166 protein-coding genes, 2 tRNA genes and 3 pseudogenes (1 of these 171 only partly in view) are annotated in these 230,686 nt (G+C 72.7%); 77 read left to right on the top strand and 94 right to left on the bottom strand.

Annotation, left to right across the window (positions count from 1 at the left end; all coding sequences use genetic code 11):
- Both FHS39_RS07050 and FHS39_RS07045 read left to right on the top strand, forming a co-directional pair.
- A protein-coding gene (locus FHS39_RS07050; protein WP_184347368.1) for an FHA domain-containing protein crosses the window boundary here: on the top strand, window positions 1–768 show its 3' portion. The gene continues 201 nt to the left of window position 1, outside the view; only the last 768 of its 969 coding nucleotides appear in the window; its start codon lies off the left edge, out of view; its stop codon occupies window positions 766–768.
- A gap of 80 nt (window positions 769–848) precedes the next feature.
- A complete protein-coding gene (locus tag FHS39_RS07045; RefSeq protein WP_184347366.1) occupies window positions 849–1,253 on the top strand; it encodes a globin domain-containing protein in 405 nt (134 codons plus the stop codon).
- A gap of 14 nt (window positions 1,254–1,267) precedes the next feature.
- Here FHS39_RS07045 and FHS39_RS07040 read toward each other — a convergent pair whose 3' ends face one another.
- From FHS39_RS07040 to FHS39_RS07010, 7 genes are all read right to left on the bottom strand, one after another.
- The gene (locus FHS39_RS07040; protein ID WP_184348734.1) at window positions 1,268–2,020 is read right to left on the bottom strand and encodes a DUF8185 domain-containing protein; all 753 of its coding nucleotides are present in this window, start codon (window positions 2,018–2,020) and stop codon (window positions 1,268–1,270) included.
- Window positions 2,020–2,463, bottom strand: coding sequence for an acyl-CoA thioesterase (locus FHS39_RS07035; RefSeq protein ID WP_045933516.1), 444 nt, complete (start codon window positions 2,461–2,463; stop codon window positions 2,020–2,022). The genes FHS39_RS07040 and FHS39_RS07035 overlap by 1 nt, the downstream gene beginning before the upstream one ends.
- 2 nt (window positions 2,464–2,465) lie before the next feature.
- Window positions 2,466–4,130 (bottom strand): energy-dependent translational throttle protein EttA, encoded by a 1,665-nt coding sequence (gene ettA / locus FHS39_RS07030; protein ID WP_045933515.1) that lies wholly within the window; start codon window positions 4,128–4,130, stop codon window positions 2,466–2,468.
- A 178-nt stretch (window positions 4,131–4,308) separates the two neighbouring features.
- Window positions 4,309–5,712, bottom strand: coding sequence for a Cys-Gln thioester bond-forming surface protein (locus FHS39_RS07025; RefSeq protein WP_184347364.1), 1,404 nt, complete (start codon window positions 5,710–5,712; stop codon window positions 4,309–4,311).
- Between the two features lie 237 nt (window positions 5,713–5,949).
- Window positions 5,950–6,393, bottom strand: coding sequence for a single-stranded DNA-binding protein (locus FHS39_RS07020; RefSeq protein WP_343069409.1), 444 nt, complete (start codon window positions 6,391–6,393; stop codon window positions 5,950–5,952).
- A gap of 222 nt (window positions 6,394–6,615) precedes the next feature.
- Entirely contained in the window at window positions 6,616–8,679 is a 2,064-nt protein-coding gene (locus FHS39_RS07015; RefSeq protein WP_343069408.1) for a GTPase, read from the bottom strand.
- Between the two features lie 5 nt (window positions 8,680–8,684).
- Window positions 8,685–10,322, bottom strand: a complete 1,638-nt coding sequence (locus FHS39_RS07010; RefSeq protein WP_184348723.1) for a dynamin family protein — start codon at window positions 10,320–10,322, stop codon at window positions 8,685–8,687.
- A 314-nt stretch (window positions 10,323–10,636) separates the two neighbouring features.
- Here FHS39_RS07010 and FHS39_RS07005 point away from each other — a divergent pair.
- Window positions 10,637–10,709, top strand: a tRNA-Arg gene (locus tag FHS39_RS07005).
- A 177-nt stretch (window positions 10,710–10,886) separates the two neighbouring features.
- Here FHS39_RS07005 and FHS39_RS07000 read toward each other — a convergent pair.
- The 17 genes from FHS39_RS07000 to FHS39_RS06920 form a co-directional block, all read right to left on the bottom strand.
- Complete coding sequence (locus FHS39_RS07000) at window positions 10,887–12,278, bottom strand: tyrosine-type recombinase/integrase (protein WP_067039440.1); 1,392 nt, start codon at window positions 12,276–12,278, stop codon at window positions 10,887–10,889.
- On the bottom strand, window positions 12,278–12,481 hold the full coding sequence (locus FHS39_RS06995; RefSeq protein WP_067039439.1) for a helix-turn-helix transcriptional regulator: 204 nt from the start codon (window positions 12,479–12,481) through the stop codon (window positions 12,278–12,280). Before FHS39_RS06995 ends, FHS39_RS07000 begins: the two co-directional genes overlap by 1 nt.
- A 283-nt stretch (window positions 12,482–12,764) precedes the next feature.
- Entirely contained in the window at window positions 12,765–13,934 is a 1,170-nt protein-coding gene (locus tag FHS39_RS06990; protein WP_184347360.1) for a DUF3631 domain-containing protein, read from the bottom strand.
- Complete coding sequence (locus tag FHS39_RS06985; RefSeq protein WP_184347358.1) at window positions 13,931–14,113, bottom strand: hypothetical protein; 183 nt, start codon at window positions 14,111–14,113, stop codon at window positions 13,931–13,933. Before FHS39_RS06985 ends, FHS39_RS06990 begins: the two co-directional genes overlap by 4 nt.
- A gap of 188 nt (window positions 14,114–14,301) precedes the next feature.
- A complete protein-coding gene (locus FHS39_RS06980) occupies window positions 14,302–15,225 on the bottom strand; it encodes a bifunctional DNA primase/polymerase (protein ID WP_184347356.1) in 924 nt (307 codons plus the stop codon).
- Between the two features lie 88 nt (window positions 15,226–15,313).
- A complete protein-coding gene (locus tag FHS39_RS06975) occupies window positions 15,314–16,591 on the bottom strand; it encodes a DNA cytosine methyltransferase (protein ID WP_184347354.1) in 1,278 nt (425 codons plus the stop codon).
- Between the two features lie 90 nt (window positions 16,592–16,681).
- Window positions 16,682–17,149, bottom strand: coding sequence for a single-stranded DNA-binding protein (gene ssb / locus FHS39_RS06970; protein ID WP_184348721.1), 468 nt, complete (start codon window positions 17,147–17,149; stop codon window positions 16,682–16,684).
- A gap of 5 nt (window positions 17,150–17,154) precedes the next feature.
- Window positions 17,155–17,325 carry a hypothetical protein gene (locus FHS39_RS06965; protein WP_184347352.1) on the bottom strand — a complete coding sequence of 57 codons (171 nt, stop codon included), beginning with the start codon at window positions 17,323–17,325 and terminating at the stop codon, window positions 17,155–17,157.
- A 17-nt stretch (window positions 17,326–17,342) separates the two neighbouring features.
- The gene (locus tag FHS39_RS06960; RefSeq protein ID WP_184347350.1) at window positions 17,343–17,798 is read right to left on the bottom strand and encodes a hypothetical protein; all 456 of its coding nucleotides are present in this window, start codon (window positions 17,796–17,798) and stop codon (window positions 17,343–17,345) included.
- A gap of 171 nt (window positions 17,799–17,969) precedes the next feature.
- Window positions 17,970–20,018 (bottom strand): plasmid transfer protein TraB, encoded by a 2,049-nt coding sequence (gene traB / locus FHS39_RS06955; protein ID WP_184347348.1) that lies wholly within the window; start codon window positions 20,016–20,018, stop codon window positions 17,970–17,972.
- A 13-nt stretch (window positions 20,019–20,031) separates the two neighbouring features.
- Complete coding sequence (traA, locus tag FHS39_RS06950; protein ID WP_184347346.1) at window positions 20,032–20,556, bottom strand: plasmid transfer protein TraA; 525 nt, start codon at window positions 20,554–20,556, stop codon at window positions 20,032–20,034.
- 19 nt (window positions 20,557–20,575) lie between these two features.
- On the bottom strand, window positions 20,576–21,073 hold the full coding sequence (locus FHS39_RS06945; RefSeq protein WP_184347344.1) for a hypothetical protein: 498 nt from the start codon (window positions 21,071–21,073) through the stop codon (window positions 20,576–20,578).
- A gap of 219 nt (window positions 21,074–21,292) precedes the next feature.
- Window positions 21,293–22,348, bottom strand: a complete 1,056-nt coding sequence (locus FHS39_RS06940; RefSeq protein ID WP_184347342.1) for a hypothetical protein — start codon at window positions 22,346–22,348, stop codon at window positions 21,293–21,295.
- A 24-nt stretch (window positions 22,349–22,372) separates the two neighbouring features.
- Window positions 22,373–22,756 (bottom strand): RRQRL motif-containing zinc-binding protein, encoded by a 384-nt coding sequence (locus FHS39_RS06935; protein ID WP_184347340.1) that lies wholly within the window; start codon window positions 22,754–22,756, stop codon window positions 22,373–22,375.
- A complete protein-coding gene (locus tag FHS39_RS06930; RefSeq protein ID WP_184347338.1) occupies window positions 22,756–23,085 on the bottom strand; it encodes a hypothetical protein in 330 nt (109 codons plus the stop codon). The genes FHS39_RS06935 and FHS39_RS06930 overlap by 1 nt, the downstream gene beginning before the upstream one ends.
- Window positions 23,082–23,375, bottom strand: coding sequence for a hypothetical protein (locus FHS39_RS06925; protein WP_184347336.1), 294 nt, complete (start codon window positions 23,373–23,375; stop codon window positions 23,082–23,084). Before FHS39_RS06925 ends, FHS39_RS06930 begins: the two co-directional genes overlap by 4 nt.
- Before the next feature lie 722 nt (window positions 23,376–24,097).
- Window positions 24,098–24,814 (bottom strand): GntR family transcriptional regulator, encoded by a 717-nt coding sequence (locus tag FHS39_RS06920; RefSeq protein ID WP_184347334.1) that lies wholly within the window; start codon window positions 24,812–24,814, stop codon window positions 24,098–24,100.
- Between the two features lie 59 nt (window positions 24,815–24,873).
- Between FHS39_RS06920 and FHS39_RS06915 the strand changes: the two genes are divergently transcribed.
- Window positions 24,874–25,686 (top strand): class I SAM-dependent methyltransferase, encoded by an 813-nt coding sequence (locus FHS39_RS06915; protein WP_184347332.1) that lies wholly within the window; start codon window positions 24,874–24,876, stop codon window positions 25,684–25,686.
- 15 nt (window positions 25,687–25,701) lie between these two features.
- On the opposite strand, the gene FHS39_RS06910 is transcribed toward FHS39_RS06915, so the two are convergent.
- Both FHS39_RS06910 and FHS39_RS06905 read right to left on the bottom strand, forming a co-directional pair.
- On the bottom strand, window positions 25,702–26,112 hold the full coding sequence (locus tag FHS39_RS06910) for a hypothetical protein (protein WP_221462467.1): 411 nt from the start codon (window positions 26,110–26,112) through the stop codon (window positions 25,702–25,704).
- Window positions 26,113–26,269: 157 nt separating this feature from the next.
- Window positions 26,270–26,825: pseudogene (locus FHS39_RS06905) on the bottom strand (IS5 family transposase).
- Between the two features lie 642 nt (window positions 26,826–27,467).
- On the opposite strand from FHS39_RS06905, the gene FHS39_RS06900 reads away from it, so the two are divergent.
- Complete coding sequence (locus FHS39_RS06900) at window positions 27,468–28,355, top strand: hypothetical protein (protein ID WP_184347330.1); 888 nt, start codon at window positions 27,468–27,470, stop codon at window positions 28,353–28,355.
- Here FHS39_RS06900 and FHS39_RS06895 read toward each other — a convergent pair.
- Window positions 28,276–29,487, bottom strand: coding sequence for a DNA cytosine methyltransferase (locus FHS39_RS06895; RefSeq protein ID WP_343069405.1), 1,212 nt, complete (start codon window positions 29,485–29,487; stop codon window positions 28,276–28,278). The genes FHS39_RS06900 and FHS39_RS06895 overlap by 80 nt on opposite strands.
- A gap of 984 nt (window positions 29,488–30,471) precedes the next feature.
- Here FHS39_RS06895 and FHS39_RS06890 point away from each other — a divergent pair.
- The 6 genes from FHS39_RS06890 (at window position 30,472) to FHS39_RS06865 (ending at window position 36,107) form a co-directional block, all read left to right on the top strand.
- Complete coding sequence (locus FHS39_RS06890; RefSeq protein ID WP_343069404.1) at window positions 30,472–31,530, top strand: transcriptional regulator; 1,059 nt, start codon at window positions 30,472–30,474, stop codon at window positions 31,528–31,530.
- A 211-nt stretch (window positions 31,531–31,741) separates the two neighbouring features.
- The gene (locus FHS39_RS06885; protein WP_184347329.1) at window positions 31,742–32,014 is read left to right on the top strand and encodes a hypothetical protein; all 273 of its coding nucleotides are present in this window, start codon (window positions 31,742–31,744) and stop codon (window positions 32,012–32,014) included.
- A 97-nt stretch (window positions 32,015–32,111) separates the two neighbouring features.
- Window positions 32,112–32,291, top strand: a complete 180-nt coding sequence (locus tag FHS39_RS06880; protein WP_184347327.1) for a hypothetical protein — start codon at window positions 32,112–32,114, stop codon at window positions 32,289–32,291.
- Window positions 32,292–32,793: 502 nt separating this feature from the next.
- Window positions 32,794–33,486, top strand: a complete 693-nt coding sequence (locus FHS39_RS06875) for a hypothetical protein (RefSeq protein ID WP_246469979.1) — start codon at window positions 32,794–32,796, stop codon at window positions 33,484–33,486.
- Between the two features lie 125 nt (window positions 33,487–33,611).
- Window positions 33,612–34,355, top strand: a complete 744-nt coding sequence (locus FHS39_RS06870) for an IPT/TIG domain-containing protein (RefSeq protein ID WP_184347325.1) — start codon at window positions 33,612–33,614, stop codon at window positions 34,353–34,355.
- Between the two features lie 183 nt (window positions 34,356–34,538).
- Window positions 34,539–36,107, top strand: a complete 1,569-nt coding sequence (locus FHS39_RS06865; protein ID WP_343069403.1) for an IPT/TIG domain-containing protein — start codon at window positions 34,539–34,541, stop codon at window positions 36,105–36,107.
- 1,016 nt (window positions 36,108–37,123) lie between these two features.
- Here FHS39_RS06865 and FHS39_RS26000 read toward each other — a convergent pair.
- Entirely contained in the window at window positions 37,124–37,567 is a 444-nt protein-coding gene (locus tag FHS39_RS26000) for an STAS domain-containing protein (protein ID WP_184347323.1), read from the bottom strand.
- 325 nt (window positions 37,568–37,892) lie between these two features.
- On the opposite strand from FHS39_RS26000, the gene FHS39_RS06855 reads away from it, so the two are divergent.
- Window positions 37,893–38,315, top strand: coding sequence for a YjbQ family protein (locus FHS39_RS06855; protein WP_184347321.1), 423 nt, complete (start codon window positions 37,893–37,895; stop codon window positions 38,313–38,315).
- A 24-nt stretch (window positions 38,316–38,339) separates the two neighbouring features.
- Here the strand turns inward: FHS39_RS06855 and FHS39_RS06850 are convergent, their stop codons facing one another.
- Complete coding sequence (locus tag FHS39_RS06850) at window positions 38,340–38,816, bottom strand: DUF5994 family protein (RefSeq protein ID WP_184347318.1); 477 nt, start codon at window positions 38,814–38,816, stop codon at window positions 38,340–38,342.
- A 309-nt stretch (window positions 38,817–39,125) separates the two neighbouring features.
- Here FHS39_RS06850 and FHS39_RS06845 point away from each other — a divergent pair, with 309 nt between their 5' ends.
- From FHS39_RS06845 to FHS39_RS06830, 4 genes are all read left to right on the top strand, one after another.
- Window positions 39,126–39,686, top strand: a complete 561-nt coding sequence (locus FHS39_RS06845) for a DUF5994 family protein (protein WP_184347314.1) — start codon at window positions 39,126–39,128, stop codon at window positions 39,684–39,686.
- A 5-nt stretch (window positions 39,687–39,691) separates the two neighbouring features.
- Window positions 39,692–39,952, top strand: a complete 261-nt coding sequence (locus FHS39_RS06840; RefSeq protein ID WP_184347312.1) for a hypothetical protein — start codon at window positions 39,692–39,694, stop codon at window positions 39,950–39,952.
- A gap of 2 nt (window positions 39,953–39,954) precedes the next feature.
- Window positions 39,955–40,257, top strand: a complete 303-nt coding sequence (locus FHS39_RS06835) for a hypothetical protein (protein WP_184347310.1) — start codon at window positions 39,955–39,957, stop codon at window positions 40,255–40,257.
- A gap of 63 nt (window positions 40,258–40,320) precedes the next feature.
- Window positions 40,321–40,569, top strand: coding sequence for a hypothetical protein (locus FHS39_RS06830; RefSeq protein ID WP_184347308.1), 249 nt, complete (start codon window positions 40,321–40,323; stop codon window positions 40,567–40,569).
- On the opposite strand, the gene FHS39_RS06825 is transcribed toward FHS39_RS06830, so the two are convergent.
- Entirely contained in the window at window positions 40,559–40,885 is a 327-nt protein-coding gene (locus FHS39_RS06825; protein ID WP_184347306.1) for a hypothetical protein, read from the bottom strand. The genes FHS39_RS06830 and FHS39_RS06825 overlap by 11 nt on opposite strands.
- A 145-nt stretch (window positions 40,886–41,030) precedes the next feature.
- On the opposite strand from FHS39_RS06825, the gene FHS39_RS06820 reads away from it, so the two are divergent.
- The 5 genes from FHS39_RS06820 to FHS39_RS06800 all read left to right on the top strand — a co-directional run bounded on the left by FHS39_RS06820 (window position 41,031) and on the right by FHS39_RS06800 (window position 44,720).
- The gene (locus tag FHS39_RS06820; protein WP_184347304.1) at window positions 41,031–41,591 is read left to right on the top strand and encodes a sigma-70 family RNA polymerase sigma factor; all 561 of its coding nucleotides are present in this window, start codon (window positions 41,031–41,033) and stop codon (window positions 41,589–41,591) included.
- Window positions 41,588–42,577 (top strand): hypothetical protein, encoded by a 990-nt coding sequence (locus FHS39_RS06815; RefSeq protein WP_184347302.1) that lies wholly within the window; start codon window positions 41,588–41,590, stop codon window positions 42,575–42,577. Before FHS39_RS06820 ends, FHS39_RS06815 begins: the two co-directional genes overlap by 4 nt.
- 203 nt (window positions 42,578–42,780) lie before the next feature.
- Complete coding sequence (locus FHS39_RS06810; protein WP_184347300.1) at window positions 42,781–43,197, top strand: hypothetical protein; 417 nt, start codon at window positions 42,781–42,783, stop codon at window positions 43,195–43,197.
- Between the two features lie 561 nt (window positions 43,198–43,758).
- Entirely contained in the window at window positions 43,759–43,935 is a 177-nt protein-coding gene (locus FHS39_RS06805) for a hypothetical protein (protein WP_158705905.1), read from the top strand.
- Window positions 43,936–44,222: 287 nt separating this feature from the next.
- A complete protein-coding gene (locus FHS39_RS06800) occupies window positions 44,223–44,720 on the top strand; it encodes a helix-turn-helix domain-containing protein (protein ID WP_184347297.1) in 498 nt (165 codons plus the stop codon).
- A 6-nt stretch (window positions 44,721–44,726) separates the two neighbouring features.
- On the opposite strand, the gene FHS39_RS06795 is transcribed toward FHS39_RS06800, so the two are convergent.
- From FHS39_RS06795 to metK, 5 genes are all read right to left on the bottom strand, one after another.
- On the bottom strand, window positions 44,727–46,796 hold the full coding sequence (locus FHS39_RS06795) for a nuclease-related domain-containing DEAD/DEAH box helicase (RefSeq protein ID WP_184347295.1): 2,070 nt from the start codon (window positions 46,794–46,796) through the stop codon (window positions 44,727–44,729).
- Window positions 46,797–46,992: 196 nt separating this feature from the next.
- The gene (locus FHS39_RS06790; protein WP_184347293.1) at window positions 46,993–47,232 is read right to left on the bottom strand and encodes a chaplin; all 240 of its coding nucleotides are present in this window, start codon (window positions 47,230–47,232) and stop codon (window positions 46,993–46,995) included.
- Between the two features lie 65 nt (window positions 47,233–47,297).
- Window positions 47,298–48,203: a methylenetetrahydrofolate reductase [NAD(P)H] gene (gene metF / locus FHS39_RS06785; RefSeq protein ID WP_184347290.1), complete on the bottom strand. Its 906-nt coding sequence runs from the start codon at window positions 48,201–48,203 to the stop codon at window positions 47,298–47,300.
- Window positions 48,200–51,727 carry a methionine synthase gene (gene metH, locus FHS39_RS06780; RefSeq protein WP_184347288.1) on the bottom strand — a complete coding sequence of 1,176 codons (3,528 nt, stop codon included), beginning with the start codon at window positions 51,725–51,727 and terminating at the stop codon, window positions 48,200–48,202. The genes metF and metH overlap by 4 nt, the downstream gene beginning before the upstream one ends.
- Window positions 51,728–51,729: 2 nt before the next feature.
- Entirely contained in the window at window positions 51,730–52,923 is a 1,194-nt protein-coding gene (gene metK, locus FHS39_RS06775; RefSeq protein ID WP_184347286.1) for a methionine adenosyltransferase, read from the bottom strand.
- 200 nt (window positions 52,924–53,123) lie between these two features.
- On the opposite strand from metK, the gene FHS39_RS06770 reads away from it, so the two are divergent.
- Window positions 53,124–53,699, top strand: a complete 576-nt coding sequence (locus tag FHS39_RS06770) for a DUF3159 domain-containing protein (protein ID WP_045933648.1) — start codon at window positions 53,124–53,126, stop codon at window positions 53,697–53,699.
- Between the two features lie 69 nt (window positions 53,700–53,768).
- Here FHS39_RS06770 and FHS39_RS06765 read toward each other — a convergent pair whose 3' ends face one another.
- Together FHS39_RS06765 and FHS39_RS06760 are read right to left on the bottom strand one after the other, a co-directional pair.
- The gene (locus FHS39_RS06765) at window positions 53,769–53,963 is read right to left on the bottom strand and encodes an acyl-CoA carboxylase epsilon subunit (protein WP_184347284.1); all 195 of its coding nucleotides are present in this window, start codon (window positions 53,961–53,963) and stop codon (window positions 53,769–53,771) included.
- Window positions 53,964–53,968: 5 nt separating this feature from the next.
- A complete protein-coding gene (locus tag FHS39_RS06760; RefSeq protein WP_425507766.1) occupies window positions 53,969–55,567 on the bottom strand; it encodes an acyl-CoA carboxylase subunit beta in 1,599 nt (532 codons plus the stop codon).
- A gap of 270 nt (window positions 55,568–55,837) precedes the next feature.
- Between FHS39_RS06760 and FHS39_RS06755 the strand changes: the two genes are divergently transcribed.
- From FHS39_RS06755 to FHS39_RS06700, 6 genes and pseudogenes are all read left to right on the top strand, one after another.
- Complete coding sequence (locus FHS39_RS06755) at window positions 55,838–56,731, top strand: ACP S-malonyltransferase (RefSeq protein WP_246469978.1); 894 nt, start codon at window positions 55,838–55,840, stop codon at window positions 56,729–56,731.
- 4 nt (window positions 56,732–56,735) lie between these two features.
- Window positions 56,736–58,325 (top strand): AMP-binding protein, encoded by a 1,590-nt coding sequence (locus FHS39_RS06750; protein WP_184347278.1) that lies wholly within the window; start codon window positions 56,736–56,738, stop codon window positions 58,323–58,325.
- 20 nt (window positions 58,326–58,345) lie between these two features.
- On the top strand, window positions 58,346–59,857 hold the full coding sequence (locus tag FHS39_RS06745; protein WP_425507765.1) for an AMP-binding protein: 1,512 nt from the start codon (window positions 58,346–58,348) through the stop codon (window positions 59,855–59,857).
- On the top strand, window positions 59,854–61,101 hold the full coding sequence (locus tag FHS39_RS06740; RefSeq protein WP_343069402.1) for a type III PLP-dependent enzyme domain-containing protein: 1,248 nt from the start codon (window positions 59,854–59,856) through the stop codon (window positions 61,099–61,101). Before FHS39_RS06745 ends, FHS39_RS06740 begins: the two co-directional genes overlap by 4 nt.
- Before the next feature lie 175 nt (window positions 61,102–61,276).
- Window positions 61,277–71,704: pseudogene (locus FHS39_RS25105) on the top strand (SDR family NAD(P)-dependent oxidoreductase); the annotation flags it as partial.
- Window positions 71,705–71,780: 76 nt separating this feature from the next.
- A complete protein-coding gene (locus tag FHS39_RS06700) occupies window positions 71,781–73,931 on the top strand; it encodes a condensation domain-containing protein (RefSeq protein WP_184347276.1) in 2,151 nt (716 codons plus the stop codon).
- Window positions 73,932–73,997: 66 nt separating this feature from the next.
- On the opposite strand, the gene FHS39_RS06695 is transcribed toward FHS39_RS06700, so the two are convergent.
- The 14 genes and pseudogenes from FHS39_RS06695 to FHS39_RS06630 all read right to left on the bottom strand — a co-directional run bounded on the left by FHS39_RS06695 (window position 73,998) and on the right by FHS39_RS06630 (window position 120,254).
- A complete protein-coding gene (locus FHS39_RS06695; RefSeq protein WP_184347274.1) occupies window positions 73,998–74,897 on the bottom strand; it encodes a proline iminopeptidase-family hydrolase in 900 nt (299 codons plus the stop codon).
- A 135-nt stretch (window positions 74,898–75,032) separates the two neighbouring features.
- Complete coding sequence (locus tag FHS39_RS06690) at window positions 75,033–75,770, bottom strand: ABC transporter permease (protein ID WP_052706036.1); 738 nt, start codon at window positions 75,768–75,770, stop codon at window positions 75,033–75,035.
- Window positions 75,767–76,774 (bottom strand): ABC transporter ATP-binding protein, encoded by a 1,008-nt coding sequence (locus tag FHS39_RS06685; RefSeq protein WP_184347272.1) that lies wholly within the window; start codon window positions 76,772–76,774, stop codon window positions 75,767–75,769. The genes FHS39_RS06690 and FHS39_RS06685 overlap by 4 nt, the downstream gene beginning before the upstream one ends.
- A 1-nt stretch (window position 76,775) precedes the next feature.
- Entirely contained in the window at window positions 76,776–77,648 is an 873-nt protein-coding gene (locus tag FHS39_RS06680) for a hypothetical protein (RefSeq protein WP_184347270.1), read from the bottom strand.
- A gap of 138 nt (window positions 77,649–77,786) precedes the next feature.
- Window positions 77,787–80,870 (bottom strand): annotated as a pseudogene (locus FHS39_RS06675) (type I polyketide synthase); the annotation flags it as partial.
- A gap of 67 nt (window positions 80,871–80,937) precedes the next feature.
- Window positions 80,938–86,274 (bottom strand): type I polyketide synthase, encoded by a 5,337-nt coding sequence (locus FHS39_RS06670; protein WP_425507764.1) that lies wholly within the window; start codon window positions 86,272–86,274, stop codon window positions 80,938–80,940.
- 47 nt (window positions 86,275–86,321) lie between these two features.
- Window positions 86,322–98,195 carry a type I polyketide synthase gene (locus FHS39_RS25680; RefSeq protein ID WP_184347264.1) on the bottom strand — a complete coding sequence of 3,958 codons (11,874 nt, stop codon included), beginning with the start codon at window positions 98,193–98,195 and terminating at the stop codon, window positions 86,322–86,324.
- 24 nt (window positions 98,196–98,219) lie between these two features.
- Window positions 98,220–113,645, bottom strand: a complete 15,426-nt coding sequence (locus tag FHS39_RS06660) for an SDR family NAD(P)-dependent oxidoreductase (RefSeq protein ID WP_184347256.1) — start codon at window positions 113,643–113,645, stop codon at window positions 98,220–98,222.
- 193 nt (window positions 113,646–113,838) lie between these two features.
- The gene (locus FHS39_RS06655; RefSeq protein WP_184347249.1) at window positions 113,839–114,114 is read right to left on the bottom strand and encodes an acyl carrier protein; all 276 of its coding nucleotides are present in this window, start codon (window positions 114,112–114,114) and stop codon (window positions 113,839–113,841) included.
- A gap of 56 nt (window positions 114,115–114,170) precedes the next feature.
- Complete coding sequence (locus FHS39_RS06650) at window positions 114,171–115,199, bottom strand: methyltransferase (protein ID WP_184347246.1); 1,029 nt, start codon at window positions 115,197–115,199, stop codon at window positions 114,171–114,173.
- A 57-nt stretch (window positions 115,200–115,256) separates the two neighbouring features.
- Window positions 115,257–117,041 carry a non-ribosomal peptide synthetase gene (locus FHS39_RS06645; RefSeq protein ID WP_184347244.1) on the bottom strand — a complete coding sequence of 595 codons (1,785 nt, stop codon included), beginning with the start codon at window positions 117,039–117,041 and terminating at the stop codon, window positions 115,257–115,259.
- A complete protein-coding gene (locus FHS39_RS06640; protein WP_184347242.1) occupies window positions 117,041–117,880 on the bottom strand; it encodes a hypothetical protein in 840 nt (279 codons plus the stop codon). The genes FHS39_RS06645 and FHS39_RS06640 overlap by 1 nt, the downstream gene beginning before the upstream one ends.
- Window positions 117,881–117,972: 92 nt before the next feature.
- On the bottom strand, window positions 117,973–118,752 hold the full coding sequence (locus FHS39_RS06635; RefSeq protein ID WP_045933059.1) for a thioesterase II family protein: 780 nt from the start codon (window positions 118,750–118,752) through the stop codon (window positions 117,973–117,975).
- Window positions 118,753–118,760: 8 nt separating this feature from the next.
- Window positions 118,761–120,254: an amidase gene (locus FHS39_RS06630; protein WP_184347239.1), complete on the bottom strand. Its 1,494-nt coding sequence runs from the start codon at window positions 120,252–120,254 to the stop codon at window positions 118,761–118,763.
- 193 nt (window positions 120,255–120,447) lie between these two features.
- On the opposite strand from FHS39_RS06630, the gene FHS39_RS06625 reads away from it, so the two are divergent.
- A complete protein-coding gene (locus tag FHS39_RS06625) occupies window positions 120,448–121,365 on the top strand; it encodes an AIR synthase related protein (RefSeq protein WP_246469977.1) in 918 nt (305 codons plus the stop codon).
- A gap of 62 nt (window positions 121,366–121,427) precedes the next feature.
- Here FHS39_RS06625 and FHS39_RS06620 read toward each other — a convergent pair whose 3' ends face one another.
- Window positions 121,428–122,567, bottom strand: a complete 1,140-nt coding sequence (locus tag FHS39_RS06620; protein WP_184347237.1) for a Fic family protein — start codon at window positions 122,565–122,567, stop codon at window positions 121,428–121,430.
- 27 nt (window positions 122,568–122,594) lie between these two features.
- Window positions 122,595–123,950: an MFS transporter gene (locus FHS39_RS06615; protein WP_343069400.1), complete on the bottom strand. Its 1,356-nt coding sequence runs from the start codon at window positions 123,948–123,950 to the stop codon at window positions 122,595–122,597.
- A 171-nt stretch (window positions 123,951–124,121) separates the two neighbouring features.
- Here FHS39_RS06615 and FHS39_RS06610 point away from each other — a divergent pair, with 171 nt between their 5' ends.
- From FHS39_RS06610 to FHS39_RS06590, 5 genes are all read left to right on the top strand, one after another.
- Window positions 124,122–126,461, top strand: coding sequence for a helix-turn-helix transcriptional regulator (locus FHS39_RS06610; RefSeq protein WP_184347233.1), 2,340 nt, complete (start codon window positions 124,122–124,124; stop codon window positions 126,459–126,461).
- A 252-nt stretch (window positions 126,462–126,713) separates the two neighbouring features.
- On the top strand, window positions 126,714–127,706 hold the full coding sequence (locus FHS39_RS06605; protein WP_184347231.1) for an AfsA-related hotdog domain-containing protein: 993 nt from the start codon (window positions 126,714–126,716) through the stop codon (window positions 127,704–127,706).
- A gap of 1 nt (window position 127,707) precedes the next feature.
- Window positions 127,708–130,341, top strand: a complete 2,634-nt coding sequence (locus FHS39_RS06600; RefSeq protein ID WP_246469976.1) for an AfsR/SARP family transcriptional regulator — start codon at window positions 127,708–127,710, stop codon at window positions 130,339–130,341.
- Between the two features lie 19 nt (window positions 130,342–130,360).
- A complete protein-coding gene (locus FHS39_RS25670) occupies window positions 130,361–132,613 on the top strand; it encodes a helix-turn-helix transcriptional regulator (RefSeq protein ID WP_184347229.1) in 2,253 nt (750 codons plus the stop codon).
- Complete coding sequence (locus FHS39_RS06590) at window positions 132,604–134,310, top strand: AMP-binding protein (protein ID WP_184348701.1); 1,707 nt, start codon at window positions 132,604–132,606, stop codon at window positions 134,308–134,310. Before FHS39_RS25670 ends, FHS39_RS06590 begins: the two co-directional genes overlap by 10 nt.
- Window positions 134,311–134,341: 31 nt before the next feature.
- Here FHS39_RS06590 and FHS39_RS06585 read toward each other — a convergent pair whose 3' ends face one another.
- From FHS39_RS06585 to FHS39_RS06570, 4 genes are all read right to left on the bottom strand, one after another.
- Window positions 134,342–135,298, bottom strand: a complete 957-nt coding sequence (locus tag FHS39_RS06585; RefSeq protein ID WP_246469975.1) for a polyprenyl synthetase family protein — start codon at window positions 135,296–135,298, stop codon at window positions 134,342–134,344.
- A 294-nt stretch (window positions 135,299–135,592) separates the two neighbouring features.
- The gene (locus tag FHS39_RS06580; RefSeq protein ID WP_184347227.1) at window positions 135,593–135,802 is read right to left on the bottom strand and encodes an MbtH family protein; all 210 of its coding nucleotides are present in this window, start codon (window positions 135,800–135,802) and stop codon (window positions 135,593–135,595) included.
- A gap of 15 nt (window positions 135,803–135,817) precedes the next feature.
- Window positions 135,818–138,667, bottom strand: coding sequence for a helix-turn-helix transcriptional regulator (locus FHS39_RS06575; protein ID WP_184347225.1), 2,850 nt, complete (start codon window positions 138,665–138,667; stop codon window positions 135,818–135,820).
- A 192-nt stretch (window positions 138,668–138,859) separates the two neighbouring features.
- Window positions 138,860–139,693: a metallophosphoesterase family protein gene (locus FHS39_RS06570; protein WP_184347223.1), complete on the bottom strand. Its 834-nt coding sequence runs from the start codon at window positions 139,691–139,693 to the stop codon at window positions 138,860–138,862.
- Between the two features lie 286 nt (window positions 139,694–139,979).
- Here FHS39_RS06570 and FHS39_RS06565 point away from each other — a divergent pair, with 286 nt between their 5' ends.
- Together FHS39_RS06565 and FHS39_RS06560 are read left to right on the top strand one after the other, a co-directional pair.
- Window positions 139,980–140,711 (top strand): 4'-phosphopantetheinyl transferase family protein, encoded by a 732-nt coding sequence (locus FHS39_RS06565; RefSeq protein ID WP_184347221.1) that lies wholly within the window; start codon window positions 139,980–139,982, stop codon window positions 140,709–140,711.
- Between the two features lie 443 nt (window positions 140,712–141,154).
- Entirely contained in the window at window positions 141,155–142,183 is a 1,029-nt protein-coding gene (locus tag FHS39_RS06560) for a LuxR C-terminal-related transcriptional regulator (protein ID WP_184347219.1), read from the top strand.
- Between the two features lie 7 nt (window positions 142,184–142,190).
- On the opposite strand, the gene FHS39_RS06555 is transcribed toward FHS39_RS06560, so the two are convergent.
- From FHS39_RS06555 to FHS39_RS06520, 8 genes are read right to left on the bottom strand one after another with little or no spacing between them, the layout of a single operon-like run.
- Entirely contained in the window at window positions 142,191–143,039 is an 849-nt protein-coding gene (locus tag FHS39_RS06555; protein ID WP_184347217.1) for a 4'-phosphopantetheinyl transferase family protein, read from the bottom strand.
- Window positions 143,036–143,284: a phosphopantetheine-binding protein gene (locus tag FHS39_RS06550; protein ID WP_045933068.1), complete on the bottom strand. Its 249-nt coding sequence runs from the start codon at window positions 143,282–143,284 to the stop codon at window positions 143,036–143,038. Before FHS39_RS06550 ends, FHS39_RS06555 begins: the two co-directional genes overlap by 4 nt.
- Window positions 143,281–145,188 (bottom strand): HAD-IIIC family phosphatase, encoded by a 1,908-nt coding sequence (locus tag FHS39_RS06545; RefSeq protein WP_184347214.1) that lies wholly within the window; start codon window positions 145,186–145,188, stop codon window positions 143,281–143,283. The genes FHS39_RS06550 and FHS39_RS06545 overlap by 4 nt, the downstream gene beginning before the upstream one ends.
- Complete coding sequence (locus FHS39_RS06540; protein WP_425507744.1) at window positions 145,185–146,216, bottom strand: 3-oxoacyl-ACP synthase III family protein; 1,032 nt, start codon at window positions 146,214–146,216, stop codon at window positions 145,185–145,187. The genes FHS39_RS06545 and FHS39_RS06540 overlap by 4 nt, the downstream gene beginning before the upstream one ends.
- On the bottom strand, window positions 146,213–149,218 hold the full coding sequence (locus FHS39_RS06535) for a type I polyketide synthase (RefSeq protein WP_184347212.1): 3,006 nt from the start codon (window positions 149,216–149,218) through the stop codon (window positions 146,213–146,215). Before FHS39_RS06535 ends, FHS39_RS06540 begins: the two co-directional genes overlap by 4 nt.
- Window positions 149,218–149,508, bottom strand: a complete 291-nt coding sequence (locus tag FHS39_RS06530; RefSeq protein WP_184347210.1) for an acyl carrier protein — start codon at window positions 149,506–149,508, stop codon at window positions 149,218–149,220. Before FHS39_RS06530 ends, FHS39_RS06535 begins: the two co-directional genes overlap by 1 nt.
- 50 nt (window positions 149,509–149,558) lie before the next feature.
- Entirely contained in the window at window positions 149,559–151,325 is a 1,767-nt protein-coding gene (locus FHS39_RS06525) for an acyl-CoA dehydrogenase family protein (protein WP_184347208.1), read from the bottom strand.
- Window positions 151,319–153,160, bottom strand: coding sequence for a fatty acyl-AMP ligase (locus FHS39_RS06520; RefSeq protein ID WP_184347206.1), 1,842 nt, complete (start codon window positions 153,158–153,160; stop codon window positions 151,319–151,321). Before FHS39_RS06520 ends, FHS39_RS06525 begins: the two co-directional genes overlap by 7 nt.
- Window positions 153,161–153,329: 169 nt before the next feature.
- On the opposite strand from FHS39_RS06520, the gene FHS39_RS06515 reads away from it, so the two are divergent.
- The 4 genes from FHS39_RS06515 to crcB (FHS39_RS06500) are packed head-to-tail and all read left to right on the top strand — an operon-like array spanning window position 153,330 to window position 155,742.
- Window positions 153,330–154,583 (top strand): styrene monooxygenase/indole monooxygenase family protein, encoded by a 1,254-nt coding sequence (locus FHS39_RS06515; RefSeq protein WP_184347204.1) that lies wholly within the window; start codon window positions 153,330–153,332, stop codon window positions 154,581–154,583.
- A gap of 9 nt (window positions 154,584–154,592) precedes the next feature.
- The gene (crcB, locus tag FHS39_RS06510; RefSeq protein WP_425507743.1) at window positions 154,593–155,054 is read left to right on the top strand and encodes a fluoride efflux transporter CrcB; all 462 of its coding nucleotides are present in this window, start codon (window positions 154,593–154,595) and stop codon (window positions 155,052–155,054) included.
- On the top strand, window positions 155,051–155,389 hold the full coding sequence (locus FHS39_RS06505) for a DUF190 domain-containing protein (protein ID WP_184347202.1): 339 nt from the start codon (window positions 155,051–155,053) through the stop codon (window positions 155,387–155,389). The genes crcB (FHS39_RS06510) and FHS39_RS06505 overlap by 4 nt, the downstream gene beginning before the upstream one ends.
- A complete protein-coding gene (crcB, locus tag FHS39_RS06500; RefSeq protein WP_184347200.1) occupies window positions 155,386–155,742 on the top strand; it encodes a fluoride efflux transporter CrcB in 357 nt (118 codons plus the stop codon). Before FHS39_RS06505 ends, crcB (FHS39_RS06500) begins: the two co-directional genes overlap by 4 nt.
- Before the next feature lie 23 nt (window positions 155,743–155,765).
- Here crcB (FHS39_RS06500) and FHS39_RS06495 read toward each other — a convergent pair whose 3' ends face one another.
- Window positions 155,766–156,659, bottom strand: coding sequence for a LysR substrate-binding domain-containing protein (locus FHS39_RS06495; RefSeq protein ID WP_184347198.1), 894 nt, complete (start codon window positions 156,657–156,659; stop codon window positions 155,766–155,768).
- 87 nt (window positions 156,660–156,746) lie between these two features.
- On the opposite strand from FHS39_RS06495, the gene FHS39_RS06490 reads away from it, so the two are divergent.
- Genes FHS39_RS06490 through FHS39_RS06480 form a run of 3 tightly spaced genes read left to right on the top strand, consistent with a single transcriptional unit; the run spans window position 156,747 to window position 160,152 of the window.
- Window positions 156,747–157,451, top strand: coding sequence for a succinate dehydrogenase cytochrome b subunit (locus FHS39_RS06490; protein WP_184347196.1), 705 nt, complete (start codon window positions 156,747–156,749; stop codon window positions 157,449–157,451).
- Between the two features lie 2 nt (window positions 157,452–157,453).
- The gene (locus FHS39_RS06485) at window positions 157,454–159,400 is read left to right on the top strand and encodes a fumarate reductase/succinate dehydrogenase flavoprotein subunit (RefSeq protein WP_184347194.1); all 1,947 of its coding nucleotides are present in this window, start codon (window positions 157,454–157,456) and stop codon (window positions 159,398–159,400) included.
- Window positions 159,397–160,152, top strand: a complete 756-nt coding sequence (locus FHS39_RS06480) for a succinate dehydrogenase/fumarate reductase iron-sulfur subunit (protein WP_184347192.1) — start codon at window positions 159,397–159,399, stop codon at window positions 160,150–160,152. The genes FHS39_RS06485 and FHS39_RS06480 overlap by 4 nt, the downstream gene beginning before the upstream one ends.
- A 15-nt stretch (window positions 160,153–160,167) precedes the next feature.
- On the opposite strand, the gene FHS39_RS06475 is transcribed toward FHS39_RS06480, so the two are convergent.
- The 4 genes from FHS39_RS06475 to FHS39_RS06460 form a co-directional block, all read right to left on the bottom strand.
- Window positions 160,168–160,428 carry a Prokaryotic metallothionein gene (locus tag FHS39_RS06475; RefSeq protein WP_184347190.1) on the bottom strand — a complete coding sequence of 87 codons (261 nt, stop codon included), beginning with the start codon at window positions 160,426–160,428 and terminating at the stop codon, window positions 160,168–160,170.
- A gap of 155 nt (window positions 160,429–160,583) precedes the next feature.
- Window positions 160,584–162,236 (bottom strand): sigma-70 family RNA polymerase sigma factor, encoded by a 1,653-nt coding sequence (locus FHS39_RS06470; RefSeq protein ID WP_343069395.1) that lies wholly within the window; start codon window positions 162,234–162,236, stop codon window positions 160,584–160,586.
- A gap of 108 nt (window positions 162,237–162,344) precedes the next feature.
- A complete protein-coding gene (locus FHS39_RS06465) occupies window positions 162,345–163,823 on the bottom strand; it encodes a PH domain-containing protein (RefSeq protein WP_184347186.1) in 1,479 nt (492 codons plus the stop codon).
- Window positions 163,820–164,335: a PH domain-containing protein gene (locus tag FHS39_RS06460; RefSeq protein ID WP_184347178.1), complete on the bottom strand. Its 516-nt coding sequence runs from the start codon at window positions 164,333–164,335 to the stop codon at window positions 163,820–163,822. The genes FHS39_RS06465 and FHS39_RS06460 overlap by 4 nt, the downstream gene beginning before the upstream one ends.
- 117 nt (window positions 164,336–164,452) lie before the next feature.
- Between FHS39_RS06460 and FHS39_RS06455 the strand changes: the two genes are divergently transcribed.
- A complete protein-coding gene (locus tag FHS39_RS06455) occupies window positions 164,453–165,064 on the top strand; it encodes a TetR family transcriptional regulator C-terminal domain-containing protein (protein WP_184347169.1) in 612 nt (203 codons plus the stop codon).
- A 12-nt stretch (window positions 165,065–165,076) separates the two neighbouring features.
- Here FHS39_RS06455 and FHS39_RS06450 read toward each other — a convergent pair whose 3' ends face one another.
- The 6 genes from FHS39_RS06450 to iolC all read right to left on the bottom strand — a co-directional run bounded on the left by FHS39_RS06450 (window position 165,077) and on the right by iolC (window position 173,443).
- Entirely contained in the window at window positions 165,077–167,152 is a 2,076-nt protein-coding gene (locus FHS39_RS06450; RefSeq protein ID WP_184347167.1) for an FUSC family protein, read from the bottom strand.
- A gap of 48 nt (window positions 167,153–167,200) precedes the next feature.
- Entirely contained in the window at window positions 167,201–168,694 is a 1,494-nt protein-coding gene (gene mmsA, locus FHS39_RS06445) for a CoA-acylating methylmalonate-semialdehyde dehydrogenase (protein WP_184347165.1), read from the bottom strand.
- A gap of 15 nt (window positions 168,695–168,709) precedes the next feature.
- On the bottom strand, window positions 168,710–170,593 hold the full coding sequence (gene iolD, locus FHS39_RS06440) for a 3D-(3,5/4)-trihydroxycyclohexane-1,2-dione acylhydrolase (decyclizing) (protein ID WP_184347156.1): 1,884 nt from the start codon (window positions 170,591–170,593) through the stop codon (window positions 168,710–168,712).
- A complete protein-coding gene (gene iolB, locus FHS39_RS06435) occupies window positions 170,590–171,435 on the bottom strand; it encodes a 5-deoxy-glucuronate isomerase (protein ID WP_184347154.1) in 846 nt (281 codons plus the stop codon). The genes iolD and iolB overlap by 4 nt, the downstream gene beginning before the upstream one ends.
- Before the next feature lie 155 nt (window positions 171,436–171,590).
- Window positions 171,591–172,469, bottom strand: a complete 879-nt coding sequence (locus FHS39_RS06430; protein ID WP_184347152.1) for a Cgl0159 family (beta/alpha)8-fold protein — start codon at window positions 172,467–172,469, stop codon at window positions 171,591–171,593.
- The gene (gene iolC / locus FHS39_RS06425; RefSeq protein WP_184347150.1) at window positions 172,466–173,443 is read right to left on the bottom strand and encodes a 5-dehydro-2-deoxygluconokinase; all 978 of its coding nucleotides are present in this window, start codon (window positions 173,441–173,443) and stop codon (window positions 172,466–172,468) included. The genes FHS39_RS06430 and iolC overlap by 4 nt, the downstream gene beginning before the upstream one ends.
- A gap of 230 nt (window positions 173,444–173,673) precedes the next feature.
- Here iolC and FHS39_RS06420 point away from each other — a divergent pair, with 230 nt between their 5' ends.
- The 5 genes from FHS39_RS06420 (at window position 173,674) to FHS39_RS06400 (ending at window position 177,349) form a co-directional block, all read left to right on the top strand.
- The gene (locus tag FHS39_RS06420) at window positions 173,674–174,594 is read left to right on the top strand and encodes a sugar phosphate isomerase/epimerase family protein (RefSeq protein WP_184347148.1); all 921 of its coding nucleotides are present in this window, start codon (window positions 173,674–173,676) and stop codon (window positions 174,592–174,594) included.
- Between the two features lie 13 nt (window positions 174,595–174,607).
- The gene (locus FHS39_RS06415; protein WP_184347146.1) at window positions 174,608–175,642 is read left to right on the top strand and encodes a Gfo/Idh/MocA family protein; all 1,035 of its coding nucleotides are present in this window, start codon (window positions 174,608–174,610) and stop codon (window positions 175,640–175,642) included.
- Window positions 175,643–175,662: 20 nt separating this feature from the next.
- Window positions 175,663–176,673: a Gfo/Idh/MocA family protein gene (locus FHS39_RS06410; protein ID WP_184348696.1), complete on the top strand. Its 1,011-nt coding sequence runs from the start codon at window positions 175,663–175,665 to the stop codon at window positions 176,671–176,673.
- A gap of 201 nt (window positions 176,674–176,874) precedes the next feature.
- Window positions 176,875–177,081, top strand: a complete 207-nt coding sequence (locus FHS39_RS06405) for a helix-turn-helix transcriptional regulator (RefSeq protein ID WP_184347144.1) — start codon at window positions 176,875–176,877, stop codon at window positions 177,079–177,081.
- Window position 177,082: 1 nt separating this feature from the next.
- Window positions 177,083–177,349 (top strand): heavy-metal-associated domain-containing protein, encoded by a 267-nt coding sequence (locus FHS39_RS06400; protein WP_045934103.1) that lies wholly within the window; start codon window positions 177,083–177,085, stop codon window positions 177,347–177,349.
- A 421-nt stretch (window positions 177,350–177,770) separates the two neighbouring features.
- On the opposite strand, the gene FHS39_RS06395 is transcribed toward FHS39_RS06400, so the two are convergent.
- The 5 genes from FHS39_RS06395 to FHS39_RS06375 form a co-directional block, all read right to left on the bottom strand.
- Window positions 177,771–179,060 carry a citrate synthase gene (locus FHS39_RS06395; protein ID WP_045934102.1) on the bottom strand — a complete coding sequence of 430 codons (1,290 nt, stop codon included), beginning with the start codon at window positions 179,058–179,060 and terminating at the stop codon, window positions 177,771–177,773.
- 115 nt (window positions 179,061–179,175) lie between these two features.
- A complete protein-coding gene (recD2, locus tag FHS39_RS06390; RefSeq protein ID WP_184347142.1) occupies window positions 179,176–181,458 on the bottom strand; it encodes an SF1B family DNA helicase RecD2 in 2,283 nt (760 codons plus the stop codon).
- A gap of 271 nt (window positions 181,459–181,729) precedes the next feature.
- On the bottom strand, window positions 181,730–182,560 hold the full coding sequence (locus FHS39_RS06385) for a TIM barrel protein (RefSeq protein WP_184347140.1): 831 nt from the start codon (window positions 182,558–182,560) through the stop codon (window positions 181,730–181,732).
- Window positions 182,557–183,723: a DUF993 family protein gene (locus FHS39_RS06380; protein ID WP_184347138.1), complete on the bottom strand. Its 1,167-nt coding sequence runs from the start codon at window positions 183,721–183,723 to the stop codon at window positions 182,557–182,559. Before FHS39_RS06380 ends, FHS39_RS06385 begins: the two co-directional genes overlap by 4 nt.
- A complete protein-coding gene (locus FHS39_RS06375) occupies window positions 183,720–184,883 on the bottom strand; it encodes a Gfo/Idh/MocA family protein (protein ID WP_184347136.1) in 1,164 nt (387 codons plus the stop codon). The genes FHS39_RS06380 and FHS39_RS06375 overlap by 4 nt, the downstream gene beginning before the upstream one ends.
- 79 nt (window positions 184,884–184,962) lie before the next feature.
- Between FHS39_RS06375 and FHS39_RS06370 the strand changes: the two genes are divergently transcribed.
- Complete coding sequence (locus tag FHS39_RS06370; RefSeq protein WP_184347134.1) at window positions 184,963–185,763, top strand: sugar phosphate isomerase/epimerase family protein; 801 nt, start codon at window positions 184,963–184,965, stop codon at window positions 185,761–185,763.
- Here the strand turns inward: FHS39_RS06370 and FHS39_RS06365 are convergent.
- Window positions 185,654–186,595, bottom strand: a complete 942-nt coding sequence (locus FHS39_RS06365; RefSeq protein WP_184347132.1) for an EamA family transporter — start codon at window positions 186,593–186,595, stop codon at window positions 185,654–185,656. The genes FHS39_RS06370 and FHS39_RS06365 overlap by 110 nt on opposite strands.
- A gap of 90 nt (window positions 186,596–186,685) precedes the next feature.
- On the opposite strand from FHS39_RS06365, the gene FHS39_RS06360 reads away from it, so the two are divergent.
- From FHS39_RS06360 to FHS39_RS06350, 3 genes are all read left to right on the top strand, one after another.
- Window positions 186,686–187,591 (top strand): LysR substrate-binding domain-containing protein, encoded by a 906-nt coding sequence (locus FHS39_RS06360; RefSeq protein ID WP_184347130.1) that lies wholly within the window; start codon window positions 186,686–186,688, stop codon window positions 187,589–187,591.
- 87 nt (window positions 187,592–187,678) lie between these two features.
- On the top strand, window positions 187,679–188,353 hold the full coding sequence (locus FHS39_RS06355; RefSeq protein WP_184347128.1) for a TetR/AcrR family transcriptional regulator: 675 nt from the start codon (window positions 187,679–187,681) through the stop codon (window positions 188,351–188,353).
- A 331-nt stretch (window positions 188,354–188,684) separates the two neighbouring features.
- Entirely contained in the window at window positions 188,685–189,314 is a 630-nt protein-coding gene (locus tag FHS39_RS06350) for a hypothetical protein (RefSeq protein ID WP_184347127.1), read from the top strand.
- A gap of 19 nt (window positions 189,315–189,333) precedes the next feature.
- Here FHS39_RS06350 and FHS39_RS06345 read toward each other — a convergent pair whose 3' ends face one another.
- Window positions 189,334–190,776 carry a S28 family serine protease gene (locus tag FHS39_RS06345; protein ID WP_184347125.1) on the bottom strand — a complete coding sequence of 481 codons (1,443 nt, stop codon included), beginning with the start codon at window positions 190,774–190,776 and terminating at the stop codon, window positions 189,334–189,336.
- 77 nt (window positions 190,777–190,853) lie between these two features.
- The gene (locus FHS39_RS06340) at window positions 190,854–191,819 is read right to left on the bottom strand and encodes an NADP-dependent oxidoreductase (RefSeq protein ID WP_221462462.1); all 966 of its coding nucleotides are present in this window, start codon (window positions 191,817–191,819) and stop codon (window positions 190,854–190,856) included.
- A gap of 127 nt (window positions 191,820–191,946) precedes the next feature.
- Between FHS39_RS06340 and FHS39_RS06335 the strand changes: the two genes are divergently transcribed.
- The gene (locus FHS39_RS06335) at window positions 191,947–192,357 is read left to right on the top strand and encodes a winged helix-turn-helix transcriptional regulator (RefSeq protein WP_343069393.1); all 411 of its coding nucleotides are present in this window, start codon (window positions 191,947–191,949) and stop codon (window positions 192,355–192,357) included.
- A 60-nt stretch (window positions 192,358–192,417) separates the two neighbouring features.
- On the opposite strand, the gene FHS39_RS06330 is transcribed toward FHS39_RS06335, so the two are convergent.
- The 3 genes from FHS39_RS06330 to speB all read right to left on the bottom strand — a co-directional run bounded on the left by FHS39_RS06330 (window position 192,418) and on the right by speB (window position 199,509).
- Complete coding sequence (locus FHS39_RS06330; RefSeq protein WP_184347121.1) at window positions 192,418–196,212, bottom strand: ABC transporter transmembrane domain-containing protein; 3,795 nt, start codon at window positions 196,210–196,212, stop codon at window positions 192,418–192,420.
- A 102-nt stretch (window positions 196,213–196,314) separates the two neighbouring features.
- A complete protein-coding gene (kdpB, locus tag FHS39_RS06325; protein ID WP_246470026.1) occupies window positions 196,315–198,297 on the bottom strand; it encodes a potassium-transporting ATPase subunit KdpB in 1,983 nt (660 codons plus the stop codon).
- 240 nt (window positions 198,298–198,537) lie between these two features.
- Window positions 198,538–199,509, bottom strand: a complete 972-nt coding sequence (gene speB / locus FHS39_RS06320; protein ID WP_045932422.1) for an agmatinase — start codon at window positions 199,507–199,509, stop codon at window positions 198,538–198,540.
- A 190-nt stretch (window positions 199,510–199,699) separates the two neighbouring features.
- On the opposite strand from speB, the gene FHS39_RS06315 reads away from it, so the two are divergent.
- On the top strand, window positions 199,700–200,491 hold the full coding sequence (locus FHS39_RS06315; protein WP_184347119.1) for a phosphatase: 792 nt from the start codon (window positions 199,700–199,702) through the stop codon (window positions 200,489–200,491).
- Here FHS39_RS06315 and tesB read toward each other — a convergent pair.
- The 3 genes from tesB to FHS39_RS06300 form a co-directional block, all read right to left on the bottom strand.
- Window positions 200,488–201,366 (bottom strand): acyl-CoA thioesterase II, encoded by an 879-nt coding sequence (gene tesB, locus FHS39_RS06310; RefSeq protein WP_184347117.1) that lies wholly within the window; start codon window positions 201,364–201,366, stop codon window positions 200,488–200,490. The two genes, FHS39_RS06315 and tesB, sit on opposite strands and share 4 nt — an antisense overlap.
- Before the next feature lie 12 nt (window positions 201,367–201,378).
- A complete protein-coding gene (locus FHS39_RS06305; RefSeq protein ID WP_184347115.1) occupies window positions 201,379–202,536 on the bottom strand; it encodes an acyl-CoA dehydrogenase family protein in 1,158 nt (385 codons plus the stop codon).
- Between the two features lie 131 nt (window positions 202,537–202,667).
- Window positions 202,668–203,282 carry an SACE_7040 family transcriptional regulator gene (locus tag FHS39_RS06300; RefSeq protein WP_184347113.1) on the bottom strand — a complete coding sequence of 205 codons (615 nt, stop codon included), beginning with the start codon at window positions 203,280–203,282 and terminating at the stop codon, window positions 202,668–202,670.
- An 89-nt stretch (window positions 203,283–203,371) separates the two neighbouring features.
- On the opposite strand from FHS39_RS06300, the gene FHS39_RS06295 reads away from it, so the two are divergent.
- From FHS39_RS06295 to glmS, 7 genes are all read left to right on the top strand, one after another.
- Window positions 203,372–204,988, top strand: a complete 1,617-nt coding sequence (locus FHS39_RS06295; RefSeq protein WP_184347111.1) for a carboxyl transferase domain-containing protein — start codon at window positions 203,372–203,374, stop codon at window positions 204,986–204,988.
- Between the two features lie 8 nt (window positions 204,989–204,996).
- Window positions 204,997–207,162: an acetyl/propionyl/methylcrotonyl-CoA carboxylase subunit alpha gene (locus FHS39_RS06290; RefSeq protein ID WP_184347109.1), complete on the top strand. Its 2,166-nt coding sequence runs from the start codon at window positions 204,997–204,999 to the stop codon at window positions 207,160–207,162.
- A gap of 14 nt (window positions 207,163–207,176) precedes the next feature.
- Window positions 207,177–208,097, top strand: a complete 921-nt coding sequence (locus FHS39_RS06285; RefSeq protein WP_184348690.1) for a hydroxymethylglutaryl-CoA lyase — start codon at window positions 207,177–207,179, stop codon at window positions 208,095–208,097.
- A 9-nt stretch (window positions 208,098–208,106) separates the two neighbouring features.
- On the top strand, window positions 208,107–209,267 hold the full coding sequence (locus FHS39_RS06280) for an acyl-CoA dehydrogenase family protein (RefSeq protein ID WP_184348688.1): 1,161 nt from the start codon (window positions 208,107–208,109) through the stop codon (window positions 209,265–209,267).
- 38 nt (window positions 209,268–209,305) lie between these two features.
- Window positions 209,306–210,199: a DUF4429 domain-containing protein gene (locus FHS39_RS06275; protein ID WP_184347107.1), complete on the top strand. Its 894-nt coding sequence runs from the start codon at window positions 209,306–209,308 to the stop codon at window positions 210,197–210,199.
- Window positions 210,200–210,303: 104 nt separating this feature from the next.
- Window positions 210,304–210,579 carry a hypothetical protein gene (locus FHS39_RS06270; RefSeq protein ID WP_045932430.1) on the top strand — a complete coding sequence of 92 codons (276 nt, stop codon included), beginning with the start codon at window positions 210,304–210,306 and terminating at the stop codon, window positions 210,577–210,579.
- 89 nt (window positions 210,580–210,668) lie between these two features.
- The gene (gene glmS / locus FHS39_RS06265) at window positions 210,669–212,489 is read left to right on the top strand and encodes a glutamine--fructose-6-phosphate transaminase (isomerizing) (protein ID WP_045932431.1); all 1,821 of its coding nucleotides are present in this window, start codon (window positions 210,669–210,671) and stop codon (window positions 212,487–212,489) included.
- A 395-nt stretch (window positions 212,490–212,884) separates the two neighbouring features.
- On the opposite strand, the gene FHS39_RS06260 is transcribed toward glmS, so the two are convergent.
- Window positions 212,885–213,406 (bottom strand): universal stress protein, encoded by a 522-nt coding sequence (locus FHS39_RS06260; protein WP_045932432.1) that lies wholly within the window; start codon window positions 213,404–213,406, stop codon window positions 212,885–212,887.
- 332 nt (window positions 213,407–213,738) lie between these two features.
- Here FHS39_RS06260 and FHS39_RS06255 point away from each other — a divergent pair, with 332 nt between their 5' ends.
- The 9 genes from FHS39_RS06255 (at window position 213,739) to FHS39_RS06215 (ending at window position 221,502) form a co-directional block, all read left to right on the top strand.
- The gene (locus FHS39_RS06255; RefSeq protein ID WP_343069390.1) at window positions 213,739–214,071 is read left to right on the top strand and encodes a hypothetical protein; all 333 of its coding nucleotides are present in this window, start codon (window positions 213,739–213,741) and stop codon (window positions 214,069–214,071) included.
- A gap of 348 nt (window positions 214,072–214,419) precedes the next feature.
- Window positions 214,420–215,757 carry a helix-turn-helix domain-containing protein gene (locus FHS39_RS06250; RefSeq protein ID WP_184347105.1) on the top strand — a complete coding sequence of 446 codons (1,338 nt, stop codon included), beginning with the start codon at window positions 214,420–214,422 and terminating at the stop codon, window positions 215,755–215,757.
- Between the two features lie 5 nt (window positions 215,758–215,762).
- The gene (orn, locus tag FHS39_RS06245; protein WP_045932434.1) at window positions 215,763–216,368 is read left to right on the top strand and encodes an oligoribonuclease; all 606 of its coding nucleotides are present in this window, start codon (window positions 215,763–215,765) and stop codon (window positions 216,366–216,368) included.
- Window positions 216,369–216,486: 118 nt separating this feature from the next.
- Window positions 216,487–216,559 (top strand) — tRNA-His (locus FHS39_RS06240).
- A gap of 149 nt (window positions 216,560–216,708) precedes the next feature.
- Entirely contained in the window at window positions 216,709–216,912 is a 204-nt protein-coding gene (locus FHS39_RS06235) for a cold-shock protein (protein WP_184347103.1), read from the top strand.
- A complete protein-coding gene (locus FHS39_RS06230) occupies window positions 216,909–218,219 on the top strand; it encodes an ABC transporter substrate-binding protein (protein WP_184347101.1) in 1,311 nt (436 codons plus the stop codon). The genes FHS39_RS06235 and FHS39_RS06230 overlap by 4 nt, the downstream gene beginning before the upstream one ends.
- Complete coding sequence (locus FHS39_RS06225) at window positions 218,216–219,208, top strand: carbohydrate ABC transporter permease (protein ID WP_184347099.1); 993 nt, start codon at window positions 218,216–218,218, stop codon at window positions 219,206–219,208. Before FHS39_RS06230 ends, FHS39_RS06225 begins: the two co-directional genes overlap by 4 nt.
- Window positions 219,209–219,217: 9 nt before the next feature.
- Window positions 219,218–220,087: an ABC transporter permease subunit gene (locus FHS39_RS06220; protein WP_184347097.1), complete on the top strand. Its 870-nt coding sequence runs from the start codon at window positions 219,218–219,220 to the stop codon at window positions 220,085–220,087.
- Between the two features lie 38 nt (window positions 220,088–220,125).
- Complete coding sequence (locus tag FHS39_RS06215) at window positions 220,126–221,502, top strand: GH1 family beta-glucosidase (RefSeq protein ID WP_184347082.1); 1,377 nt, start codon at window positions 220,126–220,128, stop codon at window positions 221,500–221,502.
- Window positions 221,503–221,508: 6 nt separating this feature from the next.
- Here FHS39_RS06215 and FHS39_RS06210 read toward each other — a convergent pair whose 3' ends face one another.
- Together FHS39_RS06210 and FHS39_RS06205 are read right to left on the bottom strand one after the other, a co-directional pair.
- The gene (locus FHS39_RS06210) at window positions 221,509–222,378 is read right to left on the bottom strand and encodes a spermidine synthase (RefSeq protein ID WP_045932438.1); all 870 of its coding nucleotides are present in this window, start codon (window positions 222,376–222,378) and stop codon (window positions 221,509–221,511) included.
- A gap of 32 nt (window positions 222,379–222,410) precedes the next feature.
- The gene (locus FHS39_RS06205; protein ID WP_184347080.1) at window positions 222,411–222,887 is read right to left on the bottom strand and encodes a hypothetical protein; all 477 of its coding nucleotides are present in this window, start codon (window positions 222,885–222,887) and stop codon (window positions 222,411–222,413) included.
- Between the two features lie 268 nt (window positions 222,888–223,155).
- Here FHS39_RS06205 and FHS39_RS06200 point away from each other — a divergent pair, with 268 nt between their 5' ends.
- A complete protein-coding gene (locus FHS39_RS06200; protein WP_184347078.1) occupies window positions 223,156–224,586 on the top strand; it encodes an NsdA family TPR-like regulatory protein in 1,431 nt (476 codons plus the stop codon).
- A gap of 16 nt (window positions 224,587–224,602) precedes the next feature.
- Here FHS39_RS06200 and FHS39_RS06195 read toward each other — a convergent pair whose 3' ends face one another.
- Window positions 224,603–225,196 carry a histidine phosphatase family protein gene (locus tag FHS39_RS06195; RefSeq protein ID WP_184347076.1) on the bottom strand — a complete coding sequence of 198 codons (594 nt, stop codon included), beginning with the start codon at window positions 225,194–225,196 and terminating at the stop codon, window positions 224,603–224,605.
- Between the two features lie 253 nt (window positions 225,197–225,449).
- On the opposite strand from FHS39_RS06195, the gene FHS39_RS06190 reads away from it, so the two are divergent.
- The 5 genes from FHS39_RS06190 to FHS39_RS06170 all read left to right on the top strand — a co-directional run bounded on the left by FHS39_RS06190 (window position 225,450) and on the right by FHS39_RS06170 (window position 230,642).
- The gene (locus FHS39_RS06190; RefSeq protein WP_184347074.1) at window positions 225,450–226,439 is read left to right on the top strand and encodes a phosphatase PAP2 family protein; all 990 of its coding nucleotides are present in this window, start codon (window positions 225,450–225,452) and stop codon (window positions 226,437–226,439) included.
- Window positions 226,360–227,538: a hypothetical protein gene (locus FHS39_RS06185; protein WP_425507742.1), complete on the top strand. Its 1,179-nt coding sequence runs from the start codon at window positions 226,360–226,362 to the stop codon at window positions 227,536–227,538. Before FHS39_RS06190 ends, FHS39_RS06185 begins: the two co-directional genes overlap by 80 nt.
- Window positions 227,539–227,635: 97 nt before the next feature.
- Window positions 227,636–229,147 (top strand): hypothetical protein, encoded by a 1,512-nt coding sequence (locus FHS39_RS06180; protein WP_184347072.1) that lies wholly within the window; start codon window positions 227,636–227,638, stop codon window positions 229,145–229,147.
- A gap of 2 nt (window positions 229,148–229,149) precedes the next feature.
- The gene (locus tag FHS39_RS06175; RefSeq protein ID WP_425507763.1) at window positions 229,150–230,496 is read left to right on the top strand and encodes an AAA domain-containing protein; all 1,347 of its coding nucleotides are present in this window, start codon (window positions 229,150–229,152) and stop codon (window positions 230,494–230,496) included.
- Window positions 230,493–230,642: a hypothetical protein gene (locus FHS39_RS06170; protein WP_184347070.1), complete on the top strand. Its 150-nt coding sequence runs from the start codon at window positions 230,493–230,495 to the stop codon at window positions 230,640–230,642. The genes FHS39_RS06175 and FHS39_RS06170 overlap by 4 nt, the downstream gene beginning before the upstream one ends.
- Window positions 230,643–230,686: the final 44 nt, after the last annotated feature.

Below are 230,686 nucleotides of genomic sequence, written 5' to 3'. Positions count from 1 at the left end.
ACGCCCCGCGAGGCGTCGGCGCCCTTCTGCGAGGAGTGCCGCTACAACTTCCTCACCCACTCGCCGACCTCGTACACCCCGCCGCAGTCGCACGGCTTCGAGTCCGCGCCGCCGCCGTCTTCGCAGCACACCCAGCACCCGCCGGGCTTCGAGTACCACGGCTCCCGGCCGTCGCAGATCAACCGCCCCGCCGAGCAGCTCGTCCCGCAGGGGCCGGCGCACACCTTCGGGGAGGAGGACTGGGTGCTGACCCCGCCGGGCTCCGCCCAGGCCGCGACGCCCTACCCGTACGAGCCCGGTCCGCACCCGGCGGAGAGCGGCCCCCAGGCCGTACCGCCGCAGACGCCCGGCCCGGCCGTCGGCGTCGGCTGGGTGGCGGTCGTCGCGCCCGACCGCGAGTACTTCGTCTCGATGATGAACCGCAGCGGCCCCGAGGCCGCCGGGCTGAACCTGCCCACCTACACCCCCGAGCTGCAGTTCCCGCTGGCCGGGCACCAGGTGACCATCGGGCGGCGACGGCACAGCACGGGCGAGTCCCCCGACATCGACCTGGCGCGGCCCCCGGAGGACCCGGGCGTCTCGCACCAGCACGCCATGCTCGTCCAGCAGCCGGACGGCACCTGGGCGGTCGTCGACCGGGACTCCACCAACGGCACCACGATCAACGGTTCCGAGGAGCCCATCCAGCCGTTCGTCCCGGTGCCGCTGCACGACGGGGACCGGGTCCATGTGGGGGCGTGGACGACGATCACGGTGCGCCGCGGCTGACGGGCGGGGCCGGCGCCCGTGCACCGGGCGGAGGTCCTGGTCCGGCAGTCCTCGGCCGGGGGGTCTGAGACCATGGTGGGGTGAATGAGATTCCGCGCGGCACGCTGTCGGAGCAGACCTTCTACGAGCAGGTCGGCGGCGAGGAGACCTTCCGGCGCCTGGTCCACCGCTTCTACCAGGGGGTGGCCGGGGACCCGCTGCTGCGGCCGATGTACCCGGAGGAGGACCTCGGCCCGGCCGAGGAGCGCCTGGTCCTGTTCCTGATGCAGTACTGGGGCGGGCCCCGCACCTACAGCGAGAACCGCGGCCATCCCCGGCTGCGGATGCGGCACGCGCCCTTCGCCGTGGACCGGGCCGCGCACGACGCGTGGCTGCGGCACATGCGGGACGCCCTGGACGAGCTGGGGCTCGCGCCCGAGCTCGAACGGCAGCTGTGGAACTACCTGACGTACGCCGCCGCCTCCATGGTCAACAGGGCCGTCTGAGCGGCCCGGTGGCGTCAGGCGGGCATGACCGCCAGATCGCGCAGACCGCCCGTGCGCACGGCGATCGAGCCGTAGGGGGTGCTCAGGCGCAGCCAGCCGCGGGCGGCGAAGAGCGCCAGGGGCTGCGGGGCGAGCGCCGTCCCGCCGCGGGCGCGGTGCAGGCTCGCGCCGGCGGCCGCCATCTCCACGGGCCGCAGGAAGCCCAGCGCCTGGGCGGCGTGCACCGCGCGCAGGGGGAGGCCGGTGTCGCCCAGGGTGCGGGACCAGATCTCGCGGCCGATGCGGTCGCGCTCGGCGCGGGTGCGCCGCTGCTCGGGCAGGGCCGCGTCCCGGCTGCGGAATTCGGCCACGGCGGCGGCGACCGTGGCGCGCACGGCCTCCGGGCCGGGCAGGCCCTCGACGCGCTGCCAGCCGCCGCGCGGCGGCAGCACCCCGGCCCACGGCGGGCCGGTGACGGCTTCGGGCACGACGACCGGCAGGCCGCCGCCTTCGGTCGTGCCCTCGGCACGGGCCGCATCCAGCGCGTCCACCAGCTGCCCGGCCGAGACCGTGACGTCGAGCGGGCCGGCGCCGCCGGTCTCCTCGCCCGCCAGCCGCGCGGTGCGGACGGCGAGGACCTCGAAGGACGGGGGGCGGCCGAAGACGCCGAGCACCCCGCCGCCCGCCTTGAGGCGGACGGCGGCGGCACGGTCGTAGTGGATCAGCCGGGCCAGGAAGGCGGCCAGATCGGCCGCCTCCCCGGCGTCGGCGAAGCACAGCCGCTGCATCATGCGGCGACGGCCTCTTCGGCGGAACCGTCCGCGGGCTCGTCCAGGAAACCCTTGAGGATCTCCTTCTCCTCGGCGGTCACCCGCCGCGGACGGCCCGTGGACAGGTCGACGGGGACGACGACGGTGGTGGCCCGTACGTACGTCTGCTGCTCGTCCTTGATCTCGTACGAGACGGTCATGGACGCGGCGCCGACCTTCGTCACCCACGTCTCGACGGTCACCGGCTCGGGCCGGTGGACCAGCGGACGCAGATAGTCGATCTCGTGGCGGGCCACGACGGACCCGCCGGTGAAGGAGCTGTTGCCCTCGCCCGGCGCCATCCGGTGGATGAAGTCGATCCGCGCCTCTTCGAGGTAGCGCAGGAAGACCGCGTTGTTGACATGGCCGAAGGCGTCCATGTCGGACCAGCGCAGCGGGCAGGAGTAGAGGTGGCGCGCCACGGTCAGCCCCGGGTCAGCTTCTTGTAGGTGGCACGGTGCGGACGGGCGGCGTCCGGGCCGAGCCGCTCGATCTTGTTCTTCTCGTAGGACTCGAAGTTGCCCTCGAACCAGAACCACTTCGAGTTGCCCTCGTAGGCCAGGATGTGGGTGGCCACTCGGTCCAGGAACCAGCGGTCGTGGGAGACGACCACTGCGGCGCCGGGGAAGTCGAGCAGGGCGTTCTCCAGCGAGGAGAGGGTCTCGACGTCGAGGTCGTTGGTCGGCTCGTCGAGGAGGAGCAGGTTGCCGCCCTGCTTGAGGGTGAGCGCGAGGTTGAGGCGGTTGCGCTCACCGCCGGAGAGGATGCCGGCGGGCTTCTGCTGGTCCGGGCCCTTGAAGCCGAACGCGGAGACGTACGCCCGCGAGGGCATCTCGACCTGGCCGACGTTGATGTAGTCCAGCTCGTCGGAGACGACGGCCCACAGCGTCTTCTTGGGGTCGATGTTGGCGCGGGACTGGTCGACGTAGGAGATCTTGACGGTCTCGCCGACCTTGATGCTGCCGGAGTCCGGCTTCTCCAGGCCCTGGATCATCTTGAACAGGGTCGTCTTGCCCGCACCGTTCGGGCCGATGACGCCGACGATGCCGTTGCGCGGGAGGGTGAAGGACAGGTCGTCGATGAGGACCTTGTCACCGAAGGCCTTGGAGAGGTTGTTGACCTCGACGACCACGGAGCCCAGGCGCGGGCCCGGCGGGATCTGGATCTCCTCGAAGTCCAGCTTCCGCATCTTGTCCGCCTCGGCGGCCATCTCCTCGTAGCGGGCGAGGCGCGCCTTGGACTTGGCCTGGCGGCCCTTGGCGTTGGAGCGGACCCACTCCAGCTCTTCCTTGAGGCGCTTCTGGCGCTTGGCGTCCTTCTGGCCCTCGACCTTGAGGCGGGAGGCCTTGTTCTCCAGGTAGGTGGAGTAGTTGCCCTCGTAGGGGTGGGCGCGGCCGCGGTCGAGCTCGAGGATCCACTCGGCGACGTTGTCGAGGAAGTAGCGGTCGTGGGTGATCGCCACGACGGTGCCGGCGTACTTGGCCAGGTGCTGCTCCAGCCAGTTCACCGACTCGGCGTCGAGGTGGTTGGTGGGCTCGTCGAGCAGCAGGAGGTCGGGGGCCTCCAGCAGCAGGCGGCACAGGGCGACGCGGCGCTTCTCACCACCGGAGAGGTTGTTGACCTGCCAGTCGGCGGGCGGGCAGCCCAGCGCGTCCATGGCCTGCTCGAGCTGCGCGTCGAGGTCCCAGGCGTTGGCGTGGTCGAGCTCCTCCTGGAGCTTGCCCATCTCCTCGAGCAGCGCGTCGGAGTAGTCGGTCGCCATCAGCTCGGCGATCTCGTTGAACCGGTCGAGCTTGCCCTTGACCCCGGCGACGCCGTCCTGGACGTTCTCCAGCACCGTCTTGGACTCGTCGAGCTCCGGCTCCTGCATCAGGATGCCCACGGTGTAGCCCGGCGACAGGAAGGCGTCACCGTTGGAGGGGTGCTCCAGGCCGGCCATGATCTTGAGGACAGTGGACTTACCGGCACCGTTGGGGCCGACCACACCGATCTTCGCACCGGGCAGGAAGCTCAGCGTCACGTCATCGAGGATGACCTTGTCGCCGTGCGCCTTGCGCGTCTTGCGCATGGTGTAGATGTACTCAGCCAAGAGAAACCGTCCGGCAGTCGAGAAGGGCCAATGTGCGGCTCCGCCGCGTGAGGGCAGATACACCCCATCTTGCCGTACCGGTACCCCTGGGCGGAAACGGGTTGTGGCCGACAGGCCGGTGATCGCCCGGCGATCCGGCCCGTCGGCCACGGGCGCCCCTACGGGGCGCGGCCCGTCCTTACTCGCCCGTTGTCTTCTTCTTACGGAGGAAGAAGACCGCCGCGCCGCCGACCACGACCAGGGCGGCCGCGATGCCCGCGATCATCGGGGTGGCGCTGCTGCTGCCGGTGGTGGCGAGGTCACCGCCGGTGGCGCCGCCGGTGCGGGAGCCCGAAGCGGGGACCGGGGTGCCGGACGGCGAGGGGGTGCCGCCCGATCCGCCGGTGGTGCCGGTCTCGGCCGTCTTGCAGTCCAGGATTCCGGTGAAGGTCTTGGTGAAGCCGTTCGGGCCGTTGATCGTGATTTTGTACGCCTGGTCCTCGGCGACCTTCACGAAGACCTTCTCGGAGCCGCCGGGCTTGACGGTGTTCTTCTTGCCGTCGAGCTCGAAGGTGAACGCCTCGTCGCCCTTGTTGTCGGCGGTGATCTCCACGCCGCCCTTGGCGCAGTCCTTGCGGGCGCTGACCGCCGGTATCGCACCCTTCTTCGCCCAGTTCGCGGTGGCGCCGGCGGTGACCGTGCTCTCACTGGACCCGGCCAGGATCAGCGTCTGGGTCTTGGTGTGGTCGCCGATGAAGGCGCGGCCGACGGGGACCTTGGTGGCGGCGGTGGCCTTGAGCGAGGCGGAGCCGTCCGGCGTGCCCGCCGGGACGTCGAAGTAGAGCTCCTCGCCGTTGGCGGTCGAGGTGACCGGCTTCCCGGACTTGTCGACGATCTTCACGTGCTGGGCGGCGGCGTCGGTGGAGGTCACGGTGACGCTGCTCGCGTTGGTGTGGACCGTGACGGGGCCGAGCTTCTGCCCGGACTTGCCGGAGACGGCCGGCGGGGTGAGCGTCAGCGAGGCCTTGGGCTCCTCGATGTCCTGGGCGCTCTTGTAGAGGTAGTCGGCGAGCTTCTCGGCCGCGGGGTCGCGGGCGTCGACGTTGACGTTGTCCGAGTAGCGCCAGATGGCGACCTGGGTGCCGGCCGCGGCCGTGTTGGCGTCGAGGGTGCCGGCGCCGGAGTCCTTGCCGAGGGCGGCGAGGTCGTTGACCTGCGGGTAGGAGTGCTGGAGGATCCAGCGGATCTTGCCCGCGTTCTTGTTGTCGTGCAGGGACGACTCGTCCCAGCCCGCTTCCTTGTACTTCGCGCCGTCGACGGTGTTGGTGAGGATGTCGATGCAGTACGTCTGCAGCGTGCCGCCGCCGTCGACCTTCATCTCGAACAGGCCGGCCAGGACGGGCCCGGTCTTGCGCCGGTCGTGCACCACGGCACCCCCGCCCGCCGTGATCCGGCCGAGCGTGGCGGTCACGCCGCCCTGGTTCTGCGGGGCGTCATCCGCCGCAGCCGGGCCGGCCGTGGCTATCGCGCCCGCGGCGGCCAGCCCGCACACCAGGGCCGCCCCGGTAAGGCGGGCGAAGCCGCGCCTCTTTACAGAGTTCATGGATTTCCTTTCGGGCGAGCGCCGATGGCACGGAGTTCACACATCGACCACGCGCATGCGCCTCGCTGGGCAACTCAAAACTCAGAAGCCCCCGTTGCTATGGACCGGATCTTAAAGAGCACGCCGAACACCGGAACCACGCATGCGTTCGCGGAACCGATCCGAATCGGAATCGTTATCGGCCGGACCGGGCCTGACCTGGGATTATCGACATATCGCCAGGACAAACCCCACATTTCACAGGGCTGTTGCCGCGCTCACCGGTCGAGGTGTGCCCCCGCTGCCCCCACCGGCCGCTTCCGCCATCCGTACCGGCTCCACCGGCAGCGGCCTGGCCGGTGACACTCTGCGAAAGGCCGAGGTACCGCGAGTGAGATCATGCCCGATCGACACGGCGTCAATGTCCGCGGACAGCCAGCGTTTCCCCTCGCGCTCCTGTTCCTGAATTCTCAACTTTCCCTGGACGATCAGCGGTTCGCCGATGGAAACCGAGGCCACCACATTGGCCGCCAGCATCCGCCACGCCCACACGGTGTAGAAGCTCGTGTACGCGTCCGCCCATTCCTCCCGGGCGCGGTCCCAGCGGCGCACCGTCGCCGCCAGACGGAAGCGGGAGACGGCCGAGCCGTTCGCCGCTTCCTTGAAGTCGGGCTGGGTGGCCACGTTGCCGACGACCGTCACCAATGTTTCGTTCACCGTGAAAACGCCTCCCCCGTGCGGGGCCGCGAGAGCGCTGGGGGCTCACCGCGGCCTTGCGTGAAGCTCATTGCGTGACGCTCATGGTGCCCGGAGAGCGCCATGGCCCGCTGGGGGCTGTGGACCACCGCCCGGTTGTGGACAACTCCGCCACCCGAAGGATTGCTTCCGGCAGCCACAGGCCACTTCCGCCCCACCCGACACGTCCTACGCTTCACCCGCCGCAATCACGTACTGGGCCCGTACCTCCCGGTACCGCAACAGCTCGGCCGCCACCGGCTCCAGCACCCGGGCGCGCCCGCAGCCGCCGGCCGCCCCGCGCAACTGCCGCTCCGTCTCCTGCCCGTGCCCCCGCGCGGGACCACGCGCGGCCACCCGGCAGCACCACGCCAGCAGCGGCCCGCCCGCCCCGCCGCCCACCATCAGCACTCCGGGCACCCACCACGGCCCGCCGAACCCTCCGAAGGCCGCCCCCACCAGCCACACCGCCCCCATCAGTTGCAGCGCAGACAGCACGCCCTGCCCCGCCGCCACCATCGCCCACCACCGGGGCCGCACCATCCGCTCGGCCCGCCGCTCGGCGGCCGCCGCGGCCACGTCGTCCAGCGCCTCCGCCAGGCCCTCCGCCCCGCGCCCGGCGGCCTCCCGCACCGCCTGCGCCCACGGTCCGGGCAGGCCGGCCGACGCTTCGTAGGCCAGGGCCCGTACCGCCTGTTCGACCAGCGGCCGGGACGCCGTCCGCCGGGGCGGCGGCAGGGCACCGAAGATGCCGGAGACGTCCATGGTGTCGGCGAGACCCGCACCGAGCGCACCCACCGCGCTGCCCGTACCGCCCGTACCCTCCGCACCAGCCATCCCTACAGCCGCACCCTCTCCCCCGGCCGATCCCCCGGCCGATCCCCCGGCCGACCCCGCGACCGACCCCCCGCTGTCGCCCTCCGCCGCCCCACCCGCAAGCTCACCGCCGACCGTGTCGAAGTCACCGACCGTCTCACCCACACCTCCGGCACCGCCTCCCCCGCCCAGCACCGCCCGTACGCTCCCCCACCACGCCAAGCGCCCCCTCCCACGCTCCCCGTACCAGCCGCTCGCCCGCGACCAGGCCGTCCCGCACGCCCGCTCGGCGTCCCGCAGCCAGGCGCGCTCGGCGGCCAGCCCCGCCGCCGCCGCGCCCACCGCCTCCGCCAGCCTGTCCTCGAACTCCTGCCGCGCCCGCTCGGTCAGCCCCGGCCGCCCGTCGGCGACGTATGCGGGGCGCAGCCGCGCCGAGACACCGTCCACGTCCGCCGTCAGCCGCAGCTCGGCCGCGCTGTGCCGGGAGGCGAACTGGGCAAGCATGTCGCGCAGTTCGCCCACCCCCTCCCCCGTCAGCGCCGACAGGGCCAGCACCGCCGCGCCCGGCTCGCCGTGCTCGCCGAGCGCCAGCCCGTCCTCGTCCAGCAGCCTGCGCAGGTCGTCCAGCACCTGGTCGGCGGCGTCGGCGGAGAGCCGGTCCACCTGGTTGAGAACCACGAAGGTCACCTCGGCGTACCCGGCCAGCGGCCGCAGATACCGCTCGTGCAGCACCGCGTCCGCGTACTTCTCCGGGTCCACGACCCAGATCACCGCGTCCACCAGGCCGAGCATCCGGTCGACCTGTTCGCGGTGGCCGACCGCCGCCGAATCATGGTCGGGCAGGTCGAGCAGGACGAGCCCGTTCAGCCCGGGGTCGTACGGACGGGCGGGCTGGCGGCGCACCCGGCCGGGCACGCCCAGCCGGTCCAGCAGCCCGTCGGCCCGGTCGGTCCAGGTGCAGGCGACCGGGGTCGCGGTCGTCGGGCGGCGCACCCCCGCCTCCGAGAGCTGGGCCCGGGCCAGCGCGTTGAACAGCGTCGACTTGCCGCTGCCCGTGGAGCCCGCGAGCGCCACCACCGTGAGGTCGAGCGAGCAGCGGTGCCGCGCCGCGGCCTCCTCCAGCACCCGCCCGGCCTCGGCGAGCGTGCGCCGGTCCAGCCGCGCCCGGGACAGCCCGACCAGCTCACGCAGGGCGTCCAGCCGGGGCCGGAGCAGCTGCCCGGCGGGGGAGACGGTGGTGCGGGGCGTGGCGGGGGCAGGGGGGCGCACCGAGGGGGCCAGGTGCTCGGGCAGGGGTGGTGAGCAGGGTGCGATGGGGAGCTCGGTTGTCTGAACGCGCTGGATGGGTTGGATGGGTTGGACGCGGCGTGCGATCAGGCCGTCGTTCCAGGCCCGGTCTCCGCCGTCGGCCGAAGGCGCGGCCGTCACTTCTGTCACCTCTGTCACCTCTCTTTCTGCAGTACGGACAGTGCGGCAATGAGCTCGACCTGGTGGTCGGGGGTCACGTCGAGGGCTTCGAGGGGTGCACTCCTGCGCTCCCGCTCGGTGTCGAGCACGCCTTCCAGGGAGTCGGCCAGCAGTTGCCCGCCGCGGTCACGCAGTCGCAGCGCGCGCATCGCGCCGAGCGTCTCGGCCAGCGTCTCCCCGGCCTTGCGGGCCCGGCGGCCGCCCAGCAGCGCCGCCGCCAGCAGCGCGGCGGTCCGCTCGGCCTCGTTGCCGCGGTCCCGCTCGGCGGCCCTGACCTCCTCTTCCGCGATCTCTTCGAGACAGCGCCGCCAGCGGCGTACGGCGACGCCGATCCGGCCGGTGGCGCCGTCCGGATCGCGTGGGGCGAGCGCGGTCCCGGCGATGGCCGCGGCGGCCGGGTCCATGGCGCAGGCCGCCGCGATCTCCTCGTCTGCGGCATCGGCGGCGCAGGTCAGCAGGGCGATGAGGGAAGCGGTCAGGGCGCCGAGCAGTTCGTCGGGGGTGCTGTCGTGGGGATGCCCGCGCCAGTGGGTCAGGGCGTCGCCGGCGAGCGCCTCGCCCGCGGTCACCTCCCGCCGGACGCGCTCGACGGCGCGTCCGTACGCGTCCTCCACGCGCTGCAGCAGCCGGACGGCCGCCGCGTGCTGGACGGCGGAGGCCCCGGCGAGGCCGGGCAGCCGGGCCCCGAGCGAGGACAGCACTCCGGCGGCGGTACGGGCGGTGGCGACCGCCCGCGCGGCCGGGTCCTCGGCGCGCTGGGTCAGCCAGGCGCGCAGCCCGGCGACGGCGGTGGCCGGGAGCAGCCCGCTGCCGTCGGCGGACTCGGGGAGTTCGGGGACGGTGAAGCGCGGCACGTCCCCGAGGCCCGCGCTCTCCAGCAGCGCCCCGTACTGCCGGGACACCTCCGCGGCGACCTGGTGCGGCACCCGGTCCAGCACGGTGACGAGCGTGACGTCGTACTCCTTGGCGGTCCGCAGCAGGTGCCAGGGGACGGCGTCGGCATACCGGGTGGCGGTGGTGACCAGCACCCAGACGTCGGCGGCGCAGATCAGGGAGGCGGCGAGTTCGCGGTTGCGGGCGACGAGGGAGTCGATGTCGGGGGCGTCGAGGAGCGCGAGGCCGCGCGGGAGGGCGCGGTCGGTCTCGATGCGCAGACTGAGGGGCGCGTCCTCGGCCACGGGCTCCGGCGCGATCGCCTCGTCCAGCGCCTCCGCCTCGTAGGCCGCTGCCGCGCCCTCGTGGGCCGGCACCCAGACGCGCTGGAGCTTGGGCAGCACCCGGGGTCCGGCGAACCAGTGGTGATCGTCGGGATGACACACCAGAACTGGCGTGCGGGTTGTCGGCCGCAACACGCCCGCCTCAGTGACCCGGCGCCCCACCAGCGAGTTGACCAGCGTGGACTTGCCGGCCCCGGTGGACCCCCCGACCACCGCCAGCAGCGGGGCTTCGGGGGCGCACAACCGGGGCACCAAGTAGTCGTCGAGCTGGGCCAGAAGCTCAGCACGGTTCCGTCGGGCGCGCGAGGCGCCGGGGAGGGGGAGCGGGAAGCGTGCGGCGTCCACGCGATCACGCAGTGCGGAGAGCGCGTCAAGCAGTCGGGGCCGTACGTCCAAGGTCGCCACACGTGCAGAATGCCCAATTCTGGTGTGTTTTTGAAGCGTATAGCCCCTGGCGCGCGAGGCGTGGCGAATGGGGCGCAGGCGGCCCAGGCATAACGAGTAGACAACACCCGGCAACTGGGGCGTCAAAAACGATGCGAAATTCGCACCTGCCTGCGATTATCAGGACCGCTTCACCGAACCTCCACATCGTGTCACGGAGGTGAAGCAACCGGGACGAGGTACGCGGAGCCCTATCCTTGTCCCCGGCAAGGTCACGGCACCACCGAGCCCGGGGCTTCAGCCGTCCGCGACCGCCGCACACACCGGCCCCCGTAGCTCAGTGGATAGAGCAGGCGCCTTCTAAGCGCTTGGCCGCAGGTTCGAGTCCTGCCGGGGGCGCACAGCCTCAGCCCTCCCTCCGGGAGGGCTTTTTGCTGCTCAGGGCAGATGCAGCCACACGCAGGAGAGCGCCGGACCGTCCCCCAGTGATCGTGGGGAGGGTCCGGCGCTGTCCGGCTGTCACCGGGTTTCTGCGGGTGGCTGCGGTGAATACGCGGAGAAGTTCTCCGGGCGCCGTCAGGCGGTGTCAGGCAGGTTGGGAAGATCCCCGCGAGCCAAGATCCGCTGTTTGAGGTCCCGGAGCTGCCCCGAGATGCACCGGGCGTAGATGGCCAGCAGCACGGGGACGCTGTTGCCCGCCCACTCGGCCACCTGCGCCGGCGGGATGCCGTCGTTGAGCCAGTTGGTCAGGCAGGTGTGCCGGAGGTCGTACACCCTCTTGCCAAGCGGCGAGGCGAATTCCTCCGGAGAGAGCACTTCCGCGCGAGCGGTGCGCCACGCTCGGCGGATGACCGAGCCCGCGAGCATGCCGCCCTTCTCGCCCTGGAACAGGAGATCTCCCGGCTTCAGGCTCTCTGCCTTGATGTGCTCGCGCAGGATCCGCGTCAGCGACGGGTGTCCCGGTACGACGCGCGTGTCGTCCGAAGCGCGTCCCTTCAGCCCGCGCTCTTCGTGGATCCCGCCGTCATCCGTCCAGTTCTTCCCGACCTCCGGCTGAGCCGTGTGGAACAGCAACTCGCACCACTGGTCTTCGGCGTTCTCGGCAGGCAGGCGGACGTCCGCAACGCCCATCGCCACAACCTCCTCCGGGCGGGGCCCGGCGTAGTACATCGTGGCGAAGAAGGCGTGCAGCCGCTTGCCACCACGCGAACGCCGACGGACCCACCCCAGCAGGCGCGCCGCCTGCTCCGGGTTGAGCAGAGACCTCTTGTCGACCGCGGACGACGTCTTGGGCGCCGCCCCTCTCCCCTTCGGTAGAGGATTCGCCCGCAGGATCCGGTGCTTGACCGCGTACTCCATGGCCACGTTCAGGATCCGTCGGTTGCGCTTGACGGAGCTTGCCGCGGCGCGCGTGCCGTCCAACTTCGAGTCAACGGCCCGGAGCACTTCGTCAACCTTGGCGGGGTCCTCCCATGCAGCCATGGTCAGGGTGTTGCGCTCCACCCACTTCAAGATGGCGGCCATCTCGAGTGGAGCGTCCTCCCTGCGCCGCGTGTTGAACGCGAACTCCCGCAGCGCCGTGCGCACGTCGACCGGCCGGAACGTGGTCGGCTGGGTGCGCAGCAGAGCAACGGTGGTAGCCATGAGCGCCTTGGACGTGTTCTTGCGGTTGTTCCCGCCGGTCCGGTGCCATTGAGCGTCCGCGAACTGGACGGCGAAGTCATACCAGTTCACCGCGCTCGCCCCGGACTGATGCGAGATGGGGCGCCCCGTGGCGAGGCTGAATGCCTCGCCACGGCGCGTCGCGCTGACCAACTCGGAGCGGAAGGCGTCCGCCAGTGCCTTCGTGTCGAACGGCGCTCGCCACTCCTTGCCGTCCAACTCCCATCGGACGGTGTGGGTCGTCTTGCGCTTGCCCTTGTAGACCGCCGACTTCCAGATCTTGACGCTGTACGTCATGCCGTCCATCAGGCAGCGTCCTCCCGGTCGTCCAACCAGTGTTCGTAGTCGCTGCGTCGGACCCGGATGTCACCGTTGGGCAGCTTGATGCAGCGAGGGGCGCGCCCCTTCGCGCGCCAGTCGTAGAAGGTGGAGCGCGAGATCTTCAGGTCCTTGCAGATCTCCGCGAGCGTGAGCTTGTCGTCTCGCGGCTGGTACGCGGCCGTCGTCACCGCGTGCTCCTCTCATGGGTCCGGACAGCCGCGCCACCCCGCAGGGGGCGTCACGCTGTCCCATGTGGGCCACAGAGCGGGGAGAACCGGGTTCCGGCTCCCCCCGACAGATCCGCTACTTCCGCTACCTCCGCTACCTCCCTGGTCAGGGGAATGATCGAGGTAGCGGATAGGGGCAGCGGTAGCGGATGGATCCGCTCCCGGCCCCGGGACGGTGGCCGCGGGGCGGGTAGCGGATGAGGCGCGGCGGTAGCGGATGCGGAGCACGCATCCGCTACCGATTTCAGGGCTCTGACCTGCCCGGTAGCGGAGGTAGCGGAAGTAGCGCACTTTCCGCGGGGGGCGGGCAGTAGCGCTGCCACGCGTCGTGAAGGTCGCTCGCGTAGTAGCCCTTCATGACGCTTCCGCCGGTCTTGATGTTGCGGGCCGCGATCGGGGTGTTGTCCGCGGTGACGTACTCGCGCAGCATCCGTGAGAGCCCGCGGGCGTCCAGGGGCTTGCCGCTCATGTCCGCCCACGGCGCCTCTTCGAGGCTGTGGAGCCGGTCCAGAATCGCGACGGTGGGCAGGCGATCGATGCCGTTGAACACGTAGTCGCGCAGGTCGGTCAACAGGCGGATGCCCATGCTGCCCTTGTCGCTGGTCTTGGCCGCGTTCACCAGCTCAACGCACGCGCCGCGGGCCCGCTCCGGCCACGCACCGCCGGCCGCCTCCGCGACGGCCAGCAGGGGTTCCCACACGTCCGCAGGCCGGTCGCTGATGCCCTCCGGGAGTTGCGGGAACACCCCGTCGACCAGGTGGCGCACGGACTGTGCCCAGTTGGCGAGCCGGTCACGCAGCGCGTGGCCCTCCTTCTCGTGGATGCGCTGACGGAACGGCTCCACGCTCTCGTTCGGTGCGCGGCGCCGCATGCGGACGATGACGGAGCGGGTCAGGATCGTGTCCGGCAGCGAGCCGAGTCCGGCGACCGCGACGGCGCAGAACGACGGGAACTCCTGTACCTGCTGGTTGGCGCCGTCGCCCACGCACCGCCACATGACACCGGAGCGCCGGTGACCGGCGTTCAGGAACCCCCGGAGCTGTTCGTTCTCTCCGGCCTTGGGCCCGAAGACGGTGTCGATCTCGTCGAAAAGGATCGTGGGCCGTCCCTCCATCCCGGAGACCGCGCGGAAGAGAGCGGACGCGGACGCGTTGACCGCGACCATCGGGTACGGCACGAGGGTTTCCACGATCTCCAGCGCCCGGGACTTGCCGGATCCCGGCTCCGGGGAGAGGAACGCGATGCGCGGGGTGGAGTCGAAGCAGTCGAGCAAGTGGGCGTGCGTGTCCCACAGCGTGACGGCGACGTACGCGGCGTCGAGGGGGAAGATGTTGAAGCGACGGTGGAACGCTTCGACCTCATCGAGCAGTGCAGCGCCGTCGGTGGGCGGTGTGGTCGTCTCGGCGCTGGTCACGCGGCGTTCCTCCCTTCCTGAGTGGTGCGGAGCGGGCAGAGGTCTCGGTGGGCTTCGTGGTCGGCGATCAGGGCGAGCACGTTGCGCTGCCCGATGGCGCTTACGTCCCGGCCGCACAGGCACTTCGAGGTGGCCGTGGGGGTGGCGCCGCGCGGGGCGCGGATGTGGAGCCAGGCCACGGGGAAGCGCCCGTCACCGCCGGTCGGGCCGCTGGAGTGCTGCTCGGCGGGAAGGGCTGAAAGGACGCCCTGACGGGCGGCCTTTCCTTGGCCGCACCCCTGAGTCGGGCGTACCGCGCTGGTGGCGGAGCCGGGGCGACCGGCCGTGTCCGGTGGGCATTTGGGCTGCGGGCGGGGCGGGTGGTGGCTCATGCCGTCCCCCGGGCGCGGCAGGTACGGGCGGAGTAGGCCAGCGCGTCACGGATCGTCGCGCGGCACTCGGCCGCCGACAGTCCGGCCGCTTCACCGGCCGCCCCAAATGCCTCCTCCACCACGTCCCGGGCGATCTCTCCCCAGACGACGAACCGTCCGATGGCGATCGTGCGCTTGAGCAGGAGGTCATGCCGCTGCCCCTCCGGCGCTTTGCTGACCCGCGCGGCCTCCCGTTCCAGTGCCACCGTGGCCCGACGGGTCGCCCCGCCCGGGACCAGCAGCGGGGCGGGCGCCGGGGCCGGTGCGGGCGCGGGCTGGAGGCGGTGCAGCAGCCACGCGGGCAGCACCGCCACGGGCGCGTTGTCGGTGACCTCGTACGCCCCGGCCGGGGTGACGCTGCCCGCGGCCACGATGTTGCCGCCCCACGCGCGGGTGTCGACGTTCGGCGCCACGGTCTTGGCCGTGCAGGGCAGGCGCACGCCGGGCGGGGCGGTGAAGTACAGGTGCATGCCGCCGGAAGGCGTCCGCACCGTGTAGGTAGTCGGCCAGGACACTCCGGCGCGCTCGCAGAGCGCCGAAAAGGCCGTCGCGCCGCAAGGCTCGTCCGAACTGCCCTTCCCGCTCTTCTCCTTGGGTACGTCCAGGTCGACGACGACCAGACCGGAAGGCCCGGTGGCGATGCCGACATTGAACGCGCCCGCGGACCATGCGGCGCGGATACGGTCGGGGTCGGTGGTGGCGCGCTGTTCCCACTTCACATGTCCACCGGCGCACTCGCCCGTGCGGAGGCAGGCGTGTTCGCCGTGCAGGGCGGATGCCTTGCCGCCGGGGCGCAGCGGGTGGACGTGCCAGCCGCGCACGGCGGCGGCCAGAGCGGCGGAGAGCATGTGCGCTCGCCGTGTGGTGGTGCGATGGGTCATGCTGGATGCCTCCAACAGGTCTGTTGTGGACTGGTTGGCCGGGGCGACCGCGTGTCTTTGGCGAGAGAGGCGGTCGCCCCGGGCGTCTCTAGGCGATTTCCAGAGCGAGCTGGGACGGGGCAGGGCCCGCGGATTCGGGGACGGCAGCGGCGAGCAGCGCGCGGTACGCGTGAACGGCCTGATGGATGACGACGCCGTTGCCGAGGATTTTGAGCTGGTCGGAGCGGGACAGACCCAGGTCCGCACCCGTCACCCAGCCGGGATCGGCGCCCATCATCCACTCCACGAACGCCGGGGACAGACGGCGGTTGCCCTTGGTGCCCGCCTCGGTCGGGTCCGGTGCCAGGCGCCCCAACACCTGCTCCCAGCGTCGGATGGCGGGCCCGTAGTCGGTGCCGTTGGTGGCCACCCACCGGCCGTCCAGTCGTACGGCCTGTCCGGGAAGGTAGTAGTTCCCGGCGCTGTCGCGCTGGTTCGGTCCGCCGTGCGGCCCGTCCGATGCCTTCGGGGTGGGCAGCAGGTTGACCACCGCTTCGTTCAGCGGGCGGGAATTGGTCCCCAGCAGGTTGGCCGCGCCGGACTTCCAGTCGCGTGCCGCCGGGGTCGGCAGGAGCGTGACGGCGGTGCGCAGGTTCATGCCGCCCTTACGCTTCGGGGAGATCCCGGGGCCGCCGGTTCCGTCGGCGGCGGCCGGGGTAGGCAGCAGTGTCAGGCGTCCGTCGGGGGCAGCAAGAAGACCACTTCGTCCTCCAGCGTGGGCCCGTGCCCGCCCGCCCTGCGCTTGTCCGGGTGCTGCGGCCCGCCGTTGCGGCCCAACTGGGAGGTGGGGGTCTTTAGCAGCGGGACACGCGACGGCGAACCAGCGGTCCCGCCGGTGGCAGGCTCCGACTTCGAGATCTCCAGCGCGTAGGCACATCCACCGCGCGTCGTACCCGCACGCGGCCAGGTCCGCGGCGACGACGTCGAGTCCCCGGCTTCGGATGGCGGCGACGTTTTCCAGGAAGACGAGTCGGGGTCGAAGATGGCGAATGGCGTGGGCGATGGTTTTCCACAGTCCTGAGCGGTCACCGGCGATCCCTCCCCGAGGTCCGGCGTTGGAGATGTCCTGGCAGGGAAAACCGGCGGTCAGCGCCGACGGGCGCGGAAGCGAGGCGGACAGCGCCGCCCAGTCGACGGCCGTGATGTCGCCCAGGTTGCGGGCGCCGGGCAGGCGGGCGGCCAGCAGCCGGGACGCGGCCGGGTCCTTCTCGCCGACCAGGACCGTGGGCAGGCCGGTGACGGCTTCCACGGCCAGGTCCAGCGCACCGGATCCGGTGCACAGGCTGACGTTGCCGCCCTCCGGCGGCGCGGCGGGATGGCGGGTCATGCTGGATGTGCCTCCAACAGGTTGGTTGTGGACTGGTTGGCCGGGGCGACCGCGTGTCTTTGGCGAGATCGGGCGGTCACCCGGGCGCGGTTAGAACGGCGGTTCGGCGCCCTCCGCCGAAGCGCCGCCGGGTGTGTTGGTCGCGGCCCACCGGTCGTCTCCGGCCGGACCGTTATGGGCGGAGCCATTGGTGCGCTTGGCGTTGATCTGGACCGTGGTGAAGCGGACGGACGCGCCGATGTCATCGATCTCGACGGCGAGCATGGAGCGCTTCTCGCCCTGGTCATTGGTCCAGTCGTGCTGCCGCATCCGGCCCATGGCGACAACGCGCGAGCCCTTGCCCAGGGACGCGGCGACGTGTTCAGCCAGAGCACGCCAGGCGGCGCAGCGGTAGAAGGCGGTGGTGCCGTCCTTCCACTGGTTCGTATTGCGGTCGAAGCTGCGCGGGGTGACGGCGATCGTGAACTTCGCCAGCGCGGCGCCGCCGTCGGTGAACTTCAATTCCGGGTCGTCAGTCAAGTTGCCGACGAGGGTGATCGGTGTATCTCCGAACGACACGTTGATCACTCGCTTTCAGGGGTGTCGGACTGGTGGTCGGCGGTGAAGTACAGGCGGGTGCGCTTGCCGTCGCGGATGGGGTACTGGCGTGCCGGTCCGGTGTCGAACGCGGCGGCCAGGGCCCGGCTGACGCGGTCGGCGTCGTCCGGCACGCAGATGACGCGGATCTCGAACACGGCGCTCCTCTCGGGGTTCAGCCGTGGAAGTGATTGCGCTTGATTACGGCCTTGCGGATGTTGACCGTGGTCCCCCCGCGGTCGTGGTGGCCGGTGTCGCCGAAGATCTGGACGGCGATCCATCCGCCGAAGATGACCGCGGCAAGGATGATGAGCTGGGTGATGAACGCCGTCAGGGCGGCGATGAACGAAGTGAGCAGGAACAATCCGCCGCACACCGCGCCGAACCCGATCCCCCCGAGCGCGATGTTCACCGCAGTCCGCGAGACTGCCGGCCGCGAGTCGACCGGCGCCGGGGCGGGCGCGGGGGTGAGGGTGTAGCCGGTGACGACGCGGCCGTCGGGCAGCACGATGCTCTGCACGGCCGACGGCGGGCTCGGCTGCACCGGCACCAGGTGCCCAGTGGGCGGGTGCACGGTGATCGGCTGGGGACCGTGGATTTCGACGGCCGTAGACCGCTCGGGGTGGGGCACGGCGGTTCCCTTCGGGACGGCCGCGGGCCCGCGTCACCGGTGGTGAGCGCGGGCCCGCGGGAGGGTGTTACGAGCAGGTGTTAGGCGGTGTGATCGACCGCTGTTAGGGCGGGTAACACGCGTGCCTGCCTAGAGGTTTGGGTGTTAGACGGGCGTAACGCGTTACGGGTGTCAGGCGGCCGTGAGGGCGGGGACGATGCGCCACCGGCCGGTGGTGTTCGTCGGCTCCAACCGGCCCTCCTGCGCCGCTTCCTTGAGTCGCAGGGATACCCAGGAGCGGGACAGGTTGTGTGCGTCGCACCAGTCGGTGAAGTCCTTCGGGCCGACGACCATCAGCCCCTTCGACTCGAACTCTGCCAGCGCATTGGCGAACAGGCGCCGGGCTTCCTCCGGCGACGGCTTACGACCGGCTTCCTGCCCGAAGATCGGAGCGTCGTCCCCGGCTTCCGGCTCGGGGAGGCCGGCCTCCGGGTCGATGTCCTGGTCTTCCGGATCCACCAGCAAGCCGCCCTCTTCCATGTCGTCCCCCTCCTGCTCGACGGCCCGCAGGCCGGTCGGCTGCTCAGTGCCGGACGCGGCCCGGCCGGTGTAGGCGCGTCCGGCGACGCTGGCGGCGGCGCCGGCAGTGATGGGGTCGGCGGAGGCACCGTTGCGCTGTGCCCAGGCGGCAAGCAGTTCCATGACCGGCACGGCCCGGTGGGTGAAGCGCCGGGTACGGCCCGGAGAGGGGTAGCGGTCCTCCGGGATGCCGGGCGAAACGACGTAGCAGTAACCCGGACGCCGGTTGCCCCACGCGCCCGGGTGTGCGCCCGCGGCCAGGACCTCGTCCGGCAGTGAGAACCCCTCGTCGCGCGCGTCGCAGCCCAGCGCGACCACCGACGGCAGAGAGGCGCGGGTGCTGGTGGACATCTGGTCGTAGGACGGCCGCTGGAGCGAGACCACCAGCGAGATACCGGCGGAGCGTGCTTCCTGCGCGATGCCGGTGAACGCGTCGTCCCCCAACGCGCGCAGCGTGTTGGCGGCCTCCTCGAACCAGGCCACCAGGAACGGCATCCCGGGGCAGCCACATGGCCGCCCATCCGGGCGGCAGGTGTGCTCAGGGCTGTTCTGCGTCTGCGCCGCCGCGGGAACCCACTGCCGGTAACCGTGAGCCCCCAGCCAGCGCGTACGCGCCGGGATCGCGGCCTCGACGCCCGCCACCAGGACTTCGGTGGGCGTGCCGCCCTCAACCCCCCAGTCGAGTCCGGGACGCAGGGGGGCGAAGTCCTGGAACGCCTTGGGGTCGGAGAACCACACGATGACGTCCCGGCGGGAGAGGATCTCCGTGAGCAGGTTCAGGGCCGTGTCACCCTTGCCAGACCCCGTGCCGCCCGCAATAAGGAGGTGGGTGGAGTTGCGGCCCGCCTCCGGGTCACCGGGAAGCCAGATCAGCAGGGGCGCCCCGTCGTCGTACCGGCCGACGTTCAGCGGGTCCGCGATCGAACCACCGAGGTTGGAGGGGCCCTCCCACTCGGCGACTTCCGCCAGCATGTCCTCTGGCACGATGACCAGTTCGCCGCGACGGGCTGAGCCGGGGTCGGGGGTGTAGCGCACGGCGGACGTCGGCAGGTCCAAGGCGGAGGCGATGTTGCCAAGGGCCTTGGTCATGTCGTCGTTGGTCTGCACACCCGCTTCCAGCGCGACCGGCGCCGAGACACGGTTCGGCTCCACCTTCGCGTTGCCAATCTGCGCCTTGGCCAGGCCCACCTTCTCCAACAGGCCCTTGTCCGAGGCTTCACCCGACGCGTCGGGGTTGTGCCGCAAGACCAGGCGCACGTTCCAGGACAGGGCCAGGGCAGGCCCGCCCATCAAGTACAGGTCACCGACAGGACTGGCGGTCGGGCCCGCGAGGCAGGCCGCGGTCAGCCAGGCGGATCCCGCGGCCACGGTGATGGCTGAGTGCAGGCGCCGCTGCTGGCTGGCGTTCTTGCCGATCAGCCAGGTGGCGCCGGTCAGCACCACCGAGCCCAGCGTGAGGCCCACGGCCGCCGGAGCGCTGTCCGCCCACCGCAGGTGACCGAGGACCCCGGCCAGGCCGGTCCCGGCCCAGCCCAGCCACGGCGGGATGTGCGGCTTAGCCCGGTGCAGCAGGTACTTGCCCACCCCGCCGGCATCCGAGCCGCCCCGGAGCTGGACTTCGAGCAGCTCGGCAAGCTGCTGCTGTGCGTTGCGCTCAGCCATCGAAGAGACCTCCTTACTGCTGAGCCCAGTTCATGGCCGGTTGCTGCGGCCTCCGGGCACGGTGACGGACGCGGTTGATCTCTTCCTCGTACTGCTGCTGGAAGGTCGAGTAGCAGGCCGCAGCGTTCTTCGCGGCATCCCGCAGCGCATCGGCGGACTTCTGCATCTTGCGAGCCACCTTCGCCGCGCGGGCCCGGGATCCGAACGGACGGCCCTCCGGGTCCGGCACCACCGCCAGCACGCCCTTCATGATCTCGGCACCCATCGCCACCTCGATGGACAGCGTCACGGCCGCTGCACGCAGGCTGTTGCAGTAGTTCCGCACCTGCCCCGGGGACGTGAACTCCGGCGGGGGCAGCAAGGCTTCGGCGCGCCCGCGTCCGTTGGCACCGCCGGCGACGGCGGGCATTCCGTTGTTGGTCTTGTTGGCGTTGACGTTGACGGTGAACCCGGGTGCGAACCAGGTCTTGTTGTTCATCGCGCTCTTGGCCTGCGAGCCGTTGGCTCCGGAGCCGGGCGCGGTGTAGGCGGTTGCCATCAGACAGGTCCTCTTCGGGTCAGCGGGAGCGAACGATGAGCCATGCGGTCTGAGCCGCAAGCCAGGCCAGGAACCAGATCAGGGGCAGCGGGCCCGCGAGCGGCCCGAACCCGGCGGCCAGAGCCAGCCAGGCGAACCCGGCCGTGACGAGCAGGGCCAGACCGGCACGCCAGACGACCGCGGCGGCGCGCGCCGGTCGGCGGATCTGGACGAAGCCAAGCCACAGCGCCGGGGCCGCGGTCAGGGTCGCGAGCAGCAGCCCAGACCACCAGGCGAGCGCGTGCAGGACCGCGGTCAGTGGCCATGCCAGCAGGGCCAGGAAGGTAGGAGCGAGCGCGCCGCGGAATCGCCACAGCATGCGTCCCAGGAAGCCGAATGCTTCGCGGGTCAGGGAGGGATGCTCCGGGACGACGACCACGAACGGCTGAGCGCGCCGGCGCCCGCGCTGACGCGGGATGTGGACGGTGTGGACACCCGCGGCCGTCTTCACGTCGCGGGTGCGGGTACGGCTGGACACAGTGAATCTCCTTGATCGGAGGAGCGATGGAGGCGGTGCGCTGTTCCCCGGCGTCATGCCGGGGTGGGCTCACCGGGTCTGCTCGCCGGGTCTGCGACAGGGCCGCTCGCCGGGGCTCACCGGGTCTGCTTCACTGGTGCGGTCGACTGCTCCGGCAGTCGCAACGAAGGCCAGCCCAATTGCCCTGGGCTGGCCTTCATTGGTGATGCCGGACGACGGTCAGGCTTCCGATTCCTCATGGGACATCAGCGAGCCCCACGCCTTACGCACCCGCTGCTCACCACCGACGAACCCACCCTCACGAAAGGCAGTCACGGCCTGGCGGTAGGACAGCGGCGGGTCGTCGGTATAGCGCAGGTTCCGCAGCACGACGACGAGCTGTGCATCGGTCAGCGGCTCCCCGGCCTGCGGGGTGGGCACACCGGCCACGGCCGCGATCTCCTCCAGCGTCACGGGCGGTGTGACGGGGGCCGTCACGGGCGTGACGGCCCCCGCCGGTACGGTCTCGAACCCGTCCGTGACCTGCGTGTCTTCCTCCGTCACGGGGGGCGTGACGCCCTCCTCGTCCGCGCCCTCGACAGCGAGCGGCTCAAGCACGGCCATCACGCCCGGGGCAGGGGCCGTGACGGGCAGAGCGAACATGCCCGCAAGCGCGGCGTCCGCGCCGTCCGTCATCCGCCCACGCTGCACGTCGACCAGACGCGCCCCGAGCAGAGCGTCACCGGTGCCCACCTTCTTGGCGAGCTTCCACGACTCCCGCTCGGAGTCATTGCGGGCGCCATCGTCGGGGTGGTTCGCGGCGCGGGCGCGGTGGTAGGCGAGCCGCTGCATGACGGCCGCGTTGCGGCGCTGCGCTTCGGCGTCCAGGCCAGTGCGGTAGACGACGATGCGGCGGGCCAGCAGGCCCATGCCCTCAGCCGATACGCACATGGCCATCGGGGTAACGGCGAACACCACCGCTTCCGTGGTCGACTGTGCGACGGCGGCGCCGGTCAGGGACGCCACGGCGGGCAGCGTCCACAGACCGACCCGCACGGCCGCCGGTGAGGACTGTCCCAACATGGTCAGGCCAACCAGGACCAGCGCCAGAACGAGCGTCGCGCCCTCACCGGCCGCGACCACGCCCAGCGCGGTGGCCGACCGGTGGAATACGGAGGTGACGTTGCTGTAGGTGCCGACTGCGCCCAAGCCGCCGAACGCGACCATGGGCACCGCGGCGGCGCTCAGCGCAAGCGCTTGGCCCCTGCTCAGGGACCGTTCTCGGGTGTCGTTCATCGGACCTTCCTGTCTCGATCGAGGTCAGGTGGTGCGCTGTTCCTCGGTGGCTATACACATCCCGCAGATGCCGTAAGAGCGCGGGATGCAGTAGCCGACATCGAGCCGGCAGCGGGGGCAGGTGCGCCGGGCGAGCATGGCCAGCGCGAGTGCGCCCCATTTGCGGGAGGTCATCGGCCGCACGGGCTTGGCGCGGTCGACGCGGTAGAGGTAGCTGACCCGCTCGCCTCCGGCCCGCCGGTTGACTCGCATGATCTGCGCCGCGATCGGCTGGCCACCGGGTCGTAAGCCCCGGGCACGGAGCTGACGGCGTGTGGCCAGACCGTCAGGGGCCAAGCGCCACGGGTAGGTGGGGACGCCGTAGCGGGCGCCGGTCGGGTCGAAGCACTTGCCGAACGCCCCGGACATCAGGCCGCCGCTCCCACCAGCGCCCCAGCCGGGATCGGGGCGTAGGCCACCAGCTCCAACTCAGCGCCCGCGTACTCGACGGACAACCACAGCACGCGCGTACGGCCGCCGCTTTGCGTGCCGTAGGTCACCGCGTCCGGGGCGATGCCCAGCGCGTCCCGCCAGCCCTCGAACCCGGCCAGGTCGTCATGGAACGCCAGCTCCAGCCGCTCTGGATAGATCGGAGTCACCCGCACGGCCGGCGCCGCCAGGTGCCCGAAGTCCGCGGCCAGCAGGCGCAGCGCCCGCAGCGGCGCGGCCAAGTCGTCCAGCCTCAGTCCCTCGTTCATGCCGCGACCTCCTTGCGCACCACGCGGCGGCGGGCGGGGCGGACCAGCGGGACCACGTTGAACAGCTCCGGGTTCTCGTCGACGACCCGCGCGGCCAGGCAGAGCAGGTCGTCTGGCAGGTCGCTGAACTGGGGGTCGGACAGGATGTCACGCGCCGCGTCCAGGCGGGCCGCGCGTTCCTCGTCGCTCTCGCCCTCCACCCCGAGCCAAAGCTCAACGGGGGTACCTAACGCCAGTTCCACGAACTCCGTGTCAGTGACGGCCTCATGACCGGCAACGATGCACTTCATGGAGGTCTCTCCTCACAGTGGAACGGCCCGAACGCGCCCGAAAGTGCCTCTACGAGGCGCGCGTCGGGGGAAAGGAACCGCACCGGATGCGGTGCGGGTGGGACCTTCGAAAGTCCTCATCAAACGGGCAGGCCGCCGACGTGACGCCGGTGTCCTGCCCGCATGACGAGCAGCAGCCCAGGCCATCAACCCCGTCTGCACTCGCAGGTACGGCATCCCGACAGGCCCTCTCCAGGTGCCCATGTGCCGTCCTTGTGGTCGACGTGGCCAGCTCACCCAGGTCATCGCGCCCGTCTGCCCATGCGGGTACGGGGATGGTCCGCTCACTTAGCCCGGCTGCTCCGGAGTCGCCCATCACAGCCACCAGCCACGCCTCCGGGGATGTTCTGGCCTCCCCGGCCGCCATTCCGACCTGCCCTGCTCACCCCAGGCCCGACCTAGCAGGCCTGCCGGCTCAACCGCTGTCACCATCCGCATCACCTGCGGATTCGTCACCAGCGAGACGCAGCAGATCACCAGTTACCAAGAAACGAACGCTTCCTTCGAGCCGTCTCACGGGCCCGTCGGGCGACGCTCAACAGACTGGACCGGTGGACCGGTCCAATCAAGTCTTGCTTGGCCGCGAGAAGTTGACGGAGCCTCATATGCGCAGCTCAGGCGCCGTGAGGGAAAATAAAAAAGCTGAACCGGTGGACCGGTCCAGCTCTAGAAATCGCGTGGGATCACATGGCGTACGTCTCGATGTGCTCGTACAGGGCTCCGGGCGTGACGCCCTCCTCGCACACCAGGGGGCGCCCTTCTCCGTCGTACGCAGTGTGCAGCACGACAGCTACGGCCGCCGGCGTGGTCAGTGCCAGGTGCAGCGCCTCCACCTCCGTCGCCATGCGGACCGTGGTGCTGTCGACGCCTTCGACCGGGAACCGTCCTGTCTGCCGTCGGACATATCGCGTCGTCCCTTCCGCGATCGGCGCCGTCTGAGCCAACCGTGGCGACGGTTCGGCCACGTCCGGCGGGAACCACGCCTGAACGTAGCTGTGGGGGCTGCCGTCCGGCGCCTGGAGGACGCGCACCCGACGCAGCGCGCGAGCCCCGGCGTCCATGCGAAGCGCCGCGGCCACGTGTGCAGGGGGTTCGACCCAGTCCGGCTCACCGACCCGCAGGAAGGGCATGCCGCCCGTCACGCGCGTTGAACCGGCCCGTCGTTCACCCGCCGGCCTCGCAACAGGCGTCTCGTTCACCACAAACCCGGTGCCCTGCCGAGCGACAACCACGCCGTCGTTCCGCAGAACGTCCATTGCCTTGATGGCGGTGGCGCGAGAAACAGACCACTGTTCCGCCAAGTCTCGACCGGAGGGGAGCGTCTCACCCGGCGCGAACTCACCCGCCGCGATCCGGGACCGCAGGGATTCCGCGATCTCCTCGTACTTGAGCAGTGCCATAGCTCCTCAATCTGATAGCTGCACTGGACTGGTCCACCGGTACACACGATACTGCGGGCATGTCGAACCCCAGGTTGGCGCCGGAGATCGAGCACTTCTACTCACAGGTCATTGACGAAAGTGACCGACTGACCATGTCCGCGGACGGACGGCTGGAGCTGATCCGGACGCAAGAGATCCTCAAGCGCTTCCTGCCACCTTCGCCCGCTCGCGTGCTGGACGTGGGCGGAGGGCCCGGAGTGCATGCGCGCTGGCTCACGGCGGACGGATACAAGGTCCATCTCATTGACCCTGTCGCTCGTCACGTTGAGCAGGCAGCGGCGGTGTGCTCCGCGTCCCTGGGCGACGCCCGCGCACTCGATGCAGGCGACGCCACCTATGACGTGGTGCAGCTCTTGGGGCCCCTCTACCACCTCCCCGACGCGTCGGAGCGGTTGCAAGCGCTCCAGGAAGCACGACGCGTGGTCAGGCCCGGCGGCCTTGTGGCAGCGGCAGCCATCAACCGCTACGCGTCGATCTTCGAACACAGCGCCTTGGGTCACCTGCACAGCCCGCGGCTGGAGTCTTCGGTGTCCGAGATCCTGCGCACCTCTGTCTACGACGGTCGGCGAGGCTTCACCATCGCCTACTTCCACCGGGGTGAGGAACTTGCCGACGAACTCCGCGCTGCGGGCCTAACGGATGTGCAGGTCTTCGGTGTCGAGGGACCAGCTTGGTCCATGCTCAAGGCTGTGGAGACCCACTCAGGCGCCACTCCGAGCGAAGAGCTCTTCACGTCGGTTCTCACGGCCGCTCGCATGGCTGAGCCATACCCGGAACTACTGGCCGCGAGTTCTCACCTGCTTGCAGTCGGCCGGGCCCCCGCCACCTAGGCAGTGTCCGGCGGATCAGGGACGGACCGGGAGGCGGTGGGCCGGGGATGAGCCGTCGGCGGGGATGGAGCCGCGGGTCGCCAGGATCTCGCCTGTTTCGGCGAACTCCCAGTGGGTCGCGTCCTTCCCATCCTTGAACGGCCATTCGACGCGGACGACAGGGCGGCTCAACAGGCTCTCGAACCAGCCGGCGCACCGCTCCGCGAGCTCCTCGACCGTGCCGGAGGCCCGGAAGAAGCCATGCTCGGGCGACTCGTGAAGGTTGAAGAGCTGGTCGCGGACTTTCCCGGCCAGCGCGTGTGTGCCGTAAAAGTGCACGGCCCACTCGGCGAGCACCAGCCGGCGCGCCTCATCGAGAAGGCTGATATGGACGAGGAACGACGACTCGTCACCGAGGCGTCCGACCTGGCTGGGAGCCCACGGCACCTGCCAATCAGCGGCCCGGGCTCACAGGGCCGCCAGGAAGGCGAGTTCGGCCTCGTCGAAGTCCCAGGACTCCTCGCCGTACTCCTCCGGGTCCTCGACCTCGAACCAGCTGTTGACGTCCACAGGGAGACTCTAGAACCACAGGGTGCCTCGCAGATCACAGGCGGATTGCCGCGGTGGTGACGGTGCCGTGGAAGATGTAGGCCCTCTTGTCGTAGCGGGTGGCGACGGCCCGGGAGTTCTTGAGCCGGTTGATGGTGCGCTCGACCTCGTTGCGGCGTTTGTAAATCTCGCTGTCGAAGCTGGTGGGCCGGCCGCGTCGGAGCGGTGGTGCCGGGGCGTAGTTCTTTTTTCGGGACGTGTGGCTTCTTCTTGCGGGCCCCTGCCGCGTGCTGGAGGGCCCGGCAGGACGTCGAGTCGACGCTGACCATGCTCCAGTCGATCCGGCCCGCGAGGTCGGCGTCGGCCTGGACGGCACGCAGGGTCCGGTCCCACGTGCCGTCCGCCGACCAACGCCGGTGCCGTTCATAGACGGTCTTCCAGCTGCCAAAACGCTCGGGAAGATCCCGCCACGGTATGCCCGTTCGGACCCGGAACAGGATCCCGTTGATAACTCTGCGGTGGTCGTTCCACTGCCCGCCACGCCGTCCCATCGCCGGCAAGTGCGGATCCAGCCGGACCCACTCGGCATTCGTCAGATCACCCCGCCCCATGCCGGGAACAACGAGCCAGCAAACCGACAGTCACATGATCCGCCGGACAGGCCCTAGCCCCAACGACGTCCGGGAGTCGCGCAGCCAGCCCGCCAACGCGTCCTGGCGGTTGATCAGAGTGTTGTCTATGTCGAAGAAAGCAAGCCTAGGCACACGAAGGAAGCAGGCGAACACCACCGACTCCGTCCCCGTCGGCGCGACCGCGGCACCGATCAGGGAGGCCACGGCAGGCAGCGTGCACAGACCGACCCGCACCGCGGCCGGGTTTGAATATCACCCCTTGCAGCGTCATTGGGTCCCTCGGCCGGCACCTGACCTCAACGACAGACCCCTGGTCGACCGGCTATGCCACGGCAAGCGCACGACGTCCGCCAACTCTGCGCAAGAGGGGCGAGCAATCAGAAGGCGTCGGACATACACGACTGACATCCACGACGCCTCACGTGCGCGCACTTCGAAGGCCTGGGCGAGCTGTCGCTCCAGTCGACGCCGCTGAGCCCTGCCGCCGACGATCAGGAAGGCAACGGGGCGTGAGATGCAGCGAGGGCCACGAGCAGCACGCGCGACGTTCCTCGGCAGCTTGCGACAGCCAGCACCCGCGGACGCCCTATCCATCGCCGCCCAAGCCGCTACGATCCCGGCATGGACGTTGATCTTAAACACATTAAGGACCGCATCATTGCTGGTCTGCACGGCTTAGAGGCTCGTCAGCTAGCTGCGGTTGAGTCCGTTGTGCGCAATATGCATCGGAAAATTGAGTTTCGTCCCGGAGGTACCAGAGATCTCGTAAGTGAGGCATTCCGTGATGAAATGTCACTCTTCCTAGTAGTGCATCACGCCCTGCATGAGCGAGCCCTCAACAAGGAGAACTTTGAGTACGTATTCAAGCAATGCTTGATCGCATCCGGAGACCCCACGGCCAGGCTAAACCCCAACCAGAAGCAGGCTAAATTCGATGTTGCCGGTGGCGGTCATCGGTGGTCACTGAAAACCGAGTCGGGCGATTCAATGAGCCGCAAAACGGTTAAGGTGGAGAAGCTCACCGAAGCTCTTTGGATTAGGAACAGCCCAACTGCGGAAGACTGTGCTCGAAACGTTCGCGAGAAGGTCACTCCTCGGCTCCTCGATTATGACCGAATCGTCGTGCTACGGGCCCTCCGAAAAGAAGGGATGATTACTTACAGCCTCGAAGAAATTCCATGGAGCCCACTTCATACGGCCCTGATGAATGACACTCGCGCCGAGATATTCTCGAAGCGCGTGAGGGGAGGGAAGAAAGCAAAGAGCTTCGGGGCCGACTACCTTAAGGAGGGCACTCAAACCCGGTTGTTTCGCATGTTGCTCGACACCAGCGTCGAGAAGGTGCGAATTTGGTACGCGCTGGACGAGTGCCTTCACCATGGCTACTGGACGTTGCCAGCGTCGACCTCGACCAATGTTTCAGAGCTATCTAAATCAGAAGCAGTTGAGCTTCCTCCGCAACGAGATCATCGGCCCGAAGAGACGTGCCAGGAAGAATTGCCGTTTTGAGCTCAGGGGCTTCTCCGCCGAGAATCCACGAAGCAACGTGAGCGAGCTGGTAAGAGACTAGCGGCGGCACCGCATCACCGATCTGTCGGTACAGATTCTTTCGGCTTTGCCCGATGAATTTGTAGTCCTCGGGGAACCCGTTCAGAATCGCCAACTCGCGAACTGTGCACTGGCGGTCCTGCTCCGGATGGGCATAACGTCCGTTGCCCACATGGGAGCATTCGCGTTTGATTGTAGGAGCAGGACGGTCCCAGTACATTCGCCCATACACATCGCAGTAGGCGTTCAGACGCCCCGCCTCTACAGCCTTCCTCATCGACGGGATTAGGAACTTCTCCGTCTCCGGGCTCCGCAAGAGATCTGCCCAGCTCCCACCATCGTGCGGAACTGCAGCAATCCTCGCCAATGATTCGCCAGCGAGAGCACTACTGGTGTGGTTCTCGTCGTGCGGGTGTTGCTCTCCAGCGCGAACGGCCGGCAGATGAGCAATCGCCCGTCGAACGGTTACGGCTTCCTCACGCACCGAATAGCCATGCCAAAGATCTTCAAGCGTGAGTGCAGAAAAGCCTGGCGCTGTCGCCACTACAAGGGCTCGCTCACGCTGCTGCGGCAATCCAAACCTCGTCAAGAGGTGTGAAGATGCCTTGACCGTGTACCCCATGCCTTCAAGAGATGTCTTCAAGGCTTGGAAATGATGCCGGAAGTTCCCTGTAAGTAGCTGGGGGACATTCTCCATCAGCACCACTTTTGGTCGCATTACCGCAACATGGTCTGCAACCCGGGCAACCAAGGAATTCCTGGGATCGTCTTGCGCCCAATTTTTGGACACGGCACGGGAGAAACCAGTGCACGGGGGGCACGCGAGGAGAACGTCTACTCCGCCAGACGGAGCGATCTGCGCTGCAAGCTCATCTGCTTCGATGACTGAGAGATCGACGCCCATAGGCTTGACGCCGATATTCGCCTCATAGGTAGCGTTGCAGCCGATCGCTCCATGACCAGTGCTTGGCTTTCCGACCTCCACGTCTGCAGCACCGTGCATCTCAAAAGAAGGGTGAGCGTGAAACCCGAAGCTCATTCCCCCACCGCCGGAAAAAAGATCCACAACGGTATAAGCGCCAGTCGAAGCCACTTGATCTCCTCTTATCGCGCCAAATAGTACTTCCGATCCGCTGCGGAAGTCAAGCCGCCTAGGCGGTGTCGTAACTCACTTTCACATCGCTGAAGGCTCCATTTATCAAAATGGTCGGCCACCCGCTTCAACCGGAGAAAGCCATAAGGTGTCACGCGTGGAGTCATGTCCAGACCATAATGATGGGAATGGAGCTTTGCGCGCTCGACCGTCCCTCCCGACGCGCAAGGTCGACGCGGGCAGAGTTTCTCTGTAGAGGCCTGGCGCGTGGGTCGAATTTTTGTTGACATCCGTGGACGAAATCATGTGAGTCTCGCGTTCAGAGCGGAGTGACCAGCAGTGTTGTGGAGGAGGGTCACGCTCTCCGGAGCCGTTGCAGGACAGCAGTGAGGTACAGCAACCACACCCGCCCGACCACTCCGCCCTGCGATGCCCCGCTCGTAGCTCGCATCAAGAGCTGATCTGCCTGGAGCACTGTCGTCGGCTGAGGTAGAGGCAGCGAGCAGAGGTAGCCGCAGTTCGCCGCTCTCGGGGACGCCAGCGGTCGTCCGGGGCGATGGGGGCATGCGCTACTTCCACAGGATGGGTTGCAGTTCTCTGGAGAGTGCCTCGGACAGAGGTAGCAGAGCGGCTGGAACCCTTTCCTCCGGTGAATGCGCGGTAGAGCAAGGCGTCCGACCGCCGCTTGATCACGGAACTTGCAGGTCAGACGCCTGATGACACTCAAGCGCCCACCTCTCTTCTAAGCGCTTGGCCGCAGGTTCGAGTCCTGCCGGGGGCGCCCTTCTCCGCCCTCCCATAGGGAGGGCGTTTTTGCTGGTCAGAGCGGGTCCGGCCACACACAGCAGAAAGCACCGGCCCGTGTCGCTGGACGGCGCCCCGCTGACGAGCCCCAGGTACCGGAGTTCCGCCGGTACCTGGGCCTTCTCTGTTGTTGACGTTCGAACCGCCCGGCTCCCGGCACAGACCTACCATCGGCTGTCCGTGGGCTCCCTGCTCAAGCTGGCCAGCGCGCTCAAGACTGATATTTCGGTGATCCTCGGGCAGCAAGCCCCGCGCCAGGGCACGAGTCGAGACACCCGGGCCGCTCTGAGGCGACTGTCTGACGCAGTACACGACAGCGCGCTTGGCGACTGGGACGGTGTCGAGGATCCAAGCACCCTCGCGGATCTTTCAACGGCGCGTGATCGTGTCGTGAGTACCTACTGGCGCGGCGATTACGGGGAGTTCAGTGAAGTTGTCGCAAAAGTTCTGCTTGAGGGGAGTCTCAGGTACGGCCAGGCGACGGGTCACGAGCGTGAACAACTGGGCTCGGTCCTTGCCAGCGCATATCAGTTCGCTTCGTCGGCGGCGGTCCTACTTGGGCAACGTGACCTGGCTCTTAGCGCGCCGACATCCGCACATCGTTTGGCCGAGGACTCGGGTGATGTTGTCCTGTCCTCGCTCGTGGAATCGACGTTGTCATGGATTCACCTGCGCAGCGCCAAGGTTCCTCGGGCGGTAGCCGTTGCCGAGCGGGCTGCGCTCCGGATCGAGCCATCGTTCAGCAAGCCGTCCCGTCCTCAACTGGTGGCGTACGGGCGGTTGATGATCTCCGCCGCTGTGGCCGCATCCCGCAAAGGTGACGCCGACGCAGCCGACGACCACCTGCCGCAGGCGCACGCGTCAGCTGCGCGGCTTGGTCACGACGTGTCGTTGTACGGCACGCACTTCGGCCCCACCTTCGCGAATACCGAAGCCGTAGGTATCGCCGTGGCCCTCGGCAACTACGGACGGGCGCTGAATCTGGCCTCTCGCACCGAACTGTCTGGTTCCATGCCCAAACTCGCCAGGAACCGCTACAAGCTCGACGTCGCTCTCGCACAGTGCGCCGCCGGCCTCTACGACCAGGCCGCAGACGTCCTGATCGACGTCGGCCTCGACGCACCTGAATGGGTTCGGCACCAGGCCCTGCCCGGTGTCATCGGTCAGCGAATCGCCAAAGTGTCTTCAGCGAAGGTCCGTCATATCAGTGACGTGATCGGAATGCCCTTGATCACGTGAGCCCTACGGAGCGTACGAGTGGCCGCGCACGGCCTTCGCAAAGACTTCGAGAGCATCGTTCAGCAGGCCGGCGGTTTCTTCTACGCGACGCGCCCGATGAGCCCGGAGCACGGCGACACAGCGGCCACCGGGGGTACACCGTGCCCCCTCCCCGGCCCTGTACTACGCGTGCTGCCATGCAGCTCATCTCTTCGCGTAATGTCGCAGACCCTTGATCGGCAAGGTGGTCCGTGACACCGCCCGTGACCGCCTCGGACAGGTGATGGGCCGCGTGGGCCCGCGTTACCAACTGCGCCCGATCAATGGCGGGCGCGAGTGGGAGACGACACCCGGCGACATCGAGGCCCTCGACGAGGCGACGCGCTGCGACAGGTGTACCAAGATCAAGACCGCACGGGCCAAGGCGCACCGCGAAGGGCGCCGAGGCACTGTCTACGGCCTCACCGTCGTGCTGAGCCGCCATCTGCGGACCGAGCACTCGTGAACCACAACCCTGTGATGAACGCGCCGAAACTCACTACCGCCGGGCTGCTCTGCTCCGTCAACTGCTCCACCTGGACTGAAAACCCACCGCCGAGCCATTGGCATACCTCTTCATCGCTCACCCGCCCGCCCGACGGCCCAACGAGACCCGCGAGAGCATCGAGAAGAGCATGCGCGACCTGGGCGCCACCCTCGGGCTCCACCCCGCCTCTCAGCAGATGCACTACATCGGTGACCGCCATGTAACGGCCAGCCAGGCCCGGCAGCACGTCAAATGAGCATGAAGCCCTGCGAGGTCCATTGCCGGTTGGGGGGATGACGGCTGCCGCCACGGCGACGGCGGCCACGTGAAAGCGCGGCGCTGCCGCCCTTAACGCGTTTCCCCCGGCAAGGGATGGGCGGTCCGCCGAGCTCAATTCATAAAAATGATGTCTACCGGTTCCATCGGGTAGCAAGAACCTGGATGCGGCTTCACCCGAACATCGCAGTGCATGAATCAATGACCCCTGCGTCCATTCGAGTGACGTGACGTCAAGGGTGTTGCTGACACTCTAACTCCAGCGGGTTACTGGTCTTAGTCCAATCCACTGGGTCGCCCATTCCTCTCCGGGGATTGGCAATTGGCCTGCCGTGGTGATCCCGTCTTAGAGCGCAGGCGGTGGCGCAGCCCTGGCGCCGCAGTGGGTGCCCTCCCGCGTTGAGGCTGCGAGTGCGCCAGCGGATGCCCCGTTCGTGGGCACCGACTGGTGCGGCGGCCCTCGCCACCTCTTTAGGAGCGTCATGCGAGCAGTCCGCACCTTGCGATCCATCATCGGCGTCTGCGCCCTGGCCATGGGGTTGACCGTGGCACTGACCGTGGCCCCAACTATGGCGCACGCCCAGACTCCTGTGCTGTGCAACGAGACCGCTTTGGTCAATGCCATCACTGCGGCGAACGCGACCGGTGGGGACACCTTGGCGCTGATGCCGGGCTGCACCTACACGCTCACCAGCGCCCATGGCAGCGGACCCACCGGGCCGGTGGGGCTGCCGCCCCTCACCGCCCCGATCACCCTGCTGGGGCTGGGAGCCACCATCACCCGCGACCCGAGCGCGCCGCCCTTCCGGATCCTTCAGGTCGAGGGCGCCGCGAATGTGCCGGGCGCCAAGGGCCAGCTCAGCATGGTGGGAGTCACCATCCGTGGCGGCAGTGCGGTGGCTCCCTTCCCGGGAGGCGGCATCACAAACCTGGGCGGCACGGTCTTCCTGGTCTCTAGCGCGGTCACCGGTAACACCGCCGTCGCCGGGGGCGGGGTCTACACCGACAACGGCGCCGTATCACTGACCGCCAGCTCCGTCACCAGCAACACCGCCACCTCCAGGGGCGGCGGCATCTACGTCAACTCCGGGGGCGTGACCATGCTGGCCAGCACGGTCAGCGGCAACACCCCGGACAACTGTGCCCCGTCAGGCAGCGTCGTCGGCTGCACCTGACGGCCCGGTCGACGTCATCGGCCGAAGGCTCCACCAGGCACCCCCGGCACCGTCGGCGACGAACGTCGCCGTGCGGTCGCGGTTCGTCACCCCCACTCGCAAAAACCAGCCAAGGAGACGACCTCATGCCTATTACCCCGAACCAGGGTTCGACAGGAGGCGGGACCACCGTCAGCATCACCGGTACGAACCTCGCTGGCGCCACCGCCGTGCACTTCGGTACCAAGCTGGCCACCATCACTGCCAACACGGCCACCTCGGCCACCGTCACCTCCCCGTCCGGGACCGGCAGCGTCCTCGTGACCGTGACCACCCCGGGCGGCACCAGCAACCCGCTGTCGTTCTTCTACGTCGGCGCACCGTTCAAGTCCGCTCTGAGCCCCGTCTCCGGTGCGACTGCGGGCGGCAACACCGTCACCATCAACGGCATCGGCCTGTCCACGGCCACCGCCGTGAACTTCGGTACCGTCTCCGCGACCCCGACCGTGGTCAACGACACCCAGTTGACCGTCACCGTGCCGACGGGCACGGCGGCCGGGGCGGTTGGCGTCAGCGTCACCACCGCGGGCGGCACCAACAACGGCCTGTCCTACACCTACGTCGACACGCCCACCCTCGGCACCCCGTCCCCCGCTTCCGGACCGACGTCCGGCGGCACCGCGGTGACCATCCCCGGCACCAACCTGACCACCACCCAGTCGGTCACCTTCGGCGGTGCCGCGGCGCCGTTCAGCGTCATCTCCGACACAGAGATCTCGGCCGTGACCCCACCGGGAACTGCCGGCGCCGTGGACATCGTGGTCACCACCAGCGCCGGCAGCGTCACCGACACCGGCGCCTTCACCTACATCACCGGGCCCGGCATCTGACCCGGCCTTCGGGCTGATGGCTGCCGGTCTGCGCAAGGGCCGGTGACCGCTTGCCCGGGCGGGTGCCCGGTTGTTTCCTCCCCGCCCGGACCGGCCTCAACAGCGCCCACCTCAAACGGCCCCAACCTGATCCCGGTGCCAGGTCAGGTTGCGGCTCTGGCTGCTCGCGAAGGAGCAAGCTCAATGAACCACCCCGCACACCCAGCGACCACTTCCGCCGAGCCCTTGGCCACGCCCGTCCCCATGGTCAGCTCCGTGTCCCCGATCTCCGGGACTACCGCGGGCGGCACCAATGTCACCGTGACCGGTACCGGGTTCACCGGCGCCACCACCGTGCGCTTCGGCGCCACACCGGCAACCTCCTTCACCGTCAACTCAGACACGCAGATCACCGCGACCACGCCCCTGGGGTCCGGCACGGTGCAGGTCACCGTCACCACTCCTAGCGGCACCAGCAACCAGTTCGTCACCTACACCTACGCCACCACCTCCGGGCCGACCCTTACCTCGGTGGTCCCGAGTTCAGGTCCAACGGCCGGTGGCACCACGGTCACCCTCACCGGTACCGGGTTCACCGGTGCCACCGCTGTGCACTTCGGCGCCACACCGGCAACCTCCTTCACCGTCAACTCAGACACGCAGATCACCGCGACGTCACCTGCGGGAACAGAAACCGTTCAGGTCACCGTCGTCACCGCGGGCGGTACCAGCAACGAGGTGCCTTTCACCTACACGACCACACCGGCCCCCGCCCTTGCCTCGATCGCCCCGAGTTCGGGTCCAGCGGCCGGTGGTACCACAGTCGCCCTCACCGGTACGAGCCTGGCGACTGCCAGCTCGGTCCGGTTCGGTGCCACACCGGCTACTTCCTTCACCGTCGTCTCCGGCACCCATATCGTCGCCGTCGCCCCTGCCGGGACCGGCACGGTTCAGGTCACCGTCACCACCCCTGGCGGTACCAGCAACGGGATCTCGTATTCCTACTTCGCGGCACCTGCTCTGAGCGGCGTCAGCCCCAACGAGGGACCCACAGCGGGCGGAAACACCGTCACCCTTTCCGGCGCCAACCTCACCGGAGCCACCGCCATTACCTTCGGCGCGACTCCGGCGACCTCGTTCACGATCCTGTCCCCGACCGTGATCACCGCCGTGGTCCCCGCAGGGACCGCCGGGCCAGTCGACGTCACCATCACCACCCCTGGCGGTACGAGCACCCTGAGCAGCTCCTACTTTTATGTCAACGCCCCGATCCTCATCAGCGTCGCCCCGGGGGCGGGTCCGCTCTCAGGCGGGAACACCGTCACCCTCACCGGCAACCACCTCATCGGGACCACCGCGGTGCACTTCGCGACCACCGCCGCGGCCACATTCACGGTGGTCTCCGACAGCCAGATCACGGTCGTGGCCCCCGCGGGTGTGGCCGGGCCGGTCGCCGTCACCGTCAGCACCGCCGGTGGAACGAGCAACCCGGTCTCCTACACCTACCTGGCTGCACCCACCGTCACGGCTCTCAGCCCGGACCAGGGGCCCACCTCCGGCGGAAACACCGTCACCCTCACCGGCACCAACCTCGCCCAGACCACCACCGTGCTCTTCGGCACGACACCCACCGGGTTCACCGTGGTCTCCGACAACCACATCGTCGCCGACGCCCCACCCGGACCTGCCGGCCCGGTCGGTATCACCGTCATCACCCCCGGCGGCACCAACGCCGCGAACACCTACACCCGAGTCCCAGCACCCGGTATCTGATTCGATCGACCAGTTCCTGGCAAACCTGTCCGTGAAGGCCAAGACGCGTCTGTCATTCCTAACTGATCGCTTCCGAATAAGATCGGCCTGTCGGCTGACGCCGACGGTTCGCGCTGGGCAGCACCTGTGGAAGCGGATAGCCCCGCTGCTGCCACCACGCCCAGACCGTCGGCACCGACACCGGGGCAGGTTGCCAGTGGCCGGTCGGCTGCTTCCGCGTTCAGCTCGCACCAGTACCGGTAGCCGGCCCGAGGCACAGGGGTGTGAGTCACATCAACTCCCCGTCGGCCCGCCCCGCCAGGTACGCCCGGTACGGGCGGCTGTTGATCACGTCGTAAGTCAGATGGCTGGGGTGTTTGGCCAGGTGTCCGAACACCCCATCGCTGTGCGACTTCGGAGCTGACACTGGCCGGGCTCTGCGCCCCGGCCTTCACCGGGTCGCAGTCCTGATCGGCGGAACAGGATTACCCCGCCTCGCCGGCGGCTGGCCACGTTCGCCTCGGCCACCCTCGCTTTCATCCGGTCCGAGGCCGGGACCTGCTCCATGTCGGCCACGACGGCCTCCCACTCTCGACGCCTCCGTTTCGTTGCGCACGGGCACTCCTCCTCCTCCTGTCCGCCGGCCGGGGCCAGGGGCACGCAACCGCTACTGTGCGCGGTTTTGCTTCGACTGTGCGTGCTGTGCGCCTCGTGCTTCGATTCCGCGATGGAGGCCGACGCGGTCATCGCCCATGTGTTGAACGCCGTCGGCTGTCGCAGCGATCTCGCAATGCACCCTCTGGCGAGCTGGGTGTTCACCCGAACCCCGACCCACATGATCGCTTGGGCACTTGCCGGGGCAGCCCCGGCCGCCGTACCGCCGGCCACGGTCGAGCCCCCGCGCCGTCGTGGCCCTTCCCGGGGCAGCCCCCTTCTTCCGCCGGCGTTGCTGGAGCGGTTCCACACCCGCATGCGCCGGTGTGCCGAGCTCGCCGACCACGCGGACGCCCTCCCTCCGGGAGGGGCATTTTTGCTGGTCAGGGGCCATTTAGTAAGTGTAGTGAAGTGACATCACGGGGGCGGGCGGCCCCTTCTTCCAGAAGACTTCCCGAAGATTCAGTGCGGCCACTGATGCGGCCGCGCTTCTGCCCGTGATCGCCGAGGCACGGGGCAGGCCCGTTGCCCGTCCCGGCACCGGACCGCCCGTCAAAGCCGGGAAATGCCGGGAGGATTCTGCTCAGCCCACTGGCTTTCAGCGCCTCGGCGACAGCGGGACGCGGCGCGACGAGGCAGAGGTCGCCGCCGGAGTGCCGGGCCCCGCGGGCGGCGGCGACGAGCAGCCCAAGACCCAGGGCGTCACAGGAGGTGACGCCGGACAGGTCGAGGATCAGCCGGCTTCCGGGGCTGTGGGATACGTGCAGAAGACGCTCGCGCAGCCTCGCCACCCCGGAGAGGTCCAGCCTTCCACCGACCACGAGCACGCGGTCTCGTGGGCTGCCGGAGGGCGGTGAGTGACAGCGCGACGCGGATACACGCCCGCCTGCCCCTCGGGGAGCTGCAGCGGGGGCGGGGACGGTTCCGCGCTCTACGGGCACCACGTGCCTCCTCGGAGCGAATCACATCTCGGTGCTGCCGAGGGCTGGGGCCTCACCCGGCAGCCTAGTCCTGCCTGTACGTCGCGAACAGTGCTGAACAGAACGGCTCTTGAGGTGGGTCGGGCGGCGGGGCAGCTTCGGCGATCGGAGTCCGGCGGAACAACCCGTCCAGCCGTCAGCGCTGCTCCTGTACAGCGGGTACTGGTGAACCATGACTGACACCTTCACCACCCGCACTGTCGACGTGACAACCGGCTCCGCCGAAACCATGCACGACCTGACGAACGCGTGCTCCGCGTTCCTCCGGGAGGTCGCTCACGGGAGAGACGGACTGCTGAACGTCTTCACCCCGCACGCGACGTCCGGCCTGGCCGTCATCGAGACCGGGGCCGGCAGTGACAACGACCTGCTGGCGGCCCTCCGTGAGGTTCTTCGCGCGGACGACCGCTGGCAGGACCGCCACGGCGGTGCGGGCCCCGGCCGCGATCACATGCTCCCGGCCCTCGTGCCGCCCCACGCCACGCTGCCCGTGGTCGGCGGTGAGCTGGAGCTGGGGACCTCGCAGTCCGTCGTTCTGGTGACCACCGGCCGGGACACTCCCGACCGAAAGGTCCGGCTGTCCTTCCTCGGCTGACCGTACGCCGCACTGCCCAGGCGTTCAGGTCTGTGGAGTGCTGCCGGTGTCGATGAGGATCTGTTCGGCCTGGGTGACATTGTCGGCCCGCACGGCTCTGGCCATTGCGGCCCGTGCCGCGTCGGGTGCCGCGTCGGGCGGGACCACCATCAGGGCGAAGTGATCGTTGTCGCCCCGGGTGATGAGGACCGTGTCGTCACCGACAGGGAAGAAGTCGATGTGCACGACCCGGTCGTCGACGATCAGCCGCGCCGGGAGCTCCTCCCAAGCACTCCCGTCCAGACCCACGCGCATGATGGGCCCGAGGTGCTCGGTCAGGGCGGTGATCAGACCGGGAAGCTCGGCATGGATGTCGCGGGAGCGCGGCCACCACGCACCGTCCAGGACTCCCCCGCGCTCTTGCGTCGTCTCCAGCCGCAAGAGCGCCGTCCCAGGTCTCACGGCGTGGTGAATCGCATCCGGCAGAAGCCCGGGAAGGCGTGGGGTGTCGGAATCGGCCATGGTGTGCTCGCCTGTCTCCGAGAGTTCCGCGCATTCACTCGTCGTCCGGAATATGCCGACAAAATCGGGCGAAGCGCTCGCAATAGTCCCACCATACTCCGCAGGCCGGCGGCGGGGTCGCCCACAGGGCCGTCGCACGCCCGCGTTCCCGCAAGATTGCCTGGTCTCGCGCGAGTCCTGCGGACCCGCCTGCCGGAGTAGGGTGAAGAAACCGGGAACACTTCGCACACCGGCCTCCATGCGGGTGTCGTTTCCGGCGAGTCACAATGCCGGGCCGCCGACGACGAGCCCGGGGGGCAGGTTCGCATCATGGCTGTCACCATCGACCATACGACCTCCGACAAGCATGCCCCTTCGCCGCCCGCTCGCCTGTCCCTGACGCCAGGAACGGCGCCGGGGCTTCTGGACGGCTCCTGGTGGCCTCGCTCGCGTGACCTCTCCCGCGAGCTCCCCGCACTGGCGGCGAGGCTGGACCACTCCTGGGGACGAGTTACCCGCGTCACGGTGAATCCGGCCTTCTGGCCCGTGATCCCGCGCAAGGTTCCCGTCACAGGACACACGGTGCACGTGGGGTGGTTCACGAATGAGCAGGACCCGCACAAGCTCCTCGTGTTCTCCTACACCGCGGACCGCCTGGACCTGCTGATCATCCCGCCGGAGACCGACCCGGCCGCGGCCGCCAGGCTGATGTCCGCCGCGACAACCCCCGGAAGCCTCCTCACCGCGAGCAGGCTGATGGAGGACGAGCGAGCGGCCGACGACGCGACGGAGTCACGGGACCGCGAAGAGGAATGGGATACCGAGGGTGGGACCACGCCACCACCGGCCGGGAACCCGACCGGGCCTCCGCGCTCCGCCCGAGGGATGTGAGGACCGTGCAGACCGCCGTCACCCTGGCCGTGATCATCATCATGATCACTCTGGGAGCCCTCCTGATCCACCGTCTCAACGTCCAGCACGACGAAAGAATCGCCGGCTTCCGCTACAGCGGTGTCCTGCCGTGGCGCGACAGCAGGAGCCGGAACCGCCCACGGTCGGCCATCGACCCCGCCGGACCTCTCCTCGCCCGAAACCGCCGCGAGCAACCGCACGGGGACCGCAGGCGACTCCGGCTTTTCTCCGGCCGGAGGAAGTGACCATGACGCCCGCACGCGCCACCCCCACCCCCACCCCCACCCCCACGCCAGCGGAGCCGGTGCCGTCGGCGGGACGCGCCGACATTCGCATCGTCGCCGCGTCCCCCGAGACCGCCCGCCGCGTCGCGGAAGTCATCCGGCACTGCTTCGATTCCACCGAGCAACGCAGCTACCCGGCCGGCCGCGAAGGCGGTACCCGGCTCCACCTCACCGTCGATACCGCGCATCCCGCCGAGCCTGCGCGGTCCTGGCTGGCGACCAGCCGGACTCCGGGGGCCGGCCGACCGCCGGATGACGAGGTCTGAACAGCCCGCGACCTCCCCTCATCCCGGAGGGCGGAGCTCACGAAAGGACAGTACCGTTGGCCCATGAGCGTCTTCATCAAGCTGGTGGAGAATCGTCCGCCGAAGGAATACGCGAACGATCGTACGGCGGATATCTCCTACGACGACACCATCGAGGGTAATTCCGAGGTCACTTACCAATACGACGTGCTTCCCGGCGGCACCCTGAGAATCCTGCGGGTCACAAGAGGAGAAGAAGCCGTCATCCATGCGGTCTACGCCCCGGGCCTGTGGTTCCGCGTCGAGGGCCTCTGCCGCGGCACTACGGAATAGCGGCCCGAACAGGAAACGTCATATCTCGCCCGCTGGGGCGAGGCCGGATCGCGGCAGCGACCGCACGAGATCTGCCGACCGAGCCGAACGCGGCGACGTCACCCGGCTCGGGCACCCACTTGAGGCCGTTCAGCCCGTAGACGCGCTTGCCGACGGGCGAGCGGTACTCGCGCTCTTCGAGGACGGCCTTGCGAGCCTTGTTCCAGACCCGCCGGAAGACCGATCCGGCCAGCAGTCCGCCCTTCTCCCCGGGGAAGAGGAGGTCGCCCGGCCGGAGGCCGTCCCGCTTGATCAGGTCGCGGAGGATCTTCGTCAAGGCCGGGTGTCCCGGCGCCACGCATGTGTCAACGCAGCCCGGCCCTTGAGCCCGCGCCCGGCTCCTGGGGCGCGAACGCTTTCGCGGGGCGGACGCAAGAAGGGGAGGGGGCCGCGGAAGGCGTGGCCCGTGGAAGGGGAGGTCCGTGGCGACGGACGAGGAACTGCTGGCGCGCTCGGGAACTGACGCGTCGGCCTTCGAACCGCTCGTGGAGCGCCATTCGAGGGCGCTGCACGGCTACTTCGCACGCCGGGCGCCCGGCGCGGCGGACGATCTGCTGGCCGAGGCGTGGCTGCGGGCCTACGCGGGGCGCGGCACCTACGACAGGGCCCGCGGGCCGGTCCGGGCGTGGCTCTTCGGCGTGGCCCGTAACGTGCTGGCCGCGCACTGGCGTGGGCAGGAACGGCCCGGGGCCGCCGCCACGCTCGCCGGCGAGGCAAGCAGCGACCCGTGGCACGCCGTCGACCGGAGGCTGGACGCGGCGGCGGTCGCGCCGCTGATGCGCCGGACCCTGGCCGAGCTGCCGGCCGTGGAGCGGGAGTTGCTGCTCCTGATCGCGTGGGAGCAGCTCAGCCCCACCGAGGCCGCGGCCGTCATCGGCGTTCCCGCGGGCACGGCCAGGTCCCGGCTGCACCGGGCGCGCACCCGGCTGCGCGCGGCGCTCGGCCCCTCCGCCCCGCTTTCCCTGACAGGAGACCTCGCATGACCGGGCAGCAGGACACGAACGACAGGGACCTCCTCGACTTCCCCGGTGCCCGGCGGTTGAGGGCCGCGGGCAAGGTCGCGCCGCCCTCGGCGGACGCCGTCGCCGCGGCGCTGGCCGCGGTGCGGTCGGCGGCCGGCCGGGCGGCGGAGGAGGAGGGGCCGGCGGTCGAGCTCGCATGGGAGCCGGTGGCCGCGGCCGTCCCGGCGCGGAGGTGGCGGCGGCGCCTTCCCGTGCTCGCCTCGGCGGCGGCGGTCGTGGCGGTCGCGCTGGGTGTCGCGTCCCAGACCTGGTCGGACTCCGGCGACGTGCACGGCTCCCCGGCGGCGGTGCGGGAGCGGACGGGGACGGGGACGGCACCGTACTGGAAGGTGCGGACCTTCCAGTGGAACCGGAGAAGCGAGAAGACCCAGCGGCCGGACGAGTCGTACGAGACCGTCTGGCTGAGCCGGAACGGCACACGCGGGCAGTTCGGTGACGGTCCGGTCCGGGACTACTACCGGGGGGACATGGGGCCGACGGCCTACGTGATCTGCGGCAGACCGGTCCTGTGGGACGACCTCGAGAAGCTGCCCACCGACCCGGACGCGCTGCGGGCCCGGCTCGTCGGGAAGGACACCGGGGAGTCGGCCGCGGAGGGGCTCTTCAACGGCGTCGAGGAGCTGCTCGCCCGGTCACCCGCCGAACCGCGGCTGCGGGCCGCGCTGTTCAAGGTCCTCACTGGGATTCCCGGGGCGCGGGTGACGGAGCGGGTCAAGGACAGCACCGGGCGCGCCGGCACGGCCGTCGACCTGGACGCCGGTACCTGGCGCCTGCGACTGATCATCGACACCGGGGCGTTCCACGTGCTGGAGACCGTGACCACGGCGCGGAACGACGGCCTGTCGTGGGGGACGCAGCAGCTCCGGGCCGGGGATCTCCTCCTCCGCACCACCTACCTCTCCGTCGAGCCCGCCTGGGAGGCGCCGAAGCCGTCCCCGCGGACGTAGCGGCACCCCCACTCGGGAGGACCTTGTCGTCTGCCGGGGGCCCTGCATTCTCCGCTTGCGCAAGCACTAAAATATGGGGGCAAGGGTGCCGTCTGCGACCCCGCATGGGCGAGGTTGTTGCGTCAACCGGCTTTGCCAGTAGTACCGTTCGCCCCTCTGGTCCTGTCAAGGCTTCAAGCGGGGCCCGATATCCAGGAGATCCCTTGAACTGCTTCTTCGATCCGGCGCACGGTCCTGGCGTCCAGAACCTCATGTGGGCGCCGCAGTGGGGCGTGGCGCGGAACATCATGAGCTGTGTCGCCTGTGCGCAGCGGTGGGCCACGCTGCAGCAGTCGGCCGCCCAGGGCGCCCCCGCGAACGCCGGGTACGCCCAGCAGGGGTACGCCCCCGCGCCCCAGCAGCCCGGCTACGCGCCTCAGGGCTACGCCCCGGCGTACGGGCACGACCAGCAGCGGCGGCAGGGGCCCGGTTGGGGCGGTGTGGTCGCCGCGGGCGCCGCGGGGCTGGTCGGCGGTGCGCTGATCAACGAGATGCTCGACGACGACGAGCCCCAGGTCATCAACAACATCACCGAGAACGAGTACATCGTCGAGGACAACGACGGCGGCGACTGGTTCTAAAGCCATGGCTGACACGGCCGGGTGACGCGCCTTTGCGGGCCGCGCCCGGCCGTTGTCGTTGGTTCCGCGCCGCGGGTGGAGGCCCTCCGGGGCACCACCCCCGGAGTTCCCCCACCCTTGCTGCGATGGACCTGCCAGGTTCAACGTCAGCGCTCCGGCCAGTCGGTGGCCGGTGACCAGCTAACGCGATACTTGCGCACGGGATTCCCTTGCCGTGGGGAGCCCGCCTCGAACTGACGGCGTTTTCCCTAAAGGCAGGGAATTTCGGCCCGGTTATACCACGCGGAGTTCGTCCGCGAACGCCGGTCTCCGGCGAGGATCCGGATTTTCCGTGTCAGTCCGCATTGCATGGGACAGGTCCCTAGATCCAGGGACGAAGCGCGCGGCCGCTCTTGTAGTCGGATACGCTTCGGGGCTACCCGAGTTCGCTCGTTCGGGCCCCCGCTCACCACGGGCGCCGGCGGCGCGGGACAGGACTGGACCTGCCATGGAACCTCCCGCGGAAGTGGAGAATCGACGTTGCGCAGCGAAAATGCCGGATTCCTTATTACAGCCGTGGCGATGTTTGCGATCATCGCGACCGTGGTGATCTACGCGATCAAGCGGATGGGCGGGCATCCGGCCCGAATAGCTGCGCTGATCATCGCCTTGGCGACCCTGGTCACGGCGATGGTCCCGCTGGTCGGCGCGTTGCACGCGCCGTCCGCGGCTCCGCGCACCGCGGAGGTGGGGCGTTGAGCGGTAAATTGCCGCCGGACTGGATGGCCAGCCTCAATCAGCGGGTGATACGGCAGACCGAGCGGGCGCGGTCCGTGCCGTTCTTCACCGCGCTGCCCGGTCCGGTGCGCGATGCGCTCGCCGACCACCTGGTGAGCCGTCAATACGGAAAAGGTCAGCGCTTACGCGGGGTCGTTCCGGGATCGACCGAAGTTCACTTCATTCTGTCCGGCTGTGTGGCCGAACGTGCCACGACCGCCGGGGCCACGACACTGAGATTCCGGGGTGCCGACTCGATTCTCGGAGATGTGGAGATCGTCGACGAGAAGGCCCGCACGGCCGCCGCGGAATGCCTGACCACGACCTGGACGCTGTCCTGTTCGCTGCCGCGCATGCGGATGCTCGCCGACAGCGAGATCGCCATCATGAAAGGCGTCGCGACGAACATCGCGGAACGCCTGATGAACAACGAACGCGTCTACGCCAATTACCGCCGGTCGCCGATCCAGCGGGTGTGCACCCTGCTGCTGGAACTGGACCGCACCTCCGGCGCGAGAGCCGCCCGGCCGCCCGGCGCCCCCATCGAGGTCTCCGGCCCCACGCAGGCGGAGCTGGGCGAGGCGCTGATGCTCAGCCGGGCGACCATCGAGAACGTGCTGGCGGAGATGCGCATGGCGGACATCCTCCGCACGGGCCACCGCCGCTACTCGGTCAGCCGCCCCGGCGTCCTCAGAGCCCTGTCCGAGGGCAAGCCCCCCACCCCCGGTGCCGCGGACGCAGGCCCTCCGCTGCCGCCGCTGCCGTGACGGCGCTCAGGGCTCACGCGAGACCGTGCCCAGCCAGAGCGTGTCCCGGGCCCGGGTCATGGCCACGAACAGCTGGGCACGGAAGAGCTCCTGCCGTTCGCGGGTGATGTCGTCGTTGACCGCCGCCGAGGCCAGCGGGATGTGGTCGGGCAGATAGACGTGCTTGAACTCCAGGCCCTTCGCGCGGCGGTAGGTGCCGAGCTTCACGGCGTCGACCGGATGCCCGTCGTACTGCTCCAGGGAGCAGACGGGGATCCGGGCATCGGCGAGCAGCCGGCGGCAGCGGTCCGTCTCGTGCTTGGAGCGGCACAGGACGGCCGAGTCCGGCCAGACATCCGGGCCCGCATCCCGCAGGGCGGCCAGGAGCGCCGCGTCCTGCTCGGCCGGCGTGCGCGAGACCACCCGGGTGACCACGCCGTGGTGGCAGGCCGAGTCGACGTCGCGGCGGCCCGCCGTGGGCGTGCCGTCGATGTCGTCGAAGGCGTCCTCGGCGACGACGGCGAGCGCCGCGTCGAGGATCTCCTTGGCGTTGCGATAGTTGGTGCGCAGGATCTGGCCGCGGTCGCCGCGGACCTCTATCCCGGCGTCGGCGAGGCGGAAGCCTCCCGGATAGACCGACTGCTGGCCGTCGCCCACCAGGAGCAGGCCGTTGGGCGCGTCGCCCACGAGGGCGTGCAGCAGCCGGACGCCCACCAGCGTGAGGTCCTGCACCTCGTCCGCGATCACCGCCGCGTACGGCGGGCTCGCCGGACGCTCCCGGGCCTCGGCCAGGGCCAGGCCGAGGAGGTCGTGGAAGTCGTGCACCCCGCGCTCGGTGCGGATCCGCTCGTACTCCTCGTACAGCTCCCAGACCGCCTCGCGGTGCACCCGGCGGAGGTTCAGCCGCCGCCTGCGGCGGACGACGGCGGCGTACTCCTCAAAGCGGGTGATCCCCCGGCCCTTTATGACGTAGTCGACCTCCTCCTGCCAGTAGTGCGGCGCCGGCTCGAGCGCGGACAGGATGCTGTCCCGGCCCCGGTGGCTCCAGGCCAGGTTGAAGGCCGTCCTGGCGCGGTCCCCGTGCAGCCGGTGGGGTATCCGGCGCTCTTCGAGGAACTTCAGGGACCAGGAATGGAGGCTGCGGAACTCGATCCGGTCCGCGACGGCCGGGGACATCTCGCGCAGGAACGTGCTCTGGACCCGCGGGAGGTTGTTGGCGAACGTCACGTACAGGATCCGGCCCGTCGTGCGCTGGGCCAGATGGGCGGCCCGGTGCAGCGCCACCACCGTCTTGCCGGTGCCCGCCGGGCCGCTGATCCTGGCCGGGCCCGCCCAGTTGCGCCGGACCAAGGCGACCTGGTCGGGATGGAGGAAGGTCATCCACTGCTCGATGGGGGCGTTGCGCGCGGCCTCCATGGCCGCGTCCCGCAGCCGCGCCACGTCGAAGAGACCGTCCTCCGTCGAAACAGACGGCACGGACGGCGCGGCTGGCCGGGCAGGGCGCACCGCCGACGCCTCATAGGCCGGAAAGACCTCTTCCAGGTGGCCGGCGATGGCGCGCACCACGGCCGCGCCCAGCCGGCAGCGCTCCGCCATCAGCGCCGATGCCGCATCGAGCTCGCCCAGCAGCCGGACCCTGCCCAGCGTGGCGTCGAGGGACCGGCCCGCGAAGACCATCAGCGGGTGGACGGCCACGGGCGACATGCCCAGGGAGGCGACGGCCCCCTCGGCGACCCGGGTCATCGCCAGCAGCTTGTCGATCTCCCCGTCGCGCCGCTGACCGCCCGCGACGAGGTGGCCGCCGTCCGTCCGGGGGGCCGAGCGCCAGTTCTTGACGTCGATGACGAAGACGCCGCCCGGCCCGACGAGCAGCATGTCGACGTTGGCCGAGCGCGTGCCCGGCCAGCGCCGGTCCACCAGCAGCCGCCAGCCGCGCTCGGTGAGCATCAGCAGCTTGGCCGCGACGCTGCGCTCGCCCTCGCCCGCCGCCTCCCACCGCCGCGCTTCCTCCTGCGCCGCCCGCAGCTGCTCGCGCAGCTCGCGCTCGTGCCGCCGCGCCTCCTGCGCCCTGGTCGCCGCCGAACCTCCGGCCGCCATCCCCGCTCCCCCCTGCCGCCTGCGCGCTCCCCATACGCAAAGTAATGATCATAGAGCGCCATGCAGTCGCCGCCCAGGCTCCCGGAAAACCCCTCCCGGAAAGCCCCTGCCGGGAAACCCCTGAACACGCCGGTGGCGCCCGCCGACCGGGTCGGGGGCGCCACATGGGGGAACGGTTCTGCGGAACCGTACGACGTCAGCCGTTGATGCAGACGTTGCCTGATGCCGCGTTCAGCAGGCCAACGATGTCGATGGTGTTGCCACAGATGTTGATCGGGATTTGGATCGGGACCTGGATGACGTTGCCCGAGATGACGCCCGGGGAGCCGACCGCTGCGCCATTCGCGTCGGCGTCGGCGACCGCGCTGCCGGTGAAACCGGCGAGAGTGGCGCCCACTGTGGCGGTGATGACTGCTGCCTTGACGATTCGTGACATGGGGGAGACACCTTTGCTTGGTCGTACGGGACGAGCACCCGGTCGGTTACGGCCGGGAGCCCGGATCAACGGCGCGAGGTCGCAAAGGTTTCGTTCGTGAAGCGTCCGGGTGACCTGGGCAGTAGCCGGGAGCCGAGGACGTTCCGGTGGATGTCCAAGGTCGCGGTGGACCGGTTGAGGGTGATGTAGTGCAGCCCCGGCGCCCCCTCGTCCAGCAGCTGCAAGGCCAGGGCGCTCGCGTGGTCGACGCCGATGCGGTGGGCGGCGGCGGGGTCCTCGCGGGCCGTCTCCAGGCGGCGGGCGAGGTCGTCGGGGAAGCGGGCGTTGCTGAGCTCGGCGAAGCGGCGGATCTGGCGGACGTCCGTGGCCGGCATGATCTCGGGGATGATCGGAATGTCGCAGCCCGCCGCGGCGACGCGGTCGCGCAGCCGCAGGTAGTCCTCCGCGTGGAAGAACATCTGGGTGACGGCGTAGTCCGCGCCGGCCCGGCACTTGGCGACGAAGTGCCGGATGTCGTCGTCCCAGCCGCGCGAGCGCGGGTGGCGCTCGGGGAAGGCGGCGACGCCGACGGTGAAGGCTCCCATGTCCCGCACGAGGCGGACCAGCTCGGCCGCGTAGGTCAGGCCCTGCGGGTGCGGGGTCCAGGGGCCGCGGGGGTTGCCGGGCGGGTCGCCGCGCAGGGCGAGGACGTCGCGGATGCCCGCGTCCGCGTACGCCCCGATGATCTGGCGCAGCTCGGCGACGGAGTGCCCGACGGCGGTGAGATGGGCCACCGGGCGCAGGGTGGTCTCGCGGGCGATGCGCCGGGTGACGTCGATGGTGCGGTCGCGGGAGGAGCCGCCGGCGCCGTAGGTCACGGAGACGAAGGAGGGGGCCACGGCCTCGATGCGCCGGATGGCGTCCCACAGGACACGCTCCCCCTCGTCGGTCTTGGGCGGGAAGAACTCGAAGGAGAAGGACGGGTCGCTCATGCCGGGACCCCTTCGCGGGCGGGGGACCCTGATGACGCTGCCTTGAAGTAGGTGGCCTCCGGGTGGTGCAGCACCAGTGCGTCGGTGGACTGCTCCGGATGGAGCTGGAACTCCTCCGAGAGCGTGACCCCGATCCGATCGGGCCGCAGCAGTTCGACGATCTTCGCCCGGTCCTCCAGGTCCGGGCAGGCGGGGTAGCCGAGCGAGTAGCGGCAGCCCTGGTACTCGGTGCGGAACATGCCGTCGAGGCTGCCGGGGTCGCTCCCGGCGATGCCGAGCTCGCTTCGGATCCGGGCGTGCCAGTACTCGGCGAGTGCCTCCGTCAGCTGCACGGACAGGCCGTGCAGTTCGAGGTATTCGCGGTAGGCGTCGGCGGCGAAGAGCTCGTTCGCCGCCTCCGAGACGCGGTTGCCCATGGTGACGACGGTGAAGGCCACCACGTCCGGCTCCCCCGCGTCCGCGGTGCGGAAGAAGTCGGACAGGCACAGGTACCGGTCGCGGTGCTGGCGCGGGAAGGTGAAGCGGGTGCGCTCGCCGCCGCTCTCGTCCAGGACGACGAGGTCGTCGCCCTGGGCGACGCACGGGAAGTAGCCGTAGACGACGGCGGCCTCCAGCAGGTTCTGCGTGTGGATCCGGTCCAGCCACATCCGCAGTCTTGGCCGTCCCTCCCGTTCCACCAGTTCCTCGTAGGAGGGGCCGTCCCCGCCGCGGGTGGCTTTGAGGCCCCACTGGCCCATGAAGGTGGCGCGCTCGTCCAGCCAGGAGGCGTATTCGGCCAGCGGGATCCCCTTGACCACCCGGGTGCCCCAGAAGGGCGGCGCGGGCACGGGGTTGTCGGCGGCCACGTCGGAGCGCGCGGGCAGCGCGGCGCCGTCCGTGGGCCGGGGGCGGGCGGCGGCGGCCACCCGGCGGCGCTTGAGCTCGGGCAGCGCGGCGCCCTCGTCGCCGCGTTTGACGGCGATCAGGGCGTCCATCAGGCGCAGGCCCTCGAAGGCGTCGCGGGCGTAGCGGACCTCGCCCTCGTAGACCTCGTGCAGATCCTGCTCGACGTAGGCCCTGGTCAGGGCGGCGCCGCCGAGGATGACGGGGTAGCGGGCGGCCATGCCGCGCCGGTTGAGCTCCTCCAGGTTCTCCTTCATCACCACCGTGGACTTCACCAGCAGGCCGGACATGCCGATGGCGTCCGCGCGGTGTTCTTCGGCGGCTTCCAGGATCGCGGAGACGGGCTGTTTGATGCCGAGGTTGACGACGTTGTAGCCGTTGTTGGAGAGGATGATGTCGACGAGGTTCTTGCCGATGTCGTGCACGTCGCCCTTGACCGTGGCCAGGACGATCGTGCCCTTGCCGGCGCCGCCCTCGCCGTCCGCCTTCTCCATGTGCGGCTCCAGGTGGGCGACGGCGCTCTTCATCACCTCCGCCGACTGCAGCACGAAGGGCAGTTGCATCCGGCCCGAGCCGAAGAGCTCGCCCACGGTCTTCATGCCGTCCAGCAGGGTGTCGTTGACGATCTCCAGCGCGGGACGGCCGGCCGCCAGGGCCTCGTCCAGGTCGGCGGTCAGGCCGTTGCGCTCGCCGTCGACGACGCGCCGTTTGAGGCGCTCGTCCAGCGGCAGGGCGGCGAGCTCCCCGGCCCGGTCCGCTTTGACGGAGGCGGTGTCCACGCCGTCGAAGAGCTCCAGGTAGCGCTGGAGCGGGTCGTACCCCTCGCGCCTGCGGTCGTGGATCAGGTCCAGGGCGCACTCCAGCTGTTCGGCCGGGATGCGGGAGATGGGCAGGATCTTCGAGGCGTGGGCGATGGCGGAGTCCAGCCCGGCGGCCACGCACTCGCTGAGGAAGACGGAGTTGAGCACGATCCGCGCGGCCGGGTTGAGGCCGAAGGAGATGTTCGACAGGCCGAGGGTGGTCTGCACCTCGGGGTGGCGGCGCTTGAGCTCGCGGATGGCCTCGATCGTCTCGATGCCGTCGCGCCGGGTCTCCTCCTGCCCGGTGGCGATGGGGAAGGTGAGGCAGTCGACGATGATGTCGCTCTCGCGCAGCCCCCAGTTGCCGGTGAGGTCGGCGATCAGCCGCTCGGCGACCGCCAGCTTCCACTCGGCCGTACGGGCCTGCCCGCGCTCGTCGATGGTCAGGGCGACCACGGCCGCGCCGTGCTCGACGGCCAGCGGCATGATGCGGGCGAAGCGGGAGTCGGGGCCGTCGCCGTCCTCGTAGTTGACGGAGTTGATGACGGCCCGGCCGCCCAGGCACTCCAGTCCCGCCTCCAGGACGGCCGGTTCGGTGGAGTCCAGGACGATGGGGAGGGTGGAGGCGGTGGCGAACAGCCCGGCGAGGGTGCGCATGTCGGCGACGCCGTCGCGGCCGACGTAGTCCACGCACAGGTCCAGCAGGTGGGCGCCGTCGCGGATCTGGTTGCGGGCGATCTCGACGCAGTCGTCCCAGCGCTCCTCGGTCATCGCCTCGCGGAACGCCTTGGAGCCGTTGGCATTGGTCCGCTCGCCGATGGCCAGGTAGGAGGTGTCCTGCCGGAAGGGCACGTGCGCGTAGAGGGAGGAGGCGCCCGGATCGGGGCGCACGGTGCGGGGCGCGGGCTCCAGGTCGCGTACGCGCTCGACGACCTTGCGCAGGTGTTCGGGCGTGGTGCCGCAGCAGCCGCCGACCAGGGAGAGGCCGTATTCGCGGACGAAGCCCTCGTGGGCATCGGCCAGCTCGGTGGGGGTGAGCGGGTAGTGGGCGCCGTTCTTGCCGAGGACGGGCAGCCCGGCGTTGGGCATGGCGGAGACGTGGGTGCGGGCGTGCCGGGAGAGGTGGCGCAGGTGCTCGCTCATCTCGGCGGGGCCGGTGGCGCAGTTGAGGCCGATGACGTCGACACCGAGCGGTTCGAGGGCGGTGAGTGCGGCGCCGATCTCGGAGCCGAGCAGCATGGTGCCGGTGGTCTCGACGGTGACCTGGACGAGCAGGGGCAGGTCCCGGCCCGCCGCGCGCAGGGCGCGCCGGGCGCCGATCAGCGAGGCCTTGGTCTGCAGCAGGTCCTGGGTGGTCTCCACGAGGACGGCGTGGGCGCCGCCCGCGATCAGGCCCTCGACCTGCCGCTGGTAGGCGTCGCGCAGGTCGGCGAAGGGGGCGTGGCCCAGGGTGGGCAGTTTGGTGCCGGGGCCGACGGAGCCGAGCACCCAGCGGGGACGGTCGGGCGTGGAGTAGCCGTCCGCCACGTCCCGCGCCAGCCGCGCGCCGGCCTCGGCGAGCTCGTATATCCGCTCGGGGATGCCGTACTCGCCGAGGTTGGCGAGGTTCGCGCCGAAGGTGTTGGTCTCGACGCAGTCGACGCCCGCCGCGAAGTACGCCTCGTGGACCGCCCGGACGATGTCCGGGCGCGAGACGTTGAGGATCTCGTTGCAGCCCTCGTGCCCCTGGAAGTCGTCAAGGGTGGGGTCCTGGTCCTGGAGCATGGTGCCCATGGCGCCGTCGGCGACGACGACGCGGGTGGCGAGCGCGGTGCGCAGCTGGTGCGGGGTGGCGGCGGTCATGGTTATGCGCCGGCGGCCTGGCGGAGCTTGTCGGCCCGGTCGGTGTTCTCCCAGGTGAAGTCCGCGCCGGTGCGGCCGAAGTGGCCGTAGGCGGCGGTCTGCCCGTAGACCGGGCGCAGCAGGTCCAGGTCGCGGATGATGGCGGCCGGGCGCAGGTCGAAGACCTCGGTGACGGCCTGCTGGATGGTCGCGACGGGCATGGTCTCGGTGCCGAAGGTCTCGATGAAGAGGCCGACGGGCGCCGCCTTGCCGATGGCGTACGCGACCTGGGCCTCGCAGCGCCGGGCCAGGCCCGCGGCGACGACGTTCTTGGCGACCCAGCGCATGGCGTAGGCGGCCGAGCGGTCCACCTTGGACGGGTCCTTGCCGGAGAAGGCGCCGCCGCCGTGGCGGGCCATGCCGCCGTAGGTGTCGACGATGATCTTCCGGCCGGTGAGTCCGGCGTCGCCCATGGGGCCGCCGATCTCGAAGCGCCCGGTGGGGTTGACGAGCAGCCGGTAGCCGTCGGTGTCCAGGTCGAGGCCGGCGAGCTCCGGCTCGACGACGAACTCGCGGATGTCGGGGGCGAGCAGCCCGTCGAGGCTGATGTCGGGGGCGTGCTGGGTGGAGACGACGACGGTGTCCAGGCGTACGGCCTTGTCGCCGTCGTACTCGATGGTGACCTGCGTCTTGCCGTCGGGGCGCAGGTAGGCCAGGCGGCCCTCCTTGCGGACGGCGGACAGGCGGCGCGAGAGGCGGTGGGCGAGGGCGATGGGCAGCGGCATCAGCTCGGGGGTGTCGTCGCAGGCGTAGCCGAACATCAGGCCCTGGTCGCCGGCGCCCTGCTTGTCGAGGTCGTCCGGGGCGCCGTCGACGCGGTTCTCGTAGGCGGTGTCGACGCCCTGCGCGATATCGGGCGACTGGGCGCCGATGGATACCGAGACGCCGCAGGAAGCGCCGTCGAATCCCTTGGCCGAGGAGTCGTATCCGATGCGCAGGACGGTGTCGCGGACAATGGCCGGAATATCGGCGTAGGCGGAGGTGGTGACTTCGCCCGCGATATGCACCTGGCCGGTGGTGATCAGGGTTTCGACGGCGACGCGGGCGCTGCGGTCCTGGGCGAGGAGCGCGTCGAGGACGGCGTCGCTGATCTGGTCGGCGATTTTGTCGGGATGGCCTTCGGTGACCGACTCCGAGGTGAACAGGCGACGGGACACGCTTTCCTCCAGCATGGGCACGGGCAACGGTGCGTGGGATGTGCGCACAGGCTGCGGGCGATTGCTTGGGGCGGGCTAAAGGATTCCTGGCGGGGGGCCTGTGGGGGCGGGCCGGGGCCGGCCGCTATCCGGTCGCGGGTGCTCCGCTTTAGCGCGGTGCTAGGGGCGGCTGTCCTAATACCTTGGAGAAAGGAGCTCCCATGAACCGCTACCTCATCAGCTTCCTGCCCTGGATCGCCTACGCGTTCGTGGCCACGAGCGACGACTGGCGCAACGGCGCGGAGGTCGGACTCGCGATCGCGCTCGTCGTGATCTACCGCGACCGCCGCACGGGCAAGCACTGGGACGAAATGGTGATCGAGGTGAGCGCGGCCGTGTTCTTCGCCGGCATCACCTGGCTCTCCTACAAGGACCCCGATTCGTCCCTGATCCCCTACGGCCCGGCCCTGGTCGACGCCTGGCTCGCCCTGACCGCCTTCGGCTCGCTGGCCATCGGCCGTCCCTTCACGCTCGGCATCGCCCGGCGGATCGCGCCGGAGAAGGTGTGGAAGACGAAGGCGTTCTTCCGCACCAATGCCGTGATCACCACCGTGTGGGGGGTGTCGTTCGCCGGTGCAGCCGCGGCGCTGGCCGTGCTGATCCACCACGACCCGAAGGCGACGACCGCCTCGATCGTCATCAAGGTGGTCAGCTTCCTGATTCCGGTGATGTTCACCATGCGGTACCCGGCGACCGTCGCGGCGCGGCAGGCCCGGTCCGCGCACCAGCCCGTCTGAGCACGGGGCGGTGCGCACGGCGGTGAGGCCGCCTCCCGGATTCCGGGAGGCGGCCTCAGTGCGTTGCCCTCACTGCGGTCCGCGCCACGCGGACCAGGCGCCCGGCGGGTGGTAGGAGCCGTCGGCCCGCCAGGTGGTGCCGGGGGCCCTGGGGGCGTCCTCGGCTGCGGGCCGGCCGCGCAGCGCGGCGAGCAGGGCCACGGTGGCCGCGGCCACCTCCGTCGCGTCGGGTTCGCCTCTGACGATGCGCAGGGTCTCGTCCATCGGCGTCACACCGGCTGGTTTCCGTGCTTGCGGGCCGGCAGGCCCGCCTGCTTGGCCCGGAGCATCGCCAGCGAGCGGATGAGCACCGAGCGCGTCTCCGCGGGGTCGATGACGTCGTCCACCAGGCCGCGCTCCGCGGCGTAGTAGGGGTGCATCAGCTCTTCTTGGTACTGCTTGATGCGCTCGGCGCGGGCCGCCTCCGGGTCGGAGGCCGCGGCGATCTCGCGGCGGAAGACGACGTTGGCCGCGCCCTCCGCGCCCATGACGGCGATCTCGTTGGTGGGCCAGGCGAAGGTGAGGTCGGCGCCGATGGACTGGGAGTCCATGACGATGTAGGCGCCGCCGTAGGCCTTGCGCAGGATCAGCGAGATCCGGGGGACGGTGGCGTTGCAGTAGGAGTAGAGCAGCTTGGCGCCGTGCCGGATGATGCCGCCGTGCTCCTGCTCGCGCCCGGGCAGGAAGCCGGGGACGTCGACGAGGGTGACGAGCGGAATACTGAACGCGTCGCACATCTGCACGAAGCGGGCGGCCTTTTCGCTGGCGTTGATGTCGAGGACGCCGGCGAAGGAGGAGGGCTGGTTGGCGACGATGCCGACGACGTGGCCGTCGAGGCGGGCCAGCGCGCAGATGATGTTGGTGGCCCAGGAGGAGTGCACCTCGAAGACCTCGCCGTCGTCGACGATCTCCTCGATGACCGGCCGCATGTCGTACGAGCGGTTGGCGTCGGCCGGGACCAGGTCGAGCAGCGCCTCGCAGCGCCGGTCGGCGGGGTCGTCGGCCGGGACCGCGGGCGGCATCTCCCGGTTGTTCTGCGGCAGCAGCGACAGCAGGTAGCGCACCTCGGCCAGGCACTCGGCCTCGTCCTCGTAGGCGAAGTGCGCGGCGCCGGAGACCGAGGCGTGCACATCCGCGCCGCCGAGCTGGTCGTGGCTGATCCGCTCGCCGGTGACGGCCTGGACCACATCCGGGCCGGTGATATACATCTGCGAAGTGCCGCGGACCATGAAGACGAAGTCGGTGAGCGCCGGGGAGTAGGTGGCTCCGCCGGCGCAGGGCCCGAGCATCACGCTGATCTGCGGGATCACCCCCGACGACGCCACATTGCGGCGGAAGATGCCGCCGTATCCGGCCAGGGCCGTCACGCCCTCCTGGATCCGGGCGCCGGCCCCGTCGCTCAGGCTGACCAGCGGCGCCCCTGCCGCCATGGCCAGGTCCATCAGCTTGTGGATCTTCTGGGCGTGGGCCTCGCCGAGCGAGCCGCCGAAGATGCGGAAGTCGTGTGCGTAAGCGAAGACGGTCCGGCCGTCGACCGTCCCCCAGCCGGTGATGACGCCGTCGGTGTGCGGGCGCTTCTTCTCCAGGCCGAAGCCGCTGGCCCGGTGCCGGCGCAGCGGCTCGGTCTCCTGGAACGACCCCTCGTCGAAGAGCAGCGCGAGCCGCTCGTGGACCGTGAGCTTGCCCTTGGCCCACTGCTGTTCGGTGGCCCGCGGCCCGGGGCCGTCCTTGACGGTCTGCTTGACCAGCTTGAGCAGAGCCGCCCTTGACCTGGGGTCGGCGGGCGGCGGCGGGCCGGTCAGCGGGGCGAGCGTGGTGTCCTCGGTCATGGTCATGTGTCACCCATCCACGTCGGTCCGGGTACGAATCCGGGAATCCGGAGAATTCAAACCGCGAGTGCCCTCACTCGCCACAGCGGTCACCCCCCTGTTCTCCGACCGACTACCCCTCATAAGGGTAGGCGGCGGGGTGGGATAGGGGTTGGGTGCTCTTCCCCGAGGATCTAAAACTGCTCCGAAGGGGTCGTTTGGAGACCACTTCGAGACCAGTTCGCGACGAGACGGGTTGCTGCGATGACTACGGCGATGGTGTTTCCCGGAATGGGTCCTGTCCGCTTTCCCGACCTGGGCAGGTTCCTGCTCCTGAATTCCTTTGCCCAGAAGCTGCTTCCGGCCGCCGACGAAGCCCTGGGCTATTCGCTCTTCGACGCCTTCCGGGAGTCGGGGGAGGATTACTCGGAGGCGGCCCAGGTGGCGTTCATGGTCGCCTGTACGGCACTTGCCGACTGGGCCGTCGAGGAACTGGGCGCCGAACCGGAGGTGTGCGTCGGGCCGAGCTTCGGCGAGAAGCCGCTCATCGGCTTCTGCGGCGCCCTGGACTTCGCCGACGCGGTGACAGCCACCGCCCGCCTGGCGCGCTGCACCGCCGCCTACTTCGCCACCGAACACCGCGACGTGGTCACCCAGTCCTTCGTCCGCGCCCCGGCCGAGGCCCTGCGGGAGCTGCTGGCCGGCATGGACGAGCGCGGCGAGTGGCACGAGCTGTCCTGCCGCCTCGACGAGGGCTTCGCGATGGTGTCCCTGCACGAGCGGCACCTGGAGGACTTCCAGCGGCGGCTGCGGGCCATCGGCTCGCTCCCCCTCTACACCATGCGCCCGCCCATGCACTCCTCCCTCTTCGGCGGTCTGCGTGAGCGGGCCGGGCGCGAGGTCATCGGCTCCCTGCCGCTGCGCGACCCGGTGCTCCCGGTCGTCGCCGACCAGGACGGCCGCGAGATCCGCACGGCCGAAGACCTGCGGGCCATGCTCCTCGACCACTTCACCCGGCCCGTCGACTGGCCCGCCGCGCTGGGCGCCCTGCGCGAACGCGGCGTGCGCAAGCTGGTGATCGCCGGTCCCGACGCGCTGTTCGGCCGAGTGGAGTGCGCCACCCGCGACTTCGAGATCACCGCGGCCGATCCCAAACACGCGATGCGCCCGAAGGCAGGGGTCTGACACCATGAGCAACGCCTCTCTCGACGGCACTCTCCACGGCAGGTTCCTGCGCGGCCTGGCCCGCGCGCCTCACCGCCCCGCCTTCCGCATCGACGGCCACGAGACCACCTACGCCGAGGCCCACGAACAGGCCCTGGCCTGGGCCGGAGCCCTGCGCGACGCCACCCCCGGCGGCGCACCCCGCGTCGTCGCCGTCGTGGCCACCAAGAGCGCGGAGGCCTACACCGGCCTGCTGGCCGCCCTCTACCTGGGCGCCACCGCCGTCCCCCTGCACCCCGGCTTCCCCGCCGCCCGCAACCGCGCGATCCTCACCGCGGCGGGCGCCGAGGCGGCCGTCGCCGACGCGAGCGGCCTGGCCGCGCTGGACGCCCTGCTCGCCGAGGACGACCCGCTGCCCGTCCTCGCCCCGGGCGCCCGCTCCGCCCGCCGCCCCGGGCTGATCACCGAGGCGCCGGCGCACACCGCCCTGGACGCGCCGCTGCCCGCCGCGCCCGAGGACGCCGCCTACATCCTCTTCACCTCCGGCTCCACCGGCCGCCCCAAGGGCGTCCCCACCAGCCACCGGGCCACCGACAGCTACTTCCGCACCCTGGACGCGCGCTACGACTTCGGGCCCGACGACGTCTTCTCCCAGACCTTCGACCTCACCTTCGACTGCGCGGTCTTCGACCTGTTCTGCGCCTGGGGCGCGGGCGGCTGCGTCGTACCGCTGCCGATGCGCGCGTACCGGGCGCTGCCCGAATTCCTCGCCTCGGAGCGGATGACGGTCTGGTTCTCCACCCCCGGCGCCATCGCCCTCGCCCGCCGCACCGGCGCCCTGGCCCCCGGCTCGCTGCCCGGCCTGCGCTGGAGCCTGTTCGCGGGCGAGCCCCTGCACCGGCACGACGCCGAGGAGTGGCAGCAGGCCGCGCCCGGCTCGGCCGTCGAGAACCTCTACGGCCCCACCGAACTCACCATCACCGTAAGCGCCCACCGGCTGGCCCCCGCCACCCCCGACGAGCGGTACGTGGGCGGCGTCGTCCCCATCGGCCCCGTCCACACCAGCCTCGGACACCTGCTGCTCGCCCCCGACGGCTCCGTCGACGGCGACGAGGGCGAACTGTGCATCACCGGCCCGCAGATGTTCACCGGCTACCTCGACCCGGCCGAGGACACCGGGCGCTTCCTCGACCACGACGGACGCCGCTGGTACCGCACCGGCGACCGGGTGCGCCGCTACCCCGACGGCGACATCGCCTACCTGGGCCGCGCCGACGACCAAGTGCAGGTCCAGGGCTGGCGGGTGGAGCTGAGCGAGGTCGGGCACGGCGTCCGCGGCCTGGACGGCGTCGAGGACGCCGTGGCCGTCGCCGTGCCGGCCGCGGGCAGCCACGAACTCGTCGCCTTCTACACCGGCCGCCCCGCCCACTCCGCCGACCTGGCCAGGCAGCTGGCCGCGGGCCTGCCCAAGGCGATGGTCCCCCGGCTCTTCCACCACCTGGAGGAGTTCCCCATGAACGCCAACCGGAAGATCGACCGGTCCTCCCTCAGGTCCCTCGCCGGGACGCTGCTGGACCACGGCCGGAAGCCAAGCCGACAAGGAGAAGGACTGTGACCCTGACGGTGGAGAACGCCGTGGCCGGACACCCGGACGGCACCGCTGCGGCGAAGCTGCTGCACGAACTGCTCGACACCACGGCCGCGCTGCGCCCGCAGCACGTCGCCGTCCGCGACTCGAAGGGCTCCTGGACCTGGCAGGACCTGGTCGCCCAGAGCCACGCCGCGGCCGCCTGGCTGCGCGCACAGGGCGTACGCCCCGGGGACCGCGTCGTCGTCCGGCTGCCCAACGTCCGCGAGACCGTCGCCATGCTTTACGCGGCCTCCCGCTGCGGGGCGGCGCTCGTGCCCATCAGCGCCGAGATGAAGGACTTCCACCTCAAGGCGGTCATCGCCAACTGCGAGCCGCGCCTGGTGGTCGTGGTGGACGGCGCGGGCGACAAGGTCCGCCCGCTCACCGGCTTCCCCGTGCACGAGATCGGCACGGTGTGGGGCGAGTTGACCGACGGCGCGTCCGTACCGGCCGAGGCCCACGACCCCGCCTCCCCCGCCGTCCTCATCTACACCTCCGGCTCCACCGCCACCCCCAAGGGCATCATCTGCCCCCACGCGCAAATGTCGTTCGCCGCCGACGCCATCAACCGGGTGCTCGGCTACCGCAACGACGACGTCGTCTTCGTGCGCGTCCCGCTCTCCTTCGACTACGGCCTCTTCCAGGTACTGCTGTGCTGCCTGGCCGGCGCCGAGCTGGTCCTGGCCGACGGCGAGGCCGACGCCAAGCTGCACCTGCTCATCCGCGAGACCGGCACCACCGTCCTGCCGCTGGTCCCCTCCCTGGGCGGCCCGCTGATCCGCCTCGCCGAGCGCGACCCGCGCCCGACCAAGCTGCGCATGTTCACCAGCACCGGCGCCGCCCTGGAGCAGCGGATCATCGACGGCCTGTGGCGCTGCTTCCCCGGCGCGCGCGTGGTGCGCATGTACGGCATCTCCGAGTGCAAGCGCATCACCGTGATGCCCCCGGCCGAGGACCGCGAGCGCCCTGGCTCCTCCGGCCGCCCGCTGCCCGGCACCCGCGTCGCGATCCTTGACGAGGACGGCAACGAGGTCCCGGCCGGCTCCAGCGGCGAGATCACCGTCACCGGCCCGCACGTCATGGCCGGCTACTGGCGGCTGCCGGAGATCACCGCCCGCACCTTCCGCACGGACCCCGCGACCGGCGTCACCCGCCTGCACACCGGCGACTACGGGCGCCTGGACGAGGACGGCTACCTCTACTTCGAGGGCCGCCGCGACGACATGTTCAAGCGCAAGGGCATGCGGGTCTCCACCATCGAGATCGAGGGCGCCGCGATGGACATCCCGGGCGTGCGCAACGCCGCCGCCCTCAAGCCCACCGCCGACCGCGACCTGATGATCTTCGTGGAGGCGGACGGCCTGGCCCCGCAGACCGTGCTGCGCGAGCTGGCGCAGCGCCTGGAGGCAGTCAAGGTGCCCTCGCTCTGCCGGGTCCTGGACGCCTTCCCGCTGACCGCCAACGGCAAGAACGCCAAGCAGCAGCTGGAGGCCATGCTCGCCGAGGAGGCGGCGTGAGCCCGATCCCGGACGGCGAGCTGACCGGACGCTACGGCTCCCCGCTCTACGTCTACGACCTCGACCGGGTCACCGCCGCCCGCGACGCCCTGTACGCGGCGCTGCCCGACGGCTTCACCCTCTTCTACTCCCTCAAGGCCAACCCGCACCCCGGCATCGTCCGGGCCCTGCGCGAAGGCGACCGCCCCTGCCGCGCCGAGGTGTGCTCCACCGGCGAGCTCGCCTCGGCCCTGGAGGCCGGGCACGAGCCCGCGGCCGTCCTCTACTCCGGCCCCGGCAAGACGGCCGCCGAAATGGCCGTCGCCCTCGACGCGGGCGTGCGCACCTTCTCCGTCGAGTCCCCCGGCGACCTGCGGCGGCTGGGCGCCGTGGCACACGGGCGCGGCATCCGGGCCCAGGTCCTGATCCGCGTCAACAGCGCGGCCGCCGCGGCCACCACCAGCATCCGGATGACCGGCACGCCCTCGCAGTTCGGCTTCGACGCCGAGGGGCTGCCCGAGGTGCTGCCGGAGCTGCTGGCCGTGCCGGGCGTGGAGGTGGTGGGCGCGCACTTCTTCCCGCTCAGCAACTCCAAGGACGAGGACAGCCTGATCGCCGAGTTCGAGGCGACCATCGCCTCGGCGGCCCGCCTGGAGGCCGAGCTCGGCCTGCCGCTGCGGATGCTGGACATCGGCGGCGGCTTCGCCGCCCCCTACTCCGTACCCGGCGAACGCCCCGTCTACGGACGTCTGCGCGCCGCCCTGGAGAAGGCTCTGGACGAGCACCTGCCGCGCTGGCGGCAGGGCGGCATCGAGATCGCCTGCGAGTCGGGGCGCTACCTCGTCGGCGTCAGCGGGCGGCTGCTGACGACGGTGACCAACGTCAAGGAGAGCCGCGGCCGGACCTTCGCGATCCTCGACGCGGGGATCAACACCCTGGGCGGCATGGCCGGCCTGGGACGGCTGCTGCCGCTGGCCGTCGAGCCCCGCGGGGCGGACGGGGCGGACACCGAGAACGTGACGGTCTCCCTCGCCGGCCCGCTGTGCACGCCCGGCGACCTGCTCTCCCGGTCCGTCAAGATGCCCGCGCCCCGGCCCGGCGACGTCATCGCCGTGCCGAACGTCGGCGCGTACGGGCCCACCGCCAGCCTCCTCACCTTCCTCGGCCGTCCGGCCCCCGTCGAGGTCCTCACCCGCGGCGGCGAGGTCGTCTCCGCCTCGCGCCTGGTCTCTTCCCGCGCAGACATCACCACTGGAGTTCAGTGATATGACCGAGTCCGCCTCCCCCGTGTCCGCCCTCGCGACGGAACTGGCCGAGCTGTCCGAAGCCGACCGGTTCCGCCGCCTCCTCGCGGTGGTCCTGCGGGAGGCGGAAGCGGCACTGCGCAAGGCCGGCCGGGAGCCCTCCGGCCGGCTCGATCCCCACCAGCCCTTCCTGCGGCTCGGCTTCGACTCGCTGGCCGTCGTCGACCTGCACCGCCGGCTCGGCGCCGCCACCGGCACCGAACTGCCCATCTCCATCGCCTTCGACCACCCCACCCCCACCGCCCTGGCCGAACAGCTGATGTGGGAGGTGCTGGGCGTACGCCGGGGGCGGGACGCGGCGGCGGCCGCGCCGCGCGCGCACGCCTTCGACGAGCCCGTCGCCATCGTCGGCATGGCCTGCCGCTACCCGGGCGGCGTGAGCTCGCCCGAGCAGCTGTGGGAACTGCTGGCTGCCGGCGACGACGCGATCGGCGGCCTGCCCACCGACCGCGGCTGGGACGTGGAGGGCCTGTACGACCCCGACCCCGACGCCCCCGGCAAGACCTACGCGCGCGAGGGCGGCTTCCTCTACGGCGCCGCCGAGTTCGACGCCGACTTCTTCGGCATCAGCCCGCGCGAGGCCTCCTCCATGGACCCGCAGCAGCGGCTGACCCTGGAGACGTCCTGGGAGGCCCTGGAGCGCGCGGGCATCGACCCGCACACCCTGCGCGGGAGCACCACCGGCGTCTTCGTGGGCGCCGAGCCCCAGGAGTACGGCCCGCTCCTGCACCAGGCCCCCGAGGGCTACGAGGGCTACCTCCTCACCGGCAACGCCACCAGCGTCATCTCCGGCCGGGTCGCCTACACCCTGGGCCTCGAAGGCCCGACCCTCACCGTGGACACGGCGTGCTCGTCCTCGCTGGTCGCGGTGCACCTGGCGGCACAGGCGCTGCGCAGCGGCGAGTGCTCGCTGGCGCTGGCGGGCGGCGTCGCGGTCATGTCCAGCCCCGGTACGTTCACGGCCTTCAGCCGGCAGCGGGGCCTGGCCCCCGACGGCCGCTGCAAGCCCTTCGCGGAGGCTGCGGACGGCACGGGCTGGGCCGAGGGCATCGGCATGCTGGTCGTGGAGCGGCTGAGCGACGCCCTGCGCAACGGGCACCGGGTGCTGGCGGTGGTCCGGGGCAGCGCGGTCAACCAGGACGGCGCAAGCAACGGCCTTACGGCGCCGAACGGTCCTGCACAGCAGCGGCTCGTCCAGCAGGCCCTGGCGTCGGGCGGCCTGTCCACGGGTGACGTGGACGCCGTGGAGGCACATGGCACGGGCACCCGGCTCGGGGACCCGATCGAGGCGCATGCGCTGCTTGCCACGTATGGGCAGGGGCGCGAGGAAGGGCGTCCGTTGTGGCTGGGTTCGGTGAAGTCGAACCTGGGGCACACGCAGGCTGCGGCGGGTGTCGCGGGGATCATCAAGATGGTGTTGGCGCTGCGGAATGAGCAGTTGCCGATGACGTTGGGTGTGGATGCGCCGAGTTCGCATGTGGACTGGTCGGCGGGTTCCGTTGAGCTGTTGACGGAGGCGCGGGAGTGGCCTGCGGGTGAGCGGGTGCGTCGGGCTGGTGTGTCGTCGTTCGGCATCAGCGGGACGAATGCGCATGTGATCGTGGAGGAGGCGCCTGCGGCCGCTGAGGCTGCGGAGATGCCTGTGGTGCCGGTGGTGCCGTGGGTGCTGTCGGGGAAGACGCCGGAGGCGCTGGCGGCTCAGGTCGAGCGGCTGCGGGCCTTCGTCTCGGCGAACCCGGAGCTGGACCCGGCTGCCGTCGGGGCCGCGCTGGCCACCGAGCGGGCGGCGTTCGCGTACCGGGCGGCTGTGGTGGGTACGGACCGTGAGTCGCTGCTGGCCGGGCTTGAGCAGCCCGCCATCCAGGCGGTTGCGAACAGCGGCCAGCTGGCGTTCCTGTTCACCGGTCAGGGCAGCCAGCGGGTCGGCATGGGCCGCGAGCTGTACGAGACGTTCCCCGTCTTCGCCGAGGCCTTCGACGCCGTTTGTGAGGAGCTCGACGCCCACCTCGAACGGCCGTTGAAGGACGTCGTCTTCGGCTTCGACGGTGACGGCGAGCTGCTGAACACCACTGAGTTCGCTCAGCCGGGTCTGTTCGCCGTAGAGGTGGCGCTGTTCAGGCTGATGCAGTCGTGGGGCGTGCGGCCCGATGTGCTGGCCGGTCACTCGATCGGTGAGCTTGCTGCGGCGTATGTGGCGGGTGTGTGGTCACTGGAGGACGCCGCCCTGCTGGTGGCGGCTCGTGGCCGTCTGATGCAGCAGCTGCCCGCCGGTGGCGCGATGGCCGCGATCCAGGCGACCGAGGCCGAGGTCCGCGCCCAGCTGGTCGACGGTGTCGACATCGCCGCCGTCAACGGGCCGATGTCCGTGGTGGTTTCCGGTGACGAGGCAGCCGTTGAGGCGCTTGCCGCGCACTTCGCCGGGCAGGGCCGCAAGACCAAGCGCCTCACCGTCAGCCACGCCTTCCACTCCGCTCACATGGAGCCCATGCTCGCCGAGTTCCGGCGGCACGCCCAGGTGCTCGAGTACGCGGCCCCCACCGTCCCCCTCGTCTCCACCCTCACCGGCCGCCCGGCCACCGCCGAGGAGCTGACCGACCCCGAGTACTGGGTGCGGCACGTGCGCGAGGCGGTGCGCTTCGCGGATGCGGTGCAGGTGCTGGAGGAGCAGGGCGTCACCGCATTCGTCGAGCTCGGCCCGGATGCGGTGCTGACCGCCATGGCTGCCGAGAGCACGGACGGCGTGCTCGTCGCGACCACCCGTCGCGGCCATGACGAGGCCCGTACGGCCGTCGAAGCCCTCGCCCGCCTGCATGTGCACGGCGCCGAGATCGACTGGCAGCGCTACTTCGGCACCCCCACGGTCCCGGTCGACCTGCCCACGTACGCCTTCCGGCGTCAGCGCTACTGGCTCGACGCTCCCGCCGCGGGCGCCACGGATGCCGCCGCGCTCGGCGTCGCGTCCGCCGGGCACCCGCTGCTCGGTGCGGCGGTGGCCGTGGCGGGCGGCGACCGGCTCGTCCTGACCGGACGGCTCTCGCCCGCCACCCACCCGTGGCTCGCCGACCACGCCGTCGGCGGCACGGCCCTCCTCCCCGGCACGGGCTTCGTCGAGCTCGCGGTCCAGGCCGGAGACCGGGTCGGCTGCGACGTGCTGGAAGAGCTCACCCTCCAGGCGCCTCTCTGGCTGGATGCCACGGGCGGCGTCGAGCTGCAGATCGTCGTCGAGGAGCCGGCGGCCGACGGCCGCCGCGCACTCGCCGTCCACTCCCGCTCCTCCCGCACGGGCTTCGAAGCCGAGGACGGCTGGACGCTCCACGCCCAGGGCCTGCTGCGCGCGGGCGGGACCACGGCCCGGGACCGGGGCGCGGCGTGGCCGCCGAGCGGCGCACGGGTGATCGACGTCGAGGGCGCGTACGACCGCATGCGCGAGCAGGGCTACGGCTACGGGGCCGCCTTCCAGGGCCTGCGCGCCGCCTGGCGGAACGGCGACGAGGTGTACGCCGAGGTCGCCCTGCCGGAGGGCGTGGACGCCGCCGGGTACGCGCTGCACCCGGCGCTGCTGGACGCCGCGCTGCACGTGATCGGCCTCGACGAGGACGGGACCACCGGCCCCGAACTGCCCTTCGCCTGGAACGACGTCACCCTCTACGCGACGGGCGCCACCGCTCTGCGCGTCCACGTGACGCCCGCTGGATCCGGGGTCACCATCCGCCTGTACGACGCCGCGAACGCGCCGGTGGCGACGGTCGGTTCGCTGGTGCTGCGCCCGCTTTCCACGGAGAGCGAGGGCGTACGGAGCCTGCCGCTGCACCATGTGGAGTGGGTGGCGGTGGAGGGCGCGTCTGCCGGGGACGGTGCTGTGGATGGGGTGGTGTTTGCGGTTCCGGAGGGGCCGGGGGCGCTGGCTGCCACGCTTGCCCATGTGCAGCAGTGGCTGGCGGACGGCTCGGACGGTCGTCTGGTGGCGGTGACGCGGGGTGCGGTGGCCGTGCGGGCCGGCGATGGTGTGGCCGTGCTGGAGCAGGCCGCGGTACGGGGTCTGCTGCGCTCGGCGCAGGCGGAGAACCCCGGCCGGATCGTCCTCCTCGACACCGATGCGGATGATGTCGATACGGCTGCTGCACTGGCGTGCGGCGAACCGGAGCTGGCGCTGCGGGGCGGTGTGTGCTTCGCCGCCCGCCTGGCCCGTACGGTTCCTGCCGAAGCCGCCAGTCCGTGGCGTCACGACAGCACTGTGCTGATCACCGGTGGTACGGGCGGTCTGGGCGCGCTCACTGCCCGGCATCTGGTTGCCGAGCACGGTGTGCGCACCCTGCATCTGGTCAGCCGCCGTGGCCCGGACGCACCCGGTGCCGCGGTGCTGCTCGCGGAGCTGGAAGCCGCCGGGGCTGCTGTGACCATCAGCGCCTGCGACATCTCCGACCGCCAGGCCGTGGCCGGGCTGCTGGACGGTATCCCGGGTCTGACCGCGGTGATCCACACCGCCGGTGTCCTCAACGATGCGACCGTCACCGGTCTCACCCCGGCCCATCTGGACTCCGTGTGGGCGCCGAAGGCCGACGCCGCCCGCCACCTGCACGAGCTGACCCTCGACCGCTCCCTCGACGCCTTCGTTCTCTTCTCCTCCGCCGCCGCCACGTTCGACGGCACAGGGCAGGGCAACTACGCCGCCGCCAACGCCTACCTCGACGCCCTCGCCACCCACCGGCGCGCTCTCGGCCTGCCCGCCACCTCCCTCGCCTGGGGACTGTGGGCACCCGAGGCCGGCGGCATGGGCGCCACCCTCACCGACGCTGACGTCCAGCGCACGGCACGCGCCGGCACCCCGGCGCACAGTGCGGCGGAGGGGCTCGCCATGTTCGATGCGGCGTGCCAGGGGGCGCAGGCTCACACCCTCGCGCTGCGTCTGGACGCGGGCGCGCTCTCGCGCCGTGCGGCGCGCAGCGAGGGCATACCCGCGCTGCTGCGCGCCCTGGTCCGTACGCCCGGCCGCCGTGCTGCCGCCTCCGCATCGGAGGACGGCGGCTCGTTGCAGCAGCAGCTGACCGGGATGGCTGCCGCAGACCAGGACCGCTTCCTGCTGAACCTGGTACGTACACACGTCGCTTCGGCGCTGGGCCACTCCGGGCCCCAGGCGGTCGACCCCGACCGCGGCTTCGGCACGCTCGGCTTCGACTCGCTCGCGGCCGTCGAGCTCCGCAACCACCTCAGCGCCGCCACCGGCCTCCGCCTGCCCGCCACGCTCACCTTCGACTACCCGAACGCGACCGCACTCGCCGGTTACCTTCGCGAGAAGCTTGTCGGCGAGCAGGAAGCCGCCCCCGCGGCGGCCGTGGCAAGGCAGCAGGCGGACGACGACGAGCCCATCGCCATCGTCGGCATGGCCTGCCGCTACCCCGGCGAGGTCTCCTCCCCCGAAGACCTGTGGGAGCTCCTCGCCGCGGGCCGCGACGCCATCGGCCCGTTCCCCGAGAACCGCGGTCCGAGCTGGGCCGACTCCTACGACCCGGACCCCGAGGCCGTCGGCAAGACCTACTCGAACGAGGGCGCTTTCCTCCTCGACGCCGGTGAGTTCGACGCCGATTTCTTCGGCATCAGCCCCCGCGAGGCCCTCGCCACCGACCCGCAGCAGCGCCTGCTGCTGGAGACGTCCTGGGAGGCCGTCGAGCGCGCCGGGATCGACCCCTCCGCGCTGCGCGGCAGCAACACCGGCGTCTTCGCGGGCGTCATGTACCACGACTTCGCCCCCCGCCTCCGGACCGTCCCCGAGGAGCTCGCGGGCTACCTGGGCAACGGCGGCCTCGGCAGCGTGGTCTCCGGCCGCGTGTCGTACGCACTCGGGCTGGAAGGCCCGGCGCTGACCATCGACACGGCGTGCTCGTCGTCGCTGGTCGCCGTCCACTTGGCCGCGCAGGCGCTGCGCACGGGTGAGTGCTCGCTGGCACTGGCCGGTGGTGTGACGGTCATGACGACGCCGGACACGTTTGTCGACTTCAGCCGTCAGCGTGGTCTGTCTGCGGACGGTCGTTGCAAGCCGTTCGCTGAGGCTGCGGACGGTACGGGCTGGGGCGAGGGTGTCGGCGTCCTGGTGCTGGAGAAGCTCAGCGATGCGCAGCGCAACGGTCACCGGGTGCTGGCGGTCGTGCGGGCCAGTGCAGTCAACCAGGACGGTGCGAGCAGCCAGCTGACGGCGCCGAACGGCCCGTCGCAGCAGCGGGTCATCCGGCAGGCGCTCACCGCCGGTGGTCTGTCGGCGGCGGATGTCGACGTGGTGGAGGGGCACGGTACGGGCACGCGGCTGGGTGACCCGATCGAGGCGCAGGCGCTGCTGGCGACGTATGGCCAGGAGCGGACGGATGGCGAGCCGCTGTGGCTGGGTTCGGTGAAGTCCAACCTGGGGCACACGCAGGCCGCGGCCGGTGTCGCGGGAATCATGAAGATGGTGCTGGCGCTGCGGAACGAGCGGATGCCGCGCACGCTGCACGTCGACGCGCCGAGTTCGCATGTGGACTGGGCTGCGGGTGCTGTTGAGCTGTTGACGGAGGCGCGGGAGTGGCCTGCGGGTGAGCGGGTGCGTCGGGCTGGTGTGTCGTCGTTCGGCATCAGTGGGACGAATGCGCATGTGATCGTGGAGGAGGCGCCTGCGGCTGCTGAGGCCGCGGAGGCGCTTGATGTTCCGGTGGTGCCGTGGGTGCTGTCGGGCAAGACGCCGGAGGCGGTGGCGGCTCAGGTTGAGCGGCTGCGGGCGTTCGTCTCGGCGAACCCGGAGCTGGACCCGGCTGCCGTCGGGGCCGCGTTGGTGATGTCACGAACCACCTTCACGCACCGGGCTGCGGTGGTGAGTCGTGACATCAATGAGTTGCTGGCGGGGCTGGAGCAACCCGCGATCCAGGCGGTGGCGAACTCCGGTCAGCTGGCGTTCCTCTTCACCGGTCAGGGCAGCCAGCGGGTCGGCATGGGCCGCGAGCTGTATGAGGCGTTCCCCGTGTTCGCCGAGGCCTTCGACGAGGTGTGCCAGACGTTCGGTGGCCAGCTCAAGGACGTTGTCTTCGGTGACGGCGATCTGCTGAACACCACCGAGTACGCCCAGCCCGCACTCTTTGCGGTCGAAGTTGCGCTCTTCAAGCTGATGCAGTCGTGGGGCGTCCGCCCCGACGTCCTCGCCGGGCACTCCATCGGCGAGCTTGCCGCCGCGTATGTGGCCGGTGTCTGGTCGCTGGATGACGCGATCAAGCTGGTCGCGGCTCGTGGCCGTCTGATGCAGCAGCTTCCCGCCGGTGGCGCAATGGCCGCCATCCAGGCAACCGAGGACGAAGTCCGCACCCAGCTGACCGACGGCGTCGACATTGCTGCGGTCAACGGGCCCACCTCCGTGGTGGTTTCCGGCGATGAAGCCGCCGTCGACGCCCTCGCCGCCCACTTCACGGGCCAGGGTCGTAAGACCAAGCGCCTCACCGTCAGCCACGCCTTCCACTCCGCCCACATGGAGCCCATGCTCGCCGAGTTCGGCGAGATCGCAGCCGAGCTGACGTACTCCGCCCCCAGCATCCCGATCGTCTCCACGCTGACGGGCAAGGCGCTCTCGGTGGACGAGCTGTCCGACCCCGCCTACTGGGTCCGGCACGTCCGCGAGGCCGTCCGCTTCGCCGACGCCGTGGTCACCCTCGAAAACAAGGGCGTCACCACCTACCTCGAACTCGGCCCCGACGCGGTCCTGACCGCCATGGCCGCCGAGACCACCGACGCCGCACTCATCCCCACCACCCGCCGCAACCACGACGAAGCCCGCACCACCGTCGAAGCCCTCACCCGCCTGCACACTCACGGCGTCACCGTCGACTGGGCGGCCTACTTCGGCACCACCCCCACCACCCTCGACCTCCCCACCTACCCCTTCCAGCACCAGACCTACTGGCTCGCCGACACCACCCTCGTCACCGGCAGCGCCGCCGACTTCGGGCAGGACGACACCGGTCACGCGCTGCTCGGTGCGGCGGTCGAACTGCCGGACAGCGAAGGCGTGCTGTTCACCGGCCGCCTCTCCCTGAGCACCCACCCCTGGCTCGCCGACCACGCCGTCTCCGGCACCGTCATCCTCCCCGGCGCCGCACTCCTCGACATCGCCATCCACGCCGCCGACCACATCGGCCGCTCAACCGTCGAAGAACTCACCCTCCACGCACCACTGGTGCTCGGCGACGGCGAGACCGTGCAACTGCGGGTCCAAGTCCAGCAGCAGACCGTGGCCGTGTTCTCCCGGGTGGAGAGCGGCGATGACGAGCCGTGGACCCGGCACGCCGACGGCGTGCTCGCCCCCGAGGCCGACAAGCCCGCCTTCGAGCTGTCGGCGTGGCCGCCCGCCGGAGCGGAACCTGTCGACGTCACCGGGCTGTACGAGCAGTTGGCCGCCTCCGGCCTGGAGTACGGGCCGCTGTTCCAGGGTCTGCGCGCCGCCTGGCGCGACGGCGACGCGGTCTACGCCGAGATCGCCCTCCCCGACGGCACCGACACCACCGGCTACGCGCTCCACCCCGCCCTCCTCGACGCCGCCCTGCACTCCATCGGGCTGGCCGGAAACGCGAGCGAGGCCGCCGAGCTGCCCTTCGCCTGGTCCGATGTCACCCTGCACGCCACCGGGGCCGCCGCCCTCCGCGTACACGCCGCCCCCACCGGCTCCGGCAGCGGGCACACCCTTCTCCTGGCCGACCCGCAGGGCGCGCCCGTCGCGACCGTCGGGTCGCTCGCGTTGCGCGCCGTGGCCCCTGGCACCACGTCCCCCTCCCGCGAGCGCGACCTCTACCGCATCGAGTGGTCGCCGGTCACCACGCCCAGCGGGACGGCAACTCCCGTACCCGGCACGGTCCTGCGCGTCGGTTCCGTCACCGAAACCCTGGGCGAGCTCCAGACCTGGCTGACCGGCACCGGCTCGGACGACGCCAAACTGGTCGTCATCACCCGCGGTGCCGTCGCCGTAGGCACCGGCATCACCGACCTCGACCAGGCCGCCGTCCACGGCCTCGTACGGGCCGCCCAGGCCGAGAACCCCGACCGCATCGTCCTCCTCGACACCGACACCGATGACGTCGACATCAGCACCGTTCTCGCGTGCGGCGAGCCGGAACTCGCCCTGCGCGACGGCACGTACTACGCCGCCCGCCTGGCCCGTACGATTCCCACCGGCACCGCCAGCCCCTGGCGTGCGGACAGCATTGTGCTGATCACCGGCGGTACGGGCGGTCTGGGCGCGCTCACCGCCCGGCATCTGGTTGCCGAGCATGGTGTGCGCACCCTGCACCTGGTCAGCCGCCGCGGCACGGACGCCCCGGGCGCCACCGAGCTCCAGGCAGAGCTGGAAGCCGCAGGCGCCACCGTGACCGTCACCGCCTGCGACATCTCCGACCGGCAGGCCGTGGCCGCCCTCCTCGGCGGCATCCCCGACCTGACCGCCGTCATCCACACCGCCGGTGTCCTCAACGATGCGACCGTCACCGGTCTCACCCCGGCCCATCTGGACTCCGTGTGGGCGCCGAAGGCCGACGCCGCCCGCCACCTGCACGAACTGACCCTCGACCGCTCCCTCGACGCCTTCGTCCTCTTCTCTTCCACCGCCGCCACGTTCGACGGCACAGGGCAGGGCAACTACGCAGCCGCCAACGCCTACCTCGACGCCCTCGCCACCCACCGGCATGCTCTCGGCCTGCCCGCCACCTCCCTCGCCTGGGGACTCTGGGCACCCGAGGCCGGCGGCATGGGCGCCACCCTCACCGACACCGACATCGAGCGGGTCGCGCGGGGCGGGCCGAAGGTGCTCGGGCGGGAGCGCGGCATGGCGCTCTTCGATGCCGCGCTCGCCTCGGGCGAGCCGCATCTCCTCCCCGTGCCGTTCGACACCGGCGCGCTGGCCGAGCGGGCCCGTACGCAGGGGCTGCCCGCCGTTCTGCGCGGGCTGGTCCGTACCCCGGCCGCGCGGCGCGGGGCGCCGGCCGCCGCCGGGGCCGAGGCGGAGGCCGCCGGGCTCAAGGAGCAGCTGCTGCGGCTGCCGGCGGACGAGCGGGGGCCCGCCGTGCTGGAGTTCGTACGGACGCACGCCGCGGCCGTGCTCGGGCACGCGAGCGCCGACGCCGTGGACGCGGCGCGCGGGTTCGGCGGGCTCGGCTTCGACTCGCTGGCGGCCGTGGAGTTCCGCAACCGCCTGACGCCCGCCACCGGGCTGCGGCTGCCCGCCACGCTGATCTTCGACTACCCGACGTCCGAGGCGCTCGCGGGCTACATCCGCGAGCAGCTGGTCCCGGACGAGACGGGCCCGGCCGCCCTGCGGGCCGTCGAGTCGGAGCTGGCCGCGCTGGAGGCCCGCCTGCTGGCCGCGGCCGGTCCGGACGGTGCCCCGGCGCCCGAGGACCACGCGCGGATCGCCGAGAGCCTGCGCGCGCTCGCCTCCCGCTGGAGCGGCCTCCTGGCCGGCTCCGGGAGCGGGGCCGCGGACCCGGCCGCGGACGACCTGGCGACGGCCGACGCCGACGAGCTCTTCGACATCCTCGACAGCGAGTTCGAGCACCTCGACTGAGTAACAGCAGCAGCAGCGCCTGCGCCACCGACAACGACTTGTACACCACACCCATGAATCCATGAGGAGAACCGGCATGGCCGCGGACTCGCCCGCCACCCGTAAAGAGACCGATCTCTGGCTGCTCGAACGGCTCGTGCCGGGTTCGGGGGTCAACAACCTGTCGCTCACGTTCGACGTGGACGGCCACCTCGACGCGGATCTGCTGGAGCGGGCGCTGACGCTCGTCGTGCGGAAGTTCGACATCCTGCGCACGGTCTTCCTGACGACGGAGACCGACCTCACCAAGCGGGTCGTGCCGCCGTCCGAGGCCGGCGTCGACGTCCTCGACATGGCCATGGGCGACGCGGGGGACGTGCAGGCGGCCGTCGAGTCGTTCGTGGGCGCCCCGTTCGTGCTCGACGGCAGCCCGCTCGTACGGGCCGCGGTCTTCCGGCACGGCGGCAGCGACACCGTCAGCGTCGCCCTGCACCACCTGGTCTTCGACGCCATGTCGACGGTGACCCTGCTCGGCGAGCTGATGGCCGCCTACGGGGACCCGGAGGGCTACGACACCACTGCCGTCGCGCCGGCGGCCGAGCCGGAGCCCTCCGCGGAGAGCGTGGAGTTCTGGCGCGAGCAGCTGCGCGGCTTCCGGCCGGACGAGGAGGGCGGGCTGTGGATCGGCAACCCGCCGTCCGCGGCCCCGGACCTGGCGGGCGAGTCGACCTGGTACTCCCTCTCCCCCGAGGCCCGTGCGGTGGTGCGGCGGCTGCAGCGCGAGGTGCGCGCGCCCGAGGCCGTCATCCTGCTGGCCGCCTACTACCTGCTGCTGTCGCGGCACGGCGCAGGGTCGGACATCGTGGTCGGCTCGCCGGTGAGCGTACGGCCGCAGGGGCACGAGAGCGCCATCGGCTACCACGTGAACGTGCTGCCGCTGCGGGTGAAGGTGGATGCGGCCAAGCCGTTCAAGCGGCTGGTCAACCGGGCCCGCGCGATCTTCCTTGAGGGCCTGGGCAATTCGGGCGTGCCCGCCGAGTCCGTGCTCGACGAGGTGCGCGCCGAAGGCCCCAGCTGGCGCAACTCGCTCTGCAACCACCTCTTCAACTACGTGCCCGGCGGCACCTCCGGCTCCTTCTCCTTCGGCGGCCACCAGGCCCGTACCCGGCAGGTGGAGAACGGCTTCAGCAAGTTCGACCTCGAGTTCTTCTTCATGCCGGAGGGCGAGGAGGAGAACGCCGAGACGAAGATCCGGGCCGTCTACCGCACCCAGGCGTTCTCCCGCGCCGACGTCGCCCTGCTGCTCGACCGCTACGACGCGCTGCTGGTCGCGCTCGGCGAGGGCCTGGACCAGCCGGTGGGCGAGCTGTCCGTGTGGAGCGCCGCCGACCGTGCCGCCGTCGAGGCCGGGCACCGCGACGGGCGCCTGCCCGAGGCCTTCGCCGCCTCCCCGGCCGCCGGGCGGTACGCCGTCTACGGGCCGGGCAGCGAGGGCGTACGGGCCTTCGTCGCCGCACCGGACGGCGGCGAGCTGCCGGTGGGCGTGCGCGGCGAGTTGTGCGTGGTGGACGAGGAGCGGGTGGTGCGCACCGGCGACCTGGCCCGCTGGCTGGCGGACGGGCGGCTGCAGCTGCTCGGGCGCGTGGAGCGGCGGGTGCGGGTGCAGGGGCTGGCCTTCGGTCTGGAGGAGCTCGACTCCGTGCTCCTCGCGCACCCCGCGGTCGACGGCGCCGCCACGGTGGCCGTGCCCGGTGGCGAGGGCGGTGACGGGCCGGTGCTGGTGTCCTTCGTGGCCGCCGATCCGCAGCCGGACCTGCCGGAGCTGCTGGCGAAGCACGTCGCGGCCGAGCTGCCGGCGCCTGCCGAGCCGCGGCACGTGGTCGTCGTCGACGAGCTGCCGTCGGCCGGCGGGCGCCCGGACCTCAAGGGGCTGCGGCGGCGGGCCGAGGAGCTGGTGCGCGGGGCCTCTTCCGCAGCTGCCGAAGACCAGGGCCTGGACACGGAGGAGCTGACGCGCGAACTGCTGGCGCTGTGGCGGGAGTTCCTCAAGCGCGACGATCTGAAGTCCGGTTCCGGCTTCTTCGCCAGCGGCGGGCACTCGCTGCTGGGCGTCCAGCTCATCCAGCGGGTGAAGCGGTCGACGGGCGTCCAGGTGAAGATCCGGCTGGCGGACCTGTTCGCCAACCCGACGCCGGAGAAGCTGGCCTCCTTCATCGCGCAGAAGGCGGGCGCGGCCGCCCAGGGCTGATACGACATAGGCGAAGGCCCCGGCGTTTCCGATGGAAACGCCGGGGCCTTCGCCATTGCAGCCGTATCAGCCGTGCTTCGCCAGCCATTCCCGCATGACCGCGTCGAAGCGCTCGGGCTCCTCCACGTGCGGCATGTGGCTGGACTCCTCGAACAGCTCCCAGCGCACGTCGGGGATGTGGTCGAGGAAGGGCCGGACGGTGAGCGGGGTCGCCTCGTCGTAGGCACCCGTGATGACCAGGGTGGGGACGTCGATCAGCGGCAGGCGGTCGACGATGGACCAGTCCTTGAGGGTGCCGATGACGTGGAAGTCGGCGGGGCCGTTCATGGTGCCGTAGACGGTGGGGTCGCTCTGCAGCGCGGCGAGGGTGGTGGCGACCTCGCGGGGCAGCGGGTCCGCGCGGCACACGTGCCGCTGGTAGAACGCGAGCACCGCGCGCTGGTAATCAGGGTGCCCGAAGTCGGCCTCGGCCTCGTGGCGGCGCAGGGTGTCGCGGACGTCCTGCGGCATCTCGTCCTTGAGACGCTCGCACTCGGCGCGCCACAGCGGCATGGCGGCCGGGGAGTTGGCGATGACGAGGCCGCGCAGGCCGGCTGGGCGGCGGACGGCGTGTTCGGCGCCGAGCATGCCGCCCCAGGACTGGCCGAAGAGGAGGTAGTCGTCGGCCATGCCGAGGTGGTCCAGCAGGTGGTCGAGCTCGTCGAGGAAGAGGTCGACGGTCCAGAAGTCTGCGCCGCGGTCCGGGAGCCGGGTGGAGCCGCCGTTGCCGAGCTGGTCGTAGTGGACGACGGGCCGCCCGTCGGCGGCCAGCTCGGTCAGGCGCAGCAGGTAGTCGTGGGTGGAGCCGGGGCCGCCGTGGGCGACGACAAGGGGGGTGAGGCCGCTGTGCAGGTCACCGGTGACCCGGTACCAGGTCCGCTGGCCTCGGAAGGGCATGGTGGCTTGCCGGCTGGGGGCTGGAAACATGGGATCTCCTGCGGAGGGCTGGCCGGACCGCGCCAAGCGCGGCGTCCCCGAACGCCGGACGGGCTGATTCCAGCTCGTCCGGCGTTCGGGGACCGGGGGTCCGGGGGCGGGGCCCCCGGGAGGGACGGGGCGCCGTCAGGCGCGGGCCGCCTCGCGGCGGTAGCTGAGGACCACTGCGCCGGAGAAGACGAGGGTCCAGGCGGCGAGCACCAGGCCGCCGGTGACCGCGCGGGTGTCGTGGAGCAGGGCGCCGTGGCCGATGTCGGCCAGCCAGTAGCTGGGCATGATCTTGATGATGGCGACCAGCCAGTCCGGGAAGCCGGTGGTGGGCAGGAGCAGTCCGCCGAGGAAGCCGAAGAGGATGATCAGGCCCTGGAGGTACATCTGCTGCTGCTCGGGCTGCACGTACAGGCCGATGACGAGGCCGAGGACGGCGCACGGCAGGGAGGCGATCCAGATGCCGAGGGTGATCTGGAGCCAGCCGCCCGTGGTCATGTGGACGTCCTGCGTAAGGGCGCCGAAGAGGGCGACGAGGGCCGGGCCGGGCAGCGCGACGATCATCGCGACGAAGACCTTCGTCAGCAGGTAGGTGCGCGGCAGCAGCGGGGTGAGCCGCAGCTGCCGGTGCCAGCCGATGGCCCGCTCGTGGGAGACGCGGGCGGTGGTGTGCATGGAGGAGGTGAAGGCGCTGTAGGCGGCGAGGCTGCACATCAGCCAGGCGCTGTAGGTGATGCCGCCGGAGTGCGGGATGGTCTGGTTCTTGTAGAGCATGCACTCCAGGGAGTAGAGGAGCACGGGCATCACGAAGGCGAAGATGATGAAGCGCGGGCCGCGCAGCATCCTCTTGATTTCGGTGGACAGGTAGCCGGTCATGCGGCGTCCGCCTCCTCGGCGGCGGTCAGGGAGAGGAATGCCTCTTCCAGGCCGCTGGCGCTGATCTCGATGTCGTGGGCGTCGGGGTATTTGGTGAGCAGGGCGCGCAGCGCCTTGTCGGAGTCTTCGCAGTGCAGTTCGGCCTGGCCGAGGCGGAGCGTGGCGCCCGTGACGCCGGGCAGGGTGCCGAGCTCCTTGGCCGTGGCGTCGGGGACGGAGGCGCGCAGCATCCGGCCCGCGGTCAGGGCGCGGATCTGGGCGACCGTGCCGTCGGCTGCGATCGTGCCGGAGCGCATCAGGACGACGCGGTCGGCGAACTCCTCGGCCTCGTCCAGGTAGTGGGTGGCGAAGACGACGGTACGGCCGGTGTCGGTGAACTTGCGCATGGACTCCCAGAACTTGCGGCGGCTGCCGACGTCCATGGCGGAGGTGGGCTCGTCCAGGATCAGCAGCTGGGGGTTGCCGATGAGGGCGCAGGCGAAGCGGGCGCGCTGGCGCTGGCCACCGGAGAGCTTGGTGCCGCGGCGGTCGGCGATGTCCTCGATGTTGGCGCGGCGCAGGACCTCGTCCATGGGCATGGGGTTCTTGTGCAGGGACGAGATCATGCCGAGGGTCTCGCGCACGGAGAGGTCGTCGATGAGCGAGCCGTCCTGGAGGACGGCGCTGGCCAGGCCCTCTCGGACGGCGATGTAGGGGTCCTTGCCGAAGAGCGTGATGCCGCCGGCGGTGGGCTTGGACAGGCCGAGGACCATGTCGACGGTCGTGGACTTCCCGGCGCCGTTGGGGCCGAGGAGGGCGACGACCTCGCCGGGGGCGATGTCGAGGTCGATGCCCTTGACGGCCTGGACGTCGCCGTAGGTCTTGCGCAGCCCGGTGATCCGGATGGCCGGTTCGACGGCGGGCGCGGCCGGCTTGCCCTCGGCCTTCGGCTCCGGCTCCGGCCGGGCGGTGACGGTGGTCGTCCGCTCCGCCGGGCCGGCTTCGGTCTTCTCTTTGGTCTTCATGTCACATCCGGATCTGTCGGGAGAGGTCCTGCGAGCTCAGCAGTCCGGCCAGCGCCTGGGCGGCGCGTTCGTCGCGGAGCAGGTCCATGTGATCGCAGTCGAAACGGAGTTCCCGGGCGACGGCTTCCGCCGCACTGTTGGGGTCGGTCGAGCGGAGTTTGTTGAGTCCGCTGAGCGGGCTCGCGGAGCTGAAGGCGACGGCCTTTTTCCAGGGTTCGGCGGAGGGGAAGTCACCGGCCGCGACGACATAGGCGACGAAGGCGGTGAAGGATTCCGTGAATTCGGCGCGGCTTTCCGCATCGAGCTCCAGCTCGTCGAATGCGGGGCCGCTGACTTCACGGAAGAGGCGGACGAGTTCGATGCCGAGGGCGCGCAGGCCGTCGGGGGTGCCGTCGGCCTCGGCGGCCTGGAGGGCCCGGTGACCGGCGGCGTCGGCGCGGGCCACCGGCTCGGGGCCGAGGATGCCCTCGAAGAGCTGGACCGACTTGTGGAACTGCCAGTACAGCCCGAGGGCGTTGGCGAGTTCCGGGTCGAAGAGGATCAGCCGGGGTGCGCTCTCCTGCCACTGGGTGAGGCGGTCGGCGAGCGCCGCCGCGTACACCGCACCGGCGCAGAAGCCGAGCACCGCGCCGACGGGCCGGCCGGTGGCGCGCACCGCCTCGAACCAGTGGTCGAGGTAGGCGGCGCCACCGGGGCCGACGTCCGTGGCGATGGCCTGGGGCATCGTCTCCCATACGGGGTGGCCGGTGCCGGCGAGACCGATGAGGTCCGCGAAGCGGGCGTCCGGGCGGCCGGTTGCGGTGAAGTCGACCGCAAGGACGAGCTGCCCCGGTCCGCTGCCGCCGATTTCCTGCCACGCGTCGTTGTTCTCCACCGACTACCCCTTCCGTCACGTGCACCACGCGTCATCAGCGATTCCGATGCTAGGAGCGGCCGAATTCGCTGTGACCCCCTACGGCCACCCCTGGCGCCCCCTAGGGGGTTTCGCGCTGGGAGAAGCCGTAGGCGCGGATTACGCGGCCGCCGCCTCCAGGGCGTCCTCGAGCTCTTCCTCAAGGAATTCGGCGAGCTCTTCGGGGGTGGCGTATTCGTAAATCACGGCGGCGGACAGGCGCATGCCGAGGGCGTCGCCGAGCCGGTCGCGGAATTCGACGGCGAGGAGGGAGGAGAAGCCCAGGTCGATGAATTCGCCGTCGGGCTCGACCTGTCCGGCGTCGGCGTGCCCGAGGACGGCGGCCGCGATGCCCTGGACCAGGCCGAGCAGGATGCGGGTGCGGTCCGGCCCGTCGGCGGCCCGCAGGGACTCCCGGAGCGCCGCGCGCCGGGCCTCGGGGTCCTCGGCGGCCTCCAGGGGTTCCTCCGGGACCGGTGCCGGTGCGGCGGTGGTGCCGCCCGCGGCGCGGCCGGCGGAGGCCAGCCAGTAGTGCTGGTGCTGGAAGGCGTAGGTGGGCAGGTCGACGGGGGCCGCGGGGGCGCCGAAGAAGCGCTGCCAGTCGACGTCCGCGCCGCGCATCCGCAGCCGGGCGGCCGCTTCGGCCGCCGCCTGCGGCTCCGTGCGGTCCCGGCGCAGCACGGGGATCACGGCGACGGGTCCGGGGGCGGCCAGGCAGTCCCGTACGAGGGGGGAGAGCACCGCGTCCGGCCCCAGTTCGACGAAGGTCGCGGCGCCCTCGGCCGCCAGGCCGCGCACGGCGTCGGCGAAGCGGACGGTCTCGCGCACGTGCCGCACCCAGTAGCCGGGGTCGCGCAGTTCGGCGGCGGTGACGGGCTTGCCGGTGAGGGCGGAGACGAGGGGGATGCGCGGCTCGGCGTAGGTCAGCCGGCCCGCGATCTCGCCGAACTCGGCGAGCATCGGCTCCATGAGGGCGGAGTGGAAGGCATGGCTGACGGTGAGCCGCTTGGTCTTGCGTCCCTGGGCGGCGAAGTGTGCGGCGACCGCCTCAACGGCCGCCTCATCGCCGGAGACCACGATGGACGTCGGTCCGTTGACCGCGGCGATGTCGACGCCATCGATCAGCTGGGCCCGGACTTCGTCCTCGGTCGCCTGGACGGCGGCCATCGCGCCGCCGGACGGCAGTCGCTGCATCAGGCGGCCGCGCGCCGCGACCAGCTCCGCCGCGTCGGCGAGCGACCAGAGTCCGGAGACGTGGGCGGCGGCCAGCTCGCCGACCGAGTGGCCGGTGAGCAGGTCGGGGCGGATGCCCCAGGACTCCAGGAGGCGGAAGAGGGCCACTTCGAGGGCGAAGAGGGCGGGCTGCGCGTAGGCGGTGGTGTCGAGGTCTGTGGCGTCGTCGTCGAGGATCACGTCGGCCAGCGGCCGGTCCAGATGGACGTCGAATGCGGCGCATGCCTCATCCAGCGCGGCAGCGAAGACCGGGTGGGCGGCGTGCAGTTCGCGGCCCATGCCCGTGCGCTGGCTGCCCTGCCCGGTGAAGAGGAACGCCATACGGCCACCGGCGGGCTCTTCCCGTACGGTCCCGGGCGCGCCGGTCCGCCCTTCGGCCAGGGCGTGCAGGGCGGCCAGCAAGCCCTCGCGGGTGTCGGCGACGGCCGCGGCGCGGTGCGTGAGGGCGGTGCGGGTGGTGGCCAGGGCATGTCCGACGCCGGCCACCGACTGGCCAGGGTGCCGGAGGAGGTGGGCGTGGAGCCGGGCGGCCTGGGCATGCAGGGCCGGGGCGCTCTTGGCGGACAGCAGCCAGGGGACGACCGCGGGCGTCGCCGCCTCCTCGGGTATCTCCGGGGCGTCCGGGGCCTGTTCGAGGACGACATGGACGTTGGTGCCGCTGATGCCGAAGGCGGAGACGCCCGCGCGGCGCGGGCGGCCGGTCTCCGGCCAGGGCCGGGCCTCGGTCAGCAGCCGGACGCCGCCGGCGGCCCAGTCGACGTGCGAGGTCGCCTCGTCGATGTGGAGCGACTTGGGCAGCAGGCCCGCGCGCAGCGCCAGCACCATCTTGATGACTCCGGCGGCTCCGGCCGCGGCCTGGGTGTGCCCGAGGTTGGACTTCACCGACCCCAGCCACAGCGGCCGTTCGGGGGCGCGCTCCTCCCCGTAGGTGGCGAGCAGCGCCTGCGCCTCGATCGGGTCGCCGAGGACCGTGCCGGTGCCGTGCGCCTCGACGGCGTCGACGTCGGCGGCGGAGAGCCCGGCGGACGCCAGCGCCTCCAGGATGACCTGCTGCTGGGAGGGGCCGCTGGGGGCGGTCAGGCCGTTGGAGGCGCCGTCCTGGTTGATGGAGGAGCCCCGGACGAGGGCGAGCACCCGGTGCCCGTTGCGGCGTGCGTCGGACAGCCGCTCCAGCAGCAGCACGCCGACGCCCTCGCCCCAGCCCGTGCCGTCCGCGGCCTCCGCGAAGGGCTTGCAGCGGCCGTCGGGGGCCAGGCCCCGCTGCCGGCTGAAGTCCACGAACGTGTCGGGGGTGGCCATGACGGTCACGCCACCGGCGAGGGCCAGCGAGCACTCGCCGTTGCGCAGCGCCTGCGCGGCCAGGTGCAGAGTGACCAGAGAGGACGAGCAGGCGGTGTCGACGGTGACGGCCGGGCCCTGCAGGCCGAGCGCGTAGGAGACGCGCCCCGACAGCACGCTGCCGGCGGTGCCGGTGCCCAGGAAGCCCTCGACGCCGTCGGGCAGCGCCGCCCGGTCCGAGCCGTAGTCGTGGTACATCACCCCCGCGTACACGCCGGTGCGGGTGCCGCGCACGGTGGCGAGGTCGACTCCGGCGTGCTCGAACGCCTCCCACGAGGCCTCCAGCAGCAGCCGCTGCTGCGGGTCCATGGCGAGCGCCTCGCGCGGGCTGATCCCGAAGAACGCGGCGTCGAACTCCCCCGCCGCGTCCAGGAAGCCGCCCTCGCGGGCGTAGCTCTTGCCGAGGGCGTTGGGGTCCGGGTCGTAGAGGCCCTCGACGTCCCAGCCGCGGTCCTCGGGGAAGGGCCGGATGCCGTCGCCGCCGCGCTCCAGGAGCTCCCACAGCTCGTCGGGCGAGGTGACGCCCCCGGGGTAGCGGCAGGCCATGCCGACGATGGCGACGGGCTCGCCGGTGCGGTCCTCCAGCTCCTGGATGCGGCGCCGGGCCTGCACGAGGTCGGCGGTGGCCCGCTTGAGGTATTCGCGGAGCTTGTCCTCGCGGTCCTGCGGGGTGGGCGGGTTCTGTGCGGTCATGGGTGGTTCAGCTCCTTGTCGCGCCGTCGAGGAGGGCGAACAGCTCGTCGTCCGTGGCCGAGTCGAGGGCCGTGGTCAGGCCGTCCCCGGAGGTGCCGTAGCCGGCCGCGGGGACCGGCGTGGCGGCGCGGTCGGCGTCCTGCCAGCGGGACATCAGCGCCTGCAGGCGGACGGTGACCTTGGTGCGGGTCAGCTTGTCGAGGTCGGACTCCTGGAGGAGCGGTTCGAGCCGCTCCAGGCTGGCCAGGAGGGCGGTGGCGGGGTCGTCGCCGGCCGGGGCCAGGGCGTGCAGCAGGTGGTCGGCCAGGGCGTCGGGGGTCGGGTAGTCGAAGACGAGCGTCGCCGGGAGCCGGACGCCGGTCTCGGCGCCGAGGGCGTTGCGGAACTCCACGGCGGTGAGGGAGTCGAAGCCGAAGTCCTTGAACGGCTTGTCCACCTCGACCGCCTGCTCCCGGCCGAAGCCGAGCACGGCCGCGACCTGCCGGCACACCACGTCCAGCAGCAGCGGGCGGCGTTCCTCGGCGGGCAGCGCCGCCAGGCGTTCGCCGAGCCCGCCGCCGGCTGCGGCACCGGCCGCGGCGGAGGCGGCGCGCCGCGCGGGCCCGCGGACGAGCCCCCGGAACAGGCCGGGCACCTCGCCGCTCGCCGCGCGCGCCAGCGCCTTGACGTCCAGGCTCATCGGCACGGCCAGGGCCCGCTCGGCGTCGGCGACGGCGGCGTCGAAGAGGGCCAGGCCCTGCTCGGCACCGATCGCCAGGACCCCGGCGCGGGCCATGCGGTCCAGGTCCGTGCCGGTGAGGGCGGCGCCCATGCCGCCGGCCTCCGGTGCCCACAGTCCCCACGCGAGGGAGGCGGCGGGCAGGCCGAGAGCGTGGCGGTGGGTGGCGAGGGCGTCGAGGTAGGCGTTGGCGGCCGCGTAGTTGGCCTGGCCCGGACCGCCGAGGACACCGGCCGCCGAGGAGAACAGGACGAACGCGTCGAGGGAACGGTCCAGCGTCAGCTCGTGCAGGTGCCGGGCGGCGTCCGCCTTCGGCCCCCAGACCGTGTGCACCTGGCCGGCCGTGAGGGTGCCCAGGGTGGCGTCGTCGACGGTGCCCGCGGTGTGGATCACTGCGGTGAGCTGCGGGATGCCGTCGAGTACGGCGGCCAGGGCCTGGCGGTCGGAGATGTCGCAGGCGGTCACGGCGACCGTGGCGCCCGCTGCCTCCAGCTCCGCCCGGAGCTCCGCGGCACCGGGTGCGTCCGGGCCACGGCGGCTGACCAGGTGCAGGGTGCGCACACCGTGCCCGGCCACCAGGTGCCGGGCGGTGAGCGCGCCCAGACCGCCCGTACCGCCGGTGATCAGAACCGTGCTGTCGGGACGCCAGGGGCTGGTGGCGTCGCTGGGAGTCGTACGGGCCAGGCGAGGCGCGTGGTACGTGCCGTCCCGCAGCGCCAACTCCGGCTCGCCGCACGCCAGCACAGCAGCCACATCGACGTCATCGGTGTCGGTGTCCAGGAGGACGACGCGCCCGGGGTGCTCGGCCTGGGCCGAGCGCACAAGGCCTCGTACGGCCGCCTGGCCGAGGTCGGCGATGTCCTCGCCGGGGCGTACGGCCACGGCGCCGCGGGTGACGGCCACCAGCCGGTCGTCCGTGCCGGCCAGCCGCGTCCGGAGCTCCTCCAGCACACCGGCCACCGTCGCCACGGCCGTCGCCGCGGGCTCGGCCCGCAGGACCGTGGCGTCGGCCGGGCCCGGGACGGGCGCGGCCAGCGGCTTCCAGTCGACGTGGAACAGCGCGTCCGAAGCGGCGGCCGCCGGGCGGGCGCCCAGCTGCTCCGCCGGGACCGGCCGAAGGGCGAGCATGCCGACCGAGGCGACGGGAGCGCCTTCCGCATCGGCGGCCCGGACCTCGACCGAGCCCGGCACGGGACCGGGCGCCAGCCGGACGCGCAGCGTCCGCGCGCCCGAGGCGTGCAGCGCCACACCGGACCAGGCGAACGGCAGCCAGGCCGCGCCCGGTTCGGCATCCGGCAGCAGGCCGCCGAGGGCGACGCCGTGCAGGGCCGCGTCGAGGAGGGCCGGGTGCAGGCCGTAGCCGTCGGTCTCGGTGTCCTCCGGCAGCGACACCTCCGCGTAGACCTCGTCGCCCTGCCGCCATGCCGCGGTGAGCCCCTGGAAGACCGGCCCGTACTCCAGGCCGCGCTCGGCGAGAGCGGCGTAGAGGTCGTCCACGGCGACGGGTTCGGCGCCCGCCGGGGGCCACTGGGCGAGGGTGAAGTCCGCCTCGGCTGCCGCCCCGCCCAGGAGGCCGTCGGCGTGCTTGGTCCAGGGGGCGTCGTCCGCCGCGTCCTGCGGGCGCGAGAAGACCGTGACGACGCGCCCGCCGTGACCGTCGTCCCCGTCCAGCCGCACACGCAGCTGAACGGCACCCTCCTCGGGCACGAACAGCGGTGCGTGCAGCGTCAGTTCCTCCAGCCGGCCGCAGCCGGCCTGGTCACCGGCGTGACCCGCGATATCCACGAGCGCCGTGCCGGGCACCAGCACCGCGCCCCCGACCGCATGGTCGGCCAGCCACGGCTGCGTGGCGAGCGACAGCCGGCCGGTGAACAGCAGCCCGTCCGACTCCGGCAGCCCGACCGCCGCGCCCAGCAGCGGATGGGCCGCGGAGCGCTGCCCGAAGTCGGCGGCGTCCCCGGAGGCGTGGGCGTTGCTCTTGAACCAGTAACTGCGGTGCTGGAAGGGGTAGGTGGGGAGATCGGCGGCGCTCGCGGTGCCGCCGAAGTAGGCGGACCAGTCCACCTGCACGCCGTGGGTGTGCAGCCGGGCCAGGGCCAGGGCGGCCGTCTGCGGCTCGCCGCGGCCCCGGCATACGGCCGGGACGAGCACGCCGTCGGTGGTCTCGGCGGCCATGGCGGTCAGCACCGCGTCCGGGCCGAGCTCCAGGAACGCGGTGACGCCCTCCTCCTCCAGCGCCGCGACCGCATCGGCGAAGCGGACGGCCTCACGCACGTGCCGCACCCAGTACTGCGGGTCGGTGAGCTCGCCGTCCTTCGCCGGTGCGCCCGTCAGCGCCGACACGACGGGGATGCGAGGGGCCTGGTAGGCAAGGCCGGCGGCCACCCGCCCGAACTCGGCGAGCATCGGCTCCATATGAGCGGAGTGGAAGGCGTGGCTGACGGTGAGCCGCTTGGTCTTGCGGCCCTGCCCGGCGAAGTGCGCGACAACCGCCTCGACGGCCGCCTCGTCGCCCGAAATCACCACGGACATCGGCCCGTTGACGGCCGCGATGTCGACGCCGTCGACCAGCCGGGCGCGGACCTTCTCCTCGCCCGCCTGGATCGCAGCCATCGCGCCACCGGCAGGCAGCTGCTGCATCAGCCGGCCGCGCGCCGCGACCAGCTTGACCGCGTCCTCCAGCGACCACACGCCTGCCGCATACGCGGCGGCCAGCTCGCCGATGGAGTGCCCGGCCAGCACGTTCGGGCGCACGCCCCACGAGCGCACGAGCTCGTAGAGCGCCACCTCGAAGGCGAACAGGCCCGGCTGCGCGTACTCGGTGGTGTCCAGCAGCTCGGCGTTGCCGAAGACGACGTCCTTGAGCCCGCCTCCGAACGCCGCGCATACCTTGTCGAAGGCTTCGGCGAAGACCGGGAACGCCTCGTGCAGCTCGCGGCCCATGCCGAGGCGCTGGCTGCCCTGGCCGGTGAAGAGGAACGCCAGCCGGCCGGAGCCGATGACGCCCTGCAGCGCGGGCTGTTCCAGGGCGGCCAGCAGCGACTCGCGGTCGGTACCCACCACGGCCGCCCGGTGCGTGAACGCCGAACGCGAAGTCGCCAGCGCGGCACCGACAGCAGCAACGTCAAGCGACGCATCCGCCTCGACGAACGCCCGCAGCTGCTCGATCCGGGCCGCCAGCGCCTCCGGCGTCTTCCCGGACAGCACCCACGGCACCACCGGAACAACAGGCGTCTCCGCAACCTCAGCGGCCGCGGGCGCCTCCTCCACGATCACATGGGCGTTGGTGCCGCTGATCCCGAACGACGACACGCCCGCCCGGCGGACGCGATCGCCCGCGGGCCACGCGCGCCCCTGGGTCAGCAGCTCGACCGAGCCCGCCGACCAGTCCACGTGCGAGCTCGGGGCGTCCACGCCCAGCGTCATCGGCAGCCGCTCGTTGCGCAGCGCCAGCACCATCTTGATGACCCCGGCGACACCGGCGGCGCCCTGGGTGTGGCCCAGGTTGGACTTCACCGAGCCCAGCCACAGCGGCCGGCCGTCCTCGCGCGCCTGCCCGTAGGTGGCCAGCAGCGCCTGCGCCTCGATCGGGTCGCCGAGCTTGGTGCCCGTGCCGTGCGCCTCCACCACGTCCACGTCGGCGGCCGTCAGCGAGGCGCTCGCCAGGGCCTGGCGGATGACGCGCTGCTGCGACGGCCCGTTGGGGGCGGTCAGACCGTTGCTGGCGCCGTCCTGGTTGACGGCGCTGCCGCGGATGACCGCGAGGATGCGGCGGCCGTTGCGGCGGGCGTCGGACAGCCGCTCCAGGGCGAGCACGCCCACGCCCTCCGACAGGCCGGTGCCGTCCGCCGACTCCGCGAAGGCCTTGCAACGGCCGTCGGCGGCGAGGCCGTCGGCGCGGCTGAACTCCAGGAAGGTGCCCGCCGATCCCATCACCGTCACGCCGCCCGCCAGGGCCAGCGTGCACTCGCCGCCGCGCAGCGCCTGCGCGGCCAGGTGCAGGGCGACCAGCGAGGAGGAGCAGGCGGTGTCGATCGTCACCGCGGGCCCCTCCAGCCCCAGGGCGTAGGAGATGCGGCCGGACAGGACGCTGGAGGCGACGCCGGTCATCATGTGCCCGGCGACGGACTCCGGCATCCGCTGCAGGCCACGCAGGTAGTCGGAGCTGCTGACGCCCGCGTAGACGGCGGTCCGGGTGCCGTGCAGCGTCTCCGGGTCGATGCCCGCCCGCTCCAGGGCCTCCCAGGAGGTCTCCAGCAGGACCCGCTGCTGCGGGTCCATCGCCAGGGCCTCGCGGGGGCTGATGCCGAAGAACTCGGCGTCGAACCCGGCCGCGTCGCGCAGGAATCCGGCCTTGCGGGAGGCGGCCGCCGCCTCGCCGACGCGGCGCTGCTCGCTGTCGAGCAGCTGGGTGAGGTTCCAGCCGCGGTCGGCCGGGAAGTCGGACATGCCGTCGCGGCCCTCGTCGACCATGGCCCACAGCTCCTCGGGCGAGGTGACCCCGCCCGGGAACCGGCAGGCCATGCCGACGACCGCGATCGGCTCGTGCTCCCGCTCCTCGGCCTCGCGCAGCCGCCGACGGGTGTCGTGCAGGTCGGCGGCGACCCGCTTGAGCGTGTCGACCAGCTGCTTTTCGTCAGCCATTTCGCGTTTCCTCTTCCCTCTCCCAGGCCTCAGGCAATGCCGAGCTCGTCGGTGATGAAGGCCAGGACCTCGTCGGTCGAGGCGTCTTGCAGCCGCTCCCCCACGTCCGTGCCGGCCGTGTCGTGTGCGGTGCGCATGCTCTTGAAGCGGGCGAGCAGGTCCTCCAGGCGCGCGGTGACGGCCGAGTGGACGTCACCGTCGAGCGACACATCGGGCAAATAGCCTTCAAGTCGGTCGAGTTCGGCAAGCACCGTGCTCGCCGGGTCGGCCTGCTCCGGGGCCAGTTCGGTCCGCAGCAGCCGGGCCAGGGCCAGTGGCGTCGGGTGGTCGAAGACCGCCGTCGCCGGCAGGCGCACGCCGGTGGCCGCGCCCAGCCGGTTGCGGAACTCGACCGCCGTCAGCGAGTCGAAGCCCAGCTCCTTGAACGAACGGGTCGCCCCGACCGCCGACGGACCGGCGAAGCCGAGCACCGCCGCGGCGTAGGACTGCACGATGTCGAGCAGCACCGTCTCCCACTCGTCCGCGGGCAGCGCGGCCAGCCGCTGCCGCAGCGCGTCGCCCGCCGCCTGGCCCGAGCCGTCCGCGGCCGGGCCGGCCGCCGTGTGGGCGGTGGGCCGGGCGGGGCCGCGGACCAGGCCGCGCAGCAGATGCGGCACCGGGCCGCCGTCCGGCCGGCCGCGCAGCGCGCCGGTGTTGAGCCCGATCGGCACGAGCAGCGGTTCGACGGCCCCGTACGAGCCGAGGGCGGCGTCGAACAGGTCCAGGCCCTGCGCCGGGGTGAGCGGCCGCACCCCGGTGCGGGCGAGCCGGGTGAGGTCGGCGGCGTCCAGGTGCCCCGTCATGCCGCTCGCCTCCGCCCACAGGCCCCAGGCCAGCGAGATGCCGGGCAGGCCCGAGGCGCGGCGGTGGGCGGCGAGGGCGTCAAGGTAGGCGTTGGCGGCCGCGTAGTTGCCCTGGCCGGCGTTGCCGAAGACGCCCGCGGAGGAGGAGAAGAGCACGAAGGCCGACAGCTCCTTGCCCGCGGTGAGTTCGTGCAGGTGCCGGGCGGCCTCGGCCTTCGGCGCGAGGACTGCGGCGAGCTTCTCGGGCGTGAGCTTGCCGAGCGTGGCGTCGTCCAGGACGCCGGCCGCGTGCACGACGCCGGCCAGGTCCGGGACCCCGTCGAGCAGGGCGCCGACGGCGTCCCGGTCGGCGACGTCGCAGGCGGTGACGGTCACCCGGGCCCCGGCCGCCTCCAGCTCCGCGGCCAGCTCCGCCGCGCCGGGCGCGTCCGCGCCGCGACGGCTGGTGAGCAGCAGCTTCCGCACCCCGTACGCGTCGACGAGGTGCCGCGCGAGGAGGGCGCCGAGGCCACCGGTGCCGCCGGTGACGAGGACGGTGCCGGTGCTCCTGCGGAGGGCTTCGGCGTCCGTCATCGTGCCGCGCACGTCGGCCGGGTCGTGGGCGCTTGCCGCGCCCGCGGCCGAGGCGGACCCGCCGTCAGGCTCGCTGCCCGGCACGTCGGTCGGACCGTGGCCGTGGCCGGTCACGGCGGGGGCGGTCCCGCCGCCCGGCTCCGTGCGGGCCAGTCGCGGCACCAGGACCTTGCCGTCGCGCAGGGCGAACTCCGGCTCGCCCGTGGCGAGGGCGGCGGCGAGCAGGGCCCGGGAGGGGATGCCGGTGCCGATGTCGGCGAGGGTGATGCGGCCGGGGCTCTCCGACTGGGCGGAGCGGACCAGGCCGTGGACGGCAGCCTGGGCGAGGTCGGCGATGTCCTCGCCGGGGGCGGTGGCGACCGCGCCGCGGGTGACGACGACGAGCCGGGTGCCGTCGGTGCGCGGGTCGGCGAGCCAGACCTGCAGGTCGCCGAGGGTCTGCATGACGGCGTCCTCGATGCCGCTCTGCCAGTGCACCGGCGTCAGGACGGTGCCGATGCCGTCGAGCTCGTCCGTGCTGAAGATTTCCGGCAGGCCGGGGAAGAGCGGGTCGTCGCCGAACACCGCCCAGTCGTCTCCCGCTTCGCCGGAGACGGCCGGCGCATCGGCCTCCGTCCACGCCACGCGGAACAGCGTGTCGCGGTGCGGGTTGCCGGAGGCGGCCGCGCCGAGCCGGGCGAGGGCATCGGTGGGCAGCTGTCGCAGCTGGAGGGAGCCGATGGAGGCCACCGGCGCGCCGGTGGTGTCGGCGACGGTCACCGAGACGGCACCGGCCGGGCCCGCCGGGGCGATGCGGACGCGCAGCGCGGAGGCGCCCGCGGTGTGCAGCGCCACGTCGGACCAGGCGAACGGCAGCCACGGTCCGTCGCCGTCCCCGCCTTCCACAAACGTGCCGAGCGCGATGGCGTGCAGCGCCGCGTCCAGCAGGGCCGGGTGCAGCCCGTACTCGGCTGCCGCGGCGGTCGCTTCGAGGGGCAGGGCGACCTCGGCGAAGAGCTCGCCATCCCGCTGCCAGGCGGACCGCAGGCCGCGGAAGACGGGCCCGTAGTCGAGGCCGAGGGCACCGAGGTCCTCGTACAGCGTCTCGGTGGTGAGCGCTTCCGCACCGGGCGGCGGCCACTGGGTGAGGTCGGCGGCCGGCGCCGGGGCGGCGGGGGTGAGTACGCCGGTGGCGTGCCGGGTCCACGGGTCCTCGGGGAGGGCGTCCGCGGGCCGGGAGTAGACGGCGACCGGGCGCAGGCCGTCCTCGCCGGGCGCGTCGACGAGGACGCGCAGCTGGGTCTCGCCCCGCTCGGGCAGCACCAGCGGCGCCTCCAGGGTGAGATCGCCGAGCGCCCCGCAGCCCGCCTCGTCACCGGCCCGAACGGCCAGCTCCAGCAGGGCCGTTCCGGGCACGAAGACCGTGCCGCCCACCGCGTGGTCGCCCAGCCAGGGCTGGGACTTCAGCGACAGCAGGCCGGTGAGCAGCAGCCCGTCCCGGTCGGGCAGGGCGACGGCCGCGCCGAGCAGCGGGTGCCCGGCGGCGTGCTGGCCCACGGCGGAGGGGTCGCTGACGCCGGAGACGGGCTCCAGCCAGTACCGCTCGCCCTGGAACGGGTAGGTCGGCAGGGCGACGCGCTCCTGCGGGCGGCCCGCGAAGACGGCCGCCCAGTCGGGCCGGACGCCGTGCGCGACCAGCCGGCCGAGGGAGGTCAGGACGCGGGCGGGCCCGCCGTCCTCGCGGCGCAGCGTGCCGGTGACCACGGCCTCGTCGGCGGCCGCGGCGGCCAGGGTGTCCTGGACGCCGACGGTCAGCACGGGGTGCGGGCTGCACTCGACGAAGACGGTGTGCCCGCTCGCGGCGAGGGCGCGTACGGCCGGTTCGAAGCGGACGGTGTGCCGCAGGTTGCGGTGCCAGTACTCGGCGTCCATCTCGCTGCCGTCGATCAGCCGGTCCTCGAGCGTGGAGTGGAGCGGGATCCGGCCGGCCCGGGGCCGTACGGGCTCCAGGAGTTCGAGCAGTTCGTCGCGCAGGCTCTCCACGTGGGCGGAGTGCGAGGCGTAGTCGACGTCGATGCGGCGGGCCCGTACGTCCTGGTGCTCGCACGCGGCGAGGAGGGCGTCGAGCGCGTCGGTGTCACCGGCGACGACGGTGGAGGCGGGGCCGTTGTGCGCGGCCACGGAGATCTGGCCGGGCCAGGCGGCGAGCAGCTGCTCGGCCTCGTCGGCGGGCAGCGGCAGGGACACCATGCCGCCGGTGCCCGCCAGGCGGATCAGCGCCCGGCTGCGCAGGGCGACGACGCGGGCCGCGTCCTCCAGGGTGAGGGCGCCGGCCACGCAGGCGGCGGCGATTTCGCCCTGCGAGTGCCCGACGACGGCGGACGGCCGGATGCCGAGGGACTCCCACAGCGCGGCGAGGGACACCATCACGGCCCACAGCGCGGGCTGTACGACGTCGACGCGGTCCAGGGAGGCGGCGCCTTCGGTGCCGCGCAGCACGTCCATGAGCGAGAAGTCGGTGTGGGCGTCGACGGCGGCCGCGCACTCCTGGAGCCGGTCGCGGAAGACGGGCGAGGTCTGCAGCAGCTCGCTTGCCATGCCGAGCCACTGGGAGCCCTGGCCGGGGAAGACGAAGACCGTCCTGCCCAGGGCGCCTGCCCCCACGACGCCTTCTTCGACACCGGCGGCGGGGTTGCCGTCGGCGAGGTCGCGCAGCGCGCCGAGCAGCGCGTCGCCGTCGGAGCCGACGAGCACGGCGCGGTGCTCGAAGGGGGTGCGGGTGGTGGCGAGGGAGTGGCCGATGCGGGAGAGGTCGCCGTCGGCGAGCCCGCCCTCGGTCAGCTGCTCGTGCAGGCGGGCGGCCCGGGCGCGCAGCGCCTCCTCGGTGCGGGCGGTCAGCAGCCACGGGACCGGGGCGCCCTCGGCGGCCGTGAACGGCGGCGCCGCGGTCTCCGGCGCGGCCGGCGCGGCCTCTTCGGAACGGGCCGGCGGCTCTTCCAGGATGACGTGCGCGTTGGTGCCGCTGAAGCCGAAGGCGGAGACGCCCGCCCGGCGCACGGCGCCGTCGGTGCGCGGCCAGGGCCGGGCCTCGGTCAGCAGCCGCACGTCGCCCGCGGCCCAGTCGATGTGGGAGCTGGGCTCGTCGACGTGGAGGGTGGCGGGCAGCTCCTCGTGGGTGAGGGCCTCGACCATCTTGATGACACCGGCGATGCCGGCCGCGGCCTGGGTGTGGCCGAGGTTGGACTTCACCGAGCCGAGCCACAGCGGCCGCTCGGGGTCGCGGTCCTGTCCGTAGGTGGCGAGGATGGCCTGCGCCTCGATGGGGTCGCCCAGGCGGGTGCCGGTGCCGTGGGCCTCGACGGCGTCGACGTCGGCGGTGCGCAGCCCGGCCGTGGCGAGGGCCTGGCGGATGACGCGCTGCTGGGAGGGGCCGTTGGGGGCGGTCAGGCCGTTGCTGGCGCCGTCCTGGTTGAGGGCGCTGGCGCGGACGACGGCGAGGACGTCATGGCCGTTGCGGCGGGCGTCGGAGAGCCGCTCGACGAGGATCATGCCCACGCCCTCGGCCCAGCCGGTGCCGTCCGCGCTCTCCGCGAAGGCCTTGCAGCGGCCGTCGGCCGCGAGTCCGCGCTGGCGGCTGAAGTCGACGAAGGTGTCGGGAGTGGCCATGACGGTCACGCCGCCCGCGAGCGCCATGTCGCACTCGCCGCGCTGCAGGGCCTGGACGGCCATGTGCAGGGCGACCAGCGAGGACGAGCAGGCCGTGTCGACGGTGACGGCGGGGCCTTCGAGGCCCAGGACGTAGGAGACGCGGCCGGACGCCACGCCGCCGGAGGTGCCGGTGCCCAGGAACCCTTCGACGCCGTCGGGCAGTTCGGCGTAGCCGGGGCCGTTGCCGTAGTCGTGGTAGATCAGGCCGGCGAAGACACCGGTCGAGCTGCCGCGCAGCGCGTGCGGGTCGAGGCCCGCACGCTCGAAGGCCTCCCAGGACGTCTCCAGCAGCAGCCGCTGCTGCGGGTCCATGGCCAGGGCCTCGCGGGGGCTGATGCCGAAGAAGGAGGCGTCGAAGACGGGCGCCTCGTGCAGGAAGCCGCCCTGGTCGGTGTAGGTGGTGCCGGGGCGTTCGGCGGCCGGGTCGTAGAGGGCCTCGATGTCCCAGCCGCGGTCGTCGGGCATGGCGCCCATGGCGTCGGTGCGGCCGGCCAGCAGCCGCCACAGGTCCTCGGGGTTGCGGACGCCGCCGGGGAAGCGGCAGGCCATGGAGACGACGGCGATGGGCTCGTCGCCCGCCGCCGGGCCGGCCGCGCCGTCGCCGGCCGCGGCCGGGGCGGTGGTGTCGCCGACGAGCTCGCCGTGCAGGAACGCGGCGAGCGCGTCGGGCGCCGGGTAGTCGAAGACGAGCGTGGCGGGCAGGCGCAGGCCGCAGGCGGCGCCGAGCCGGTTGCGGAACTCCACGCCGGTGAGCGAGTCGAAGCCGAGGTCCTTGAAGGCCAGGCCCGGGTCGACGGCTTCGGGACCGGAGTGCCCGAGGACCGCGGCGGCGGCCGTACGGACCAGGTCCAGCAGGTGCTCGTGCCGGGCGTCGGGGCTCATCGCCGCGAGCTGCGCGGCGAGTTCGCCGGCGCCCGCGGCCTGCTGCGCGCCTCCGGCGGCGGTGCGGCGCACCGGGGTGCGAACCAGGGCGCGCAGCAGCGGCGGTACGTCCTCGGGGGCGCCGGAGGCGGGGAGGTCGAGGTGCATGGGCACGAGCGCGGCCGCGGCGAGGCCGGTGGCCGTGTCGTACAGCGCCAGGCCCTGCTCGCCGGTGAGCGCGGCCGTGCCGGAGCGGGTCATGCGCTCGCGCTCGGCGTCGTCCAGGGTGTCGGCCATGCCGCCGGTCTCCAGCGCCCACAGGCCCCAGGCGAGGGACTGGCCGGGCAGGCCGAGGGCGCGCCGGTGGGCGGCGAGGGCGTCGAGGTAGGCGTTGGCGGCCGCGTAGTTGGCCTGGCCGGGGTTGCCGAAGGTGCCGGCCGCGGAGGAGAACAGCACGAAGGCGGAGAGGTCCGCGCCGCGCGTCAGCTCGTGCAGGTTGAGTGCGGCGTCGGTCTTGGGGGCGAGGACGCGGTCGAGCCGCTCGGGGGTGAGCGATTCGAGGATGCCGTCGTCGAGGAGTCCGGCGACGTGCACGACGGCGGTCAACGGACGGCTCGCGGGGATCGCGTCGAGGGTGGCGGCGAGGGCGGCGCGGTCGGCGGTGTCGCAGGCGGCGAGGGTGACCTCGGCGCCCAGGTCCCGTATGGCGTCGGCGAGTTCGGTGGCGCCGGGCGCGTCGGGGCCGCGGCGGCTGGTGAGCAGCAGGTGCCGGGCGCCGTGGGCGGTGACGAGGTGCTTGGCGAGCAGCCCGCCAAGGGCGCCGGTGGCGCCGGTGACGAGCACGGTGCCCTGCGGGTCCAGGGGAGCCGGGACGGTCAGCACGAGCTTGCCGGTGTGCTTGGCCTGGCCGAGGTGGCGCAGCGCGTCGGGGGCCTGGCGGATGTCCCAGGCGGTGACGGGCAGCGGCCGCAGCGCGCCGCTTTCGAAGAGGCCGAGGAGGGCGGCGTACATCTCCTGGATGCGGTCGGGCCCGGCGTCCATGACGTCGAACGCCCGGTAGACGACGCCCGGGTGGTCCGCCGCCACCTCGGCGGCGTCCCGGATGTCGGTCTTGCCCATTTCCACGAACCGGCCGCCGCGCGGCAGCAGCCGCAGCGAGGCGTCGACGAACTCGCGGGCGAGGGAGTCGAGGACGACGTCCATGCCGCGGCCGCCGGTGGCGTCGAGGAAGCGCTGCTCGAAGTCGAGGGTGCGCGAGTTGGCCATGCGGTCGGCGTCGAGGCCGAACTCCTTGACGGAGTCCCACTTGCCGGGGCTGGCCGTGCCGTACACCTCGGCGCCGAGGTGGCGGGCGAGCTGAACGGCCGCCATGCCGACGCCGCCGGCCGCGGCGTGGATGAGGATCGACTCGCCGGAGGAGAGGGCGGCGAGGTCGACGAGCGCGTAGTAGGCGGTGAGGTAGACGACGGGGGCGGCGGCCGCCTCCGCGAACGTCCAGTGCGACGGCATCTTCGACACGAGCCGGTTGTCGACGACCGCGAGCGGGCCGAACGCACCGGAGAACAGGCCCATGACGCGGTCGCCGACCGTGAAGCGGGTGACGCCCGGACCGGTCTCGACGACGACGCCCGCCGCTTCGAGGCCCAGCCGCCCGGCGTCGCCCGGGTACATGCCGAGGACGTTCATCACGTCGCGGAAGTTGACGCCCGCGGCCCGGATCGCGACCCGGATCTGCCCCTCGGCCAGCGGCTCGGCCGCCTCGGGGAAGTCGGCGACGTAGAGGCTGTCGAGGGTGCCGGTGGCGGCGAAGTCCAGCCGCCAGGGGGACGCGTCGTCGTGCGCGGGGACGGGCAGGCCGTCGGCGGTGGTGCTGCGGACGAGCCGCGCCGCATGGGCCTGGCCCGCGCGCAGGGCGAGCTGGGGCTCGGTGGTCGCGGCGAGGACGGGCAGCAGGGCCTCGGCGGAGGCCCGGTCGCCGTCGAGGTCGACGAGGACGATCCGGTCCGGGTGCTCGGACTGCGCGGACCGGGCCAGCCCCCAGACCGCGGCGGCGGCCGGGTCGGGCACCTTGTCGCCGGGGGCCGCGCACACCGCACCGGAGGTCACGATGGCGAGCCGGGCCCCGGCGGGCTGCTCGGCGGCGAGCCACTCCTGGAGCAGGGCGAGGGCGCGCTGGGCACCGTCGCGGGCGTCGAGGCCGGTGCCGGTGAAGGTGGCGAAGGTGAGGTCGGCGGCGGAGCCGTCCTGCTGTGCGGGCAGGTGCGCGGCGAGGCCGAGCGGGTCCGGGCCGAGGACGGCGGCCGAAACGGCCGGCCGGGCGTCGGCGGGGGCCGGCACGACCGCCGGCCAGTCGAGGCGGAACAGCGACTCGTGCTGCCGGACGGCCTGCGGGGCGGCCAGTTGCTCGGGCGCGAGCGCCCGCAGCACCAGCTCCCCGACGGACGCCACGGGCGCCCCCGTGCCGTCGGCGAGGTGCAGGGTCACACCGGCGCTGCCGGAGGCGGCCGGGGCGACGCGGACGCGAAGAGCGGTGGCTCCGGTGGCGTGGAGGGCGAAGGAGCTCCACGAGAAGGGCAGCTGGGGGGAGTCGCTGCCGGGTACGAACTCGGCCAGGCCGATCGCGTGCAGTGCGGCGTCCAGGAGCGCCGGGTGCAGCCCGAAGGTGCCCGGGTCGGTGCCTTCGGGCAGCGCGATCTCGGCGAACACCTCACCGTCGGCGGCCCGCCAGGCGGCGCGCAGCCCCTGGAAGAGGGGGCCGTACTGCAGACCGGTGGCGGCGAGCTGCTCGTAGAGGCCGCTCGTGTCGACGGCCACCGCACCGGCGGGCGGCCAGGCGGCGTCGGCGGCGGGCACGGGCGCCTGGCCCGGGGCCGCGAGCAGACCGTCGGCGTGGCAGGTCCACGGCGCGTCGTCGGCAGCTTCCTCGGGCCGCGAGAACACGGTCACGGGCCGCAGCCCCGCCGCGTCCGCCTCGCCGACCTGTACGCGCAGAACGAGCGCACCCTGCTCGCCGAGCACCATCGGCGCCTGGAGGGTCAGCTCCTCCACGGTGCCGCAGCCGACCTGGTCACCGGCGCGCACGGCGACGTCGACGAGCGCGGCACCGGGCACGATGACGGTGCCGGAGACGGCGTGGTCGGCCAGCCAGGGGTGAGTGGAGAGGGAGAGCCGGCCGGTGAACAGCACGCTGTCGGTGTTGGGCAGAGCGATGGCACCGGTCAGCACGGGGTGCCCGGCGGAACGCAGCCCGAACCCGGTCGCGTCCCCGATGGGCAGGGCGGTACGGGGCCAGTAGGTCTGGTGCTGGAAGGGGTAGGTGGGGAGGTCGAGGGTGGTCGGAGTGCCGCCGAAGTAGGCGTTCCAGTCGACGGTGACGCCGTGGGTGTGCAGGCGGGTGAGGGCTTCGACGGTGGTGCGGGCTTCGTCGTGGTTGCGGCGGGTGGTGGGGATGAGTGCGGCGTCGGTGGTCTCGGCGGCCATGGCGGTCAGGACCGCGTCGGGGCCGAGTTCGAGGTAGGTGGTGACGCCCTTGTTTTCGAGGGTGACCACGGCGTCGGCGAAGCGGACGGCCTCGCGGACGTGCCGGACCCAGTAGGCGGGGTCGGACAGCTCGTCCGCCGTCGCGGGCTTGCCCGTGAGGGTGGAGACGATCGGGATGCTGGGGGCGGAGTATGTCAGCTGGGATGCGATCTCGCCGAACTCGGCGAGCATGGGCTCCATGTGAGCGGAGTGGAAGGCGTGGCTGACGGTCAGACGCTTCGTCTTACGGCCCTGAGAGGTGAAGTGCGCAGCGAGGGCGTCGACGGCCGCCTCGTCACCGGAGACGACGATGGAGGTCGGTCCATTGATGGCGGCGATGTCGACGCCGTCGACCAGCTGGGCGCGGACCTCGTCCTCGGTGGCCTGGATGGCGGCCATTGCGCCGCCGGAGGGTAGCTGCTGCATCAGACGGCCACGAGCCGCGACCAGCTTGGCCGCATCGGCCAGCGACCAGACACCGGCCACATACGCGGCGGCAAGCTCACCGATCGAGTGACCGGCCAGCACGTCAGGACGGACACCCCACGACTGCATCAGCTTGAACAGCGCAACTTCGACCGCAAAGAGTGCGGGCTGGGCGTACTCGGTGGTGTTCAGCAGATCGCCGTCACCGAAGACAACGTCCTTGAGCTGGCCACCGAACGCCTGGCACACCTCGTCGAAGGCCTCGGCGAACACGGGGAACGTCTCATACAGCTCACGGCCCATGCCAACCCGCTGGCTGCCCTGACCCGTGAAAAGGAACGCCAGCTGACCGGAGTTCGCCACCGCCTGGATCGCGGGTTGCTCCAGCCCCGCCAGCAACTCATTGATGTCACGACTCACCACCGCAGCCCGGTGCGTGAAGGTGGTTCGTGACATCACCAACGCGGCCCCGACGGCAGCCGGGTCCAGCTCCGGGTTCGCCGAGACGAACGCCCGCAGCCGCTCAACCTGAGCCGCCACCGCCTCCGGCGTCTTCCCCGACAGCACCCACGGCACCACCGGAACAACCGGCACCTCCACAGCCTCAGCAGCCGCAGGCGCCTCCTCCACGATCACATGCGCATTCGTCCCACTGATGCCGAACGACGACACACCAGCCCGACGCACCCGCTCACCCGCAGGCCACTCCCGCGCCTCCGTCAACAGCTCGACAGCACCGGCCGACCAGTCCACCTGGCCGCTCGGGGCGTCCACGCCCAGCGTGCGCGGCAGTTCCTCGTGGTGCATGGCGAGGACCATCTTGATGATTCCGGCGACACCGGCAGCAGCCTGCGTGTGCCCGAGGTTGGACTTCACCGAACCCAGCCACAGCGGCTGCTGCCCATCGCGGTCCTGCCCGTACGTGGCAAGCAGCGCCTGCGCCTCGATCGGGTCACCCAGCCGCGTACCCGTACCGTGCGCCTCCACGGCGTCGACCTGGTCGGCGGAGATGCGGGCGCTGGCCAGGGCCTGGCGGATGACGCGCTGCTGCGACGGGCCGTTGGGGGCGGTCAGGCCGTTGGAGGCGCCGTCCTGGTTGATCGCACTGCCGCGGACGACCGCCAGCACGCGGTGCCCGTTGCGACGGGCGTCGCTGAGCTTCTCCAGGACGAGGATGCCGACGCCCTCGCCCCAGCCCGTTCCGTCCGCGGCCTCCGCGAACGGCTTGCAACGACCGTCCGCGGCCAGGCCCCGCTGCCGGCTGAAGTCGACGAACGTGTCGGGGGTGGCCATGACGGTCACGCCGCCCGCCAGCGCCAGCGAGCACTCGCCGCTGCGCAGGGCCTGCGCGGCCAGGTGGACGGCGACCAGCGAAGAAGAGCACGCCGTGTCGACCGTGACCGCCGGGCCCTCCAGACCGAGGGTGTAGGCGACGCGGCCGGAGGCGATGCTGCCGCCGACGCCGAGGAAGCCCTCGACCTCGTCGGTGGCGTGGGCGAGCACCTCGCTGTAGTCGCTGTACATCACGCCCGCGAAGACACCGGCGTTGGTGCCGCGCACGGATGCCGGGTCGATGCCGGCCCGCTCGAAGGCCTCCCACGAGGTCTCCAGCAGCAGCCGGTGCTGCGGGTCCATCGCGAGTGCCTCACGCGGGCTGATGCCGAAGAAGCCGGGGTCGAAGTCGGCCGCGCGCTCCAGGAAGCCGCCGTGCCGCGAATACGTCTTGCCCACCGCGTCCGGGTCCGGGTCGTACAGACCCTCCACATCCCAGCCACGGTCGGACGGGAACTCCGAAATCCCGTCCCGGCCCGCCGACAGCAACTCCCACAGGCCCTCCGGCGACGAAACGCCACCCGGATACCGGCACGCCATGCCCACGATCGCGATCGGCTCGTGGGCCGCCGCGGAGAGACGGCGGTTCTGTTCGCGCAGCCGCTCGGTCTCCTTCAGAGACGCGCGCAGAGCCTCGACGATCTTTTCGTTCGGTGCAGACACCTCTACCTCACCCAATCCGCGTCATCAAAAGTCAGAGTCAGCGAGCGCCATCTCGATGAGGCTCTCGGCATCCATTGCGTCGATCGACTCGCTCGCGCCTGCCGCGCCGTCCTCCGGCGCCTCGGGCCCGGCGTCGCCGGGCTTGTGGCCCGCGAGTTCAAGCAGCGTGTCCAGCAGGCCGGAGTCACGGAGACGGGCCAGCGGGATGGAGAGCAGTGATGCTCGTACGCTCTCCTCGTACGCGGCGCCACCGGTTCCGTCACCGGAGTCCGCCGTCGGAAGCACTTCGTCGAGCAGGAACGCGGCGAGTTCCTGCGGGGTCGGGTAGTCGAAGACGAGCGTCGCCGGAAGGCGGACGCCGGTCTCGGCCCCCAGGCTGTTGCGGAACTCGACCGCCGTCAGCGAGTCGAAACCGAACTCCTTGAACGGCTTGTCGGACGACACCGTGTGCTGCTCGGTGAAGCCGAGCACGGCCGCGACCTGCCTGTTGACGATCTCCAGCACCGCCCGCAGCCGCTCGGAGGCGGGCAGGGCGGCCAGGCGCGCGGCCAGGCCGCCTGCGTCGCCGCCCGTGCCGCCGTGCGCGGCGGCCGCCCGGCGCACCGGGCCTCGGACGAGCGACCGCAGCAGCCCCGGCACCTCGCCGCCGCCCGCACGCACCAGCGCCCGTACGTCGAGCCCGGCGGGCACCAGCAGCGCCCGCCCGGTGCCGGCCAGGGAGGCATCGAGCAGCGCCAGACCCTCCTCGGCCCCCAGCGGACGGACGCCGGAGCGCGCCATGCGCTCCACGTCCGCGTCGCTCAGCTCGGCGCCCATGCCGCCCGCCTCGGGTGCCCACAGGCCCCAGGCCAGGGAGACGGCCGGGAGGCCGGCGGCGTGGCGGTGGGCGGCGAGGGCGTCGAGGGACGCGTTCGCGGCTGCGTACGCACCCTGGCCCGCGCCGCCGAGCACACCGGCGGCGGAGGAGAAGAGGACGAACGCGTCGAGCGCGGTCCCGGCGGTCAGCTCGTGCAGGTGGTGCGCGGCCCCGGCCTTCGGCGCGAGGACCCGCGCCGCCCGCTCCGGGGTGAGGGAGGCGATGGTGGCGTCGTCGACCACGCCCGCCGCGTGCACGACGGCCGTGACGGGATGCGCGGCCAGCAGAGCGGCCAGCGCCCCGCGGTCGGCGACATCGCACGCCGCCACGGTCACGGTCGCGCCCGCGGCCTCCAGCTCGGCGGCCAGCTCGGCCGCACCCGGCGCCTCGGCGCCTCGGCGGCTGGTCAGCAGCAGGCTGCGCACACCATGGCGGTCGACCAAGTGCCGGGCGGTGAGGGCGCCCAGGCCGCCCGTACCGCCGGTGATCAGCACGGTGCCGCTGGTGAAGGCGGCTTCCTCGCGGTGGGTTGCGGCGACCCGGACCAGGCGGGGGGCGAAGTACTCCCCGTCGCGCAGGGCCAGTTCGGCCTCGTCGAGGGTGGGCAGTGCCGATGCCGTTGCCTCGTCGGCGGGCTCCGCGTCCCGGTCGAGGATCACGATGCGGCCCGGGTGCTCGGCCTGCGCGGCTCGTACGAGCCCCCACACCGCCGCCTGGCCGAGATCGGTGACGTCCTCGCCCGGCAGCGCGGCGACAGCGCCGTGCGTCACGATCAGAAGGCGCGCATCGCCGTCGAGGTGCGCATGCAGCTTCTCCAGCGTGGCGGTCACGGCCTCCTCTACGGACGTGCCTGCCGGGCAGTGGAAGACCTCGGTCGCCTCGGTCGCTGTCGCGTCCTGCTTGACCTGCACCCAGTCCAGGCCGAACAGCGCATCGTGCCGCTGTCCTGCCGTCTCCGCATCGGAGAGTGCGCGCAGGGTCAGCGATCCGATGGACGCCACCGGTGCGCCTGTGGTGTCGGCCAGTTGGATCGCCACGGGCCCGTTTCCGGCGGCTCGGGTGACCCGGACGCGCAGGGCGGTGGCGCCGGACGCGTGGAGGGAGGCACCGGCCCACGAGAAGGGGAGTTCGGCGGTGGAACCGCCGTCGGCCGCGTCGTCCGCGTCGTCCAGGAGTGCGATGGAGTGCAGGGCGGCGTCGAGGAGGGCGGGGTGGATGCCGAAGCCGGTGGTGTCGGTGCCGTCGGGCAGGGCGATCTCGGCGTAGACCGCTTCGCCGTCGCGCCAGGCGGCGCGCAGGCCCTGGAAGGCGGGTCCGTATTCGAGGCCGAGCGCGGACAGCTCCGCGTACAGCCCGGTGACGTCGACTGCTTCGGCTCCGGCGGGCGGCCAGGCGGCCGGCTCGAAGTCGGGCTTGTCGGCCTCGGGGGCGAGCACGCCGTCGGCGTGCCGCGTCCACAGCTCGTCCTCGGCGCCTTCGGCCCGCGAGTGCACGGTAACCGTGCGCCGCCCGTCCGCACTGGCCTCGCCGACCTGTACGCGCAGGTCGACGGCGCCCCGCTCGGCGAGCACCAGCGGTGCCTGGAGCGTGAGTTCTTCGACGGCTGCGCTGCCGACGTGGTCGGCGGCGCGGATGGCGATGTCGAGGAGCGCGGCGCCGGGCACGATGACGGTGCCGGAGACGGCGTGGTCGGCGAGCCAGGGGTGGGTGCTCAGGGAGAGGCGGCCGGTGAACACCACGCCATCGCTGTCGGGCAGTTCGATCACGGCGCCCAGGAGCGGATGCTCCGCGGACGCCTGCCCGAAGCCTGCCGCGTCACCGCTTCCGGTGGCCGTGTCGGCGAGCCAGTAGTGCTCGTGCTGGAACGCGTACGTGGGCAGATCGACGATTCGGCTGCCGGTGCCGTTGTAGAAGGCGTTCCAGTCGACGGTGACGCCGTGGGTGTGCAGGCGGGTGAGGGCTTCGACGGTGGTTCGGGGCTCGTTGTGGCTGCGGCGGGTGGTGGGGATGAGTGCGGCGTCGGTGGTCTCGGCGGCCATGGCGGTCAGGACCGCGTCGGGGCCGAGCTCGACGAACGTGGTGACGCCCTGCTCCTCCAGCGTCTTCACGGCATCGGCGAAGCGGACGGCCTCGCGGACGTGCCGGACCCAGTAGGCGGGGTCGGACAGCTCGTCCACCGTCGCAGGCTTGCCCGTGAGCGTGGAGACGATCGGGATGCGGGGCTCGGAGTACGTCAGCTCGGCTGCGATCCCGCCGAACTCGGCAAGCATCGGCTCCATGTGAGCCGAATGGAATGCGTGGCTGACCGTGAGGCGCTTGGTCTTGCGGCCCTGAGAGGTGAAGTGCGCAGCCAGGGTGTCGACGGCCGCCTCGTCACCGGAAACCACCACGGACATCGGCCCGTTGACGGCAGCGATGTCGACACCGTCGACCAGCTGGGCGCGGACCTCGGCCTCGGTCGCCTGGATCGCGGCCATCGCGCCACCCGAGGGCAGCTGCTGCATCAGACGGCCACGAGCCGCCACCAGCAGAGCGGCGTCCTCCAGCGACCACACACCCGCCACATACGCCGCAGCAAGCTCACCGATCGAGTGACCGGCCAGCACGTCAGGACGCACGCCCCACGACTGCATCAGCCTGAACAGCGCCACCTCAATGGCGAACAGACCCGGCTGAGCAAACTCGGTCGTGTTCAGCAGATCGCCGTCGGAGAAGACAACATCCTTGAGCTGACCACCAAAGGCTGCACACACCTCGTCAAACGCCTCGGCGAACACCGGGAACGCCTCGTACAACTCGTGGCCCATGCCAACCCGCTGGCTGCCCTGCCCGGTGAACAGGAACGCCAACTGCCCGCTGTTCGCCACCGCCTGCACCGTGCCCGGCAGTCGCTCGCCCTCGGCGAGGGCCGTCAGGCCCGCCAGCAGGTCGGCGCGCTTGGCGGCGACCACACCGGCGCGGTGGGGGAACGCGGCCCGCGTCGCGGCCAGCGAGTGGGCGAGGCAGGTGGTGTCCAGGGCCGGGTTGGCGAGCGCGTAGTCGCGGAGCCGGATGGCCTGGGCCCGCAGGGCCTCCGGCGTCTTCGCCGACAGGACCCACGGCACCACCGGGAGCTGAGGGCCCAGCGTGTCGTCCGTGGCGTCGGCGGCGGCCGGAGCCTCTTCGACGATCACGTGGGCGTTGGTGCCGCTGATGCCGAAGGAGGACACGCCTGCTCGGCGCGGGCGCTCTCCCGCCGGCCAGGCCTGCGCCTCGGTGAGGAGCTCGACGGCCCCTGCCGACCAGTCCACGTGGGTGCTCGGGGCGTCCACGTGCAGCGTGCGCGGCAGCTCTTCGTTGTGCAGCGCCAGCACCATCTTGATGATTCCGGCGACACCGGCCGCGGCCTGCGTGTGCCCGAGGTTCGACTTCACCGAACCCAGCCACAGCGGCCGCCCGCCCGGCCGCTGCTGCCCGTAGGTGGCGAGCAGTGCCTGGGCCTCGATCGGGTCGCCGAGCTTCGTGCCCGTGCCGTGCGCCTCGACCGCGTCGACGTCGGCGGCCGTCAGCGAGGCGCTGGCGAGTGCCTGGCGGATGACGCGCTGCTGCGACGGGCCGTTGGGGGCGGTGAGGCCGTTGCTGGCGCCGTCCTGGTTGATCGCGCTGCCGCGGACGACCGCCAGTACGCGGTGCCCGTTGCGGCGGGCGTCGCTCAGCCGCTCCAGCAGCAGCATGCCCGCGCCTTCGCCCCAGCCCGTACCGTCCGCGGCCTCCGCGAACGGCTTGCAACGGCCGTCGGGAGCCAGACCGCGCTGGCGGCTGAAACCGACGAAGGTCTCCGGGGTCGCCATGACCGTCACACCGCCGGCCAGTGCCAGCGAGCACTCGCCGTTGCGCAGGGCCTGCGCGGCCATGTGCACAGTGACGAGGGAGGACGAGCACGCCGTGTCGACCGTGACGGCCGGCCCCTCCAGGCCGAGCGCGTACGAGACGCGGCCGGAGGCGACGCTGCCGGAGCTTCCGGTGCCGAGGTAGCCCTCCAGGTCGGCGGGGTAGCTGTTGAGGCGGATGCCGTAGTCGTTGTACATGACGCCCGCGAACACGCCCGTGGCGCTGCCGCGTACGGCCGCGGGGTCGATCCCGGCGCGCTCGAAGGCCTCCCAGGACGTCTCCAGCAGCAGACGGTGCTGCGGGTCGGTGGCGAGGGCCTCGCGGGGGCTGATGCCGAAGAATCCGGGGTCGAAGTCGGCGGCCTGGCCGAGGAAGCCACCGTGCCGGGAGTACGTCTTGCCGACGGCCTCCGGGTCCGGGTCGTAGAGGCCGTCCACGTCCCAGCCGCGGTCGGTCGGCAGCTCGCTGATCGCGTCACGGCCGGCTGCCAGCAGTGCCCACAGTTCTTCGGGCGAGTCGACTCCGCCGGGGTAGCGGCAGGCCATGCCGACGATGGCGATGGGGTCGTCGTCCGTCGCCTTGCGTACGGCCACGGCGGCCGTGCCGGGTGCGTCGTCCTCGGTGCCGATGAGCTCGGCGAGGAGGAAGTCCGCGACGGCGGTGGGCGTCGGGTAGTCGAAGACCAGCGTTGCGGGGAGGCGGATTTCGGCCTCGGCCCCGAGGCGGTTGCGGAACTCCACGCCGGTGAGCGAGTCGAAGCCCAGCTCGGTGAAGAGCCCGTCCACCGAGACCTCGTGGGGGCCTGCGAACCCGAGGACTTCCGCGATGTGCTTCCGGGTGAGTTCGAGCAGACGGGCGCGGCGCGCCTCGCCGGGCAGGGCGCGCAGCCGGTCGGCGAGCGATTCGGCGCCCGTCGTGAGGGCGGCGTGCGCGTTGCGGCGCGTACGGGACCGTACAAGGCCGCGCAGCAGGGCCGGGGTTTCGCCGGCCTGGGCGCCGAGGGCCGCCAGGTCGAGCCGGAGCGGCACGACGTGCGCGTGCTGGGCGCTCAGCCCGGCGTCGAAGAGGGCCAGGCCCTGCTCGGCACCGATCGCCAGCACCCCGGCGCGGGCCATGCGGTCCAGATCGGTGTCGGTGAGGGTGGCGCCCATGCCGCCGGCCTCGGGTGCCCACAGTCCCCAGGCGAGGGAGGTGGCGGGCAGGCCGAGAGCGCGCCGGTGGGTGGCGAGGGCGTCGAGGTAGGCGTTGGCGGCTGCGTAGTTGCCCTGCCCTGTGCCGTCGAACGTGGCGGCGGTGGAAGAGAAGAGGACGAATGCGTCGAGGGAGCGGTCGAGGGTCAGTTCGTGCAGGTGGCGGGCGGCGTCGGCCTTCGGCGCCCACACGGAGTCCAGATGGGCCGGGGTGAGACCGGTGACGGTGGCGTCATTGAGGACACCGGCGGTGTGGATGACGGCGGTCAGGTCGGGGATGCCGCCGAGGAGGGCGGCCACGGCCTGCCGGTCGGAGATGTCGCAGGCGCTGATGGTCACAGCAGCCCCGGCGGCTTCCAGCTCCGCCCGGAGCTCCGCGGCACCGGGTGCGTCCGAGCCACGGCGGCTGACCAGATGCAGGGTGCGCACACCGTGCTCGGCAACCAGATGCCGGGCAGTGAGCGCGCCCAGACCGCCCGTACCGCCGGTGATCAGCACAGTGCTGTCGTGACGCCACGGACTGGCGGCCTCGGCAGGAACCGTACGGGCCAGGCGGGCGGCGAAGTACACACCGCCCCGCAGCGCCAGCTCCGGTTCGCCGCACGCCAGTGCAGCAGCTGTATCGACATCATCCGCATCGGTGTCGAGGAGGACGATCCGGCCGGGGTTCTCCGCCTGCGCCGAGCGCAGCAGACCCCGTACCGCGGCCTGCTCCAGCACGGCCACACCATCGCCGGCCCGCACGGCCACCGCACCCCGCGTCACGGCCACCAGACGACCGTCCGAGCCGTCCGCCAGCCACTCCTGCACGTAAGCGAGCGTGGCAGCCAGCGCCCCCGGACCCTCCGGAACCGCGAACACCACTCCATCCACAGCGCCGTCCCCGGCAGAGACACTCTCCACCGCCACCCACTCCACGTGGAAGAGGGAGTCGTGCAGAGCAGCCGAGGTGGTGGCGAGGTCGCCGGAAGCGACCGGACGGAGGACGAGCGTGCCGACGGTGGCCACAGCCGCGCCCTGGCCGTCGGCCAGCTGGAGGCTGTAGCCCGATTCGGCGGGGGCGACGCGGACGCGCAGGGCAGTGGCGCCCGTCGCGTAGAGGGTGGCATCGCTCCAGGAGAAGGGGAGTTCGGCGGTGGAACCGCCGTCGGCCGCAGTGTCGAGGAGAGCGATGGAGTGCAGGGCGGCGTCGAGGAGGGCGGGGTGAAGCGCGTAGCCGTCGGTGTCGGTGCCGTCGGGCAGGGCGATCTCGGCGTAGACCGCGTCGCCGTCGCGCCAGGCGGCGCGCAGACCCTGGAACAGCGGCCCGTACTCCAGGCCGGAGGCGGCCAACTGCTCGTACAGCCCGTCGGTGTCAACGGTTTCCGCCCCTGCGGGCGGCCACGCCGACAGCTCGAAACCTGCCTCCGACGCGTCCGCCGCCAGCACGCCTTCGGCGTTCTGCACCCACGGCAGCCCCACGCCTTCCGGGCGGGAGTGGACGGTGACCTGGCGACGCCCGTTACGGTCCTCGTCGCCGACCTGTACGCGCAGAACGAGCGCGCCCTGCTCGCCCAGGACCAGCGGCGCGTGAAGCGTCAAGTCCTCCAGCGACCCGCAACCGACCTGGTCACCGGCGCGCACGGCAATCTCGACGAGTGCGGCGCCGGGGAGGATGACGGTGCCGGAGACGGCGTGGTCGGCCAGCCAGGCGTGGGTGGAGAGGGAGAGTCGGCCGGTGAACAGCACGCCATCGCTGTCGGGCAGTTCGACCGCCGCACCGAGCAGCGCGTGCTCTGCGTCGGCAAGACCGGCAGCCTGCACATTGCCCGCGGATGCGGCCTTCTGCGGCCAGTAGGTCTGGTGCTGGAAGGGGTAGGTGGGGAGGTCGAGGGTGGTGGGGGTGGTGCCGAAGTAGGCCGCCCAGTCGACGGTGACGCCGTGAGTGTGCAGGCGGGTGAGGGCTTCGACGGCCGTACGGGCCTCGTCGTGGCCGCGACGGGTGGTCGCGATGAGCACGCCGTCCGTGGTCTCGGCGGCCATGGCGGTCAGCACCGCATCCGGGCCGAGCTCGACGAATGCGGTGACGCCCTGCTCCTCCAGCGTCTTCACTGCGTCGGCGAAGCGGACGGCTTCGCGGACGTGCCGGACCCAGTAGGCGGGGTCGGACAGCTCGTCCGCCGAGAGCGCCTTGCCCGTCAGCGTGGAGACGATCGGGATGCTGGGGGCGGAGTACGTCAGCTCGGCTGCGATCTCGCCGAACTCGGCGAGCATGGGCTCCATGTGGGCCGAGTGGAAGGCGTGGCTGACGGTGAGGCGCTTGGTCTTACGACCCTGGCCCGTGAAGTGGGCGGCGAGGGCGTCGACGGCGGCTTCATCGCCGGAAACCACCACGGAGGTGGGCCCGTTGACCGCAGCAATGTCGACACCGACGACCAGCTGGGCGCGGACCTCGTCCTCGGTCGCCTGGAGCGCGGCCATTGCGCCACCGGCGGGAAGCTGCTGCATCAGCCGGCCACGCGCCGCGACCAGCTTGATCGCGTCATCCAGCGACCAGACACCGGCCACATACGCGGCGGCAAGCTCGCCGATGGAGTGCCCGGCGAGGACGTCGGGGCGCACGCCCCACGACTGCATCAGCTTGAACAGCGCAACTTCGACCGCAAAGAGTGCGGGCTGGGCGTACTCGGTGGTGTTCAGCAGATCGCCGTCACCGAAGACAACATCCTTGAGCTGACCACCGAACGCCTGGCACACCTCGTCGAAAGCCTCGGCGAACACCGGGAACGCCTCATACAGCTCACGCCCCATACCAACCCGCTGGCTGCCCTGCCCGGTGAAGAGGAACGCCAGCTGACCGGAGTTCGCCACCGCCTGGATCGCGGGTTGCTCCAGCCCCGCCAGCAACTCATTGATGTCACGACTCACCACCGCAGCCCGGTGCGTGAAGGTGGTTCGTGACATCACCAACGCGGCCCCGACGGCAGCCGGGTCCAGCTCCGGGTTCGCCGAGACGAACGCCCGCAGCCGCTCAACCTGAGCCGCCAGTGCCTCCGGCGTCTTCCCCGACAGCACCCACGGCACCACCGGAACAACAGGCGTCTCCACGGCCTCAGAGACCTCAGGCGCCTCTTCCACAATCACGTGCGCGTTCGTGCCGCTGATGCCGAACGACGACACACCCGCCCGCCGCACCCGCTCACCCGCAGGCCACTCCCGGCCCTCGGTCAGCAGCTCAACGGAACCCGCAGCCCAGTCCACATGCGAACTCGGCGCATCCACACCCAACGTCATCGGCAACTGCTCATTCCGCAGCGCCAACACCATCTTGATGATCCCCGCGACACCGGCCGCAGCCTGCGTGTGACCCAGGTTGGACTTCACCGACCCCAGCCACAGCGGCTCACCGTCAACCCGCTCCTGGCCATACGTCGCCAGCAGCGCCTGCGCCTCGATCGGGTCACCCAGCCGCGTACCCGTACCGTGCGCCTCCACCACGTCGACATCCGCCGCCGACAAACCACCCGCGCCAAGCGCCTGCCGGATGACCCGCTGCTGTGCAGGACCGTTCGGCGCCGTAAGGCCGTTGCTGGCACCGTCCTGGTTGACCGCGCTGCCCCGGACCACCGCCAGCACGCGGTGCCCATTGCGCTGCGCATCGCTCAGCCGCTCCAGAACGAGGATGCCGACGCCCTCGCCCCAGCCCGTACCGTCCGCAGCCTCCGCGAACGGCTTGCAACGACCGTCCGCAGACAGACCACGCTGACGGCTGAAGTCGACAAACGTGTCCGGCGTCGACATGACCGTCACACCACCCGCCAGCGCCAGCGAGCACTCACCCGTGCGCAGCGCCTGCGCGGCCAGGTGCACCGCGACCAGCGAAGAAGAGCACGCCGTGTCGACCGTGACCGCCGGGCCCTCCAGGCCGAGCGCGTACGACACACGGCCGGAGGCGATGCTGCCGCCGACGCCCATGAAGCCTTCGGTGTTGCGGTGCGCCGACTGCTCCAGGACGGTCGAGTAGTCGTTGTACATGACGCCCGCGAAGACACCCGCGTTGGTGCCGCGCACCGAAGCCGGGTCGATGCCGGCCCGCTCGAAGGCCTCCCACGAGGTCTCCAGCAGCAGCCGGTGCTGCGGGTCCATCGCGAGTGCCTCACGCGGGCTGATGCCGAAGAAGCCGGGGTCGAAGTCGGCCGCGCGCTCCAGGAAGCCGCCGTGCCGCGAATACGTCTTGCCCACCGCGTCCGGGTCCGGGTCGTACAGACCCTCCACATCCCAGCCACGGTCGGACGGGAACTCCGAAATCCCGTCCTCGCCCGCCGACAGCAACTCCCACAGGCCCTCCGGCGACATCACGCCACCCGGATACCGGCACGCCATGCCCACGATCGCGATCGGCTCGTCCGTGGCGGCGGCCGTTCCGCCGCCGCTCGTCGGCGAGGTCGCCACCGGGGCGTCCGCGCCCAGCAGTTCGGTCAGCAGGAAGTCGGCCACCGCGACCGGTGTCGGGTAGTCGAAGACGAGCGTCGCGGGCAGGCGCAGGCCGGCCTCGGCGCCCAGGCTGTTGCGGAACTCGACCGCCGTCAGCGAGTCGAAGCCGAACTCCTTGAACGGCTTGTCCGCCGCGACCGCCTGGGCGTTCGCGAAGCCGAGCACGTCGGCGACGTGGCGCCGGACGAGGTCGAGCAGCGCGCGCTCGCGCTCCGCCGTGGCCATCCGGCTCAGGGACTCCGCCCAGCCGAAGCCCGACCCGGACCCGGAGCCCGCTCCCCCACCCGCGGCCGCCTTGCGGACCACGGTGGGACGGGTGAGGCCGCCGAGGACGGAGGGCAGGGAGTTGAGCCGGGCCCGCTGCTCCAGCGCGCCCCGGTCGAAGGCGACGGGCAGTACGTGCGCGTGGGCGCCGGCGAGTGCGGCGTCGAGCAGGGCGAGGCCCTGTTCGCGGCCGATGGCCAGGATGCCCGTACGCGCCATCCTGTCGACGTCGGCGGACGTCAGCTCGGCGCCCATGCCGCCGACCGACGGGTCCCACAGGCCCCACGCGAGCGACACGGCCGGGAGGCCGGAGGCGTGGCGGTGGGCGGCGAGGGCGTCGAGGTAGGCGTTGGCGGCCGCGTAGGCCCCCTGGCCGGAGCCGTCGAAGGTGCCGGCGGCCGAGGAGTACAGGACGAAGGCGTCGAGGGACAGGCCCAGGGCCAGCTCGTGCAGGTGCCGGGCAGCGTCCGCCTTGGGAGCCAGGACGCCCGCCACGCGCTCGGCGGTGAGGGAGTTGATGGTGGCGTCGTCGACGACACCGGCCGCGTGGAAGACGGCCGTGACCGGGTGCTCGGCCAGCAGAGCGGCCAGCGCCTCGCGGTCGGCGACATCGCACGCCGCCACGGTCACGGTGGCGCCCGCGGCCTCCAGCTCGGCGGCCAGCTCGGCCGCACCCGGCGCCTCGGCGCCTCGGCGGCTGGTGAGCAGCAGGCTGCGCACCCCGTGCTCGGCAACCAGGTGCCGGGCCGTGAGCGCACCGAGACCACCCGTGCCACCGGTGATCAGCACGGTGCCGCGGTCGAGGGCGACGTCGCGTCGTTCGGCCGGGGCCACGCGCACCAGGCGCGGGGCCAGGAGGGCTCCGTCGCGGACGGCGAGCTCCGCCTCTCCGTACGCGGGCGCGGCGGCCGGAAGGGTGTCGTCCGCCCCGAGGTCGGCGAGCACCAGACGGCCCGGGTGCTCGGCCTGGGCGGCTCGTACGAGCCCCCACACCGCCGCCTGGCCGAGATCGGTGACGTCCTCGCCCGGCAGCGCGGCGACAGCGCCGTGCGTCACGACCAGCAGGCGCGCATCACCGTCGGCCGCCAGGTGGGTGTGCAGCTGCTCCAGCACCGCGGCGACGGCCTCCGCCGCCTCGGCGTGGCGGGGAACGTCGAGGGTGACGACGGTCTGCTCGTCCGACGCGTCCACGCCCTCTGCCGCGGAGACGGGCGTCCAGTCGATCCGGTACAGGTCCCGGTCGTACGAGCGTCGCAGGGTGCCTTCGGCGACGGGCCGCAGCGCCAGGGCGCCGATGGTGGCGACCGGGGCGCCGTCGGCGTCGGCGAGGTGCAGGGTGTGCCCGCCGGTGGTGGGCGCGATGCGCGTACGGAGCACGGTGGCGCCGGTGGCGTGCAGGGTGACGTCGCTCCAGGCGAAGGGCAGCTCGGCGGCCTCGCTCGCGTTTCCGGCCAGTGCGATGCCGTGCAGGGCGGCGTCGAGGAGGGCGGGGTGCAGACCGAAGCCCGTGGTCTCGACGTCCTCGGGCAGGGCGACCTCGGTGTAGAGCTCGTCGCCGACGCGCCAGGCGGCACGCAGGCCCTGGAAGGCGGGACCGTACTCCAGCCCGCCGCCGGCCAGCCGCTCGTACAGACCGGACAGCTCGACGGCCTCGGCGCCCGCGGGCGGCCACGCGGCGAGGTCGAACCCGGCCGAGGCGGCAGCCCCGTCCGTGCCCAGCACGCCTTCGGCGTGCCGGATCCACGGCTCGCCGTCCGTGTCCTCGACGCGCGAGTAGACGACGGCGTTGCGGCCTTCGGTGACCTGCACGCGCAGGACGACGGTCTTGTCCTCGGGCACGACCAGCGGCGCGTGGAGCGTCAGCTCCTCGACCGTGGTGCAGCCGAACCGGTCCCCCGCGCTGACCACGATCTCGACCAGCGCGGCACCTGGGACGACGACCGCGCCGGAGACGACGTGCTCGGCCAACCAGGGGTGGGCGTCGAGGGAGAGGCGGCCGGTGAACAGCACGCTGTCGCTGTCGGGCAGTTCCACCGCCGCGCCGAGCAGCGGGTGACCCGCGTCGGCGAGGCCGACGGCGGCCATGTCGTACCGGTAGGAGGCGGCGTCGGCGTCGAGCCAGTAGGTCTGGCGCTGGAAGGCGTACGTGGGAAGGCCGACAGGAGCGGCGGTGGCGACACGGCCGAAGTAGGCCGCCCAGTCGACGGTGACGCCGTGGGTGTGCAGGCGGGTGAGGGCTTCGACGGTGGTGCGGGCTTCGTCGTGGCCGCGGCGGGTGGTGGGGATGAGGGCGGCGTCGGTGGTCTCGGCGGCCATGGCGGTCAGGACCGCGTCGGGGCCGAGCTCGACGAACGTGGTGACGCCCTGCTCGTCCAGCGTCTTCACGGCGTCGGCGAAGCGGACGGCCTCGCGGACGTGCCGGACCCAGTAGGCGGGGTCGGACAGCTCGTCCGCCGTCGCGGGCTTGCCGGTGAGGGTGGAGACGATCGGGATGCGGGGCTCGGAGTAGGTGAGCTCGGCTGCTATCTCGCCGAACTCGGCGAGCATGGGCTCCATGTGAGCGGAGTGGAAGGCGTGGCTGACGGTGAGCCGCTTGGTCTTGCGGCCCTGGGCGGCGAAGTGCGCGGCGACCGCCTCAACGGCCGCCTCATCGCCCGAAACCACGACGGACGTCGGCCCGTTGACGGCAGCGATGTCGACACCGTCGACCAGCTGAGCCCGAACCTCATCCTCGGTCGCCTGGATCGCAGCCATCGCCCCACCGGCAGGCAGCTGCTGCATCAGACGGCCACGCGCCGCGACCAGCTTGATCGCGTCATCCAGCGACCAGACACCGGCCACATACGCGGCGGCAAGCTCGCCGATGGAGTGCCCGGCGAGGACGTCGGGGCGGACGCCCCACGACTGCATCAGCTTGAAGAGCGCAACTTCGACCGCAAAGAGTGCGGGCTGAGCGAACTCGGTCGTGTTCAGCAGATCGCCGTCACCGAAGACAACATCCTTGAGCTGACCACCGAACGCCTGGCACACCTCGTCGAAAGCCTCGGCGAACACCGGGAACGCCTCATACAGCTCACGCCCCATACCAACCCGCTGGCTGCCCTGACCCGTGAAGACGAACGCCAGCCGGCCGGTACCCGCCACCCCCTGGATGGCAACCCGCTCAAGCCCGGCCAGCAGCGACTCACGGTCCGCGCCCACCACAGCCGCCCGGTGCGCGAAGACCGAACGCGAAGTCGCCAGCGCAGCACCCACCGCAGCAACATCCAGCGACGCATCCGCCTCAACGAACGCCCGCAGCCGCTCGACCTGAGCCGCCAGCGCCTCCGGCGTCTTGCCCGACAGCATCCACGGCACCACCGGAACCACAGGCGTCTCCGCGGCCTCAGCGGCCGCAGGCGCCTCCTCCACGATCACATGCGCATTCGTCCCACTGATGCCGAACGACGACACACCCGCCCGCCGCACCCGCTCACCCGCAGGCCACTCCCGGCCCTCGGTCAGCAGCTCAACAGCACCCGCAGCCCAGTCCACATGCGAACTCGGCGCGTCGACGTGCAGCGTGCGCGGCATCCGCTCGTTCCGCAGCGCCAGCACCATCTTCATGATTCCCGCGACACCGGCCGCGGCCTGCGTGTGCCCCAGGTTGGACTTCACCGAACCCAGCCACAGCGGCTCGCCATCCGTCCGCTCCTGGCCATACGTCGCCAGCAGCGCCTGCGCCTCGATCGGGTCACCCAGCCGCGTGCCCGTACCGTGCCCCTCCACGACGTCGACATCCGCCGCCGACAGACCACCGGCGGTGAGCGCCTGCCGGATGACCCGCTGCTGCGACGGGCCGTTCGGCGCCGTCAGCTGGCTGCTCGCACCGTCCTGGTTGACTGCACTGGCCCGCACGACCGCCAGCACCCGGTGACCGTTGCGCTGCGCATCGCTGAGCTTCTCCAGCACCAGGACGCCGACACCCTCGCCCCAGCCCGTACCGTCCGCAGCCTCAGCGAACGGCTTGCAACGACCGTCCGCAGACAGACCACGCTGACGGCTGAAGTCCACGAACGTCTCGGGGGTGTGCATCACGGTCACGCCGCCCGCCAGCGCCAGCGTGCACTCGCCGTTGCGCAGGGCCTGGGCGGCCAGGTGGACGGTGACCAGCGACGACGAGCACGCCGTGTCGACAGTGACCGCCGGGCCCTCCAGGCCCAGCGTGTACGAGACGCGGCCGGAAACGACGCTGGCGGCGCTGCCGTTGCCCAGGAACGCGCCCAGGTCGTCCGGGACTTCGTGGATGCGCGAGCCGTAGTCGTGGTACATGACGCCCGCGAAGACGCCCACCCGCTTGCCGCGGGCCGTCGCGGGGTCGATGCCCGCGCGCTCCAAGGCCTCCCACGAGGCTTCCAGCAGCAGCCGCTGCTGGGGGTCGGTGGCAAGGGCCTCGCGGGGGCTGATGCCGAAGAATTCGGCGTCGAAGTCGGCGGCGTCGTGCAGGAATCCGCCTTCGCGGGAATACGTCTTCCCCACCGCGTCCGGGTCGGGGTCGTAGATTCCCTCCACGTCCCAGCCGCGGTTTTCCGGGAATTCACTGACGGCGTCGCGGCCTTCGGCGAGGAGTTCCCAGAGTTCTTCCGGCGTGGTGACACCGCCGGGGTAGCGGCAGGCCATGCCGACGATGGCAATGGGTTCCCGCTGCTTGTCCTCCTCCTCGCGGAGGCGCCGCTTGGTGTCCCTCAGTTCTGCGGTTGCCCGCTTGAGGTAGTCGATGAGCTTCTGTTCGTTCGCTGCTTTCGACTCGTTCGACACGTGGTCCACCTCATGGGGAAGAACTGGGAGGAAGAACTGGAGGAATTACCTGGATTCGCTTCCAGCACGCTATTTCGCCTCCCTCTCCCCAACCACCCCTGCCGACCCCCTAAGGCGGCCAGGGGTGCGGACATGCGTAAGGGCACGTCGGCCCGGGGGCCGGCCGACGTGCCCGTACAGCTGGGTTGCCCCCTCAGGCGGCCGTGCCGGCCGCCTGAGCCGTGAGGCCGGACAGGACGCGCCACAGCGAGCCCGGCGTCTCGAAGGTCTCCATGGCGAGGGCGTCGTCGGTGAACTGCACGCCGTAGGCGTTCTCGAGCTCGATGAGCAGGTCGACGATGCCCAGCGAGTCCAGGCCGTTGTCGCGCAGGTCGAGGTCGGCGGTGAAGGGGGTGCCTTCGGGGAGGAAGGTCAGGTAGGGACGGAGGATGGATTCCAGCCGGTCGTCCCACGTGGACGGCGTTGACATGAAGCGGGGTTCCTTTCGCTGGGCTAGCTGGGCCGGTCGTAGCGGGATCGGCGGGGTCAGTCCCGCGCCAGCACGCACTCGACGACGCTGTGCTCGGTGGACAGGTTCTTGATCGACCGCACCTCGAATCCGGCCTCGGCCGCCTGCTTGCGCATGTCGTCCTCGGAGCGGATGCGGGTGCCCTCCTCGCAGACGACCATCTGGAAGAGCGAGCGGATGGCGGAGGCGTTGTCGTGGCCCAGCAGCGGCTCGATGACGAAGAGGACGGGCTCGGGGGCCAGCCCCTCCGACTCCTCGACCGTGCGCTCCATGGCCTTGCGCACGGTCTGCATGATGCGGACGCTGCTCTCCGGGCTCCAGTTGTGGAGCACGTTCTTCAGGAAGTAGGCGTCGCCGCCGCTCGGCACCTCCTCGAAGAAGTCCGACTCGGCGAAGGACAGCCGGCGGCCCATGTCCGGGTCGCCCTCTTCGGCGAGCTGCTTGGCGCCGCGCTCGGCGACGTCGGCGCGGTCGGCGACGACGCCCTCGATGTCGGAGTGGGCGCCGAGGATGCCCTTGAGGAGGTGGCCGGTGCCGCCGCCGACGTCGATGACCTTGCGGATGCGGGAGAAGTCGAAGTCGCGGGCGAGCTCGACAGCCGCGGGGCGGGTGATGTCCGCCATGGCCTTGTCGTAGACCTCGCCGGCGTCGGTGTCCTTGTCCATGTAGGCGTAGATGGAGCCGCCGTACTCGGAGCGGGAGGCGGGCTTGCCCGTCTTGACGGTGGTGAGCAGGTCGCGCCAGACGTCGTAGTACATCTCGCCGCCCAGGACGCACCAGTAGCGCATCGACTGCGGGTGGTCGTCGCGCAGCTGCTGGGAGAGGTCGGTGAGCTCGAAGGTGCCGTCCTCGTTTTCCTTGAAGGCGCCGACGATGCCGAGGACGCGCAGCAGGTAGAGCACGCCGTCGGGGTGGGAGTCGGTGAGCTCGGCGAGTTCGGCGGGGGTCTTGGGGCCGTCGGCGAGCTGGTCGGCGATGCCGAGCCGGGCGGCGACGCTGAGCGACCGGGAGATCCATCCCATGCCGGCGAGCTGCAGAAGCTGCATTGTGTTACCTCTCCTTGAAGAGTCTTGGCCGCATCTTGGCTGTCTTGGCTGTCTTGGCTACGAAGTGGGCAGGGCCGCTTCGAGCCGCCGTACGGTCCGGTGGTCGACCACGTCCTGCAGGCTGAACCGCACGCCGTGGCGGCGTGCCTTGTTGGCGATCTGGGCCGCGCCGAGGCTGGTGCCGCCCAGGGCGAAGAAGTCGTCGTCCACGCCCACGCGCTCGGTGCCGGAGAACTGACCGAACAGCTCGCACAGCAGCGACTGCACCCCGTTCGCGGGGGCGTGGTACTCGGTGAGGGCGGCGAAGCGGGGTGCGGGGAGTTCCTTGGTCTCCAGCTTGCCGTTGGCGTTGAGTGGGAGGTCGTCGAGGGCGAGGAAGGCGCTGGGCACCATGTAGTCGGGCAAGGTCTCGGCGGCGTACGAGCGCAGCGCCCGCTCGTCCGGAGCAGCGCCCTGAGTGACCGGCACGACGTACGCGACGAGGTGGGTGTCCGGACCCTCGCGGTGCACCGTGACGGCGACGCGGCCGACGGCCGGGTGGCGCAGCAGCGCGGACTCGATCTCGCCGAGTTCGACGCGGTAGCCGCGGATCTTGACCTGGCCGTCGAAGCGGCCGAGGAATTCGAGGGAGCCGTCGGGGGTCTGCCGTACGCGGTCGCCGGTGCGGTACATCCGGGAGCCGGGGGGACCGTAGGGGTCGGCGACGAAGCGTTCGGCGGTGAGGGCGGGGCGGCGGAGGTAGCCGCGGGCGAGCTGGCCGCCCGCGATGTAGAGCTCGCCGGTCTCGCCGGGGGCGACGGGGCGCAGGTCGGGGCCGAGGACGTGCAGGCGGGTGGCGTGCGTCGGGTGTCCGATGGCGACGGCTCCGCCGGGGACGGTGTCGCCGGGGCGGATGAGGTGGACGCAGCAGCCGACCGTGGCCTCGGTGGGCCCGTATTCATTGACGACCGTGACGCCCGGGTTGGCCTTGCGGAAGGTCTCCACGACCTCGGAGAGCAGCAGTTCGCCGCCCACGACGAGTTCGTCCGTGGGGGACGATTCGGCGGGGAGGGTGGCGAGGAGCGCCATGTGGGAGGGGGTGACCTTGAGGAAGGCGGGGCGGGTGCCGGGGTCTTCGAGGGTGGCGATGTTGATGCTGCCGCCGCTGGTCAGGGGCGCGTGGAGCGTGGTGACCGTCATGTCGAAGGCGACGGAGGAGTGGAGCAGGACGCTGCCGCCGGTCGCGGGGTAGGTCGCGCGGGCGTAGGCGAGGTAGGCGGCGAAGGGGCGGTGCGGGACGACGACGCCCTTGGGGGTGCCGGTGGAGCCCGAGGTGTAGATGACGTAGGCCGGGTGGTCCGGGTGCAGGGGTGCGCGGCGGTCGGCGTCGGCCGGGTCCGTAGCCGGGCGTGCTGCGAGGTGGCGGGCGGTCTCGGGGTCGTCGAGGAGGACGGTGGGGGTGCCGCCGGAGCGGGTGCCCGCGGTGGTGACCATGAGGGCGGGGCGGGCGTCGCGCATCATGAACGCCAGCCGCTGGGGCGGGTTGTCGAGGTCGACGGGCAGGTAGGCGGCGCCCGCCTTGAGCACCGCGAGGAAGGCCACTACGAGGTCGGCGCTGCGGCGCATGCCGACGGCGACGAGGTCTTCGGGGCCGATGCCTTCGGCGATGAGGTGGTGGGCGAGCCGGTTGGCGCGCTGGTTGAGCTCGGTGTAGGTGAGGCGGGTGGCGCCTTCGGTGACGGCGGTGGCGTCGGGGGTGCGGCGTACCTGCTGTTCGAAGAGCTCGGGTACGAGCGGCTCCGGCGCGGGTGCATACGCCGTCGGTACGGGCGTGGCCATGCTGGGTTCGGTGGCGAGCGTCATCACTGCCTCCCCGCGTGTGCGGTGCGTGCTGCGCGGCCCGCGTCGAGGAGTCCGGCCAGGGCGCGGGCGGTGGCCGGGTCGCGCAGCAGGTCGTCGTGGGGGGTGTCCTGGCGGAGCTCGCGGCCGACGGGGTGGGCGGGGGCGGAGGTGGTGAGGGCGGTGGCGGCGGACCAGGCGGGGAGCGGGTCGAGCGTGGTGGCGGCGGTGAGGTAGCCGACCAGGGAGTCAAAGGCTCCGGCGAGTTCGTCGCGGATGTCGTCGTCGAGTTCGAGGCGCTCGGCGGCGGTGCCGACGGCCGCGGTGAAGACGGCGGCGAGTTCGGCGCCGGCGGCGGGCAGTTCGCCGTCGCCGTAGCGGGCCTCCAGGTGCTGCCCGGCGGCGTGGAACTCCGCGAGCTCCTCGGGGGTGAGGAGGCCGGCCAGGGTGTCGCCCGCGGCGTGGAAGTCGTGGTAGAGCCCCGCAGTGTTGGGCAGTTCGGGGTCGAAGAGGAGGAGCTGGGGGGCGTCGTGCTGCCATTCGGCGATGCGCTCGGCGAGGGCGGCGGCGTGGACGGCTCCGGCGCAGTAGCCGAGCACGGCCTCCACGTGCCGTCCGCTGTCGCGGACCTCGCCGAGCCACCAGTCGAGGTACGCGCCGCCGTCGCGGGCAACGTCCGCGTCGGCCGGCGGCGGCACGGACGCCCAGACGGTGGCCGCCGTGTGCGGGGCGAGAATGCCGGCCAGGTCGGCGAACTGGGCCTGGCCGCGGCCACTGGTGGTGAAATCGACCGCGAGCGTCAGCCCGTGGCCGTCGCCGCCGTCCTCGTCACCGCTCAGCGTTTTCCACGCTATTCGACTCACCGTCATTCCCTTCTACCGCTTTGCCGCTTTGCCGCGTTCACGCTAAAGGGGGCGCAAGAGTGTGCAGACCCCTAGCGGGCCCCCTTCCACCCCTATCCGGTGGTGATGCGGTTCTTGATTTCCTCGATGACCTCGGCGGGCCGGTCGGCGAGGTAGAAATGGCCGCCACCGGGGAATATCCGCAGCTCGCATTCGGCCGTGGTGTGCTCGTTCCAGGCTTTTGCCTCGTCGAGGCTGGTGGTCGGGTCGTCGTCGCCGACGAAGACGGTGACGGGACTGTCGATCCGGACGCCGGAGTCGGCGCGGTAGGTCTCGACGGCCTTGTAGTCGTTGCGGATGGCGGGCAGCGCCATCCGCATGATCTCCTCGTTGCCCAGCACCCGGGAGTCCGTGCCGCTGAGCCTGCGCAGCTCGGCGATCAGGCCGTCGTCGTCGCGCTTGTGCACCTGGTCGGGGCGGGTGCGGGAGGGGGCGCGGCGGGCGGAGGCGAAGAGCCGGGCGGGGGCGGGCAGTCCGGCGGCCTGGATACGGCGGGCGACCTCGAAGGCGACGGTGGCGCCCATGCTGTGCCCGAAGAAGACCAGCGGCCGCCCGGTGTCCTCGGCGTAGGGCCGCAGGTCCGCGAAGACGCGGTCGGCGAGGGCGTGGACGCTGTCGACGAGCGGCTCGGCGCGCCGGTCCTGGCGGCCGGGGTACTGCACGGCGAGTACGTCGACGTCCGGTGCCAGGGCTCCGGCGACGGGGAAGTAGAAGCTGGCGGATCCGCCCGCGTGCGGGAAGCACACCAGGCGCGGGGCGGTGGGCAGTGCGCTGTGGTAGCGGCGGATCCAGGGGCTGTTGGCGGTGGCCGGGTCGGCCGTGGCGGCGGTCATCGTTCTCCTCAGGCGGGAAGGTCGGGCAGGAATCCGAAGAGCATGGAGGTGAGTTCCCATTGCCCGGCGAACTCGACGATCTCGGATTCGTCGATGCTCAGGCCGAGTTCCCGCAGGCTCGTGGCCAGCCATTGCACGGTTTCGGGCTTGCCGGGCGCGCCCTGCGGCACGGCGACGGCGGCGGGTGTCGCGCCGTGGTCCGGCTCGGGCGGGCGACGCAGGTGCCGGTCGTCGCTCCGCTGGTAGGCGTCGGCGACGGCGGCGAGCGCGAAGTCGGTGCCGGGGGCCCCGGCGAGCTGGAGGGACAGGGGCAGTCCGTCGCCGCCGAAGCCCATGGGCAGGGCGATGGCGGGGAAGCCGACGGCGCTCCACAGTCCGGGCAGCCAGGAGACGTGCTGCAGGGCGGCCGCGTCGTCGTAGCGGGGGGCGGTGGTGGGCCAGGTGGGGGTGGCGATCGCGTCGATGCCGCGCATGCGGGCGCGCAGGTTCTCCGCCCCCCAGGCCCGTACGCGCTGGGCGTGGACGTAGACGGGGGCGCCGACGAGGCCGCCGAGCACCGCGGTGCGGCGGAAGGGGCGCCCGTAGTCGCCCCAGCGCTCGCGCAGTCCGGCGCCGTGCAGCTCGTACGCCTCGGCGAGGAGGGTGACGAACTGGGCGGCAAAGAGCGGGTAGAGCTCGGGGAGGTCGAAGTCGACGGTCTCGGCGCCGAGGGCGCGCAGTTCGGTCAGGGCCGTTTCGAAGGCGGCGCCGCAGTCGTCGGTGAGCTGGCCCGATTCCGTCAGGGCGCGGCGGGGCACGCCGATGCGGACGCCGCGCAGGTCGTCGCGCCAGGCGGGGGCGCCGGCGGGGGCGTCGGCCATGACGGCGAGGGCGGCGGCCGCCTCGCGGACGGTACGGGCGAGGGGGCCGACGACGTCGAGGGTGCGGGCGAGGGGGCGGGCTCCGTCGGCGGGGACGAGGCCGTGCGTGGGCTTGATGCCGGTGACGCCGCACAGGGCGGCGGGGATGCGGATGCTGCCGTTGGTGTCGGTGCCCAGGCCCACGTCGAACAGGCCCGCGGCGACGCCGGAGGCGCTGCCGCTGCTGGATCCGCCGGTGAAGCGGTCGGTGTCCCAGGGGTTGCGGGGAACGGGGAAGGGCAGGGCCGGGTCGGGGCGGCCCAGGGCGTGCTCGGCGAGCGTGGTCTTACCCAGCGGCACGGCTCCGGCGGCCCGCAGCCGTGCGACGGCCGTGGCGTCACGGCCGGCCCACCACTGTGCGTCGTGCACCCGGCTCTGGCAGGTGGCGGGGGCCTCGCGGGTGGCGATGACGTCCTTGATGCCGAGGGTCACGCCGTGCAGGAGGCCTTCGGCCGGGCCCTCATCCAGGTGCGCGGCGGCTTCGGCCGCCTCCGCGTCGAAGCGGCGCAGGAACACCCCGAGCCCGGGGTCGAGCCGGGCGGCCCGGCGCTGCGCCTCGGCCACCCGGGTGCCGACGCCGACGTCCGTCGTTGCCGCCGTCATTGCCGCTCCTTCGCTAGGGTTCCGGTCTCCCGAGACTAGGTACGGCTCCGGGCCGGGAGTCCCCCTTGGCGACCCCCTAGCGCCCCCTGAATGCGCACCCCGGCAAGGGAGTTGCCAGGCCCGCCCGCGGCTACCGTTTGCAGCGTTGACCGGGCTCGTTCGACCTTCGGGCCCGTTGCGATGGGGGGTCGTCATGGTGGACCGGACGGAGCAGGTCGCGCTCTCCGACGACGGGACGGGGCGGCTCACGGCCTTGATGGAGGACGTGCTCGCCGACGCCTACGCGCCACAACCGGCCGCCTTGCCCGGTCCCTTGGCGATCCGGACCGACTCCTGCACCGTCGACCCGCCGTTCTTCGGCAACGGCGACATCGGCCGGCTGGCCGTCTGCCACACGGTCAACGGCCTGGCGGCGACGGGCGCCGAGCCGCGCCTGCTGACGCTCGCGGTGGTGGTGGAGGCGGGCCTGCCGCTGGCGTTGCTGCGGCGGACGGCCGCGTCCGTACGGGACAGCGCGCGGGAGGCGGGCGTGACGGTCACGGCCGTCGACACGCGGGTGGTCCGGGCGGGGGAACTGGACCGGCTGACCCTGTCCGTCACGGCACTGGGCGCGGCGGCCCCTCCCCCGCCGGGCGCCCGGCCGGGTGACCGCATCCTGCTGACGGGCCCGGTCGGCGACCACGCGGCCCACATCCTGTCCCTGCGCGCGGGCCTGGGCTACGAACACCACGTGCCCAGCGACTGCGCCCCGCTGCCGGGCCTGCTGTCGGCACTGCGCACTGCCGTGCCGCCGGATGCGGTACGGGCTGTCCTGCCGGTGACGGACGGGGGCCTGGCGGAGGCACTGCACCGGATCGACGGCCGCGTGGACGGCGTGATTCCCGTGCGCTACGAGACCCAGGTGGCACTGGAGGCCCTGGGCGTGGACGTGCTGGATGCAGCGTGTGCGGGGGTCTGCTGCGTGGTGGTGACCCCGGAGGCGGTGGGGTCGGCACTGACGGCACTGCGCTCACACCGATACGGGCGGGGGGCGGCGCTGATCGGCGAGGTGGCGGGGGTGACCGGGGGCGCGCAGGGCCCGGCCGGCGACGGTCCGGTGCGGCTGCGGTAGGCGCCCGCAGCGACAACCGGCCGCCAACTCGCTCCAGGGAACGCCGCTGGCGGGCGAGTTCGCTACGCCGAGTACGGGTTGGTGATGGTGTGCGGCCGCTGTGCCGTGGCCAGTACGTTCTGTGGGAACGCGGGGCCGGCCACGTAGTAGCGGCCCTTGGTCTGCCCCACCGCGGTCAGCAGCCCGGACCTGGTCAGGGCCTGCATGTCCCGCGTCGCCTGCTGCGTATTGATGGCCTCGGCCTTCTCGTAGCGGGAGCGGCGGACGCGGCCCGTCATCGCCACCTCGTGCAAGGCGGTCACCTGCCGCTCCGTGATCCCACCCGCCTCGGCCGCCTCCATCAGCTGCATCCAGCACTCGTTGGACCGGTCGACCCGGCGCTGCACCCGCTGGGCCTGCTGGTGATAGGCGAGGAGATTGAACTTGATCCAGGGCAGGGTGTCGCGCTCGGGTGACCACACCGGCCCGCCGACCTCGCGGAGCACTTTGTAGTACTCCCAGGTGTTGCCCGGCATCCCCAGCCATTCCTCGATCGAGGAGAACTCGGGGGCGAGGACGCCGCCGCGGGCGATGAGAAGGGTCTGGAGCGAGCGGGACATGCGGCCGTTGCCGTCGGACCACGGGTGGATCTTGACCAGGTTCAGATGCGCCATCGCGGCACGGATCAGGACGTGGCTGTCGAGATCGCCCCCGTTGAGCCAGGCGACGAGTTCGGCCATGAGGCCGGGGACCAGCTCCTGGTCCGGCCCCTCGTAGTCGGTCGCGAGCTCGTCGCCCGGGGCCGTGATGCGAATGGAGGTCTTGCGCCACTGACCGGCTGTCTTGATCGGGTGGTGATGCCCCTGGAGCATCCAGTGCAGACTGTTGAGCAGTTCCTTGCTGTAGTAGAAGTCGGCAACGTCGTGAAGGGACTGGATGTAGGTCATGGCCTGCTGATAGGCCAGCGTCTCCGCCTTGTTCTCGTCACTGGCCTCGACGTCGCGCTCGCCGTCCATCAGGTCCGCGACGTCCTTCGCATCGACCCGGTAGCCCTCGATCGTGTTCGACGCCGCGATAGCACTCGCCGTCAGCGCCTTGCGCAGGTCCTGGGTCCACTTCATCGGGGCCTGCTGCACCGCATGGCGCAGCTGGTCCCGCATGGCGTCGACCTGTTCCAGGACGTCGAGGTCGACCGGCTCCAGGCGTGGCGTTCCGTACAGCATGCGTCAATGATACCCGCTTCCTATCATTCACGCACCGGCGTCCGGGGCGACTCGGCCCACCGACTCCCCCCGGTACCCCCGCACCAGCCCCACCGCCGCCCCCGTAGCCAAGGCCGGTAGCAGGGCCATGCCCACCAATACGCCCAGTTCCGTCGTCGACGTCTGGTGTGCGGCCAGGCCCGTCGCCGACGGCTCGTAGCCGAAGGTCTGCAGGACGATGCCGTACGCGAACGGGCCCAGCGCCAGGCCCACCGTTTCGACCGTTGCGAAGACGCCCGAGAAGACGCCCGCCTGTCGGCGGCCGGTGCGGGTCGTGTCGTCGGTGGTGCACTCCGGGAGCATGGCGTAGAGGAAGAGCAGCTGGCCCGCGTGGCCCGTGCCCGCCAGGGCCATGACGGCCAGGACGGCGGCCGTCGGCAGGACGGGGGCGAGGAGCAGCAGCAGGCAGCCGGCGATGAAGAGGCCGCAGGCCGCGTTGTAGCCGGCGCGGTTGCCCGCGCGGGTGCCGAAGCGGGACCAGAGGCCCACGGTCAGCAGGTTGGGGGCGACGAAGGCCGCCACGACCAGGCCCGTCGCGTCCTTGTCGTGCAGGACGTGCTCGCTGAAGTACGGCGCGCCCACCATCAGGCACCCCGTGGCCAGGGACTGCACGACGACGCAGCGCAGCAGCGCCATGAAGGGCCGGTTGCCGCGCGCCACGGCCAGTTGCCGTCGCAGGCTCGGCTCGCTGGGCAGCACCGGCCCGCCCCGCACCCGGCCCGTGCCGAAGAAGACGCCGAGCGCACCGGCGGTCACGACGAGAGCGCCGAAGACGCCGACCCAGCGGTGGCCGGCGATGCCCCCGCCGCCCGCGTCGACCAGGGCGGGCCCCGCCGCGCCCGCGACGAGCGCGGCGACGCCGATGCCCGCGACCCGGCCGCTCACAAGGCGGATGCGGTCCGCGTGTTGGGTGGTGAGCTCGGCGGGCAGCGCCGCGTACGGGACCTGGAAGAAGGCGTACGCGGTGGCCGTCAGGAAGAAGCCGGCTGCCGTGAACCAGGCCCCGGCCCCGCCCCGCGCCGGTCCGGCGAACATGAGGGCGAAGGTGAGGGCGACGGCGAGGCCGCCGAAGAGGACGTACGGGCGGCGGGCGCCCCACCGGCCGCGCGTGCGGTCGCTGGCCCTGCCGACGAACGGGCCGAGCAGCGCGTTCCACACCTTGGGCAGCAGGACGACCGTACCCGCGAGCGCCGCGCCCACGCCGAGCGTGTCGGTGAGGTAGGGCAGCAACAGCAGCCCCGGCAGGGTGGTGAACATGCCGGTGACCAGCGAACCCGCCGCGTAGCCGAGGCGCAGCCGACGTGGCGGCCCGGCGGGGGGCGCGGCGGTCGGGGAGGCAGTCACCGGGGCTTCTCGCGCGTCTACGGCCATGCGGCCGAGCCTGTCAAGGGCCGGGCGTGGCCGATAGTCCGGGATTCTCCCTGCATGACGGGCGGGCGGGACTTGCTGTCGTGCAGCTTCCGGACACGGTCGAGCGCTTGGTCCGGTCCATGGCCGCGCGGCAGGCTGCCCGACATGAGTGGTCACGGGGGATACGGGAACGGGCAGGACGGCGGCGGTCCGGCGGTGGCGCCGGTGGGCCGACGCACGGAGTTGCTGAGACTGGAGGGGGAGCTGGAGCGGGCGCATACGCATGGGGCCCGGCTGGTGTCGATCGGCGGCGAGCCGTGGGTGGGCAAGTCCAGGCTGGCCGGGGAGCTCGCCTCCCGGGCGCGGGCGCGCGGCTGGAGGGTCGCGGCGGGCCGGGCCGTACGGGGCGGGGCGGGGCTGCCGTTCGCGGTGGTCGTGGACGCGCTGGACGACCACGTGTCGGCCGACGTGCCCGGCGCGGCCCGGCTGGAGGCCGTCTTCCCGGCGCTCGGGGCCGCCTACGCGCCGGCCGAGCCCGTCGGCCCCGACAGCCCGCAGGCCTACTGGCTGATCCGGGCCCTGCGCACGGTGATCGAGCACCTGGCCCGGCCGGCGGGCCTGCTGCTGGTCCTGGACGACGCCCACCGCGCCGACCCCCTCTCCCGCGAGCTCCTCGCGCACCTCGCCGAACACCCGCCGCAGGCACCCGTGGTGACCGTGCTCGTCCACCGCGACACGGCCTCCGTGCCGCTGCCGCGCGGGGACCGGGACGCGCACGCCGGACTGCACCTGGACGTCGCCCCGCTCGCGGACCGCGACGCGGCCGCCCTGCTGCCGCCCGCCCTCACGGCCGTGGAGCGGCGCATGCTGCTGCGCGATGCGGCGGGGCTGCCGGGGCTGCTGCGCGCGCTGCGCTTCCCCGATGACAGCGGTACGACCGAGGTCTACGGGACGTGGGAGCTCGAGTGCGGCACGCCGCCCGCGCTGGCCCGGTCCTCGGGAGCGGAGCTGCGCGCCTCGCAGTCCCCGGCGGCGTGGCTGACGGCGTGCGCCGCGGCTGTCCTGGGTGGCGCCTTCACGGCGCAGGACGTGGCGAGGGTGGCGGATGTGCCGCTGCGGGAAACGCTGTCCGGTCTGGACGAGTTGCAGCGCGAGGGGATCGTCCGGGCGGTCCGCGACAGCCGGTTCCGCTTCCGCCACCCGGCGGTGCGCGCACTCGTGCTGAACGCGAGCGACGGCGGCTGGCGCGTGGGCGCCCGTACCCGCGCCCAGGCCCGTACGGCGGTGCAGCCGGTGACGCGGCGGCGCGAACTGGACGCCGCCCGCGCCGAGCTGGGCCGCGCGCCGGCCGTGGCGGCGCGGCGGCTGGCCCGGCACACGGCGTCCGTCGAGGGCCTGCTGCTGCATGCGCGGGCGCTGGTGGCGTCCGGCCGTCCGGAGCAGGCGGTGACCGGCTACGCGGCCGCCTGGCCGAGGATCGACGAGGCGGGCGAGGACGTACGGGCGGAGGCCGTGGAGTCGTACGGGCTCGCCCTCCGGCTCCTGGGCCGGTGGCAGGACGCGCGGGAAGTCCTGCTGGGCGCGGGGGGCGGCGCCCGGGTGGCGCTCGCGCGCCAGTTGGCATGCGCCGCGCTGGCGTTGGAGTCGGGCGAGAACATAGGGCGGCAGTCGGCCGCCGAGTGGGCGGCGCAGGCCGCGTGCACGGCGTCGGCGCTCGGCGACGGCGCGGGCCGGGCGCACGCACTCGGTCTGGCGGCCGCGGCGGAGGCGGCGGGCGGCCGCTTCGAGGGCGCCGCGGAGGCGGCCTCGGTGGCGGCCCACGCGCTGGACGCCCTGGAGCCGGGCGCCTGGGAGGCACGCCTGGACGCACTGTCTTGGCTGACGGATGCTCAAATCTACGTTGGGCGCCGGCGCGAGGCCGAACGTCGGCTGACCGAGGGCTTCGCCCTCGCCTTCGACCGCGGGCAGGTGCCGCAGGCCGGCCGGCTGGCGCTGGGGCTGGCCACGGTGCGGCTGCTGGCGGAGGACACGACGGCGGCCGCGGACCACGCGGACGTGGCGGTGGAGACCGCCCTGCGCTGCGGCGGCGGGCCCCTGGCGGTGGATGCGCTGCTGTGCCGGGCCCGCGTTCACCTGGCGGCGGGCGAGAGCGTCGCGGCGGGCCGGCTGGCGCAGAGCGCGGCCCGCTTCGCCGCCCCGCTCGGCGGCATGTGGCAGGAGCGCGCGGACCGCCGTCTGCAGGACATCGGCGTCGTGCGGAGGCACGAGGACCCGGCGGCCGGGGGCGAGCAGCCGGGCGCGGGTCTCGATACGCTCAGCCGCCGCGAGGCGCAGGTCGCGGCGCTGGTGAGCGAGGGCTGCACGAACGCGCAGATCGCGGCGCGGCTGCTGCTGAGCCCGAAGACGGTGGAGACGTATCTCAGCCGCATCTTCAAGAAGTTCGGCATCGTCTCGCGGGCGCAGGTGGCGCACCTGGTGGGGCTGGAGGCGGCGGCACGACGGTGAGGGGCCGCCTCACGAAAAACCATGGAAGAACCACCGTGCCCCGCCCCGGACGGGGGTAACCGGGTGCGGGGCGGTGGCCTTGGGCACCACCGTGCCCCCTCTCCCATGGGTCCGGCTAAAACCGATCGGTCCCCACCCCCGCACTTGGTGACGTGCAGCTTGCTGTCACCGTCCCCGAGTGGAAGGCACGCCGCGCCGCGCCGCACCCTGTTGTGACGGCTGCCCAGGTCGCGGCCGGTCTGAGGAGACACCATGACAGTCGAGAGCACTGCCACCGCTGAACTGGGTCTCGGCAACGACACCCGCCATCTGATCCACTGCCCGCCGTCCTGGGACCACTATCTGCTGGACGCCCCGAGCAGCGGCGAGGAGCACTTCGTGCTGACGGGCGAGGTGCCTGCCGGGCATCCGCTGTTCGATGACGGGCCGGGGCGCTTCCACGACCTCCAGATCACCACGGAGACGATCCGCGAGATCGGCGAATTCGTGGGCCACCAGTACTTCGGCGTGCCCCAGGACCGGCCGGGCCTCTTCTACCGCTTCGACCTCGACCTGTGCGAGCTGGGCGCCTGGCGCACCGGGCCGGGCGCGCACCGGGCGCGGATGACCACGGGCGTACGGGCCCGGCCCGCCCATGTGGTGGCCGGAGTGCCGCGCGGGCTGGAGTTCCGGATCGAGGTGCGCATCGACGACGTGCTGTGCTGCACCGGTTCGGCGAGCCTGGTGTTCCTGATGCCGGTGCTGCACCGCAGCCACGTGGCGCACAGCCGCCGCGCCCTGCGCGCGGCGCCCGAGCTCGACGACGTGCCGGACGGGCCGACGTGGCCGGTGGACCCGGCCGAAGTGGGCCGCTGTGCGCCGGAGAACGTCGTCGTCTGCGAGCCGTCGGAGTCCTCGCACGGCCGGCTGACCACCTGGGTGCTGCCGCGCATCGGCCACAGCGTCTTCCGGACCATGCCCGGCGGCCAGGTCCCGGGCACGCTGCTGCTGGAGTCGCTGCGCCAGACGTCGCTGCTGACCGCCGGACGCACCTACGGGCTCGCCCCGGCCCGCTCCACGCTCGCCGCCTGCGAGGTGCACTTCCGCGGCTACGCGGAGGCCGATCACCCGCTGCGCTGGGCGGCCGTGCCGGGCCCGCTGGGGCGGGACGCGGACGGACGGCCCGCGGTGCCGGTGACGCTCACCGTCACCCAGCACCGGCGCGCCGTCGCCGAGGCCCGGACCCTCGTCGTACAGGACTTCTGACATGGCGACAGCTGACAGGCCGGCCGCCGAAGTGCCCGCGCACTCACTGACGTTCGGAATCCTGGGTCCCATGGAGGTCCGCGGGGAGGACGGGGACCGGGAGTCGTACACCCCGCGCGCCGCCAAGCTGCGCGTCGTGCTCGCCGCACTGCTCGTACGGGCCAACGAAGTGGTCTCCGTGGAGAGCCTCATCGACGAGCTGTGGCGCGACGACCCGCCCCGCACCGCCACCACCACCCTGCAGGTCTACATCTCCCAGCTGCGCAAGCTGCTGCACTCCGCCGCGCCCTCGCACGGGCGCGAGGCGCTGCTCACCCGGCAGCCGGGGTACCTGCTGCGCCTGGCCCCCGGGCGGCTGGACCTGACCGCCTTCGAGGAGCTGCACGAGCGCGGCCGCCAGGCCCTGGAGCAGGGCGACTTCGCGGCCGCCGCCGACCTCCAGCGCCGGGCCGTCGCGCTGTGGCGCGGGCCGCTGCTCTCCGACACCCCGCACGGGCCGCTGCTGGAGGCCGCGGCCGTGCGCCTGGGCGAGGCGAGCGTCGCCGCCCTCGAACAGCGCATCCGCGCCGACCTGCACCTGGGCCGGCACCGCGAACTCATCGCCGAGCTGCAGTCGGTGGCCGCCGAGCACCCGCTGCGCGAGGAGTTCCACGGGCACCTGATGCTGGCGCTCTTCCGTGCGGGGCGGCAGGCCGAGGCGCTCCAGGCGTTCGCCCGGCTGCGCCGCACCCTGGTGGACGAGCTGGCCATCGAGCCGGGCCCACCGCTGCAGCGGCTGCACCAGCGCATCCTGGCCGGGGACAGGGAGCTGTTCGCCGCCTCCCCCGCGCCCGTGCGGGCGGCCGCGCCCCGCCCCGTGACCGCGCTGCCCGCGGCTCTGCCCGACTTCACCGGGCGCATCGCCCAGCTCGCCCACGTCGAGGGCCTGTTGCGCGAGGCGCCCGCCGGTACGTGCGTGGCACTGGCCGGGAAGCCCGGCGTCGGCAAGACGGCCCTTGCCGTGGAGGCCGCGCACCGGGTGGCCGACGCCTTCCCCGACGGCAGCCTCTTCCTCGACCTCGAACCGCTGGCCGGCCGGCCGCTCTCCGCGCCCGAGGCCCTGGCCCGGCTGCTGCGCCGGGCGGGTGTGCGGGTCGCGGAGGACGACGGCCCGGAGGAGCTGCAGGACGCCTTCGGGCGGCTGCTGGCGGGCCGCCGGATGCTGCTCGTCCTGGACAACGCCACCTCCGAGGCGCAGCTGCGCCCGCTGCTGCCCGCCACCGACGGCAGCACCGCCCTGGTCACCGGGCGGCGGCTGCCCGCGGGCCTGGGCGGCGTGCGTGCCGTGGTGCTGGACGCGCTCGAACCGGAGGAGTCGAGGCGGCTGTTCGAGGCCACGGCCGGGGCCGGGCAGGCCGCGGACGCGGGCGCCGTCGCGGAGATCGCGGAGCTGTGCGGGCATCTGCCGCTGGCCGTGCGCGTGGCGGCGGGCCGGCTGGGCGCCCGTCCGCACTGGAGCGCGGCCTCGCTCGCCGCGCGTCTGCGGGACGAGGGGGCGCGCCTGGGCGAGCTGCGCGTCGGCGACCTGGACGTACGGGCCGCGCTGCTGGCCGCCTACGCCGATGCCACGGCCGACGAGCAGCGGGCGTTCCGGCTGCTGGCGCTCACGCCCACGGGGCCGTTCGGGCTGCCGACGGCGGCCGCGCTGCTCGGGCGGTCCGAGGGGCAGACGGGGCATCTGGTGGAGGGCCTGGTCGACGGGCGGCTGCTGGAGGCCGCGGGCGAGGGCCGGTACGCCTTCCACGAGCTGCTGCGCATGCTGGCCCTGGAGCGGCTCGCCGCCGAGGAGCAGGCCGCGGACGTCCGGGCGGCGACGCTGCGGATGTGCGAGGCGTACGCGGCGGCCGCGGAGTCGGCCGACGCCCGGCTGACGCGCGGACCGGGCGCGGGCGAGGACCCGCGCGCCTGGTTCGCACGGGAGCTGCCCGCGCTGGTCAAGGCGGTGCGCACGGCGTACGACGCCGGGCTGTGGGCGCAGACGACGCGGCTGGCCGGTGCCGTGTCCGGGTATCTGGAGAGCCACGCCGCCTGGGCGGAGTGGGAGACCACGCACACCCTCGCCCTGGATGCCGCGCGGCAGGCCGGGGACCGTGCCGGGCAGGCCCGGATGGCGCGCTCGCTCGGCGATCTGGCATGGCAGCACCGGCGGCTGCCGGTGGCCCGGGACTTCTACAGCCGGGCCCGGGAGGCCGCCGAGGCGGCGGGCGACCGCCAGGAGTACGCCCGTGCGCTCGTCGGCCTGGCCGAACTCGACGTCGACCGTGGCGAGCTGTCGTCGGCCGCCGCCCTCCTGGAGCCCGCGCTCGCCGCGGTCGCGGCCCCCGCCCATGCGCGGGCCCGCTTCGACGTGCTGCGCGCACTGGGCCTGCTGGCGCTGGAGTCCGCGGGTCCGGCCGAGGCCGGGCGGCACTTCGGGCAGTGCCTGGAGGTGGCGGTGGAGCTGGAGGACCGCCGTCTGGAGGGCTACGCCCGCCGGTCGCTGCGCATGACCGACTCCCTGCGCGCGAGCTCCCGCCCGGAGCCCCCGCACCACTTGGAGGTGCGGCCGGGCATCTGGCGCCTGCGCACACCGGAGCCGCTGGCGCTGCCGGTCTGAACCAGCCTTAGGGGGGACGATGTCCACACCACAGCAGCAAGAGCGGTCGGCATGGGAGGCGCTCGCCGCCCTGCCGCCCGTCACCACCCCGTACCGCACCCGCGAGTGGCTGACCCTCGTCGGCCTCCTGCGCGACCCGGCCGCCCGCCTGGTCACGGTGACGGGGCCGCTCGGCGTGGGCAAGACGCATCTGGCGCGTGCGGTCGCGGAGGAGCTGCGGGGGGAGTTCGCGGCGGTACGGGCGGTGGGCGCGGAGGAGTTCACCGCGCCGGACGCCGTATACGAGGCCGGGGAGCGCCGTCTGCTCCTGGTCGACGGCGGCCCGCGCCCCGCCGCCCCCGAGGCGGTCCGCGCCCTCGCCGCTTCCCTGGCCCGCGATCCGGGCCTGGTCGTCCTCGCCACCGGCCCCGCCCCGCTGCGCATCGCCGGGGAACGGCAGCTGCCGCTCGCCCCGCTGCCCGTACCGCTCCCCGGGGACGGCCACGACCTGCAAGAGCTCGGCGAGGTCCCGGCCGTCGCCCTCTTCGTGCAGCAGGCGCGGAACGTCACGCCCGCCTTCGCCCTCACCGAGGAGAACGCCCCCGCGGTCGCCGGCCTCTGCATCCGTCTGGAAGGCCACCCCCTCGCCCTGGAGCTGGCGGCGGGCCGGCTGCGCCTGTTCTCCCCGCAGGCGCTCGCCGCCCGGCTGCGGCAGAGCGCGGGCGCGCTGACCGCCCTGTCCGGCGGCCCGGCCGACGCCCCGGAGCGGCACCGTTCGCTCGGCGCCCTCGCGGCCGCGGCCCTGGAGGGCGTCACCGGACCCGAGCGGGAGCTCCTGGACCAACTGGCCGTCTTCGAGCCGGGCTTCGGCCTGCCCGTGGCGGAGCGGACGTCCCCGCTCCCCCGGGCGGCCACCGACAGCGCCCTGGAGACGCTGCTCGACCGGCACCTGCTGACCGTCACCACCCAGGAGAGTGGCGAGCCCCGCTTCACCGTCCCCGAGCCCGTGCGCTCCCTCGTCCGCGAGACGCTGCACGACACGGGCCGCGCGGATGCCGCCCTGGACCGGCACGCCGAGGAGTACCGGCGGCTGGTCACGGCCGCCGAGCTCCGCCTGGCGGGCACGGACCAGGCGACGTGGCTGCGGCTGCTGGCCGCCGAGCACCCCAACGTCATGGCCGCCTTGCACAGACTGCGCGAGCGCGGCGAGCGGGAAGCCGTCGCCTCGTTCGTCCTGGCCTGCCGGGTGCCCTGGCTGGCGCAGGGGCGGCTCACCGAGGGCCTCGACTGGTGCGACCGGACGGCCGAGGACGAACCGGGAGCGCTGTCGGAGCCGCTGCGGGCGCGGCTCGTCGACATGTCGGGGACGTTCGCGGCCGCGCTCGGCGACGCCGACCTGGCCGTACGCCGCCACCGGCGGGCCCTGGCGCTGTGCAAACGGCTGGGCGACCGCCGGCAGACGGCCCTGGTGTCCGCCCGGATGGGCGCGGCCCTGCTGCGGCTCGGCGACCACCAGGGCGCCCAGGCGGCGCTCGGCCCCTCGCTGACGGCCCTGGAGTCGCTGGGCGCCTCGGGCCCGGAGGCGGAAGCGGCCGTGGCGCTGGCGGGTGCCCTGCGCGGGCAGGGCGACGGCCGCACGGCGCGGGAGCTGCGCGAGCGCGGGGTGGAGGCGTTCCGGCGGCTGCGGGACGCCCGCGGCCTGGCCGGGGCCCTGTGCGAGGTGGCGGCGGCCGCCGAGGACGACGGCGACCCGGACGCCGCCCTGCGGTCGCTGCGCGAGGCGCTGCGGCTGCTGGAGTCGGTGGGCGAGCGCAGCGGACTCCCGGCGGCACTCGAATCGTTCGCGCTGCTCCTGCTGCGCACGGCCCCCGCGCAGGCGCCGCGCGTCGTGCGGCTGCTGGCCGCGTGCGAGGCGCTGCGCGGGCGCCTGGCAATCGCCGCGCCGCAGCAGACGGAGGTGCTGGAGAGCCTGCGGGCGCGGATGCACTGGACGGGCTTCGCCGCCGCGTGGGCGGAGGGTCTGCGGCTGTCGCCGGAGGGCGCGGTGGCGGAGGCGCTGGCCGTCCCGGTGGCCGCCCCGGAGACGGAGGCGGAGCCGCCGGGCACCCAGCGCCTGACGCCACGTCAGGTGCAGGTGGCGATGCTGGTGGCGGAGGGGCTCACCAACAAGCAGATCGCCGGGCGGCTGGACATCTCGGAGTGGACGGTGGTCAACCACGTGCGGCAGGTGATGCGCAGGCTCGGCTGCTCCTCGCGGGTGCAGGTGGCGTGGGTGGTGGGACGGTGGCAGTGACCGGGACGGCCGACCGGCCGCAGCTGGCCGCCCTGCTCGACGCCGTGGCGCCGCCCCCGGCCGTCGCGGCCCGCTACCGCGCCCACGGCTGGTGGCGCGCCGAGACCTTCCTGCACGACCTCTACCGCACGGCCGCCACGGCCCCCACCCGGCCGGCGATCGTCTCGCACCGCGCCCACCGGCCCGCGGCGCGGCGCACCGTGACCGTCACATACGCACAACTCGCCCTCTACGTCGACCGGTTCGCGGCGGCCCTGCGGTCGCTGGGGGTCGGTGCGGGCGACCCGGTGGCCTACCAGCTGCCCGGCTGGTGGGAGACGGCCGCGCTCACCCTGGCCTGCTGGCGGGTCGGCGCGCTCGCCGTGCCGGTGCTGCCCGCCGTGCGGGCGCACGGCCTGGAGCGGATCCTGCGCGGCACCCAGGCCCGGGTGTGCGTGGTGCCGGACGAGTGGGAGGGGTTCGCGCACGCCGAGGTGCTGGCCGAGCTGGCGCCCCGGCTGCCGTGGCTGCGCCGCCGGGTCGTGGTGGGGGACGCGGCGCTGACGGGCGCGGTCGACTTCGGCGCGTACTTCGTGCGCACCGCGCACGAGCGCGGACCGTACGGGCGGGAGCGGCCGCTGCCGGCCGACGGCGGGCTGCTGATCACGGTGATGGGCCTCGGCGACCGCTACACGGCCGTGCTGCACACCCCCGACACCCTCTACGCCAACATCGCCGAGCGGAGGGAAGGCGAGGTCTTCCACTGCCCCATGCCGTTCACCTCCCTCGCCTCCCTCCTGTTCACCGTGTGCCGGCCGCTGGCCGTCGGCGGCACCGGCGTCTACCGGGACGTGTGGGATCCGGGCGGCTGCCTGGACCTGATGGCCGAGGCGGGGGTGAACCAGGTGTTCGCCCCGCCGGTGTACTGGACGGAGCTCCTGGCCGCGCAGCGCGATGCGCCGCGGGACCTGGGCGCCCTGCGCCTGGCGCTGTCCGGGGGCCGCACCGGCACACCGGCCGAGCTGCTGGCCGAACTGCCGGGCGTGCTGGGCGCCGAGGTGCGCACGGTGTGGGGCACGCCGGAGGCCGGGATGGCCACGGTGGCCCGCGGCGAGACCCCAGCCGAGCGGCGGGGGGAGAGCGACGGACGGCCGCTGCCGGGGCTGGAGGTGTCGGTCGTCGGCGAGGGGCCAGGCGGCGTCGGGGAGCGGGCCGTCGACCGGCTGCGGGTGCGCGGCCCGTCGGTGGCGCTGGCCACCTGGCCGCACGGCGCCGAGACCGTGACCGGCCCGTGGGAGCACGACGAGGGGTGGCTGGACACCGGCGACCTGGGCCGTGCGGACGGGCTCGGCGGGGTGCGCGTGACGCGCCGAGCCGAGGAGCGCACCGGCGGGATCTTCCTGGTGCCGGTCGCCGAGCTGGAGCGGGAGCTGCCGGCCCACCCCGGCGTGGCGGAGGCGGCCGTCGTGGCCTATACGGACGCCGAGTACGGGGAGATGCCGTGCGCGGTCGTCGTCCCGGCCACGGCGGCGGAACCGCCCGGACTGGTGGCGCTGCGCGAGTACTTGGCGGGGCGGGGCATCGCCGAGGCGTTCCTGCCCACACGATTGGAGCTGGTCGGCTCGCTCCCCCGCGACGGGAGCGGCGAGCTGCGCAGGGAGGCGCTGCGCGCCTGGCTGGCCCGGCTGCGGCCGGGAACACCGCGCGTAGGGATGTGAGGTCGCCCTTTATGGGATGTGCAGTCGCCTTTTAGCCGTCATGAGAGGCGACGCGGGCCGCGAAGGTGGCCAGTTCCTCATGCCAGCCGGCCGCCAGGGCCGAGTTCGTGGCGGTGCGGCAGGAGCGTTCGACCAGCTCGTGGATCATGCGCTCCGCGATGTCGCGCTCCTCGGGCTCCAGCAGGATCTCGCGCAGCAGCTGCGCGTCCCAGGCGTACTCGGGGCCCCCGTCGAGGAAGCCGCGCAGCCGCCAAGCGGCGTGCAGGGGACGGGCGTAGGCGTCGTAGGAGGCGTCCAGATCGGCGCGCCCGGCCAGCGCGGCGCCCAGGCGCAGCGGGTGGCGCAGCGCGTACCAGCCCGCCGTACAGCCCCGGTCGCAGCCGGATATGCAGCGGCCGGGCCAGGGATCTTCAAGATATTCGGCGGCCATGGCCTCGTGCGCGTACGAGCCGATGGCGCGCTCGGTGCGCAGCTCGTCCCAGATGCGCCACGCCTCGGCGGGCAGCCGGGCCGCGAGCCGCTCGGCGTAGGCGAGGGCCAGGTCGCCGGCGAGGGTGGCGGTGGACTCGCCGAAGCGCCGGGACTCCCCTGCCCAGCCGCTGCGTTCGTGCTCGGCGGCGCGGCTGACGTGCAGGGTGGGGATGCCCCTGCGCAGGGCGGCGTTGTCGCGGACGTCGGTGCGGATCAGGGTGCAGGTGTCGAGGAGCTCGAGGGCGGCGGCCGCGTCGACGGCCTCGCCCCGGTCCGGGTCGCCGCCCGCCGCGAGGTATCCGGTGAGGAAGATGAGGGGGCGCGCCCGGTCGCCGCCGGCGGCCACCAGCTCGGCGAGGGACTCGATCAGGCCCGCGCCCCGCGCGTCGGAGGTGCGGCGCAGCCGGTGCTCCTCGTCGAGGAAGCCGCGCAGTCGCTCCTCGACCCGGTCGAGCATCGCGGCCCGCTGGAGCCGGGGCGGCGCCACCGAGCGCGGCAGCTGTGGTTGCGTCGTCATGGTGTGCCTCCCTGGATCGGCTGCGGCCTCAGACCGACCCTCGCCGCCGTCGGCTCCGCCCGCAACGGGGGAAGGGGACCGGCCAGAAGACTGCCCACCCCGGCGCCGTGGAAGCGCCGGTTTCCTGCCATCTCGCCAGGTGCCTTCGCGCCACCCTGCCATGGGTTTGTCATGTCCGGCAGCCCCTGACGCAACCTGCCCGTCAACCGGCCCGTGTTCGGGCGACAATGCCCCCAAATGACACGAGCGGGGCGGGGCAACCCCCGCCCCGCCCCTCGCCCCGAGACGCTGCCGCTACCGGTCGGCCTGCCGTAGGGCCGCCGGACGCATGTCGTCCCAGTGGCGGTCGATGTGGTCGAGCACCGTCTGGCGCGGGCTCGCCGCCAGTTCGGTGCGCCAGCCCTCGGGCACGGCCGCGGTGGCGGGCCACACCGAGTACTGGCCCTCGTCGTTGACCAGCGCCAGGTAGAGCGCGTCGGCGTTCTCGAACGTCGGCTCGGGCATGGTTTCCTCTTTCCCTTACGTCCAGGCGATCTCTTGGGAGCCGATGAGCTGCAGGTCGACCGGCAGCTCCTGGCGGCGGGTGATCTTCAACTTGCGGTAGACGCGGGTGAGGTGCTGCTCCACCGTGCTCACGGTGATGTACAGCTTCGAGGCGATCTCGCGGTTGGTGTGGCCGTGCACGGCCAGCATCGCGACGCGCTTCTCCGACTCGCTCAGCCTGGCGTCCGGGTCCAGCCGGTCGGCCGCCTCCGGGGCGGCCTCGTCCGGTGCGCCCGCCGCCGCGCCCGCGTGGCCGGGCAGGATGCGCTCGCGCAGCGCGTCGGCCCCGCACTCCTTGGCCAGGTGCCAGGCGCGCCGGTTGACCATGTTGGCCCGGCCCGGCTCGCCCAGCTCCTTGAATGCCTGGCCCAGGTCGGCCATGGTCCGGGCCAGTTCGCAGCGGTCGCCGGAGCGGCGCAGGTCGTCCACGGCGCGGGCCAGCAGCACCTGCCGCTCCTTGGGCTCGCTGGTCGCGGCCCGCAGCCGCAGCGAGATGCCCGACACCCAGGGGTGCCCGGCGTCGCGGGTGGCGAGCTGGTCGGCGACGAACCGGGAGGCCTGGTGCGCCTCGCCCAGGTGCAGCAGCGCCTCCGCGGCGCCCGCCCGCCACGGCAGCAGCAGGGGCCGGTCCAGGTTCCAGCGGCGCATGGTGCGGCCGATGTCGAGGAAGTCGCCGAGCGCGGCGTGGAAGCGGTGGGTGGCCAGGTGGTACTGGCCGCGTGCGCGCAGGAAGTTCAGGCCGTGGTAGCTGCCGGAGAGCCCTTCGGGCACCGGCTTGCTGAGCTCGCGCGCGGCCTCGTCGTGGCGGCCCATGGCCGTGCGGGCCCGGATGAGCGTGGCGGACACGCCGGTCAGGAAGAGGCTGCCGCCGCGCTGGGGCACCTCCTCCAGTACGGCCGCGGCCTGCGCCTCGGCGCCGGTCAAGTCGCCCTGTCGCAGCAGTGCTTCGGCGCGCAGCGCGCCGAAGACGGCCCGCCAGCCGGGGGCGCCGCGGCGGGCGGCCTCGTCCATGAACGCCTGGCACCAGGAGACGGCCCGCAGCGGCCCGTCGGTGTGCAGCAAGGTGCGCAGCGCCTGCACGATGGGGGCGAGGGTGGCATCGGCGAGGGTGGTCCCCCGCAGGAACAGCTCGGCGGCCTCTCCGGCGGAGCCGTCGCGCTCGTATTCGGGCACGGCCCAGAACACGGCGGGCGAGGGCGCGGGCCGCTCGGTCCTGCGGGCCGCCTCGCCGGGCCAGGAGGGCGTGCGGTGCTGGGCGTTGAAGGCGCGGCCCCGGAGGGCTTCGGCGGGCGCGGTGCCCGCCGCCGCTGCGCCGGGCCGGGTGGCCGGGCGGCGGCCGGCGTGCTGCTTGGCTGCCGGCTCGTCGGGCACCGCGGCCCGCCCCGACCACTGGGGGAAGGCGGAGAGCCCGTCCAGGGGAGCGTCGCGCAGGGTGTCCCAGCCGGTGGGCTGCGGCGCCTCGCCGCTTGCGGCGTGGTGTTCCAGGACTTCCGTCGCTTCGTCGATGCGGCCCTGAGCGACCAGGAGGCGGGCCAGCGGCGCGGTGGCGGCGGCCGGGAGGCGGCGGGTGCGCAGGGTGGCCAGGGGGGCGTCGAGGTGACGTTCGGCGGCGGCCGGGTCGTCGCGCCAGGCGGCCGCGGCCAGGGCGGTGCGCAGGATGGTCTTCTCGGTGTCGTCGGCGCTGCCCGCGTGCGCCAACTGCAGGCAGGCGGTGGCCCGTTCGGCGGCTCCGTCGGCGAGCAGCCGGTCGGCGGCGGCCCGCAGGGTGGCGACCGCCCAGTCCTCGGCCACGTGGTGGGCGGCGAGGAGGTGGTCCGCGACCTCGGTGGCCGGGGCGCCCGCCCGGTGGGCGAGGGCGGCGGCGCGCCGGTGGAGCGCGGCCGCCTCCTCGTCCGGGATGCGGTCGAGGACGGCCAGGCGTGCGGCGGGGTGCCGGAAGGCGGTGCCGTCCAGCAGGCCGGCGGAGTTGAGGGCGGCGATGGTGCGGGCCGCGGTGGCGGTGGGGATGCCGGTGAGTTCGGCGGCGCGCTCGGCGGTGGCGTGCCCGTCCAGGACGGCCAGCGCCCCGGCCAGTTCGGTGGTGGTCTGCCCGCACCGGTAGAGACAGGCGAGGACGGCCTGCGGGAAGGCGAGGCCGGGGCCGCGCCGGTCGTCGACGAGGGCGCGCAGCAGCAGCGGGTTGCCGCCGCTCGCGTGGTGGAGCTGTGCGACGAGCTCTTCGTCGTCGGCCGCGGCGCCGCCGCGGGCGAGGACGGCGGCGACGGCGGCCGGTCCGAGCGGTTCCAGGCGCAGCCGGGTGAAGTGCGGGTTGCGCAGGAGTTCGGTGCCCAGGACGGGGTCGTCGCTGCGCTCGTGCACGGTCTCGGTGAGGAGGAGGAGCACGCGTGCCCGGCGGGTGCGGCGGGCGAGGTGCAGCAGGTAGCGGCTGGAGAGGTCGTCGACGAGGTGGAGGTCGTCGACGCAGATCACCACGGGCGTGGTGGTGCCGAGCCGGTGGACGGCGGCGCAGAAGGCCTGCATGGCCTCGATGCGGGCGGCGGCGCCGTCGCCCGTTTCGGGTGTGACGGGCGGCAGGGTGCCGGGCGGTGCGGCGGCGGCCAGCTGGCCCAGGACGCCGAGCGGGAGTTCGCGTTCCGCTTCGGTGCCGATGGCGCGCAGGACCAGCGCCCCCGAGCCGGCTGCGCGCTCCGCGACGGTGTCGGCCAGTTCGCTCTTGCCGCAGCCGACGGCCCCCTCGACGAGTACGACGCGTGCGTTGCCGGCCCGGAAGTCGGCGAGCGCGGATTCCAGCATCGCGAATTCGTTTTCGCGGTCGGTAAACACCATCAACGCCTCACTGCCCCCGTAAATCCAGCCTGGCGAAAAGAAACACGGAATACCCCGCACCGCTATGCGGTGCGGACGGGTTCCGTCGTTTGAGGTGGCCAGTCTACGGGGCAAAGTGACATACCACGGTGTCCGCAAGTTGCACGGCAGCAATTCCCCTGTGTGAACGGCGGGCGGCGGGCCGGTTGGTGGTCAGGCGGGCGCGGGCAGGATCTGCCGGGGCCGGGCGGGCGGGCGGCCGGCGGCGCGGCGCTCCCGGGGGTAGCCGACGGAGACCTCTTCGAAGCGCACGCCGTCGTGCCGGGTGGTGCCGGGGATATGCAGGTGGCCGGAGACGACGGCGGCGGCCCGGAAGCGGGTGTGCCAGTCGGCGGTCAGGGTAGTGCCGCACCACTGGGCGAACTCGGGGTGCCGCAGGGCGTCGACGGGGGCGCGCAGGAGGGGGAAGTGGTTGACGAGGACGGTGGGAAGACCCAGGTCACAGGCGGTCAGGCGGCGTTCGGTGGCGGCGGTGCGGGCCCGGCACCAGGCTTCGCGGCTCGGGTAGGGGTCGGGGTGGAGCAGGAATTCGTCGCAGCAGACGATCCCGGTGTCGTGGGCGGCGGCCAGCGCCTGCTCCCTGGTGGTGCCGGGGGTGCGGAAGCTGTAGTCGTAGAGGAGGAAGAGGGGGGCGACGACCACGGGGCCGCCGGGGCCGGACCAGACGGGGTAGGGGTCCTCGGGGGTGTGGACGCCCAGGTCCCGGCAGAGCCGGACCAGCTGGTGGTAGCGGGCTTCGCCGCGCAGTTGGACGGGGTCGCCGGGCGGTGTCCACAGTTCGTGGTTGCCCGGTGTCCACACCACCCGGGCGTAGCGCCGCGCGAGCAGGCCGAGCGCCCACTCGACGTCGCGGAAGAGCTCGGCGACGTCTCCGGCGACGATGAGCCAGTCGGCGGGGTCGTCGGGGTGCAGCTCCTCCAGCAGGCGCCGGTTCTCGGGGAACGCGACGTGCAGATCGCTGATGGCCATCAGCTTTCCTTGCGGCATCCGTCGAGGTTAGGGCGGTGCCGGGCGGCTGCGGCACCCCGTTCGACCCCTAAGACGGCAGGGGCCATGGCAAGGAGATGACAAGGTGCGGCCGGGCGGGCGGCCGGGTGGGGGCAGCCGCCCGGTGCAGGGGCCGGCGCATGGCAGTGGTCAGGGGTTTTCGGGGCCCTCGGGGCAGCAGTGCGGGCCGTGGAGGGCTTGGTGCGTTGTCCGGCGGGGGCGGTCGGCGGAGTGTGGGGTGTGCCAGCCGCCTCCGCCGGAAGCGGCCTTCGGAAACGGGGATCCCATGATCGAGAATCTGCTGCCGCCGCAGGTCGCCGCCGTGGAGGCCACCTGCGACCGCATGGACGTGGTGCTGTTCCCGGAGGAGGAGGCGCAGATCGCGGGCGCGGTGGACAAGCGGCGCCGGGAGTTCACCACGGCCCGCTGGTGCGCGCGCCGGGCGATGGGGCAGCTGGGCCTGCCGGCCGTCCCGGTGCTGCCGGGCACCCGGGGCGCGCCGCGCTGGCAGCCGTCGGTCGTGGGCAGCATCACGCACTGCGCGGGCTACCGGGCGGCGGCGCTGGCCCGCACCTCGGACGTGGCGGCGATCGGCATCGACGCGGAGCCGAACCAGCCGCTGCCGGAGGGCGTCCTGGAGTCGATCGGGCTGCCGCGCGAGCGGGCGTGGGTGCGCGAGCTGCAGCGCACGACCCCCCAGGTGGCGTGGGACCGGCTGCTGTTCAGCATGAAGGAGTCCGTCTACAAGGCCTGGTACCCGCTGCGGAAGCGTCCGCTGGAGTTCGAGGACGCGCTGATCACGGTGGATCCGCGGCAGGGCACGTTCCAGGCGCGGCTGCTGCTGGGCCCGGCCGAACGGCGCGACGGCGACCCGCTGGGCTTCGAGGGCCGCTGGTCGGCGGTGAACGGCGTGGCGCTGAGCGCGATCGCGGTCCCGGCGCTCGTCCCGGCGGCACCCGCCGCGGCATGGGCGCGAGCAGGCGCCCCCCACCGCGAGTTGGTGGGGAGCGCCCGGTAGGAACGGTCGGTCATCGCTGTCTGCGGCGGGCGGCCCGAGGGGGCCGCCGCGGCCGGTTCAGTTCCAGCGGTCGTCGCGGGGGGACACGAGAGCGGACCCTTCAGCCGTCGCGCCGACGCTTGCCGTGGCACCGGTGTGGACGTCCGAGTTACCGGGCAGTAGATTCGGTCCGGACATTATGGCAACGGTAAACATCAGGCCAAGAAAGCTTCCAGTCAGGGCTTTCCGGGCGATCATGTGCATCATGCGCGTGTTGCTTCCCATGCTTCCCCCATTACAGATCCGGCGTGCCGTATCCCCCGGCACCGCCGCCGCCTCCGCGTGGGCCCCGTGCCCCGGTGGCGACAGGACAACAGTGCCCGGCCGCAATTGCCCGGGCCAAGCGGATCTCGATGGCGTAAAGCTGCATGGCAGCTTCTTCACGGAAAGCAGGAGCAGACCGTATGTCCGGAAGTCTTAATTCCGATTCGGAATTCGCCGAGCTGGACGATGTCAGCGCGGCGGCCTACGGACATGCGGTGGAGTACGGCCGGTTCGATGACGAGGACGTCGCCAAACGACTCTCGCTCTCCGCACCGGAAGTCACCCGCATCCGCCAGGTGCTCACCATGCTGCGGCTGCTGCAACCCATGCCGGGCAATCCGGCCGCGCTCGTCCCGGTGGGCCCGGACGTCGCGGCGGCCGATCTCGTGGGCTCGGCCGAGCGCCAGATACGCGACCTCCAGCAGGCCGTGACGGACGTGCGCGGCCGGCTGATGTCGCTGACGCCCGTCTACTTCGAGGGACGGCGGCTGCGCAACCGGCTGGAGGCCTTCGACGTCATCACCGACCCCGACACCATCCAGTCGATGCTCGACCACCTGGGCGGGACCTGTCGCCACTCGATGTACACCGTGCAGCCGGGCGGCGCCCGGCCCGGCAACATCCTGGACGCGGCCCGCAAGGCCACCCTGGGCATCCGCGGCCGCGGCGTGGACATCCGCACCATCTACCAGCACACCGCCCGCAGCGACCTCGCCACGCGCGCCTACGTCCGCGACGTCACCGAGGCCGGCGTCGAGGTGCGCACCGCCGACCAGGTCATCGACCGCATGATGATCTACGACCGGGAGACGGTCTTCCTCCCCGCCCACCAGGGGCCGGGCGAGATACCCGGCGCCGCCATCGTCCGCGAGCCCACCCTCGTCGCCTTCGTCTGCGCCGTCTTCGACCATCTCTGGGACGGCGCCACGCCGTTCGTCCCCGAGTCGGCCAAGGCCCCGGCCACCGCCGACGGCATCCGCCGCTCGATCATCCGGCTGATGGCCAAAGGCTACAAGGACGAGATGGTCGCCCGCCGCCTGGGCATGTCCGTGCGCACCTGCCGCCGCCACATCTCGGAGATCACCGAGGAGCTGGAGGCGACCAGCCGCTTCCAGGCGGGGTTCAACGTGGCGATGTCCGGGATGCTGGACGCCGCCGAGGAAGCCTGACGGGCCGTCACTGCACTTCAAGGGCCCGCACGATCGTCTCCACGCAGTCCTCGTCCAGCATCGTGGTGATGTCGGTGTCCTGGACGGGGCCGAAGCCCGCGTCGTAGACGGCCGCGCTCACGCAGTAGCCGTTGGCCAGGGGGAAGGTGCGGAAGGCCCACTCGTCGCCGGTGCCCGCCGTGCCGTCCGGGCGCTGCACCCGCACCGGCTTGCCGTCCGGGCCGAAGCCGAACTCGGTGAAGCGGAACTGCATGCCCTGGCCGATCGCCTTGCTGTACGCCTCCTTCAGCGTCCACAGCCGCACCAGCGAGGGGTTGCGCTCGGAGTCGTCCAGGGCGGCCAGGGTGACCAGCTCGTAGGGCGTGCACACGTGCCGGCCGAGCCCGCCGCCGTACATCTGCCGGTCGGCACGCTCGGCGTCCACGCCGATCAGGCCGCGCGTGGTCAGCCCGACCAGGAGCAGGTCCTCGGTGTGGCTGAGGCTGATGTCGATCTGGTCGCAGCCGCGCAGGTACGGGCGCCCGGTCGGCCCGTAGGCCAGTTCCAGGGCGTCCGGGTCGCCGCGCAGCACCGTGCCCGCCGCGAGCTTGAGCAGCACCCGGGAGGCGGCGTAGCGGTGGCGGACCTCGGCGTGGGCCAGGCCCAGGTAGCGGGACCAGTCCCGGCCGAGCATGTCCTGCAGCTGCGGGCCGTCGGGCAGGTCGGGCTGGAGGTCGGCCAGGTGGGCGTAGAGCAGTGCGGTGCCGTGCACCGACAGGTCGTGCCGGACCCGGTCCCAGGCGGCGGCACCCCGGATGCCCACCTCGACGGGTTCGCCGAGGGGTGGGCCGAGGGTGGAGTTCCCGGGGGCGGTCATTCCTGCTCCTTCGCGAGCGTGTGGATCTCCCGGAGGCTGCGCGCCTCCAGGACCTTGCGGACCGGGACCCTGCGCCCGGTCTCCTCCTCCAGCAGGGCCACCAGCCGGAGCAGGTACAGCGAGTCCCAGTCGGGGAGGTCCCGCAGGTCGCGGCCCGCGTCCTCGACGCCGGCCGCGAGGCCGAGTTCGTCGCGCAGCAGGGCCAGGAAGTCCTCGAGGGCGGCGAGGGTGCCGGTGCCGCTCATGCGGCGCTCCTTCCGATGGTTGCGGGCCCGGTCCGGTCCAGGGCGATGTGGCCGGGAACGGCGGGGATCTCCGTCAGGTCGTGGCGGTAGTGCACCGTGCCGTCCTCCTCCACCGCGTGCCGGGCGAAGCCGAGCGAGGGGTAGAAGTCCCCGGCGCGCCGGTTCTTGGGCGTGGGCCGGTAGCGGGCGTACACCGCGGGGGCGCCCTGGGCGCGGGCGTCCTGCAGCACCGCGGCCAGGGTGGCGGTTTCTATGCCGCGGGCGAGCACCCGGCAGCTGAGCCAGACGTTGTCCAGGTGCCAGCCGTCGGCGGCGCGGCGGCCGAGGACGGCGCCCACGAGGCCGTTGGCGCCGAAGCGGTCGGCGGTGCGGGCGGCCAGCAGCAGGGCGTCGGGGCCGGCGGCCCGGGTGCGGGTGTCGTCGGGGGTGAGCCGCAGCCCGGTGAGGTTGAACTGGTTGGTGCGCTGCGTGAGTTGGGCCAGCCGGCCGTGCTCGTGCGGCTCGGGCGGGCCCAGGTGGACGCGCACGCCGAGCTCGCGCAGGAACTCCTCGTGGGAGCCGGTGCTCTCGCGCAGCTCGCCGCGCTCGCGTTCGCGGCGGTAGTGCGCGGCGCGGGCCCGGTCCTCGCCGGTCAGGCCCGGGGTGTCGAACCAGCCGTCGGCGAGCAGCCGGGTGACGTGCAGGGCGGGTTCGTCGTCGAGGGGGACGACGGCGGTGTGCGGCAGGCGATGGCGCACCTGGGCGCGTTCGGCCGGGGTGTCGTCGGCGAAGACCAGCGCGTCGGTGCCGACGCCGAGGCGGGCGGCGATCTCTTCGAGGGCCGCGTCCTTGGGGCCCCAACCGGCCGCCACATGGGCGAAGTCGGCTTCGCGCAGCACCAGGTCGGGGTGGTTGCGCAGGGCGTCCAGGACGGCTTCGCGGTCGTTCTTGCTGCTGACGGCGAGCAGGACGCCCTGGGCACAGAGGTGGGCGACGGTCCGCTGGAAGGCGCCGAAGGCCTCGCCGCGCAGCGTGCCCGCGGCGGCGATGCCTTCGGGGCCGTCCTCGGCGAGGATGCCGTCCCACAGGGTGTTGTCCAGGTCGAGGACCAGGCACTTGCGGGTGCGGCCGGTCAGGGCGCGGGCGAGGTGGCCCGCCTCGCGGGCGTAGGCGGCCAGCAGCCCGGCGCCCAGGCGGGCGCCCGCGTAGGCGGCGAGACGGGGGTCGGCGGCGGGCCCGCCCTCGGCGAGCAGCGGATCCAGGTCGAGGACGACGAGGTGGGGCAGTTCGGCGGTCAGCCGCAGCAGCCGGGCGTTGACCTCGCGCCACAGCGCGCCGAGCGCGGCGCGCGAGCGGTGGTCGACGAGGCGGTGGGTGTGGTGGCGGGGCAGGGGCAGGGTATTGAGGACGAGCGTGCCGTGCCCGGCGCGGGCCCGGGCGAGGGCGGTGAGCCGCCCGAGCACGGCCTCGGCGGCCCGGGCCACGTCGGGTACGTCCCATACGGCGGGCACCTGGGCGAAGACGGTCTCCGCGTCCAGCAGGCACAGTGTGAGGCCGGCCCGTACGCCGTGGAAGGCCCCGGCCGCATCGGCGGGGTCGAGGTCGCGGGCCCAGGCACCGTGATCGCCCGGCCGGAGGTCGCACAGCAGTCCATGCCGGGCGAGTTCGGCGGTCAGCGGGGCGGTGAGCTCGGCGACGGTGGACTGCCCGGTGACGGCGACCGTCAGCCGGGGCGTGCCGGGGTGCAGGGCGAGGACGGCGGCGTGGTCGAGGCCGGCCAGCAGGCGTCCGGCGCGCTGGAGGGCGGCGGGGTGCGGGTCGGGGGTGTCGAGTTCCTCGGCGAGCGCGGGGGCGATCAGCGGGAAGTCCGCCTCCAGCCGCTTCGCGTCACGCAGTTCGCGCAGCAGCGCCAGGCCGCGGCTCACGATGCGGCCTCCCCGGTCTTCTGCAGGCCCAGCCCCGACTTGATCCACTTGCTGGACTCGACGGCGATGGCCAGGGCGCGCTGCCCGGGGGCGAGTTCGGGCAGGAGCTTCTCCAGCTGGAGGAAGGGCAGGGCGTTGCCGGTGTTCCCGGTGTCGGCGACGCAGGAGATCTCCCGGACGGCGAGGCCGAGGCGCTCGGTGATGCGCTCGGTCATGCGGCCCGAGAGCTGCGGCGGCAGGAGGAAGTCGACGTCGCTCTCGCGCCAGCCCAGCCGGTCGAGGAGCTCCCAGAGGATTTCGGCGGCCATTGTGGGGACGTTGTCCTCGATGGCCTTGTAGTCCTCGGAGATCATGGGGCGCCCGGGGTCGTCGCCGCCGCGCCCGTACCAGTCCATGCGCTGTCCGGCGGGCCGGCCCAGGCCGGTGAAGTGGTTGAGCACGCCGCGCACGGCGACCGCTTCGCCCAGGGGTTCGGCGGTGAGGACCGCGGCGCCCGCGCCGTCGCCGAACAGCACGTAGTTGACGAGCTCGTCGCCGGGCAGCCGGCGCGCCTCGCGGCCCGCGTCGAGGTGGCGATGGGTGGTGTCGCCGCCGATGACGAGCCCGGCCCGGCTGCCGCCCGCGATCAGCGAGCGGGCGAGGTCGACGCCCTGGACGGCGCCGGAGCAGCCGGACTGGAGCTGGTAGACGGGCAGGTAGTTCAGGCCCAGCCGGTCGGCGACCTCGGTGGCGGTGGTGGGCAGCAGGGCGTCGGGGGTGGCGGTGGCGAGCACCAGGAACTCGATGTCGGCCGCGTCCAGCCCGGCGGCGTCGACCGCCTCGCCGGCCGCCTCGGCGCACAGGTCGGCGAGGGTGTGGTGCACGTCGCCGGTGGCGAGGTCCCAGGCGAAGTGCCGGGTCCGGGTGCCGACGAAGATGTCGACCCACTCCTCGTCGATGCCCAGCGCCGCGCCGAGGGCCGCGTTGGTGACCGGTTCGCCGGGCAGGGCGCTGCCCATGCCCGCGATGTAGGGGTGCAGGGTGGTCACGCCGCCGCTCCTTCGGTGAGCCGGCCGCTTTCGGTGAGGCGGCCGCTTTCAGTGAGGCGGCCGCTTTCAGTGAGGCGGCCGCTGAGGAACTCGGCGAGCGTGCCGACCGAGCGCAGCGCGGGCAACAACTGCTGGACGGAGATCTCGCCGAGGTGGGTCAGGCGGGCCTCGATGCGGTCCTTGAGCTGCATGATCATGACGGAGTCGAAGCCGAGGTCCTCGTAGAACCGGGCCCCGTGCACCACCCGCTCCGGCGGGAACTCGCCGACCTCGGCGACCGCTGCGATGACGGCGGCGAGCACCGGGTCCTTCACGGGGTTCGCCGGCTCCTCGGGCCGCGGCTGGGGCTGCGGCGCGGTGCCGGGCTCCGGGGCCGGGACCGCTTCCCGCGCGGCGGCCGGGCGCACGGGCCGGGTCCAGAAGCGGCGGGCGGTGGAGAAGGCGTACGGGCGCAGCCGCTCGTGGCCGCGCCGTCCGGGCCCGTAAAGGCCCTCCCAGCGGGGGTCGAGGCCCGCGCGGAAGAGGTGGGCGATCAGCTCGGCGAGCTCACGGCCGGTGGCGTCGGGGCCGGGCGCGGGGTGCAGGAACGCAACGCCCGGCCCGAGGCCGGCGCGGCCGGCCAGCGGCAGCAGCTGGGCGCGGGGGCCGATCTCGATGAGGTGGGTGGGGGCGATGGTGGCGTCGAGGTCGGCGAGGGCGTCGGCGAACAGGACGGGTTCGGCGGCCTGCCGCACCCAGTACCCGGCGTCCGTCGTCTCCTGGCGGCCGAGCAGCCGCCCGTGGAGGGTGGAGGCCATCGGCACGCCGGGGGCGGCCGGTTCGGTGGTGGCGGCCGCGGCGTGGAAGCGGTCGAGGGCGGGGCGGACGAGGGGCGAGTGGAAGGCGAGGGGCGCATCGAGCATGCGGCAGCGGATGCCGTCCTCGGTGAGCGCTTCGGCGATCTGCGCGAGCGCCTCGCGCGGCCCGGACAGCACGGTGTCCTGCGGGCCGTTGACCGCGCCGACGGCCACCTGCGGGTGCGCGTCGAGGTGGGGGTGCAGCTCGCCCCGGGCGGCCTTGACGGCGAGCATGCCGCCGCCCGCGGGCAGCGCCTGCATCAGCCGTCCCCGGGCGGCCACCAGGCGGGCCCCCTCGTCCAGGGTGAGGGCGCCCGCGATGACGGCGGCCGCGAACTCGCCGACGCTGTGCCCGAGTACGGCGGCCGGCCCGGCCCCGGCGGCGGTGAGCGTACGGGCCAGGGCGTAGCCGACGGCGAAGAGGGCGGGCTGGGCGAATTCGGTCTCGTCGACGCACGTGTCGCCGCCGAGCACGAGGTCGCGCACCGAGCGGTCGGTGTACGGGCGCAGGGCCGCGTCCGCCTCGTCCAGGTGGTGCCGGTAGGCGGCCGACTCGCGGTGCAGGGCGGCGGTCATGGCGGGGAACTGGCTGCCCTGGCCGGTGAAGAGGAAGGCGACGACGGGCTTGGCCCAGGGCCGGTGGGCGATCTGCTCGGGCATCTCCTCGGCCGCCGCCTCCCGCAGCGCGGCGGCGAGTTCGGCGGTGTCGCGGGCGGTGGTGGCGTAGCGGTAGGGCAGGCCGGTCTTGACGCGGTTGCTGTGCAGGCACAGGGCGGCGGCGTCGCCGCGCGGGCGCCCGGCGACGGCCTCGGCCTGGGCGGCGAGGTTGCGGCGCAGCGCCTCGGGGGTGTCGGCGGAGAGGGTGAACACCCCCGTCGTGGAGCCTCGCTTCGGCATCCGCTTGCCGGGGTCCCTGGGGGCCGAGGCCAGGACGGCGTGGGCGTTGGTGCCGCCCATGCCGAAGCTGCTGACGCCCGCGTAGGAGGTGCCCGGGGGCAGCCGCAGCGGGGACTTCAGCAGCCGCAGGCCGCGCTCGGCGAGCCGCAGTTGAGGGTTCTCGCGGTCGGCGAAGCGGCTGGCGGGCACGATGCGGTGGTGCAGGGCGAGGGCCACCTTGATCAGGCCCGCGATGCCGGCCGCGCCCTCGGTGTGCCCGAGGTTGCCCTTGACGGAGCCGATCGCGCAGGGCTCCTTCCGCTCGATGCCGTGCACGGTGCCCAGCGCCGCGCACTCGATGGTGTCGCCGAGCACGGTGCCGGTGCCGTGCGCCTCGATGAAGGAGACCCGCTCGGCGGTGATCCCGGCGCGGCGGTAGGCGGCGGCCACGACCTGCTGCTGCGACCAGCGGTTGGGGGCGGTGACGCCGTTGCTGCGGCCGTCCTGGTTGACGGCGGTGCCCTGGATGACGGCGTAGACGCGCTGGCCGTCGGCGAGGGCGTCGGCCAGGCGGCGCAGGACGACCAGGCCGACGCCCTCGCTGCGCCCGATGCCGTCGGCGTCGGCGCTGAAGGGCTTGCAGCGGCCGTCGGGGGCGGCGAGGCCCATCCGGTCGTAGACCAGGCCCAGCGCCGGGGACAGCACGAGGTTGACCCCGCCTGCGAGGGCGGTGTCGCACTCCCCGGACAGCAGGGAGTTGCCCGCCAGGTGGACGGCGACCAGCGAGGAGGAGCAGGCGGTGTCCACCGCGAGGCTGGGGCCGGTGAGGTTGAGGTGGTACGAGATGCGGTTGGCGGTCATGCCGGCGCTGCTGCCCGCGCCGAGCTGCGGGGTGACGCGGTCGTAGTCGCCCAGGTGCAGCTGGCCCCATTCGCCGCCCATCACGCCGATGAAGACGCCGGTGCCGCTGCCCGCGAGCTCGCCGGGCGCCACTCCGGAGTCCTCCACGGCCCGCCAGGCGCACTGCAGCAGCAGCCGCTGCTGCGGGTCCATGGCGGCGGCCTCGCGCGGGGGCACGGAGAAGAAGTCGTTGTCGAAGACGTCGGCCCCGGCCAGGAAGCCGCCGGGACCGGTGACGGCGGACTCCTCGGGGTACGTGCGTTCCGGCGGCACCTGACCCACGGCGTCGCCGCCGCGCATCAGCAGCTCCCAGTACGCGTCCGCGTCCGGGGCGCCGGGGAAGGCGCAGTCGATGCCGACGACGGCGAGCGCGGTGGTGGTGCCTTCCATCAGCCCTCCTCGTCCGCGCCCGCCAGCTCGGCGGCCAGGTAGCCGACCAGGCTGTCCACGGTCGGGTAGTCCCACAGCAGGGTGGGCTCGACGAAGAGCCCGAACTCCTCCTCCAGGTCGCCGCACAGGCTCAGCGCGCACACCGAGTCCATGCCGTATTCGGCCAGCGGGACGGCAGGGTCGATGGTGTCGGCGGACCGGCCGAGGTAGAGGGCGATCCGGTCGAGGAGCCAGCCTCGCGGCAGGGCGTGGTCGAGCGCACTGCCGTGCCGGGTCATGGGAGCGTTCATCACGGCACGCCTTTCAGACTGTGGGTGGTTCGGTTGCGGCACGGTCGTCATCAGCCCGGGACCGGGGTGTTGTAGAGGTCGTAGCCGCGCTGGTCGCTGAAGCGCAGCTGCACCTCGTGCCGGACGCGGGTCTCGCACTCCCGCGGCAGGTCGGGCACGGTCGCGCCCAGGCGCCGCGCGATGCGGTGCAGGGCCGCGGCGGCCCAGGCGGGGTCGGCGAGGAAGGGGTCCGGGCCGCCCTGGTTGTGCCGCCACACGCCGAGCACCGCCGAGGCGGCCAGCAGCAGCGCGTAGCGGTCCATGAGCGGGAAGCAGGCCGCGCCCACGGGCGTGGTGCGGTCGCGCAGTTCGAGGGCGAGCACCCGGTCGCGCAGGTCGCGGAACTCGTCGACGAGCAGCCCGGCCAGCTGGGCCAGGGCCCGCTCGACGGGGCCGCGGCCGGGGATGTCCGCCGCGGCCGCGGGCAGGGTGGCGCTCAGGCCGTCCCGGCCGCAGGCCAGGCTCAGCCGCCCGGCGTCGAACTCGGGCAGCGCCTGCCCCGGCCGGAACAGCGCCGCGGGCGCCTCCTCCTCCCGGAACCACGAGCGGGCGGCCAGCCGCGGCAGCTGCGGGATGACGGTCGCCTGGCAGGCGACCGTCCCCGCGTGCCCGAGGCTGACCACGGGCACGTCCCGTACGTGCTTCTGAAAGATGCCCAGCGTCCCGGTACGCGCGTAGAAGCCGCCGCCGAGCACGATGGACAGGTCGTACATGGTCTCGGTGAGGATGCGCGGCAGCAGGTACTTCACGGCCGAGGAGTAGACGCTGGTCTGCTCCGGCAGCAGGTGGATGGCGCGGGTGGCGACCGTGGCCAGGCAGTCGTAGAGCAGCAGGTTGACGAACGCACCGGTGATCGCGGCGGTGGTGCGCTGCGAGTCGGAGGCGCCCGAGGTCCAGCCGCCGGAGCGGTGTTCGTGGTCGAAGCGGACGGCCGTGCGCAGGCTGGTGTCGACCGCGGCCAGCACCATGGAGGAGATGACGGTGCGGCTGATCTGGAACGAGCGCAGGGCGGTGGCCACTCCGCTGCCCACCGGCCCGAGCAGCGCGGAGGCGGGCACCGGGCAGTCGTCGAAGGCGATGCCGCCCCAGACGTTGCCGCGCAGGCCCAGCGCCATGTGCCGGTCGAGTAAGGTGGCGCGGCCCGCGGGGAGTTCGGCCGGGTCCAGGAGCAGGGCGGAGTGGCTGCGGCTGCCGGGGGCGGGGTCGGTGCGGCAGAACAGCACGAGGGCCTCGGCCCGGTCCAGGTTGTTGATCATCGGCTTGCGGCCGCTGAGGACCAGGCCGCCCGAGGGCGTCTCGCGGGCGGTGACGCGGCTGCGCACGTAGTCGTTGCTGTGCGCCGTCTCGTGCTGGGCGATGGCGGCGCGGGCGCCGCGCAGCAGCCGGGCGGCGAGCCAGCGCTGCTGGTCCTCGCCGCCTTCGTTCCACACGTCGGAGGCGGCCATGAAGGACATGGCGCCGTAGCCCATGCCGAGGCCGACGTCGCGGCGGAAGACCGGGCGCATCACGCGGACGAGCGTCTCGATCGAGTCCAGGCGGCCGCCGAGGCGGGCCGGCACGTACTCGGTGTGCATGCCGAAGTCGTCCAGAAGTTCCTCGCCGTGGGCGAAGCGGACGGCGTCGTCGTCGGCGCGCAGCAGGGCGGGGTAGCCGGCCGGGTTGGCGGGGTCGGTGGGGTCGCCGAGGAGCGCTTCCAGGTCGGCGACGCGGGCGCGCACCTGTGCTTCGGAGCGGGCCGCGGCCTGCGGGCGGGCCGCCGCGGGGGCGTTGGTCACCACGGGCGGCCGCCCGGGGCCGCGGGTGCGGGCTGCAGCAGGTCCTCGCCGAGCAGGGTGTCGCGGGCGCGGGCGACGGCGCGCACGGCCGGGTCGAGGACCTCGTAGGCGCCGCGCACCTCGCCGGCCAGGAACAGCTCGCGCATCAGGGTGCGCTGGACCTTGCCGCTGGTGGTGCGGCGCACGGTGCCGGGGCGCACCAGCAGCACGGTGCCCGCCGGGACGTTGAACTCCTTGCCGATCATGGCCTGGACGCGCTGGGCGAGGGCGCGCAGCTCGCGCGGGTCGCCGTCGTGTCTGACCTCCTGGACGACGACGAGCTGTTCGCGCCCGGCCTCCACGCCGAAGGCGGCGCCGGCGCCGGAGGCGAGCTGCGGGTCGACGGCTCTGACGGCGTGCTCCACGTCCTGCGGGTAGACGTTGCGGCCGTTGAGGATGACGACCTCCTTGAGCCGCCCGGTGACGTAGAGCTCGCCGTCGTCCAGGACGCCGAGGTCGCCGGTGCGCAGCCAGCCACCGTCGCCGTCGCGCAGGGTGCCGTCGAAGGTGGCGGCGCTCTCCTCGGGGCGCTGCCAGTAGCCGCGGGCGACGCTGTCGCCGCGCAGCCAGATCTCGCCGACGGCGCCGTCGGGCAGCTCGCGGTGGACGGCGGGGTCGACGATGCGGACGTCGAAGTCGAGGACGCGGCCGCTGCCGACGAGGGTGCGGCTCTCCTGCCCGGCGGCCGCCTCGGCGAGGGTGTCGCGTTCGAGCGCGGCCTTGCCGGCCTCGCGGCGGCGGTAGGGGGTGCCGGACGTGCCGCCGGAGACGACGAGGGTGGCCTCGGCGAGCCCGTAACAGGGGTACATCGTCCCGGCCTTGAGCCCGGCGGGGGCGAAGCGTTCGGCGAAGGCGTCGAGGGTGTCGGCGCGCACGGGCTCGGCGCCGTTGAGGGCGATGCGCCAGCGGGAGAGGTCGAGGGAGGCGATCTGCTCGTCGGTGACGCGGCGCAGGCACAGGTCGTAGCAGAAGTTGGGGCCGCCGCCCGCGGTGACGCCGTAGTCGTCGATGGCCTTGAGCCAGCGGACGGGCCGCTTGATGAAGGCGCTCGGCGTCATCTGCACGGAGGCGCTGCCCAGCCACAGCGGGTGCAGCAGGTGGGCGATCAGGCCCATGTCGTGGAAGTGCGGCAGCCAGCCGCCGAGCCGGTCCTCGCGGGTGGTGCCGAGGAGGCGGGCGAGGGCGGCCTGGTTCGCCAGCAGGTTGCGGTGGGAGACCATCACGCCGCGCGGGTTGGCGACGGAGCCGGAGGTGTACTGGAGGAACGCCAGGTCGTCGGGGCGGACCGAAGGCTCGCGCCAGGCGCCCGCGTCGCCGAAGCCGGGGGTGTCGGTCGCCAGGCAGACGACGTCCTGGTGGCCCGCGGTGGCCAGCCACAGGGCGATGTCGGGGGCGCTGGCGCGGTCGGTCAGGACGAGCTTGGCGCCGCAGTCGCCGATCATGGAGGTGGTGCGGCTCAGCTTGCCCTTGGCGCTGTGCGCGGAGCCTTCGGGCAGCGGGGCGGGGACCGCGATGGCGCCCGCGTAGAGGCAGCCGATGAAGGCTTTGAGGAAGCCCATGGTGTCGGGGTAGAGCAGCAGCACCGGCTGCCCCTCGACGCCGTGCAGCTGGAGGCGGGCCGCGATCCGGCGGGCCGCGGCGTCCAGCTCACGGTAGGTCAGGTGTTCGGCGGCCAGGGTGCCGGGCGCGGCGGAGCCCGCGGGGGCCTCGGCGAGGTGGATGTGGACGTCCTCGTCGGCGAACTCCGCGGTCCGGTCGAGAACAAGCTCGGTGAAGGTGGCGAAGCTTGACAATGACATCCCCTCCGCGAAACGGGCCCCGCTGTACCGTCGAATGTTCGAGGTGGCGGCTAAAGCAGCACTTGCGTGCTCCCCTCCGTCCCGCACGTCCCCTCGCGTGCCGTCTGTACAGCGCGGGTCGGGGGCGGCTACAACGGGTGCGGGACACAACCGGCTGCGGGAGGCAGCGATGCGCAGGATCGCGATCGTCGGCGCGGGCCAGGCGGGGCTGCAGCTGGCCCTGGGCCTGCAGGCGAGGGGTGCGTACGAGGTGACCGTGGTCGCCTCCCGCACACCGGAGGAGGTCCGGGCCGGGCGGGTGATGTCGACCCAGCTGATGTACGGGCCGGCGCTCGCCGCGGAGCGCGCGGCGGGCCTGAATCTGTGGGATGCGGCCACGCCCCCGATCGGCGGCCTCAGCCTGAGCACGGTGGAGCCGCCGGCCGTGCTGGGCCGCACCATCACCGCGGCTCTCGAACAGCCCGCGCAGTCCGTCGACCAGCGGGTGAAGACCGCCCGCTGGCTGGAGCTGTTCGAGGAGCGCGGCGGCCGGGTGCGGTACGGGGCGCTCACGCCCGAGGGGCTGGCGCCGGTGGCCTCCGGGCACGAGCTGACGGTCGTCGCCACCGGGCACGGGCCGCTGGCCGAGCTCTTCGGCCGGGACGAGCGGCACAGCCCGTACGAGCAGCCGCGCCGCCACATCGCGACGGTCTATCTGCACGGCGTCGCGCCCCACCCGCACCTGCCGCCCCTGTACGGGCGGATGTCCGGCTTCCCGGAGGCCGGCGAGTACTTCGTGCTGCCCGGCCTCACGCACTCGGGGCCCTGCCACATCCTGCTCTGGGAGGCGCGGCCGGGCGGGCCCTTCGACTGCTGGCAGGACTCCCCCGACCCCCGGACGGCGCTGGAGCGGTCGCTGGACCTGCTGCGCATCTACGCGCCCTGGGAGTTCGAGCTGTGCGCGGGCGCGGAGCCGACGGACGCGGGGGCGTCCCTGGCCGGCGCCGTCACCCCCGTGGTCCGGCACCCGGTCGCCGAGATCGCGCCGGAGGCGTACGTGCTGGGGATGGCCGACGCGGTCGTCCTGAACGACCCCATCACCGGGCAGGGCGCGAACAACGCGGCGCGCTGCGCGGAGCGCTATCTGCACGCGATCGTGGAGCGGGGCGAGCGGCCCTTCGACCGGGCGTGGATGCACGAGACGTTCGCCGGCTGGTGGGAGCACGCCCGGCACGGCACCGCGTACACCAACATGGTGCTGGGCAAGATGCCCGAGCACGTCCAGCACGTGCTGGCCGCCGCGGCCGACCACCCGGACCTCGCCCACCGCTTCGTCAACGGCTACGCCGACCCGGCCGGCTTCCAGGACTGGCTGCTGGACGCCGACCGGGCCGAGGCGTGCCTGGCGGCGGTGGCGGGGCAGCCGGGCGGCATGGTGGTCTAGCCTGAACCGGTGGGCACCTCGCAACCGGACACGGTGGCCGGACCGGCCGGTCCCGTCACCCGTACGACTCTTCGCGACCGCAGTCTCCACGGGCAGTGGCCCGTCGTCTGCGCGGTCTCGGTCGGCGGTGGGGCGGGCGCCGCGGCGCGCTACGGCACCGGGCTGCTGTGGCCGACCGCCGAAGGTGCCTTCCCGTGGACGACGTTCCTCATCAACGCCGTGGGCTGCGCGCTCATCGGCGTCCTCCTGGTGACCATCGCCGAACGGCGCAGCACGCACCGGCTCGTGCGCCCGTTCCTGGGCACGGGGGTGCTGGGCGGCTTCACCACCTTCTCGACGTACGCGGTGGACGCGCAGCGGCTGCTGGAGAACGGCCGGGTGGGGTCGGCCCTGGCGTATCTGGCGGTGACGCTCGCGTCCGCCATGGCGGCGGTGTGGGCGGCGGCGGCCCTGACCAGGAGGGTCCTGTGACGCTCCAGGGCAAGGCGCTGCGCGTGACCGTCTTCATCGGCGAGTCGGACACCTTCCGCCACAAGCCGCTCTACTCCGAGATCGTCCACCGCGCCCATGCGGCGGGGCTCGCGGGAGCCAGCGTCTTCCGCGGCATCGAGGGCTTCGGCGCCTCCTCGCTCATCCACACCCAGCGCCTGCTGTCGCTGAGCGAGGACCTGCCGGTGGCGGTCGTCATCGTGGACACGGCCGAGCGCGTACGGGCCTTCCTGCCGGTGCTGGAGGAGCTGGTGGGCGACGGCATGGTCACCCTGGACGAGGTGGAAGTCCTGCACTACCGGGGGAAGCCCGCATGAACTGGCTCGTCGTCATCGCAGGCGCCATGGTGGGCGCCCCCGCGCGCTACCTGACCGACCGCGCCGTCCAGTCCCGCCACGACTCGGTCTTCCCGTGGGGCACGTTCGTGGTGAACGTGACGGGATGCCTGATCCTGGGCGTCCTGACGGGCGCGGCGCCCGACGAGAAGCTGCGCCTGCTGCTGGGCACGGGCTTCTGCGGGGCGCTGACCACGTACTCGACCTTCTCCTACGAAACCCTCCGCCTGACGGAGGACGGCGCCCGCGGCTACGCGGCGGCAAACGTGGCGGCAAGCCTGGCCTGCGGCTTGGCGGCGGCCTTCGCGGGGGTGTGGCTGGGGCGGGGGTGGTGAGGACGGCCAACCTGCCCTCACCCTCACCCCTCCTCCACCCCCAAGTGCTCCAGGAGCACCCGCTGCAGTTCGCGGGCCGCTCGGGGTGGGGCCACGTCCTTGCGGTGGGCCAAAGCCACCGTGCGGCGCATGTGTTCGCCCTCGAAGGGGGTGACGCGCAGGCCCGAGCGGGCCGCGACCATGCCCGGGACGACCGCGAGGCCCAGGCCCGCCCGTACGAAGCCCAGGACCGCGTCCATCTCGCCGCCCTCCACCGTGAAGGACGGTTCGAAGCCCGCCGCCCGGCACGCGGCCGTCGTGATGTCGCGCAGGTCGTAGCCGCGGCGGAACATCACCATGGGCAGGCCCCGCAGGTCCGCCACTCGCAGGGCGCGGCGGCGGGTGGGTGCCGGCGCGGCCGGAGAGGTGACGACCACCAGGTCCTCGCGCAGGAGCTCGGTCGCCGCGAGGGCCGGGGCGCCGACGCCCAGCGGGGTGATGATCAAGGCGAGGTCGAGCCCGCCGGCGGCCAGGGAGCGCACCAGGTCCTGTGAGCCGCCCTCGTCGACCAGGAGGTCGATGCCGGGGAAGCGCTCGTGGTACGTCCGCAGCACATCGGGGACGAGGCTCGCGCACAGGCTCGGCGGCGCGCCCAGCCGTACCCTGCCACGCCGCAGTTGGGCGACCTCCTGCACCTCGCGGTGCGCGGTCTCCGTGTCGGCGAGGATCCGCCGGGCCAGCGGCAGCAGGGCCTCCCCCGCGTCCGTCAGCGTGATGTTCCCCCGCGCCCGGTGGAAGAGCCCGGCGCCCAGCTCCCGCTCCAGTGCGCGGATCTGCTGGGAGAGGGAGGGCTGGGCCACGTGCAGCGCCTCCGCGGCCCGGGTGAAGTGACGGACTTCGGCGACGGTGGCGAAGTAGCGGAGCTGCTGAAGTTGCACGCCTCCAGGATAAATAGGCAGCACCTATGGAAACCAGCGCTGCCATGTCTTGGACGCATGGACTGCGACAGACCTAGCGTCTGCGCCATGGCACTGGCGACCCGGACGGACCGTCCACCCTCCCTCATCGGCTCCGTGTGGCGCTCGACCGTCGGCAAGAAGGCGGTCATGGCGGTCACCGGCCTGGTCATGCTCGCGTACCTGGTCGCCCACATGCTGGGCAATCTGAAGGTGTTCTTCGGGGCCGGGGAGTTCAACCACTACGGCCACTGGATCCGCACCATCGGCGAGCCGTTCCTGCACCACATGTGGTTCCTGTGGCTGACCCGCGCCGCCCTCACCGCCTCGGTCGTCCTGCACGGCGTCGCCGCATACCAGCTCAGCCGCCGCGACCTCGCCGCCCGCCCGGTGAAGTACCGGCGCACCCGGCAGCGCGCGAGCTACGCGACCCGCACCATGCGCTGGGGCGGGGTGATCCTCGCGCTGTTCATCGTCTGGCACATCCTCGACCTCACCACCCTCACCGTGAACCCCAACGCCCAAGAGGGCCGCCTGTACGAGAACCTCGTCGCGTCCTTCGGCCGCTGGTACGTCGCCGTCTTCTACATCGCCGCGATGCTCGCCCTCGGCCTGCACATCCGGCACGGCTTCTGGAGCGCGGCCCAGACGCTGGGCGCGAACTCCCCGCGCCGCGACCGCGTGCTCAAGGCCGCCGCCAACGGCCTCGCCGCTCTGCTGACCTGCGGCTTCATCGCCGTCCCCCTCGGTGTCATGACAGGAGTCGTGAGCTGATCATGACTGAGTACACCCGGTACACGACCGGCGAGCCCCTCGCCGACACCAAGGCCCCCGGCGGCCCGATCGCCGAGCGCTGGGACCGCCGCCGCTTCGAGGCGAAGCTGGTCAACCCCGCCAACCGCCGCAAGCACACCGTCATCGTCGTCGGCACCGGCCTCGCGGGCGGCGCGGCCGGCGCCACGCTCGCCGAACAGGGCTACCACGTGGTGCAGTTCTGCTACCAGGACTCCCCGCGCCGCGCCCACTCCATCGCCGCCCAGGGCGGCATCAACGCCGCGAAGAACTACCGCAACGACGGCGACTCCGTCCACCGCCTGTTCTACGACACCGTCAAGGGCGGCGACTTCCGCGCCCGCGAGTCCAACGTCCACCGCCTCGCCCAGGTCTCCGTGGAGATCATCGACCAGTGCGTGGCCCAGGGCGTGCCCTTCGCCCGCGAGTACGGCGGGCTGCTGGACACCCGCTCGTTCGGCGGCGTCCAGGTCTCCCGCACCTTCTACGCCCGCGGCCAGACCGGCCAGCAGCTGCTGCTCGGCGCGTACCAGGCGCTCAGCCGCCAGATCGACGCCGGCACCGTCGAGATGCACGCCCGCACCGAGATGCTCGACCTGATCGTCGTCGACGGCCGGGCCCGCGGCATCGTCGCCCGCGACCTGGTCACCGGCCGGATCGACACGTACTTCGCCGACGCCGTGGTGCTGGCCACCGGCGGCTACGGCAACGTCTTCTATCTCTCCACGAACGCCAAGAACTCCAACGCGACCGCCGCCTGGCGTGCCCACCGGCGCGGCGCGTACTTCGCCAATCCGTGCTTCACCCAGATCCACCCCACCTGCATCCCGCGCTCCGGCGACCACCAGTCCAAGCTCACGCTGATGAGCGAGTCGCTGCGCAACGACGGCCGCATCTGGGTGCCGAAGGCGAAGGGCGACACCCGGCCGCCCGCGGAGATCCCCGAGGACGAGCGCGACTACTACCTGGAACGCATCTACCCCTCCTTCGGCAACCTCGTCCCCCGCGACATCGCCTCCCGCGCCGCCAAGAACGTCTGCGACGAGGGCCGGGGCGTGGGCCCCGGCGGGCAGGGCGTCTACCTCGACTTCGCCGACGCCATCGCCCGCATGGGCCGCAAGGCGGTGGAGGCCAGGTACGGCAACCTCTTCGAGATGTACGAGCGGATCACCGCCGAAGATCCATACGAGGTGCCGATGCGCATCTACCCCGCCATCCACTACACGATGGGCGGCCTGTGGGTGGACTACGACCTCCAGACCACCGTCCCCGGCCTCTTCGCGATCGGCGAGGCCAACTTCTCCGACCACGGAGCGAACCGGCTCGGGGCCTCGGCGCTGATGCAGGGCCTGGCCGACGGCTACTTCGTCCTGCCGTCCACCATCAACGACTACCTGGCCCGGCACCCGCACAAGGAGGTGCCGGACGAGCACCCGGCCGCCACCGAGGCGGTCGCCGGCGTGCGGGAGCGGCTGGGCCGCCTGCTGGCGGCCGACGGCGACCGCACGCCGGACTCCTTCCACCGCGAGCTGGGCGAACTGCTGTGGGACGAGTGCGGCATGGCCCGTACGGACGCGGGGCTGCGCAAGGCGCTGGACCGGATCCCGGAGCTGCGCGAGGAGTTCTGGCGGCGGATCAAGGTGCCGGGCACCGGCGAGGAGCTCAACCAGTCGCTGGAGAAGGCCAACCGGATCGTCGACTACCTGGAGCTCGCCGAGCTGATGTGCCTGGACGCCCTGCACCGCACCGAGTCCTGCGGCGGCCACTTCCGCGAGGAGAGCCAGACCGCGGACGGCGAAGCGGCCCGCAAGGACGAGGAGTTCGCCTACACGGCGGCCTGGGAGTTCACGGGGACGGGCAGCGCGCCCGTGCTCCACAAGGAAGACCTGCACTTCGAGTACGTCCACCCCACCCAGCGGAGCTATCAGTGAACCTCACCCTGCGCATCTGGCGCCAGCGCACCCCCGAGGACGCCGGGGCCATGACCACCTACGAGGTCGGGGGCATCAGCGAGGACATGTCCTTCCTGGAGATGCTCGACCAGCTCAACGAGGAGCTGATCCTCGCCGGGGACGAGCCGGTCGCCTTCGACCACGACTGCCGCGAGGGCATCTGCGGCGCCTGCGGCATGGTGATCAACGGCCGGGCGCACGGGCCCGAGCGGACCACCACCTGCCAGCTGCACATGCGGCACTTCTCCGACGGCGACACCATCGACGTGGAGCCGTGGCGGGCGGCCGCCTTCCCCGTGGTCAAGGACCTGGTCGTGGACCGCTCGGCCTTCGACCGGGTCATCGGCTCCGGCGGCTACGTCTCCGTACCGACGGGCTCGGCACCGGAGGCCCATGCGACGCCGGTGCCCAAGCCGGTGGCCGACCTGGCCTTCGAGCACGCCGAGTGCATCGGCTGCGGCGCGTGCGTGGCCGCCTGCCCCAACGGCTCGGCGATGCTGTTCACCTCGGCCAAGGTCGTCCACCTCAACCTCCTGCCGCAGGGCGCCCCCGAGCGGGAGTCCCGGGTGCTCGGCATGGTGGAGGCGATGGACGACCAGGGCTTCGGCGGCTGCACCAACACCGGCGAGTGCGCGACGGCCTGCCCGAAGGGCATCCCGCTGTCGTCCATCGCGACGATGAACCGGGAGTACCTCCGGGCATCGCTCAAGGGCGGCACCCGGCGCCGCTGACCCGGCCCGGTCCGGTCAGCCCGGGTGGGCGCCGACCGTGTCGCGGATCTCCCGGCCCAGGCCCGAGTCGCCTTCCCGGGCACAGTGCGCGCAGCAGAAGAAGCGGCCCGCGACCTCCGACCCGTGGCCGATGATGCGGTTGTCGCAGTGCTCGCACCGGGGCGCGAGGCGGGTGATCGCGCACTCGAAGCTGTCGAAGGTGTACGTCTCGCCGGTAATGGTCTTGATCTCGAAGGCCAGCCAGTAGTCGTTGCCGCAGGTGACGCACCGTGCCATGGGTCGCTCCGTCTCACTCTCCCCCTGGTGGCGCGGGCCCGCGCCGGCGTGATCCCTACCGGCGCGGCCGGGCCCGGACCGCCGGAAGAGGCGGCCTTCCACTCGAAGGGGGGACGACCGGCCGGCTCAGCGGCCGGTCGCCCGGAGGCCCGTCGTCAGCGCGCGCCGAACACCTGGGTCCAGCGCGGGCCGCCGGGGGCGTTGTTGATGCCGACGCCGATCTCCTTGAAGCTGCAGTTGAGGATGTTCTTGCGGTGGCCGTCGCTGTGCATCCAGGAGTCCATGACGGAGGTGGGGTCCGGCTGCCCGTAGGCGATGTTCTCGCCGTACGTGCTCCACTGGTAGCCGGCGGCGGTGATGCGCTCGCCGGGGCCGGCGCCGTCGGGGTTGGTGTGGTCGAAGAAGTTGCGGGCCGCCATGTCGTCGGACTGGCCCTGGGCCGCGGCGTTCAGCTTGTCGTTGGGCGTCACCGGCGAGCAACCGGCCTTGGCGCGCTCGACGTTGACCAGGTCGACGACCTGCTGAGCCACCGGGCCGCCGCCCCCGCCGGCCGGGGGCTTGGGGGCGCGCTGGGCACGGGTGGCGGGCGCCGCCTCGGTCTCGGGCGCGGCGGTGGAGGGCTTCGGGGAGTCCGCGGTCTCGGAGCTCTTCGGCGAGGGGGAGGCGCTCGCGGAGGGGCTCGCCGACGGCGATGCGCTGGGCTTCGCGGACTGCGAGGGGCCGGTGCGCAGCGGGGCGGGGGCCTGGGCGTCGAGCTGCTTGACCTTGGCCGGGGCACCCGCCTCGGTGCTGACGGTGCTGTCGTCGGTGTCCTGGAAGAAGTGCATGCCGCCGAGCACCCCGCCCGCCAGGAGGGCGAGCACCCCGGCCCCGACGAGGACCCGCTTCGTGGTCTGCGGACGGCCGTCCCGGGCGCGGTGCCGGCTGCTGCCGACGCGGTGGCTGCGCGGCCGCCCGGCGGCCGTGGCCCCGGTGCCGCCCGGCGCCGCCGAGGCGTAGGCCACGGGTGCGCTCGGCAGGACCGCGGAGCCGTTCCACCAGGAGAGCAGTCCGGCCCCCAGCGGCACCAGCCCGAGGCCGACCAGCAGCCCCTCGGCGGGCACGAGCGCCGACAGGGCGCCGGTGCAGCGGCCGCAGCCGCGCACGTGCCGGGCTATGCGCTTGCGCCACAGCGCGGAGGGGGTGCCGTCCCACGAGGCGACGACGTCGGCGAGCTGCGAGCAGCGCGGGTGCGCGGCGAGCGCCTGCACCACGCCGCGGGCGATGTCGAGCTGGGCCTTGGTCCGCTGGATGCGGACGGCCGCGTGCTGCGGCGACATTTCGAGCGCGCTCGCGACCTCGGCCCGGGTGAGCTCGCCGGCGGCCTCCAGCCACCACAGCGACAGCGTGTCCTGCTCGCCGTCGTCGAGCCAGCGGGTTGCCTCGGCGACGTCCTTGCGCTGGCCCTGGAGGCCGAGCCGGACGATGGTGAGGTCGACGAAGTCGGCCTTCGGGTCGGCGACTTCGCCGACCTCCTGCAGTCCACCGACGGGGGCGTCCGGACGCTCCGCCCGACAGTGGCTGCGTATCTGGTTCATGGTGATGGCCACGAGCCAGGAGCGGAATCCGGCGGGGTCGCGCAGGCCGTCGAGGCCGTTGATGACCCGGAGCATCGTCTCCTGGACCACGTCGTCGACGTCCGCGTGCCCCTTCAGGGCGCGGCCGACGATGTTGTAGACCAGCGGCAGGTAGTCGGTGACGAGCTGGTCCTGTGCTGCCGTGTCCCCGGCCCGCGCCGCCTCGACCACGGCCACGTTCTCACTCTTCACGCCCGCCACACCTCTTTCCGTTCGTCTCCGACACATAGGAGACGGGGGGACTCCTGGCGGATAACGAAAACATGGGACACGTTTGCGCGGCCGCTTCCGTGGGGTACGTCACACGGCCAGGAACTCCGCCAAAACGCCCGGCGTGACCGCCTCCGCGAACCTGGGTGCCTCCGCCGCCGCCATGTCCCGGACGCGGTAGGCCTCCTCGCCCGCGGCGACGGCGGCCGTGGCGGTGACCACCCCGGCGCGCCGCGAGAAGGGGGTGTCGGTGAACGTCCAGGCGAGCACGGCGCTCCGGTCGAGGGTGACCGTCTCCCGGGTGAACGTGCCGGACCGCAGCACCAGATGGCGCCCGCGCACCGCATGCCCGAGCGACCGGTACGCGTCACGGGCGAGCGCGCCGACGGCAGCGGTGCCCGCCACCGCCCAGGCGGCCGCGCACCCGAGCAGGACGGGCGCGAACAGTGCACCGGTCACGGCGAGCGCTGCACCGACCGGCAGCACGCACCACACCAGCCCCCGCACCACCCGCCGCCGCAGCGCGACCCGGGGATGCGGCAGCAGCGCACCGGCCCGGCCGGCCCCGAAGACCCCTTCGCACACCCGCAGCGCCTCGGCCCTCGGCGCGGGCGGCAGGATGACGCTGCGCTTGCGGTTCTCCTCACGGTTGCCGAGGCCGCCCGCGACCGCGCGTACGGTCGCGCCGCCGCCCGCGCGCAGCAGCAGTGGTTCGCGCAGGGCCACGCCGCGCAGCCGGGCCCGTTCGATGGAGACGGCGCGGGTCGTGAACAGGCCGTGCCGGACGCGGAGGGTGGCCGCATCGGCCCACTCCAGCCGGAAGCGTGCCCAGTTCTCGGCGTAGAGCACGACCGCTCCCGCGGCCCCGAGGGCGGTGATCGCGAGGAGGGCGAGCGGGATGGTGAGCCACAGGGCACTGTTGCCGAAGTCCTCGGCGGCGCGGCGCACGAAGCCGATCTTCCACGGCTTGACGCCCATCCCGTCGAGGACCCGCCAGACCGCGCCCGCCGCGGCGAACACCCCGCCGAACACCCAGAAGGTGAGGGGCGCATAGCGCAGCCAGCGCGGATCACCGACGGAGAGCACGGGGTCGGGGGCGCCCGCGGACCCGGCGCGGGCGAGCAGTTCGGCACGCAGGCGCTCGGCGGCGGGCCGGGACAGCGCCTCCAGTTTCAGCCCGGCACCGCCCCCGCCCGTGCCGGCCCGCAGGACGGTCAGCCCCAGCAGCCGCTGGACCGGGCCCGCGGTCAGGTCGACGTTGCGGATCCGGTGCAGCGGGATCGCCCGTACCCGCCGGGTGAACAGGCCGGAGCGCAGTTCGAGGGAGTCGGCGGTGACGCGGTAGCGGGTGCGCCGCCAGGTGACGAGCCCGGCGCCGGTGATGCCCGCGCACACGGCGGCGAGGACGCCGAGGGTGATCCAGGCGCGGGCGTCCGGGCGGCCGCCGGCGGCCGCGGCGGTGAGGGCGAGCGAGCCGAGCGGGGCGCCCATCCAGGCGCAGTGCGCGACGAGGGTGCGGGGGTCGGTGGCGCGCCAGCGCGCGCCGGAGGGCTCGCTGATGCCGTTCATTCAGCGTCTCCCGGTATCCGCCGGGCGGCGTCGCCGATGCGCTCGGCGAGGAGGGCCGCGTCCGCGTCGGAGAGTCCGGCGATCTTCACGTCGCCGGCGGTGGAGGCCGTGGTGACGGTGACGGTGGCGAGCCCGTAGCGGCGCTGCAGGGGGCCGCGCACGGTGTCGACGGTCTGGACGCGGGAGAGCGGTGCGATGCGGCGCTTGTGCCGGAACCAGCCGCTCGCCGCGTAGACCGCCGCCTCCCCGACCTCCCAGGCGTGGACGCGGTAGCGGAGGGCGGGCATCGCGAGGGCGTATCCGAGCGCGGGCAGGACGAGCACTACGGCCGTCAGCGGCGCCAGCCACGGCAGGGCGCCCGGGAAGAAGAGGGCGGACAGCGCGAGCAGGACGGCCGCGCTCAGCAGCGCGGGGCCGCTCACCGCGAGCCACGCCTGGGCGGCCCACCAGCGGCGGGCGCGCGGATCCACGCGGTGGCGCGGCGGGCGGAGCCCGATCTGTTGACCCGTCATGACGGATAAGCCCCTCCCCGGACCCGTTTCCAGGTCATCTGTATGGCGAAAATCCCGGCGCTAAGCTATAGCAATACGATTGACCTGTAAAACGGCCCCCTCCGAAAGGCGCCACCCGTGCCCAAGCGCGTCGACCACGACGAACGCCGCCACCGCATCGCCGAGGCCCTCTGGCGCCTGGCCTCCTCCCGCGGCCTCGACGGCACGAGCCTGCGCGACGTGGCGGCCGAAGCGGGCATCTCGCTGGGGCAGTTGCAGCACTACTTCTCCAGCAAGGGCGAGATGCTGCTCTTCGCCCTGGAGCACATCAACAAGCTGGCGGAGGCCCGGGTGCTCGAGCGCGTCGTGCCCCTGCCGGAGGAGGACCGCTCGCCGCGGCGGGTGCTGCGCGAGTCGATCGCGGAGATGCTGCCGCTGAACGAGGAGAGCCGGACCGGGAACCTGGTGCAGATCGCGTACTTCGTACGGGCCGTGCACGACGAGCGGCTGCGGCGGCATGCGCGGGAGGGGATTCCCGCGCTACGGGAGTTCTTCGCGGGGCAGCTGCGCATCGCGGCGCAGCGGGGGGAGATCGCGGCCGGACGGGACGCCGAGACCGAGGCGATGCTGCTGATCGCCCTGGCCGACGGCCTGACCAGCTACGCACTGCTGGACGTGCACTCACCGGGCGAGGCACTGCGCTTGCTGGACGCCCACCTGGACCGGTTGTTCACGCCTGATCCGCGCTGACGCGCGTCGTCCTCATCCCCGTTTGCGCCCCGGCGACAGCGCCTTCGCCAACTCGTCGAACGCCTCCAGCAGAAGCTCCGTGGCCCGCACCGCCACCCCTTCGTCCCCGGCCTCGCGCCGCCACGCGGCATACGCCTTGCGCGGCTCGGCGAAGGTGACCTTCCGCCGCCCGCGCACGGCCGCGACCGCCTCCGGCATCGCCTCCCGCAGGGCGCCCGCAAAGCGTTCCGCTCCCGGGGACGGCTCCGCGTCCGCCGCCGGCAAGTGCGCTTCCATCAGCATCGTCGCCCGGCCCATCGTCGCCAGCGCCGACTCCGCCGCCCGCTCCGCGCCGCGGGAGATGCCGCGGTGGCGCACCGGTTCCTTCTGGGCGCGGGCCGCCGCCTCCTCCCACTCCAGGCGCGCCGCCCGCTGGTCCAGCAGCGCCTCGCGCACCCGGCGCGGCTTGCGGTCGGCGGGGTGGGCGTAGACGGCGAGCACGGCCAGCGCATAGCGGCCGTTGGCGTCGAGCCAGTCCGCGAGCCGGTCGCGCAGCTTGAGCGTCTCCCAGGCGGGAAAGAGCGCGTAGGCGGCCAGCGCCAGCAACCCGCCCAGCAGCGTCAGCGCCAGCCTCGCCTGCACCGTCTGCGACCACCCCTCGCCCGCGATGCCGAGCAGGAAGACGACGTACGCGGCGATGCACGCGGACGCCACGCTGTAGCCGGTGCTCATCAGCAGGTACATCAGCCCGATGCACGCCACCGCCAGCGCCGCGCACACGTACGGGCCGGGATGGACGAGGGCCACGAGCCCTCCGGCCAGTGCCACGCCCACCACCGTCCCGGCGAAGCGCGCCACGCCCCGCGCGTAGGTCTCGCCGAAGTCCGGGCGCATCACCATCACCGAGGTCATCGGCGCCCAGTAGCCGTGTCCCAACGGCAGGGCGGAGCCCAGCACGTAGCCGACGGAGACCACCACGGTCAGCCGCAGCGCGTGCCGGCCGATGGCCGAGGAGCGGCGGGCCTCGCGGCGCAGGGCCCGCAGGGCGACGGGGACGAGCCGGGGCACCGAGGGGCGCAGCAGGTGGTGGCGTTCCTCGGCGGTGGTGGGGCGGGTGGACTGGACCGGCTCGTCGGCGGCTTCGACGACGTCCGCGAGCAGCACCATCAGCCGCAGCGCGGAGCGGCGGCCGGCGCCGGTGAGGACGGGGCCGGACTCGGGTACGTCCAGCGCGGCCATCACTTCGGGCGGCAGCCGGACCGGCTTTCCCCAGCGGATGGCGTGGGCCACGGCGTCCAGGACGGCTGCGGCGGCGGCCAGCAGCTCGCGGGCCCGGTCGCGTTCGGGGCCTTCCGCGCCGGCGCCGAGGGTGGGGTCGGCGAGCGAGGCCAGCACGGGCCGCAGCCGTTCGGCCAGGCCGCGCGGGCCGCCCAGCTGGCCCGGCCGCTTCCTGGCCTGACGCGGCGACAGGGCGGCGGCGCTGCGGGCGTCCATCAGCGGCTGCGGGTCGAAGCTCGCCACCGGGTCGTGGCGCAGCCTGCGCGCGTAGTCGGCCTCGGCGGCGAGCGCGTCGGCGAGGGCGTCGCGCTGCACCCCCCAGGGGCGGATGGGGAAGAGGACGATGAGCGCGGCCTGGACGAGGCCGCCGAAGACGATGAGCGCGGCATGGTGCAGGGCGCCCAGCACGGACGTGGGCAGGGTGACGGTGAAGAGCATGCAGGCGACCATCTGGGAGGCCACCACCCCGGTGACCGGCCCCACCGCCCAGGCCAGGCCCGCCAGCAGCGTCCACAGGGCGAGCAGCAGGGCGAACAGGGCGCGGTCGGCGGCGGCCAGATAGCCCAGGAAGGTGCTCAGGCCCAGCGCCGCGGCCGCGCCCAGCGCGAGGACAGGCCGGGGCCGCCAGCTGCGCTGGAAGGTCGCCACCCCGGAGGCGAAGGCGCCGAACGCCGAGGACACCGCGAGCTTGGGGGTGCCGAGCCACAGGATGAGCCCGATGACGACGGCGACCCCGCACGCGCCGCGCAGTGCGACCAGCGGCTCGAGTTTCGTCCGCTCGACCGTCAGCCCGGCGCGTGCAGTGTCTTTCAGCGCCCTCGACCAGGTCATGCCCAGAGCTTACGGCTCACGCCGCGGCAACCCGGGCAGAGAACCCGGCTATCGGTGGCTGGGGAACCCCAGGTCCACGCCGCCGTCTTCCGGGTCTGGCCAGCGGGTGGTGACGACCTTGCCGCGGGTGTAGAAGTGCACGCCGTCGTTGCCGTAGATGTGGTGGGCGCCGAAGAGCGAGTCCTTCCAGCCGCCGAAGGAGTGGTAGCCGACGGGCACCGGGATGGGCACGTTGACGCCCACCATGCCCGCCTCGACCTCCAGTTGGAAGCGGCGGGCCGCGCCGCCGTCGCGGGTGAAGACGGCGGTGCCGTTGCCCCACGGCGAGGCGTTGATGAGGGCGACGCCCTCCTCGTAGGTGTCGGCGCGCAGCACGCACAGCACCGGGCCGAAGATCTCGTCGCGGTAGGCGTCGGCGTCGGTGGGCACCTTGTCGAGCAGGGACAGCCCGATCCAGTGCCCGTTCTCGTAGCCCTCGACGGTGAAGCCGGTGCCGTCCAGGACCACCTCGGCGCCCTGGGCCGCGGCGCCGTGGACGTAGGAGGCGACCTTGTCGCGGTGGGCCTTGGTGATCAGCGGGCCCATCTCCGAGGCGGGGTCGTCGCCCGGACCGATCTTGATCTTCTCGGCGCGCTCGCGGATCTTCGCCACCAGCTCGTCGCCGGCCGCCCCGACCGCGACCACGGCCGAGATCGCCATGCAGCGCTCGCCCGCCGAGCCGTAGGCGGCGGAGACGGCGGCGTCGGCGGCCGCGTCGAGGTCGGCGTCGGGCAGCACCAGCATGTGGTTCTTGGCGCCGCCGAGCGCCTGGACGCGCTTGCCGTGGGCGGTGGCGGTGGTGTGGATGTGGCGGGCGATCGGGGTGGAGCCGACGAAGGAGACGGCGGCGACGTCCGGGTGGACCAGCAGCCGGTCGACGGCCGTCCGGCCGCCGTTGACGACGTTGAGGACGCCGTCGGGCAGGCCGGCCTCGGCGGCCAGTTCGGCGAGGAGGATGGCGGCCGAGGGGTCCTTCTCGCTCGGCTTGAGCACGAAGGTGTTGCCGCAGGCGATGGCGAGCGGGAACATCCACATCGGCACCATGGCCGGGAAGTTGAAGGGCGTGATGCCCGCGACGACACCGAGCGGCTGCCGGATCGAGGCGACGTCCACCCGGCTGGAGACCTGCGTGGACAGCTCGCCCTTGAGCTGCGTGGTGATGCCGCAGGCCAGCTCGACGATCTCCAGGCCCCGGGCGACCTCGCCGAGCGCGTCGGAGTGTACCTTGCCGTGCTCGGCGGTGATCAGGCGGGCGATCTCCTCGCGGTGGGCGTCGAGCAGGGCCCGGTAGGCGAAGAGCACGGAGGTGCGGGCGGCCAGCGAGGAGCCGCCCCACGTCTCGTAGGCGCTCTTGGCCGCCGCGACGGCCGCGTCGACCTCCTCGGCCGAGGCGAAGGCGACCCGCGTGGTGACGGCGCCGGTGGCCGGGTCGGTGACCTGCCCGTACGTACCGGAGGCGCCCTCGACGGTCTTGCCGCCGATCCAGTGGTTGACGGTCTTCATCTGCTGCGACCTCTCTTAACTCAAGTATCGGCGGCGGGCGGCGGCGCTGCGCTCGTACTCCTCCCGGGCCAGCACGGCCGCCGGGCGGGTCGCGGTCTCGGCGACAGGCACATCCCACCACGCCTGGGCAGGGGGCGCGCCGGACACACTGTCGGCTGTTTCGGTCTCCACATAGACACATGTGGGGCCCTCGGCGGCGCGTGCCTCGGCGAGTGCCGCGCGCAGTTCGAGGACGGTCCGCGGGCGCAGGACGGACATCCCGAGGGAGGCGGCGTTGGCCGCCAGGTCCACCGGGAGCGGCTCGCCGGTGTAGGTGCCGTCGGCGGCCCGGAAGCGGTAGGCCGTGCCGAAGCGCTCGCCGCCGACCGCCTCCGACAGCCCGCCGATGGAGGCGTAGCCGTGGTTCTGCACGAGGATCACCTTGATGGCGATCCCCTCCTGCACGGCAGTGACGAGCTCGGTCGGCATCATCAGGTACGTACCGTCCCCGACGAGCGCCCACACCGGCCGGTCCGGGGCGGCCAGGCGCACGCCGATGGCGGCCGGGATCTCGTAGCCCATGCACGAGTAGCCGTATTCGAGGTGGTACTGGCGGCGGGAGCGGGCCCGCCAGAGCTTGTGCAGGTCGCCGGGGAGCGAGCCGGCCGCGTTGATCACCACGTCCTCGTCGCCGACGACGGCGTCGAGGGCGCCGATCACCTGGGCCTGGGTGGGCCGCCTGCCGTCGCCGTCGTCCCGCCAGGAGTAGGCGTAGTCGACCGCCGCCTCCCACTGGGTCTTCCCCGCGGTGTACGCGCTCTCGTAGGCCTCGGGGACCCGGTGGCCCGCCAGCTGCTCGGTGAGCGCCTCCAGCCCGGTGCGGGCGTCGGCGACGAGCGGCAGGCCGGCGAGCTTGTGGGCGTCGTACGGGGCGATGTTGAGGTTGACGAACCGCACGTCCGGGGCGGCGAAGAGGGTGGCCGAGGCCGTGGTGAAGTCGCTGTAGCGGGTGCCGACGCCGATGACGAGGTCGGCGGAGCCGGCGAGGGCGTCCGCGACGGCCGTCCCGGTGTGCCCGATCCCGCCGATGTCCGCCGGGTGGTCGTGGCGCAGCGAGCCCTTGCCGGCCTGGGTGGAGGCCACCGGGATGCCGGTGGCGTCGGCGAGGGCGCGCAGCGCGTCCTCGGCCTCGCTGTGGTGGACGCCGCCGCCCGCGATCAGCAGCGGCCGGCGGGCGGCCCGTACGGCCTCGACGGCGGCGGCGAGCTCGGCCGGGTCGGGGGCCGGGCGGCGCACGTGCCAGGTGCGGTCGGCGAAGAACTCCTCCGGCCAGTCGTACGCCTCGGCCTGCACGTCCTGGGGCAGGGCGAGGGTGACGGCCCCGGTCTCCACGGGGTCGGCCAGGACGCGTACGGCCTGGAGGGCGGCGGGGATCAGCGCTTCGGGGCGGACGACGCGGTCGAAGTACCGGGAGACCGGGCGCAGGCAGTCGTTGACGGAGACGTCGCCCGCGCCGGGGTGTTCGAGCTGCTGGAGCACGGGGTCGGCGGGGCGGGTGGCGAAGGTGTCGCCGGGCAGGAGCAGCACCGGCAGCCGGTTGACGGTGGCGAGCGCGGCGCCGGTGACGAGGTTGGTGGCGCCCGGCCCGATGGAGGTGGTGACGGCGTGCGCGGCCAGCCGGTCGTTGTGGCGGGCGAAGCCGACGGCGGCGTGCACCATGGCCTGTTCGTTGCGGCCCTGGAGGTAGGGCATGGCGTCGCCGGACTCCAGCAGCGCCTGCCCGACGCCCGCCACGTTGCCGTGGCCGAAGATGCCCCAGCAGGCGGCGATCAGGCGGCGGCGGCGCCCGTCGCGCTCGGTGTACTGGTGGGCGAGGAACTCGACCAGCGCTTGGGCGACGGTCAGCCGTCGGGTCGTCATCGTCCTTCTTCTCCGTCCGAGGTGTAGAGCGGCAGCCGCGGGTCGACGGGCTGTCCGGGCCAGGTGCCGCGGATCCAGGCGTGGTCGGGGTGGTCGCGGATGAGCCACTCCCGCTCGGCCCCGGGCCCGGCCATGACGTTGAGGTAGTACATGTCGTGGCCGGGCGCGGCGATGGAGGGGCCGTGCCAGCCGTCGGGGATCAGCACGGCGTCGCCGGTACGGACCTCGGCGAGGACGTCGGTGCCGGCGGGGTGCGAGGGGGTCACGCGCTGGTAGCCGAAGCCGGCCTCGCCGCCGGCGATCTCGAAGTAGTAGATCTCCTCCAGCTCGGACTCCTCGCCGGGGTGGTGCTCGTCGTGCTTGTGCGGCGGGTACGACGACCAGTTGCCGCCCGGGGTGAGCACCTCGACCGCGATGAGCCGGTCGCAGGCGAACACGCCCGCCGCGGCGAAGTTGTTGACCTGCCGCGAGCAGGTGCCGCGGCCGCGCAGCTCGACGGGGACGCCGCGGGCCGGCCCGTACCGCGCGGGCAGCACACGCTCGCACCGCGCCCCGGCCAGCGCGAACCGTCCGCCAGCGGGTGCGGTGAGGGTGGCGTGCGCGTCACGGGGGACGTACGCGAAGTCGGTGACGGCGGTGAAGACGCTGTCGCGTCCGCGCAGTTCGAAGGTCTGGCCGTCGGTTTCAACGGTGCAGCTGCCGCTGAGGGGGAGGACGATCCATTCGCTGTCGCGGGCGTCGAACGCGTGGCCCCTGCCGGGCGGGAGGGTGAGGATACGGAGGGAGGTGTAGGCCCAGCCGGCGGTGCGGGGGGTGATGTCGACGGTGTACGGCACGTTCATGGGCGCATTGTCCTTTCCCCGGACCCGCCCGGTTGTGGGCAGTCGTTCCGCTGGGGCGGAACGGGTGGGCACAACCGGACCACCGGCCGCAGCCACCCCGGGGTCCGGGGCGAAGCCCCGGTTTCGGGAAGGGGCGGGATCGGGGAACCTCCCCCTCACAGCAACCCCACCGCCGTATCGACCGCCCCCGCCACATCCCCGTCCAACGGATAGAGCAACGCCCGCCCCACCACCAACCCCTGCACCGTCGGCAACTGCAACGCCCCCCGCCACCGCTCGAACGCCACGTCGGGCTCGTCCCCCACGTCACCCCCAAGCAACACCACCGGCAGCATGGACGCAGCCAACACCCGTTCCATGTCCTCCACCCGCTCCGTCACCGGCACCTTCAGCCAGGTATAGGCGGACGTGGCCCCCAAGCCCGACGCGATGGTCAGGGACTTCGTCACCGCCTCCGCGCCGAGGTCATTGCGGACATGGCCCGCGATCCGCCGGGAGAGGAAGGGCTCGACGAAGACCGGCAGCCGATGCGCCGCCATGTCGTCGATGGCGCGGGCGGCGGAGACGAGCGTCGTGAGCGACCCCGGATCGTCGTAATCAATGCGCAGCAACAACTTCCCCGCATCGAACCCCCGCCGCACCAAATCCCCCGCCCGCGGCCCCGTGAAGCGGTCGTCGAGTTCGAAGGACGCACCGAAGAGACCGCCCCGGTTCATCGAACCCATGACGACCTTGTTCTCCAGGGCGCCGAGCAGCAGCAGGTCGTCCAGGATGTCCGCCGTGGCGAGCACGCCGTCGACGCCGGGTCGGGACAGGGCCAGGCACAGCCGTTCCAGCAGGTCCGCCCGGCCGGCCATCGCCAGCGGGCGCCCGCCCACGTCCAGCGCGCCCCGCGCCGTGTGGTCCGCCGCAATGATCATCAGGCGGCCGCTGTCGCCGATGAGGGGGCGCCGGGCCCGCCGGGCCGCGGCCTCCGCGATGGCCTCGGGATGCCGGGCCCGCACCGTCACCAGGTCCGGGATGCGTACGGTCACGGCGTCGCCCCCAGCACCGCGGCCACCTCGTCGTACGTGGGCATCGCGGAGGAGCACGCGAGCCGCGAGGCGACGATCGCCCCCGCCGCGTTGGCGAACCGCACGGTGCGCTCCAGCTCCCAGCCGGCGAGCAGCCCGTGGCAGAGCGCACCGCCGAACCCGTCGCCCGCGCCCAGCCCGTTGAGTACCTCGACCGCCACCGGCGGCACCTCGGCGACGGCCCCGTCCCGGTGCACGGCGAGCACCCCCTTGGGCCCCTGCTTGACGACCGCGAGCTCGGCCCCGGCGGCCAGCAACGCCCGCGCGGCGGCGTGCGGCTCGCGCTCGCCGGTGGCGACTTCGCACTCGTCCGCGTTGCCGACGGCGACCGTGGCGTGGGCGAGGGCCGCGGCGTAGTACGGCCGGGCCGCCGCCACCGGGGCGGCAGCGCCCTCGCCGCCCCAGAACACCGGCCGCCAGTCGAGGTCGAAGACGGTGATGCCGCTCTTCGCCCGCGCTTCGAGCGCGGCGAGGGTCGCCGAGCGGCTGGGCTCCTCGCACAGGCCGGTGCCGGTCATCCAGAAGATCCGTGCGGCGCGGATGCCGTCCAGGTCGAGCTCCGGGGTGCGGATCTCCAGGTCGGGGGCCTTGGGGCGGCGGTAGAAGTAGAGGGGGAAGTCGTCCGGCGGATGGATCTCGCAGAACGTCAGCGGCGTGGGGTAGGCGGCCACCGGCGTCACCCACCGGTCGTCCACGCCGAAGTCGCGCAGCGCCCGGTGGAGATAGCCGCCGAAGGGGTCGTCGCCGGTGCGGCTGATCAGCGCGGTGCGGCGGCCGAGCCGGGCGGCGGCGACGGCGACGTTGGCGGCCGATCCGCCGAGGAACCTCCGGAAGGTCTCCACCCGGTCCAGCGCCACCCCGGCCTGGAGCGGATACAGGTCCACCCCGACCCGGCCCATGGTGATCAGGTCGAACGGCGCGGCCGTCCCGGTCATGGTCTTCCCTCCGCCGTCGGCTCAGGGCTCTGGTCTAGCCGCCCGCGCACAACCATGTCAAGCATTTGTCCTTACATAAGGACGTGACATAAGGACGTGCGACGGAACGGGTATTGACGTTACGTCCATATGTCCGGACGAAGCCTTGACACTCCCCCGCCCGCCCGGGAAGCTACGGGCACACCCCGCCTTGCCCGGTCGACGCCGACCGGCGAGAGGAGAGCCGCCGCATGGACGCCGCCGCCAGCCCGACGCCCGCCCTGGACCGCATCCGCGTCGGGTCGGCCCCGGACTCCTGGGGGGTCTGGTTCGCCGACGACCCGGCCCAGGTTCCCTGGCGCCGCTTCCTCGACGAGGTCGCCGAGGCGGGCTACGCCTGGATCGAGCTGGGCCCCTACGGCTACCTCCCCACCGACCCCGCCCGGCTGCGCGAGGAGACCGCCCGCCGCGGGCTGAGCGTCTCGGCCGGCACGGTCTTCTCCGCCCTGCACCGCGGGCCCGCCGTCTGGGACGAGACGTGGGAGCAGGTCTCGCGGGTCGCCTCGCTGGCCCGGGACACGGGCGCCCGGCACCTCGTCGTCATCCCCTCCTTCTGGCGCGACGACAAGACCGCCGAGATCGTCGAGAGCCCCGAACTGACCGCCGAGCAGTGGCACCACCTCGCCGTCGGCACCGAGCGGCTGGCCCGCGAGGTCCGCGACGCCTACGGCCTGACCATCGCCGTCCACCCGCACGCCGACACCCACATCGACACCGAGGCCCACGTCGAGCGCTTCCTGGACGCCACCGACCCCTCCCTGGTCAACCTCTGCCTGGACACCGGGCACTACGCCTACTGCGGCGGCGACAGCGTCGAGCTGATCAAGACCTACGGCGAGCGGATCGGCTATCTGCACCTCAAGCAGGTCGACCCGGCCGTCCTCGCGGGCGTGGTCGAGCAGGGCACGCCCTTCGGCCCGGCGGTCCGGCAGGGCGTGATGTGCGAACCGCCCACCGGCGTACCGGCGCTGGAGCCCGTACTGGCCGCGGCCCAGGGGCTCGGCGTCGACCTCTTCGCCATCGTCGAGCAGGACATGTACCCCTGCCCGCCGGACCAGCCGCTGCCCATCGCCCGCCGCACCCGCGCCTTCCTGCGTTCCTGCGGCGCCTGACCGGGAACATCCGATGACGCGACGACACCCCGCATCCGACCCCCTCGGCATCGCCGTGATCGGCACCGGCAGGATGGGCTCGGACCACGTCCGGCGCATCGACCGGGTCGTCAGCGGCGCCCGGGTGGCCGCCGTCATAGACGTCGACGGCGAGCGGGCCGAGCGGGTCGCCGGCACCGTCGACGGCTGCGCCGCCTACACCGACCCGGCCGCCGCCATGGCCGACGACGCCGTGGACGCCGTGCTGATCGCCTCACCCGGACCGGCCCACGAGGCCGCGCTGCTGCAGGCCTTCAAGCACGACCTGCCGGTGCTGTGCGAGAAGCCGCTGACGCCGGACGCCGCCTCGGCGCTGCGGGTGCTGGAGGCGGAGGCCCGGCTCGGGCACCGGCGCGTACAGGTGGGCTTCATGCGCCGGTACGACGCCGAGTACCAGCGCCTGAAGTCGCTGCTGGATGCGGGCGAGTTCGGGCGGACCCTGATGCTGCACTGCACCCACCGCAACGCCTCGACGCCGCCCGGCTACGCCACCCCCATGATGATCAACGACTCGGTGGTGCACGAGATCGACGTCACCCGCTGGCTGCTGGACCAGGAGATCACCGCCGTCACCGTCCTGCGCCCCGCCCCTTCTTCCGCCGCGCCCGAGGGCCTGAGCGACCCTCAGCTCGTCCTCTTCGAGACCTCCGGCGGCGCGGTCGTCGACGTGGAGATCTTCGTCAACTGCGGCTTCGGCTACCAGGTGCGCTGCGAGGCGGTCGGCGAGCGCGGCACCGCCCGGATCGGCGACGCCCACGGGATGTACGTAAACGCCGCGGGCCGGTGGGGCGGCGAGATCCCCCAGGACTTCACCGAGCGCTTCCGCGACGCCTACGACCGCGAGGTGCAGGCCTGGGTCGACGCCACCCGGCGCGGCGAAGTCACGGGCCCCAGCGCCTGGGACGGCTACGCGGCCGCCGCCGTGTGCGAGGCGGGCGTACGGGCCCAGGCCACCGGGGAACGCACCCCCGTCACCCTCGCCGCCCGCCCCGCCCTCTACGGAGCGTGAGGGCGGTGGGCGCGGCAGGACTGCGGATCGGGCTGCTCGGCGCGGGGCGCATCGGGTCCTTCCACGCCGCCGTGCTGGCCGGCATGGACGCGGTCGGCGAGCTGGTGATCGCCGACGTGGATCCGGGGCGGTCCGCCGCGCTCGCCCGGCAGACCGGTGCGACGGCCGCCCCCTCGACGGAGGAGGTCTTCACGGCCGGACGCGTGGACGCCGTCGTCATCGCCTCCGCCACGGCGGCCCACGCCGAGCTGATCACACGCGCGGCCCGGGCCGGGCTGCCCGCCTTCTGCGAGAAGCCCGTCGCCCTGGACGTGCCGGGCACGGTGCGGGCGCTGAGCGAGGTCGAAGCGGCGGGGACGCTGCTGCAGATCGGATTCCAGCGGCGGTTCGACGCCGGGTTCCGGGCGGCGCGCGAGGCGGTGCGGGGCGGGAGGCTGGGGCGGCTGCACACGATCCGGTGCGTCACCTCCGACGCGGCTCCCCCGCCGCCTGCGTTCCTGCCGCTGTCGGGCGGGCTGATCCGCGACTGCATGGTGCACGACTTCGACGCCGTCCGATGGCTGACGGGGCGTGAGGTGACGGAGGTGTACGCGCTGGGTACGGACGGCGGCGCGGCCTTCTTCCGGGAGGCGGGCGACGTGGACACCGCCGCCGCGCTGCTCACGCTGGACGACGGCACCCTCGTCACGGCGACGGCCACCCGTTACAACGGGGCCGGTTACGACGTGCGTACGGAGCTGTCCGGTGAGCTCGACCAGTGGGTCGTGGGGCTGGACGCCCGTACCCCGGCGACCTCCGCCGAGCCGGGCGGGCCCGCGGCGCCCCTGCGGCCCTGGCCCGATTTCCTGGCCCGGTTCGAGGGCGCCTACCGTGCCGAACTGGCCGCGTTCGTGCAGGCCGTGGCGGGTGGAGCGGGCGCCGGGGACAGCCCCTGCCCGGGCGGCGAGGGGCTGCGCGCGCTGCTCGTGGCCGAGGCGTGCGAGGTCTCCCGGCGGGAGCACCGGCCGGTGCGGGTGGTCGCGGCCGGCTGACGGCCGGAACTGTTACCAGGTCATCTCCGCGTAACGGGCGTCACATCCGCGCGAGCCTTCCGTCACAGAAGCCCGACGGGCCCGCCCGCCTGGTCACTCTCCGTCGTTCTCCGGGACAGGCTCCAGTCACCCACAGGTCACGCCGCAGCTCCCCGACGCACCCCCCTGCCGTCGCTGCGGCGCGACGGAGAGGCGCGAGAGATGACCGACCGTCGACTCTGGTCCTACAAGGAGATCGCCGCGCACATCGGCGTACAGACCGACACCGTGCGCTCGTACCGCAAACACGGGCTCCTGCCCGCCCCCGACCTCACCGAGGGCGGCAGACCCTACTGGTTCGCGGACACCATCCGCGGGTGGGTCGCCCGACGCCCGGGACGCAGCCCCCGGAATACCCCCAGGGGGTAAGCTGTTGTCCGTTGTCACCAAGGAACGACACTTCCCCAGAAGTAGGAGTACGCCCATGACTACCACCGTCTACAAGGTGACCGGCATGACCTGCGGCCACTGCGAGTCCGCGGTCAACAGCGAGATCTCCGCGATCCCCGGCGTCACCTCCGTCGCGGCCGTCGCCGCCACCGGGCTGGTCACCGTGACGGCCGCCGCCGAGCCGGACGACGAAGCGGTGCGCGCCGCCGTCGACGAGGCGGGCTACGAGCTCGCCGGCCGCGCCTGAGCCAGGGGCCGGACGACCCCTTTCCCCGGAGACGTAGATCACAGCGATAGGCAGGTAACCATCGCGGGGGTCAATGGTCTAACCGGGCAGTGCTGGATCGTCTTGGGGGACGGCCCGGCCACGCGTGGCCGGGGCACGTACCCGGGGAGCTTTGAGCGGCCCTCCCGTACGTACGCGTCCCGGCAGATCGCGTCCGCCGGCTCCCGGCCGGATCCCGTGGGGGGAATCCGAGCCGGGACGGAAAGCGCCTCGCTCCGACCCGTGGGGGGATCGGAGTCGGGGCGCTTTCCATTTGGTGTTTACACCTACCGTCCGGACGGCCCGCCGGGAACGGCACGATGCAAGACGCCCCGCACCTGGACCAGGTGCGGGGCGTCTACGCGCGTCAGGGCGGTGTAAACAGGCGCCGGGGCGCCCTGGATCAGCGCTGCTCGACGGGGACGAAGTCGCGCTGGACGACGCCCGTGTAGATCTGGCGCGGGCGGCCGATACGGGAACCCGGCTCCTTGATCATCTCGTGCCACTGGGCGATCCAGCCGGGCAGCCGGCCGAGCGCGAAGAGCACGGTGAACATCTCGGTCGGGAAGCCCATGGCCCGGTAGATCAGACCGGTGTAAAAGTCCACGTTCGGGTAGAGGTTGCGCGAGACGAAGTAGTCGTCGGAGAGCGCGTGCTCCTCCAGCTTGAGCGCGATGTCCAGCAGCTCGTCGGACTTGCCGAGGGCCGCGAGGACGTCGTGGGCCGCCGCCTTGATGATCTTCGCCCGGGGGTCGAAGCTCTTGTAGACGCGGTGGCCGAAGCCCATCAGGCGGACGCCGTCCTCCTTGTTCTTCACCTTGCGGATGAAGGAGTCGACATCGCCGCCGTTGGCCTGGATGCCCTCCAGCATCTCCAGCACCGACTGGTTGGCGCCGCCGTGCAGCGGGCCCCACAGGGCGTTGATGCCGGCGGAGATCGACGCGAAGAGGTTGGCCTGCGAGGAGCCGACCAGGCGCACGGTCGACGTCGAGCAGTTCTGCTCGTGGTCGGCGTGCAGGATCAGCAGCTTGTCCAGGGCGCTGACGACGACCGGGTCCAGCTCGAACTCGGCGGCCGGCACCGAGAAGGTCATGCGCAGGAAGTTCTCGACGTAACCGAGGTCGTTGCGCGGGTAGACGATCGGGTGGCCGATCGACTTCTTGTACGCGTAGGCCGCGATCGTCGGGAGCTTGGCGAGCAGCCGGATCGTCGAGAGGTGGCGCTGCTTCTCGTCGAACGGGTTGTGGCTGTCCTGGTAGAAGGTCGACAGCGCGCTGACCACGGACGACAGCATGGCCATGGGGTGGGCGTCGCGCGGGAAGCCGTCGAAGAAGCGCTTGACGTCCTCGTGCAGCAGGGTGTGCTGGGTGATCTCACCCTTGAACGACGCCAGCTCGTCGACCGTCGGCAGCTCGCCGTTGATCAGCAGGAACGCGGTCTCAAGGAAGCTGCTGCGCTCGGCCAGCTGCTCGATCGGGTAGCCGCGGTAGCGCAGGATGCCCTGCTCGCCATCGAGGTAGGTGATCGCGGATTTGTAGGCAGCGGTGTTGCCATAGCCGGAGTCCAGGGTCACCAGACCGGTCTGGGCGCGGAGCTTGCCGATATCGATGCCCTTGTCGCCGACGGTGCTGTCGACCACCGGGTAGCTGTATTCGCCGTCCCCGTACCGCAGTACTACAGAGTTGTCGCTCACGTCATCCCTCACCGACGTTGTGCCTCTACTTCGAGGTGCCCTGACTACCCCTACCTTCCCCCATTTGGACGATGCACGTGCACTCGGGGTCGGCCATAGGGCCTAAAGGCGGCACTCAGTGCCGCCCAGCCTGCCCATCCTGCCCCGTTCGCCCTGATTGGTAAACCGAGGAGAGACGAACACCACCTTGGGGCCCGATTCCGAGGCGGTGGTCCAGCGCGGTAAAGCGCCTTCCCGCCGACACCGTGCGCACCGCCTGCCCCAGTGCACGCCGGGAACCCACCAGCACCACGAGCCTTTTTGCCCTGGTCACAGCCGTATAGAGCAGATTGCGCTGAAGCATCATCCAGGCGCCCGTGGTGACCGGGATCACCACCGCCGGATACTCGCTGCCCTGGGAACGGTGGATGGTCACCGCATACGCATGGGCCAGTTCGTCGAGCTCGTCGAAGTCGTAGCCCACCTCCTCGTCCTCGTCGGTGCGCACGGTCAGCCGCTGCTCCACCGGATCCAGTCCGGTGACCACACCCACCGTGCCATTGAATACTCCGTTCTGCCCCTTTTCGTAGTTGTTGCGAACTTGGGTGACCTTGTCGCCGACCCGGAAGACACGGCCGCCGAACCGCCGCTCGGGCAGGTCCGGCCGGGCGGGCGTAATGGCCTGCTGGAGCAGCCCGTTGAGGGTGCCCGCGCCCGCCGGGCCGCGGTGCATCGGGGCGAGCACCTGGATGTCGCGGCGCGGGTCGAGGCCGAACTTCGCGGGGATGCGGCGCGCCGCCACGTCCACCGTCAGCCGCCCGGCCTCCTCGGTGTCCTCCTCGGCGAAGAGGAAGAAGTCCGTCAGCCCCTGGGTGATGGGCGGCACCCCGGAGTTGATGCGGTGTGCGTTGGTGACCACCCCGGACTGCTGGGCCTGCCGGAAGATGCGGGTCAGCCGCACGGCGGGCACCGGGCCGTCCGGGGCGAGGAGATCGCGCAGGACCTCGCCGGCGCCCACGGACGGCAGCTGGTCCACGTCTCCCACCAGCAGCAGGTGCGCGCCCGGCGCCACGGCCTTGACCAGCTTGTTGGCCAGCAGCAGGTCCAGCATCGAGGCCTCGTCGACCACCACCAGGTCGGCGTCCAGCGGCCGCTCCCTGTCGTAGGCGGCATCGCCGCCGGGCTTGAGCTCCAGCAGCCGGTGCACGGTGGAGGCTTCGGCTCCGGTGAGCTCCGACAGCCGCTTGGCGGCCCGCCCGGTGGGCGCGGCGAGCACCACCTTGGCCTGCTTGGCGCGGGCCAGTTCGACGACGGAGCGGACCGTGAAGGACTTGCCGCAGCCGGGGCCGCCGGTGAGGACCGCGACCTTGCTGGTGAGCGCGAGCCGCACCGCCTGCCGCTGCTCCGCGGCCAGCTCCGCGCCCGTCCGCCCGGCGAGCCAGGCAAGGGCCTTCTCCCAGTCGACGTCCTGGAAGGCCGCCAGCCGGTCCTCCTCCGCCCGCAGCAGCCTCGACAGCTGCCCGGCCAGGGAGAGTTCGGCGCGGTGGAAGGGCACCAGATACACGGCGGTGACCTTCTCGCCGCCGTCCGGCCCGGGGACGCTCTCGCGGACCACCCCCTCCTCGTCGGCGGCCAGTTCGGCCAGGCAGTCGATGACGAGGCCGGTGTCGACCTGGAGCAGCTTCACGGCGTCCGCGATCAGCTGCTCCTCGGGGAGGAAGCAGTGCCCCTGGTCGGCGGATTGCGACAAGGCGTACTGCAGACCGGCCTTGACCCGGTCCGGGCTGTCGTGCGGGATGCCGACGGACTGGGCGATGCGGTCGGCCGTCAGGAAGCCGATGCCCCATACGTCCGCGGCCAGCCGGTAGGGCTGGTTGCGGACGACGGAGATCGAGGCGTCGCCGTACTGCTTGTAGATGCGCACGGCGATGGAGGTGGAGACCCCGACCCCCTGGAGGAAGAGCATGACCTCCTTGATGGCCTTCTGCTCCTCCCAGGCGGCCCCGATCGACTTGGTGCGCTTGGGCCCCAGGCCCGGGACCTCGATCAGGCGCTTCGGCTCCTGCTCGATGACGTCGAGGGTGTCGGTGCCGAAGTGACTGACGATCCGCTCGGCGATCCGCGGGCCGATGCCCTTGATCAGCCCCGAGCCGAGGTAGCGGCGGATGCCCTGGATGGTGGCGGGGAGCACGGTGGTGTAGTTCTCCACGGTGAACTGCCGCCCGTACTGCGGGTGGGAGCCCCAGCGGCCCTCCAGCCGCAGCGACTCGCCCGGCTGCGCGCCGAGCAGCGCGCCGACCACCGTCAGGAGGTCGCCGCCGCCGCGACCGGTGTCGACGCGGGCGACCGTGTAACCGCTCTCCTCGTTGGCGTAGGTGATCCGCTCCAGGACCCCTTCGACCACTGCCAGCTGCACCATGCCCCCGACGGTACCGCCGGGGTCGGACACGGCGTCCGGGCCTGTGGATAACGGGGATTCCGCTTGAGGCACCGGGAGCGGGCGGGAACGATTCGAGGGGCCCGGCCGGACGGCCGGGCCCCTCGTGCTCCCCCCTGAATCAGGCTTCCTCCGAATCCCCCCGGATCCCTCCCCAGGAAGCCCGACGCAACATACGACCCGCGGACGGACCGAAGGGTTGCACCGATCCCGAGGCGTTACCAGACCTTTACTCAAGGTGTCGAAGCCCAGTTCAGAGCACATGTTTGCGATAGCGGCAGAGCACCTCGGCGAGCACGTCCGCGCCCTCCCGCGCCCACAGCGCGGGGTTGAAGATCTCCACTTCGACGGGCCCGGCATACCCCGCCTCCTCCACCCGCTCCCGGAACCACCGCAGGTCCACCGAACCGTCCCCCAGCTGCCCCCGGCCGAGCAGCACGCCCTCGGGCAGCGGGGTGACCCAGTCGGCGAGCTGGAAGGCCGCGATCCGGCCGCCCGCGCCCGCACGGGCGAGCCCGGCGGCCACCGTGTCGTCCCACCACAGGTGGTAGGTGTCCACCGCCACCCCCACCTGCGCGGCCGGGAAGCGCTCCGCGAGGTCAAGGGCCTGACGGAGGGTCGAGACCACACAGCGGTCGGCGGCGAACATCGGGTGCAGGGGCTCGACGGCCAGCCGCACCCCGTGCCGGTCGGTGTACGGGCCCAGTTCGCCGAGCGCGTCGGCCACCCGCTCCCGTGCCCCGTGCAGATCCCGGCTCCCCGGCGGCAGCCCGCCGCAGACCAGGACGAGGACGCCCGCCCCGAGTTCGGCCGCCTCCTCGATGGCGGCCCGGTTGTCGGCGAGCGCCGCGGCCCGGCCCGCGGGGTCGTCGGCGGTCAGGAAGCCGCCCCGGCACAGGCTGCTGACCCCCAGCCCGGCGCCGCGTACGAGCCGGGCGGCCGCCGTGAGCCCGTACTCCCGCACCGGCTCGCGCCACAGCCCCACCTGCCGCACCCCGGCCGCCGCACAGCCGGCCACCAGCTCGGGCAGCGACCACTGCCGCACGGTCTGCTGGTTGAGGCTGAAGCGCCCGAGCCCGGTCACGGGTCGATCCCGTGCACCGACAGCAGCCGCTTCATGCGCGCCTCGGCCGACTCCGGGTCGGGGAACAGACCGAGCCCGTCGGCCAGTTCGTAGGCCCGCGCGAGGTGCGGCAGGGTACGGGCGGCGTGCAGGCCGCCCGCCATCGTGAAGTGCTCCTGGTGCCCCGACAGCCACGCCAGGAGGACGACACCCGTCTTGTAGTAGCGCGCCGGCCGCTCGAAGAGGTGCCGGGCCAGGGCGACGGTCGGGTCCAGCAGGGCCCGGAAGGCGTGGTGGTCGCCCGCGTCCAGCTTCCGCACCGCGTGGGCGGCCGGCGGGCCCAGGGGGTCGAAGACCCCGAGGAGCGCATCGCTGTGCCGGCCTCCGGGCGCGTCCCCCTCGATCAGCTCGGGGTAGTGGAAATCGTCCCCCGTGTAGCAGCGGACCCCGTGCGGCAGCCGCTGCCGCAGCGCCCGCTCGCGCCCGGCGTCCAGCAGCGACACCTTCACCCCGTCGACCTTGTCCGGGTGGTCGGCGACGACGGCGAGCAAGGTGTCGGTGGCGGCATCGAGATCGGTGCTGCCCCAGTAGCCCTCCAGTGCCGGGTCGAACATCGGGCCGAGCCAGTGGAGGATCACGGGTTCGGCCGTTTGGCGCAACAACCGTCCGTAAACCTCCCGGTAGGCATCGGGTCCGGTGGCGACGGCCGCCAGGGCGCGCGACGCCATGACGACGGCCCGGGCGCCCGCCGCCTCCACCACCGCCAGCTGTTCCTCGTAGGCGGCGGCGACGTCCGCCGACGTCACCGCGCTCGCGGCAGGGAGTTGGTCCGTGCCCGCACCGCACACGATCCGGCCGCCCGCCGCCCGGGCCTCCGCGGCGGAGCGCCGGATGAGCTCGGCCGCCACCGGCCAGTCCAGGCCCATGCCGCGCTGGGCCGTGTCCATCGCCTCCGCCACCCCCAGGCCGTGCTCCCAGAGATGCCGCCGGAAGGCGAGGGTGGCGTCCCAGTCCAGATCCGCGCGGCCGTGCGGCGTGGTGTTGCGGAAGGGGTCGGCCACCACATGGGCGGCGGCGAAGACCGTACGGGAGCGCGGCGGCGGCCCCGGCGGCAGCGGTGGCGCGGGGCTACGGCGGGGCGCGTGGACCCGCAGCGTCCCGGCCGCGTCCGGCAGCCGGATCACGGCAGCTCCCGCGGTGCGTCCCGGGGCACGGGCAGCCGCCGGCCCTCCGCCGAGGAGCGGCGGGCCAGCTCGGCCAGCCGGACGCCCCGGGCCCCCGCGAACAGGTCCCAGCGCCAGGGCTCCCCCGCCACCGCGTGCCGCAGGAACAGCTCCCACTGGGCCTTGAAGGCATTGCCGCACGCTTCGCCGTCCGGCACCTGCCGCCACTGGCCGCGGAAGTCCTCGGTGCAGGGCACGTCCGGATCCCACACGGGCCGGGGCGTGTCCGTACGGTGCTGCACCCGGCAGCCGCGCAGCCCCGCGACGGCCGACCCCTCGGTCCCGTCGACCTGGAGCTCCAGCAGCTCGTCCCGGTGCACCCGCACCGCCCAGGACGAGTTGAACTGCGCCACGGCCCCGCCCTCCAGCTCGAAGATGCCGTAGGCCGCGTCGTCCGCCGTAGCCTCGTACGGCACGCCCTTCTCGTCCCAGCGCCGCGGAATGTGCGTCGCCATGTGCGCCTGCACGCTGCGCACCGGGCCGAACAGCTCGCGCAGCAGGTACTCCCAGTGGGGGAACATGTCGCCGGTGATGCCGCCCCCGTCCTGGGCGCGGTAGTTCCACGAGGGGCGCTGGGCGGGCTGCCGGTCGCCCTCGAAGACCCAGTAGCCGAACTCGCCGCGGACGGAGAGCACCCGGCCGAAGAAGCCGTCGTCGAGCAGCCGCCTGAGCCCCCGCACCCCCGGCAGGAAGAGCTTGTCCTGGACGACGCCGTGCCGCACGCCCGCATCCCGGGCGAGCCGGGCCAGGGCCAGCGCCCCGGCGTGGTCGGCGGCGGTCGGCTTCTCGCAGTAGACGTGCTTGCCCGCCGCGATGGCCTTGCGCAGCGCTTCCTCGCGGGCACAGGTGGCCTGTGCGTCGAAGTAGACGGTGACCGACGGGTCGGCCAGCACCGCGTCCAGGTCGGTGGACCAGTGCGCGAGCCCGTACCGCTCCGCCAGCTCCCGCAGCCGGGCGCCGTCCCGCCCGACGAGGACCGGCTCGGGGCGCAGCGTGGTGCCGTCGGCGAGGCGGATGCCGCCCTCCTCGCGCAGGGCGAGGACGGAGCGGACGAGGTGCTGGCGGTGACCCATCCGGCCGGTCACGCCGTTCATGGCGATGCGGACATCGATCGACGTCATGCCCGGTGGCCTCCCGTTGGATGGTGCCGACTTCCGCACCAAGGGCATTTCCCGCGGCCTTCCGGGGAAACCGATCGACATGAAGCTGGCGTTTTCCACCCTCGGTGTCCCCGGTCTGCCGCTGCGCGACGTGGTGCGGCTGGCCGCCGACTGCGGCTACGACGGCGTCGAGCTGCGGGCCCATCCGGAGGAACCGGTGCACCCGGGGAGCTCGGCCGCACAGCGGGCCGCGGCGGCCGTGGAGTTCGCGGCGGCGGGCGTGGAGGTGCTGGCCGTGGCCGGTTACGCCCGGGTCGCCGGGCCCGGCCCGGACGAGCCGGTGCTGGCGGAGCTGGAGGGGCTGGTGCGGCTCGCCGCGGACCTGGGGGCCCGCTTCGTACGGGTGTTCCCCGGCGGCGGCGGGCGGCCGGAGAAGGAGGCGGACGCGGACGCGGCGCGCCGTCTGGGGACGATCGCCCCGCTGGCCGCCGACACGGGCGTGCACGTGCTGCTGGAGACGCACGACTCGCACCGGCGGGCCCAGGACGTGGAGCGCGTCCTGGGCCCGGTGGGGCACGGCAGCATCGGGGCTCTCTGGGACGTGCTGCACACGTGGCTGGGCGGGGAGTCCCCGGCCGTCAGCTTCCCCGCGCTCGCCCCGCACCTGGGCTACGTCCAGGTCAAGGACGTGGCCTCGGCCGAGGACACGGCACCGCTGCCGCTCGGTGCGGGGGTGCTGCCGCTGGGTGCGTGCGCGGGGGTGCTCAGCGCGGGCGGCTGGCGCGGCTGGCTCAGCTGGGAGTACGAGAAGCGCTGGCATCCGCAAGCGGCCGACTTCGCCCAGCTGGCCGGGCCGGGCGCGGAGTACCTGCGGGGGCTGGTCGCCGCCGCACGGACGTGAGGGCGACCCCGCCGACGAGGAGCGCCGCCGCGCACCAGCGCAGGGGGCTCACCTGCTCGTCCAGCAGCAGCGCCGAGGAGGACATGCCGAAGACGGGCACCAGGAGGGAGAAGGGGGCCACGACCGAGGCGTCGTAGGTGCGCAGCAGGAACCCCCAGGCACCGAAGCAGAGCACGGTGCTGACCCAGGCGACGAAGAGGACGGCCCCCACGCCGCCCCAGTTGAGGGAGCCGAGGGCCTCGGCGTCGGCGTGCGGGCCCTCGAAGACGAGGGAGAGCAGCAGGAGCGGCAGGACGGGGACGGTGCTCACCCACACGATGAACCGCAGGGCGTCGGGCGGCGAGGCCTTGCGGGTCAGGACGTTGGAGACGCCCCAGAAGGCCGCCGCGGCCACCACCAGCGCGAAGCCGAGGAGCGGCCCCGAGGCGCCCTCGTCGACGGCGGCCACGACGATGCCCGCAAGAGCCACCCCCATGCCCACGAGCCGGGCCCGGCCCAGGCGTTCGCCCAGGGCGAGCAGGGCGAACAGGGCGGTAAAGACGGCCTGGACCTGCAGGACGAGCGAGGAGAGCCCGGCGGGCATCCCCGCGTGCATCCCGAGGAACAGCAGCCCGAACTTGCCCACGCCCAGCATGAGTCCCACCCCGACGATCCACCGCCACTTCACCGGTGGCCGGCCGACGAAGAAGACCGCGGGCACTGCCGCCGCGAGGAAGCGCAGGGCACAGAAGAACAGCGGCGGGAAGTGGCCGAGGCCGATGTCGATGACGACGAAGTTGACGCCCCAGACGGCGGCGACGCAGACGGCGAGGAAGAGGTGAAACGGACGCATGCGATCAGGATCACGGGGCACGACTGTGTAGCACCAGCACACATTTCTTCATGATGGGATTCAGCAACTCTCAACGATGGGGGCCTTCTCGTGCTGGATCTGTCCCGTCTGCGCGCCCTGCACGCCGTGTCCGTGCACGGCTCGGTCAGCGCCGCGGCCGTCGCGCTGGGCTACACGCCGTCCGCCGTCTCGCAGGCCATCACCAAGCTGGAGCGCGAGACCCGTACGACGCTGCTGGAGCGCCGGGGCCGGGGCATCGTGCTCACGGACGCCGCGGCCCGGCTGGCGGGGACGGCGCAGGAGCTGATGGCGATGGTCGAGCGGGCGGAGACGGAGCTGGAGGAGCGGCGCGGGCAGCCGACGGGCCGCCTGGTGGTGGGGGCCTTCGCCTCGGCCGCCCGCGGTCTGATGCCCTCGGTGCTGGCCGAGCTGGCCGCCGCGCACCCCTCGCTGGACTCCCGCCTGGTCGAGGTCGACCCGCACCTGTCGGTGGGGCTGGTGGCGCAGGGGGCGGTCGATCTGACGGTGACCTTCGAGTGGGACATCAACCCGCTGCCCGCGCCCGACGGTCTGGAGCGCATGCGCATCGGCGAGGACAAGTGCGACGTGCTGGTGCCGCGTGGCCATCCGCTGGCCGGGCGGGCGGTGCTGCACGGCGGCGATCTGGCGCAGCAGCGGTGGATCTGCCAGCCGCCGGGGACGGTCTGCCACGACTGGCTGGTGCGTACGCTGCGCGCCTCGGGCAACGAGCCGGACCTCGCCTACCAGGCAGCCGAGAACCACACCCAGATGGCGCTGGTGGCGGCGGGCCTGGGCATCGCCCTGCTGCCGCGGCTGGGCCGCGGGCCGCTGCCGCCGGAGGTGGTGTCGGTGCCGCTCGAACCGGTGCCGGTGCGGCGGCTGTTCGCCTACTGGCGGGCCGGCGCGGCGCGGCGTCCGGCCATCAGCGAGACCGTCCGGCTGCTGTGCGCGCACTGGCCGGAGCGTTCCTTGTGACCATCTGCCGCCCCCGCGCATGTAAACCTTGAAACGTGCGGGCGAGAGCCCGGGTGCGAGGCGTCCGGGGAGAGGCGGGGGATGTCCATGGGGGCCAGGTCGGCGGCGGGTGCGGAGGCCAGGTCGGCGGAGACCCGGGAGCGGCTGATCGCCGCGGCGGCCGCCGTACTGCGCACGCAGGGCTACGGGCGGGCCAGCGCCCGGACCATAGCCCGGGAGGCCGGGGTCAATTCGGCCCTGGTCTTCTATCACTTCGGCGGTGTGGACGCGCTGCTGCTCGCCGCCCTCGACAGTTCCTCGGCCGAGCGGATGGCACGGCACACCGCCACCGTCGCGCGGGTGAACTCCCTGGAGGAGCTCGCCGAGGCCGCGACCCGGATCTACCGGGACGACCTCGAAGGCGGGCACATCACGCTCTTCTCCGAGCTGGTGGCCGCCGCCGTCGCCAAGCCGGAGCTGCGCGAGGAGCTCCGGCGGCGGGCCGAGCCGTGGCTTGCGTTCGTCGAGGAGACCCTGGAGCGGGTCGTCGGCGGCACCGCGCTGGCCCGGCTGATGCCCCCGCGCGACCTGGCCAACGCGGCGCTCACGTTCTATCTGGGCGCCAACCTCTTCTCCGTGCTGGACGCCGACCGCTCGCGCACGGAGTCGGTCTTCGCGATGGTGCGGCGGCTCGCCCCGCGCGCGAAGCTGCTGACCATACGGCGGCCGGTGCGGCTGGGCAGGGCACGCGGTTTCGGCAGGGCGCGCCGCGCGACCGGGTAGCGGAGCGCGACCGGGTAGCGGAGCGCGACCGGGTAGCGGCGTGCGGGGTGCGCGCGGAACCGCTCCGGCGCGCGGTGCGTCCAAGCGGCGTGCTGCCGGCGAGGTCTTCCGCAGGGCGGTGTCGGCGTCGCCGCTGGCCGCGTTGCTGACCACCCTCTCCGCCGCCTGCGGACGGCGGCACCCCGCCGCCGGCGTACCCCCTCCGACCACGTCGGCGGCGGCCCGGCGGGGCGGGACGGTCACCCTGTGCGAAGCATCCCGCACGCCTGGCGTGCGGGAGGGCATGTGGGGTAACTGTGGTCGTTCTTGTGCGGGTTGGGGGGATTCATTCATGCGCCGTCATGCGCTGCCGAGGACGCTGTTCGCGTTCGCCGTGCTGTCCGGGACCCAGGTCCTCGCCGGCTGTCAGGCCGAGGGCCCGGGGGTGCAGACGGTCGTCCAGGGCGACGCCGCCGTGCCGTCGGCACCGGCCGGGCGGAAGGGGACGTTCCTGGGCCGGGGGGCCTGCGCCGGGCAGGACGGCGGCCGGGCGTTCCGGGAGGTGGACTGCGCAAGTCTGCAGGCTGCGGCGGGAGTTCTGGCGCGGTACTACGGCCCCCAGTCCGGCGGCCCGCGCTGCCCCGACGAGACCGACTTCGTGCTGCACATCACGGCCGTCGACGCCGGCACCTCGGAGCGGGACAGCCCGCCCGAGGGGTACGCCTGCATGCGCAATCTGCGCCCGCCGCACCCGGGCGACCCGGGCCGCGGGGGCGGCCCGCTGACGGTGGCGGGCGACTGCGTCCGCACCGAGCGGCACGGGGTGGTGAAGGAGGTGGCCTGCGACGGCACGGGGGCGCACGCGCCGGAGTACCGGGTGGAGGTGGCGGCGCGCACCCGCGACGACTGCCCGCCGGACACCGATCTCTACGTACAGCTCGGCGGCGAGGCACCCGTGGGGTGCGCCCGCCGCCTGCCGTGATCCGCGGGCCGGGGCCCGCTTACGGGCGCAGGCCCGACTCCCGCTGCACGCCGGGCCGGTCGAGCTTGGCGTCGTAGGACGCCAGCGGCTTCGCCTTGCGCTCGTCCTGCTGTACGGAGGCCGGGGCCACGCCCGCCCAGCGCAGGACCTCGGCGGTGGCGGTGGCCCGCTCGTCGGCGACGAGCTGGGAGATGTTCGAGCCGTGGTTGCCGCCGGGCGCGTAGAAGCGGTAGTCGTGCCGGGCGGCGGCGCCCTTGCCCAGGCGGAACGGCTCGCCGCTCCACGGGTCGTTCTGCCCGTAGACGAACAGCATCTGCTTGCTGTCCTCGCGCACCCACCGGTCGACGTCGGCCATCGCGCCGGGGTGGAACGTCATCGGTATGTCGCGCGGCACGTAGCTGCGCGGGTTGTAGATGCCGGGGTAGCGCAGGAGGCCCTTGAGGTGCGGCGTCTTGAAGGTGGGCGAACCGAGCTGGGTGCCCGCCTGGTAGTAGTACGGGGTGAAGCGCTCCAGGCCCTGGTCGGTGTAGCCGTCGAAGCCGGAGATGTTGTCGATGAACTTGTACAGCTCGTCCGTGGACGCCTTGGTGGCGGGCACGGAGGCGCACTCGCTCTGCAGGTGGTACTGCCAGAACGCCCACACCAGGTCGAGCACCACGTTCTCGTAGGCCTTGTCGGCGCTGCCGACCACCTTGAACGTCTTGCCGTTCTCGTCGGCCCACTTCTGGTAGCGGGCGACGATCTCGTCGCGGCGTACGAGCGCCTCGCGCTGCACCGAGTTGAGCTGGGTGCGGCACGCCTTGTCGCCGACGGTGGCGAAGAACCGGTCGTAGGCCGAATCCTCCTTGTCCACCACGTCGTTGGGCGCGACGTAGGCGACGGTGCCGTTCATGTCATGGGGGTAGAAGCGGCGGTAGTAGGTGGCCGTCATGCCGCCCTTGCTGGCGCCGGTGGCCAGCCAGTTCTTGCCGTAGATGGGCTTGAGCGCCTGGTAGAGGCGGTGCTGGTCGCTGGCCGCCTGCCATATGTCGAGCTTCGACCAGTCCGCCGGCTGCGGCCGGGACGGGGTGAAGTAGCGGTACTCCAACGACAACTGGTTGCCGTCGACGATCCGGGTCGGCTCGCTGCGCGAACGCGACGGATCGGTGCTGAGGTTGTAGCCGGACGTAAAGAAAACGGTGGGCCGGTCCGTGGACTTGTGCAGCAGCGAGAAACGCTGTTTGAAGGTGCCCTTGGACGGGTCGCGGTGGTCGACGGGCTGGGTGTAGGTCATGACGAGGTAGCGGTAGCCCTCGTAGGGCTTGTCCTCGACGAGACTCATCCCCGGAATCTTCAGGATGCGTTCCTTGATGTCCGCCTGGTCCGACCGGGCAGCGGCGGTGGCGGTGGTCGTCACACCACCGGCACCGACCGTGCCTATGGTGACCGTTAATGCCAGCAGCCATCTGAGTGTCTTGCGCATGCGCCCTCCCCTGGGTTCGCAAAGGTCGCCGCGAACCTACCGGGGGCAACATCCACTCCGCCAGGGTCCAGCCGGCATCAGCCGACCGAGAGGACCACCTTGCCGCGGGTGCGGCCGGTCGCCACCAGCTCGTGCGCCTTCGCCGCCTCGGCCAGCGGCAGCACCGCCTCCACCTCGACCCGCACCTCTCCCGCCGCCACCAGCGCGCCGATCGCCTCCAGGCCGGCGCGGTCCGGCTCCACCAGCACGTCGGTGATCCGTACCCCGAGCTCCGCCGCCACCCGCGCGGCCTCGGGGTCGACGCCGGAGGGCACCACCATGAGCAGCCCGCCGGGCCGCAGCGTCCGCAGGGAGCGCAGCTGGTGGTCGGGGTCGCCGATCAGGTCGACGACGACGTCGGTGTCCCGCACCTCGTCCTCGAAGCGGACGGCGGTGTAGTCGAGGACCTCGTCGGCGCCGAGGGAGCGCACGAAGTCCTGCTTGGCGGGGCCGGAGGTGCCGATCACATGGGCGCCGCGGGCCTTGGCGATCTGTACGGCGAGGTGGCCCACGCCGCCCGCCGCCGCGTGCACGAGGACGCGCTGCCCCGCCCGGACGTCCGCGGCGTCCACCAGCGCCTGCCAGGCGGTGAGCGCGGCCAGCGGCAGCGCGGCGGCCTCGACGTGGCCGATCGAGGCGGGCTTGCGGGCGAAGTGCCGCGAGGGGGCGGTGACATACTCGGCGAAGCCGCCCGCCAGGTAGGGGAAGCGGGGCATGCCGTACACCTCGTCGCCCGGCTCCAGCCCGGTGACGCCGAAGCCGACGGCCTCCACGACGCCGGAGACGTCCCAGCCCAGGACGTGCGGGGCCGCGCCCATCAGCCCGAAGCCGACGATGCCCTCCCCCGCCCGGGTCTTGACGTCCACCGGGTTGACGCCGGCCGCGTGCACCCGGACCAGGACCTCGGTGGGCAGCGGCTCGGGCCGGTCCACCTCGGCGAGGGCGAGGACTTCGGGGCCGCCGAAACGGTGCTGGACGACGGCCTGCATACGGGCTGCGGACATGGTGCGCTCCTGGGGGTTTCGCTTGCTTGCGCACACCATCCTGTCCGCCCCGGCCCGCCCCGCACAGACGGAACCTCGCGGTAACGGCCCCGGAATAGCGGGCGCCGGCCGGTGGTTGGCGCCTGGCGTGGAAGAGGAAGAACTGTGCCCCTGCCGCCCCCTGCTCGACCGGCTCGGCGACCGCTGGTCCGCGCTCACGCTGAGCCTGCTGGGCGAAGGACCCGCCTACTTCGGTGAACTGGAGCGCCGGATGAGCCCGGTGAGCCGCAAGGTCCTCACCCAGACGCTGCGCGGCCTGGAACGGGACGGACTGGTGCTCCGTACGGTCGAGCAGAGCCCGGTCGTACGGGTCTCCTACGCCCTCAGCGAGCTGGGGGCCAGCCTCACCGGACCGCTGCTCGCCATCCGCCGCTGGACCGACCGCCACCAGCCGTCCGTGGACGCCGCCCGCAGCGCCTACGACGCGGCACGGCCCTCCCCGGGCGTGACCGCACTGCGCGAGCGCGCGGCGGCCGGCCGGGCAACGTCCGTCGCCTGAACCGACGGCGGCCCCGGGGTGCCTCTACGGACACCCCGGGGCCGCCGTGCAAGGCCCGCCCTAGGCGGGCACCGCCTCGCCCGTGAACGTCCGCCACAGCTCCGCGTAGCGCCCGTCCTTCGCCAGCAGCTCGGCGTGGGTGCCGTCCTCGGCGACCTTGCCGCCGTCCATCACCACCACGCGGTCGGCGCGGGCGGCGGTGGTCAGCCGGTGGGCGACCACCAGGGTCGTCCGCCGCCCGGCCAGCCGGTCCGTGGCCTGGTTGACCAGCGCCTCGGTCGCCAGGTCCAGGGCGGCCGTGGCCTCGTCCAGCAGCAGGACGTCCGGGTCGACCAGCTCCGCGCGGGCCAGGGCGATCAACTGCCGCTGCCCGGCGGAGAGATTGCGGCCGCGCTCGGAAACCGCGTGCAGATAGCCGCCTTCGAGCGTGGCGACCATCTCGTGCGCGCCGACCGCCCGCGCGGCGGCCTCCACCTCGGCGTCGCTCGCGTCCGGGCGCCCGTAGGCGATCGCGTCGCGGATGGTCCCCCGGAAGAGATACGGCTCCTGCGGGACGACGCCGAGCCGGCGGCGGTAGCCGACCGGGTCCAGGGCGCGCAGGTCGTGGCCGTCGACGCGGACGGCACCGGCGGTGGGGTCGTAGAACCGCGCCACCAGCTTCACCAGGGTCGACTTGCCCGCGCCCGTCTCGCCGACGAACGCGACGGTCTGCCCGGCCGGTATCGTCAGCCGGATCCCGTCGAGCGCGGGCGTCTCGCCGTCGCCGTCGTAGTGGAAGCGCACGTCGTCGAAGACGACCTCGCCGCTCAGCTCCTGCGGCACCCGCGGCTTTTCGGCCACCGGCACGGACGTCGGCTCGCGCAGCAGAGCCTGCACCCGGCCCAGCGAGACCGTCGCCTGCTGGTAGCCGTCGAAGACCTGCGACAGCTGCTGGACGGGCGCGAAGAACAGGTCGATGTAGAGCAGGTACGCCACCAGGGCGCCCGCCGTCAGCGTGCCGTCGCTCACCCGGCCCGCGCCCACGATGAGCACGGCGGCCGAGGCGACGGACGACAGCAGCTGGACGAACGGGAAGTAGACGGATATCAGCCACTGGCCGCGCACCCGCGCCTGCCGGTAGCCGTCGCTGCGTTCGGCGAAGCGCCGCGCGCCCGCCGCCTCGCGGCGGAACGCCTGCAGGATGCGCAGGCCCGCCACGCTCTCCTGCAGATCGGCGTTGACGCCGCCCACGCGCTCGCGGGCCAGCTCGTACGCCTTCACGCTCCGGCGGCGGAAGAGGACCGTGCCGATCACGAGCGGGGGCAGGGTCGCGAAGACGACGAGGGCCAGCTGGACGTCGATGACCAGCAGGGCCACGAGGATGCCGAAGAAGGTGAGGACCGAGACGACGGCGGTCACCAGGCCGGTCTGCAGGAACGAGGAGAGCGCGTCGACGTCCGTGGTCATCCGCGTCATGATCTTGCCGGTCAGCTCGCGCTCGTAGTAGTCGAGGCCGAGGCGCTGCAGCTGGGCGAAGATCTTCAAGCGCAGCGTGTACAGCACGCGTTCGCCGGTGCGCCCGGTCAGCCGGGTCTCGGCGACCTGCGCGGCCCACTGACAGGCCACGACGAGCAGGGCGAGCCCGGAGGCGGCCCACACGGCGCCGAGGGCCAGGCGCTGGACGCCCTGGTCGATGCCGTGCCGGATCAGCACCGGCAGCAGCAGCCCCGCGAGCGCGTCGACGGCCACGAGCAGCAGGCTCAGCGCGAGCGGCTTCCCGAAGCCGCGCAGCAGCTGCCGCAGGCCGTACGAGCCCTCGGGCAGCGCGGCCCGCTCCTCGTCGATGTCCGGGGTGTCGTCCGCGGGCGGCAACGCCTCGACCTTGGCGAGAAGTTCGGGCGTGGCGGGCATCCCGGCGAGCGCGCCCTGCGCCTCGGCGCCGTCGCTCTCGCGCCGCACCCACAGGTGCGGGGTGACGCCGTCGACGACGGTGCGCTTGCCGGTCGCGGCGGGGGCCGGGCGCTCGGCGAGCCCGGTGGCCGCGGCCTCGCCGCCGAACGCGCCCGCAAGGGCGGGGGCCGCCTCCAGGGCCCGGCCCGCGGGGTCCTTGCGGACGCCCGCCAGCTCCTCCGGGTCGGTCAGCAGCGCGCGGTACAGCTCGCAGCGCTCCTCCAGCTCGGCGGCGGTGCCGACGTCGACCAGGCGGCCGCGGTCGAGGACCGCGATGCGGTCGGCCAGGGCCAGGGTGGAGGCGCGGTGCGCGATGAGCAGCGTCGTACGGCCGGCCATGACGCCGCGCAGCGCCTCGTGGATCTCGTGCTCGACGCGTGCGTCGACCGCCGAGGTCGCGTCGTCGAGCAGCAGCAGCCGGGGGTCGGCGAGGATCGCGCGGGCGAGCGCGATGCGCTGGCGCTGGCCGCCGGAGAGGGTCAGGCCCTGTTCGCCGACCTTGGTGTCGTAGCCCTCGGGCAGCTCTGCGATGAAGCCGTCCGCCTGTGCGGCGCGCGCGGCGGCCCGTATCTGCTCGTCGGTGGCGTCCGGCAGCCCGTAGGCGAGGTTGTCGCGGATGCTGTCGGAGAAGAGGAAGCTGTCCTCCGGCACCAGGCCGATCGCGGCGCGCAGGGACGGCAGCGTCAGCTCGCGCACGTCCTGCCCGCCGACGCGCACCGCCCCGCCCGTGACGTCGTAGAAGCGCGGCAGCAGCAGCGCCAGCGTGGACTTGCCGCTGCCGGAGGCGCCGACGACGGCCACGGTCTCGCCGGGCTCGATCCGCAGGGAGAAGCCCTCCAGGACGGGCCGCCCGTGCTGGTAGCCGAAGGTGACGTCGTCGAATTCGACGACGGCGGGGGCGTCCGCGGGCAGTTCGTGCGCCCCGGCACGCTCCTGCACCACCGGCTCGGTGTCGACGAGCTCCAGTACGCGCTCCACGCCCGCCCGGGCCTGCTGGCCGACCGTCAGCACCATGGTGAGCATCCGCACCGGGCCGACGAGCTGCGCCAGATAGGTCGAGAAGGCCACGAAGGTGCCGAGCGTGACCTGCCCGCGCGTGGCCATCCAGCCGCCGAGCGCCAGCATGGCGACCTGACCGAGCGCCGGGACGGCCTGCAAGGCCGGGGTGTAGCGGGAGTTGAGCCGTACCGTCCGCAGCCGCCCGGCGAAGAGCCTGCGGCTGACCTCGCGGAGCTTGCCCGCCTCCTGGGCCTCCTGTCCGAAGCCCTTGACGACGCGTACGCCCGTCACGGCGCCGTCCACCACGCCCGCGACGGCGGCGGCCTGGCCCTGGGCGTACCAGGTGGCGGGGAAGAGCTTGGTGCGGCTGCGACTGGCGAGGAACCACAGGGCGGGGGCGACGGCCAGGGCCACCACCGTGAGCAGGGGGGAGAGCACGGCCATCACGACGAGCGAGATGACGAACAGCAGGATGTTGCCGATCATCATCGGCAGCATGAAGAGCAGGCTCTGGATGAGCTGGAGGTCGGAGGTGGCCCGGCCGACGACCTGGCCGGTGGAGAGCTCGTCCTGCCGCTTGCCGTCGAGGCGGGAGATCGAGGCGTACATCTCGGTCCGCAGGTCGTGCTGGACGTCGAGCGCGAGACGTCCGCCGTAGTAGCGGCGGACGTAGGTGAGGGCGTAGACGACGACGGCGGCGACGATCAGCAGGGTGGCCCAGGGGGCGAGGGGGCGCTGGTGGGCACCTATGACGTCGTCGATGATCAGCTTGGGTATGAGCGGCACGAGCGCCATGACGGCCATGCCCGCGAGCGAGGAGCCGAGCGCGAGCAGTACCGTGCGCCGATAGCGCCAGCAGTAGCCCGCGAGCCGCCTGGCCCAGCCTTGACCGGTCGCATCCCGACCGGTCGTGTCCGTCGCCGTCACCAGAGACCTCCCGTTGTCCTGCACTCCACTGGCCGACGGAAGGCCCCAACGCCGTGGGCTGCGGATTTCATCCCGCCGTCATGCAGAACGGCCAGGAGTGCGTCACATGCCGGGCACGTACTGCATGAGCAGGTCGATGAGTTTGATGCCGACGAACGGCGCGACGAGCCCGCCCAGCCCGTAGACGCTCAGGTTGCGGCGGAGCAGAACGTGCGCGGAGGACGGGGCGTAGCGCACGCCGCGCAGGGCGAGCGGGATCAGCGCGACGATCACGAGCGCATTGAAGACGATCGCCGAGGCGATGGCCGAGGTGGGGCTGTGCAGGCCCATGACGTTGAGCTTCTCCAGGCCCTCGTAGCCCGCCACCCCGCCGAACATGGCGGGGACGATCGCAAAGTACTTGGCGACGTCGTTGCAGATGGAGAAGGTGGTCAGCGCGCCGCGGGTGATCAGCAGCTGCTTGCCGACCTCGACGATCTCGATGAGCTTGGTGGGGTTGGAGTCCAGGTCCACCATGTTCCCGGCCTCCTTGGCGGCCGAGGTGCCGGTGTTCATGGCCACGCCCACGTCGGCCTGCGCGAGCGCGGGCGCGTCGTTGGTGCCGTCACCCGTCATCGCGACGAGGTTTCCACCGGCCTGTTCCTCCTTGATGCGGGCCAGCTTGTGCTCGGGCGTGGCCTCGGCCAGGTAGTCGTCGACGCCCGCCTCGGCGGCGATGGCCTTGGCGGTGAGCGGGTTGTCGCCGGTGACCATGACAGTCTTGATGCCCATGGCGCGCAGTTCGGCGAAGCGCTCGGCGATGCCGGGTTTGACGACGTCCTTGAGGTGGACGGCGCCCAGGATCCGCACGCCGTCCGGGTCCTCGACCGCGACGAGCAGCGGGGTGCCGCCGTCCGCGGCGATGGAGTCGGTGATCCAGCCGGCTTCCTCGGGCACCTGGCCGCCGCGCCGGGCGACCCACTGCATGACGGCGCTGCCGGCGCCCTTGCGGATGCGGCAGAACTCCCCTTCGAAGGCGAAGTCGACCCCGCTCATCCGCGTCTGCGCGGAGAAGGGCACGAAGCGGCCGTGTGCGAGGTCGCCGTGGTGGCGGCGGATGCCGTGCCGCTCGGCCAGGCCGACGATGGAGCGGCCCTCGGGCGTCTCGTCGGAGAGCGAGGAGAGCTGCGCGGCGTCGGCGAGCAGGTCGTGGGCGATGCCCTGGACGGGCACGAAGGCGGCCGCCTGGCGGTTGCCGAGCGTGATGGTGCCGGTCTTGTCCAGGAGCAGCGTGTTGACGTCGCCCGCGGCCTCCACGGCCCGGCCGGACAGGGCCAGGACGTTGCGCTGGACCAGCCGGTCCATGCCCGCGATACCGATGGCGGAGAGCAGGGCCCCGATGGTGGTGGGGATGAGGGTGACCAGCAGGGCGACCAGCACGGTGATGGTCTGCGGGGCGCCCGCCCATTCGGCCATGGGCTGGAGCGAGACCACCGCCAGGATGAAGACCACGGTGAGCGAGGCGAGCAGGATGTTCAGCGCCAGCTCGTTGGGCGTCTTCTGCCGGCTGGTGCCCTCCACCAGGGCGATCATGCGGTCGAGGAAGGTGTGCCCGGCGCGGGAGGTGATCCGCACGACGATCCGGTCGGAGAGCACCGTCGTGCCGCCGGTGACGCCCGAGCGGTCGCCGCCCGCCTCGCGGATGACGGGCGCGGACTCGCCGGTGACGGCCGACTCGTCCACCGCCGCGACGCCGTCGACGACCTCGCCGTCGCCCGGCACGGTCTCGCCCGCCTCGACCACGACGAAGTCGTACGGCCGCAGGTCGGCGGCCGGCACGCGCTCCTCTTCCCACTCCCTGCGGTCCATGCTCACCCGCCAGCTGCGCAGCCGCCGGGCGACGGTGTCCGAGCGGGTGCGGCGCAGCGACTCGGCCTGCGCCTTGCCGCGGCCCTCGGCGACGGCCTCGGCAAGGTTGGCGAAGACGACGGTGAGCCAGAGCCAGACGCTGATCAGCCAGCTGAAGACGGACGGGTCGAGGACCGCGGAGACGGTGGTGAGGACCGAGCCCGCCTCGACGACGAAGAGCACGGGGTGCCTGACCATCACCCGCGGGTGCAGCTTGCGGACCGCTTCGGGGAAGGAGGCGAGGATCTGCCGGGGGTCGACGAGGCCGCCGCCGACGCGGCGGTGTTTGCGGGCATTCACGCGCCTCAGCAAACCCTCGCGGACACGGTGCGCGTCCGCGCCCTTACGGAGCCTTGTCGTCCGGCGGGCGCGAGCTTACGCGATCTTTACGGGAGAAGGGGCCCCGCCGCTCGGCGGAGCCCCTTCTCACCGAGGCGTTCAGCCGCGTGCGGCCGCGATCTGCCGGGACATGATCGTCGTCAGCTCGTAGGCGGTGTGCGAGGCCGCCACGCAGGTGATCTCGGCGTGGTCGTAGGCCGGGGCCACCTCGACGACGTCGGCGGAGACCAGGTTGCAGGAGGACAGGCCGCGGATGATCTCCAGCAGTTCGCGGGAGGTCAGGCCGCCGGCCTCCGGGGTGCCGGTGCCGGGCGCGTGGGCCGGGTCCAGGACGTCGATGTCGATGGAGATGTACAGCGGCCGGTCGCCGACGCGCTGGCGCAGCTGGTCGGCGATCTCGTCGACGCCGCGCCGCATGACGTCGGCGGAGGTGACGATGCCGAAGCCCATCTTCTCGTCGTCGGTGAGGTCCTTCTTGCCGTACAGCGGGCCGCGCGTGCCGACGTGGGAGAGCGCCTCGGTGTCGAGGATGCCCTCCTCGACGGCGCGGCGGAACGGCGTGCCGTGGGTGTACTCGGCGCCGAAGTAGGTGTCCCAGGTGTCCAGGTGCGCGTCGAAGTGCAGCAGGGCGACCGGGCCGTGCTTCTTGGCGACGGAGCGCAGCAGCGGCAGCGCGATGGTGTGGTCGCCGCCGAGGGTCATCATGCGGGCGCCGGTGCCGAGCAGGTCGTCGGCCGCGGCCTCGATGGTCTCGACGGCCTCGTCGATGTTGAACGGGTTCGCGGCGATGTCGCCCGCGTCCGCGACCTGTGCGAGGGCGAAGGGCGACGCGTCCTGCGCCGGGTTGTAGGGGCGCAGCAGCCGGGAGGCCTCGCGGATGGCGTTGCCGCCGAAGCGGGCGCCGGGGCGGTAGGAGACGCCGGTGTCGAAGGGGACGCCGACGACGGCGACGTCGGCGGTGCCCACCTCGTCCAGGCGCGGCAGCCGGGCGAAGGTCGCCGGGCCCGCGTAGCGGGGGATGCGGGAGGAGTCGACGGGGCCGCGCGGTTCACGGGGGGCGGAGGTGCTCATGCTGGGGCCTCTCGGGATCACGGACGGGGCGGGCGCTCATGCCGGGGGCCCGGTCGTCAACGTCGGAGCGGATGCGTGGACGTACCCGAGGGTAGGCAGGGCGGCGGATTCCGCACATGTACGGAACTGTGGATCCGGTGCCTTCATATGGACACGGCGTCTATCGCGCACCACGGTGGAGAATGTGGCCATGCCGATAGCACCCAGCCGTACCGCACTGATCGACCATCTCGTCCGTACGCGCATCGCGGGCGACGTCGCGACTCCCCGGGAGAACAACCTCGCTCACTACCGCAGCCTGGCGATGGGCGACCGGCTGTACTGGCTGGGTCTGGAGCTCGGCAACCGCTGGACCGACGAGCAGGACGTGCTGGCGGTCATGGCGGACCGCTGCGGTGTCAACGACGATCCGGCGCACCGGGCCGGGCAGGACACCATCGACCCGGAGCTGACGGTGGCCGGGCTGGAGCGGATGGCCGCCTTCCTGCGCAAGGCGGCGGAGGGCCGGCAGCGGGTGCTGTTCGCGACCGGGCACCCCGGCGGCCTGCTGGACGTGCACCGGGCGACGGCTGCGGCGCTGCGCGCGGCCGGCTGCGAGATCGTCTCCGTGCCGAGCGGGCTGCGGGCGGACGAGGGCAGCGTCTACCAGGTCGCGGACGTCGCCGTGTACGAGCGCGGGGCCACGCTGTGGCACACGCACTCCCCCGCCCCGATGGCCGCGATCCTGGACGGGCTGGCGCACCTGGGCCTGCCCCGGCCGGACCTGGTCGTCGCCGACCACGGCTGGGCGGGCTGTGCGGCGCAGCGCGGCATCGACGCCGTGGGCTACGCGGACTGCAACGACCCGGCGCTCTTCCTGGCCGAGGCGGAGGGCACCCTGCAGGTGGCCGTGCCGCTGGACGACCACGTGGCCGATCCGCGCTTCTACGAGCCGATGACGGCGTATCTGCTGGAGGCGGCCGGACTGCCGGTGCAGGGCTAACGCGGCACGCGGACCACGCCTTCCTGGATCACCGAGACGGCCAGCTGTCCGTCCTGGGTGAAGATCCGGCCCCGGGCCAGGCCCCGGCCGCCCGAGGCGGTCGGGCTCTCCTGGTCGTACAGCAGCCATTCGTCCGCGCGGAAGGGGCGGTGGAACCACATGGCGTGGTCCAGGCTGGCGCCGACGACGTCGCCGACCGCCCAGCCGCCGCGGCCGTGGGCGAGCAGGACGGAGTCCAGCAGGGTCATGTCGGAGACGTAGGTGGCCAGGCAGAGGTGGAGCAGGGGGTCGTCGGCCAGTTTGCCGTTGGTGCGGAACCACACCTGCGACTTGGGCTCGCGCGGCTCTCCCACGCTGGCGAAGGGCGGCTCGTCCACGTAGCGCAGGTCGACCGCCTCGCGCGCCTGGAGGATGCGCTCCACCACCTCCGGGCCGCCCAACCGGTCGGCGTAGTGGGGCAGCATGTCCGCCGGCGCGGGCAGGGTCAGCGGGTCGGGCGCCGCGGGCATCGGCTCCTGGTGCTCCAGCCCTTCTTCGTGCTCCTGGAAGGAGGCGGAGAGGTGGAAGATCGGCTGCCCGTGCTGGACGGCGACCACGCGCCGGGTGGTGAAGGAGCGCCCGTCGCGGATGCGGTCGACGGTGTAGATGATCGGCACCGCGGGGTCGCCGGGGCGCAGGAAGTAGGAGTGCAGGGAGTGCGCGGGGCGGTCGGCGGGGACGGTGCGCCCCGCGGCGACCAGCGCCTGGGCCGCGACCTGCCCGCCGAAGACGCGGGGCACGAGGATGGCCGGGCTGGTGGCGCCGCGGAAGATGTTCTCCTCGATCTGCTCCAGGTCGAGCAGTTCGAGCAGTGAGCACAGTGCTGTGTCGTTCACGAGTGTTCGGCCCTACAGTCCCATCGACTTGGCGATGATGGAGCGCATGACCTCGCTGGTGCCGCCGTAGATGCGGCTGACGCGGGTGTCCGCGTAGAGGCGGGCCACCGGGTACTCCATCATGTATCCGTAACCACCGTGCAGCTGGAGGCACTTGTCGATGACGACGGCCGCGCGCTCGGTGGTGAAGAGTTTGGCGGATGCGGCGTCGGCCGCGGTCAGCTCGCCCGCGTCGTGCGCGTCCAGGGCGCGGTCCACGACCGCCTGCATGGCGTCGACCTCGGCCCGGCAGTCCGCGAGGACGAACTTGGTGTTCTGGAAGGAGGCGACCGTCTTGCCGAAGACGGTCCGGTCCAGGACGTAGGCCTTGGCGAACTCGACGGCCGCGGCGGACTGCGCGTACGCACTGACGGCGATGCCCAGCCGCTCCTGCGGCAGGTTCTGGCCGAGGTAGCCGAAGGCCTTGCCCTCCTCGCCGAGGAGGTCCTCCACCGGCACCTTGACGTCGGTGAAGGAGAGTTCGGCGGTGTCGGAGGCGTGCAGCCCCAGCTTCTCCAGCTTGCGGCCGACCGCGTAGCCCTCGGAGGCGGTGTCGACGGCCAGGAGGGAGATGCCGCCGCGGCGGTCCTCGGGGGTGGCCGGGGCGGTACGGGCGCACACGATCACCCGGTCGGCCTGGACGCCGCCGGTGATGAAGGTCTTGGCGCCGTTGAGGACGTAGTGGGTGCCGTCCTGCGAGAGCTTGGCGGTGGTCGTCATCCCGGCGAGGTCCGAGCCGGTGCCGGGCTCGGTCATGGCGATCGCGGTCATCATGTCGCCGGAGACGAAGCCGGGCAGCCAGCGCTGCTTCTGCTCCTCATTGGCATACGCGAGCAGGTAGGGCAGGCAGAGGGCGGTGTGCACGCTGCTGCCGCCGAAGCTGACGCCCGCGCGGGCGCACTCCTCGGTGATGACGGCCTGGAACTTGAACGAGCTCTGGCCCGCGCCGCCGTACTCCTCGGGCACCTCGATGCCGAAGACGCCCAGCTCGCCGAGTTTCTTGTAGAAGCCGCGCGGCACCGCGCCCGCCTCGCGCCACTCGTCGTAGTAGGGCACGACCTCGGCGGCGATGAAGTCGCGGATGGTCTCCCGGAACGCTTCGTGGTCCTCGTTGAACACCGTACGACGCACAGCTCCCCCTCCCGGCTGTGGGAACCCCGACTGTGTAAGCGCTTGCTCAGCGAAGCTACCGGTGAGTCACCGCGACTGTCCAGATCCCGGCTGTCCGGATCCCGTCGGCGCGATCGCTGCGGTCCGCCCGGTCAGCCGGACAGTGCGTCCAGGGCGCCCAGCGCGAGGCGGCGCAGCAGCGCGGCGGTGGCGTCGCGGCCGGGCAGGGCGCCGGGGCGGCCGAGGTGCGGGGTGGAGTTGAGCAGGCCGAAGACGGCGTGCACGGCGGCGCGGGCAACCACCTCGGGCGCCTCGGGGTGCAGCTGCCGCACGACGTCGACCCACAGCTCCACGTACTGGCGCTGGAGGGAGCGCACGAGCTTGCGGTCGCTGTCGCGGAGCTGGCCGAGCTCGCGGTCGTGGAGGGTGATCAGCGCCCGGTCGTCGAGGGCGAAGTCGATGTGCCCGTCGATCAGCGAGTCGAGGACCGCGGCCGCGCCGCCGCCCGCCTCCGCGGCGGCCGCCACGCGCTGCCGGCCGCCCGCGAAGAGCCGCCCGCTGATGCCCACCAGCAGCTCGGCGAGCATGGCGTCCTTGCCCGCGAAGTGGCGGTAGAGCCCGGGGCCGCTGATGCCGACCGCCGCCCCTATCTCATCCACCCCCACGCCGTGGAAGCCGCGCTCGGCGAAGAGCCGGGCGGCCTCCTGGAGGATCTGCTCGCGGCGGGTGGGCGAAGCGGTTCGGGTGCCGGGGGCTGCGTCTTTCACGAAAGTAATTCTAGACAGCGCCGTTAGTGGTCGTTAACCTGAAGCCACACGTGTTAACGCTCATTAACCGAGCAAGGGAGCTCGAGTACATGCAGCAGGCACCGGTGCTGGGGAGCGCCGCAGATCCGGCGTCCGACGCCTGGCGGGCCAATGAGGCCGCGCACCGCGAGCTGGTGGCGGGGCTGCGCGAGAAGCTGGCCGTCGCACGGCTGGGAGGCGGCGCGAAGGCGCGCGAGCGGCACACCGCGCGCGGCAAGCTGCTGCCGCGCGACCGGGTCGACACCCTGCTGGACCCCGGCTCGCCGTTCCTGGAGATCGCCCCGCTGGCGGCCGAGGGGATGTACGGGGGCGCGGCCCCGGCGGCCGGGGTGATCGCGGGCATCGGGCGGGTCTCGGGCCGCGAGGCGGTGATCGTCGCCAACGACGCCACCGTCAAGGGCGGTACGTATTACCCGATGACCGTCAAGAAGCACCTGCGCGCCCAGGAGATCGCCCTGGAGAACAGGCTGCCGTGCCTGTACCTGGTCGACTCCGGCGGCGCCTTCCTGCCCATGCAGGACGAGGTCTTCCCCGACCGCGAGCACTTCGGCCGGATCTTCTACAACCAGGCGCGGATGTCCGGTGCGGGCATCCCGCAGATCGCGGCAGTCCTCGGCTCCTGCACCGCCGGCGGCGCCTACGTCCCGGCGATGAGCGACGAGGCGGTGATCGTGCGCGGCCAGGGCACGATCTTCCTGGGCGGCCCGCCGCTGGTGAAGGCCGCCACGGGCGAAGTGGTCACGGCCGAGGAGCTGGGCGGCGGCGAGGTCCACTCCAAGGTCTCGGGCGTCACCGACCACCTCGCCGAGGACGACGCGCACGCGCTGCGCATCGTGCGCACCATCGTCTCCACGCTGCCCGAGCGCGGCCCCCTGCCCTGGCCGGTGGAGCCGGTGGAGGAGCCCAAGGCCGATCCGGCGGGGCTCTACGGCGTGGTGCCGGCCGACTCGCGGACGCCCTACGACGTGCGCGAGGTCATCGCCCGCGTGGTCGACGGCTCGCGCTTCGCCGAGTTCAAGGCCGAGTTCGGCCAGACGCTCGTCACCGGCTTCGCCCGGATCCACGGCCACCCCGTGGGCATCGTCGCGAACAACGGCATCCTCTTCTCCGAATCCGCCCAGAAGGGCGCCCACTTCATCGAGCTGTGCGACCAGCGCGGCATCCCGCTGGTCTTCCTGCAGAACATCTCCGGCTTCATGGTCGGCCGGCAGTACGAGGCGGGCGGCATCGCCAAGCACGGCGCGAAGATGGTCACCGCCGTCGCCTGCACGCGCGTGCCCAAGCTGACCGTGGTGATAGGCGGCTCCTACGGCGCGGGCAACTACTCGATGTGCGGGCGCGCCTATTCGCCGCGCTTCATGTGGATGTGGCCCAACGCCAAGATCTCGGTGATGGGCGGCGAGCAGGCCGCCTCGGTGCTCGCGACCGTCAAGCGCGATCAGCTCGAAGCGCGCGGCGAGGAGTGGAGCACGGAGGACGAGGAGGCCTTCCGGGCCCCCATCCGCGAGCAGTACGAGACCCAGGGCAGCGCCTACTACGCAACGGCGCGCCTGTGGGACGACGGGGTCATCGACCCCCTGCAGACCCGGCAGGTGCTCGGCCTGGCCCTGACCGCATGCGCCAACGCGCCGCTGGGCACGCCCGGCTACGGCGTCTTCCGGATGTGAGGCGGAGCATGTTCGACACTGTCCTTGTCGCCAACCGAGGCGAGATCGCCGTTCGCGTCATCCGTACGCTGCGCTCCCTCGGCATCCGCTCCGTGGCCGTCTTCAGCGACGCCGACGCGGGCGCCCGGCACGTCCGTGAGGCCGACACCGCCGTGCGGATCGGCCCTGCGGCGGCCGCGGAGAGCTATCTGTCCATACCGCGACTGCTGGAGGCAGCCGCCCGCTCCGGCGCCCAGGCCGTGCACCCGGGCTACGGCTTCCTCGCGGAGAACGCCGCCTTCGCCCGGGCCTGCACCGAGGCGGGGCTCGCCTTCATCGGCCCGCCCGCCGAGGCCATCGAGCTCATGGGCGACAAGATCCGCGCCAAGGAGACGGTCCGGGCGGCGGGCGTGCCCGTCGTGCCCGGCTCCACCGGCAGCGGCCTGACCGATGCCGAACTGGCCGCCGCGGCGCGCGAGATCGGTATGCCGGTGCTGCTCAAGCCCTCCGCGGGCGGCGGCGGCAAGGGCATGCGGCTCGTGCGCGACGAAGCGCTGCTGGGCGAGGAGATCGCCGCCGCCCGCCGCGAGGCGCGCGGCTCCTTCGGCGACGACACGCTGCTCGTGGAGCGCTGGGTCGACCGGCCCCGGCACATCGAGATCCAGGTGCTGGCCGACGGACACGGCCACGTCATCCACCTCGGCGAGCGCGAGTGCTCGCTCCAGCGCCGCCACCAGAAGATCATCGAAGAGGCGCCCAGTGTCCTGCTGGACGAGGCGACCCGCGCCGCCATGGGCGAGGCGGCGGTCTCGGCCGCGCGCTCGTGCGGCTACCGGGGCGCGGGCACGGTGGAGTTCATCGTGCCGGGCGACGACCCCTCGTCGTACTACTTCATGGAGATGAACACCCGCCTCCAGGTCGAGCACCCGGTCACCGAGCTGATCACGGGCCTGGACCTGGTGGAGTGGCAGGTCCGCGTGGCCGCGGGCGAGAAGCTGGGCCTCGCCCAGGAGGACGTGACGCTCTCCGGCCACGCGGTGGAGGCCCGGATCTGCGCGGAGGTCCCCGCCCGGGGCTTCCTGCCCTCGGCGGGCACGGTGCTGGCGCTGCGCGAGCCCGTGGGCGAGGGCGTGCGCGTGGACTCCGGCTTGTCGGCGGGCACCGAGGTCGGGACGTCCTACGACCCCATGCTCGCCAAGGTCATCGCCCACGGCCCCGACCGCGCGACGGCCCTGCGGCGGCTGCGCGCGGCGCTGGCCGAGACGGTGGTGCTCGGCGTCGAGACGAACACCGGATTCCTGCGGCGCCTCCTGGCCCACCCGGACGTCGCCTCCGGCGCCCTGGACACGGGCCTGGTCGACCGCGAGGTCGAGGGCCTGCTGGAGCCGGCCGTCCCGGAGGAGGTCTACGCGGCGGCGGCGCTGGTGCGGCAGGCTGCGCTGGAGCCGGATGCCTCCGGAGGCTGGACGGACCCCTTCTCGGTCCCGAGCGGCTGGCGCCTCGGCGACGACCCGGCGTGGACGCCGCACCACTTCCGGGTGCCGGGCCAGGACCCGGTAACGGTCGGGGTACGCGGCCGCGCGGAGAACGCAGAAATCGGGTTGTGGGCAGGCGTTCCGCAGGGCGGAACGGGTGGGCACAGCCCGACCACCGGGCCGCACCCGGGCAACGACCCCGCACCCCGCACCGGGGTCCAGGCGAGGTGGCTGACGCCGTCTTCCGGCGTTGTGCCCACCCTCTCCCATTGCCTGAACGGCATGGGAGGTGCCCCCATCGCCCCAAGCGGAACGCATGCCCACAACGTGGGCGTCCTCACGTGGCGCGGCCTCACCCACCGCTTCACCCTCACCGCCGGCCCGGAGGGCACGTGGCTCGCCAGGGACGGCGACGCCTGGCACGTCACCGCCCACGACCCCGTCGAGACCGCCCTCCGCGGCGGATCCGCGGCCGCCCACGCCGGCGCCCTGACCGCCCCCATGCCCGGCACGGTCACCGTCGTCAAGGCCGCCGTCGGCGATCTGGTCACCGCCGGCCAGAGCCTGCTCGTCGTGGAGGCGATGAAGATGGAACACGTCATCGCCGCCCCTCACGACGGCACCGTCACCGAGCTCGACGTCACCGCGGGCGGCACGGTCGCCATGGACCAGGTACTGGCCGTGGTCACCCCGCTCGACGCCACCGAGGGGGAGTCGTGATCAGCGGACTGCCCATGGCCGTACCGGAAGCCGGCCTGCCCACCCACGTCCGCATCCACGAGGTGGGCCCCCGCGACGGCCTGCAGAACGAGAAGACCGTCGTCCCGGTCGAGGTGAAGGCGGAGTTCATCCGGCGGCTGGCCGCCGCCGGCCTCTCCACCGTCGAGACGACGAGCTTCGTGCACCCCAAGTGGGTGCCGCAGCTCGCCGACGCCGAGCAGCTGGTGCCGATGCTCGACGGCGTCGAGGCCCGGCTGCCCGTGCTGGTGCCGAACCGGCGTGGCCTCGAGCGCGCCCTGGCCCTCGGGGTGCGCGAGATCGCCGTCTTCGGCAGCGTCACCGAGTCCTTCGCCAAGGCCAACCTCAACCGCACGGTGGACGAGTCGCTGGAGATGTTCGCCCCGGTCGTGGCCGAGGCCAAGGAGGCCGGCCTGCGGGTGCGCGGCTATCTGTCGATGTGCTTCGGCGACCCCTGGGAAGGGGCCGTGCCCATCGCGCGGACGGTCGACGTCAGCCGCCGGCTGCTCGGCCTCGGCTGTGACGAGCTGAGCCTCGGCGACACCATCGGCGTGGCCACCCCCGGCCACGTCACCGCCCTGCTGGCCGCCCTCGGCGAGGCGGGCGTGGGCGCGGAGCGGCTCGCCGTCCACTTCCACGACACCTACGGCCAGGCGCTCGCCAACACCCTGGCCGCGCTGCGCCACGGCGTGACCACCGTCGACGCCTCCGCGGGCGGCCTCGGCGGCTGCCCGTACGCGAAGAGCGCCACCGGAAACCTCGCCACCGAAGACCTCGTATGGATGCTCGACGGCCTCGGCATCACCACCGGGGTCGACCTCGGCCGTCTCACCGCCACGAGCGTGTGGATGGCCGGCCACCTGGGACGGCCCAGCCCTTCCCGCACCGTCCGCGCCCTCTCCCACCAGGAGCCCTGAGCCATGTCGCTGGACCACCGCCTCACCCCGGAACACGAAGAACTCCGCCGCACCGTCGAGGAGTTCGCACACGACGTGGTCGCCCCCAAGATCGGCGACTTCTACGAGCGCCACGAATTCCCGTACGAGATCGTGCGGGAAATGGGCCGCATGGGCCTGTTCGGCCTGCCCTTCCCCGAGGAGTACGGCGGCATGGGCGGCGACTACCTTGCCCTCGGCCTCGCCCTCGAAGAGCTGGCCCGGGTGGACTCCTCCGTGGCCATCACCCTGGAAGCCGGCGTCTCCCTCGGCGCGATGCCGATCTTCCGCTTCGGCACCCAGGAGCAGAAGCAGCAGTGGCTGCCGAAGCTGTGCGCGGGCGAGTCGCTGGGTGCGTTCGGCCTGACGGAGCCGGAGTGCGGCTCCGACGCCGGCGGCACCCGCACCACCGCGCGCCTGGACGAGGCCACCGGCGAGTGGGTGATCAATGGCACCAAGTGCTTCATCACCAACTCCGGCACCGACATCACCGGCCTGGTCACCGTCACCGCCGTCACCGGCCACAAGCCGGACGGCAAGCCGCTGATCTCCTCGATCATCGTGCCCTCCGGCACCCCCGGCTTCACGGTCGCCGCCCCCTACTCCAAGGTCGGCTGGAACGCTTCGGACACCCGCGAGCTGTCCTTCTCCGACGTCCGGGTGCCCGCCGCGAACCTGCTGGGCGAAGAGGGCCGCGGCTACGCCCAGTTCCTGCGGATACTGGACGAGGGCCGGATCGCGATCTCGGCGCTGGCCACGGGCCTGGCCCAGGGCTGTGTCGACGAGTCGGTCTCGTACGCCAAGACCCGCCGGGCCTTCGGCCGGCCGATCGGCGCCAACCAGGCCATCCAGTTCAAGATCGCCGACATGGAGATGCGGGCGCACACCGCCCGGATCGCCTGGCGGGACGCGGCCTCCCGGCTGGTGCACGGCGAGCCGTTCAAGAAGGAGGCGGCGCTGGCCAAGCTCTACTCCTCGGAGATCGCGGTCACCAACGCCCGCGAGGCCACCCAGATCCACGGCGGCTACGGCTTCATGAACGAGTACCCGGTGGCCCGCATGTGGCGGGACTCCAAGATCCTGGAGATCGGCGAGGGCACCAGCGAGGTGCAGCGGATGCTGATCGCCCGCGAGCTGGGGCTCACCGACTGACCGGATCAACACCCCATGGACCTGCGATAATTCGGTCCATGGCAGAGATCCTCCAGAAGGACGGCTCCTGGACCTTCGACGGCGACACGATAGGCATCGTGCCGGGCCGGGAGAAGACGCACCCGCTCCGGCAGACGCTGGGCCGGCTGGCCGTGCCGCTGACGGCCGTGGCCGGCATCGCCCTGGAGCCCGGCCGCCGCGGCGGCCGGCTCCGGCTGCGCCTGAGGGACGGCACCGACCCGCTGTCCCAGGTCGCCCGCGGCCGGCTGGCGGATGCGGCCGATCCGTATCAGCTGGCGGTCGAGGCGGACCGCATGGGCGTGGCGGAGTACTTCGCGGACGAGGTCCGTCATGCCCTGCTGCTGGAGCAGGTGCCGGACGGTCCCGCCGAGCGGTATCTGCTCCCCGGCCCGGCACTGCCGCTGTCGGTGTCCACCGGCGACGGCACGGTCTCCTTCGACGGCGAGCGGGTGCGCCTGGAGTGGAACTGGATGGCCGAGGAGGGCAAGAAGTCGGCGGGGCCGCGCGAGCTGCCGGTCCGCGACATCGACTCGGTGGAGTGGCTCCCCGCGACGGGCCTGCAGAACGGCCATCTGCGTTTCGTCGTCCCGGCGGCCCGGACGAACGCCCCGGCCAAGCACGACCCGCACGCGCTGGAGCTGCACGGCTTCAAGAAGGACACACTCACCGCGCTGATAGCGGCGGCCGTGGCGGCACGCCTGCCGCATCCGTACGGGAAGACCGCCGAGCTCCCCGCCGCCCTCGATGCCGCCCCGGAGGCGGTGCCGGCCGTGACCGCCGGGGCGTCCGCCGAGCCCGATCACGACGCCCTGCTCCGCCGGCTGCGCGAGCTCGGTGAGCTGCATCACGCCGGGATCCTCACGGACGAGGAGTTCGGCGCGGCGAAACAGGCCATTCTGCGGCGTTTCTAGCTGGATCACCGTGGATCGCCTTGATCACCCTCCTTCACCCCCACCCCTGCCCGAAATCGGGCAGGATTCTTGCGAAAGGCTTCCACAGCCCTCAGTATCGACGGGTGCTCGAACGCCGTATGACCCATGACGACCTGGTGGATCACCTGGTGCGCAGCACGCCGCTTCAGCGCGGCGAGGCCGCCCGGGTGGTCCTGGACGTCCTGGCGTACTTCGACGAGACGGCCGAGGAGTTCGTCCGCCGCCGCCATCGCGAGCTGCAATCGGGCGGGCTGAACAACACGGAGATCTTCGAGCGGATCGCGGCAGAGCTGCCGCACCGCGCGGTGTCTCCCCCACAGCTCTCGCTGCGGCAGCTGCGCCGCATCGTCTACGGCTGAGGCCGCGGGGCACGAAGGAGCGGCCCGTACGCCGCCCCGTTCCCCATCGTCACCGAGCACCACCGAACGCTTACCTGGGAGGGTCAGTTATGTGCGGAATCGTCGGATACATCGGCAAGCGTGATGTCGCGCCCCTGCTGCTGGAGGGCCTGCAGCGCCTGGAGTACCGCGGCTACGACTCGGCCGGTATCGCCCTGCACGCGAGCGGCAAGACCGGCGGCCTGAAGTCCGCCAAGGCCAAGGGCCGCGTCCGCGAGCTGGAGGCCCGCCTGCCCAAGCGCTTCGCCGGCACCACCGGCATCGCCCACACCCGCTGGGCCACGCACGGCGCGCCGAACGACGTCAACGCGCACCCCCACCTGGACGCCGAGGAGAAGGTCGCGGTCGTCCACAACGGCATCATCGACAACGCCTCCGACCTGCGCACCAAGCTGACGGCCGAGGGCTTCGTCTTCGTCTCCGACACCGACACCGAGGTGCTCGCCCACCTCATCGCCCGCTCCCAGGCCGGCACGCTGGAGGAGAAGGTCCGCGACGCCGTCCGCCACATCGAGGGCACCTACGGCATCGCCGTCCTGCACGCCGACTTCCCGGACCGCATCGTCGTCGCCCGCAACGGCTCCCCCGTCGTGCTGGGCATAGGCGAGAAGGAGATGTTCGTCTCCTCCGACGTCGCCGCGCTGGTCAGCCACACCCGCCAGGTCGTCACCCTCGACGACGGCGAGATGGCCACCCTGAAGGCCGACGACTACCGCACGTACACCACCGAGGGCTCCTCCACCTCCTCGCAGCCGACCACCGTGGAGTGGGAGGCCGAGTCGTACGACATGGGCGGCCACGACACGTACATGCACAAGGAGATCCACGAGCAGGCCGACGCCGTGGACCGCGCGCTGCGCGGCCGCATCGACGACCGCTTCTCCACCGTGCACCTGGGCGGCCTCAACCTCGACGCCCGTGACGCGCGCGCCGTGCGCCGGGTGAAGATCCTCGGTTGCGGCACCTCGTACCACGCCGGCCAGATCGGCGCCCAGATGATCGAGGAGCTGGCCCGCATCCCCGCCGATGCCGAGCCGGCCTCCGAGTTCCGCTACCGCAACCCGGTCGTGGACCCCGACACCCTCTACATCGCGGTCTCCCAGTCCGGTGAGACCTACGACGTCCTCGCCGCCGTCCAGGAGCTCAAGCGCAAGGGCGCCCGCGTCCTCGGCCTGGTCAACGTGGTCGGCTCGGCCATCGCCCGCGAGACCGACGGCGGCATCTACGTGCACGCCGGCCCCGAGGTCTGCGTCGTCTCCACCAAGTGCTTCACCAACATGGTGGTCTCCTTCGGCCTGCTCGCGCTGCACCTGGGCCGCACTCGCGACCTGTCCGTCGCCGACGGCAAGCGGATCATCGAGGGCCTGCGCAAGCTGCCGGCACAGATCACCGAGATCCTGGAGAACGAGGCCGAGATCGAGAAGCTGGCCGCGGAGTACGCGGACGCCAAGTCGATGATGTTCATCGGCCGCGTCCGGGGCTACCCGGTGGCCCGCGAGGCCTCGCTGAAGCTCAAGGAGGTCTCGTACATCCACGCCGAGGCCTACCCGGCCTCCGAGCTCAAGCACGGCCCGCTGGCCCTGATCGAGCCCGCCATGCCGACGGTCGCGATCGTGCCGGACGACGAGCTGCTGGAGAAGAACCGCGCCGCGCTGGAGGAGATCAAGGCCCGCAGCGGCCGCATCCTCGCCGTCGCGCACCAGGAGCAGGAGAAGGCCGACCACACGATCGTGGTGCCGAAGAACGAGGACGAGCTGGACCCGATCCTGATGGGCATCCCGCTCCAGCTGTTCGCCTACTACACGGCGAAGGCCATGGGCCGCGACATCGACAAGCCGCGCAACCTGGCGAAGTCCGTCACCGTCGAGTAATCCGACTTGGGGGGCTCACGGAAGCGGCCTGTCCCCGCGACCACTCATCGAGTCGCCCCTGCCGCGGCCGGCCACCTCGGCGAAAGCCCGGAGGCCGGCCGCAAAGAGGGACGGTTCCCCGCGCGTGCCACCACGCGCGCGGGGAACCGCCTCCCCTGCGCCGGCGTACCCTCGCGCCGGCGGCGATGCCGCCGATCCCGGGAACCGTCACCTCCCGTCCGGCAGCACGCATCGCGCTTGCGCCGGTGTTCTACCCCTCGCCGCGGCGGCATCCACCTTCTACGCGCGAGTAGATTCCGCTCCGCTGTCACGCCGGAATCGAAGCCACGGGCCTGCGCCGCAAGCGAGTTGACGCTCCGGAAGCCGGCGCCCCGCCGCCGTCGGGCGGGAGCGCGCTACGGGATCACCACGACCGGCCGCTGCGCACGCCGCGCCAGCCGGCCCGCGACCGAGCCGAAGATCCGGCCGACCAAGCCGTGCGTGGAGCCCACCACAATGGCGTCGGCCGCGTATTCGCGCCCGACTTCTTCGAGTTCGTGGCAAATGTCCCCGCCGCGCTCGACGAGGATCCACGGCACTTCCGACAGATAGTCCGCACAGGCCAGCTCCAGACCGAGGACCTCGGTGCGGTGATCGGGAACGTCCACGAAGACCGGCGGCTCACAGCCCGCCCAGACCGTCGTCGGCAGCCGGTTGGCCACATGGACGATGATCAGCCCCGAGCCGGAGCGCCGGGCCATACCGATTGCATAAGCAAGCGCCCGCTCACTCGACATGGAACCGTCGAAGCCCACCACGACGCCGTGCTGGAACGCCGGATCGCAGGAATGACGTGTTTCTTCCGCCGCTTCGGGGTTCGCCGTCTGATCGGCGATTCCCTTGCGGTCCGCGGGTTCGGAGAATTCGTGACCGGCCATCGGTGTCTCGGCGAAGGAAGCCTCTGGTCGAGGGGAACGGCGGTGGACTGGTTGGAGTTGTCGGGGACGCGCCCACGGGATGGATCTTGGACGGCCAAATCCGTCCGGGATTCATCTTTTCAAGTGCTTACCCCCAGGGTACGGCGCCACTCACTGCCTGCCCAGGGGCTGCCCAGCGGGATCCGGCCCCCGCGGGCGTTCCCCGGAGCATGCACGAGCGCGGCGCGTAGCGCAATGGCCCCGGCTCTACTCACTGGTACCCACTCCCCAGTGACCCAGACCCCCGGGCCGCCGTTGTAGTACCGCCAGCCGCCGCCAGCAGGGAGCCCTCCGTGCCCGGAAGCCGAGATTTCGCCCGCGAGGACGCCCCCTCCGGGCAGTCCCCCGATCCGGTGAGCGACGTGGTCCGCTGGGCGGCGTTCAGCTGCGCCCTGGTCCCGGTCGTCCTGCTGATGTGCGGTCAGTCCTTCGCCGGGTCCGTCGGCACCGCGGCCGGCCTGGTGGCCCTCACCTGTGTCTGCCACGCGCTGCTGCGGCAGGCCGAGCGGACGGCCGCCCGGGTCACCGCGGAGCAATCCCTTCCGCACCGCGGACGGCACGGCCGGACGGGCGCGGGGAGCCATCGCGGAGCCCGGCATCAGGGGCCCGGTACGCCCCTCGACTGACCCTCTCGCACGCCTGGACCCGTAGGTTTTCAGCCAAGTTCAGGCCGAACTTCGTACCCTCCTCACAGCCGCCCCCAACAGCCGGTCGACCAGCAAGGAAAGGACCGCGGAGGGCGGTTGCCGCCTACGGAGAGTGGGCATGGGCGAGAGGCGTACTTTTCACCGAGGGCTGCAAGTGCAACGCTTCGTGATCGAACGCTTCGCGCCAAGTTGTCATGTCGACTTAGAGGCGGGTGGTGAACTGGTCACCGCGTCTCCAAGCGACGCAGTAGATTCGATCTTGGCCATGACCGGCGGGGGAACCGTTCAGGACCGAGAGGACTCGACCGCCGAGGGGGGCTTAGCGCCATGAGCCAGGACTCCACGACCGTACCGGAGACCGCGCGCAAGCTCTCCGGACGCCGCCGCCGGGAGATTGTCGCCGTACTGCTTTTCAGCGGCGGCCCTATCTTCGAAAGTTCCATTCCGCTCTCTGTGTTCGGAATCGACCGACAGGACGCAGGAGTTCCCCGCTACCGATTGCTGGTGTGCGCGGGCGAAGATGTGCCATTGCGAACAACCGGCGGCCTGGAATTGACCGCACCGTACGGCCTGGAGGCGCTCTCCAGGGCCGGCACCGTCGTCGTACCGGCCTGGCGGTCCATCACACAGCCGCCGCCGGCCGCCGCGCTCGACGCGCTGCGCCGGGCCCACGAAGAGGGAGCCCGCATCGTCGGGCTGTGCACCGGGGCCTTTGTACTGGCCGCCGCGGGCCTGCTCGACGGCAGGCCCGCCACCACCCACTGGATGTACGCGCCCACGCTCGCCAAGCGCTATCCGTCGGTCCACGTGGACCCGCGGGAGCTCTTCGTGGACGACGGCGACGTACTGACGTCCGCGGGCACCGCGGCAGGCATCGACCTGTGCCTGCACATCGTCCGCACCGATCACGGCGCCGACGCCGCGGGGGCCCTGGCCCGCCGCCTCGTGGTGCCGCCGCGCCGCAGCGGAGGACAGGAGCGCTACCTCGACAGGTCTTTACCGGAGGAGATCGGTGCCGACCCGCTGGCCGAGGTCGTCGCCTGGGCGCTGGAGCACCTCCACGAGCAGTTCGACGTGGAGACCCTGGCCGCCCGCGCCTATATGAGCCGTCGCACCTTCGACCGGCGGTTCCGCTCGCTCACCGGGAGCGCACCGCTGCAGTGGCTGATCACCCAGCGGGTGCTCCAGGCACAGCGGCTCCTGGAGACCTCGGATTACTCCGTGGACGAGGTCGCCGGGCGCTGCGGCTTCCGCTCGCCGGTGGCGCTGCGCGGACATTTCCGCAGGCAGCTGGGGTCCTCCCCGGCGGCCTACCGGGCCGCCTACCGGGCGCGCCGCCCCCAGGGGGACGGCCGGCCGGAGCGGGCCGAGCGTGCGGAGCGCAGCGATCGCGGCGACCGGTTCGAGAGGCCGGAGCTGGGCGACCCGCGCACCGGCGAGGCGTCGCTGATGGCGATGCGGCGGGCGGCCATGGCCACGGCTACCCATGCCGTGACGGGCGGACCGCTCGGCGCACCACCGCCACACTCAGGGCATAGCGGACATATCGCTCATACGCCCGGCCACGCCGGTGGGCACGGGGCCACCGCCCCCGACCCCGGCAAACCGGAATCGGATCTCTACACTCCGCGGCTGCCCGGCCAGCGGGAGCGCCCCGTAGGGTGAGACGTATGAACGATCGCATGGTGTGGATCGACTGCGAGATGACCGGGCTCTCGCTGTCGGACGACGCACTCATCGAGGTGGCCGCCCTGGTCACGGACTCGGAGCTGAACATCCTCGGCGACGGCGTGGACATCGTCGTCCGCCCGCCCGCCGAGGCCCTCGTCACCATGCCCGAGGTGGTGCGCCAGATGCACACGGCCTCCGGGCTGCTGGCGGAGCTGGACGGCGGGACGACGCTCGAGGAGGCGGAGCGGCAGGTCCTGGAGTACATCCGCGCCCACGTGCCGGAGCCGGGCAAGGCACCGCTGTGCGGAAACTCGGTCAGCACCGACCGCGGTTTCCTCCTGCGCGACATGCCCACCCTGGAGGGCCACCTGCACTACCGGATCGTGGATGTGTCCTCGGTGAAGGAGCTGGCCCGCCGCTGGTTCCCGCGGGCGTACTTCAGCAGCCCCAAGAAGAACGGCAACCACCGGGCACTCGCCGACATCCGCGAGTCGATCGCCGAGCTCCGCTACTACCGCGAGGCGATCTTCGTGCCGCAGCCCGGCCCGGACTCCGACACCGCGAAGGCCATCGCGGCCAAGCACGTCCTGCCTGCTCAGGGCTGAGGACGGCAGAGTGACGCAGCTCGCTCCCGGCGAGGCGAAAGCCGGGAGCGAGCACCCCTCCGGACCCTGTACACTTTTTCTCGGCCGGTAGGAAACACGGAAACAAACACCGGACATGGTGGGTATAGCTCAGCAGGTAGAGCACCTGGTTGTGGTCCAGGATGTCGCGGGTTCGAGTCCCGTTACTCACCCTGATCGAGCAAGAGCCCGATCCGCGAAAGCGGGTCGGGCTCTTGTCGTTTTGTAGCCCTCAGGGGTGATCCCTGGGACAGATGGTGGGAGTTCGCCCGTCATCGGGGAATGCTCAGGTGCCGGATACCGGACGAAGGGTTCACCACCGATGGCAACAGGCAAAGTGAAGTGGTTCAACGCCGAAAAGGGTTTCGGCTTCATCGAGCAGGACGACGGCGGTCCGGACGTGTTCGTCCACTTCTCCGCCATCGACTCCGCGGGCTACAGGTCCCTGGAGGAGAACCAGCCCGTCACGTATGACGTCGTCCAGGGGCCCAAGGGGCCACAGGCGGAGCACGTCATCCCCGGATGACGCCGGGGTACCGGGCCCGGCCCCGGCGCAGGGCGGTGTTCCTCGCGGTGGCGGCCGTGCTCGTCCTGGGCGCCGCCCTCCTCGGCGGCTGCGCCCGGGGCGACGGCGGCCGGGGCCGGACCACGGTCACCATCGGCACCTTCGGTGTCTTTGGCTACCAGCAGGCCGGCCTCTACCGCGAGTACGAGCGCCTCCACCCGGACGTGGCCGTCAAGGAGAGCGTGATCGAGCGCAACGACGCCTATTACCCGCAACTCCTCACCCACCTCGCCGCGGGCAGCGGCCTCCTGGACATCCAGGCCGTCGAGGTCGGCGACATCCACGAGCTGGCCACCGCCCAGGGCGGCCTCTTCGAGGACCTCTCCGCCGCGAAGGGCGTCCACCGCCGCGACTGGCTGCCCTGGAAGTGGGAGCAGGCCACCACCCGCGACGGCAGGACCATCGGCCTCGGCACCGACATCGGGCCGATCGCCATGTGCTACCGCAAGGACCTCTTCCGGCGCGCGGGGCTGCCCACCGCCCGGGAGGCGGTCGGCCGGCTGTGGGCGGGCGACTGGCGCAAGTACCTCACCACCGGCCTCGCCTACAAGAAGCGGGCCCCGGCCGGGACGGTCTTCACCGACTCGGCGGCCGGGATCTACAACGCCTCCGTGCACGGCTACGCCGAGCGCTACTACGACCGCCGCTCCCGGCCGATCTGGAGCAACAGCCCGGCGGTCAGGGCGTCCTGGGAGCTGGCGGTGCGCGCGGCGCGCGACGGGCTGACCGCACGGCTCAAGCAGTTCGAGAAGCCCTGGGACCAGGCGTATGCCAACGGCCGCTTCGCCACCGTCGCCTGCCCGCCCTGGATGCTCGGCTACATCAAGGAGAAGTCGGGCCCGGCGGGCAAGGACAAATGGGATGTGGCCCCGGCGCCCCGCCCCGCCAACTGGGGCGGCTCCTTCATCACCGTCCCCAAGGCCGCCCGGCACAAGGCCGCCGCCGTCGACCTCGCCGTCTGGCTGACCGCACCCGCACAGCAGGCCAGGCTCTTCGAGCGGCAGGCCAGCATCCCCTCCACCCCCGCCTCGTACGCCATGCCGGAGGTGCGGGACGCGCACAATCCCTACTTCGGCGGCGCCCCCACCGGCGCGATCTTCGCGGCGGCGGCCCGCGCCGTCCCCACGCTCGTCTACGGCCCCAAGGAGCAGCAGATCGGCGGCGCGTTCACCGACGTCGGCATCCCCCAGGTCGAGCAGCAGGGCAAGCCGCCCGGCGCGGGCTGGCGGGCGGCGCAGCAGGAGATCGAGAACGCGGTGGACGAATGACGGCCACGACCACGGTGGCGGAGGGCGCCCCGCGGCGGGAGCAGGGCGGAGGCCACCACGGCGGCCGGCCCGCGCCGGACCCCTGGCGCAGCCGGCTCTGCCGCTGGGACCTGCGCTACAGCCCCTACGCCTTCGTGGCGCCCTTCTTCCTCTTCTTCACCGTCTTCGGGCTCTTCCCCCTCCTCTATACGGGCTGGGCCTCGCTGCACCGCATCGAGCTGACCTCGCCCGGCCGCACCGAGTGGGTCGGGCTGCACAACTACGCCCGGCTGCTGGGCAACGAGTTCTTCTGGAACGCGCTGCGCAACACCGCCACCATCGGCGTCCTGTCGACCGTCCCCCAGCTGCTGATGGCCCTGGGCCTGGCCCACCTGTTGCACTACCGGCTGCGGGCCGCCACCTTCTGGCGGGTCGCGCTGCTGACCCCGTACGCCACTTCCGTCGCCGCCGCCACGCTCGTCTTTGTGCTGCTCTACGGGCGCGACTACGGGATGGTCAACTGGGCGCTGCGGGGCGTGGGCATCGGCCCGGTCGACTGGCAGAGCGGCACCTGGAGTTCGCAGATCGCGGTCTCCTCCATCGTGATCTGGCGGTGGACGGGCTACAACGCGCTGATCTATCTGGCCGCCATGCGGGCCGTGCCCGACGATCTGTACGAGGCGGCGGCGCTGGACGGGGCGTCGCGCGCCCGGCAGTTCCGGCACGTCACGCTCCCGGCGCTGCGGCCGACCGTGCTGTTCACCGTGGTGGTCTCGACGATCGGGGCGACGCAGCTCTTCGGCGAGCCGCTGCTGTTCGGCGGGGCGGGCGGGCAGAAGGGCGGGGCCTCGCGGCAGTTCCAGACGCTGGGGCTCTACCTCTACGAACAGGGCTGGTTCAACTTCCACCTCGGGCGCGCCTGCGCCGTCGCCTGGAGCATGTTCCTGATCCTGCTGCTGATCGCGGCCGTCAACGCACTCCTCGCGCGGCGGCTGCGCCAGGACCGGTGAGAGGAAGCGGTGACGGCCACGGTCCCCGCCCGGCGCAGGCCGGGCCTCGCACGCGCCGGGCGGCAGCTGCACGCCGGGCCGTTCGCCTATGCGGTGCTGGCGCTGTTCACCGCGGGGTCGCTCTTCCCCCTGGTGTGGACGGCCGTCGCCGCCTCGCGCGACGACACCCGGCTGGCCCGGACCCCGCCTCCCCTGTGGTTCGGCGGCAACCTCCCGGCGAACCTGGCCCGGGCGTGGGGCGAGGCGGGCATGGGGCTCGCCCTGGCCAACACAGTGCTGGTGGCGGGGACCATCGCGCTGGGCACCGTGCTCTTCTGCACCGTCGCCGGCTTCGCCTTCGCCAAGCTGCGCTTCCGCTTCCGCGGCGCGCTGCTGCTGCTGACGGTCGGCACGATGATGGTGCCGCCGCAGCTGAGCGTCGTCCCCCTGTTCATGGTGATCGCCCGGCTGGGGTGGACCGACCACCTGCAGGCGGTGGTGCTGCCCACGCTGGTCAGCGCCTTCGGCGTCTTCTTCATGCGGCAGTTCCTGGTGGAGGCGCTGCCCGGCGAGCTGGTGGAGGCGGCCCGGATGGACGGGGCGAGCAGCTGGCGGCTGGTGTGGCACGTCGTCTTCCCCGTGGCCCGGCCGGCGATGGCCGTGCTGGGGATGCTCTCCTTCGTCCAGGCCTGGAACGACTTCTTCTGGCCCGTGGTCGCACTGACCCAGGAGAACCCGACCGTGCAGGTGGCCCTGACGGGGCTCGGCCGCGGTTACGTACCCGACCAGGCCGTGATCATGGCCGGCGCGCTGCTGGGCACCCTGCCCCTGCTGCTGGCCTTCACCTTCTTCGGCAAGCAGATCGTCGGCGGCATCATGCGGGGTGCGGTCAAGGGCTGATCCCCCCACGATTCCTCCCTCATCCCTCGGAGTGCGCTATGACCGTGAACTTTCCGCCCGGCTTCCTCTGGGGCGCGGCCACCGCCGCGTACCAGATCGAGGGCGCGGCGCAGGAGGACGGCCGGACGCCGTCCATCTGGGACACGTTCTCCCACACCCCCGGCCGGGTGCTCGGGGGCGACACCGGTGACACCGCCACCGGCCACTACCACCGCCGCGCCGAGGACGTCGGGCTCATGGCCCGGCTGAGCCTGGGCGCCTACCGCTTCTCCGTCTCCTGGCCCCGCGTCCAGCCCACCGGCCGGGGGCCCGTCTCGCCGCGCGGCCTGGACTTCTACCGCGCGCTCGTCGACGACCTCCTCGGCCACGGGATCCGGCCGGTGCTCACCCTCTACCACTGGGACCTGCCGCAGGAGCTGGAGAGCGCCGGGGGCTGGCCCGCGCGCGAGACCGCGCACCGATTCGCCGACTACGCCCATCTGATCGGCGAGGCGCTCGGCGACCGCGTGGAGATGTGGAGCACCCTCAACGAGCCCTGGTGCAGCGCCTTCCTGGGCTATGCCTCCGGGGTGCACGCCCCGGGCCGCACCGACCCCGCCGACGCGCTGCGGGCGGCCCACCACCTCAACCTGGCGCACGGGCTGGCCGCCCAGGCGCTGCGGGCCGCCGCCTCACGGCCGGTGGGGATCTCCGTCGCCCTCAACTCCGCCGCCGTACGGGCCAGGACGCCCTCGGCGCCGGACCTGGATGCTCAGCGGCGGATCGACGCGCTGTCCACCCGTATCTTCACCGGGCCCATGCTGCACGGCGCATATCCGGCGGACCTGCTCGCGGACACGGCGGGGATCACGGACTGGTCGTTCGTCCGCGACGGTGATGTGGACGCCATCAAGCACCCCCTCGACGCACTGGGCATCAACTACTACGCGCCTACAGTGGTATCAGCCGCCACTGACAACGGCCCCCGGGCGGCGTCCCCCTGGCCCGGCGCCGACGGCGTCGCCTTCCACCGGCCGCCCGGCAAGCGGACGGCGATGGACTGGAGCGTCGACCCCACCGGCCTGTACGACCTGCTGCTCCGCTTCACGCGCGAGGCCCCGGGCCTGCCGCTGCTGGTGACCGAGAACGGCGCGGCGTACGACGACAAGCCGGACGCCGAGGGAGCGGTGCACGACCCGGAGCGCATCGCCTATGTCCACGCCCATCTGGAGGCGGTGCTGCGCGCGCTGGGCGACGGGGCGGACGTGCGGGGCTACTTCCTCTGGTCACTGCTGGACAACTTCGAATGGTCGTACGGCTACAGCAAGCGCTTCGGGACGGTCCACGTCGACTACGCCACCCTCGCCCGTACCCCCAAGTCCAGCTACCGCTGGTACGCGGAGGTGATCCGGACGGGCCAGCTGCCGCCCGGCTAGCGGGGGTTACTCGAAGACGGAGGGCGGGGGCGCCGGGGACGGGCGGGCGCTCGCGTCGGTGACGGGCACGGCGCCGCCGGTGAAGTCGTCGAGGGCGCGGCCGTGTTCGACGCGGCCCTGGTGCGGGTCGGTGGCGGCCCGCCGGGTCAGTTCGGCGACGGGCAGCTCGCGGTCGGAGGCGAGCAGCACGGCGTTGCCGAAGCGGCGTCCGCGCAGCACGGCCGGATCGGCGGTCAGGCACAGCTCGGGGAAGACGGTCCGCACCGTGGCGATCTGCGCCTTGAGGTGGGCGAGCGGCGGGCCGTCCGCGAGGTTGGCCGCGTAGAAGCCGCCCGGCCGCAGCGCCCTGCGGACTTCGGCGGTGAACTCGGTGCTGGTCAGGTGGGCGGGCGTGCGGGCGCCGCCGAAGACGTCGGCAATGATCAGGTCCGCCCAGGCGTCCGGCACCTTGGCCAGTCCTTCGCGGGCGTCGCCGCCGCGGACGCGGATGCGCCAGGCGGCGTCCAGGGGCAGCTCGCGGCGGACGAACTGGACGAGCGGGGCGTCGATTTCGACGATCTGCTGGGTGGATCGGGGCCGGGTGGCCGCGACGTAGCGGGCGAGGGTGAAGGCGCCGCCGCCCAGGTGGAGGACCTGGACGGGCTTGCCGGGCGGCGCCACGAGGTCGGCGATGTGGCCGAGCCTGCGCTGGTAGGCGAAGTCGAGGTGGGACGGGTCGTCGAGGTCCACGTGGGACTGCGGGGCGCGGTCGATCAGCAGGGTGAAGCCGCGCGGACGGTCGCGGTCGGGCACGAGCTCGGCCGTACCGCCCGCCACCTGCTCCCGGACCGGTTCGGCGGCGCGCCCGCGCCCTTGCTTCTGTTTGCCCTTCGCCACGCCTCAAGTATCGCCGGTGGCGGAGCGGGCGCTCACCGGCAGCGGTCGACGGCCTCGATGGTGCGGGCGGCCTCGCCGAGCGCGGCGCGGAGCACGGCGGGGTCGGTGGCGGCGGCGAAGGCGGCGTCCGGGGGGACCAGCCAGCCGGTGCCGTTCACGGGCGGTTCGGCGGGGCCGATGCGCAGGCCGCGGCCGTAGGTCTGGGTGCAGGCGCTGCCCGGCAGGTCCCAGGCGTCTGCGGTGCCGGGGGGCACCAGGAAGCCGAGGGTGTCGCAGCCGCCGTCGTGCAGCACGGGGCCGACGCCGTCGCGCAGCCGCAGGATGTCGACCGCTTCCAGACCCTGGCGGGCGGGGACGGTGACGAGGTCGCAGGGTCTGCCCTCAAGGGTCTCCACCGCGGCCGCGAGCGGCGGGAAGGCCGCTTCGACGGGTGACAGGCTGTGGTCCTGACGTGGCTGGTGCAGAGCCGTCGTTCGCGAGCCGCCGATATCCACTCCGGCCTCCACCACGGGAAACCCCTCCTCACGCCGTGCCACTCCGCGTCGAGCGCGCTTGCGCTCGGAGAGTTCAACGCCGCTCGTGCGTCAACGGCTACGGCAACATGCCGCCGCAAAGGATGGCAGTTCATGGCGGATCACAGGTGAGATATCCGTTTTGTAGCCAAACCGGATGTAGTGGGCCGCGCTCAGCCGGTACGGTCATCACGCCACACGGCAGCACAGCCGCCCGCCCCGCGGGCACGCATGCGGGGCGGCTCGCCAGGGAGAGGGTCCGGCCATGGCGTCGCACCGCGCGTCCTCGTCACCACGTCCGAACACCGCCTTCAGGGAGCTGCGAGGACAGCGCTCACCAGGGGAGTTCGCGGCGGCCGTGCGCCGGGCGGCACGCGAGATCGGCGAACACGTCTCGTGCGACGCGCGCTACGTCGGGCGCGTCGAGTCCGGCGAGATCCGCTGCCCCAACTATGCGTACGAGCGGGTGTTCAGGCATATGTTTCCCGGCCGCGAACCGGCGGACATGGGCTTCGCACCGCGCGAAACAGTGCGTGGAAGGGGGGCGCACAAAAACGGTCCCGCGCCGCCCGGCCATTCCGGAAGCCCCGCCGAAAGCAGTACGCGCGGACCGGGGGACGGGTCCGGCGCCGGCACTCCCTCCGACAGCACTCCCTCCGACGGCACTTACGACAGCACCTTCGACAGCAACAAGGAGAGCGACGTGTTGCGTCGCGCGTTCATGACCTCCGGTACAGCCGCAGTGGCCACCGCTTCCCTGGGCGGTGGCCCGCGCCCCCGTCACCGGCGACACGCGGGCGAGACCGAGGCGTCGGCCGTCGAGGAGGCGGTGCGCCACATCCGGCTGCTCGACGACCGGCACGGCGCGGACGGCCTCTACCGGCGCGCGGCGCACCCGCTGCGGGCGGCGTACGACCTGCTCGACGCCCAGGTACGGCGGCAGTCGGTCGCGGACCGGCTGCACTCCGGCGCGGGCGAGCTGTCGATCTCGGTGGGCTGGCTGGCCCACGACTCGGGCCGCTACGCCGACGCCCGTTCGCACTACGCGGAGGCGCTCGCCACCGCACGCGTCGCCGGCGATCCGGCACTGGAGGCGCACGCCTTCTGCAACACCGCCTTCCTGGCGAGGGACGCGGGACGGCCCCGCGAAGCGGTGCGGGCCGCGCAGGCGGCGCAGCGGGCGGGCCGTCAGCTGCCGTCGGCGCGGCTGCTGTCCCTGCTGGCCCTGCGGGAGGCGGGTGGCTGGGCCGGGCTGGGCGACCGGACCGCGTGCAAGGAGGCGCTCGCGCGTGCCCGGACCATGTTCGAACGCGGGGCGTGCGAGGCGGACCCGGAGTGGATGACGTTCTTCGGCGAGGCGGAGCTGGAGGGGCTGGAGGCGCAGTGCTGGTCGGCGCTGGGCGACTGGGCTCGGGCCGCGGAGCACGCCCGGCGGGCCGTCGCGCTGCAGGACCCGCACTTCGCGCGGAACATCGCCCTCTACACGGCCCAGCTGGCCGGCGACCTCGCCCGCGGCGGCGCGCCGGACGCGGCGGCGGCCGCGGGCGAGCAGGCCCTGGACCATCTCGCCCAGGTGCAGTCGGCGCGGATCCGCACGATGCTCGTCTCCACCGCCCGGCTGCTGCGGCGGCACGCCGCCGAGCCCGCGGTCTCCGCCTTCCTCGGCCGGCACGAGGCCGCCGCCCAGCCGGCGTGAGCGTGCCCCGGGCCGGTCAGGCGATGTGGCCGGTGTCGTTCCAGCGCTCCAGGGCCGGGGCGCCGTAGGCCCAGCCCAGGATGGACAGCGAGGTGGGGTCGAGGCGGATGCGGGAGGCGAAGAAGGCCTCCTCGCCGAGCCAGCGGGCGGCGATCGTCCGCAGGATGTGGCCGTGGGCGAAGACCAGGACGTCGCGGTCGGCGGAGCGGGCCCACTCGACGACCTCGTCCGCGCGGGCGGTCAGCTGGGCGAGCGTCTCCCCCTCGGGCACGCCGTCACGCCAGATCAGCCAGCCCGGACGGCCCGCCTTGATCTCGGCCGGGGTCATGCCCTCGTACGCGCCGTAGTCGAACTCCATCAGGGCGTCCCAGTCGCTCGCCCGGCCGCCGAAGCCCGCGAGCTCGCAGGTCTCCTTGGCGCGCACCAGCGGGCTGGTGCGGACCTCGGCGTCCGGCAGGCCGTCCCAGGGGGCGCGGTGCAGCCGCTCGCCGAGCAGCTTGGCGCCGCGGCGGCCCTCGTCGAGGAGCGGGATGTCCGTGCGGCCGGTGTGCTTCCCGGACAGCGACCACTCGGTCTGTCCGTGCCGGGCCAGCAGGATCCGCGGTGCCATGGCGAGGGCCCCTTACTTCACAAGAAAATTCGGTGACTTTCACAACAGAACCGGTACGGAACTCCCGTTCTGTCCGCCCCCATCATCACTCACGTCACCTGCGGGCAACCCTCTGGCCAGTCCCGACGTCTCCCCACCCGCCCCTCGGGGGCGCCTGGTGTAACCCACGGGGCGGTGTGCGAGCAATGTGGCGTACACCGTACGGTTACATGTCGCGCTTGTTGGCCGCCTGAACCCATTGGAGAGCGTCCGGATGTACCGCACCGCACCACTCGGGAAGCGGCCGCGCTGGTGGACCGAACTGCCACTGATCGCCGTGGTGTACGGGCTGTACTCGGCGGGGCGGCTGCTGGTCCGGGGCGACGTGCAGTCGGCCGTGGACCACGGCCTGTCGATACTCGACCTTGAAAAAACGTTCCGAATAAATTTCGAGCACCCGCTCAACCGGTTCCTCACCGACCACCCGGCCGTCGGCATACCCGCCGACTTCGCCTACGCCTCGCTGCACTACCTGCTCACCCCGGCGCTGCTGGTCTGGGTCTTCAACCGCCGCCCGGCCGCGTACCGCAGGCTGCGGACCTGGCTGATGATCTCGACCCTCATCGGGCTCATCGGTTTCACCCTGCTGCCCACCTGCCCGCCGCGGCTGCTCGACGCGAGCCAGGGCTTCGTCGACACGATGGCCCAGTACGCCTCGTACGGCTGGTGGGGCGGCGACGCGAGCGCTCCGCGCGGGCTGGGCGGGCTCACCAACCAGTACGCGGCCATGCCGAGCCTGCACGTCGGCTGGGCGCTGTGGTGCGGTGCCGTGCTCTGGCGCCACGGACGCTCCGCCTGGACGAAGGTCGCGGGCGTCCTCTACCCGCTCACCATCGCCCTCGTGGTGATGGGCACCGCCAACCACTACTTCCTGGACGCCGCCGCGGGCGCCGCCGTGATGGGCACCGGGTACCTGCTCGCCCGGCCCGCGCTGCGGCTCGCCGACCGCATCCGGGCCCGCTTCGGCGGGCACGGGAGCGCGGAAACGGGCGAGACGGCCGCGGTTGTCAGTGGCGGGTGCGAGACTTCGGCGGGTACAGCGCATGCCCGGACGACGTCCGCCGGTTCCCCGGCCGCGGGCGGCCGCCCGGGCGCGCCGGAGAGACTTCGCGAGGCGGACGCCAGTGATCAGATCCCTCGACAGCCGGCCCGAGGCGAGGCCGGAGACAGCCGCACCGACGGCGCTGCGACAGCGGCTCGCTGAGCTGCGCGGCCCGACCGTCGCGCCCCGGCCCCTCGACGCCCGCGCGCTGGCGGCCCTCGCCGCCAACCCCGGCTGCCACCGCCGGGCCCTGCTCGACGGCGCCGGGGTCGACAAGGCCGCGCTGTCCCGGGCCCTGGGCGCGCCGGCCGCGTTCGGGCAGTCCCAGTTCGCGTTCGTCCGCGGCCATGCCTTCGAAGCGCGCGTCAAGGCCGACGGCGGCGCGGAGCTGGTCCGCCTGCTGCGCGAGCGCCTCGGCGACGGCTCGCCCGCGCCGGAGCACGTCGATCTTCCAGACCTGGCCGCCGCCGGGCCCGAGGGGCGCACGGCGCGCACCGCGCTCGCCCTGCGCGAGGCCACGGCGGCGGGCCGCTGGGCGGTGCTGGATCATCCCCTGCTGGCCCTGACCGTGGCGGGCACGCCCGCCTATCTGGAGCCCGATGCGGTGGTCGTCCATCCGGACGGCAGCTGGACGGTCGTCGAGATCAAGTCCTTCGCGATGGTCGACGGCTCGGCCGACTCCGCGAAGGTGGGTGCGGCGGCCCGGCAGGCCGCGGTGTACGCGCTGGCGCTGGAGGCCGTGGCCGAGCGGCTCGGCGCGGAGGCCGGTCTGGTGCGGCATCGCATCCTGCTGGTCTGCCCCAAGGACTTCTCCAACCTGCCGGCCGCCTCCCTTGTCGACGTCCGCAAGCAGCTGGCCACGACGCGGCGCCAGCTGGCCCGGCTGACCGGCGTGGCCTCCATCGCCGCCGCCCTGCCGGAGGGCACGACCTTCGACCTCTGCCTCGCCGACGACGGCCGCACTTCGATGCGCCCGGCCGCCGAGTTGGCTTCCGCGGTCGACGCGGTCGCGGCGGCGTACGCCCCGGAGTGCCTCGCGGCATGCGAGCTGGCCTTCCACTGCCGCGCCCGGTCCCGCGCGGCGGACGCCGTCCAGGCCCTGGGCCGCGGCCTGCGCGCGGAGCTGGGCGGCCTGACGACGGTCGGGGCCGTCCTCGCCGCGGCGAGCGGCGAGGCGGGCGACCCCGACGACCCCACGGTCTCGGCCCTGCGCCGCGCGGCGGCCTTGCGGGCCCAGGCGCTGGCGGGGGTGGCGGGATGAGGGGGCGGCAGCTGCCCGGTCACCGCCGGGCCTTGGACGGACGGCCGGGGTCCGGCACCGCCGCGCCCCTCGGCTCGGGGCGGCGGGAGGGGCCCGTATGTCGCTGATCACCACGCTCGCGCGGCTGGAAGCCGTGCGGGACGGGCGGGCACGGCCGTTGGCCACCGTGCGGCATCGGCACCTCGCCGAGAAGCCGTTCGTCTTCGTGCCGTTGACGACCGCCGGTGAGGCGGGGGCGCCGCTCGGGGCCATGGTGGGCACCGATCCGGACACACCGCGGCTCCTCGTCGTACCGCAGCCGCGCGACCGTGATCTGCGGTCCGCGTTCCTCGCCGAGCTGGCCGAGGCCATGCTGCCGTACATCGAGTCGTACGCCGAAGGCGCGGAATACGCAGAAGACACAGAGAACACAAGCGGCTCCGAGGAGCCCTGCGCCGACGCCCCGCAGTTGCTCGTCCCGAGCGCCGCGGGCGTGGAGTACGTACGGCTGCTCGGCCGCTCGATGCGGTTCCGGCGCACCGCCGAGCAGGATCCCGACGCCCCGCACCCCGCTCCCCCGCGCGTGCCCCTGCTCGGCCGCTGGCTCACCCACTTCGGGGAGCGCGCCCGCGTGCCCGGCTCGTCCCTGCTCCCGGCGATGACGCAGCTGCTCGGCCGCCACTGGGCCACTGGCCAAAGCGTGCTGGAGGACCAGCACTTGGGGGCCTTGCTCGCCTGGATCGACCCTCCGCACGGGCTGACAGGCGCCGAAGCCGCCGCCCGCGCGGAGCGCGAGCGCGACCGGGACGGGCTGCTGGTGCACCCGCCCGCCGGGCCCGCCACGGACCCGGTGTTCGACAACAAGCGGCTGGCCCCCGCCATCGCCCGCTACGACCAGGGCCGCACCGGCGCCGAGCGCGAGATCCACGACCTCCTGGAGACTCAGCTGCGCCCCACCTGGGATGCCGTCTGGCGCGGCGTCGGCCTGCTGCGCGCGCTCCCGGAGGGGGCGCACGTCGCCGACCGCTGGAAGCGCGACCGCTGGTCGTACACCGCGCACCGCGACCGCCTCCGCGCCGGCGAGCCCCCGCAGCCCAAGCAGGACGACGCCGTGACCGCGGCCCGCAAGCTCGGGGCGCGCGAGACGGCCCAGGCGCAGCTGGACGCGCAGGAGGCGCTGGACGATCCGCTGGTGATGGCCGGGCGGCGGCTGGCCGGGGAGGCGTTCGAAGGCGAGGTCACGGCGGTGGTCATGGAGTACTCGCAGGCCAAGGTCCCCCGCCCGCGCCCGCTGGTGACCGTCCGCACGGGCGACGCCCCGCATCCGGCCGAGGGCGCCCGGCTCCACCGCGCGCTGCCGGGCGGCAAGTCGCAGTCGGCCGAGTTCGTGGCGCACGAGGCGGACGGCACCCTGACCGTGCGGCTGACGGGCGGGATGGGCCGCGGCAAGGTGCCCGAAGCCGGTTCCGTGCCGGAGCCCGGCGACACCGTGTGCTGGACGCTCTTCGAGCACGCGCCCAGGGGCGGCCCCGAGCTGCCCGACCCCGACCGCACGCCCTGGACGCACGGCGGCCCGCCCGCCGCGGCGGCCGAGGCCCCCGACCCCGTGACCGCGGAGGACCTCCTGTGACCGTGCGCTTGCCGCGCGGGCGCGCCTTCGACCCCGCCAAGGCGGCGGCCGAGGCCACCGACGCCATCCTCGAGGACACGCTGCACAGCCCCCACCGCGGCGTCGTCGTGGACTCCCCGCCCGGGGCGGGCAAGTCCACCCTGGTCGTCCGGGCGGCCCGGGAGCTCGCCGCGGCGGGCCGGCCGCTGATGGTCGTCGCCCAGACCAACGCCCAGGTCGACGACCTGGTGCTGCGCCTGGCCGAGGCGGATCCCGAGCTGCCGGTCGGCCGTCTGCACAGCAATGAGCACCGCGCCTACGACCCGGCGCTCGACGCGCTGGACTCGGTGGTGACGTCAGCGAAGGCCGCCGACCTCGCGGGGCTGGAGGTGGTGGTCTCCACGGCCGCGAAGTGGGCCCACACCAAGACCGCCGAGCCGTGGGGGCACGCGATCGTCGACGAGGCGTACCAGATGCGCTCGGACGCGCTGCTGGCGGTGGCGGGGCTCTTCGAGCGGGCGCTGTTCGTGGGCGACCCGGGCCAGCTGGACCCGTTCAGCGTGGTGGGCGCGGACCAGTGGGCGGGCTTGTCGTACGACCCGTCGGCGAGCGCCGTGTCCACGCTGCTCGCCCACAACCCGGGCCTGCCGCAGCACCGGCTGCCGGTCTCCTGGCGGCTGCCCGCGAGCGCCGCCCCGCTGGTGTCGGACGCCTTCTATCCGTACACGCCGTTCCGCAGCGGGACCGGTCACGGGGAGCGGACGCTGTCCTTCGGCGTGCCGTCGGACGGCTCGGGCCCGGACCGGGTGCTGGACGAGGCGGCCGAATCGGGCTGGGGCCTGCTGGAGCTGCCCGCGCGCCACACGCCGCGCACGGACCCGGAGGCGGTCGGGGCGGTGGCCCTGGTCGTGGGGCGGCTGCTGGCCCGCGGCGGGGCGGTGAGCAGCGAGCGGTCCCCGGAGGCGGTGCCGCTGACGGCCGACCGGATCGCGGTGGGCACCGCCCACCGCGACCAGGCCGCGGCGGTCCGCGCGGCGCTGGAGGAGCTGGGCGTCAGCGGCGTCACGGTGGACACGGCCAACCGGCTGCAGGGCCGCGAGTTCGACGTGACGGTGATCCTGCACCCCCTCTCGGGGCGCCCGGACGCGACGGCCTTCCACCTGGAGACGGGCCGCCTGTGCGTCCTGGCCTCCCGGCACCGGCACGCGTGCGTGGTGGTGTGCCGCGCGGGTGTCGACCGCCTGCTGGACGACCACCCGTCGACGGAGCCAGTGCAGCTGGGGGTGACGGTGAAGTTCCCGGACGGCTGGGAGGCGAATCACGCGGTCCTGTCCCACTTGGGCGAGCACCGGGTGGCGTGGCGGCCGTGAGCCAAAGCCCCCTGCGGGGTCCCGCCGCGCGGGCGGAGCCCGGCACGCCGCCGGAGGCGGCCAATGGATACAGCCCGGACGGCTGGGAGGCGAACCACGCGGTCCTGTCCCACTTGGGCGAGCACCGGGTGGCGTGGCGGCCGTGAGCCAAAGCCCCCTGCGGGGTCCCGCCGCGCGGGCGGAGCCCGGC

This window comes from Streptomyces olivoverticillatus (assembly GCF_014203555.1).
In the GTDB taxonomy this organism is placed as follows: domain Bacteria; phylum Actinomycetota; class Actinomycetes; order Streptomycetales; family Streptomycetaceae; genus Streptomyces; species Streptomyces olivoverticillatus.
Note: the sequence above shows the minus strand (reverse complement) of the source record. Positions and strands in the feature narration are given on the sequence as shown.

Excerpts from the sequence above, each read along its gene's own strand:
- FHS39_RS06570 (WP_184347223.1), bottom strand. The coding sequence starts at position 139,693 with ATGCCGCAAGGAAAGCTGATGGCCATCAGCGATCTGCACGTCGCGTTC.
- iolB (WP_184347154.1), bottom strand. The coding sequence starts at position 171,435 with ATGAACGTGCCGTACACCGTCGACATCACCCCCCGCACCGCCGGCTGG.
- FHS39_RS06635 (WP_045933059.1), bottom strand. The coding sequence starts at position 118,752 with ATGACCGCCGCCACGGCCGACCCGGCCACCGCCAACAGCCCCTGGATC.
- FHS39_RS06630 (WP_184347239.1), bottom strand. The coding sequence starts at position 120,254 with ATGACGGCGGCAACGACGGACGTCGGCGTCGGCACCCGGGTGGCCGAG.
- mmsA (WP_184347165.1), bottom strand. The coding sequence starts at position 168,694 with ATGAAGACCGTCAACCACTGGATCGGCGGCAAGACCGTCGAGGGCGCC.
- FHS39_RS06930 (WP_184347338.1), bottom strand. The coding sequence starts at position 23,085 with ATGAACGAGGGACTGAGGCTGGACGACTTGGCCGCGCCGCTGCGGGCG.
- FHS39_RS06865 (WP_343069403.1), top strand. The coding sequence starts at position 34,539 with ATGAACCACCCCGCACACCCAGCGACCACTTCCGCCGAGCCCTTGGCC.
- FHS39_RS06875 (WP_246469979.1), top strand. The coding sequence starts at position 32,794 with ATGCGAGCAGTCCGCACCTTGCGATCCATCATCGGCGTCTGCGCCCTG.
- FHS39_RS06190 (WP_184347074.1), top strand. The coding sequence starts at position 225,450 with ATGTACCGCACCGCACCACTCGGGAAGCGGCCGCGCTGGTGGACCGAA.
- traB (WP_184347348.1), bottom strand. The coding sequence starts at position 20,018 with ATGGCTGAGCGCAACGCACAGCAGCAGCTTGCCGAGCTGCTCGAAGTC.
- FHS39_RS06180 (WP_184347072.1), top strand. The coding sequence starts at position 227,636 with ATGTCGCTGATCACCACGCTCGCGCGGCTGGAAGCCGTGCGGGACGGG.
- FHS39_RS06555 (WP_184347217.1), bottom strand. The coding sequence starts at position 143,039 with ATGACCGCCCCCGGGAACTCCACCCTCGGCCCACCCCTCGGCGAACCC.
- FHS39_RS06375 (WP_184347136.1), bottom strand. The coding sequence starts at position 184,883 with ATGACGTCGATCGATGTCCGCATCGCCATGAACGGCGTGACCGGCCGG.
- FHS39_RS06620 (WP_184347237.1), bottom strand. The coding sequence starts at position 122,567 with ATGCTGTACGGAACGCCACGCCTGGAGCCGGTCGACCTCGACGTCCTG.
- FHS39_RS06225 (WP_184347099.1), top strand. The coding sequence starts at position 218,216 with ATGACGGCCACGACCACGGTGGCGGAGGGCGCCCCGCGGCGGGAGCAG.
- FHS39_RS06260 (WP_045932432.1), bottom strand. The coding sequence starts at position 213,406 with ATGGCCGGTCACGAATTCTCCGAACCCGCGGACCGCAAGGGAATCGCC.
- FHS39_RS06490 (WP_184347196.1), top strand. The coding sequence starts at position 156,747 with ATGGCACTGGCGACCCGGACGGACCGTCCACCCTCCCTCATCGGCTCC.
- FHS39_RS06935 (WP_184347340.1), bottom strand. The coding sequence starts at position 22,756 with ATGTCCGGGGCGTTCGGCAAGTGCTTCGACCCGACCGGCGCCCGCTAC.
- metH (WP_184347288.1), bottom strand. The coding sequence starts at position 51,727 with ATGACCGCCGCCACCCCGCACCAGCTGCGCACCGCGCTCGCCACCCGC.
- FHS39_RS06915 (WP_184347332.1), top strand. The coding sequence starts at position 24,874 with ATGTCGAACCCCAGGTTGGCGCCGGAGATCGAGCACTTCTACTCACAG.
- FHS39_RS06770 (WP_045933648.1), top strand. The coding sequence starts at position 53,124 with ATGAACCGCTACCTCATCAGCTTCCTGCCCTGGATCGCCTACGCGTTC.
- FHS39_RS06685 (WP_184347272.1), bottom strand. The coding sequence starts at position 76,774 with ATGAAGACCAAAGAGAAGACCGAAGCCGGCCCGGCGGAGCGGACGACC.
- FHS39_RS06275 (WP_184347107.1), top strand. The coding sequence starts at position 209,306 with ATGGCAGAGATCCTCCAGAAGGACGGCTCCTGGACCTTCGACGGCGAC.
- FHS39_RS06450 (WP_184347167.1), bottom strand. The coding sequence starts at position 167,152 with ATGACCTGGTCGAGGGCGCTGAAAGACACTGCACGCGCCGGGCTGACG.
- FHS39_RS06365 (WP_184347132.1), bottom strand. The coding sequence starts at position 186,595 with ATGCGTCCGTTTCACCTCTTCCTCGCCGTCTGCGTCGCCGCCGTCTGG.
- FHS39_RS06690 (WP_052706036.1), bottom strand. The coding sequence starts at position 75,770 with ATGACCGGCTACCTGTCCACCGAAATCAAGAGGATGCTGCGCGGCCCG.
- FHS39_RS06405 (WP_184347144.1), top strand. The coding sequence starts at position 176,875 with ATGACCGACCGTCGACTCTGGTCCTACAAGGAGATCGCCGCGCACATC.
- FHS39_RS06515 (WP_184347204.1), top strand. The coding sequence starts at position 153,330 with ATGCGCAGGATCGCGATCGTCGGCGCGGGCCAGGCGGGGCTGCAGCTG.
- crcB (WP_184347200.1), top strand. The coding sequence starts at position 155,386 with ATGAACTGGCTCGTCGTCATCGCAGGCGCCATGGTGGGCGCCCCCGCG.
- FHS39_RS06340 (WP_221462462.1), bottom strand. The coding sequence starts at position 191,819 with ATGTCCGCAGCCCGTATGCAGGCCGTCGTCCAGCACCGTTTCGGCGGC.
- FHS39_RS06920 (WP_184347334.1), bottom strand. The coding sequence starts at position 24,814 with ATGGCACTGCTCAAGTACGAGGAGATCGCGGAATCCCTGCGGTCCCGG.
- FHS39_RS06695 (WP_184347274.1), bottom strand. The coding sequence starts at position 74,897 with ATGTTTCCAGCCCCCAGCCGGCAAGCCACCATGCCCTTCCGAGGCCAG.
- FHS39_RS06645 (WP_184347244.1), bottom strand. The coding sequence starts at position 117,041 with ATGACGCTCGCCACCGAACCCAGCATGGCCACGCCCGTACCGACGGCG.
- FHS39_RS06790 (WP_184347293.1), bottom strand. The coding sequence starts at position 47,232 with ATGTCACGAATCGTCAAGGCAGCAGTCATCACCGCCACAGTGGGCGCC.
- FHS39_RS06290 (WP_184347109.1), top strand. The coding sequence starts at position 204,997 with ATGTTCGACACTGTCCTTGTCGCCAACCGAGGCGAGATCGCCGTTCGC.
- FHS39_RS06760 (WP_425507766.1), bottom strand. The coding sequence starts at position 55,567 with ATGACCGAGGACACCACGCTCGCCCCGCTGACCGGCCCGCCGCCGCCC.
- FHS39_RS06750 (WP_184347278.1), top strand. The coding sequence starts at position 56,736 with ATGAGCAACGCCTCTCTCGACGGCACTCTCCACGGCAGGTTCCTGCGC.
- FHS39_RS06755 (WP_246469978.1), top strand. The coding sequence starts at position 55,838 with ATGGGTCCTGTCCGCTTTCCCGACCTGGGCAGGTTCCTGCTCCTGAAT.
- FHS39_RS06420 (WP_184347148.1), top strand. The coding sequence starts at position 173,674 with ATGGACGCCGCCGCCAGCCCGACGCCCGCCCTGGACCGCATCCGCGTC.
- FHS39_RS06815 (WP_184347302.1), top strand. The coding sequence starts at position 41,588 with ATGACCGGGCAGCAGGACACGAACGACAGGGACCTCCTCGACTTCCCC.
- FHS39_RS06520 (WP_184347206.1), bottom strand. The coding sequence starts at position 153,160 with ATGTCATTGTCAAGCTTCGCCACCTTCACCGAGCTTGTTCTCGACCGG.
- FHS39_RS06560 (WP_184347219.1), top strand. The coding sequence starts at position 141,155 with ATGTCCGGAAGTCTTAATTCCGATTCGGAATTCGCCGAGCTGGACGAT.
- FHS39_RS06835 (WP_184347310.1), top strand. The coding sequence starts at position 39,955 with ATGACGCCCGCACGCGCCACCCCCACCCCCACCCCCACCCCCACGCCA.
- FHS39_RS06765 (WP_184347284.1), bottom strand. The coding sequence starts at position 53,963 with ATGGACGAGACCCTGCGCATCGTCAGAGGCGAACCCGACGCGACGGAG.
- FHS39_RS06975 (WP_184347354.1), bottom strand. The coding sequence starts at position 16,591 with ATGACCCGCCATCCCGCCGCGCCGCCGGAGGGCGGCAACGTCAGCCTG.
- FHS39_RS06925 (WP_184347336.1), bottom strand. The coding sequence starts at position 23,375 with ATGAAGTGCATCGTTGCCGGTCATGAGGCCGTCACTGACACGGAGTTC.
- FHS39_RS06610 (WP_184347233.1), top strand. The coding sequence starts at position 124,122 with ATGAGTGGTCACGGGGGATACGGGAACGGGCAGGACGGCGGCGGTCCG.
- FHS39_RS06575 (WP_184347225.1), bottom strand. The coding sequence starts at position 138,667 with ATGGTGTTTACCGACCGCGAAAACGAATTCGCGATGCTGGAATCCGCG.
- FHS39_RS06535 (WP_184347212.1), bottom strand. The coding sequence starts at position 149,218 with ATGGAAGGCACCACCACCGCGCTCGCCGTCGTCGGCATCGACTGCGCC.
- FHS39_RS06250 (WP_184347105.1), top strand. The coding sequence starts at position 214,420 with ATGAGCCAGGACTCCACGACCGTACCGGAGACCGCGCGCAAGCTCTCC.
- FHS39_RS06830 (WP_184347308.1), top strand. The coding sequence starts at position 40,321 with ATGAGCGTCTTCATCAAGCTGGTGGAGAATCGTCCGCCGAAGGAATAC.
- FHS39_RS07025 (WP_184347364.1), bottom strand. The coding sequence starts at position 5,712 with ATGAACTCTGTAAAGAGGCGCGGCTTCGCCCGCCTTACCGGGGCGGCC.
- recD2 (WP_184347142.1), bottom strand. The coding sequence starts at position 181,458 with ATGGTGCAGCTGGCAGTGGTCGAAGGGGTCCTGGAGCGGATCACCTAC.
- FHS39_RS06585 (WP_246469975.1), bottom strand. The coding sequence starts at position 135,298 with ATGACGACGCAACCACAGCTGCCGCGCTCGGTGGCGCCGCCCCGGCTC.
- FHS39_RS06565 (WP_184347221.1), top strand. The coding sequence starts at position 139,980 with ATGATCGAGAATCTGCTGCCGCCGCAGGTCGCCGCCGTGGAGGCCACC.
- FHS39_RS07000 (WP_067039440.1), bottom strand. The coding sequence starts at position 12,278 with ATGGACGGCATGACGTACAGCGTCAAGATCTGGAAGTCGGCGGTCTAC.
- FHS39_RS06845 (WP_184347314.1), top strand. The coding sequence starts at position 39,126 with ATGGCTGTCACCATCGACCATACGACCTCCGACAAGCATGCCCCTTCG.
- FHS39_RS06215 (WP_184347082.1), top strand. The coding sequence starts at position 220,126 with ATGACCGTGAACTTTCCGCCCGGCTTCCTCTGGGGCGCGGCCACCGCC.
- FHS39_RS06900 (WP_184347330.1), top strand. The coding sequence starts at position 27,468 with ATGGACGTTGATCTTAAACACATTAAGGACCGCATCATTGCTGGTCTG.
- traA (WP_184347346.1), bottom strand. The coding sequence starts at position 20,556 with ATGGCAACCGCCTACACCGCGCCCGGCTCCGGAGCCAACGGCTCGCAG.
- FHS39_RS06940 (WP_184347342.1), bottom strand. The coding sequence starts at position 22,348 with ATGAACGACACCCGAGAACGGTCCCTGAGCAGGGGCCAAGCGCTTGCG.
- FHS39_RS07040 (WP_184348734.1), bottom strand. The coding sequence starts at position 2,020 with ATGCAGCGGCTGTGCTTCGCCGACGCCGGGGAGGCGGCCGATCTGGCC.
- FHS39_RS06795 (WP_184347295.1), bottom strand. The coding sequence starts at position 46,796 with ATGGCGGCCGGAGGTTCGGCGGCGACCAGGGCGCAGGAGGCGCGGCGG.
- FHS39_RS06605 (WP_184347231.1), top strand. The coding sequence starts at position 126,714 with ATGACAGTCGAGAGCACTGCCACCGCTGAACTGGGTCTCGGCAACGAC.
- kdpB (WP_246470026.1), bottom strand. The coding sequence starts at position 198,297 with ATGGTCAGGCACCCCGTGCTCTTCGTCGTCGAGGCGGGCTCGGTCCTC.
- metF (WP_184347290.1), bottom strand. The coding sequence starts at position 48,203 with ATGAGCGACCCGTCCTTCTCCTTCGAGTTCTTCCCGCCCAAGACCGAC.
- FHS39_RS06850 (WP_184347318.1), bottom strand. The coding sequence starts at position 38,816 with ATGGCCGATTCCGACACCCCACGCCTTCCCGGGCTTCTGCCGGATGCG.
- orn (WP_045932434.1), top strand. The coding sequence starts at position 215,763 with ATGAACGATCGCATGGTGTGGATCGACTGCGAGATGACCGGGCTCTCG.
- FHS39_RS06700 (WP_184347276.1), top strand. The coding sequence starts at position 71,781 with ATGGCCGCGGACTCGCCCGCCACCCGTAAAGAGACCGATCTCTGGCTG.
- iolC (WP_184347150.1), bottom strand. The coding sequence starts at position 173,443 with ATGACCGGGACGGCCGCGCCGTTCGACCTGATCACCATGGGCCGGGTC.
- FHS39_RS06415 (WP_184347146.1), top strand. The coding sequence starts at position 174,608 with ATGACGCGACGACACCCCGCATCCGACCCCCTCGGCATCGCCGTGATC.
- speB (WP_045932422.1), bottom strand. The coding sequence starts at position 199,509 with ATGAGCACCTCCGCCCCCCGTGAACCGCGCGGCCCCGTCGACTCCTCC.
- FHS39_RS06345 (WP_184347125.1), bottom strand. The coding sequence starts at position 190,776 with ATGCGCAAGACACTCAGATGGCTGCTGGCATTAACGGTCACCATAGGC.
- FHS39_RS06625 (WP_246469977.1), top strand. The coding sequence starts at position 120,448 with ATGGTGGACCGGACGGAGCAGGTCGCGCTCTCCGACGACGGGACGGGG.
- FHS39_RS06870 (WP_184347325.1), top strand. The coding sequence starts at position 33,612 with ATGCCTATTACCCCGAACCAGGGTTCGACAGGAGGCGGGACCACCGTC.
- iolD (WP_184347156.1), bottom strand. The coding sequence starts at position 170,593 with ATGACGACCCGACGGCTGACCGTCGCCCAAGCGCTGGTCGAGTTCCTC.
- FHS39_RS06350 (WP_184347127.1), top strand. The coding sequence starts at position 188,685 with ATGCGCCGTCATGCGCTGCCGAGGACGCTGTTCGCGTTCGCCGTGCTG.
- FHS39_RS06230 (WP_184347101.1), top strand. The coding sequence starts at position 216,909 with ATGACGCCGGGGTACCGGGCCCGGCCCCGGCGCAGGGCGGTGTTCCTC.
- FHS39_RS06980 (WP_184347356.1), bottom strand. The coding sequence starts at position 15,225 with ATGACCCATCGCACCACCACACGGCGAGCGCACATGCTCTCCGCCGCT.
- FHS39_RS06235 (WP_184347103.1), top strand. The coding sequence starts at position 216,709 with ATGGCAACAGGCAAAGTGAAGTGGTTCAACGCCGAAAAGGGTTTCGGC.
- FHS39_RS06195 (WP_184347076.1), bottom strand. The coding sequence starts at position 225,196 with ATGGCACCGCGGATCCTGCTGGCCCGGCACGGACAGACCGAGTGGTCG.
- FHS39_RS06355 (WP_184347128.1), top strand. The coding sequence starts at position 187,679 with ATGGGGGCCAGGTCGGCGGCGGGTGCGGAGGCCAGGTCGGCGGAGACC.
- FHS39_RS06600 (WP_246469976.1), top strand. The coding sequence starts at position 127,708 with ATGGCGACAGCTGACAGGCCGGCCGCCGAAGTGCCCGCGCACTCACTG.
- FHS39_RS06485 (WP_184347194.1), top strand. The coding sequence starts at position 157,454 with ATGACTGAGTACACCCGGTACACGACCGGCGAGCCCCTCGCCGACACC.
- FHS39_RS06550 (WP_045933068.1), bottom strand. The coding sequence starts at position 143,284 with ATGAGCGGCACCGGCACCCTCGCCGCCCTCGAGGACTTCCTGGCCCTG.
- FHS39_RS06855 (WP_184347321.1), top strand. The coding sequence starts at position 37,893 with ATGACTGACACCTTCACCACCCGCACTGTCGACGTGACAACCGGCTCC.
- FHS39_RS06650 (WP_184347246.1), bottom strand. The coding sequence starts at position 115,199 with ATGCAGCTTCTGCAGCTCGCCGGCATGGGATGGATCTCCCGGTCGCTC.
- FHS39_RS06285 (WP_184348690.1), top strand. The coding sequence starts at position 207,177 with ATGGCCGTACCGGAAGCCGGCCTGCCCACCCACGTCCGCATCCACGAG.
- glmS (WP_045932431.1), top strand. The coding sequence starts at position 210,669 with ATGTGCGGAATCGTCGGATACATCGGCAAGCGTGATGTCGCGCCCCTG.
- FHS39_RS06315 (WP_184347119.1), top strand. The coding sequence starts at position 199,700 with ATGCCGATAGCACCCAGCCGTACCGCACTGATCGACCATCTCGTCCGT.
- FHS39_RS06530 (WP_184347210.1), bottom strand. The coding sequence starts at position 149,508 with ATGAACGCTCCCATGACCCGGCACGGCAGTGCGCTCGACCACGCCCTG.
- FHS39_RS25670 (WP_184347229.1), top strand. The coding sequence starts at position 130,361 with ATGTCCACACCACAGCAGCAAGAGCGGTCGGCATGGGAGGCGCTCGCC.
- FHS39_RS06295 (WP_184347111.1), top strand. The coding sequence starts at position 203,372 with ATGCAGCAGGCACCGGTGCTGGGGAGCGCCGCAGATCCGGCGTCCGAC.
- FHS39_RS06475 (WP_184347190.1), bottom strand. The coding sequence starts at position 160,428 with ATGGCACGGTGCGTCACCTGCGGCAACGACTACTGGCTGGCCTTCGAG.
- FHS39_RS06370 (WP_184347134.1), top strand. The coding sequence starts at position 184,963 with ATGAAGCTGGCGTTTTCCACCCTCGGTGTCCCCGGTCTGCCGCTGCGC.
- FHS39_RS06460 (WP_184347178.1), bottom strand. The coding sequence starts at position 164,335 with ATGACGGGTCAACAGATCGGGCTCCGCCCGCCGCGCCACCGCGTGGAT.
- FHS39_RS06805 (WP_158705905.1), top strand. The coding sequence starts at position 43,759 with ATGTTTGCGATCATCGCGACCGTGGTGATCTACGCGATCAAGCGGATG.
- FHS39_RS06200 (WP_184347078.1), top strand. The coding sequence starts at position 223,156 with ATGGCGTCGCACCGCGCGTCCTCGTCACCACGTCCGAACACCGCCTTC.
- FHS39_RS06580 (WP_184347227.1), bottom strand. The coding sequence starts at position 135,802 with ATGCCCGAGCCGACGTTCGAGAACGCCGACGCGCTCTACCTGGCGCTG.
- FHS39_RS06655 (WP_184347249.1), bottom strand. The coding sequence starts at position 114,114 with ATGTCAACGCCGTCCACGTGGGACGACCGGCTGGAATCCATCCTCCGT.
- FHS39_RS06465 (WP_184347186.1), bottom strand. The coding sequence starts at position 163,823 with ATGAACGGCATCAGCGAGCCCTCCGGCGCGCGCTGGCGCGCCACCGAC.